Origin of the sequence: Priestia sp. D3YE.R1 (assembly GCF_049199565.1) — a bacterium.
GTDB lineage: Bacteria > Bacillota > Bacilli > Bacillales > Bacillaceae_H > Priestia > Priestia aryabhattai.
In genome coordinates, this window is the sequence record NZ_JBLTHW010000002.1 from 749,729 (window position 1) to 980,414 (window position 230,686).

A 230,686-nucleotide genomic window follows, 5' to 3' on the forward strand; every position below is an offset into this window, starting at 1 on the left:
TAAAATGCGGCGGTCACGAAGTACGATATTTCCAATGTCACCAATTCCGCTTCCGTCAATATATACAGAGCCTGAAGGGATTTTGCCGGCTACTGAAGCTTCGCTGTCGCTTAAAGCTAGCACTTCTCCATTATCCATAATGAAGCAGTTTTCTTCAGGAACTCCACAGTCTGTTGCAAGTTTGATGTGCATTTTCTGCATGCGATACTCACCGTGAATTGGCATAAAATATTTTGGTTTCATCAAACGAAGCATTAATTTTTGCTCTTCTTGTCCACCGTGTCCAGAAGTGTGGATATCGTTTAGAGCACCGTGAATAACCTCTGCTCCTGCACGGAATAGCATATCAATTGTTTTGCTAACACTTACTGTATTTCCCGGAATAGGTGAAGATGAGAATACAACCGTATCTCCAGGGATAATTTGAATTTGGCGGTGAGTACCGTTTGCAATTCTAGATAGCGCTGCCATCGGTTCACCTTGGCTGCCTGTACATAAAATAGTCACGCGGTTAGCTGGAATTCGGTTAATTTGAGAAGGCTCAATGAACGTATCTTTTGGACATGAAATATATCCAAGCTGTTGGCCAATCTCAATAGCTGCTTCCATACTGCGTCCGAATACAGCAACTTTACGATTATGCAATACGGCTGCTTCTACTACTTGCTGTAAGCGGTGAATATTTGAAGCAAACGTTGCAAAAATAATACGGCCGTCTACTTTACGGAAAATGTCATGAATGCTGTCACCTACGCGGCGCTCAGACATCGTAAAGTTAGGAATTTCACTGTTTGTACTGTCTGAAAGCAAGCATAGAACGCCTTCTTTACCGATTTCAGCCATTTTTGTTAAGTTAGCCGGTTCGCCCACTGGTGTAAAATCAAACTTGAAATCTCCTGTATGTACGATTTGTCCGTTTGGTGTTTTTACCACAATTCCGTAAGAATCAGGAATACTGTGAGTTGTGCGGAAGAACGTCACCGATGTTTTACGGAATTTAATTACGTCATCTTCAGTAATTTCATGAAGCTGAGCTGTACGAAGCAATCCATGCTCGTCTAATTTGTTGCGAAGAAGCCCAAGGGCTAATTTCCCTGCATAAATAGGAATGTTTAATTCTCTTAATAAGTAAGGAATTCCGCCGATGTGATCTTCATGACCATGTGTAACGAAAAGGCCACGGATTTTATCTGCATTTTTTACCAAATAACTGTAGTCAGGAATAACGTAGTCAATTCCTAAAAGCTCATCTTCAGGGAATTTAATTCCTGCATCAATAAGAATAATTTCATCTTGAAACTGTACGGCATACGTATTTTTACCGATTTCGCCTAGTCCACCCAGGGCGAAAACTGCCGTTTGATTATTTTTTACAAATTTCATTTTCATCATATCTCCAATACTTTAAAATCTTCATGCTGTTGTTCATATTCTAGATAGTCTCCAGTCACTGCTTGAACAAACTCAATATTAATTGAACGCGCTTTTAACTTTTTACGAACGTCACGCTCAGAATCTGCGTTCACATACACTGTTTTTGTATTTTCACGTACAGCTACTTCACTCATTTTTTCTTGAAAATAAACTTTAAAAATCATAACAAAAATCTCTCCTTAATTCCGAAATTCAAATAACTTATTTTATTATATTATAAAATGTGTATGTATTTCATGTATTTTCTAAAGAAACTTGCTTTCACTACATTTTAGTCATCTAAATATAACAAGTCAATTAATTATAGAATAATATTAATAGGAAACGGATACAAGACTATATTTTCCGTGCGTATAAAAAATAAGGGCTATTCCATTGTACGATGCAGACACACACTCTGCAAATTTTACAACAGAAAGCCCTAAAAAAATCGATTATGCCATCGTTTTTTTACGCAATAATTCATTCCAGCGTTTTAGCAGCCTTTTTCGAAAATCTTTTAACATGATTTTTCAGCTCCTTTGTTTTTTTGCGATACCTGCCTGTCTCTCTCTGTACTCTTATTATATGATGAAAAGGAAGAGGTTTCTCGTGGTTAAATATGGAAAAATTGTAAGTGGGACCGTCCATTTATAGAGAAACCAGCGCTTGTTTGATATAATTGGAAGGGCTTAACAAAGAGATAAAAAATTATAAAAAATAAGGTGATAAACGTGGAACGAAAGATTATTTTTTTTGATATTGATGGAACGTTATTGGATCATGATAAAAAACTGCCTGCTTCTACAAAAAAAGCTGTCCAGCTGTTAAAAGAGCAGGGGCATGAAGTGGCAATTGCAACTGGAAGGGCTCCTTTTATGTTTAAAGATCTGCGTGAAGAGTTGGATATTCAAACATATATTAGCTTTAATGGTCAGTACATTGTCTTAAATGGAGAAGTTCTTTACAAAAACCCGTTAAATAAAGAAGAGCTTCAAGGTTTAACAGCTTTTGCTGTTGAGCATGATCACCCTGTCGTATACATGGATCATGAAGATATGAAATCAAACATTGAATTTCATGACTATATCGAATCCAGCATCAGCACGCTGAAAATTGGATTTACCCACCCTCACCACGATCCTGCTTATTTCAAAGGGCGTGAAATTTATCAATCCCTCTTATTCTGTACAGCGGGAGAAGAAGCTCCTTATGAAGAAAATTTTAAGAAATTTGACTTTATTCGCTGGCATGAATTTTCAACTGATGTTCTGCCAAAAGGTGGATCAAAAGCGCGAGGAATTGAGACCATGATTGAAAAGCTTGGCTTTGACAGAAAAGATGTATATGCATTCGGAGACGGCTTGAACGATATCGAAATGCTTGAATTTGTCGGAAATGGCGTAGCGATGGGAAATGCGGAAGAAGTCGTGAAAGAAGTGGCTAATCTTGTTACAAAAGATGTAGCAGAAGATGGTATTCTCCACGGATTAGAGCTAGTAGGATTATTAAAATAAGAAAAAACGCGAGCTCTAGCTCGCGTTTTTTACCGTTCATATGGAAAAGCATTCTCAGGTTCTTGAAATGGATTTTCTTTATTAATGTAATCATAAAACATAATTCCGTCTAAATGATCAATTTCGTGCTGAAATACGACAGCAGGAAGGCCTTTTAAACGAATTTTTACTTCTTCGCCTTCAAGTGTTGTGCCTTTTACTGTGATGCGTGCATATCGAGGAACAAATCCTGGGATATCTTGATCGACAGACAAGCAGCCTTCACCGCCTGTAAGATATGTCTTTTCAACTGAGTGGCTAATGATCTTAGGGTTAAATAATGCATAGCTGTATAGCTTGCCTTTTTCATCCGTAACGTGTACCCCAATCATTCGTTTTGGTACATTAACTTGAGGAGCGGCAAGCCCGATACCAGATCGCAGTCCATATTTAGCAGCAATTTCAGGATCTTGACTGTTTTTTACATATTCTAATAAGCTATGTAAAATCTTTTTGTCTTCTTCAGAAGCAGGTAACGGTACTTCTTTTGCTACTTCTCGCAGCGTTGGGTGTCCGTCTTGAATAATATCGTTCATTGTAATCAACTTTCACATCTCCCTAGGCTATTTTATAGGTATAAAGTGTACCAAATCCGTATAAAAAAGTCATTACCTCGACCTTGACCACATAAATGTTTCTACTAATTATATGTATCAAACATATGGAAAAACATGCATAAGAAAAAATAAAAGCGACCGTTAGCCGCTTTTATTGTATAATTACCAGCCGCCACAGCTGCAGCCGATAATAACTAATAAAATGAACAGTACAATTAATAACACAAAACCTTTATTAGAACCGCCGCAGCCATATCCACCATAACCCAACATAATATAACCTCCCGTAGTTATCAATCCCAAGGTAAAAAGTAATAAGCTCCCTTTTTTTCACGATTGGGTTAGTATAATATATTAAAAGGTGGAAAAAGGGTGTAGATAAATTGCTAATTCCCTACAAAAATTGTATAATGACCCATGAATAAGGGAGGATTTACCAGATATGAAATGCGTCGGAAGATATATAATTATCGGCATTGCGGCTATGTCACTAGCGGGCTGTGCAGAAGGCTCATCGCCTGAACTTGAGGTATATAATGGATTAGAAAAAGTGGTAGCACAAGAAAAGCAATTTGCCGATCAGCAAAAACCGTTAGCTGATTTAGAACAGCAAGAAAATGCGGTATACGACCAAATTATTGAGCTAGGAATTAAAGATAAAAAGAAAATAAAAAATAAAGCACAAAAAGCGCAGCAGTTATTAGATGAGCGTGAAAGTAAATTACAAAAAGAAGAAAAAAGCATCAGCGCTTCGCAAAAACAATTTGAAGCGACAGAGCCAAAGATCCAAAAACTAGAGGACGGCAAAGCCAAAGAAGAGGCGCTTGAACTATCTTCGTTAATGAAGAAGCGTTATAAGGCCTACCAGTCCTTACACGATGCCTATCTTCATTCCATTGAATTAGATCGTCAGCTATATACGCTCTTTGAAAAAGACAATGTGAAATTAGAGAATCTTGAAACACAAATCGCTTCGATCAATACTACTTATAAAGAAGTTGAAAAGAAAAAAGAAACGTTTAACACATTAACAACTGACTATAATAAAGCCAAAGAGGATTTTTATAACAAAACAAAGTTAAAGGTGAAAAATAGCGATGATAAATAAGAAGGCCTGTGAAGTTTACAGGTCTTTTTTTTTTGGCTGAAAAGGAAGGTTTTCTGAAATAAAGAAAGAGTTTCGACATGATTCAAGTAAAAATTACAAAAGGATATTGTTTTAAAAAATCGTTTATTTGTGGCAAGATAGGAGATGGGCAGACGTAAAAAAAGAGAAGGTTATTATAAAACATATAATACAGTTTGTGTCTGTGTAATAGTACAGCATGTCTTTTTTATGTGTTTTATTTCACAAACTAAAAAAGCGTAATTTCTTGATGTAAATGCATTGACGAACTGTTTTAGTGTATTGTAAACTAGGTAGCGTAGTAAGTGTTGTATTAATCATTTTTGCAAAATAATTAATACAGTTTAACGAAACGCTCGTTTCGCTTAAACTTTCCTTTTACGTAAATGTTTGCACAGAATTCGCTGGGGAATACATAGAAATGTTAAGGATTAGCGAGTTCAAAAAGCTACTCGACAAAATATGACTTTTACTTGTCCATTTGGGACATTCTAAAAGCGTGTATGTTTGTTTGATTAGTAAAATGAATTTATACGGCTTAAATGAAAGGAAGAGGTGACTTAGATGGCTGCTAAAACTAAAAAGGCTATTATTGATGTATCAAAGCAACTTGATAAAATCGCTGAGCAGTACCAAACGTTCCAAATTCTTAATGAAGAGGGCGAAGTAGTAAATAAATCAGCGTTGCCAGATTTATCTGACGAAAAATTAAAAGAGTTAATGACTCGCATGGTATACACTCGTATTCTTGATCAACGTTCAATTTCATTGAACCGTCAAGGTCGTTTAGGTTTCTATGCACCAACTGCTGGGCAAGAAGCTTCTCAAATCGCTTCTCATTTCGCATTAGAAAAAGAAGACTTCATTTTACCTGGGTACCGTGATGTGCCTCAGTTAATTTGGCATGGTCTTCCATTATATCAAGCGTTCTTATTCTCTCGTGGTCATTTCCACGGTAACCAAGCGCCAGAAGGTGTAGATGTACTTTCTCCACAAATCATCATCGGTGCACAAATCGTGCAAACTGCTGGTGTGGCACTAGGTCTTAAAAAGCGCGGTAAAAAAGCAGTAGCGATCACTTATACAGGTGACGGCGGAGCTTCACAAGGTGACTTCTACGAAGGTATGAACTTCGCAGGTGCATTCAAAGCTCCAGCAATCTTTGTTGTACAAAACAACCGCTTTGCAATTTCAACACCAGTTGAAAAGCAATCTGCAGCACGTACAATCGCTCAAAAAGCAGCGGCTGTTGGTATCCCAGGCGTTCAAGTAGACGGTATGGATGCACTAGCAGTATACGTTGCAGTAAGCGAAGCTCGTGAGCGTGCAGTAAACGGTGAAGGTCCAACTTTAATTGAAACATTAACTTACCGTTATGGTCCACATACAATGGCTGGTGACGATCCAACTCGTTATCGTACAGCTGAGCTTGACACTGAGTGGGAAAAGAAAGATCCACTTGTTCGCTTCCGTAAATTCTTAGAAGCTAAAGGCATCTGGAATGAAGAAGAAGAAAACAAAGTAATCGAGCAAGCTAAAGAAGATATCAAACAAGCTATTAAGAAGGCTGACGATTATCCAAAACAAAAAGTTACAGATCTAATGGAAATCATGTACGAAACTATGCCTTCAAACTTACAAGAGCAATATGAAATCTACAAAGAGAAGGAGTCGAAGTAAGCCATGGCGCAAATGACAATGATTCAAGCGATTACTGATGCGTTACGCACAGAAATGAAAAACGACGAAAACGTATTAGTTTTTGGTGAAGACGTTGGCGTAAACGGTGGAGTATTCCGTGCGACTGAAGGTCTTCAACAAGAATTCGGCGAAGATCGCGTATTCGATACGCCATTAGCTGAATCTGGTATCGGTGGTCTTGCTGTGGGTCTATCGACTCAAGGTTTCCGTCCGGTTCCTGAAATTCAATTCTTTGGTTTCGTATACGAAGTACTTGATTCTGTATCAGGTCAAGCTGCACGTATGCGCTACCGTTCTGGCGGTCGCTGGAATGCACCAATCACATTCCGTTCACCATTTGGTGGAGGCGTTCATACACCAGAACTTCACGCTGATAGCTTAGAAGGTATCGTAGCATCTCAACCTGGTCTAAAAGTTGTAATTCCTTCAACTCCATACGATGCAAAAGGTCTTTTAATTTCATCAATCCGTGATAACGATCCGGTTGTATACTTAGAGCACATGAAGCTTTACCGTTCATTCCGTCAAGAAGTACCTGAAGAATCATACACTATTGACTTAGGTACAGCTGATGTGAAACGTGAAGGTACAGATGTAACGCTTATCGCTTACGGTGCAATGGTACACTCATCATTAAAAGCAGCTGAAGAACTAGAAAAAGAAGGTATCTCTGCTGAAGTAGTAGACTTACGTACAGTTCAACCTTTAGATATCGATACAATTCTTGCATCAGTTGAAAAAACTGGTCGCGTAGTAGTAGTTCAAGAAGCTCAAAAACAAGCTGGTATTGCAGCTAACGTTGTAGCTGAAATTAACGATCGTGCAATCTTAAGCTTAGAAGCACCAGTATTACGTGTAACAGCACCGGATACTGTGTTCCCATTCTCTCAAGCTGAGGGCGTATGGTTACCAGACCACAAAGATATCGTTGAAACAGCTAAGAAAGTACTTGAATTTTAATTAGCATTTTACTGTGACAGAAATCAGCTTTGTGCTGATTTCTGTCTTAGATAAAATAAACACTAACAAATTGAACGCAACTAACTAGGAGGGTGAAGACACGTGGCATTTGAATTTAAACTGCCGGATATCGGTGAAGGTATCCACGAAGGTGAAATTGTAAAATGGTTCGTAAAAGCTGGAGATGAAATTGATGAGGATGATGTACTAGCAGAAGTACAAAATGACAAAGCTGTTGTTGAAATCCCATCTCCTGTAAAAGGTAAAGTATTAGAAGTAAAAGTTGACGAAGGTACAGTAGCTACTGTAGGACAAGTTATCGTTACTTTTGATGCTCCTGGATACGAAGACTTAAAATTCAAAGGTGACGATCATGATGATGCACCAGCAGAAGAAGCTAAAGAAGAAGCTTCAACTGAAGAAGTGACTGAAGAAGCAACAGCTCCTGCAGCACAAGCTGATGTTGATCCTAACCGTAAAGTAATTGCTATGCCTTCAGTGCGCAAATATGCTCGTGAAAAAGGTATAGACATTAAAGCTGTTCCTGGTTCAGGTAAAAACGGACGTATTGTTAAAGATGACATCGATAGCTTCTTATCTGGTGGCTCTACAGCTACAGCAACTGCTGAAGCTCCAGCTAAAGAGGAAACTGCTTCAGCTGAACCAAAAGCAGCAGCAGCACAAGCTATTCCTGAAGGCGATCTACCAGAAACTCGCGAGAAAATGAGCGGTATCCGTCGTGCAATCGCAAAAGCTATGGTTAACTCTAAACACACTGCTCCACACGTAACATTAATGGATGAAATCGATGTAACAGCTCTTGTTGCTCATCGTAAAAAATTCAAAACAGTTGCAGCAGATCAAGGTATTAAATTAACATTCTTACCTTACGTGGTAAAAGCGTTAACTTCAGCACTTAAGAAGTTCCCAGCTCTTAACACTTCAATCGATGATTCTACAGATGAAGTAATTCAAAAACATTACTACAACATCGGTATCGCTGCTGACACTGAAAAAGGTCTTTTAGTACCAGTTGTGAAAAATGCTGATCGTAAATCTGTATTCGAAATTTCTGATCAAATTAACGACCTTGCTGGAAAAGCACGTGATGGTAAATTAGCTCCTGCTGAAATGAAAGGCGCTTCTTGTACAATCACAAATATCGGTTCTGCTGGTGGACAATGGTTTACTCCAGTTATCAACCACCCGGAAGTTGCAATTCTAGGTATCGGACGTATCGCTGAAAAACCAGTTGTACGCGACGGTGAAATTGTAATTGCTCCAGTATTAGCATTATCACTAAGCTTTGACCACCGTATTATCGATGGTGCAACAGCTCAAAACGCTCTTAACCAAATCAAGCGTTTATTAAATGATCCAGAATTATTATTAATGGAGGCGTAATAAATGGTAGTAGGAGATTTCCCAATCGAAACTGATACTCTTGTCATTGGTGCTGGCCCTGGTGGCTACGTTGCAGCAATTCGTGCAGCTCAATTAGGTCAAAAAGTTACAATTGTAGAAAAAGGTAATCTTGGGGGCGTATGCTTAAACGTTGGTTGTATTCCTTCAAAAGCATTAATCGCTGCAGGTCACCGTTTTGAACATGCTAAACATTCTGAAGACATGGGGATTATCGCTGAGAACGTAACAGTTGATTTCTCTAAAGTTCAAGAATTCAAAAACGGCGTTGTAAACAAACTTACTGGCGGTGTTGAAGGCCTTCTTAAAGGTAACAAAGTTGACATCGTCAAAGGTGAAGCTTACTTCGTTGACAGCGAAACTGTACGTGTAATGGATGAAAATTCAGCACAAACGTACAAATTCAAAAATGCAATCCTTGCAACTGGTTCTCGTCCAATCGAGATCCCTGGATTCAAATTCTCTGAGCGCGTAATCAACTCTACAGGTGCATTAGCACTTAAAGAAGTTCCTAAAAAATTAGTTGTAATCGGCGGAGGTTACATCGGTACTGAGCTTGGTACTGCTTTTGCTAACTTCGGTACAGAAGTTACATTTGTAGAAGCTGCTGATGAAATTTTAGCTGGTTTTGAAAAACAAATGAGTTCACTTGTTAAACGTAACCTTAAGAAAAAAGGAAACGTTGAAATCTATACAAAAGCAATGGCTAAAGGTGTTGAAGAAACTGCTGACGGCGTACAAGTTACGTTTGAAGTAGGCGGAGAGTCAAAAGTAATCGATGCTGACTACGTATTAGTTACTGTAGGTCGTCGTCCTAACACTGATGAGCTTGGTCTTGAGCAAGTTGGCGTTAAAATGACTGACCGTGGTCTTATCGAAATCGATAACCAAACTCGTACATCTGTAAGCAACATCTTTGCAATTGGTGATATCGTAACTGGACCACCACTTGCACACAAAGCTTCTTACGAAGGTAAAATCGCAGCTGAAGTAATCGCTGGCGAACCTGCTGAAATTGACTACTTAGGAATTCCAGCAGTTGTATTCTCTGAGCCTGAGCTTGCATCTGTAGGTTATACTGAAGCACAAGCGAAAGAAGAAGGATTAGCTGTTAAAGCTTCTAAATTCCCATTTGCTGCTAACGGACGTGCGCTTGCACTTAACGCTGCAGAAGGCTTCTTGAAGCTTATCACTCGTAAAGAAGACGGAGTAGTTGTTGGTGCTCAAATCGCTGGACCTAGCGCATCTGACATGATCGCTGAGCTTGGTCTTGCTATCGAAGCTGGCGTAACAGCTGAAGATATCGCATTAACAATTCACGCTCACCCAACATTAGGTGAAATCACAATGGAAGCTGCTGAAGTAGCTATTGGAAGCCCAATTCACATTGTAAAATAATGTTTTTAAAAAGCTGATGCGTATGCATCAGCTTTTTTTTTGAAGAAAACGGTTTTCATCAAGTATCAGATGCTTGTCAGACAGTTTTTATTGCTGATGAGTATCTCCTTTAGAAGAAACTTGTAAAAAGCGCTGAGGCAGTCTTAAATGAGCTCTAGATGCATACATATGAAGTGGGACGTGCTTTCCTTATAGGTAGATAAAAAATTGCTTCTTTGGATAACGAATGAAAAGGCGGCGAAGGAGCTATGAAGACATATTTCGTTTGGAGCTTACACATTGTTATTTGGATGGGTTATTCACTGGTTGAATTGCTATCAAAACGTGATCAATTGACATCTAAAATTATTTTGTTTTTAGTATTTGCTTATTTAGCTTACGGCATAGCAGAAATGAACATCAAATCTAAAAGACTGGCGCTTATGATGACGGGTACAACTTCAGCTGTCTGCTTGACGTGTTATCAACTAATTTTATTTTGCACGGCGTAAGATTGTATAAAAAAAGCGTTAGCTTATATAAGCTAACGCTTTTTTTATCTTACACAGATTTCTTTTCTTTTTTTAATGCGCCTTCTTCTTTAAATGCTTTCATTAATGAGAAGACCGTTAACACCAGCACAATTGAAAATGGAAGTGCTGCTATAATCGCAGCCGTTTGGAGCGCATCCAAGCCACCTGTCCAAAGCAGAATGATTGCTGTTAACGATTGAATTAAGCCCCACGTAAGCTTAATAGAGCCTGAAGGATTTAGATCACCATTTGTTGTCTGCATTCCTAAAACAAATGTAGCTGAGTCAGCTGATGTAATGAAGAATGTAGCAATTAAGCAAATAGCGACAATGGACATGAACGTACCAAATGGAAACTGTTCAAGTACGTAGAATAAAGCAACTTCTGTTCCTTTATTATTGATAACATCCATAACAGGAAGATCCTTGAAAAAGTCTAAGTAGACCCCAGAACCTCCGAATACGGCAAACCATAATCCGCCAAATACGGTCGGAACAGCTAGTACACCAATTAAAAATTCTCGAATGGTTCTACCTCGTGAAATACGAGCAATGAACGTACCAACGAACGGTGCCCAAGCAATCCACCATGCCCAGTAGAAAATTGTCCAATCTTGAACCCAGGTGCTGTTATCAAACGGGCTCAATCGAAAACTCATCGACGGCAAGTTTTGAATGTAGCTGCCAATTGTTGTAACGAATAAGTCCATAATAAAGTTGGTTGGACCTGCAAATAACAAGAATAGCATTAACAGAATAGCTAAAACAATATTAATGTTACTCAAATACTTAATACCTTTGTTCAGACCTGTCTGTGCTGACAGCATGAACAAGAACGTCACGATAATAATAACAATTAATTGAGTCGTGAAATTATTATCAATGCTTGGCGACAAGTAAGAGGCTCCACCGGTAATTTGAATAGCGCCCAGTCCTAGAGATGTTGCCACCCCAAAAATAGTTGCAAATACGGCGATGACGTTTATGACCGTTCCAAGAGGTCCGTCCACACGTTTTCCTAATAGTGGACGTAAAATATTACTGATGATGAACGGGTAACCTTTTCTAAATTGAAAATATGCAAGGGCAAGTGCAAGAACGGAATAAATAGCCCAAGGATGTAAACCCCAGTGGAAAAACGAATAACGTAGAGCTGCACGAGCTGATTCTGCTGTACCGCCTTCACCAGAAGGTGGAGTATGAAAATGATTGATTGGTTCTGAAACACCCCAGAATACAAGTCCAATCCCCATACCAGCACTAAATAACATGGCAAACCAAGAGACATAACCATACTGAGGTTTTTCGTCAGGTTTACCTAATTTAATGTTTCCGTACTTTGAAAAAATTAAGTACAGCGTAAAAACTAAGAATAATGTAGCTGCTAATAAGTAATACCAGCCAAATTTCTCGATGATAAAACTATGTATTGCCGATGTGACAGGTGTAAGCGCTGCGCTTCCTAGCACAGATTCAGGAATAACACCCCATACGATAAATACTGCAGCAATAATAACCGAAAGGATAAAAACGGGAGTCAGTTTTTTCATCGATTATCACTCCTTTCCTATTCTATTTTACATAACATAGTTTCTCATATAACCTTTTTAGCTATACATGAAACCACATGGTTATACATTCTAGTAAAGTTTGTATGAAATGTCTACCCTATTAGTAAGAAAAAACGGCAAGAGCTCAAATTCTTATTTTTCGTAAGTATTTTAAAGTGCTGAAATAGATGTGAAATTAGACATTGTTTTTTCATATAAATAGAGATGATGCTAAGCGTCCAGCTTTTTGAAAACAAATATAACATTTATGAGAAAAATATTTTTAATGTGACATACTAATTAGTTGTTGACATATTTAATGTGACATAATAATATAATATCAAGAGTTGTAAAACGCTTACAAAAAAAAGACGGTTAAAGGGGAGTTTACAAAATGGGAACAATCGTATGTCAAACATGTAACTGCACAATTGATCATTTCGAAGATGAGAAAGTGACGCGATTATACTCAACATGTAAAAGCGGAGAATGTCAAAAAGCAGATGAAGATTTAGATTAATTCAATAAAAAAAAGGTGCGGAACTTCGCACCTTTTTTTTATTGAATTGCTTTATGTTCTTTGATGACACGAAATGTCTTTAATTCAAAATCTTCCGGCCCCTGCACTGGTAAACCTGCCTCTAAGTTTGTTTCAATGTAGGTTAAATTTTCCTCAGTGATGATTTCCCCAGGAATAAAAATAGGGATACCAGGAGGATAGACCATCACAAATTCTGCAATAATACGACCTGCCGACTCATGAAAAGGTACCACTTCGGTTTCAGCGTAAAAAGCATCACGAGGTGTTAAAGCTAATACAGGAATATCAGGTAATAAAATAGCCGGTTTTGCCGTTGTCTCAGAAAGATTATGGAATTTTGCAGATAACTCACGCAGAGCTGTGACCAGACGTGAAAGATCTTCTTCTGTATCTCCAGGCGTGATAATACATAGAATATTATAAAGGTCAGACATTTCAACTTCGATATTATGAGCTTCACGCATCCATTTTTCTACGTCATAGCCCGTAATTCCTAAATCTGAAACAGAAATAATTAATTTAGTAGGGTCTAAATCATACGTAGCTTTTGTGCCTAAAATTTCTCTTCCTATACATCGGATATGCTCAATTGTATTAATTTCTTTTCGTGCTTTTTCAGCAAGAGAAATTGCACGTTCAGCCAGCTCTTTTCCTTCTGTAGCTAAACGTTTTCGTGCAACATCTAAAGAAGCCAGCAGCAGATAAGATGTTGATGTTGTTGTCAGCATGCTTAAAATAGACTGTACACGTTTTGGAGAAATTAAGCCTTCGCGTATGTTTAGAATTGAACTTTGCGTCATAGAACCGCCTAATTTATGCACGCTTGTTGCTGCCATATCTGCACCGGCCTGCATAGCAGACAGAGGCAAATCATCATGAAAATGAATATGAACGCCGTGAGCTTCATCAACAAGTACAGGCACTTGATACGAGTGGGCGATTTCTACGATTTTACGAAGGTCTCCGGAAATTCCAAAGTAAGTTGGGTTGATAACCAGCACTGCTTTTGCTTCAGGGTGCTGCTTTAAGGCTTTTTCTACAGAGTCCGATGTAATACCGTGAGAAATGCCAAGGTTTTCGTCAATTTCAGGATGAATAAAAATAGGCGTAGCTCCTGAAAAAACAATCGCACTCATAACAGATTTATGCACGTTTCTAGGAACGATAATTTTATCTCCAGGTCCACATGTCGCCATAACCATTGCCATAATTGCTCCGCTCGTTCCTTGAACAGAGAAAAAAGTATGGTCAGCACCAAATGCTTCTGCAGCTAAATCCTGCGCTTGTTTGATAATGCCTTTTGGCTGGTGAAGGTCATCAAGGGGACCGATATTAATTAAATCAATGGATAAAGCATCATCGCCAATAAACGAGCGGAATTCAGGATCCATTCCATTTCCTTTTTTATGTCCAGGGATATGGAATTGTGTTGGGTTTTTCTTAGCGTGATTAACCAATCCAGTAAATAATGGAGTTGAAAATTGAGAAGACAACTTTGCTATACACCTCTTTTATCATAAATTGTCAGTCCCTCTAAGCAAAGCTTAGAGGGACTTTGATTGTTTTTTTATCAAATTACAGCATTCAATTTTATATACTAAAAACTAATGGCTGTTGAATTCTACATATTAAAATATCAGATCTTTTTGCTATAAAAGAAATTCAACAGAAATTCTACTCGGCAGTTTTCTTGATTTTAACCATTATATAAATGAATGAAACGTGTATGTTTACTACTGTTTGATAATATAAATACAATTTTTAGTTCAAAAAATACAAGTAATTGTAAACTGCTTATTACTCATTATTTTATAGTTCTTTATGTTTTGAAAATCCCCATAAAACAAAAGAATTATAGCACTTATTAACCCATTTGCAAAGATATTTTAAAGAGAAAATAAAAAGAAAAAAAAGGAGAAATTCTTTTGCGTGCAAAGAGAATAAATTTTGTGTACATTGTAGATTGTGATAGAGTTAAGAATATAGATATACATAGATTGAAGAAATAAATGGAGTGATGAGAAGTGGAATATCAATACCCTATCTCCCTTGATTGGAGTACAGAAGAAATTATTGATGTAGTGAAGTTTTTTGAAAGCATTGAACGAGCTTATGAAAAAGGTATTGAGCGTGATCACCTAATGGCAGTCTATCGCCGATTTAAAGAAATTGTGCCAAGTAAAGCAGAAGAAAAAACAATCTGTAACGATTTTGAAGACCAAAGCAAATACTCTTCTTATCGAACAATTCAAAAAGCAAAGGCTGCTTCTTCTGGAGATATCATAAAAATGTAAAAAATGGAGCCAAGCTTGGCTCCATTTTTTTTATATCAATTCGTTAAAATTATGCATATGCTTTTTTAGTTAGTTCATATAATGGAGTTACCGTATGAAATGTTTGCTCAATACGAGCCATCCATTCTTCGCCGTTCATTGCAATCGCTTCGTCTTTTGGAATTGTAATGCCGCATAGGATCTCAGCTTTTTTAACCGTCTCTAGACGTTCAAACAAACTCTCTAAGTCTTCAGAAGATAAGTCGCCCATTTTTTCACTATCAGGTTTTGTATGATCCTTCGACCAAACAAACGAGGCTGGGATATTTTGACGAATCTCCTCAATGTTTTGTTTTAGCAGCTTTCCAAATTGTTCTTTAATAGGTGATTCGTAAATGACGGCGAACCACACAAAGACATGTGTTTCCCAAAGGCCAATTTGAAAATGAGGGAGCTTTTTATACCCGCGTTTACTGTTAGCAAAGGCTACCCACGTGTCTGCTGGCGGGTTAACTGTTCTTCGTGCATGTTTGGCAATGTGTACGAACATTTCATCTCCACAAAGTGAAGAAAGAGTAGGAGCAAAATGATTGCTTAATTGTTCGAATTTTGGGCGTATCGTTGTTTTGATGGCTTCCATACGTGCATCAAGCCCCTCGATACGGAATACGTTAAAGTCATCTTGTGAAAATCCTGAGAATGCCATGTGAAACCTCCGTTTTTTAGTGAATATGTATAGCTGCTGTGCATCTATGCAAGTAAGTATGATTTACGCGAAGATTCTACCACATGAAAAGCATAAACACCAATTAATTCGCATATGCTTGTCAAAACGTGTCTATCATTTTTTTATAGGTAATCACACAATTTAGTTGCATGAGATTAGGTTTTGACATAGACTATATCAATCAAAATATCTGAAAATTTAGTTTTCTATAAGCGGGTTCAATAATTTGAGAGGGGTGTTTGAAACATGAAACAAGTGGTGAATATGTATAAGAAGAATGATGGACAAAAAAGATTAGGTGTAATTCGTTTGGAGTTAGATTACGAGTTAGCGACGTTATATGAAGCCATGATGGAGAATAATGAGGAACAAAAACAAAAATGTAAGCGAAAGCTCGAGAAACTTCGTGAAGAAATGATATCTCTTCAGTAGCAGATACGGGAATAAAATAGAACAAATAAGGGTAAACTATAAAAGAGGATTAAACTGAATGAGCAGATTTATAAGTGGTAACAGAGCACGTGGGAGAAGAAGCGGCAGTTCTTCTCCCACGTGCTCTGTTAATTGACATCTTGCAGAGGTTTTTTTAAGCTTAAATAAGCGACGTATTTTTGAGGGGGAATTGAGATGACACAACGCTGGAAAGAAATTGATACATACGTTAAAGAGTGGCTAAAAGAAGCTGGACAAAAAATTCAACAGTCGTTTAGTAAAGAACTTCTCATTCAAACGAAATCGAATCCAAATGATTTAGTAACAAATATGGATAAAGAAATTGAACAGTTTTTTATCTCAAAAATTAATGAAACCTTTCCAGAACATCATATCCTCGGAGAAGAAGGATATGGAGAAGAGCTTGAATCAGAAGAAGGAACAATTTGGATTATCGATCCAATCGACGGGACGATGAACTTTGTTCATCAGCAGCGAAATTTTGCTATTTCCATCGGTATATTTGAAAATGGTGTAGGACAAGCAGGTTATATTTATGATGTTATTCATAATGAGCTGTATCATGCTTTAAAAGGACAGGGCGCGTTTATGAATGACATCCAATTGCCGAAACTTGAACCTGTACCAGTTGAACAAGCTATTATTAGCCTAAATGCGACATGGGTGACGGAGAACCGTCGTATTGATCCTTCCGTATTAAGTCCGCTTGTACGTAAAGTAAGAGGGACTCGTTCATATGGATCCGCAGCTATTGAGCTTGCTTACGTAGCGGCTGGACGCTTGGATGGATATATTACTTTACGTTTGGCTCCATGGGACTTTGCTGCCGGTAAAGTATTGATTGAAGAAGTTGGGGGAGTTATGACGGATTTAGAAGGAAAGCCGTTAGAGATTCTTGAAAAAAGCAGTGTATTTGTAAGCAAACCAACATTACATGACGAAATCTTTCGTACGTACCTTGAAGGAAAGTGGAATAAATAAAATAGAAGTGAAGACTTACGTATAGTGGAAGAATTTTGTGATGAAAAAACGTCATGAACCATTTTGATCTTGCAAATGGCCATGACGCTTTCAATCATCGCAAAAAAATTACAGCTGCCCTTTTTCTCGCATTTTTTTCTTAGTCGTAAAGCCAAAACCCATTACAACAATTAAAGCTACGATAGCTAAAATGACCCCGAGAGCGCTTCCTTCTCCGATAAATATGCCAATTGACATAATAGCTGCAGTTGCGATGAATGCATATAAAACGAATACCCACTTAATGTTTCTCATGTTGATTCCTCCCATTTGTAACGGATATTTATAGTGTACAACAAAATCATTCTGCAATTCTAGAGTTAGTGTGATATAATAGCTTAGTTATTACAAGCATAGGAGTGAAATGCGTGAACATTCGTAAAGATTTACGTAATATTGCCATTATTGCCCATGTAGACCATGGGAAAACAACGTTAGTAGATAAATTATTACATCAGTCCGGAACATTCCGTACTAATGAGCATGTTGAAGAACGTGCGATGGATTCAAATGACCTTGAGCGTGAGCGTGGAATTACAATTTTAGCGAAAAACACAGCTATTAATTATAAAGATACGCGTATCAACATTATGGATACGCCAGGACATGCTGACTTCGGTGGAGAAGTTGAGCGTATTATGAAAATGGTAGACGGTGTTCTACTTGTAGTAGACGCATATGAAGGATGTATGCCTCAAACGCGCTTTGTATTGAAAAAAGCATTAGAGCAAAACTTAACGCCGATTGTTGTTGTTAACAAAATTGACCGTGACTTTGCTCGTCCAACTGAAGTAGTTGATGAAGTAATTGACTTATTTATTGAACTAGGTGCAAGTGAGGAACAAATTGAGTTCCCTGTTGTTTATGCTTCAGCAATCAACGGAACGGCTAGCACGAACCCTGAAAAGCAAGATGAGAACATGTCATCTCTATTTGACTCAATCATCGAGCACATTCCAGCACCAGTAGACAACAGCGAAGAACCACTTCAATTCCAAGTGGCAATGCTTGACTACAATGACTATCTTGGTCGTATCGGTGTAGGTCGCGTATTCCGCGGAACAATGAAAGTAGGCCAGCAAGTTGCATTAATGAAGCTTGACGGTACGGTAAAACAATTCCGCGTAACAAAACTATTCGGTTTCCTAGGCCTAAAGCGTGTTGAAATCGAAGAAGCAAAAGCAGGAGACCTGATCGCTGTATCAGGAATGGAAGACATCAACGTAGGTGAAACAGTATGTCCGTTTGACCACCAAGATGCACTGCCAATTTTACGTATTGATGAGCCTACTTTACAAATGACGTTCTTAGTAAACAATTCACCGTTTGCTGGTCGTGAAGGTAAATTTGTTACATCTCGTAAAATTGAAGAGCGCTTAATGTCTGAACTTGAGACAGATGTAAGTTTACGCGTGGAAAATACTGATTCACCGGATGTATGGGTCGTTTCAGGACGTGGAGAACTTCATTTATCTATTTTAATTGAAAATATGCGTCGTGAAGGATATGAGATTCAAGTATCAAAACCTGAAGTAATCGTTCGTGAAATTGATGGCGTTCGCTGTGAGCCGGTTGAACGTGTTCAAATCGACGTGCCTGAAGAACATACGGGTTCTATTATGGAATCAATGGGTGCTCGTAAAGGTGAAATGGTTGATATGATTAACAACGGCAGCGGTCAAGTTCGTCTGATCTTCATGGTTCCTGCACGTGGTTTAATCGGTTATACAACTGAGTTCTTATCGTTAACTCGTGGATTCGGTATCATTAACCATTCATTTGATAGCTACCAACCAATGCAGCAAGGTCAAGTTGGAGGTCGCCGTCAAGGTGTGCTTGTTTCTATGGAAAGCGGTAAATCATCTACTTATGGAATCCAAGGCGTAGAAGACCGCGGTACAATTTTCGTGGAGCCGGGTACAGAAGTATACGAAGGTATGATCGTAGGAGAACACACTCGTGAAAATGATATCGTTGTTAACATCTGTAAAATGAAGCAAATGACGAATATGCGTTCTGCTAATAAAGATCAAACAACAGGTATGAAAAAACCTCGTATTATGTCTTTAGAGCAATCACTTGAATATTTAAACGAAGATGAATATTGTGAAATCACACCAGAATCTATTCGTCTACGTAAAAAAATTCTTGATAAAAATGAACGTGAAAAAGCAGCGAAAAAGAAAAAATACGCTGACACAAAATAATAAAAAAAGTAAGTCGTTAGCTCTGTTTGCTAGCGGCTTGTTTTTTATCAATTATATCAGAATTTTCTATTTTTTGAAAGCGTTTTATAAAGAAGGGATTTGGAAAGGAAAAAGGTGGCTTATATCGAATAATGTAAAATAAGGAATAGGGGGAAGAAATATGGATGTAAAAGAACACCTTTCATTTTTTGCAGCTTTGTATCAAGTAGATGAACATGCAAAAATAGGAATGTGGCTGTTATACTTTACTATTTTAGGGCTATCTGTTCTCGTGTACAAACTCGGGTTTGCAAAGAAGCTGCCGCTTTTAAAATCTGTGGTTATTTATCTGTTTTTAGCTTTTGGATGTACGATCTTAACGTTTTTAGGCATTTTTTTACCTGTAGCTGAAGGGCTTGTGGTTGCAGCGCTTGTATTAATCATTTATAAAATACGGCTGTATCAGTCTAAAAAGCAAAACTCCACGTTTGGTTCATAGAAGACTACATAAAAAGACGCTTGTAGCTACAAGCGTCTTTTTAGGAGGATATAGCCGAAACCAAGAGCGGCTGCGAAAATTAAATGGCCAGCTGTCCAATAGAAAATCGCTACTGCATCATCCGCCGCAGGCGTAGGCTTAAGCGCAAGCAGCGTCAACGGAAAATACAAAGGAATGGTTGGAAGTGTTAATAAAAAGGAACACAATACGATTTTTCGAATAGACATATTATTTAATTTACCTACTATGTAAACAAAAACGATCCCAATTGCAACGGCAATGAATAAATGAAAAACAAACTCTACCCATTCAGGCCATTGAATAGGGCCAATGATAGGAATAAAATCAACATTTAATAAAAGGGTATAAACTTGTTTGCCGGTTAGCCATTCTATCCATTTCAAACATAACCCAAGGATAATCCCGCTTAACATGCCAATACTTATTCCTAATCGGAGCACCTTACCAATCCTCCTCTGTCTTTTTCGACTCATATAGTTTAAAGTTACCAGTAGCTATGCGTTCTTTTGTTCGTTTTTCAATCCGTTCAGAACATTCATTGCACATATATGTATGGATAGGACGGTTGCGCAGTCGTTTTGCCACGAGCGTTTCATCCTCAATTGTTTCAATTTTATCGCACATGACACATTGTACTCTCATTTCTATCACCTCAACTTCTCTATACATCATTCTAGCCGAAAATCCTTGTTTTATAAAGTTTTTTTGCGGTGCTATCTCTCAGGAGAAAAGGAACGATAGGAAAACATTCCTAAAGAAGCAGGTAATTTTGCTTGTTAGCTCGAAGATAGTAACTAGTAAGTACATAAACAGTAGGAGGGATGAAAATGGCCAACGAAGTCGAGACTCAATTAGTAGATGCATTATACGATGAGCTACAGACAGAGAGATTTGCAACCATTTCAACTATTGATTTTGAAACAAACGGTCCAAATGTTAGTGCCATTTCGTGGTTAGTAGCTCCGACTAAACAAAAAATTCGATTTGCCGTAGATGTCAAATCGAGGATTGTAGAAAACATTAAACATACGAATAAAGCCGTGGTAAATATTCTTGCTAATGAATCATGCTACTCAATCAGCGGAATAGCTGAGGTAGTGCAAGAAAAGTTAGAAGGAGTAGCTTTAAAGCTGACACTAATTGAACTAGATATTAATGAAGTAAGAGATGTCATGTTCTATGGTTCTAAAATTTCAGTAAACCCTTCATATGAAAAGACCTATGATCCAGTAGCAGCCGCTAAACTCGATAAGCAAGTAATTGAAGCGATAAAAAAAGCTTAGCAGCAGCCTGCCGCTAAGCGACTTTCTTATTCATTTTTTTGAAGATGATTATTAGATTGTTTTTCCTGCTCATTCTTTAAGTTTTGCTCTTGTTTATTATTTAATTTTTGATTGTTTGTATCTGTTGAACTAGGATTTCGGCGGATTTCTTCTGCAAATTCAGGCATCACTCGGTTTACAATGGCCGCTAATTCATCTAAAAATCCTGTAACCGGACGGCCTTTGCGAATTTCATTTCCAATTTGTTTTAGCCGAGCAACCGTATCAGGATCTGCAATAACAACAGAATTAGCGCCGTACGGGTCAGCTTTCAGACCTTCAGCGACTGTATATTTGATTGAACTTACTTCTGAACGATCAATATCTTTGCCGACGTCAATGCCTACGATTGCATATTTACCGAGCACAATGGCAGTAGCATCATTTACATTCGGAACGCTTGAAGCCAGTTCAACTAAATGTGCTGATATTTCATTAGCAGTACGCTTGTGAGAGCGTTCAGGAGATGAATTTTTCACCTGTACAATTCGATCTGTTTTTTGCCCTTCTTCAACGTCTGCTTGGTTATTGTTGCAGCCGGTTAGTGTAATAAAACATAAGCTAATGGATAGAAAAAATTTGTTCATGTGGGAGACTCCTCCTTATGAATGACTCATTTTTTGTAGTAATTTGTATTTAGTTTCTAATAGTTCTTCTATCTTTATACACGTGTTCATATATTTAAAGAAAATGGTCCGTCCATTTAAGGTCACTTCACACATGTGCGTTACATAGTATATAAATGGATGGGTGCCTTGTTTCACTCCTTACAGGAAAAACAATCGGAGTAGGAGGCTGAATTATTGGGAAAAATTTATGTATTAGATACGAATGTTTTATTACAAGATCCGCATTCAATTTTTTCATTTGATGATAACGAAGTAGTGATTCCAGCCGTTGTATTAGAAGAAGTTGATTCGAAAAAAAGAAATATGGATGAAGTCGGACGAAATGCAAGGCAGGTATCCAAACTCATTGATAACTTGAGACAACATGGAAAGTTATATGAGAAAATCCCGTTAGAAAATGGGGGCCATTTGCGAATTGAACTCAACCATCGCTCTTTTCAACAGCTTCAAGAAATCTTTGTAGAAAAAACAAATGATAATCGAATTTTAGCCGTTGCTAAAAATTTATCTCTTGAAGAGGAAACAAAAGAAGATGGACGTGAAGTGATCCTAGTGAGTAAAGATGTGTTGGTACGTGTGAAGGCTGACGCAATCGGCTTAAGAGCAGAAGATTTTTTAAGTGATCGAGTAGTGGAATTCAATAGTATTTATACAGGCTTTTCAGAAGTCTATATTGCAAAAGAACTGCTGAGTCAATTTTACGAAAAAGGAGAGCTGCTAACGTCTCAAATTGCGAACCACTCCTTTTTTGCAAATCAATTCTTAGTGATGAAAGATGCATTTGGGGGATCCGGATCAGCCATCGGCATTGTCGATCAAACAACAACGAAAGTAAAAAAGCTTTTATTTGAATATGATCATATCTGGGGAATCAAACCTCGAAATGTTCAGCAAATTATGGCGTTAGAACTTCTTCTTAGAGACGACGTTCAACTGGTCACGTTAATTGGAAAGGCAGGTACGGGTAAAACGCTGCTTGCTTTAGCTTCAGGACTTATGCAGACGGAAGATTTAGGATGTTTTAAAAAGCTACTTGTAGCTCGTCCAATTGTTCCTTTAGGGAAAGATATTGGATTCTTGCCAGGAGAAAAGCAGGAGAAGCTTCGTCCATGGATGCAACCAATTTATGATAACCTAGAGTACTTATTCAACACTAAAAAACCTGGAGAACTGGATGCGATTCTAGCGGGGCTCAGTTCGATAGAAGTGGAAGCCTTGACATATATAAGAGGCCGAAGCATTCCGGAGCAGTTCATTATTATTGATGAAGCCCAAAATTTAACGAAGCATGAAATTAAAACAATTTTAACAAGGGTAGGGGAAAAGAGTAAAATTGTGCTTATGGGAGATCCGGCTCAAATTGATCATCCTTATTTAGATGAGTATAACAACGGATTAACGTACGTAGTTGAAAAGTTTAAAGAGCAAAAAGTATCGGGACACGTTCGGTTAATCAAAGGAGAGCGCTCCGGGCTAGCACAATTAGCAGCTGATATTCTTTAAAAAAAGTGGGGTTCCTTTTGGAACCCCACTTTTTTATTATGTAACGATGATTTCTTCCACATATTTAATAGGGTTATTTCGGTTAGACCCGTCAGGTAAATAGACATAGATAGGCCCGTCTTCTCTAAGAGGCTTTCCATCTTGGCTGAAACCAAAGATTAGTTTTTGCGCTTCTTCTAATGAAAAAGAAATCAGCGCGTCTTTTGTTTTAAATGAAACGTTGGTAGCTTCTTCAGTAGGTGAAGCGTTTGCTAGAAAAGGTTCAAATGAAATGCCAAATGTTCCATTTACTAGCTCCTGTTTTTTGAATTTCTTTTCGGTTTTTAACGTAGGAGGAAAGACGGCTCCTTCTTGAATTTCACGGTCCCAATGCTTCGAAACAGCCTTTGTGTACGCTTCTGTCTCGTCTTTTTGCTCCGGTGGATGTTCAAAGAAAACGTCCATATCGAGCTTGCGGTCATCGAAAATCCACACGCTTGGGTCAAGTGTCAGCGTATATTTTACTTTTCCTTTTAACATAATAATTGAATTCATCATAAATGCCCCCTTGCTAAAAGTATAAGCGCTTTCTACTTATTTGTCACTTTGATGAAAAAATTTAGTTGAGAGTGATTCTCGTATGATATAATGTAAGAGTCAACGAAAGTGCGAAATTTCCTACATCTATGGTAATGCTTTTGAGAAAGTAACAGTATAAAAAAGACGGCCAGCCTCACGGACATGTTTATCCTTGCTTTTTTGGAGCATAGCCTTTAAAATTGAGAGATAGATTAGGTAATCGCTCGCGAACGGAGGGATTGAGTTTGACGCCTGAGACAATGATAGATCATCGTGAAAAAGCGTATGCGTTGTTAAAAGCTGATGCAGATAAGATTTTGCAATTAATTCAAGTTCAAATGGATAACTTAACAATGCCACAATGTCCTCTTTATGAAGAGGTTTTAGATACACAAATGTTTGGTTTATCAAGAGAAATTGATTTTGCAGTTCGTCTTGGTTTAATTGATGAACGTGTTGGAAAAACATTGCTAGACCGCCTCGAGCGTGAACTTTCTGCACTGCATGAAGCGTTTACAAAAAAATAAAAATCACGCGATCGAAACTCAAACTATATACAAACGTAGTTTGAGTTTTTTATTACAGGTGGTTGAAATTTCCTAATTTACTCAAATTTGTACATAAAAGATGAAACGAAACAGAAACACGTCATTTTTAAAGGAAGAGGGTTATGGTAAAAAAAATATTTAGGCATTTTGACTATTCGATTGTAATTCCAGTGCTGCTTCTTTGTGCGGTTGGACTAGTTATGGTTTACAGTTCAAGTATGATTGTAAGTATTACAAGATATCATACGTCAAGTGATTTCTTTTACAACAGACAAAAAATGTGGCTTGCTTTTACGCTTGTATTGTTCATTTTAACAATGCTAACACCTTACAAGCTGTATCCTAAAATACTGCCTTATGCGATTCTGGGCATTTTTGTACTGCTTTTGCTTGTGTTTGTAATGGGTCATACGAGTAACAATGCGCAAAGTTGGCTGCAGCTTGGGGGAGCAAACATGCAGCCGGCTGAGTATGCCAAGCTTGTTGTCATTTTATACTTATCGTATGTTTTGTCTAAAAGGCAAGAGTATATTGACAACATCAAAAAAGCTTTTTTTGGACCTATGGGTCTTGTATTTCTAATATTAGGTTTTGTAGCGATTCAGCCTGACCTTGGAACGGGATCAATTATTTTTGCTATTGCCGTTACCATTATGCTATGTTCGGGAATCTCTAAAAAAACCTTCTTCCGCATGCTAGCACTAGGTATCATTTTGCTTACGGTAATTATTACGATTGGTTTTTTTACAGGTCAGTTTACTGCCAATCGAATTGGCCGTTTTACCGGTGCATCAGATCCGTTTGCCAATGCTCAAGGAACCGGTTATCAGCTGGTTAATTCATATTTAGCAATAGGTACAGGAGGCTTAAAAGGCCTTGGTTTAGGAGAAAGTGTACAAAAGTATGGTTATCTTCCTGAGCCCCATACCGATTTCATTATGGCTATTATTGCAGAAGAATTAGGGTTCTTTGGAGTTATGCTCGTGCTGGGTCTTTTAGGCTTCTTAATTTTCAGGATTTTAATGCTGGCTAAAAAATCTCAGGATCCGTTTGCTAGTATGATCTGTATTGGAGTAGCGAGTATGATAGGTATCCAAACGGGGATTAACCTTGGAGGACTTACGGGACTCATTCCGATTACGGGGGTAACGCTTCCATTTATCAGTTATGGAGGGTCTTCGCTGCTAACGCTGATGGTATCTATGGGAATTATTGTAAATATTTCGTTTTTCGTAAATTATCACAATAAAAAACAGAAAAATACGGAAAATATTGTGCTACATCCGAACAATACATCAACAACAAGTGATTGATTTTCGTGAAAAAATTGTGTAAAAAAAGCAAAAATTTATTGGAATTTTATCATTTTCCATAGATTTTTGCTTTTCTTTTATTCAATTTTGCTATATATTGAAGTTTATACGAAATTGAGAGGAGATTAGCAACATGAGTTTTGTAACTAAAAAAATCAAAAAAGTATTAGTAGCAAACCGAGGAGAAATTGCGATTCGTGTATTTCGAGCATGTACTGAACTGAATATTCGGACTGTTGCAATTTATTCGAAGGAAGACGCAGGTTCTTATCACCGTTACAAAGCGGATGAAGCCTATTTAGTAGGAGCGGAGAAAAAACCGATTGATGCTTATTTAGATATAGAAGGCATCATCGACATTGCTAAGTCTCATGATGTAGATGCTATTCACCCTGGCTATGGTTTTTTGTCAGAAAATATCCAATTTGCAAAACGTTGCGAAGAAGAAGGCATTATTTTTATTGGCCCAAAATCCAAGCATCTTGATATGTTTGGCGATAAAGTAAAAGCACGTCATCAGGCTATTCAAGCAGATATTCCCGTTATTCCTGGTACGGATGGTCCTATTGATTCAATTGACGAAGCAAAAGAATTTGCTAATCAGCATGGATATCCTCTAATGATCAAAGCGGCTTTGGGCGGAGGCGGTCGAGGCATGCGTATCGTTCGCGATGCAGACAGCCTGAATGAATCTTATGACCGTGCCAAATCAGAAGCAAAAGCGGCTTTTGGTAATGATGAAGTGTATGTCGAGAAATTAGTTGAAAATCCAAAACATATTGAAGTGCAAATTTTAGGTGATGAACAAGGAAATGTTGTGCATCTTTATGAACGCGACTGTTCTGTGCAGCGTCGCCACCAAAAAGTAGTAGAAGTAGCACCAAGTGTTTCTATAGATGAAGACTTACGTCTCCGCATTTGTGAAGCAGCTGTACAGCTGATGGAAAAAGTGCAGTACATAAATGCTGGTACAGTAGAATTTTTAGTATCAGGAAACGATTTTTATTTTATTGAAGTAAATCCACGTGTTCAAGTAGAGCACACAATTACTGAAATGATTACAGGTATTGATATCGTTCAATCGCAAATTTTAATTGCAGACGGCTACGGACTTCACAGCAAGGAAGTGTCCATTCCTGCACAAGATCAAATTCAAGTACATGGATATGCGATTCAATCTCGTGTAACGACAGAAGATCCGTTAAACAATTTTATGCCGGATACGGGTAAAATTATGGCTTATCGTTCTGGTGGCGGTTTTGGCGTACGCTTAGATACGGGAAACAGCTTCCAAGGTGCTGTAATTACACCGTATTATGATTCACTGTTAGTAAAAGTAACAACATGGGCATTAACATTCGATCAAGCTGCATCAAAAATGGTGCGGAACTTAAAAGAGTTTCGTATTCGTGGAATTAAAACAAATATTCCGTTTCTTGAAAATGTAGTGAAGCATGATAAGTTCTTAACAGGTGCTTATGATACATCATTTATTGATACAACGCCTGAACTTTTTGTTTTCCCAAAGCGAAAAGACCGCGGAACTAAAATGCTTACATACATTGGGAATGTTACGGTAAACGGATTCCCAGGCGTATCGGAAAAGAAAAAGCCAATCTTTACGAAACCGCGCGTTCCTAGTGTGGATATAAGCAAACCAATTCAAAACGGAACAAAGCAGATTTTAGATGAAAAAGGTGCTGAAGGGCTAGTAAATTGGGTGAAAGAACGCAAGGAAGTGCTATTAACGGATACAACCTTCCGTGATGGCCATCAGTCTCTGTTAGCAACGCGTATTCGTACAAACGACTTAAAACAAGTAGCTAACCCAACTGCACGCTTGCTTCCAGATTTATTTTCTATGGAAATGTGGGGAGGAGCAACGTTTGATGTCGCTTATCGATTCTTAAAAGAAGATCCGTGGGATCGCTTGCTTACTTTACGTCAACAAGCGCCAAACGTTCTTTTCCAAATGCTTCTTCGCGCGTCAAATGCGGTTGGATATAAAAACTATCCTGATAATGTAATTAAGGAATTTGTTGAAAAATCAGCTTATGCAGGTATTGATGTTTTCCGTATCTTTGACAGCTTAAACTGGGTGCAAGGAATGACTCTTGCAATTGACTCCGTTCGTCAAACAGGGAAGATTGCAGAAGCAGCGATGTGTTATACAGGTGATATTTTAGATCCGACACGCCGTAAGTATGATTTGGATTACTACAAGAACTTAGCAAAAGAGCTTGAGCAGTCTGGCGCACATATCCTAGGCATTAAAGATATGGCGGGTCTTTTAAAACCGCAGGCAGCTTATGATTTAGTATCGGCTTTAAAAGAAACGGTTGATATTCCCATTCACCTTCATACGCATGATACAAGCGGAAACGGTGTATACACGTATGCAAAAGCAATTGAAGCAGGTGTAGACATTGTGGACGTAGCCGTAAGCTCAATGGCGGGCTTAACGTCTCAGCCAAGTGCTAACTCTCTTTATTATGCATTAGAAGGAGCGGACCGTAGACCAAACCTGGATATTAAAAATCTAGAAGAGCTTTCTTACTATTGGGAAGATGTGCGAAAGTATTACCAAGACTTCGAAAGCGGCATGAACGCTCCTCATACGGAAGTGTACGAGCATGAAATGCCAGGCGGTCAATATAGCAACTTACAGCAGCAAGCAAAAGCAGTTGGTTTAGGAAACCGCTGGGATGAAGTAAAAGAGATGTATTCACGCGTGAATTTGCTATTTGGTGATATTGTAAAAGTTACGCCATCATCAAAAGTAGTTGGAGATATGGCATTGTTTATGGTTCAAAACAACTTGACAGAAGAAACGCTGTTTGAGCGCGGTGAAACGCTTGACTTCCCGGATTCAGTTATTGAATTGTTTGAAGGGTATTTAGGACAGCCGCACGGGGGATTCCCTAAAGAGCTTCAGCGCATCATTTTAAAAGGCAGAAAACCTATTACAGTTCGCCCTGGAGAACTGTTAGAAGATGTGGACTTCGATGCAGTGAAAGCTAAGCTATTTAAAGACTTGAATCGTCAAGTAACAAGTTTTGACGCCATTGCTTATGCGCTGTATCCAAAAGTATTTATGGATTACCACAAAGCAGTTGAGCAATATGGGGACATTTCCGTTCTTGATACACCAACTTTCCTATATGGAATGCGTTTAGGAGAAGAAGTTGAAATTGAAATTGAAAAAGGAAAAACCTTAATTGTTCGTCTTGTATCCATTGGTGAACCTCAGGCAGACGGTACGCGAACAGTATACTTCGAATTGAACGGTCAGCCACGTGAAGTCGTGATTAAAGACGAAAGTGTCAAAACAACCGTTACGGCAAAACAAAAAGCCGACCAAGGAAATCCGGCCCACATCGGCGCTTCAATGCCTGGAACTGTTATTCGAGTAGTAGTAGAAAAAGGCGATAAAGTCTCAAAAGGTGATCACTTAATGATCACAGAAGCAATGAAAATGGAAACAACCGTGCAAGCACCATTTGACGGCGTGATTAAACAAGTACACGTGTCGAATGGAGATGGCATCCAGCCGGGAGATTTATTAATTGAATTAGAAAGCTAATCAAAAAAGGTACGAGCTCAGAGCTCGTACCTTTTCTGATTAATTATGTGTATGACGCGTTGCAAGTAAGGTTAAGTAGCTTAATACACCGAATAGGAAAGAGATAATTAAAGAATGAGCAAGCGCGAGCTCTAGCTGCAGACGTGTGACAACAACAAGCATACCGGAAACCGTCTGAAAAATAACTAGAATGAGAGCAGCTAACCATCCGTAAAAAATATTTTTTTGATGACGATAATATTTAACTGCATGGATAAAGGCAGCTAAAATCCATACAAACGTTAAAACAGCAGCGAATCGATGTCCCATTTGAATCCACTGATTCAAATCAACAGGTAGCCAACCGTTTCCATTTGAACACAATGGAACGTCTGGACAGGCTAAGCTAGCTTCTTTATGGCGAACAAGCGCGCCCGTGTACACAACGGCATATGTGTACAAGATAACCCCGTAAATATGTTTTTTCATTTTAGAACCTAGCTGCATATTAGTTGCGTCGAGCTTTTGATCCACTTCAAAGATAATAAGTGTTAACAGCAGCACAGAAGCAAACGAAATAAGAGAAATACCAAAATGAAGAGCTAGCACCGCATCTGATTGCCCCCACATAACGGCTGCTGCCCCAATTAATGCTTGCAGTACGAGGAAGAAAAAAGAAATAAACGCTAAAGGCCTAATTTCTTTTATATGTCCTAATGCAATCCACGCCCACACGCACAAAGCGAGCACAAGAAAGCCCGACACGCCAGAAACTAAGCGGTGGCTTAATTCAACAACGGTTTCAAATGTTAAAGGGTCAGGAATGAGCTGTCCGTTACACAAAGGCCAAGAATCTCCGCACCCGTCTGCTGAACCAGTTTTCGTCACAAGGGCACCGCCAAGTAGAATAAGTAACATGGCCATGCTTGTTACAATGGATAACAACTTTAATCCAAGTCGCACAATAATCACCATCCTAAAAGCAAAGTAAGTAATATAACGAGCTAAACAATTTATTCTAATCTTTTTGTATATTAAACATAAATTTCATTTATTCTCCATAAACTTGATTGAATTTGTTATAATGGTAGAAAGTGTAAGGTTTGTTCATGAGTTTGACTCTGCAGATGTGTAAAAGGTACCGTACAGAAAACTATTTTACTTGCGGAAATATCTTTTAACAAGTGACAGGGACATGCATTTAGCTCATGACAAAAAAAATCCATATTTTTTTCATGAATTCTTCACAAAGTAACGGCAAAATATGGTTTAATAAACATGAGAAATAGATATTTCTCTACTATTTTACCGTTTGCATGTGAAGCTTTTAAGTAGTTTTGGTGAGAGGAATATGACTTCTTTGTGAACAAAGAGGAGATTTTTGTAAAAATATGTTGAAAACGCCTTCATTTATAGACTCTTTATTTACTAGATAAAAGTCTGTGGATGAGTAAAGGAGGAAGCGCCATGGAAGATTCAAAAATGGTGGAAGATTCAACGCTTTCTGCATCGCCTAACACAGCTCATGTAAGCGAAAATAGTTCCATTTGGTCAGATTTTTTAGCTACGATTAAAATTGGAATAGTCAATTCAAATTTCATCACCACCTTTACTGGTTTTTGGCTAGCTCTTTTCTTCAACGAACAACACTTCTTAGAAAACCTGGATAAAGCATTTTTTACTTTAATAGGTTCTTCACTTATCATCGCCGGTTCATGCAGTTTGAACAATTACATAGATCGTGACATTGACCCTCTAATGGAACGAACAAAGGGACGACCTACAGTGACAGGGAGTTTTACACCTTTGACGGTCCTTGGGATTGGAATCGGTTTGACGTTAACCGGCTTGCTTATGCTACTAGTTGTTTCTTCCGTAGCCGCTCTCATCGGATTAGCAGGAATACTTACATATGTAGTTCTTTACACCATGTGGTCCAAAAGACTATACACAATTAATACAGTAATCGGAAGTATATCAGGCGCTGTCCCGCCTTTAATTGGATGGGCCGCTATCGATCCCAATTTACACGTAGTGGCTTGGGTATTATTTTTAATCATGTTTATTTGGCAGCCGCCTCATTTTCTAGCTCTTGCTATGCGAAGGTGTGAAGAATACCGAGCAGCGGGAATCCCTATGTTGCCTGTTGTACACGGTTTTGAGCTTACAAAACGACAGATTCTCATTTGGATTGCTTGTTTGTTGCCATTACCTCTTTATTTATACGAATTAGGCACTCCATTTCTAATTTTAGCCACTGTTTTAAACATAGGATGGCTATTTTTAGGATTTGCTCAATACAATAAACAAGAAGACACAAAGTGGGCTAGCATGATGTTTGTCTACTCACTAAACTATTTAACTATTTTATTTGTCTCAATGATTGTCGCAACGCTTTTTGCCTAGATAAAATCTTTCACTGAATGCGACATTGCACAAGGGGGATTTCTTCTACATGTAGAATTCATTATAGAAGGAATAAGTTTTATGCTCAAGAGGGCATAGATGAAATCACGTCAATGAAAGAGAGGTTGGGGAATGGTATGAAAAAATGGCGATTGAACTTTCGTGTTTTGTCGTTATTTACGCTGCTTGCATTCGTGTTATCGGCCTGTGGAAAACCGTTTTTGTCAACACTTAAGCCTGCAGGTGAGGTAGCTGAAGAACAATATTCGCTTATGCTGCTTAGTACAGCTATCATGGTTTTAGTTATTATTGTTGTCACCATTATCTTTATATTTGTTATTCTGCGCTTTCGCCGTCGTAAAGGCGAAGAGAATGTGATTCCAAAGCAAGTAGAGGGGAGCAGAAAGTTAGAAATTATATGGACAGTGATTCCTATCTTGCTGCTGATTATTTTGACTGTTCCAACGGTCATCTCAACTTTTAAGCTAGCGGACGTAAAAGGAATGAAGGACAAAGATGCTGTCGTAGTAAATGTGCGTGCTAACTTGTACTGGTGGGAATTTGAGTATCCTAATCAAAAAATTATTACATCCCAAGATCTAGTTGTTCCAACGGATAAAAAAGTCTACTTTAATATTAAAGCTTCTGACGTCAAGCACTCATTCTGGATTCCTTCAGTTGGAGGAAAGCTCGATGCTAACACAGAAAATGATAATAAATTCTGGCTCGTGTTTGATTCTAAAAAATCGAAGGAAGCTGACGGAGTTTTCTACGGAAAATGTGCTGAGCTTTGCGGTCCATCTCATTCTCTTATGGACTTTAAAGTACGGGCTGTATCAAGCAATGAATTTGATACGTGGGCAAAAGATTTGAAAAAGGCAAAGCCTGATGTAGAAACAGCATCCGCAAAAGCTGGTCAAGAAGTCTTTAATGAAAGCTGTATCGGATGTCATGCTGTTGACGTCAAAGACAATCGTCCAGAGCAAGCTCGTCAAGCACCAAACTTAGCCGGTTTTTCTGAACGTGAGCGTGTAGCTGGAGTGCTTCCTCACAACAAGGAAAATATCAAAAAATGGTTAAAAGACCCTGAGAAAGTTAAGCCGGGTAATAAGATGAGTGGTACATATCCAGACTTAACTGATGAACAAGTGAATGAGCTAGCAGACTATTTAATGAGTTTAAAAGAAAAATAAACGTCCAGTCGTTTTTAAAAGGGGAGGTTTAGCGATGAGTACACTCAGTCAAAAGAAGGGTGTAGGTGGAACAATTTGGGACTTTATGACAACCGTTGATCATAAGAAAATCGCCATTCTTTATTTAATTGCCGGCGGTATCTTTTTTCTAGTCGGAGGAGTGGAAGCGCTATTTATACGTATTCAGCTGGCTATACCAAGCAATGACTTTGTCAGTGCAGGAACGTATAATGAAATTTTAACAATGCATGGAACAACGATGATTTTTTTAGCTGCCATGCCGCTTCTTTTTGCGATGATGAATGCGGTTGTTCCGCTGCAAATCGGAGCTCGAGATGTAGCATTTCCATTTTTAAATTTGTTAGGTTTTTGGTTGTTTGCCTTTGGAGGACTCTTTTTAAATCTAAGCTGGTTTTTAGGAGGAGCACCTGATGCAGGTTGGACATCATATGCTTCGCTGTCTATTGCGTCGCCTGGTCACGGAATTGATTTTTATGCGATAGGTTTGCAAATTTCCGGAGCCGGGACATTGATTTCAGGTATCAACTTTCTCGTAACAATCATTAACATGAGGGCTCCAGGTATGACTTATATGCGTATGCCGCTGTTTACGTGGACGACGTTTGTTGCATCAGCTCTTATTTTGTTCGCGTTTCCAGCACTGACGGTTGGATTGTTTTTAATGATTTTTGACCGCTTGTTCGGTGGAAACTTTTTTGACGCCACAATGGGTGGAAATACGATTATCTGGGAACATCTTTTCTGGATATTCGGTCATCCGGAAGTATATATTTTAATTCTTCCAGCGTTTGGTGTTTTCTCTGAAATTTTACCTACTTTTTCAAGAAAGAGATTATTCGGTTACTCGTCGATGGTTTTTGCTACCGTATTAATCGGATTTTTAGGGTTCATGGTGTGGGCTCACCACATGTTTACAACCGGACTTGGTCCAATTGCAAATGCCATTTTTGCTGTCGCTACGATGGCTATCGCCGTTCCAACTGGAATTAAAATTTTCAACTGGCTGTTTACGCTTTGGGGAGGAAGTATTGAATTTACGTCTCCAATGCTTTACGCTGTCGCCTTTATTCCGTCATTTGTTATTGGAGGAGTAACAGGAGTTATGGCAGCTGTAGCACCTGCAGATTATCAATTTCAAGATTCTTATTTTATCGTTGCCCATTTTCATTACGTTATCGTAGGCGGTGTCGTATACGCTATATTAGCAGGTGTCACATACTGGTGGCCAAAAATGTTCGGGAAGATGTTAGATGAAAAGTTAAGCAAAGCAACGTTCTGGCTCTTTTTGATTGGTTTCCACTTAACGTTCTTTATTCAGCATTTCTTAGGCTTAATGGGGATGCCTCGCCGCGTATGGACGTTCTTGCCTAATCAAGGTCTCGACCTTGGGAATGCAATCAGTTCATCAGGAGCTGCTTTCATGGCGGTTGCTACGCTCATTTTACTTGTTAACATTATAAAAACAACTGCCAAAGGACAAAGAGTAGGAGGAGACCCTTGGGGAGACGGACGTACATTAGAATGGGCTATTTCATCTCCGCCTCCAGAGTATAACTTTAAACAAACGCCGCTTGTACGCGGGTTAGATGCATATTGGATTGAAAAAATGGCAGGAAATAAAGAAATGACGCCAGCCGAACCTCTTGGTGATATTCATATGCCAAACTCGTCATTTATTCCATTTATGATATCGCTTGGAATGTTTATTGCAGGGATTGGCTTTTTGTATCGAAACGATCATGCGTGGGGAGATGTTGTAGGGATTATCGGAATGATCGTCATGTTTTTATCGATGTTCTTCCGTTCATGGATTGATGATCACGGCTTTCATATTCACAAAGAGGACTTAGTTGATGATGACAAGGAGGCGAAGATGTAATGGAGACTGAACAAAAGCTAACTGCTGAAACTTTCCCTGCTTCGCCTGAAAAAGCAACGCTTGAAGGGAAAAATAAATTTACCGGCTTTTGGCTCTTTTTAGGCGGAGAGACGGTTTTGTTTGCTTCACTTTTTGCTACTTATTTAGCTTTGCGTAATTCAACGATGTCAGGACCTAAGCCAGAAGAATTGTTTGATATTAAGCTTGTTTTTGCAGCTACCATGATTTTATTAACAAGTTCACTAACAAGCGTATATGCTATGTATCATATGAAAAATTTTGAATTTAAAAAGATGCAGCTATGGTTAGGCGTTACGTGGCTTTTAGGTTTAGCGTTTTTAGGGCTAGAAATTTATGAGTTCAGGCATTATGTTCATGAAGGGCATACGTTTACAAGCAGCGCATTCGGTTCTTCTTTCTACGCGCTGGTTGGAACACACGGAGCTCACGTAACGTTCGGATTGCTTTGGATTGGTTCTTTGATGATTCGAAATGCGAAGCGGGGGCTAAACTTATATAACGCTCCTAAATATTATGTCGCAAGTTTATACTGGCACTTTATCGATGTTGTGTGGGTCTTTATTTTCACGGTTGTATATTTAATGGGAATGGTGGGATAAGCTGATGACGACAAATCAATCAAACTCAGATAACCCAAGGCTCAATTTAGAGTATCGTAAAAAAAGAAACGCAGAAGATATGAAGATGCAAGTTATCTCTTTTGCGATGATGTTGTTTTTAACACTAATTGCTTTTTTTGCGGTTTATCAAGAGTTTAGCGGATGGTACATTATGCCGGTGATTGTGCTCTTGGCAGTTGTTCAAGTCATCTTTCAACTTTATTATTTCATGCATATGAACCACAAAGGACATACCATACCAGCATTTTTCTTGTATTCAGGCGTATTGGTAGCTCTTTTAACCATTTTAGCTTTTGTAACCATTATTTGGTGGTAAAGAGAAGGGCTGGCATGCGCCAGTCCTTTTCATCATCTGTAGAAGGAGGAATAGACGTTGATTAACAATTTGCAGATGTTTGGTTTTGAAGCACTCTGGAGTCCTTACTATTTTTTAACCATTTGTCTGGTGACCGTCTTATATTTTTTCATCGTTGGTAGATGGAGAGGGAATTTTATAGGGTCGGCGGCTGTAGACAGAAAAACAAAAGCGTATTTTGTTATCAGCATGGTTCTTTTATATATATGTAAAGGAGGACCTGTAGATTTACTAGGGCATTTTATGTTTAGTGCTCATATGACGCAAATGGCAATTGTTTACTTGGTGATTCCTCCGCTTTTTATTTTAGGAATTCCTCCGTGGTTAGCTCGTTCTGTTATTTATGTAAGAGGGGTTAAACCTGTTTTTAAATTTTTTACAAAGCCCTTAATTGCTCTACTATTATTTAATGGGTTATTTTCTTTGTATCATATTCCGCTGCTTTTTGATGTTATTAAAACGGATATGATGCTTCATGGAATCGTGAGTGTTGTATTATTTATCGCTGCATTTTGTATGTGGTGGCCACTCGTTAATCAGCTAGAAGAAGAACAAACGCTAAGTTCTTTAAAAAAGCTTGGATACATTTTTGCAGATGGCGTACTTCTTACTCCGGCGTGCGCGCTGATTATTTTTGCAAACCATTCTTTGTATGCGACGTATACAGACTCAAGCGCTTGGGTACAAGCTCTTTCCCTTTGTGTACCGCCTTCTATGATTGCAAGTTTAGGGCAGCTTGCTCCCGAGATGTTTAATACGCTGCCGCCCGTGGAAGATCAGCAGCTCGGCGGCGTTATTATGAAGATCATTCAAGAAATTGTGTATGGAACGGTTTTAGGCTTTATTTTTTTTCAGTGGGCTCGAAAAGAACGAGAGAAGGATACGTACATGCCTGATTTTAGTGAACGCCAAGATATAAAAGCAAAGGAACTTACATCTACTCCTCCCTTGAAGTAAAAAGAGAGTGAGACATAACTACCTTGATCCAATCTAAAGACAAACAAAGGGGATAAAGGAGTTGAACCGCTTGTAACACCGCTGTTGATTTCCGTGCAACAGCAAAAAAAGAACTACTAATCGATAATTTTGATTAGTAGTTTGTATTTAACTTCAACTAGCATACTTTTGCCCCAGCCTCTTTAACTTCTATAGCTGAACGGTTTCAAGCTGTGATTTGATTTGTGTTAATATTTTTTCACACTGTTCTACAAGGGATGGCGGGAAATATTCTCCGTCTCCATATTCTACACCGTGAGGATAATAATGTTTGCCTAGCAGAGGTGTCATAAGGTGAATAACAGCATGCCTGCCCCCTACATCCCCTGAAATAGCATGTCCTTGGACTCGCAAATAGAAGATATCTCGCTGAAACTCGAATTTTCGATCGTACGTGACGCGTTCATAATCCCATTGTCCGGCGCGGACCAGGCCAAATTGATGCATAATCTCATCTAATAAATCTAAATCAACCTTTAATGAATCAAACTTTGCATATTCAAATTTCATATGAACTCCCTCCCAAAACAGATATACCCCAACTAAATCATAAGCCGAATGGATAAAACTTGCAATATCTAATAAGGAAAAATGTAAACGTTATCTATTTTTATTTAAACGTTCTAAATACGAAAGTTTACTAAAAAGTTGGTCACACTATAAAGCGAACACACTATGTAGAGGAGGATAAAACAATGAAAACTGTACAAGAGGTAATGACAGCTGATACGGAAACATGCACCACGCTCGATAACGTATATGAAGTGGCAGTGAAAATGAAGGAATGGAATGTAGGAGCAATTCCAATTGTCGATAGAGATCAGCTAGTAGGAATGATTACAGATCGAGACTTAGTTATAAAAGGCATCGCAGAAAAGAAGCCAAATTCAAGTAAAGTAACGGATGTTATGAGTGAAGAGCTTATAACTATTACAGCAGAAGCCTCTGTAGAAGAAGCTTCTAAGCTTATGGCTCAACATCAAATCCGTCGCCTTCCTGTTGTGGAAAATCAAAAGCTAGTAGGGATTATATCGCTAGGTGATTTATCAACGTTTCGCTATGCAAATGAACGCGCAGGAGAAGCGCTCTCAGACATTTCAGAACAAACGCATTAAAAAGCGAAAGCCAACTGTTTGCAGGATATTCGTAAATAGTTGGCTTTTTCTTTTGTTTCCTTCATACCAATAGCTATTTTTTTTTGAATGCATGTATAATAGAGATAAAAATAAGTTAAACAGGTAAAGAAAACAGGTGTAAGGAGAGGAAGAAAAGCTGAAAAAAGTTATTTTTATTCTCGTATTAATAGTGGCATTTGTATACGCGGAGGATTATTTACCTCAGCTAGAAAAATATCTAACGGGTCAAAATAGTGAGCAAAACCAAACGGATTCCAAAAGTCAGCCCACCCAAGAAGTGGCTTCTTATGAAAAACAAAGTGAAAATATGATGAGGCTCATTGGAGATCATTCAGAACAGTTAATTGGAATGCTTGGAGAGCCGGACCGTATTGATTCTTCTGCATATGGCTATGACTGGTGGATTTACAAAAAGAATCGTCAAACGTATGCGCAGGTAGGAGTAGAAAATAATCAAGTCGTATCTGTATACGTCATTGGTTCAAAAACAAATACAGATCCTTTTGAGATTGGTGAGAAGCGAGAAGAAGTAGAAAAAAGAGTTTCGCTTTCATCTGAACTCACGCTTCAAAAAGACGGAAATGAATACCGATTTCGTCTGAGTGAAGAGGATATGAAAATGCGCCCAATTATTAAATATGGAGATGTATACGTCCAACTATATTTTGACCAGTTCCTTAATACAATCTCAAGTATTCGAATTATGGACATGGACACGCTATTAAAACAGCGTCCGTACGAAATTGTTTATCGCGGCGAGCTTCCCACAGCTCCGTCATTGACAGCAGAGGAGTGGAAAAGTGTCCAAGAAGGAGAAGAGCAGCAAATTATCGATATTACAAATGTAATTCGAGACCGGTTTCAGCTGTCACCTTTAGCTTGGGACGAAGCCACTGCCGGAGTAGCTTATTTACACAGCAAAGAAATGAGCGATTTAAACTATTTTTCTCACGTTTCACCAGCACAAGGTGATTTAGGCAACCGTCTGCAAAAAGGCGATGTAGTATATCGTATCGCGGGCGAAAACATTGCCTCGAATTATCAGGATGGAATCGCTGCGGTTGAAGGGTGGCTTAATAGTGAGGGACATCGTAAGGCTTTACTCAATAAAGAGTTTACGCGTCTTGGTGTAGGTGTATATGAGAAATATTATACGCAAAACTTTATCACTCCGATGAATGAATAGTAAGATTAAAACTTCCTTTTGAAAATAGGTCTACTCTTGTCCTCTTTCTCATAAGTTTTAGTAGAGGTTAGAGGAGGGACGAGAATGAAAGGAAGAATAGTAGGAATATTGCTCGTACTTTTCTTTGCATATACGACTACTGTACATGCAGCTGAAGGGCAGTGGGAAAAGCTTGATAACTTATCTGATCAAACGCTATCGCTTGTAGAGCAAAAGGAGTATAAAGCAGCCCAACATTTGTTCAGAAATTTTTCGAATGAATTTACCAGTCTCAATACAGCTTCTTTGGGCGTATCAGCCGAAGATATACGTATTTTAACTCTTTGTTATGAACAGGTAGAAAGGTCTCTTTTATCTTCTGATTCCAGCGATGAAGAACGTCTTCAAAAAGCTACTCAATTTCGATTATTAGTCGATGCGCTGCACAGCAAGCATCAGCCTATGTGGACTGAACTCGAAGGCAGTATGCTAGCAACATTTAAAGAGATGCGAAATGAAGCGGTAAAAGGAGAACAAGCGGCTTATGAAGCGCAGTTTAAGCAATTTTTAAAGGAATATGATATGATCTTACCGAGCGCACAGGTAGACGTTTCGTCTCCCTACGTACAGCGTGTAAGCGCGGACGTTCACTTTTTACAAAGTGAAGGAACGCTAAGTGAGATTAACGATGAGCAGTTTAACCAAATGGAACAAAACTTGAAAGATTTTTTTGAACAAGTAAAAGAAAATCGTACGGACCCGTCTTTTATTTGGGTTACAATCACCACCGGAAGTATTATTATTGCTACACTTTTTTATGTAGGAGCGCGAAAATATTTCGCTGACCAGAAAAGAAAGTCAGCTAGAGGGCGTAATGATTGACGTAAAAGCGCAGAATTGTCTAAAATAAAAGAGTAGTCAAACACATAATGAAAGGTGTGGGTAAATGAGCTTTTTGATTTATTTTCTCATTATTATCCTTGTGCCAATTTGGGCACAGTTTAAGGTGAGAAGCGCTTACAAAAAATATTCACAAGTAAGCAACTCATCAGGAATGACAGGCGCAGAAGTAGCAAGAAAAATTTTGGATGAAAACGGATTGTACAACGTTCACGTAGAGCCTGTAGGCGGATTTTTATCGGATCACTACGATCCTCGTTCAAAAGTCATTCGTTTATCAGAAGACAACTATTACGGAACGTCTGTCGCAGGCGCTGCCGTTGCGGCTCATGAAGTGGGACACGCGATTCAAGACAAAGAAAACTATTCGTTTTTACGCCTTCGCCACTCGCTTGTACCGGTGGCAAGCCTTGGATCAAACGCTTCTTGGATTTTAATTATGATTGGAATTATCGCGTCGATTAAGCCATTGCTATTGTTAGGTATTATCTTCATGGCAGCAGCGGTCGTATTCCAAGTTGTAACACTGCCTGTCGAATTTAACGCTTCAAGCCGAGCGATGACGCAAATCGTCTCAGTCGGAGCGATTCGAAATGACGAAGAGCGCGAGACGCGCAAAGTGCTTAACGCAGCGGCTTTAACATACGTAGCAGCCGCAGCAGTAGCAGTTCTTGAGTTGGTTCGTTTAATTATGATTTATACAGGAATGAATAACGACGACTAATAAAAAAATACCGCATCAGCGGTATTTTTTTATCTTTCAAGCGGTTTTTTATTTTCATCAAGGGTAAATCCTTCGCCTAAGACATCATGAACATCGGTAACCGCAACGAAGGCGTGTGGATCTACAGAAGTAATAACTTGCTTTAAACGAAAAATTTCATTTTTACTAACAACGCAGTATAGCACGTTGGTATCTTGCTTAGAAAAAGAACCTTGTCCTTTTAAAATCGTCACGCCTCGATCCATTTCTTTCATAATTTTATCCGATATGGCTTCGTTATGATTCGAAATGATGGTTGCGCCTTTGGCGGCATACGCACCGTCTTGCATAAAGTCAATAACCCGTGCAGCGACAAAGACTGCAACAAGCGTATACATAGCTTCTCGGTAGGATAAATAAATGAGAGACGCACTAATCACAATAAAGTCAAAAAGAAACATCGTTTTCCCCATATTCCACCCGATATATTTTTGAACAACACGTGCGATGATATCGACTCCTCCTGTTGTTCCTCCAAACCTGAAAATAATGCCAAGACCCACTCCAATAAAAACACCGGCAAAAAGAGCTGCTAGAGTCATATCATGACGCAGGGGCATATTCACCGGAAAGCGCTGGAATATCCATAAAAATAGCGATAAGCTAACAACTCCGAGCATGGTATAAATAAAGGCTGTTCTCCCTAATAGTTTCCACCCTACAAAAAACAAAGGGATATTTAACACTAAGTTGGAATAAGAGGGATCAATGTTAAATAAGAAAAATAAAAGCAGGGTAATGCCTGTGAATCCACCTTCAGCTAAATTGTTTTGCATGTTAAAATTAACAAGTCCAAACGCAAATATGGCAGCACCAAGCAGTATAAAAATAATATTTTTTAATCTGAGTCCTTTCATACTTACAAACCTCCTATGACCGTTTTTGCACTACCTTATCATAAAGGAATATATTTCATTTCGTAAATAACTATCGAAAAGATTTTTGAAAATAGTAAAAAGTGATGATGTTTCTTCTAGTGCTATGTATTAGTAGTATCCTCAATTCGTAAAATATAGACAGATTTTTGAGAATTAAGGAAAACGTGAGGAATATTGTGAAAGCGCATCTGACAAAGGCTTGGTAAGAAGAAGTAATTACACTAAATAATTTGAAGTAAAGATGTTATAATAGTAAGCTGAGTGTACTTCTAAAAGAGGTGAAATAAAAAGATGTCAAAAAAAACGATGGAGCAAATGCAGCAAGAAGTTGATGCATATATTAGCCAATTTAAAGAAGGATATTTTAGTCCTCTTGCTATGCTTGCGCGAATGTCGGAAGAAGTGGGCGAATTATCGCGTGAAATTAACCACTATTATGGTGAAAAGCCGAAGAAAACGACTGAAGCAGAACGTACGGTCGAAGAAGAAATGGGCGACATTTTATTTGTATTAATTTGCTTTGCAAATTCATTAAATATTGATTTACAAGAAGCGCATGATCGCGTTATGAATAAATTTAATACGCGTGACAAAGATCGCTGGACGAAAAAAGAAGACTAAGGAGAGAAAAAGAATGGACAAAATTCGAATTGTACTTGCAGGACCAAGAGGTCGTATGGGAAAAGAAGCCGTATTATTAATAGAAGAAACAGAGCATTTTGAATTAGTAGCAGCGGTGGATCGTATCAATGAAGGAAAATACATAAGTGATATTGAAGGAATGCCAAATGTACAAGCACCAATCTACACTGATATTGAAAAATGTTTTCAAGACGTTAAGGCAGATGTTTTAGTTGATTTGACAACACCTGAAATTGGACGCGTTCATACTAAAACAGCCCTAACATATGGAGTAAGACCTGTTGTAGGAACAACTGGCTTTTCAGAAGAAGATTTAAAAGAATTAAAGCAGCTTGCTGAAGAGAAGGAGCTTGGGTGTATCATTGCACCTAATTTTGCGATTGGCGCTATTTTAATGATGAAGTTTTCACAAATGGCAGCTAAATACTTTGATGATGTAGAGATTATTGAAATGCATCATGATCAAAAGTTAGATGCACCATCAGGAACAGGCTTAAAAACAGCGGAGCTGATCAGTGAAGTTCGTGAAGTGAAAAAACAGGGTCATCCTGATGAAAAAGAACTGCTAGAAGGGGCGCGAGGTGCAGATTATGAAGGAATCCGTCTACATAGCGTACGCCTGCCGGGACTGATAGCTCACCAAGAAGTGATGTTCGGAGGATTTGGACAAACATTAAAAATCCGTCATGATTCATACAACCGCGCTTCTTTTATGTCAGGTGTGAAGCTAGCTGTTGACACAGTTATGAACGTAGACACACTTGTATATGGGTTAGAAAATATTATTGACTAAGGAGCGAGAAAAATGAAAATCGCCTTAATTGCACATGATAAAAAGAAAAATGATATGGTACAATTCACAACAGCCTATCAAGCGATTTTACAGGAACATTCGCTGTTCGCAACAGGAACAACAGGAACGCGTATTTCAGAAGCAACAGGTTTGAAGGTTCACCGCTTTCAATCAGGGCCGCTTGGAGGAGATCAGGAGATAGGAGCTTTAATTGCTCAAAATGAAATGGATATGGTTATTTTTTTCCGCGATCCGTTAACAGCTCAGCCTCATGAACCTGATATTTCAGCTCTAATGCGCCTATGCGACGTATATGCGGTTCCTCTTGCAACGAATATGGGAACAGCAGAGATTTTAATTCATGGACTTGAACGAGGCGATTTGCATTGGCGTTCAATTATAAAAAAATAGGGTGAAGATAATGAAAGAAACAATAGATGTCCTTGCCTTTGGTGCCCATGCCGATGACGTAGAAATCGGCATGGGTGGAACCATTGCAAGAATGAGTGAACAAGGTTTGAAGGTAGTTATTTGTGATTTGACGCAAGCTGAACTTTCTTCAAATGGAACGGTTGAAATTCGAAAACAAGAAGCGTTTAAAGCAGCTGATGTCTTAGGTGTTCATGAGCGAATCCATCTGAATTTGCCAGACAGAGGTTTGGTTTTAAAGGCAGAGTATATAGCTGAAATTGCATCAGTCATTCGCACGTATCAACCAAGGATTATATTTGCTCCTTACTTTGAAGATCGTCATCCTGATCATGGAAATTGTGCAAAGCTTGTAGAAGAGGCCGTGTTTTCTGCTGGCGTTAAAAATTATATCGATGATAAAAAGCAAAAAGCTCATCGTGCTGAGTCTCTTTATTTCTATATGATAAATGGATTTCATAAGCCAGATTTTATCGTAGATGTATCAAGCACGTTTCAAAAGAAAGTAGCTAGTCTAGAGGCTTATGAAAGTCAATTTATAAAAACAGCAGATACGTTTGATACGCCGCTGGTAAACGGATATATTGAAACGGTAGAGAGCAGAGAGCGATTATTTGGCAAAGAAGTCGGGGTAGCATACGGTGAAGGTTTTTTATCTAAAAAACCGATTTTGATGTACGACGATTTAGTAGGTGGAAAATAAATGAAGTTAAAAATTGGTATTACATGTTATGCTTCCGTTGGAGGTTCAGGAGTGGTAGCAACGGAGCTAGGGAAGCTGCTGGCTGAAAAGGGGCACGAAATTCATTTTATTTCCTCTAGCATGCCTTTTAGATTGACGAAAGTATATCCAAATATTTATTTTCACGAAGTAGATGTAAATCAGTACTCCGTCTTTAAATACCCTCCGTATGATCTGGCTTTATCCAGTAAAATGGCTGAAGTGGCTAAAAGAGAAAAGCTTGACATTATTCATACGCACTATGCAATCCCCCATGCCGTTTGCGGGATTTTAGCTAAACAAATGGTAGAGCACGAAGTGAAAATTGTGACGACTCTTCATGGGACAGATATTACGGTTCTAGGAGAGGATCCATCGTTAAAAGATTTAATTAAATTTGGAATTGAGAAATCAGATGCAGTGACGGCTGTATCTCAGTCACTTGTTGATCAAACTCACCATTTAATTAGTCCAGATAAAGAAATTGAAACGATGTATAATTTTATTGATGAACGAGTTTATCATAAAAAAGAAGTGCAGTATTTAAAAGCGGAGTACGGCATATTAGAAAATGAAAAAGTCGTTATTCATATTTCAAACTTTCGTCAAGTCAAACGAGTTACAGATATAGTCAAAACATTTGCTATTATTAATAAAAAGCTTCAGTCTAAGCTGCTGCTTGTAGGAGACGGCCCTGAAATGACGGTTGTGTCTCAATTAGTAAGAGAGCTAAATCTTCAAGATTCTGTGTTATTTCTGGGGAAACAAGAAAATGTAGCAGAATTATATTCGATTAGCGATTTAAAACTGTTATTATCTGAAAAAGAAAGCTTTGGGCTTGTACTTTTAGAAGCTATGGCTTGTGGTGTTCCATGCATCGGAACAAATATAGGCGGAATTCCCGAAGTAATTGAACACGAAAAAACAGGATATATTTGCGAAGTGGGAGATGTCGAAGAGGCAGCGAGCAAAGCAATTCAGCTACTTGAAAATGAACAGCTGCATCACCAAATGAGGGAAGCGTCTCTAAGCGCAGTTAATCATAAATTTCATTCAACAGAGATTGTGAGTCAATATGAAAAACTTTATTATAAATTGGTACAGGGTTGAAGAATGGAGGAAGTTATGAAAGAACCGTTCATTCATCCGCTTTATATTATTGAAAAACTGGAGACAGCCGGTTACGAAGCGTATTTTGTTGGAGGAGCGGTCCGGGATCTCATTTTAAATCGGACGATTGGAGATATTGATATCGCTACGTCAGCTAGGCCTGAACAAGTGATGGAACTCTTTCCTAAGACGATTCATGTAGGAATCGAGCATGGTACGGTTGTCGTTGTCCATGAGAACGAGACCTATGAGGTAACCACTTTTCGCTCTGAGGGAGAATATGATGATTTTCGTCGTCCCTCGTCCGTTACGTTTATTTCGTCTCTGATAGAAGATTTGCAGCGTCGAGATTTTACAATCAATGCAATGGCTATGAATGCAAAGGGAGAAATTATTGATCCATTTAATGGAAGAGAAGATTTGCGAAACCAGTTAATTCGTACTGTCGGAAATGCTAAAGAACGCTTTCATGAAGATGCTCTTCGTATGATGAGAGCCGTTCGCTTTGTCAGTCAGCTGGCGTTTTCGCTGTCTGATCAAACTAAAAGAGCCATTCAGCAATACGGTGAACTGCTGAGGCATGTTTCTATTGAACGCATTACAGTTGAATTCGAAAAAATGCTGAGCGGAAAGCGCCCGTCTTTAGCATTAGCACTTGTAGCAGATACGGAGCTGTATCGCTACTTGCCTCAATTGAATGTAGATCCGCAAAAATTCCGATCTGTTTGTGCACATGATTGGATGATGCTTCAGCGAGTATCGGAGTCATGGACACTTCTTGTACATCTGCTCGACATTCAAGACAAGCAGGCATTTTTTAAAAGCTGGAAATTATCTAATAAGCAAATTAAAGATATTCAGCTTCAGTCTATTGGCCTTCGAGACGTTTTGGAAAATGGATGGTCAAAACGCATCATGTATACAATTGGAGAGCAGGCGAGCGTGAGCGTGAATCGTATTTTACAACTTCTTCGAAGCAATGAGTATATGAATGAACATGAGCTTCTTTACATCTATAGCGAGCTGCCTATTCATTCTTTAAAAGATTTAGATATAAACGGCCAAGATCTTTTAGTATGGACAGGTAAAAAGGGCGGTCCATGGGTGTCTCAACTGTTAAAAGAAATTGAAGAGAAAGTTTTATACAATGAGTTAATGAACACGAAATCTTCAATAAGAAAGTGGGTGCAGTCTTGCAGTCAGATATAAGAAGAACGCTGCTTGAAATGTTTACGAACGCAGATGGAGACTATGTGTCCGGACAAAAGATCAGCGATTTATTAGGCTGTTCAAGAACAGCTGTATGGAAGCATATCGAAGAGCTGCGAAAAGACGGCTATGAACTTGAAGCTGTTCGTAAAAAAGGCTATCGCATTGTTGGGAAGCCGAACAAAGTAAGCAGCAACGAGCTTTTATTAGGGCTTCAAACAACAAAAATCGGTCAGTATATTCATTATGAGGAAAGCGTGCATTCTACTCAAAAAATTGCTCATCGAATTGCTCAAGAAGGAGCCAAAGAAGGAACGGTCGTAGTTGCTGAAGAGCAAACGGCAGGGAGAGGAAGACTTGATAGAGCGTGGTATTCCCCAAAATATACTGGTGCCTGGATGAGTATTATACTGCGTCCTTCTATCCCTCCGCAGCAGGCTCCTCAGCTGACTCTGCTATCAGCAGTGGCTGTTGTACAGGCCATTCAAGAAGTGACGAACCTTTCTCCAGACATTAAATGGCCTAACGATGTTTTATTAAATGGGAAGAAGCTAGTTGGGATTTTAACAGAAATGCAGGCTGATTTTGACCGGATTCATTCGGTCATCATTGGAATCGGCATCAATGTGAATCAGCAGGAAACGGATTTTAATGAACAAATCAAACACATTGCCACATCTTTACGTATTGAAAAAGGTGAAGAAATTAATCGTGCGGCTTTGATGCAAGCGTTTTTCTTAAAGTTAGAAACCCTTTATGAAGAATACTTAAAAAATGGCTTTGGTTTAATTAAAGTTCTTTGGGAAACGTATGCGATCAGTATTGGAAAGCGAATTATAGCACGCACGATGACAGCCAACATTGAAGGCTTTGCAAAAGGTATAACAGATGAAGGCGTTTTATTAATTGAAGATGATGAAGGAGTTATACACCGAATTCATTCTGCAGATATTGAGCTCTCTGCTAAAAAATAGTAGAAAAATAAAGAAATTTTTATTATAATACGAGTATCAAGGTAGTATCGCAAGAACTTCACTTGATACTCGTTTGTTTATTTTTAATACGACAATAAATCTGCCTTGATCCATTAAGGACTAGGACAGAGGGATGACGCGTAGGTAAGCACATTAGGTAAAGTGTGCTTTTTATAGATGAAGTCTGTCAAAGTCCTTCTTCCTTTTATAGGTAGAAGGACTTTTTGTGTGCAGACGTGCGCTCATCTCCTCTGAGAAGGAGGAGAAAGTTAGTGAAAACAAAATTAGATTTTTTACGTATGAAACAGAACCATGAACCAATTGTGATGCTGACTGCGTACGATTATCCGTCAGCTAAGTACGCTGAGGAAGCAGGCGTAGACATGATTTTAGTAGGCGATTCTCTAGGAATGGTCGTTTTAGGATATGACTCTACGATTCCTGTAACGGTAGATGATATGATTCATCATACAAAAGCGGTTAAAAGAGGGGCTGCTGATACATTTATCGTCACCGACATGCCATTTATGTCCTATCACGTGTCGAAAGAAGACACGATGAAAAATGCTGCTCGTATTATGCAGGAAAGCGGAGCTCATGCTTTAAAAGTAGAAGGTGCAAAGGATGTTCTTTATACAATTTCAGAATTGACGCAAGCTGGTATTCCGGTTGTTGCACATCTCGGGTTAACTCCTCAGTCTGTCGGTGTCCTGGGCGGTTATAAAGTGCAGGGAAAAGAAGCGAAAGAAGCCAAACAGCTAATCCAAGACGCGATCAAGTGTGAGCAGGCAGGAGCTATTGCTGTTGTATTAGAATGTGTTCCTAAACAAGTAGCAAAACAAGTAGCTGAACGCTTGAGCATTCCAACAATCGGAATTGGAGCAGGGGCTGACACGGATGGTCAAGTACTTGTATACCACGATGTATTAACGTACGGAGTCGAGCGTGTGCCAAAATTTGTTCAGTCATTTGCGAAAATAAATGAGCCTATTTTACAGGGGCTTTCTCAGTATGTAAGTGAAGTGAAAAAAAGAGAGTTTCCGAAAGAAGCACATACATTTTCAATGAAAGAAGAGCAGTTAACGGCACTGTACGGAGGGAAATAAGATGAAAGTCATTACAACAATTAAAGACATGCAGCAGGAGATGAAAAAAGAAAAGCGGCTTGGACGTTCAATTGGATTTGTCCCGACGATGGGCTATTTGCATGCAGGCCATGCTACTCTGCTTGGAGCAGCTCGCACAGAAAATGAAGTAGTGGCGCTAAGTATTTTTGTGAACCCGACTCAATTTGGACCAAATGAAGATTTTGATACGTATCCAAGAGATTTTGAGCGCGATGAGCGCGTGGCAAAAGAAGCTAACGTTGACTATTTATTTTATCCTTCGGTAGAGGAAATGTATAAGTCAAGCCGTTCAGTAGCTATAACAGTGACCGATCGTGTAGACGTATTGTGTGGACAGAAGCGCCCCGGTCATTTTGACGGAGTAGCCACGGTACTAACAAAGCTTTTTCACATTGTAACACCAGATCGTGCATACTTTGGTAAAAAAGATGCACAGCAAGTCGCTGTAGTAGATGGTTTAATTGAAGACTTTAATTTTCCCGTGGAGCTTAGAGCAGTAGATACGGTGAGAGAAGCGGATGGATTAGCTAAAAGTTCTCGTAACGTATATTTAACAGATAAAGAAAGAGAAGAGGCACCTGTTTTATTTAAGAGTTTACAAAGCGCCCAGCAGCTTCTTGGAAGCGGAGAGAAGCAAGTAGAAATCATTAAACAGACCATTCGAAAAGAAATTGAGCAACATACGAGCGGTAAAGTGGATTATATCGAGGTTTATACGTATCCAGAGCTAAAAACGATTAAGCAAGCTGCTGGAAAAATCATTATCGCTTTAGCCGTTCAATTCTCTAAGGCTCGTTTAATTGATAATGTAATTGTAGACGTACAGGAGGATAACTAAATGTTTCGCACGATGATGAACGCTAAAATACACAGAGCTCATGTAACTGAAGCCAACTTAAATTATGTTGGCAGCATCACCATTGATGAAGATATCATCGACGCAGTAGGAATCGTAGCAAACGAAAAAGTCCAAATTGTAAATAATAATAACGGAGCTCGCTTGGAAACGTACGTGATTCCCGGCGAACGAGGGAGCGGCGTAGTTTGTTTAAATGGAGCCGCTGCAAGACTCGTGCAGCCTGGAGATATCGTCATCATTATCTCTTATGCGCTCGTAGCAAATGAAGAAGTAGCTCACCATCATCCAACCGTAGCGATTATGAATGAGCAGAATAAAATCCAACAATTGCTTAAACAAGAACCAGCTGGTACAATTCTATAAGAACAGTCCCCCTTTATGAGGGGGATTTTTATTTGAATACATACGCTAGTAAGTGAACGGTATAAACCTCTATACACACTAAAGTAAAACTTCTATGTATGAAAGCCTCTCTGTTTTTCACGAGAAGGAGTTGCGCTTTTAAAGCATATAGAGCAGGCTTTCACTTTATACTATAAAAAGACAGACTTGCGAGGTGTTGACCGTGAATAAACGCTTTGTTGTGGTAGATCTTGAAACGACGGGACATTCTCCAAAACAAGGAGATAAAATGATTCAATTTGCTGCTGTCATAGTAGAAGACGGCAAAATTGTTGAACGTTTTTCTAGTTTTTTAAATCCTGGTATGGATATTCCGCCTTTTATTACACAACTAACTAACATTCAAAATGATATGGTGAAAGATGCGCCTTTATTTGAAGAAATTTCACCTAAAATTATAGAATTGCTAGATGATGCTTATTTTGTTGCACATAATGTGGCATTTGATTTAACTTTTTTACAAGAAGAACTCTATCAGTGCGGGATGGAGACGCTTTATAATTCAACCGTAGATACTGTCGAACTGGCCCGGATTCTGCTGCCTACAGTTGATGGGTACAAACTTAGCCAATTAGCTGAGTATTTACATATTGAACATGAAAACCCTCATCAAGCAGATAGTGATGCAGAAGTAACGGCACGTATTTTACTTTTACTAATTGAAAAATTAAAGAAGCTCCCTTTAACAACCTTGAAGCAGCTATACGCGCTAAGCTTACACTTTAAAAGTGAAATTGGAGAACTGATTCAACAAGTTATAGATGATAAAAGTTATGCCGAGGATGATTCTTATGAATTTATACATGGCATTGCGCTAAACAAATATCAGCCGCATTCAGCTAATGAAAAGCAGCACTCTCATACTTACGAAATATTTGAAACTGAAAAGCAAAAGCTGTTCCATCAGGCTCTGCCATTGTTTGAAGAACGAAAAGGGCAGTGGGAGATGATGAACTTTGTACAAGAGTGCTTTGCAGGTAACGAGCATGCTTTAATTGAAGCCGGGACCGGTATCGGTAAAACCTACGCTTATTTAGTTCCTGCCGTGTTTTATGCTTCTGTTCATCACCACCCAGTCATTATCTCAACTAACACGGTAACGCTTCAGCAGCAAATCATCGAAAAAGATGTGCCCATTCTAGAAAAGATTGTTCCGTTTCCTGTTACAGCAGCTGTTTTAAAAGGAAGAGAACATTACATTAGTATAAGAAAATTTATTCAGCTCTTAAAAGAGCGCAATAATAATTACGATGCGATCCTCACAAAAGCGAAGCTGCTTATTTGGCTGACGGAAACGGAAACGGGCGACAGCGATGAAATAAACCTGCCTTCTGGAGGCAAACTTTTTTGGGAGCAGCTAAATGAAAGCAATCCGTCTCCAAGTGACTTTAAGCATCCTTGGAAACTTTATTCTTTTTATGAACGAGCGCAGAACAGAGCGCAAAATGCCCATATAGTAGTGACAAATCATCGCTTGCTGTTGATGGATGTAATGAGTAATCATGAGCTGCTACCTGATTATAAACAGATTATTATTGACGAGGCTCATCACTTAGAAGACATTGCCGGAGAAGAACTGGGAGAGCGCTTAGATTATTTTGCGGTTCATGCGCTATTAAACCGAATCGGAACCATTCAAGACAAAGGGCTGTTAAAAAAAGTTCATCATACGCTTGTAAAATATAGCATCGAGCTTAACACTGAATTTCTTCAAAATTTGTTTGTGCAGCTTCATTCTGAGTGCGATGACTTATTTCGTTTGATTCATTCTTTTGTTCAAAAAAGAACGGGCAATCAGCAGGGTGAGATTGGAAGAAGCAGCTATCGGTATAAAGTGGAAAAAGAGCATGGGCATTACTGGACGGCTATTCAAGAAGCAGCGTCGCGCATTCGTTTTTTAATTCACGATCTTTTTACATGGAATGATGGGGCAAGACATTCCTTTAACGATCTATATGACAAAGCCACAAAAAATGAACAGTCATCTCTTCATGAATTTCAAACGGCTGTTAAAGGGTTTGAGCATATATCTCAGCAAATAGAAAAGCTTTTGTTCAAACAGCAGAGTAATCACGTAACGTGGTTTGAGATTGAACCAAAAGGAGCAGCAAATGCTACGTATATCTATAGTCAGCCTACTTCCATTGCCGATACGCTGGCTGATGAATTTTTTGCCAAGAAACAAAGCGTTATTTTAACTTCGGCTACATTGACGGTGAATGGAACATTTGATTATTTAATTCAAGAGCTAGGGTTATATGACTTTCAGCCTGCTCAACTTATTCTTCCTTCCGAGTTTGATTATGAGAAGCAAGCTAAAGTCTATATTCCTCAAGATATGCCTGCTGTTAACGAAGTATCATTATATGAGTATAGCGCTATGATGGCAGAAAGTATTCTTGACGTAGCCAAAGTAACAAATGGTCGTATGCTGGTGCTTTTTACTTCATATGACATGTTGAAAGCTACGTATGGTTATTTAAAAGAGTTAAACGATCTTGAAGAGTTCGTCCTGCTCGGTCAAGGAGTCACAACTAGAAATCGTAATAGACTGTTAAAAGACTTCAGCCAGTTTGAGCATTCCATTCTTTTAGGTACAAACAGCCTGTGGGAAGGAATTGATCTGCCAGGAGATTTATTATCATGTCTCGTAATAGTCAGACTTCCTTTTTCATCTCCAAATCAACCTCTGCTGACAGCTAAATTTGAGCAGATGAAAAAAGAAGGGAAAAGTCCTTTTATGAATTATTCACTTCCTCAGGCCGTTATCCGTTTTAAACAAGGATTTGGACGGTTGATTCGTTCAAAAAGTGACCGAGGAGCTATATTTATTTTTGATAATCGTATTACGCGAACAGCATATGGATACCATTTCCTTCACTCGCTTCCAAAAGTCCAAGTTGTTCAAAAAACGTTTTCGAATATCTTACTGGACTACAAAGAATGGTGGAATGAAAAGACTTGAGCAGACGCTTAAGTCTTTTTTTATGCATACTGTTTCTTCACTTGAGAGACGATAGTAATATACTATGATAAGCAAATGAGGACAGTGTATGATTAAAATGTTGATAAGTGCTGTACTGTTTTTTGGTTTTATGAACTATTCGGTTTCAGCAGCCGTCATTCAAAACGTAGATTTTGGTTTACAAGCTGATGAAATAGTGATCACCTTTCTACCTCTTTCAGCTGGAGAAGCAAGTCTGATTCAAGACGGAAGCGGTGAGACCATTTTGATAAATACCGGAAGTGCATCTTCCTATCCCGAGCTAAAGAAGTGGCTGCAGCGATATAAAGTAAAAAAAATCAACCAATTAATAATTACGAAACAGCAAAAGTACTATAATTCAAATGTTCAGCGAGCTGTGAACGATTATCATATAGAGCGTATTATTGCCCCCGCTCAGTATCAGGCGGAATTTCAAACAGAGAAGTGGAAAGAAAATGATTTATTTCAGTTAACAGATAATATACACGTTGATGTCTTGCACGCATCGAAGCAAAAAACAGCTGCTATGGATCTATTATTCACGATCGGAGAACATCGGATTCTATATGCAATGAGCAGCTCAAATGAAGTAGAAGAAAAGTTTTTGCGTATTCCTCTTACCGATGTAGCTGTATTGAAAGTTCCTAATTTTGGAGAAGGAGCCTTTTTTTCGAATGCATTTTTGAAGCAATTAAACACACAGCTTGCGGTTATGTTCACTAAACCAGACCGTTCTTATTCCGGACAGCTACTTTCAAATTTAACGGCTGAATGGATTGAAATATATGACGTAAGGGAGGGGAGCGCTTACTCTATTAAAATGTCGCTAAAATCCTATGATGTGATGAAATTTTCTGCAAAATAAACAAATTTCCTTTTGCAAAAAGAGGTAAATTCCTTATAATATTATATATGTTTACTTATTTATTCGGTTTTTACGCAAAACGTACAGACTGGATTGCTGAGTGAAAAAGATGACGATGGTTTTTGATACCTGTTATAATACGGATATCGTCATTTTTGCGTCGTGATAGACGAGCTAGGAGGGTTACAATGGAAAGCAGGATTGAAGTATTATCAACTGTCCGCGTGGAAAATTCCTCGGATTTATATAAAATTGTTGATAGTTTGAATCGCACGTTAAAAAAGCAAGATTTGATGTTCGGATTAGCGTTAGATGAAGAAGATCAAAGCAAAGCTGTATTTACAATTTATCGTACATAAGTAGGGATTTTATGAAAAAGTTAATTATTGTAGCGGTAACTGCTGTGCTTTTAATTATCGGGGGCATTTCTTTTAGCATTTATCACTCGTCCGTGAAGGATGTTCATTCTGCTGAGGAAAAAGCAGCATCCCAAGCAAAAAAAGAATTTAATTTGAAATCTGTCACAAGCACCCAGCCATATTTCGGCAATCATGCATTTTATGTAGTAGAAGGTACAAACCGAAGCAATCAAAAGGTAATTGCTTGGATGCCTAAAAGCAAAAAACAAACAGCTGTTTTAAAGAAAGTAAGCAGCGGGATCACAAAAGAGAAAGCCATTTCCATTGTGAAAAATGATAAAAACCCGCAGGAAATTAAGTCGGTGCGCCTAGGCATTGAAAATAAAAAGCCGCTGTGGGAAGTAACATATGTGGATAAAGATAAGAAACATTTAACATACTATTATCTTGATTTCTCTAGCGGTGAATTTATAAAACGATACAGCTTATCTCAATCATAAATCGTTTATACCATATGAAATACCATATGTGTCATAATATAAGATTTCAGCGCTTTATGAAAATGAAGCCAACTTTTTATCTATAATCAGCCCGCGGGCTGATTATAGCTTTAGTTCATAGGGGGAGATTTTAGTGAAGTTAGCAAAACGTGTATCAGCATTAACGCCATCATCAACATTAGCGATTACAGCAAAAGCGAAAGAATTGAAAGCGGCTGGTCATGATGTGATTGGACTTGGAGCAGGGGAACCTGATTTTAATACGCCGCAGCACATTTTAGAAGCGGCTGTTACAGCAATGAATGATGGTCAGACAAAATATACGCCAGCAGGCGGCCTTGCACCATTAAAAGAAGCGGTAATTGAAAAATTCAAACGCGATCAAGGCCTGACGTATTCACCTTCTGAAATTATTGTTTGTACAGGTGCTAAGCACGCACTGTATACGTTATTTCAAGTTCTGTTAGACGAAGGTGACGAAGTGATTATCCCAACTCCTTACTGGGTAAGTTATCCTGAGCAAGTAAAGTTAGCAGAAGGTGCACCAGTATTCGTTGAAGGTTCTGAAAATAACGAATTTAAAATCACACCTGAACAATTAGAAGCGGCTATTACTGCTAAAACCAAAGCTGTTATTATCAATTCACCAAGCAACCCAACAGGTATGATTTACACAAGAGAAGAGCTTCAAGCTTTAGGAGAAGTTTGCTTGAAGCACGACATTTTTATCGTATCAGATGAAATTTATGAAAAGCTTGTGTATGGTCAAAATGAACATGTATCGATTGCACAGCTTTCACCAGCGTTAAAAGAAAAAACAATTATCATTAACGGTGTTTCTAAGTCACATTCTATGACGGGCTGGCGCATTGGATATGCGGCTGGTGATGCTACAGTTATTAAAGCGATGACAAACCTAGCGAGTCACAGCACGTCAAATCCAACATCTATTGCTCAATATGCAACAATTGCTGCTTATAACGGCACTCAGGAGCCGGTGGAAATGATGCGACAAGCTTTTGAAGAGCGTCTAAACGTAATTCATGAAAAGCTGATTAACATTCCAGGGTTCTCATGCTTAAAACCACAAGGTGCTTTCTACTTATTCCCTAATGCAATTGAAGCTGCAAAATTAACTGGTTTTGATACAGTTGATGCATGGGTAGAAGCTATTTTAGAAGAAGAGAAGGTAGCCCTAGTTCCTGGATCAGGATTCGGTTCACCTGAAAACGTACGTCTTTCTTATGCTACATCACTAGATCTGCTAGAAAAGGCATTGGAACGAATTCAATCATTCATGACTCGTCATATGAAATAAAAAAGATTATATTTTTTTAAAAAAAGAGCCTTTTAGCACAAATCACACGTGTTAGAAGGCTCTTTTTGTTTGTTACTTGTTATTATGTTTGTCGAAATGTATAATAGGATGGCATACATAATTACGAAATGTAAGTTTTTTGGAGGGATATTAATCGTGAAAATTACGATTTCAGAAGCAAGCAAGCATGTAGGAAAAGAAGTAACAATTGGTGCTTGGTTAGCGAATAAACGTTCAAGTGGTAAAATTGCCTTTTTACAGCTGCGCGATGGATCAGGATTCATGCAAGGAGTAGTTGTAAAAGCTGAAGTAGAAGAAGAAACTTTTAAATTAGCTAAATCTATGACGCAAGAATCATCACTATATGTAACAGGTGTGGTACGTGAAGATGAGCGCTCACCGTTTGGCTATGAGTTAACAGTTACAAGCCTTGAAGTTATTCATGAAGCTGTTGATTATCCAATTACGCCAAAAGAACATGGAACAGAGTTCTTAATGGATAACCGTCATTTATGGCTGCGTTCTAAACGTCAACATGCTGTTATGAAAGTTCGTAACGAAATTATTCGTGCAACGTATGAATTCTTTAACGAAAACGGGTTTACAAAAGTAGATCCTCCAATCCTAACAGGAAGTGCTCCTGAAGGAACAACAGAATTATTCCACACGAAATATTTTGACGAAGATGCATATCTTTCACAAAGTGGACAGCTTTATATGGAAGCAGCGGCAATGGCGCTTGGAAAAGTATTTTCATTCGGTCCAACGTTCCGCGCTGAAAAATCTAAAACACGCCGTCATTTAATTGAGTTTTGGATGATTGAACCAGAGATGGCTTTCTACCAATTCGAAGATAACTTGAAAGTACAGGAAGAGTATGTGTCTCATGTCGTACAGTCTGTTTTAACAAACTGTAAGTTAGAGTTAAATGTACTAGGCCGTGATACATCTAAGTTAGAACAAATTAAAGCGCCATTCCCTCGTATCTCGTACGATGAGGCTCTTAAATTCTTACATGAAAAAGGATTTACAGACATTCAGTGGGGAGATGACTTTGGAGCACCGCATGAAACGGCTATCGCAGAAAGCTATGACAAGCCGGTATTCATTACACACTATCCAACGTCATTAAAACCATTTTATATGCAGCCAGATCCAACAAATGAAGACGTAGTATTATGTGCAGACTTAATCGCACCAGAAGGCTACGGAGAAATCATTGGAGGCTCTGAACGTATTCATGATCAAGAGCTTTTAGCTCAGCGTGTAGAAGAGCACAAATTAGATACAGAAACGTATAAGTGGTATTTAGAGCTTCGTAAGTATGGCTCAGTTCCACATTCAGGATTTGGTTTAGGCCTTGAGCGTACGGTAGCATGGATTAGCGGCGTAGAACACGTTCGTGAAACGATTCCATTCCCACGCTTATTAAACCGTTTATACCCGTAAGGAAGTGAAAAAGTATTCTGACTTTTATAGTCAGGATACTTTTTTAGCTTTTTTTATGAATCATAAAAAGAAAAGAAAAACGAGGCTTTTACTTATATCACAAGGAAACAAAGGCAAACATAGAAGAGAGTCTAACTTAAAAGGGAGTTGCAATTCTCGAAAAAATAAGTTAGTGTAATATTCTTGGAAGGAAGTCATCGTTCGTATATATTTTATATGTGCAGAGCAATGGTACGGTTTCAGCGGAAAGTTTTACATAGAAGCTTTTTTAGCTTCGAATAATTATTACTTTGACTATAAACTTCATGATATACTAACTACTGAGGTGTTCGGATATGAAAAAAGAAACGTTAATTGAATGGTTTGAACAAGGCACAGTTTCAATTCCGAAGCTGCTGTTTAATCACTATAGCGATTTGGGAATGAACGAAACGGAATTCATGACGTTAATGCATATTTATGTTTCCATTGAAGGCGGTGAAGGTTTCCCGACACCTAATGAATTGGCGGCAAAAATGAGTATTTCAAGTGCTGTCTGTATGGATACGCTGCGAGCATTAATTCAGCGCGGCTTTTTATCTATTGAGCAAGATCAACAGCAAAACGCCCTTATTTGTGAACGTTATTCATTAAAACCGCTTTGGGAAAAGCTTATTCATCATATGATGCACGAAACAAGAGAAGTAGAAAAAAGCGAAGAAGAACAAGAAGAGCTTAATTTATATACAATGTTTGAAAAAGAGTTTGGCAGAGCATTGTCTCCGTTTGAATGCGAAACGCTAGCGATGTGGATTGATCAAGATCATCATGATCCAATTATTATTAAAGCGGCGCTAAGAGAGTCGGTGATGTCTGGAAAATTAAACTTCCGGTATATTGATCGTATTTTATTTGAATGGAAGAAAAACGGCATTCAGACCATTGATCAAGCCCGCAAGCATAGCCAAAAATTTCGTCAAAATCAACAGCCCAAAAAACTATCTTCTGTTAACCCTTCTCAGTCTACATCAGCCATTCCTTTTTTTAATTGGCTAGAGCAATGACAGGATAAAAAGCTGCTTCAAGATCCAAGTAATTGAATCTTGAAGCAGCTTTTTTAAAAGAGTATGGACAAAAGTAGCATTTGACAGGAACCCTATTGTAAAATAGGAGGGAACTACCTGTAAGAAGAAGGAGAACTAGTATGTTAACGTTAAAACAAATCAGACAGTGCCTAGATGCTATGGCAGAAATGTTTCCTGACGCCCACTGTGAGTTAAATCATCGGAATCCCTTTGATTTAGTCATTGCCGTGGCGCTATCTGCTCAGTGCACAGATGCTTTAGTCAACCGCGTAACAGCGGATTTATTCAAGAAATATCAAACGCCTGAAGACTATTTAGCCGTTTCGTTAGAAGAGCTGCAGCAAGATATTAGATCAATCGGGTTATATAGAAACAAAGCTAAAAATATTCAAAAGCTCTGCCGTATGCTCATTGATGAATACGGAGGAGAAGTTCCAAAAGATCGTGATGAGCTTACCAATCTTCCAGGAGTAGGGCGTAAGACGGCTAATGTTGTTGTATCCGTAGCTTTTGGAGTACCGTCAATAGCAGTAGATACGCATGTAGAACGTGTAAGTAAACGCCTTGGAATTTGCAGGTGGAAAGATTCCGTTTTGGAAGTAGAAAAAACGCTGATGAGAAAAATTCCGAAAGATGAATGGTCCGTTACGCATCATCGACTTATCTTTTTTGGACGCTATCACTGTAAAGCACAGTCTCCTCAATGTCATGTCTGCCCGCTTCTTGATCTTTGCCGAGAAGGAAAGAAACGAATGAAAGGAAAAGAGAAGAAGACAGATGTTACCGATTGAAGTACCGTCACATTTCATATGCGAACCATTTTATTCAAAAGAAGATCGGGTTCTTGAAACAGATATAAAAAATGGAAGAAATTATTTTGCTTATGATATTTTATACGATGTACATAAAGAAACGAAAACACCTTGGAGTGATGTTCAAAAGAACATACGGCCATTTTTTGAAAAGTGGGAAACTCAAAGGGAAGAACTGTATACGCTTTTTTCTCAGCGAAAAGCAAAAGAAGCAGCGCCTTGTATGAAACAAGCTGCTGCTATGTATATTAGTTTACTGTTTTGGATTAATGGACAACCCGTTCGGCGTTTAAATCGGCTGCAAGAAGACATAGCGAACCTAACCTATAAGCCTATTAACTGTGCTGAGAGGCTTCTGTTTTTGCTGCAGCGAGTTTCTTCTTATCAAGCGTATATTCAGCTGACAGAATTATTTAATGAGCTGCGTAAGCAATATGCAAAAATGCTTATTCTTCACAAGAAATAAAGCCCCTACACGTGTAGGGGCTTTTTACTGCTACGTTAATTTTCAGTTGTTGGCTCTTGCTGCGGTGTAGCAGGTGTTGACGGCGTCGATGGTGTAGATGGTGTAGCAGGAGTTTGTGGTGTTTGACTTCCTGAGTCACTTCCACCGTTGTCTGCTGGAGGAGTTGTTGCGCCTCCGTTATTATTGTTGTTGCCGTTATTACCATCGTTAGCATTGCCGCTATCGTTATTGTTATTATCGGTATTGCCGCTATTGCTACCGCTGCTATTGCTGCCATTATTGCTGTTTTGGTTATCATCCGGCTGAGTAGATGAATCGTCACCTTGATCAGAGCCGTTGTTTTGATCAGTGTTGCTATTGTCTTCATTTTGATTATCGTCCGTTGTTCCGTCATCTTCAGGCTTAGTAGAATCATCTTCGGTAGCTTGATCTGATGAATCAGGGACTTTTACAGAAGAACTAGCGCTTTCGCCCGTATTTGTTGTTACGGTGAAACTATACGTTGCGCCTGGTGCTGGGTTGGAAATTGTCTTTCCACCGGCTCCTGCGCCAGATGCGAGTTGTTCGGAACCGTTAGGAGAGGACATTGTGACTGTAAAGGTCGTATCACTGGCTGCGTTTGACGCTGACCAGTTAACTGAAATTGCTCCTCCGCTATACGAAGCAGTAATTTTTGGCTTCACATCTTTATTGTCTTTTTTCTCTTTTTTGTCCTCTTTTTTATCTTCTTTCTTTTCTTCTTTTTCTTTTTTCACAAACGTTTGAGATACTTTTGTCGGTGCAGTACCGCGCACAAAGTATTCTTTCGTAATTAAGCTCGAAGGAGTAGAGCCGCTTGGGCGTTTTAAGTCTTTGCCCGTTGGTTTTTCCACGGAACGTTCAACTACGCTGTCCGGCTGCTTGAAACTTCCTTTAGGTTTGCCTTCAGAAATATGAGTAATAACATGCTTAAAGATATTTTTTGCCATGCCTGTTTCATTAGCACTTAAAATATAGCCGTCTTTAGCAGTTTCATAGCCTGTCCATACGGAAATCGTATAGTTTGGCGTAAACCCATTAAACCAAACGTCTTTTTCACCAGCGTCTGGAATATTGTATCGTTTTTTCTCATCAGCACTAAAGTTCGAAGTTCCTGTTTTACCCGCAATTTCTAATCCTGGTGTACGAACAGCACGAGCTGTACCATATGATTCGTTTACAACAGATTTCATCATGTCCGTCATCATAAATGCCGTGTAATCTTGCATTGCGCGTTTTGGTTTTGGCGTTAAATCAATTTCTGTTCCATCAGGGAATTTTACCTTTGTCACTGTATGCGGTGCATTGTACATACCTTCATTTGCAAAAGCACTATAGGCTCCAGCCATTTGTAGAGGTGTAACACCTGTACGGAAGCCTCCGATAGAATAAGATTCAGAATAAGCTTCGCCGTCTTCTTCATCTAATTTTAGCCCAAGGCCTGTAGCGAACTCTTTTGCTTTGTCCGCACCGGTTGCTTGAAACGCTTTTAAGGCAGGGATGTTCAGTGAACGTCCTAAAGCTTCACGCGCTGAAACCCACCCTTTATAGTTGCGTCCAAAATTTCGGATTGGCGTGCCGTTTGAATAATGATATTCTTCATCTTTTATCGGTTGTCCAGTAGACCACTTTAAGTTCTCAATCGCTGGACCGTAATCTAAGATTGGCTTAATTGTTGAGCCAGGCTGACGTCTCATATTTGTGGCAAAGTTTAAGCCGCCTGATACACGATTACGTCCGCCTCCAATTGCTTGAATACCGCCTGTTTCATTATCTACCACGACAAGACCTGCTTGGAATTTATCGTTCGGGAAGTTGACTACTTTGTTATTCATCACATCATCCACATAGTCCTGAGCATTAGTGTCAAGCGTTGTATAAATTTCTAAGCCCGCAGAAAATGGATCCGCGTCTGTTTTCTTTTTTACTTCCTCGATTACTTGATCAATAAATACATCGTACTTAGATGTTGATTCAGTTTGTTTAGCTAAGTGAGCCTGTACATCTACTTGTTTTGCTTTGTCGGCCTGGGCTTGTGTAATGAAGCCGTTTTTAGCCATTAAGTTTAATACTGTGTTACGGCGTTTGGTAGCATTCTCTGGGTTTGTAACTGGGTTATAAGTAGTTGGCGCTTTTGGTAAGCCTGCCAACATAGCAGCTTCATCAAGAGTTAAATCTTTTACGCTTTTAACTCCGTAAAATTTCTCAGCCGCTCGTTCAATACCGTATACTTCACCTGATGCGAAATATATTTTGTTTAAATACATTTCAAGAATTTGTTGCTTCGAATATTTGCGCTCAAGCTGGTAAGCTAACCACATTTCTTGTACTTTACGTTTAACCGTCTTCTTTGGTGATAAGAACGAGTTCTTTACCACTTGCTGAGTAATCGTACTACCGCCCTCAGCACCGAAGCCGTTTTTAAAGTTCGCCATTAATGCTCCGCCAATACGGTAAAAGTCGACGCCGTGATGTTTATAAAAACGAACGTCTTCCGTAGCGATAAATGCGTTTTTGACGACTTGAGGGATTTCATCGTATTGCACATATGTACGTTTTTGAGCTCCAATTTCTTTTACAACTGTCTTTCCATCGTTTGCATATACTTTAGATGAAAAAGAGTTTTTTAATACCGAGTCATCCACTTTTGGAGCATCGCTTATCATAGCAAAAAAAGTTCCCACTCCGGCAATGAGCCCGATGATTCCTATCAGTAAAACTGCGGCAACAATTTTACGAAATAGGCCTCCTTTTTTCTTCTTTTTCGGTTTTCCTTGAGATTTACCTTCTGGTTTGTTGTCATTCATAGCTCTTCGTCGTTCTTCACGAGAGCGATAATTATCTGACATAAAAACTCCTACCTTTCAACGCATTGTAAGAGAATGATTTCCGTAAACATATATATCATACTCTTAAAAGTATAATTTATCTATAGTTTTTATGTAATCGATTCTCGGATGGTAACCAAGTTCGATGAAATGTCCTTTTTTTTCAATATCTGCCTTAGGGATTGATTTTCGTCCATCTTTTTTCATGGCATCCCAATAAGGAAAAAGGAACTGTGCTTCGAACAAGTATATTTCTTGTAAAGTAGAGAACATTAATATAACGAAACAAACCCCGTTTTGTTTCACAATTTGCTTCATATGTTCAATTTGATGTTCATGAAAATTACGCAGAGGAAATGAGGTTTTATTTCTCGTTTCTTTTGCTTCAAAGTCAAGGTGTTTTCCTTTATAGACGCCATTATAGTCTGTAGTAGAGGCCTGTTTAAAATAAGCTTCTTTGATAACAGCGGCACTTCTCTTCGGATAGTCTACTTTTACAATTTGAACAGGGGTTGGTTTTTTGTGAACAATGGCTATTCCTTTTGAAACATAGTATTCATTTGTTTCGTTTAAATCGTCCTCCAGCGTCATGCCACGATTGCTATAGCTAGCTTCTAGCTTTTTAGGGGAAGGACTGCTGGTATTCAATGGCTTATAGGCCTTTCCGTTAGGATAGCGAATCATAACCATCACTCCTTTAGTGTAAATCTATTAAACAAACAAATTCTATTATACCAAATCCTACAAATAAAAATAGATGAAAGAAGATGAAGAGATGTCACTCAATAGTTCGGAACAAGCGCTGTTGACGGCGATTAAAAAAAAAACAGACAAGCTGAATATTGATAATATATCAAGAACCCAAGCTTATGCAACTTTTTATCATAGATATCCTGAAGTAAAGTGGGCATTTCTCGCAAGTATGGTATCCCGAAACGCAGGGTGGAATATGTGTGATTTGCAAGGGGAAAACATGAAAAAAGCGTTATCAAAGCAAACGCGCGATTTATTATTTTTGACGTATGAAAGAGCAAATTGGCTTATTTTCAAAGATGCCTTCCCTCAATTACTATTGTATGCTGTTTCGCGTAAAAAACATGTCTCTTACCTTCATTTACTTCCCTATTTAAATGTTTCATCTTTTATCGAAGAGAAGTGGAGGCAATTTATGCAGAAACCTTGTGAACTGGAGCTTATTCATGCGTTAATTGTGAATGAGCAGCACGTTATTCAAAAGCCCGTTATTGAACAGCCTTTTTATCAAGATAAAGTGTTTAAAAGTATGCTGTTTTTTTTTCAAGATATATTCCACTTTAGCTCCGTCCTTTTTCCTACTACAAAAGGGGAGCTATACGGTTGTTCTGTTCATGATTTTACAAAAGTAAATAATCGGATTGATTTGGGGAAGAAATTAGCGGCTTTATTATTTCATGAAAAGTATTATCCCTTGTTTTATGAATTTTCTTTGAAAACAAAGCATACGGGTTCGAGATACGATTATGAGCAGTATTTTGTGGATGAAACCAGTTGCTGTACACCTGCACTTCGAAAGGTGTATCCGGCTATTAGACATCATGAAAAAAAGAGAGAAAAGTGGTTTTTAACAAAAAAAGAGGAACACAAGCTGATGAAAAAGCCGCCTTTTCCAAAGAAAGTTCATTTTACAAAGTGGTATCTTCAAAAGCAAAAGCAGCTGCATATATTAATGAAAGTAGCGCAAGTAGTTAATGTAAATAAAAACGGCCACAAGTGACCGTTTTGTTCTTAAGTAGAAGGCTGGTTAGGACCGTTTAACTTTTTAGGATCACCGTAGGTTTTTGTTTCAGGCTTATTTTTAGGCTGTGATTTTTGCTGTTTGTTGGCCATATCTAGGCACCTCCTATCATGTTGTAATGAACGTTCAGCAGCAGAATGTATCAGCTTAGCTGAAATGTCTATACTAGTGTTTTCAATATGTTCTCTTTCGATTCACCATAAATGAAAATGTCGAAAACATCTTTCTTTGACGAATAGAAACTAGTTTTGTCATGTGTGAAGGGACATTGAATAAAAAAGAGAATACGTTATGCAAAGGAAAATTTGGAGGGATGGCGATGAAACAAAGTATGGTTAAAACAAGCGAAATGATGACTTTATTAGATAGCTTACTAGAGCAAGTAGATCTAGTGGATAAAACGATGTCTACATCTATAAATGAAGCATTTACACATTGTGAAGAAACATATATGGAACAAGTTCATCGCATTGACCAATCACTGCAAGAAATTGAAGTAGCTGTGTATGAAAGCATGCCTTCCGAAACAGAATGGAGTAGAAGCCGAAGAGAAATGGTTCTTCATACAGTATAAAGATTGTTTATGTTACAATAGTCATCGTAGAGGTGACGAATAACGATGAATGAAGATGTGAAAAAAAGTACGGAAATCATGTTTCAATATAATGAAGTAGCTGTAGAACGATTAGCGTCTATTCAACAAGAAGAAAATTATGAAGTTAAATTTTTTGAAGAAGTAAAACCTTATGGAGATATTTTCTTCAAAGAACTTGATGGCTGGGCTAGTCTCGTAACCGAATGGCTGAAGAAAGAGCGACCAAAATATATTCATGTTAATCAAGTAGAGACGTTAAAAGAAAATTTACAAAACGTTGTACTACAGTCATTTTATCCCGAGACGCGAGAAAAGCGATTTAAAAAGATGTATCACTCAAATAAGTATGTGCTCGAGTCGATATTGAATAATTAATCCCGGCCTTCCGTTAAGATCTACAAGGTGGGGATTTTCTATGTATGAGATGGTAACAAAAGTATTTTACTCGAAGTGAAAAACGAACTATCGATCATTTTTTTGATTCGTAGTTTGTTTTTTTGATGATCAGCATAGGTTTCATCTGTTTCGTTCCTTCGAGTAGTTGATTGGAGGGCAAGGCGAAGGCTCCTGCGGGAAAAGCGGAACAGATGAGACCCCGCAGAAGCGCAAGCGACGAGGAGGCTCATCGGCCGCCCGCGGAAAGCGAAGCCTTGCACGTAGATCAACTGCGGTGCCATAAGCGGTTCAGCTCATGTATCCCATTTGTTCGTTTCTAGATTGGATTCATTTTGTTATGTCCCAGCCTCTTTTTATCATGATCAATAAAAAGTTAATCAAAATCTTTTTGAGATTGGATAGAAACAGCTGGGTGATCTTGTGAAGCGACTGTATCGATATGATAATCAACTTTTTCGGTATGTTTAGAAGCAACGGCGTTATTTGTTTTATTTACTGCACTTTGTCCCTGCTTTTTGTGATCAAAATGTTTTCCACGACTCATGAGATAGACCTCCTTTATTGAATACTACGTTAAAGCTTTTATAGTATAAACAAGTCAAAAAAGAAGTATGTGTCCACTTTATCGGAAACAAAGAAACCACCGATTTCTCGGTGGTAGTAAAAAAATTAATCATCTTGTGCACTAAAATCGGGCTTAGTAGCTCCAATTTGTTCGAGTTCACGTACAGCGGCTTTGTAATTCATAGGAGTTAAAAAACCTTTTAAATACTGCTGCTGAGCAAAATCGAGTAATTCATTACTTGACTGCGGCTCATATTGTTTCACCGCAATAAAAGCTTCTTGAAGTTCGTTCACATACATGTAAATTCCCTCCTAATCCCCATTTGTGCCACTACGTATAGGTAGTATCACTTGTTCTTATCGTACCATATATTTAAAAAATCTCGTTTTTTTGAAAAATTTAAACTTTCGACAGAAACCTACATATTTTTGAATGCGTTCTCCAAAAGTACAAGTAGACGAACGTCACCTCTTATTTCTGCATACATACTATATATTATGTAATATTAAAAAGGAGGTATTGATTTTGCATGTATACAAGTAAGCACTATCCGTATTATGAGCAACATCAACCAGAACGTTTTGATTTAAGTCAGGTACATCCATTTCCACAGTATCACCAGCAGCCATGGACGGAAGCTTATATGCCGCAACATCCGTACGCTCAGCAACAAATGCCTTTTGGTCCTCAGCAAATTCCCTATATGAACGGAATGTATCAGCAGCCCATGTACAATAATGCAGGTGCGCCTTTTAATCCATACCCTAAAGCTCAGCAGCAAAAGCCTCAGCCTTCTCAATTTCAGTCATTAATGTCTCAGTTTAAATCGAGTGATGGCAATTACGATATGAACAAGATGATGAATACTGCGGGGCAGATGATGGGAGCCATGAACCAATTAACATCCTTAGTAAAAGGATTTTCCGGGATTTTCAAAGTATAAGGACTAGAAGATGGTTTCTAGTCCCTGCTTATTATTTCTTCTTTTGATTTTTTAAATAGGTTTCTCCAAGAAGTGCAAATACTTCATTGTAAGTTAATCCAGACTGAGCATTTAAACGTTTGACTTCTTCGATATCTGTTGTTGATGAAGTTGAGATTTGATGCTTGCTTTTTTTCATAAAAGCTCTCCTTTTCTATGTAAAATGAATAACATCCCATCTTAGTATATTTCCAAATGTGCCCCTTCTATAACTGGAAAAAAACGCCGAAGACACTCATGGTTCTTCGGCTTTTTTTTGCAATAAAGATGAGTGTTTAGAGAAATTAAGAACGACGAGAGCGGCGAGTAGAAAGACGAGAGCGGCGAGTAGAACGACGAGAGCGGCGGGTAGAACGGCGAGAGCGGCGAGTAGAACGGCGAGAGCGGCGAGTAGAACGGCGAGAGCGGCGAGTAGAACGGCGAGAGCGGCGAGTAGAACGGCGAGAGCGGCGAGTAGAACGGCGAGAGCGGCGAGTAGAACGGCGAGAGCGGCGAGTAGAACGGCGAGAGCGGCGAGTAGAACGGCGAGAGCGGCGAGTAGAACGGCGAGAACGACGAGTAGAGCGATGAGAGCGGCGAGTAGAACGACGAGAGCCGCGAGAAGAGCGACGCGTACCGCGGGTAGAACGGCGAGTGCTACGAGAAGAGCGACGCGGCTTTGTTAGTGGACCGGCAGTTGGCTCTTGAAACATAAAAGATTTCAGTTCTGTACATTCTAGGGCTTCAGCAGCCTCTTTAATTTTTTCAGGTGTAATATGCAATACAAAAACCTCCTTGGCAATTGGACTAGGTCTTGCATTAATAGAATACGCGCTGATGCTTGTCCTTGATATGAGTCAAAAGTGGAGTTTACGGAAATAGTTGATGCGGTGGGGTATCATGGAGAATTTTCCCTTCATATACTTTAATAATTGAAGAAAGGTGGTCGAATAATGAAGCAAAAAGAAATCCCTCAATACGCTCTGTTTGTGAATGTAAAAGATTTAAAGGAAATGCAAAGAGATATTTGGTCAGAAGAAGCGGTTCAGGCAACGATGAAGTTTAACAAAAAACGCTACGATATTGATTTGCTGCTAAGAGGCTCCCATATTCGGAAGATGAAGAAAAAGTCATATTATATTGAATTTTATTCTCCGAAGATATTTCAGCGTGCCAAAGAAATACACCTAAACGCTGAATATAAAGATCCATCGCTTATGCGCAACAAATTGTCCCTCGATTTTTTCTCTTCTTTAGATGTTTTATCTCCTCACTCTCAGTTTGTCACTCTTAAGATTAATGGGAAAAATGAAGGAATATATCTTCAGCTCGAATCGGTAGATGAACTATTTTTGAAAAAAAGAAATTTAGCGGATGGATCCATATTTTATGCAGTGGACGGAGATGCTAATTTTTCTTTGATGAGCGATTTGGATAAAAAGCCGAAAACAACTTTGTTATCTGGATATGAAGATAAAGCAGTGAGAGAAGGGGATGAGGAAAAATTAGAAAAGTTTATATTTAATCTTAATACCTGGACAAATACGGAATTCGAACAGAATATTGAGAAGTACCTGAACGTCGACCGCTACTTATCTTGGCTAGTCGGTATTATTTGTATGCAGAATTACGACGGTTTTGTCCATAACTATGCGCTCTATCTAAATCATGAAAGCGGGCGTTTTGAACTGATTCCATGGGATTATGATGCAACTTGGGGAAGAGATGTAAATGGAAAAGTAATGGAAGGAGACTATGTCCGTGCACAAGGATTTAATACGCTTACAGCTCGCTTACTGGCGGTGAACAGCATTAAAAAGCGATATATTAAAAAAATGAACAATGTTCTAAATAATCAATTTACAATAGAATACATGAAACCAATCATTTATCAACTGCATGAGTATATTGCTCCATATGTATTAAAAGATCCTTACGTAAAAGATAACTTAGAGCAATTTTATAAAGAACCCGAATTTATGCTGTCTTTTATAAAAGAACGAACAGCGTATATTAAAAATAACCTTTTGACTCTTTAAAAATGGATAGATTTATAGGCAACAGTGGATTTTGTTAATAATAGGCAAATGCAGGAAATCAATAGCTGTACATGATACGTATATATACAGTATGAATGACCAATAAGGATAACTAATAAGGAGGAAAAACAATGAGTAACTATTACTATGGCCAAGAACAAGAGCAAAATCAAAATCCACGCCAAAAATCAAGCCAAAAACGCAGCCGAAATATACAAATGCCTGATAAAGGCTATTCTTCTCACTTCAAACCCCTAAAAGGAAGAGTGGTGACTGTTTATCGTGGAGGACCTGAATCTAAAACAGGTTATTTGGTTGACGTGCAGTCAGACTATTTAATCTTAGCAGTGGAAAGCAATAATAACAATAATAACAATAATGGTGAAAATAACAATCAAAACAATCAAAACAACCAAAATAATAATCAGCAAGAATATACACTTGTATATTATCACTTAGCGCATGTAAAAAGTATTACTGAAGATACTATGTCAAATTCGGCACAAACGTTTACCGGAATTAGCACAGAATTAGAATTGTATCGAGGAAAAACTTTTGCAGGAACTTTATCATTGATGAAAACTAAATATGTGCAGGTTAACCAAGGTGGGCCTGAGAAAAAAGCAGGTCAACTTCTTGATGTCTTAGGTTCATTTGAATCTGCTTATATAGTATTACTCACAGAGGACGACGGTATCATCTATATTAATACTGAACACGTTAAGAGTGTGAGTGAATATCAAAACAACAATGGAGATCAAACTACTCAATCTGCAAATGAACTCTTAGTGAGTCAAGAACCAGAATATATGAAATCTAAAAGCTTTAACGATCTTTTTGCTCACCTTTCCCATAAATGGGTATCAATCAATAATGGAGGACCTGAAGCTGTAGAGGGCGTGCTAGTACAAAGCCGAAATGGTACATTTACACTTGTGCAGAATAATCAAGTATTACGCTTACAGCCGAGACATGTTAAAACCATTTGTGTAGGAGCAAAAGGGGCTTTTAAGCAAAACGATAACAATCAAAACAATGAGGAAACAGAAGAAAATGGAGAGACTGAAGCTGCAAAGTCTACAGAAGAACGTACAGGAAGCCGCACAGGTGGACGTACAGGACGCCGTACGGGAGGGCGCACAGATGATCGCTCTCGAGGACGCCGCACGGGAGGACGCACAGGGGATCGTTCTCGAGGACGCCGTACGGGTTCACGCTCTTCAGCACCGGCAGAGAAAGTTATTAAAACGAAAAATTATCGTTGGAAAGCATGATGAAATGGAACATAAAAGGTGCTTATAAAGCACCTTTTCTATCATATAGGAAAAAGGAGGAGAATGAGAATGAGTATGAATCATTATATCAATAAAATTGTGGAGTTAGATATTTCAGGTAAAACGACATTTGTTGGCAGACTTATTGATCTTGGATTAGATATTATGGTTTTGTATAATGGACATGATTATTTGTATATTCCTCTTTTACACATGCATGGTTTGCGGGAAGTATCGGAAGAAGACTATACGGTTTTACGTGAAATAGAAGAGAACTTAATAGAAGAAAGTCAGCGGATTTCTTATCGTAATATTTTACAGCAGGCAAAAGGGAAGTTTATTGAAATTTATGTAACGGGAGGGAAATCATTGCATGGCTATATTACAAGCGTGCTGAATGATTATCTTGTATTTTATTCTCCAGTGTATAAGAATGTCTTTGTTTCTCTGCATCATTTGAAATGGCTTACCCCTTACAGTAATGAGTTAACCCCTTATTCTTTAAGTGACAAAGAGCTGCCAGTAAGGCCCGCCTCTGCACCTTTTGTCAGAAACTTTGAAGAGCAGCTTAAAAAATATGAAAATCAACTGGTCGTATTAGATTTAGGGGATCAATCAGAAAAAATTGGCGTACTTAAAGAAGTTTCTAATAATATTGTTGAACTAATTACGGCAAATGGAGAAAGTATGTATTGGAAGCTAGCTCATGTAAAATCTGTGCACTTGCCTTAGAAAAAGAGACCTCGGTGTCGTCTCTTTTTTTATGTGCTTATCAGGACAAGTATATTGAATAAACAAATGAGATGATTTAAATTTTTTAGAAAATTATGTTGACAATAAAGAAAATCTTTATTAAAGTTAGTAACAACAAACGTTAACCACCAACAATTATATAGAACTCTTATCAAGAGTGGCGGAGGGACTGGCCCTGCGATGCCCGGCAACCATCAAATGAAACATTCATTTGAACGGTGCTAATTCCTGTGGAACATCAGTATTGTTCTAACAGATGAGAGAAATCGTGTATAAACGAACACTCTTCCATCTGTGAAGAGTGTTTTTTATTTTGAGTTAAGGAGAGAAATAGATGAAAATTGAAACTTTATTAGTTCGTTCAGGAGTAGGTCGTGACCCTTCAACAGGTTCTATTACAACACCCATTTACCAAGCATCAACATTTGCTCATCCTGCTTTAGGGCAAAGTACAGGATTTGACTATGCGCGTACGGCAAATCCTACTCGTACAGCATTGGAAGAAGCAATTGCTGCTTTAGAAAAAGGCGAAGTAGGAGTAGCATTCGCTTCAGGAATGGCGGGTGTAATGGCAGTTTTAGCACTATTTAAAAACGGAGATCATTTAATTGTATCAGAGGATTTATACGGAGGAACGTACCGAGTACTAAATGAAATCTTTTCAGAGCAAGGAATTACTGTTTCGTACGTCAACACAGCCCATCTCGAGCAAGTGAAAGATGCGCTTCGTCCCAATACGAAAGCTGTATTTATTGAAACACCTACAAATCCAATGATGCACGTAACTGATTTGCCAGAAGCAATTGCGTTAGCTAAACAGCATGATTTGCTTACGATCGTTGACAATACATTCATGTCCCCTTACTATCAGCGTCCTTTAGAGCTTGGAGCAGATATCGTGATACATAGTGCGAGCAAATACATTGGAGGTCATAATGATGTAGTTGCTGGTCTTGTAGTCGCTCGATGTAGTAGCTTAGGAGAAAGAATTCGTTTTTATCAAAATGCAGCTGGGGCAATCTTAGGTCCACAAGATAGCTGGCTGTTATTGCGCGGTGTTAAAACGCTAGCGCTTCGTATGGAAAAGCATAACGAAAACGCACTGAAAATTGCAAAGTGGCTTACTGCTCATGATCTCGTGGAAAAAGTGTATTACCCTGGTCTTGAAACACATCCGGGCTATGAAATCATGAAGAAACAAGCAACTGGATTTGGAGGCATGATTTCTTTTGCTGTCTCACACCCTGACATCGTGTCCACGCTTTTGGAAAATGTCAAAGTTATTACATTTGCAGAAAGCTTAGGAGGCGTGGAAAGTTTAATGACATTCCCAGCTCGTCAAACACACGCTGACATTCCGGAGGAAATTCGAAACCGTGTCGGAGTAACAAACTGTTTACTGCGATTATCTGTTGGAATTGAGCACGCAGATGATTTAATTAAAGATTTGAAGGAGGCATTTGATGCATACCAACAATAATAAACATAGATTTGGTACGAACTTAATTCATGCAAATACAGGAATTGACGGTCATTTTGGAGCAGTTAACGTACCTATTTATCAGGTATCTACATTTAACCAAGAAGATGAGACGAACAACGGCCGCTATGACTATTCTCGTTCAGGAAATCCAACTCGTGAGGCTTTAGAAAACACCATTGCTCAGCTAGAAAATGGATACGCTGGCTTTGCTTTTTCGTCAGGTATGGCTGCTATCTCATCGGTGTTATCTATTTTTGAATCAGGGGATGAAATTTTAGTTTCACACGATACGTACGGCGGGACATATCGTGTATTAACACGATTATTTTCAAAGTTTGGTATCAAAACAACTTTTGTTGATACAACGAAGGTTGAAAAAGTAGAAGAAGCTATCACAAAAGATACGAAGGCTATTTATATCGAAAGCCCTTCAAATCCATTTTTACAGGTAACGGATATTAAAGCAGTAGCAAGTTTGGCGAAAGAGCGCAATCTCCTTACAATTGTGGATAACACGTTTTTAACGCCTTATCTACAGCAGCCGATTGACCTTGGTGTAAATATTGTAATTCATAGTGCTACAAAATATATCAGCGGTCACAGTGACGTCATTGGCGGTCTAGTTGTGGTAAGCGATGAAAAGCTAGCGGAAGAAGTAAAGTTTGTACAAAATGCTTTTGGTGCTATCTTAGGACCACAGGATTGTTTTTTACTGCTTCGAGGCATTAAGACATTAAAAGTTCGTTTAGATCAACAGTTAAAAACAGCGCTGCAGTTTGCAAAGTGGCTTGAAGAACAATCTCTAGTGAGCCGTGTATACTACCCAGGTTTAAAAAGTCATCCAGACCACAAACTCATTTCAGAACAAGCAAATGGATACGGAGCTATGATTTCTTTCCAAGTACAGGATGAAAAAGTAGCACGACATATTTTGCAAGGAGTCAAATTGGCTTCAATCGGCGTTAGTCTAGGTGCAGTTGAATCCATTCTAACGCATCCTGCAACAATGTCTCATGCAAGTATCCCAAAAGAAGTACGTGAAGAAAAAGGAATTACTGATTCACTTCTTCGCCTTTCAGTAGGGTTAGAGGAATTCGAGGATTTGAAGCAAGACTTTAACGCTGTTTTTCAAAGCTTAGAAGAAAAAGCGTTAATTAAATAAAAAAAGGACTTCCATCAAGGAAGTCCTTTTTCTTGTTATATACAGCTATCTAAAAGGTCTGTGTATAGGGACGTAAGCGCAACTTTTTCATCAGAGGAAAGACTGCTGTTTAGAATTCTTTTGATGCCAAGATGATATTTTACATACGGTGTTTGCCGAACGCGTGGATGAGTCATTTCATCTTTTAAATCTTTCAGAATGGCTTCGTGAAGCTGATCTTCACTTGCCATGGCTTGTTTAGAAGCGAACGAACGGTTCAACCATAGGGTCTGATAAGCTGCTAGTAAATGTTCAGAAGTCATTGTGCAAAGAGCTCCTTTAGATTAGTTTCTTCATTATAATAATCTATAGTTTACCATAAGTATTAATACGTGTACGTAACTTTTACAGAAGCAGATACAGTCAAGGACTGAGCTTGAATAGGGGGAGAGGCTGCTAATAACTTAGGCGAGGAGCCAGATGACTGATAGACGGGTCCTTCTTCGATTAAAATAGGAATTTGGTTAATAGGGAGCTGCAGCGTGTTGGCAATGGTAAAGGCCTTTTCTTTAGCATTTAATAAAGCTTTACTAATCGCTTCTTGTTCATATTTATCATCATTTGTAACGTGAAATTGAAGATCTTGCGCTACGTTGGCTCCGCTTGAAAACGTAGCGTTATAAACATCGCCAGCTTGTTTTACATCCTGTACTCTTACTCTAAACAAATGCTGTACTTCGTATCCTGTAAGAGTCGATTTTCCATCGCTGTAATCATATTTAGGATTTATGGTGAATGAAGCTGTTTCAATTTGCTGGTCATTGATTCCAAGTTTTTTTATCTCTTGCAGCAAAGTATTTGAAACAGCTGAATTTTCTTTTAAGGCTTCTTGAACGTCTCGGTTTTCCGTCCGGGTTCCAATCGTCAGGGAAATTTCATTTGGAACTGCTGAAGCACTTCCTTCACCAATTACTTTAATTTCTCTATTTTGTGTATCTACGCGCAGTTGCTGTGTAGGTTCATAAGGGAAATAAGAATGTTGCATGTAAAAACCCTCCTTAATCCGTCTTTAGTACATATATATGACTGTATGGCTTGCATTAAAAGCAAAAAGTACACAAGTCGTAACTTGTGTACTTTTTTTACTATTTTGTATGCTGTTCTAATACGCTTTCCATGTTTCTAAATTGATCTTCTACAGCTTCTGAAGGCTTTTTTGTTAACATACTTACTACAATAACAGCCAGCAAGCTTAAGAAAAATCCAGGAATCATTTCATAAAGGGCATCCTTCAATGGAGTATTTACCCAAATTAATACTGTAGCAGCACCTACAATCATCCCTGCAAGTGCTCCCCATCGAGTCATACGCTTCCAGTAAAGACTTAGTAAAATAGCAGGACCAAAAGCTGAACCAAATCCAGCCCAAGCATATCCAACCAGCCCTAAAATCGTATCACTAGGTTTTAAAGAAAGCAAAATACCTATAATTGCAACACCTAAAACCGCAGCTCTTCCAACCGTCACAAGCTCTTTGTCAGAGGCCTTGCGTCGGAAAAATGTTTTATAAAAGTCTTCTGTAACAGAGCTTGCCGTTACAAGCAGCTGAGAAGAAATGGTACTCATAATTGCCGCTAGTAAAGCTGCATATAAAAATCCAGTAATTAACGGATTGAAGAGTATATCCGCAAATTTAATAAAAATAGTTTCAGGATCTGCTAATTTCATACCTGTTTTTTCTACATATGCAATCCCAACAAGTCCTGTCAGCATAGCACCAATAATAGAAATAATCATCCAACTCATTCCAATACGGCGGGCGGGTTTTAACTCCTTAACAGAAGAGATAGCCATAAAGCGAACGATAATATGAGGCTGTCCGAAATAGCCAAGTCCCCAGGCTAAGAAAGATATAATACCTAAAACGGTCGTACCTTTAAAAATGTCAAGGTATGCTGGATTAATGTCCTGTACAATATCTATTGTTGTGTTAACGCCTCCAACATTGGTGAAAGCTACAATAGGTACTAAAACTAAGGCAAGAAACATAATAACACCTTGAACAAAATCTGTTAAACTAACGGCTAAAAATCCACCGAAAAGAGTGTAGGCAATAACAACAGATGCTGTTACAAATAAGCCAATTTGATAATTCACACCAAATGCCGATTCGAACAATCGTCCGCCTGATACCATACCAGCTGAAGTATAAAGAGTGAAGAAAATAAAGATAACAATCGCTGATACTGTTCGAAGAATCTTGGCATGGTCGCCAAAGCGATTTTCAAAAAAGTCTGGAATTGTAATGGAGTCATTCGCTACTTCCGTATAAGTGCGAAGACGCGGAGCGAGGATTAAATAATTTAAATAAGCACCAATAGATAAACCTACTGCAAGCCATAAACTTGAAAGACCTGTCACATACATGGATCCTGGAAGCCCCATTAACATCCATCCACTCATATCTGAAGCGCCAGCTGAAAGCGCAGTAACGGCCGGACCTAGTCCGCGTCCGCCTAGCATGTAACCCGATACGTCTTGAGTTGTTTTTGTGTAGGCATACCATCCTATTCCAAGCATTCCTACAAAGTAAATGCCGAGTGAAATATAAACACCAATATCCACCAAATCTCCCCTTTATGCATTTTTTATGCATGAGACGAGGACTGCTCGCCATGCAAACATCTTATGGTTTCTAAAACTAACAAACTTTCCCCTTACTATCAACCCACAAAACCGTAAAATACATGAGGCGAAAATCCCCTAAACCTTTATATTATAGAAATGAAATCGTTTTCAAAATAAAGTAAAATAAAAATATTCAGAAACTTATAAGTGCATTTTTTATGCAATATTTTATGCAATAGGTAAAATAAAAAGAGCATTTTATAAAATGCTCTTTTGACATTCATGTATATTAGCGTGAATTTGGAAACACGCGGCGAACAACTTCCGAAAACTCGTCAAACAGACCAGAAACAGGCTTGCCGGTTTGAAGCTTTTCTACATATCCATTCATACGGTTTACAAAGTCGGGGTTTGTTGATACAAACACTCGATGAACACTGCCGTCAGCTTTTCTTACTTCGTGTGCGATCTTATGCTCCATATCTTTTGTGAGATTGCCTTCTTTGTTATCGTCTAATACAGCTGCTACGTAAGCTGTATGGTCGGTTACGATTACGTTAGCATCTTTAACGTTTTTTAATGCTACGATACGATCAGCCGCCACATCGGCTACTCTCATTCCACCCGACTGGTTATATTGTTCTTTTTCGTTACGCTGTACATCTTGCGTATCGTTTACGTCATTCATTTTCGTTTTATTGTTTCCATTTTCATATGTGACGTTGCGGACTGTATCATCATCAATGACGCCATCTTTACCTTGATCTGCTGTGCTGCAGCCGAATAAAGAAAGAGTCGTCATGCAGCCTACAACAAACAAAAACGATTTCTTCATGATAGTATCACTCCTTATAAGTTTTAACCTTTCTTATAATTTGTTAAAAACGTGTGAAGCATACATGAAAAATATAAAAAGGCCTATACTATCAAAAAAGGAGGAATATGTATGAGTGGAGTTCAACAAAGCATATTTGTGCTTCATACAAAAGAAGAAAACCATGAAGAAACAACAACGTTTGCACTAACTTCAGAAGAAGCTAAGTTGTTATTTGAGACCCTGCAAAATAAACGAAAAGAAATTATCGACGCCCATATTGATAACATGTTGACGTAAGGAAGATCAATATCTTGCAAAACGGCTGAGCCATATGCTAAGAATGGCCCAATATTTGCATTCTACATATAGGTATAGTATAATGTAAACGCAACCAAATTTAATAAATGTAATGAATACTATGTTTGACCATACACTCGAATTAGATTTAGTGAAAATTCACTTGTTATAAAGGAGATCTACTTCGCGTAGGTCTCTTTTATAATATGTGAATTTTTTATTTACGGCATAAATGTAAATATAGAGTAACATATTAAAATTTTTACATTTTTTGGAGGTTTTTTTACATGGCTACTACAGGTACAGTAAAATGGTTTAACAGTGAAAAAGGCTTCGGTTTTATCGAAGTACCAGGCGAAAATGACGTATTTGTTCATTTTTCAGCTATTCAATCTGAAGGCTTCAAAACATTAGAAGAAGGCCAAAAAGTTGAATTTGAAATCGTTGAAGGCCAACGTGGACCTCAAGCGGAGAATGTTATAAAATTATAATTCAACGCTACATATGAAAGCTGCCGATAGGCAGCTTTTTTTGTGCAAACTTGTTTTATTTATATGATTAAGAAAATAGATTAAAGTAGGGGAGAAGGGAAGCCATGAGTTCATTTCATTGCTGTGCCACGTGTCAACATTTTCAAAGCATTAGATTGGATAAGGGAATGAAGTATCGATGCAAAAGACTAGGCTATGAAACCCGTCCTTCTTATCAGTTTACATGCTGGGAGCCAAAAGAAGTAGTTAAAAAATTAATGGAAAAACGAAATCAAAAATGAGGATGGGACATAACAAAATCAATCCCATCTAAAGACGAACAAAGAACAAATGGAATTGATTCTCTAGTATGAATTGTATGAATTGCTTGTTACACTGCTGTTGATTTCCGTGCAAGACTGCGCGTTCCGCTTTCCCCGCAAGAGTCTTCGCCTATCCCTCAAATCAACAGCTATAAGCACGTACATACATGAAACCTACGTTCACCATCACCACGAAAAAATCCGAACGAGTTGGATTCTCCATCAGGAATCTCAATTCATCGTTCGGATTTTTACTAAACTACTTTTGTTCCAGCCTCTTTTAATTATGCCTCGTGATCTGTACCTTCCTCTGAAGGTAAATGCTTCCCGCAAAACTCTTTGACAGCTGCTTCTTCCTCTTCTTCAAGGTCGAAGTCTAATACTTTATTTGTTGAAACTTCATAGAAATGAGTTTGGGCAATAGAAGTGTTATCTTCGCCTTTAATATATACTACGCGTAGTGCTAGGTCGCTGCCGGTATATAATTCATCCTCTTCTTCTACCTCAATGTATAAATGAAATTCATAGCGTTCACCTAGAAGGAGACCAAATGGATCCTGCAATTGTTCAGCTGTATATTCTTTAATTGTAAACATATGTACGTCCTTTCCATATATCAGTAAAATACTTGCATCATCTATTATAGTTTTTCTTTGCAAAGAAAGAAAGTGCATGCGTAATTCATGCACGGATTTCTTACTTGATCATTCTATTTAGCGAATCTACTTGATGCGATGGCGCAAGGACTTCGATGATTTACTTAAAGGTGGAAGAGACGCGCGTATGTTTTTGCTTATACATGGCAGCATCTGCTTTTTGAATTAATGTATCTAGGTTGGTGTCGTCTGAAGGCGCACATATAATAAACCCGTAACTCGCAGAAAGTGTATATGGCTTCTTAAATTCTTTCTTTTTATCTTCTAGCTGTTCATTAATATTTTGCCACAGCTCGTGTACATATTCTTCCGTTTGTTCAGGAGCAATTAATAAAAACTCATCACCTCCGTAGCGAAAGAGCGTATCATCCTTGCTAATACAACCACTAATTGATGCTGCTATTGTTTTAATAAACCAGTCGCCTTCTCTATGACCGTATTGATCATTTACTAGTTTTAAGGAATTAATATCGATAAAACATAATAGAAAAGATATATCATTGCTTTTAGCTCTCAGCAGTTCCAGCTGCAGTTTTTCCATTCCGCTTCTTCGATTTAAAATTCCGGTTAGCATATCAGTTGAAGCGTGCAAGCTCAATTCATGCTCAACCGCTTTTAAATCGGTTATATCAGTAATACCTGCGAGTATGCAGCTTTCGCTTTGATACTCTAGTAATTCATAATTGATCATAACCCACTGAGAATCTCCATATTCACGTGCTTCTAGGATGTAGTTTTTTACATATTTCTCTTGTTGAAGACGTTTTAAAATCTCCTCTCTATCTTGATTGGTAGGGTAGATTATAAATCCGTCTATTTGATCAAGATCTTGAGAAGCAAGATTGTAAAAATGAATAGCTTTATTGTTAATGAGCAGCACTTTGTGGTCGGATAACCTCGTTAATAGCAAAGGATAGGGATTAATTTTGAACAGCGTAAAAAAATTACGTTCGCTTTCTTTTAGCTGTAAATGATTCATATATTCTTTGTGACGGTATGTATAGAGAATATATGAAATAAGTAAAGCGATAGCAACTGCTGCCGTTGTATTGATCTGCTTTGAAATAAGAGAAAAAGAATCCGGTACATATCGTGATAAGCCGTATAGCAAAAAAAGATGGTTAGGAATAAAAATAATGCACAGATGTTTTAATTTCATAGGACATAAAACAGCTGTGGAAATCAAAAGCATCATATAGACGTCTACACGACCTGTGAAAAGCTGACTGTTAATAGTAGAAAGTGCTGCAGCAAATATGTAATAAAATATATAGCCATATACAATGGTGCTTAAGTAGTTAGCAAACCGTTCTTTTCTTTTACTAACATAATAGAAAAATAAATAAAGAGAGGAGAGAGCAAAACTAGTGAAATGAATACCAATTAGTGTATGTCTAAACTGAGATGTCCCCGCATGTTGAAGTAAAAAAAACCCTATATAAATATAAATAGGATAGGAAACTACAAGAGCAAGTGAAACTAGCTTGACTCTCTGTTGAAGCATCTCTACATTCGTTTTATCGAACATTGTATCTTCATTAACTTCTCTTCCTGAAGGAAAACGACATTTCTTCAGAAAGGAGAAAGGTAAAAGCGAAAGAAGAAATGACATGACCATCATCTCCATATCTTTTTTTAGGTATTTTAGCATGTTTGTATAAGAAAAGACATGAATTTTTTAGATGAGGATGTCTGCTTTTTGATCAAGAAAAAGCATAAAGATTTACATGATTAAAGGTGAGGCCAAATGGCCCCACCTTTTTTATTGAAGTTTATTCGATTCAGCATGCCGTACAAACATGGTTTCATCTTCTACTAATCCGCAAGCTCCGCACTGAATGCGTTTTTGGGGTCCGTTATAAGCAGCGTGAAAGGCATCGAGCGTATCGTTTGTGTATTCTTCTACGACGTCTCCGCTTCTTGGGTCCATTTTTACAGGTTTTGCATTTTGTTCAATGATATTAAAGCGCGTTCGATTTGTTTTGCAGCTGGGGCAAAGATAAGGGCTTCCCATTTTTAACATCTCCTTGAAAAATTTACTGTATTAATACCATGTCCGAATCCACCAAAAACATACAAAAACTTATGGTTTTCTATCGAACGTTCATTCGTTAAAATAGAAGCAGGTGATGAAAATGAGAATACGAAAAAACTTACAAGAAGTAATAGATATCTTGCAAACGAATCCATCGTATCAGGAGAATATTGTTCATTGGCATACAATCGAAGAGAAAGAAGCTAAAACTGCGCCATTTCCAGCTTCTTTGCATACGAAACTGCGGGAAGCGCTTGAGAAACGAGGAATTGGTTCGCTTTATACGCATCAAAAAACAGCGTTTGATTTGGCGACAGCTAAGAAAAATGTTGTGGCCGTGACGCCGACAGCATCGGGGAAAACATTGTGCTACAACTTGCCGGTACTCCAAAGTATTATGGAGAATGATCAGGCTAGAGCTCTTTATTTGTTTCCAACAAAAGCGCTTGCCCAAGATCAAAAAAGTGAATTAAATGAAATCATTGAAGAAATGGAAGTACCAATCAATAGCTACACGTATGATGGAGATACTCCGGCAAATATCCGTCAAAAGGTAAGAAAAGCAGGTCATATTGTTATTACGAATCCAGATATGCTTCATTCAGCTATTTTACCTCATCATACGAAATGGGTATCACTGTTTGAAAACCTGAAGTACATTGTGATTGATGAACTTCATACGTACCGGGGTGTTTTTGGAAGCCACGTAGCCAACGTTATACGCCGGTTAAAGCGAATTTGCCGCTACTATGGAAGCAATCCTATCTTTATTTGTACATCAGCGACCATCGCTAACCCAAAAGAACTCGCTGAACATTTAACGGGAGCTCATGTTATGTTAGTAGATAACAACGGAGCGCCTAGCGGCCGCAAGCATTTTATTTTTTATAATCCGCCTATTGTTAATAAACCGTTAAACATTAGAAGAAGTGCTACGCTTGAAGTGCGAAATATTGCAGGAGAGTTTTTGAAAAATAAAATTCAAACCATTGTATTTGCACGAAGCCGAGTACGAGTGGAAATTATTTTAACGTATCTGCAGGAGCTCGTAAAAAACCAGCTTCAAAATAAGTCTATTCAAGGGTACCGCGGAGGATATTTGCCAAAGCAGCGACGCGAAATAGAAAGAGGACTTCGAGAGGGAAGTATTTACGGAGTAGTCAGTACGAACGCTTTAGAGCTAGGAGTGGATATCGGGCAGCTGCAGGTGTGTGTGATGACAGGTTATCCAGGCACGGTTGCAAGTGCTTGGCAGCAAGCAGGACGAGCAGGAAGACGTCACGGAGAAGCCGTCATTGTGATGGTCGCAAGTTCAAGTCCGCTGGATCAGTATATGATTCAGCATCCGGATTACTTTTTTAGCAGAAATCCAGAAACAGCTCGAATTAATCCTGATAATCTTGTTATTTTAGTCGATCATTTAAAATGTGCGTCCTACGAGTTGCCGTTTAAGCAGGGAGAAACATTTGATGGGGTAGAAATTGAAGACGTGCTGGAGTTTTTGCAAGAAGAGCGAGTGATTCATTTTAGCGGAGACAAATGGTACTGGATGAATGATTCGTTCCCAGCTCATAATATCAGTCTGCGCTCTGCATCCCAAGAAAATGTTGTCATCATTGATCAATCGGACGTTGCAAATGTGAAAGTAATTGGAGAAATGGATCGCTTTAGTGCCATGACGCTTCTTCATGATGAGGCGATTTACTTGCATCAAGGCATTCAGTATCAAGTAGAATACTTGGACTGGGATGAGAAAAAAGCGTATGTTCGTGAAGTCGATGTAGATTATTTTACCGATGCTAACTTGGCGGTTAACTTGAAGGTTCTAGAAGCTGATAAAGAACGATTGGAAGGGACATATTCAATCAGTTATGGTGATGTAATGGTCAGCGCCATGGCGACGATATTTAAAAAAATAAAGTTTGAGACGCATGAAAACATAGGGTCAGGTCCCATTTCACTTCCGGAAGAAGAACTTCATACCAATGCCGTGTGGCTAAGCTTTGAAAAAGAACAGTTTCACGAATCTGAAGAACGATTGGAACAAGCGCTCATTTCCGTGGCAAATGCCGTTCAGTCAATTGCACCGCTTATGGTGATGTGCGATCCTTCTGATTTACATGTAGTGCCTCAGATAAAAGCGGTGCACAACGAACAGCCCACTATCTTCTTATATGACCGATACCCGGGAGGCATTGGCCTAAGCGATAAAGTATACGAACAAATGAATGATGTGCTAAGTCAAACCAATCAATTAATTGTAAATTGTTCTTGCGAAAGCGGCTGTCCGTCCTGTATTGGTATGGAAGCACAGGGAGAACACGCAAAAAGCGATGCGCTCGTACTGCTACAACAACTGCAAAGTAGGTGAACTCGTGTCTTTTAAAAATAAATTAAATCGTATGAAAAAGCATCTTCATGTTACAGAAGCAAAGACGACGGTTGAAAGTAACCCGCAGCAACATAAGAGTGCGTCTATTTCCTATGAGCAGGAATGGAAGGGAAATCATGCTGTGCCTTACTTTGCTGAAGACAGCTACTGTATGATCAGAGAAGTGGTTTACCCGCTCGACTACAAGCATGGACATTATGAATTTAATGAGCTGAAAAAAGTAGTGGAAGTATGGAATCGGTCTACAGTTGCTCATCCGCTTTCATCAAAAGGCCACACATATTCAGATTTATTTTTCTTTGATACGGAAACGACGGGGCTTAGTACAGGTACGGGAACGACTATCTTTTTGCTAGGATATGCAAGGGTGCTAAAAGATTCCGTCGTTTTTCGTCAGCATATATTAACCGAGCCAAGTGGAGAAGTAGCATTTTACGAAAGTTTTTTAAAAGAAGTAGACTACACGACTCTCGTGACTTACAATGGGAAATCTTTCGATTGGCCTCACGTGAAGACTCGCCATACGCTATTGAGAGATCATTTGCCCAAGCTGCCTAAGTTCGGTCACTTTGATTTATTGCATGCGTCAAGAAGGCTGTGGAAACACAAAATGAATTCGGTTAAGCTTGCGAATGTCGAAAAAGAAATACTTGGAATTGAACGAGTTGATGATATTCCAGGGTTTTTAGCTCCTATGATTTATTTTGATTTTATTGAAACGAAAAATCCAAGAGGCTTATTCGACATTATGAAACATAATGAACATGATATTTTATCACTGATTACCTTATACATTCATTTATCAAAACGTCTCCTTACTAGTGAGGAGTTTACAGAAAAAGAAACATATGAAGTAGCAAGGTGGTATGAGCAGTTAGGGGAGAACAAGCACGCTTTCTCTCTTTATCAGGGCGTAGCGGAAAAAGAAAAAGAAGAGCATGAAAAAGCTCAGCTAGCTATGGCTTATCATTATAAAAAAGAAAAGAGTTGGAAAGAGGCAGTGGACATGTTTGAACCCTTGGTTCAAACATGTGAAAGTGACGTCGCTATAGAAGCACTGGTTGAGCTAGCTAAAATTTATGAGCATCGTCTCAAAGATGTTCATCAAGCACTTTTATATACTGAGCTAGCCTGGGAGAAGTGGAATCAACTCAGAGAAATGACTAAAAAAACGTCGAAGGAAGCGCTTGAAAAAAGACTTCTTAGACTAAAAAATAAATCAGCTAAAGGATAGACTTCAGCTGATTTATTTTAAAATATTCAGAATTATTATTCTTTTATTTTTGTGGATGTTTTATATTGTTCTATTTTTCAGTCATTGATAAAATTAGTCAATGTAAGACTGATTCTTACAGCTTAAAAACAGAACTTTGGTGAGATGGAGAGAGGCCTCATGAGAAATGTGATTTTAGTATCATTTTTCGCATTAATTTGTTTAACAGTAATTGTCTTAAGCAGTTTGAAAAATTCGTATAACTCCTTTATGTAGGCCAAAAATAGGTGTTTGTCTTAGTACATGTACACTGCCCTTCACATATTGTAATAGTGTAATAACTAAACAGTGAAAGGGGAAAAAGGATATGTATCCAAGACCAACAAAATGTATGCCACCAATTGTGCATCCAACAAAATGCTGCACACAGTTTACTTCTCAGGAGGTAGTTGTACCTCACATTCATCCAAGTCATAATACATTGGTGAATCATACAAATGTGAAGCACGTGCATTACTTCCCGCAAACACAATCTGTTGTAAATGAAACTTCAAATCAACAGTTTTTTGGCGGTGCGCAACAATATCCAACTCAAGTAGGGGGAGCAGGCTATCCAGGTCAAATGGGAGGCTACCCAGGTCAAGTAGCAGGTGCTGGTTACCCAGGTCAAGGAGGTTACCCAGGTCAAGTAGCAGGTGCTAGTTATCCAGGCCAAGGAGGCTACCCAGGTCAAGGAGGTGGAGCTGGTTTTCCAGGTCAAGGAGGCTACCCAGGTCAAGTAGCAGGCGCTAGTTATCCTGGACACAAAGGTTGCGGCCAAGGAAGCTGTCATACAAAAGGCGCGCATCAAGGACCTAATTCAGGGTATTTTAGATAATGTACGTTAATAGGAGCTGATTACATCAGTTCCTATTCTATTTTGTTACAAAGGAGTTATATAATGAAGGTGCTAACGGTTACTGGTTATAAGCCATTCGAACTTGGAATTTTTAATGAAAAACATCAAGGCATTACATACATAAAAAAAGCGCTCTATAAAAAATTACAGGAATTAGTAGAAGATGGATTAGAATGGGTATTGATTAGTGGCCAGCTAGGAGTAGAAATTTGGGCAGCAGAAGTGGTATTTGATCTGCAGCTCGATTATCCCGAGCTTCAGTTAGCTGTTTTAACACCATTTTTGGAGCAGGAAGAAAAATGGAATGACGTCAATAAAGAATTGTATGAATTTGTCTTAAGTCAAGCAGATTATGTAGATAGCATCACAAAAAAGAAATATGAAAGTCCAGCACAGTTTCGGCTGAAAAATCAATTTTTAGTAGAAAAAAGTGAAGGTATTTGTTTAGTTTACGACGAAGAGCACGAAGGAAGTCCTAAATATATGTTAGAAACGGCTAAAAAACGTGCTGAACGAGAAGAATACCCTATTATAATGGTGACGTCTCACGACTTACAAGATATCGTGGATGAAGAAAAATTTTCGTCTTTTTAACGCCACTTGACGAAACATTTTAAAAGATAAATTGACATTTGAAGCTATTTTTGAAAAAATGAATTATAATAAAGATAAGGTTTATCGTATTCGAGGTGATAGAGATGTTAGCTGATAAAATTCGCTTAACGGCCAAGGAAATTTTAGAAAAAGAATTTAAAACAGGCATGAGAGGCTATAATCAAGAGGAAGTAGACAAGTATCTAGATTCTGTTATTAAAGATTATGAAGCATTTCATGAAGAAATTGAAGCATTACAAACTGAAAATTTACGCTTAAAAAAGCAAGTAGAAGAGTTATCTAAAAAGCCGCAACAACCTTCGTTTACCCCGCCGCCGGCTCAACAGCAGCAGCAAGCGGGTACGACAAACTTTGATATTTTAAAACGTTTGTCGAACTTAGAAAAACACGTGTTTGGAAGTAAATTATACGAATAACCTAAAAATAGGAGTTGCATTCAACTCCTATTTTTATTATACTAAGGAAAGTCGTTATCAATAACGTTCGGGTAATTGCTGCATCACATATGAGGATGTAGAGGAAAGTCCATGCTCGCACAGACTGCGATGTCTGTAGTGTTCGTGCCTAGCGAAGTCATAAGCTAGGGTAGCTGTTAAAAGCTAACGGCGGGGAAAGAGCCTAAGTCTTTTTAAGATATGGCTTGACTACTCTGAAAGTGCCACAGTGACGAAGTCTTATCAGAAATGGTAAGAGTGGAACGAGGTAAACCCCTCGAGCGAGAAACCCAAATAATGGTAGGGGAACTTTCTGGAAGGAACTGAACGGAAGGAAGGACAAAATGGTTACATTTTGTAGATAGATAATTGCCACCGGAGTACGAGGTAGCTAGCCGCTTGCAGTACAATGGTACAAAACATGGCTTACAGAACGTTATTGAAAAGCAATCGACACTAGTTGTTATACACTATATTTTAATCCAACCCAGCTCTTCCTGTAATGGAAGAGCTTTTTTTATGTCAAAAAAAGGCTGAGACAAAAGTATTTGAGTTGAAGTAACAACCGGACTGTTGATCAAAAATATTGATTAACAGTTCGGTTTTTTGTTGTCATGATGAACGCAGGTTTTATCTATTTCGTTGTTTCTAGTAGTTGATTGGAGGGCAAGACGAAGACTCCTGCGGGAAAAGCGGAATGGGTGAGACCCCGCAGGAGCGTAGCGACGAGGAGGCACAGCGGCCGCCCGCGGAAAGCGAAGCCTTGCACGGAAATCAGCAGCGATGTAACGAGTAATCCCTACTAGCTCATTTATCTCATTTGTTGGTCTTTAGATGAAATCCATTTAGTTATTATGTCTCAATCTCTTTTTTATACAATCAGGCTGAGCGTGTTATCGGCCTCAGGTCCTAGAAGGAAATAAAGCTCTAGCTCGTTTTGAAAAAACGTTATCATCCTTAAACTAAGTATATAGAGAAGCGAAAGGAGGAAACAAAATGAAAAAAGTTGGTTTGTTTTTGATTGGAGCGGTAGCTGCTATCGTTCTTCTTGCAAATGCTGGTCCCATGGTAGGACTTGCGCTTGGGTTGGTTATTTTGTACGTAGCATTTAAAGGTTTTGTTAAAGCAGAGACCCCCTTTAAAAAATGGCTCTGGGGGTTTATTGGTGTCGTCGTACTCTTAACAACTGTTTCAAACCTTCCGGCCCTTGCTGGTATCATCGCAGCAGTCGTACTTTACACTGTATATAAAAAGTGGAACAGCAGCAGTCCTATAAAAACGGAAAAAGAAGATCCGTTTAAGCATTTTGAACGTCAGTGGGCTGACTTAAATCAAAAATAATAAAAGTTTACTTTATTATCTAAGGAGATGAACAAAATGAGAAACTTATTTACTCGAATGAAAGAAACGATTTCTGCAGACCTTCATCAATTACTTGATCACAAAGAACAAAAAAATCCAATTGCTGCGTTAAATCACTACTTGCGTCAATGCGAGCAGGAAACCGAAAAGGTAAGGCAGCTCGTTGAGCGACAGCACACGTTAAAAGAGCAGTTTAATCGTGAATATCACCTGGCACTCGACATGATGAAAAAACGTCATGAGCAAGTACAAGTGGCACAAGCAGCTGAAGAAGCGGAACTACATGAATTTATTTTAAAAGAGCATGCTCACTACGAAGAGAGAGCAAAGCGTGTAAAAGCATCTTATGAAGATGCATCCAAGCAGTTAGAAGAGCTTGAACAAAAGTATGAAGAAATGAAGCATAAGGTAAAAGATATGCATATTCGCCGTATGGAACTCATGGGGCGTGAAAATATTGCCCGTGCGCACCATCGTATGAATTCAGTAATGAAAACGGAAGCGTCTTATGCGTCTTACAGCCAGTTTGACGAGATGGAAACTTATATTGATCAGCTTGAAAATCAAATTAATACAAATTACTATAGACAAACGGTAGACAGCAAAATCGCGGAATTAGAAAAAAGAGTAAAATCATCGTAAAAAATCAGTGTTTCTGCATAAAACATGGTATTCTAAAAAAGGCGTAGGTTTCTGCGTCTTTTTAAGGTGAGAGAATAGATATCTGCAGCATCCAAAGAACGAACGCTTCATCTACGAAGAGAAAGGAGAGAGAGCTGTGCAAAGCGTAAACAAAACAGAGTCTCTTATGTTCATTTTTATTTGCAGTTTATTTGTCCTGTTTATTGAAATTATGTTTTTTCACAGCGGCTTGATCTTTTCTATATTAATTGCCGGTGCGTTCATGTATATTGGGCGAAAAAAAATGAGAAGAAAACTAGGGCGTATTTTATTTTGGATTGGCGTTATTGGGCTTGTGTTGAACATATTTAATACGGTTGCATTTAAGTTTTTAGTTATTGCTCTTTTCCTGTATTTTTTACTTAGATATATTCAATCAAGAAAGCATCCGGTTGAATTTAGACCAACTGACGAATTTACACAGCAGCCAAACCAAAGTTTGGTACAGGTCCGGCCGGTTTTGACGAATAAACTTCTTGGTAGTCAAAGAACCGAAGACTCCGTATACGAATGGGATGATATTAATATTCAAAGCGTATGGGGGGACATTGTGGTTGATTTAAGCAATACCGTTCTGCCAAAAGGCGATGCGGTTATTTTTATTCGTCAAGTGTTTGGAAATATTAAAGTGCTCATTCCTTACGAAACGGAAGTATCTGTGAATCATTCTAAACTAGCAGGAAACATAACGGTTTTTGGCCATCAGCGCGGCTTTTCGTTCAACGAAAATTTGTCTATCAAAACAAAGGAATTTGATCAGTCTGCTCATAGGGTGAAGATTGTTACAACTGTTGTGATTGGAGATTTAGAGGTGCAAAGGATATGAGTATTCTTCAACGGCAGTTATTATGGGGGATCTTCTTAAGTTTTTTTGTATTTGTATCCGTGCTCCTTACCGTGTTTTTTGCATATCCTGTTTTTCAACTTAGCGACTTATGGAAAACAAGCGTATTTGGCATGCCTTTTGTGCTGTTTTCCTTCAGTTTAAGCCTTACGATTGGAAGCGTAATTGGAGGAATCATGGGGTTTATGTGGAGACAGCAGTGGACATATGTTGAAAACCGATTATATGAAATAGAAAATGGCCACCGGCATATGTCGGCAAATGAACCACTTATTCAAGAAACGTCTCGGATTATAAGCCGTTTAAACAAAGTAGATCATAAAATGATTCTTCAAGCACAGAAATCTCAAAAGATGGCAACGGAAAAAGTGGAAAATCAGCAAAAGCAAGTGCAAGAAATTGTTTCTCAGGAACGAAATCGGCTTGCTAGAGAACTGCATGACTCCGTTAGTCAGCAGCTATTTGCCGCTTCAATGCTTATGTCTGCTATCACGGAATCCAACCTTACGCTACAAGATTCTGAAGCTAAGCAATTAAAGATGGTTGAAAAAATGATTAATCAATCACAGCTTGAAATGAGAGCTTTGCTTCTTCATCTTCGTCCTGCAGCATTAAAAGGAAAATCGCTACAGGCTGGAATGAAAGAACTGATGAATGAGCTTGCTCAAAAAGTACCGCTTGAATTAAATTGGAAAATAGAAGGATTTGAACTTGATAAAGGCATTGAAGACCACTTGTTTAGAATTTTGCAAGAATCCGTATCAAATACACTGCGTCATGCAAATGCAACAGCTTTAGATGTGCTGCTGATTAAACGTGACTTTTCCGTTATTTTACGTATTGTTGATAACGGAGTTGGGTTTGATGTAGAAAAGGAAAAAGTCGGATCGTACGGTCTGCAAAATATGTATGAACGCGCAGTTGAAATTGGAGGCATATTAAAAATTATTAGTTTGCCCGATAAAGGAACAAAGCTAGAAGTAAAAGTACCGTTAGTAGAAAGAGAGGAGAAGCAAAATGATTAATGTACTGTTAGTAGATGATCATGAAATGGTTCGTATTGGCGTAGGAGCGTATTTGTCGGCTCAAACAGACATTCATGTGATAGCTGAGGCATCCAATGGCCAACAGGCCGTCGAATTAGGGCTTCAGCTGCGACCGGATATTATTTTAATGGATTTAGTCATGGAAGAAATGGACGGGATTGAAGCAACAAAACAGCTTATTAAGCAGTGGCCGGAAGCGAAAGTAATTATTGTCACTAGCTTTCTAGATGACGAAAAAGTATATCCCGCTCTAGAGGCAGGGGCAACAAGCTACTTATTAAAAACGTCTAAAGCAGGAGAGATTGCAGCTGCTATTCGCCGTACATATGAGGGGGAATCTGTATTAGAGCCCGAAGTAACCGGTAAAATGATGTCTAAAATGAGAAAGCCGTCTTTACCTCATGAAGAACTGACAGCTCGTGAAATGGAAATTTTACTTTTAATGACACAGGGCAAAACAAATCAAGAGATTGCAGACGAATTATTTATTGCACTAAAGACGGTAAAAACACATGTAAGCAATTTATTAAGTAAGCTGGATGTACAGGACCGGACTCAAGCCGTCATCTATGCCTTTAAACACAAATTAGCACAGTGAGAATCGTTATTCAAAAGAGAATAACGATTTTTTTTGTGAAAAACCTATTTTTTTGCATGTATTCATTATAAAATAGCGATATGCGTAAAGGCGAGCGCTTACGTAAAAGCACTATTTTGAGGGGTTGAGCACATGGAAAAGAAATGGTGGAAAGAAGCTGTTGCGTATCAAATCTACCCGCGAAGCTTCATGGATTCAAACGGGGACGGAATTGGTGACATTCAAGGGGTTATTTCAAAATTAGACTATTTATCTGATCTTGGAATTGATGTCATTTGGATTTGCCCGATTTATCAGTCTCCTAACGACGATAATGGCTACGATATCAGTGATTATAAAGATATTATGAAAGATTTTGGAACAATGGAAGACTTTGATGAGCTGCTAGATGAAGTTCACCATCGCGGAATGAAGCTGATTATGGATTTAGTTATTAATCATACTTCAGATGAACACCCTTGGTTTTTAGAATCTAGATCTTCTAAAGAGAATCCATATCGTGATTATTATATCTGGCACGAAGGTAAAGATGGAAAAGAGCCGAACAACTGGGAATCTATTTTTAGCGGATCAGCTTGGGAGTTCGACGAAAAGACAAAAGAATATTACATGCACGTATTTTCTAAAAAACAGCCCGATTTAAACTGGGAAAACGAAAAAGTGCGTCATGAGCTTTATGAAATGGTTAACTGGTGGTTAGATAAAGGAATTGACGGCTTTCGTGTAGATGCTATTTCGCATATTAAGAAAGTGGCCGGCTTCCCAGATCTGCCGAACCCTGAAAAGCTAGATTATGTGCCATCATTTGAAGGGCATATGAATCGGCCTGGAATTCAAGAACATTTAAAAGAGCTAAAAGAAAATACGTTTGCCAAATACGATATTATGACAGTTGGAGAGGCAAATGGTGTAACATCGGACAGCGCAGATGAGTGGGTAGCTGAAGATGGCGGAAACTTCAATATGATTTTTCAGTTCGAGCATATGGGGCTGTGGGATAAAGGAGAAGAAAAACCGCTTGATTTAATCGAGTTAAAAACAATTTTAACTAATTGGCAAAATGGTTTAGAAAAAATCAAGGGCTGGAACGCTTTATATTTAGAAAATCATGACCAAATTCGTTCTGTAAATAAATTCGGCAGCGTAGCTTACCGAGTGGAAAGTGCAAAGTGCTTAGCTGCACTATACTTTTTAATGAAAGGAACACCGTTTATTTATCAAGGACAAGAACTTGGAATGACCAATGTTAAGTTTGATTCTATTGATGATTATGATGATGTTGGCATGATTAACTACTACCGTATTCAGCGTGAAAAAGGCGATTCACATGACGAGATTATGAAAGTTATTTGGGAAACGGGCCGCGATAATTCAAGAACGCCAATGCAGTGGAATACAGAAAGAAATGCAGGATTTTCTACGGGGAACCCTTGGATGAAGGTAAATCCAAATTACGTAGATATTAACGTAGAAGAGCAGAAAAATGATAAGAATTCGGTACTGAATTTTTACAAACAGCTCATTAAAATTAGAAAACAGCATGATGTGCTGGTGTATGGAACTTATAAACTATTGGCAGAAGAAGATTCCGCTATTTATGCGTATACGCGAACATTAGAAGGTAAAACCGCTGTTGTTATTTGTAATATGTCACCAAATAATCAAACGTTCGAGCTTCCTTTGGAGAGCTCATTTGTAAATAGAGAAGTGTTGATTCATAATTATCCATTGGATACAAACGAAACGCTTGAACAATGTACGCTACACCCATATGAAACACGTGTATACTTACTTTCATAAACAAGTTGAGCAACCGTTTGCGCAATTGTGAAGTGGAAAGCTTTTAAAAACAAATTTAGATGAGACATAGGTAAAGAAACTGCTGGCTCTACGAAGAGCGAGCAGTTTCTGCATTTTGATAAAAAGACGGAGAAAGCTTTGACTACGGCGCATGTATATGGTACTTTTACACTTAGTGTAGATAATTAGAAACAAAATGAGGTTGAAAAATGGCGAAATATAAAATTATTGCAACAGCAGCAATGGGAATTGAAGCACTAGTCGCTAAAGAAGTGCGTGCTTTAGGATATGAATGTGAAGTAGATAATGGCAAGGTTATCTTTGAAGGAGACGAGCTTGCAATTGCTCGATGCAATTTATGGCTTCGTACAGCAGATCGAATTAAAGTGCAGGTCGGACAGTTCAAAGCTCGTACGTTTGATGAGCTTTTTGAACAAACAAAAGCATTAAATTGGGGAGATTATTTGCCCGTAGATGCACAGTTTCCTGTATCGGGAAAATCAGTTAAATCTAAATTGTTCAGCGTATCAGATTGTCAAAGCATTGTGAAAAAAGCAATTGTTGACAGCATGAAAAAACATTATAACAAAACAACAGGCTGGCTCGAAGAAACGGGGTCAACGTTTAAAATTGAAGTAGCGCTATTAAAAGATGTTGCTACATTAACAATTGACGCCAGCGGTGCAGGACTTCATAAGCGCGGTTACCGCGTCGGGCAAGGGGAAGCACCTTTAAAAGAAACGCTGGCAGCGGCTTTAATTATGCTAACGCCGTGGAATGCAAATCGTCCGTTTGTAGATGTTTTTTGCGGTTCTGGTACAATTGCTATCGAAGCAGCGCTTATCGGTCAAAATATTGCACCAGGATTTAACCGTGACTTCTTATCAGAAGAATGGCCATGGATGTCAGCAAGTATTTGGGACAGAGCGCGCGAAGAAGCAGAAGACTTAGCGAACTACGACCAAGTGCTGGATATTGCTGGTCATGATATTGACCATCGTATGGTAAAAGTAGCGGAGCAAAATGCATTTGAAGCTGGACTTGGAGATTTAATTCAATTTAAGCAAATGCAAGTGCGCGATTTTACGACGCCGAAAGAATATGGAATCATTATTGGTAACCCTCCGTACGGCGAACGTTTAAGCGATCGTCCTTCTGTTGAAAAAATGTACGCTGAAATGGGCGAAGCGTTTTCTAAGCTTGATACGTGGTCTATTTATATGCTTACATCTCATGAGCAGTTTGAACAGTTCTACGGTAAAAAAGCAACGAAAAAACGCAAATTATTTAACGGATTTATTAAAACAGACTACTACCAGTACTGGGGACCTCGTCCTCCACGCAACGATCAATAACGTAAAGAAGCCAAGCGGTGTAAAAACCGCTTGGCTTCTTTACGTTATTTCTTTTTTAAACCGCGATAAGCTAGCATTCCAAACAAGCCTATACCAAGTACGACAATTAATAAAATAAACCAAAATGTAGCATTAAGCAGGTATTTATATAGTCCGTCATAATAATCATGCATATACTCACCCCATTATGTTTTTTATAGTATGAGCGAGTAGCAGTGTAATATATGTATTCATTTCTTTTCAATAGCAGGCTTAAAATGAGAAATGACAAGCTTATTTCTAACATATTTACGAAGGGAAAATTTCATACTAAAACCTAAGAGGTGATGAAATGAGAAAAAATCGATCGGCACGGGTTTTTGGGAGGATGATGCTTCTTTCATGGTTAACCATCCCTTTTATAGGACAACAGCATATTAAGCGCTATTTATCATCTACTATGTTTATTTCCTGTTGAAAGCTATATTGCTGAAAAAAAGAAGTGGTGGATATTCCCTCATCCTCCCCATCCATATCTAACAGGTGAAACTGCTTTACTTTTAGGTCCATTTTTAGCAGGGTCTTTATGGATTAAAAAGTTCACATATGGCCATTTTGGGAAATATATGCTATTAAATGCCCTCGTAGATATATTTTTTGTTTATCCTTTTCATCGAATTATGAGGCGGGCAAATCTTTTTAAGATGGGCATGTTTAAAGAACACCATCTGCTAGGTATCTTTCTGCTGAAAGCTGTTTTAATGTATGGTTACCAATATTTTGTAGTAGAGAAGCAAAAATCTCAGCGTGCTTTGAAAAAAAACCTATAGAATAAAGGAGCAGGCAGGGAAGCGTGCTTTTTTTGCCTGCTATTTTAATGCCCCGGATGTCATTCCTGAAATGAAATGCTTTTGCAAAAACACGTACGCAATCAATAATGGAATAGAAGAAAGAACGACTGCTGAAAACAGCATAGGATAATTGGTTAGAAATTCCCCTTGAAAGTCCAATAGTGCAATAGGCAGCGTTTTTACTTCTTTAGATTTTAATAATAACAAAGGAAACAACAGATCATTCCACACAATTACAAACGAAAAAATCCCTACTGTAGCCATTGATGGTATTGAGAGTCGAAGAGCGATTTTTGAATATATTTTCCACTCTGACGCTCCGTCCATGCGAGCAGCTTCGAATAGTTCCTTGGGCAAAGTTTTCATAAACCCCGTTATAATAAATACACCGATGGGAAGCAAAAAACTTATGGAGACAATAATGACGCCTGTTAGCGTATTGACCAGTCCAAGCTTATTCATCAGCAAAAAGACAGGAATCATATTGACTTGAGTAGGGACAATCATTCCGCAAACAAAAAAGCCGTATACAATCCATCCAAGCTTTTGAGGTAGCTGAATAATAGCGTAAGCAATCATGCTTGAAAACCATAGAATAAAAAACGTGCTAAAGACGGTAACAATCACGCTGTTTTTAATATAGCCAAAGATGGGTTCATTGACGAGCAGCTGTTTGTAATTTTCAATATTCCAGCCTGCTGGTAATCCAATTGGGTTGCTGTAAAGTTCAGGCGTTGTTTTAAAGGTTGTTAATAAAACCAAGCTTAAGGGCAACAGAATGATTAAACCGTAAATCCCTAAAATCAGGTGTCTGAATGGGTTTTGTTTCATAAAAGAATCTCCTTTTACATTTTGGTCAGGCGAAGTGCGCGAAATTGAAGAAACGTTAAAAGAGCAATCACAATCATAAATACAACGGAAATGGCCGAGGCATAGCCGAAACGAAAATTAATAAAAGCTTCGTGATAAAGAAGTGTCGAAAGAATTTCAGTTGAGTTGGAGGGACCTCCATTTGTCATTGCAATGATTAAATCAAATGCTTTAAAACTTTGTATGGTCGTATAAGCCACCACCATTGTCGTAGCTGGAGCTAAAAGAGGCCACGTAATGCGCTTGAATTTTTGCCATCGTGTTGCTCCATCAATACTAGCAGCTTCATATAACTCAAGGGGAATAGCTTGAATTCCAGCTACAAAAATAATAAGCATTTGACCAGTATGTGCCCAAAATTGTACAAAAGCCAAGCTGTAAATTGCGATATGTCCATTTCCAATCCAAGACTGGGTCCAATGCTCAAGGCCTATTTTACTTAAAAATAGGTTAACTCCTCCGATGTTGGGGTCATACATAAAGTTCCACGTGAAGGCAATCGACACGGACGAAATAATCGTCGGTACAAAAAAGAGTGAGCGATAAAATGTATTCCACGCAGAATTTTTATAAAGTAAGAGTGCAAATCCCAAGCTCAATAACGTTTGAAAGATCAGCACGCCAATTGTGAACTTTAAGTTGTTTGTAAGAGACTGTGTAAAAATAGCATCGTTTGTTAAAATTTCTTTGAAGTTTTGAAGCCCTACAAATGAGAACTGAGAAGATAATCCATTCCAATCGGTTGTGCTTAAAAATAAAGCAGAAAGCGTTGGCAATGCAAAGAAAACAGTATATATGATAAAGCCGGGAAGTAAAAACAACCATAGATGTCGGCTTTTAGAGATACTTTTAAATGAAAAGAGAGGAAAAGAGAACGAAGGGGTTCTCTTTTCTTCTTCTTGAATAGACGTATTAGTTTTTAGCGACACGTTCTACCTCTCCTTGTGCTTTTTCAGCAGCTTTTTTCGCTGACATACCGGATAGTACGTCCTGTACAGATGTTTCAACAGCTTTTGATACGCGCTCATTTAAAATGGTAAATCGAGGTTGGAAGACCGTTTTTCTGTCTTTCCATTTTGCGCTTTCTTTGAGTTCTGGTGAATCATATTTCACGTCTTTGACCGTTAATAACTGGCCAGTAGCATTTGCATACTCAGAAGAAATCTTTGGATCTGCAAGGAAAGTTAAAAATTTCTTAGCAGCTTCTTTGTGTTTTGATTTTTCAGCAACACCTAATAAGAATGTTGTGGTATGAACACCTTCGTATTTTGCTTTATCTTCATCCACTGTAATCGGTGCAAGCAAACCTTGATCAATCTTTGGATTTTGCTGTTTGACTGTAGCCATCATATAAGAACCTTGAGCAAGCATTGCGCCTTTTTCCTGAGCAAAAAGTGCTGCAGCACTTTCTTTTTTCGTACCAAGAGCATCTTTTTGGAAGTAACCTTTGTCATTTAATTCTTTAATTTGAGATAGTGTTTTTATAAACCATTCATCAGTTAGCTTGCGTTTGCCCGTTTCTACTTCGTGAAGGGCGTTATTTGTAGGTTCGTTATTCATAATCATTGGATTAATAAATTGAGAAGGACTTACGTCTCCTGAAAATAAAATCGGCGTGTATCCATTTTTCTTTAATGTTTCAGATGTTTTTAAAAAGCTATTCCAGTCTTTAGGAACATCTAAATTTAGTTTTTCAAAAATGCCCTTGTTATAGACAGGGATGTTATAGACTAGCTGATAAGGAAGAGCATATTGCGTATGATCCGCTTTACCCGCTTGGATTAGCTTTTCGTCAAATTTGCTGAGTAAGTTTTGGTCGTCCAGCTTTGCAAAACCATTTGCTTTGCGAATCGTTTCAAATTGACTTCCTGGAAAACTAGCAAATACATCGATACCTTCTCCAGATAGTAGAGATCCTTGAATTTGTGACTGATATGAATCAGAAGGAAAGACGGTCATCTCTACATGAATATTTGGATTTTTCTTTTCAAATTGCTCAATGATAGAATCAAAGGCTTTCGTATCTTCTCCTCGCCAATGCGTAAAGTTAATGGTTACTTTTTTAGAAGAATCGCTGCTGTCGCCGCTTGTTGAACTGTTTTTACCGCAGCCCGCGATGATTACGGTGAGCATTGCTAACAAAATTAATAATTTTTTCATTTTAGTTCCCCCATTTATAGAATTCTTTTTAGATAGTTATTGGTCAATTTTGATACGATGGGTAGATGCTTGGTCAAAGAAATGAGCATGATTCATTTGAAAATGAAACGGAAAGTGCTGATGAACTTGAATATGTTCATCCCTAGAGATTTTAGCCACAAAGAGCTGGTCTCCTAAACTGCTGTATAGTATGTACTCTGCTCCTAATAATTCAGACACATCTACCGATAATGAAATATGAGGAGCATCAGAAGAGGCGCGCGTAATATGCTCGGGTCGAATTCCTACAGTAATGAATTGATTATTGTAGCCTTTTTTATGTAACGAATGTATTTGATTTTCTGTCAGTTGAAACTCATGTCCAGTGATGTGCAGTTTGCTGTTCACTACTTTTCCAGTGAAAAAGTTCATTCCCGGTGAGCCTATAAAACTGGCTACAAACGTATTCTCTGGAGCATTATATACTTGCATAGGTGAACCTATTTGCTGAATTTTTCCGTCTTTCATAACTACGATTCTGCTTGCCATCGTCATGGCTTCTGTTTGATCGTGGGTTACATAAATAATGGTTGTCTGCAGCCTCTGATGAAGCTTACTGATTTCAGCACGCATTTGTACGCGAAGCTTTGCATCAAGATTAGATAAAGGCTCATCCATTAAAAAAATTTGAGCATTCCGTACAATGGCTCTTCCTAAAGCCACCCGCTGACGCTGACCTCCTGATAATGCTTTTGGCTTGCGTTTTAAATAGGGTTCTAAGTCCAAAATACGAGCGGCTTCACGAACGCGCTCATCAATTTCTTGTTTTGGGAATTTGCGGAGCTGCAAGCCAAATGCCATGTTGTCGTAAACCGTTAAATGAGGGTAAAGTGCATAGTTTTGAAACACCATTGCAATATCTCGGTCCTTAGAAGGTAAATCGTTTGCACGATCTCCATTAATAAGCAATTCTCCTTCTGTTATCGATTCAAGGCCGGCGATCATTCGAAGGGTAGTGGATTTGCCGCACCCTGAAGGTCCTACAAATACAATAAATTCTTTGTCTTGAATATGAAGATTGAAATTATCAACTGCAAGACTATCTTTTCCGTATTTTTTATACACATGCTGTAACTGCAGTTCTGCCATTTTTGCTCCTTTCAGCAGGCTTTTAAAAAAAGAAAAGCCTCTAATTGCACAGACGGATTGTACGTGTATCTGGCAATTAGAGGCTATCGGTTGACCGGTAAGCCTGTAGTATGTAGTTTTGAGTGATTGAATCTGTAAGTAATTTTAAAATATATTATTCCTATATGTCAAGTGAGAATTTAAAAATTTTAATAAGTTCGATTATTTTCTTAAATGAAAGAATCCATTTATTAAGCCAGAGGTGCTGGTTTTGAGAATAAAATAAACAGCTGGTGTATAGAATGATAGTATTCACTTTTATAGTAAGCACTACAGAGAGAGGATGTTTATAAATGGATAGAAACACGCAGTTCACTATGATTCGTCAAGCGTTGGAAAACAGCTATCATTTAATGCAGCAGGGAATAGAAGTTAGCGGAGAGACGCTTACTCAGCTGGAACAAGCAAAAGCCGAGTATGAAGCGGCCTTTTTATTGTCTCAGTCCACGGACTCAAAATTCCGCTGTAATTAATTTTTTAATAGCACTTATTCCGTTTGCGTTCTATACACCAGCTTTTATATAAAAAGGTTCTGTCCTTAAAGGCAGAACCTTTTTTATGTTTAGCTCTTTTTATTGACATTTTAGATAAAGTAGTCAATAATTAAGTTTTGCTTACATGAGAAATTTACTAGATAAAAAGAAGTGAAGCTAATTTTTATTGATAGATATTTACATAAATAAAGGAGTCAGTATCGATGATGAGAGAGCGGTTGCCTTTTACAATTGAGCGGGATGAAAACTTTTTTGACAAATTAAATGAATGGATAGGTGATGTTTTTTATGATCATCTTCCGGACGCAGGGTTAGAACTTCGGGATGAACAAATTTTTATGGCTTTTCAAATCGAACGAGCTTTTAAAGAAAAAAATGTAATATTTGCAGAAGCAGGTGTAGGAACAGGGAAAACCATTGTGTATTTACTGTACGCTATTTGTTATGCGAGATATATTGGCAAGCCAGCTATTATTGCCTGTGCGGATGAAACATTAATTGAACAGTTAGTAAAAGCCGAAGGAGACATTGCCAAGCTCTCTGGTATTTTAGATATTAACATGGATGTTCGCCTAGCAAAATCTCAAGATCAGTATCTGTGTTTAAAGAAATTAGATGCTGTGACAGCACGAACAGATAATGAAAACATTGAAGAAATTTACGATACGCTTCCTGATTTTGTTCATGATCATAGCGGTATGCAATCGTTCTATCACTACGGAGACCGTAAAGAATATCCTCATTTAACGGATGAGGAATGGAATCAAATTAACTGGGATACGTTTCAAGACTGCTCTTCCTGTGAGCAGCGTCATAGATGTGGGTTAACGCTCTCACGTGAGCACTATAGAAAAGCACATGACTTAATTATTTGCTCTCACGATTTTTACATGGAGCACATTTGGACATATGAAGCCCGCAAGCGTGAAGGACAGCTTCCTCTTCTTCCTGAAAGCAGCTGTGTTGTATTTGATGAAGGTCATTTGCTGGAATTTGCTGCACAAAAAGCTTTAACATATCGCATTCAAGAAGATACATTAGAGAACTTATTAACGCGTCTATTAGAAAATGACGTGCGAGAAGAATTTGCTGTGAAGATCGAGCACGCAATCGATGTATATGCAATGTTCTTTGACCGTTTAAGTGAAGCAAGCACGGAAATCATTGGTTCTAGCCGTAAAGAAGTAGCCCGTACAAACGGATTACAAAGTGTAGGAAAAGAACTTTTATCGCTGCTTGAGCATATCGGAAACGAGCTTGTGTTTGAGAGTGAGACCTATACAGTAGACGAATATACGCTGCGAATTGTAGACGAGTACCTAGATCAAATTGATTATTCGCTGCGCTTATTTATGGACAACGAAAATGCCATCTACTGGGTGGAAGAAAACAACTGGCAGCTGACGTTGGTTATTATGCCGCAAGCAGTAAAAGACGTCTTAAAAGAACGAGTATTTGCGAAGAAAATACCGTATATTTTTACTTCTGCCACTCTTTCAGATAACCAGTCGTTCGATTATTTAGCATATAGCTTAGGAATTGCAAAGCCGCTTTCTTTTTCCGTTGAATCGCCATTTGATTATGATGAGCAAATGAAAATTGCGGTAAAAAATGTTTCGGATGATCAAGAAGAAGCGTTTGCTGAAAAATTCGCCTTTGCTGTTGCTCAGCTCGAAAAAACGAACGGACGAGCACTTTTATTGTTTAACAGCAAAGAAGAACTAGAGATGTTCAAAGAAGTTTCCAAAGAGTTAAATCAGTACACATTTTTATTTGAAGGTGATCAAGAGATCAGTAAATTAGTATCTCAGTTCCAAAGGGAAGAAGAAACGATTTTATGCGCTGTTCATTTGTGGGAAGGGTTGGATATTCCTGGACCTTCGCTATCTAATGTAATCATTTGGTCTCTGCCGTATCCGCCAAACGATCCGGTCTTTGAAGCAAAGCGCAATCAAGTAGTCGATCCATTTTGGGATGCAGATATGCCGTATATGCTTCTTCGCTTAAAGCAAGGAGTTGGAAGGCTGATTCGCTCTCATAACGATAAGGGTCTAATCACGATCTTTATGCCAAAAAGCACAGATTCAAAAGTGCGTTCAATCATTGAACAAAATGTTCCAACGAAAATAGAAAACGTATAAAAAAGCGCGGTGGCAGCCGCGCTTTTTTATACGTACAATAGATTGAATATTCAGTTATATACACACCGTTACTATTATGATAAAATAATTTATGGTGAAATAAGGAAAATAAGGAGGAAAAACAATGAGAGAAGACATACAGAAAATTGAGAAACAGTTTTATGAATACATGAATAAAATCAAAAGTTATCACGAGGCAATCGGAGTGATGTACTGGGATTTGAGGACGGGTGCTCCCAAAAAAGGGGCGGATCAGCGTTCTGAAGTTATTGGCATGATGTCATCAGAAGCGTTCAATCTTTCTGTTTCTGATGAAATGGCAGGTTTTATTGAGAAATTAACGGATCCTGAGTCACAGCCTTACATAAACGATATTACGAAAAAAGCAGTGGAAGAATGTAAAAAAGAATATGACTTAAATAAAAAGATTCCTCCGCATGAATATAAAGAATACGTTACATTAACTTCAAAAGCTGAGTCGGTTTGGGAAGACGCAAAAGAAAAAGCAGATTTTGCTTTATTTCAACCGTACCTCGAAAAAATTGTAGCGTTCAATCAGAAGTTTGTGGAGTATTGGGGGTATGAAGGAAACAAATATAACCGTTTATTGGGCCTTTTTGAACCGGGGATGACGGTTGAAATCTTAGACGAAGTATTTGGAAAGCTACGGGAGCATATTGTGCCTCTTGTTCAGCGAATCGCCGGGTCAAATACAAAGCCGAACACGGAATTTTTATTCCGTACTTTCCCAAAAGAAGAGCAAAAGCAATTTAGTCTAGACGTGTTAAAAACACTTGGCTATGATTTTGAAGCGGGGCGACTTGATGAAACAGTCCATCCTTTTGCTACTGGCTTAAATCCGGGAGATGTGCGCATCACAACTAAATATGCCGAAAACGATTTCCGAACGGCTATTTTTGGAACGATTCACGAATGCGGCCATGCTTTATATGAGCAGAATATTTCAAAGGATCTTGTTGGTACGGTTCTATGTGAAGGTACTTCAATGGGAATTCATGAATCACAGTCACTGTTTTTTGAGCAGTTTGTCGGGAAAAATAAAGCATTTTGGCAGCATCATTACGACGTACTAAAAAAGCATGCGCCGGAACAATTTGACGATGTAGGTTTAGAAGATTTTTACCGAGGAGTAAATGAAGCAAAACCGTCGCTTATTCGTATTGAAGCAGATGAGTTAACGTATCCTCTTCATATTATGATTCGTTACGAAATTGAAAAAGGATTAATAAACGGGGAGTATAAAGTTGAGGATTTACCGGAAATTTGGAATGAGAAATACGAAGAATATTTAGGGGTTCGTCCAAGTCACGATGGAGAAGGCGTGCTTCAGGACGTACACTGGGCCGGAGGAAGCTTCGGGTACTTCCCTTCCTATGCTCTGGGCTATATGTACGCAGCACAGTTTAAGCATACCATGTTAAAAGACTTGCCTAATTATGATGAACTATTGGAAAAAGGAGAAATTTCGCCGATTACAAAATGGTTAACAGAACATATTCATCAGTACGGAAAAATGAAAAAGCCTCTTGAAATTTTAAACGATGTAACGGGCGAAGGGTTAAATGTAGATTATTTAATTCAATATCTAGAAGAGAAATACGGACAGATTTATCACGTATAAAAAGTGCTATAAACGAATATTATGTTTTATATCACAGGTAAATGTTCGAAAATATCGTTTTTAGATATTTTCAAATAAAAGATTTGCTGATATAATACAATTAACTCAATAACGCACTCATATAATGACGAGAATAAGGCTCGTAAGTATCTACCAAACTACCGTAAATAGTTTGACTATGGGTGAGCGATGAAGTTTGTTTTTCACATTTGTGCGTAAAAGCTCAAAAACATTGCTCTACTCATATACGAGTGCAGCTATGTTTTTGAGCTTTTTTTAATACAAACGTTGGAGGAACAAACTATGAAAGCTTTGCAAAACAAAATTTTAACAGATGGTATCGTATTATCGGACACGGTTTTAAAAGTAGACACATTTTTAAACCACCAAATGGATCCTGTACTGATGAAAGAAATTGGAGAAGAATTTGCTTCGCGCTTTGAAAATGCAGGAATTACGAAGATTTTAACGATTGAATCATCAGGAATTGCTCCAGCGATTATGACCGCATTGAAGCTAAACGTTGAGATGGTGTTTGCTAGAAAAAGAAAATCTTTAACACTTCAAGACGGACTTATTACATCAAAAGTATATTCATTTACAAAAAAAGAAGAAAATGAAATTTCAGTTGCTGATAAATTTATTGGAGAAGATGACGTGATTTTAATTATTGATGACTTTTTAGCAAACGGCCAAGCAGCATTCGGCTTGATGGATATCGTGCAAAAAGCAGGTGCTAAAGTAGGCGGCATTGGTATTGTTATTGAAAAAGCGTTCCAAGATGGAGGGAAACAAATTCGTAAATCAGGCGTTAAAGTAGAATCATTAGCGCGCATTCAGTCTTTATCAAATGGTAAAGTTACATTTGTTGAAGATAAACCAACAGTGGAGGTTTAATATGAATAAAGGAAAAGTCTTTTCACTTGGTTTACAGCATGTTTTAGCTATGTACGGAGGTGCGATTGTTGTTCCGCTTATTGTTGGAGGAGCCATTGGCTTGACTCAACAGCAGCTTACGTATTTAGTGGCGATTGACTTATTTATGTGCGGTGTGGCAACGCTACTGCAAGTATGGAAAAATCGTTTTTTTGGAATTGGTCTTCCAGTTGTATTAGGGTGTACGTTTACTGCCGTAGGACCTATGATTTCAATTGGAGGTTCTTACGGCGTTTCCTCCATATATGGTTCTATTATCGTCGCTGGTTTACTCATTGTCCTTCTTTCTGCTTTTCTAGGTAAATTGGTTAAGTTTTTCCCTCCTTTAGTTACGGGTTCGGTTGTAACGATTATTGGAATTACGTTAATTCCTGTGGCGATTAAAGATTTAGCCGGAGGAGAAGGAAGTAAAGATTTTGGCAGCTTGAGCAATTTAGGTTTAGGTTTTGGGGTTTTGCTATTAATTATTGTTCTGTATCGATTTACAAAAGGATTTATGCGCTCTGTCTCTGTGTTATTAGGATTAGTTGTTGGAACAATTGCAGCGTCTTTTATGGGGAAAGTCGATTTTTCCGGCGTAAAAGAAGAAGCGTGGGTTCATATGCCGCATGTGTTTTACTTTGGGATGCCAACGTTTAACATTATGGCCATTCTGACAATGTTCCTTGTTTTACTTGTTGGCATTGTCGAGTCAACAGGCGTTTATTTTGCCGTTAGTGATATTTGTAAAAAAGAAGTGGATGAAAAAGATTTATCTAAAGGCTATCGGGCAGAAGGATTGGCGATTTTATTAGGCGGATTTTTTAACGCATTTCCTTATACAGCGTATTCTCAAAATGTAGGACTTTTACAATTGTCAGGTGTTCGCACAAGAAATGTTGTATTTGCAGCGAGTGGAATTTTAATCGTTTTGGGTTTTCTACCTAAAATCGCAGCCGTGACGACAGTTATCCCGAGCTCTGTCCTTGGTGGAGCAATGGTAGCTATGTTTGGAATGGTAATCTCTTCAGGTATTAAAATCCTTAGTCAAGTTGATTTAGCAAAACAAGAAAACCTTCTTGTGATTGCATGTTCGGTTGGCATGGGCCTAGGGGTGACAGTTGTACCTGAACTCTTCAAAAACTTACCAGAGAGTCTTCAAGTTCTTACTGGAAGCGGTATTGTAATGGGGAGTTTTACAGCAATCTTTTTAAATATTGTCTTTAATATGATGAAATCACCACGTACGCAAGTTGTGGAAAAAAAATTAGCAAATGAAGTAATATCGAAATAAAAAGAGGCTGGCACAAAAGTATTTTAGTGGAAGAAGATCCGAACGATTAATCGTTCGGATCTTTTCATTGTCTAGGGAACATAGCGTTAAATTATTTAGTTATTTCTTATTGTTGATTGGAGGGCAAGACGAAGACTCCTGCGGGAAAAGCGGTATAGGTGAGACTCTGCAGGATCGTAAGCGACAAGGAGGCTCACCGGCCACCCGCGAAAAGCGGAGCCTTGCACGGAAATCAACAGCTGTAATAAGCGGTCCATAGTAGAACATTTGTCCAATTTGTTCATCTTTCTTATTAAGATCGTGTTTTGAAAAACAGTGTATAAAGCATTTTCCCCACGTCAGGGTTTTTTGCCACTAATGAAATTTCTCTTTTGAATTTGAAGTCTGTAATGGGTAAAGCTTTAATGTTTGAGCTTTGTAAATGGCTCATGAAAATTTCAGGGAGAATTGAAATACCTAAATTAGCTGAAATAAATCCCATAATACTTTGAGCAAATTCAATTTCATTGGCAATGGGGATTTTTAAGTTATGACGATTGTACGCTTTTTCTACTAGTGTCCGAACATCGCACCCTGGGGGAAGAGCTACGATGGGTTCTTCTTTGAAATCTTCAAATGATACGTTTTCTTTTTCAGCTAACGGGTGCTGATCATTCACAAATAAATAAAAGTCTTCTTTGAATAATAGTTTTGACCAGTAAGTATGTTGAACCTCTCGATCATCAAATAAAGCCCCGTCAATTTTATTACTTTCTAACTGCTCTAACAAATCATAATAGTGATGCGAGGTTTTTATATCAATATGGCGATTGTGGTCTTTAGCAGAAGCCAGTTGATAAGGTAAGTAAAAAGCAGCCATACTTTGCCACGTTCCGATAGTTAAATCACAAGCTTCTTGCGTAGACACTAATTTTTTTTGAAGAGCATGAACGCTTGATAGTATGGATTCACCTTCTTGTAAAAGAATTTCACCCGCTGAGGTTAATTCTACTCCTGTAGCGGAGCGAATAAATAATGTTACTCCTAAATCTTCTTCTAGTTTTCTCATTTGCTTACTAAGTGCAGGCTGCGTCATATGCAGCTGTTCGCTTGCTTTGCTTAAGCTTTTTGTTTTGGCTGTTTCAATAAAAGACTCAAGCCATTCTGTTTTCATATTTATCACCTATAACCTTTTGTTATACCCATAGTATAGAAGGGAAGTTCTCATAAATCAACGAAGATGCTAGTGTATATAGTGTAGTTAACACAGCACAAAGAAATTCACACAACTAGGAGGATGAACGATGTATCCAAACAAACTTTATATTAACGGTGAATGGACAACAATAGAAGAGAAAATTGATGTGATTAATCCAGCAACAAAAGAAGTTATAGGACAAATTCCAAAGGCAGGCGCAAAGGAAGCAGCTTCTGCAGCTGATGCAGCTGCGACAGCTTTTAAAACATGGTCGAAAAGAACCGCTCAAGAGCGCAGTGCTATTTTAATGAGATGGCATCAACTAATTGAAAATCATAAAGATGAACTAGCAGAAATTATGACAACTGAACAAGGAAAACCATTTGCAGAAGCAAAAGGTGAAATTCAGTATGGCAATGATTATATTGCTTGGTTTGCTGAAGAAGGAAAGCGTGTATATGGTGAAACGATTCCAGCTCATCATACGCATAAACGGATCACGGTTAAAAAACAGCCCGTTGGTGTTGTAGCAGCTATTACACCATGGAACTTCCCGGCAGCCATGATTACGCGTAAAGTGGCCCCAGCCCTTGCAGCAGGATGTACAATTGTTTTAAAACCATCTGAAGAAACACCATTTACAGCATTTCGTTTAGTAGAGCTCGCAGAAGAAGCTGGCGTTCCAAAAGGTGTGATCAATGTTGTTACTGGAGATGCAGCAGCTATTGGCGACACATGGCAAAAAGACGGACGTATCCGAAAATTAACATTTACTGGTTCAACAGCGGTTGGTAAACATTTAATGCGCGGTGCTGCTGATACTGTGAAAAAATTATCGCTGGAATTAGGCGGTCACGCACCGTTTATCGTAACAGAAAATGCAGATTTAGATGCTGCTGTAAACGGCGTAATTGCTTCTAAGTTTGTCAACGCAGGTCAAACATGTATCTGCACAAACCGCGTATATGTACAAGAATCCATTGCAGATGCTTTCGTTGAAAAATTTGCAGCAAAAGCGGCGGAATTAACAGTAGGAAATGGATTAGAAGAAGGCACACAAGTTGGGCCGTTAATTAACGACAAAGCGGTTGAGAAAGTAAAAGCACAAATTGCGGATGCAAAAAATAAAGGAGCTAAAGTTGTAGTTGGCGGACAAGCTATAACAACTAAAAACGGTTTCTTTATGGAGCCGACAATTATTACAAATGTAACTGATGACATGAATTGCATGTTTGAAGAAACGTTTGGACCATTGGCACCTGTAGCAACATTAAAAACAGTAGAAGAAGCCGTAGAACGAGCAAACAATAGCCCTTATGGTTTAGCGGCTTACGTATTTACAGAAAACATTAAAGAAGCAACGTTTGTATCTGAAGAATTAGAATACGGCATTGTAGGAGTAAATGATGGCTCTCCATCTGCAGCTCAAGCTCCATTCGGCGGCTTTAAAGAAAGTGGTCTTGGACGTGAAGGAAGTCATTACGGTATTGAAGATTATTTAGAAGTAAAATATATCTCAATGGGACTTTAATAAAAAGTAGGACAAAAATATTTTAGTGGAAGTGAAATACGAACTAGCAACTAATAATCAAAATTATTGGTTGCTAGTTCGTATTTTTTTGTTGTTAAGATCGACGTCGCTTTCATGTGTTTCGTTGCTTCTAGCTCATTAATCCCATTAGTTCGTCTTTAGGTTGGATTGATTTCGTTGTGTCCCAGCCTCTTTTTTATGTACTTTTGTAAAGAAAATTTGAAATAATAGTTCTTTAACGCAATTAATTGCATTTCTAGGGTGTCTGTGCAAGAATAAATACTTCAAAAATGGTTTAGCTTTGTTTAAAGCGTGGGTAATACAACAAATGCACATGATTGCTTGTTAGATGAAATGAAAAGCAGAACTTTACCACTGATAAATTACGCAAGCTAGAACCAAAATAGTAGTACTGAATGGTGAAAAATATAGGAGTTGATATAGATGATTACAGCAGAGAAAAACATAGTGAAATTTAAAGCGAAAGACGGACGTGAAGTCACCATACGCCCTGCACAAGCAAGTGATGCAGAGCATATTACAACAGCGGTAAGAGAAATTATTGAGGCTGGAGAATTTATTCAAAAAGATGAGCCGCGCACAGTCCAAGAAGAGCAAGATTTTATTGCATCAGTAGAAAAGAACAATCACATGTACGTTGTAGCTGAAGTCGAGGGTGAAGTGCTTGGAATTGCACGTGTTCTTAGAGGAGAAATTAACATGAAGCGCCACACGGGGCTCTTCCGTACATGGCTTATTTCAAAAGCACAGGGAATGGGGATAGGAAAACAATTTATGAATTATACGTTAAACTGGTGCAAAGAAAATAATCTTCATAAACTTTCTTTAACTGTGTTTGCTTCTAATAAAGTGGCATACGAATTGTATAAAAAAGTAGGTTTTGAACAAGAAGGCGTTATGAAAGAACAAGCTTATTTCAACAATGAATATGTAGATGAAATCTACATGTCCATTTTCTTTTCATAAAAAATAAGCACTTATTTTCGTCAATCCATAAATTGTATCTGTACATTCAGATTATTTGCGCTATAATAAAAGTGCACAACAAACATACACTTCTTCAAAACGTAGACTTTCCTGAGTTACAGGAAAGTTTTTTTGTGTTTCGCCTCTATTCCACTAAAAAAGAATTGAATAAATCCCCAGCTATTACAAATGTTAAATGTAACGCAATCAAAGAGGTGAAGTGTATGCCAAAGATTATCTCAGTTGGATTTGGAGTCCCCCCCTATGAATTAACTCAGCAAGACACGCTGCTATTTGCAAAAGAACTTTTTTCCGAATCGTTTAAAGATATTAATCGTCTGCTAACCGTTTTTCAAAATGGTCAAATTGAGAAACGTAATTTTGCCAAAGACTTATCTTGGTTTCAAGAAGATCATACATTTGAAGAAAAAAATGATGCTTTTATAGAATCTGCTGTTGAATTAGGTACAAAAGCAATTGAAGACTGTTTAACAAATAAGAACTATGTAAGTACCCCTTTGCCATGTGGAGAAATTGAGGCTATTTTTTATGTTTCAACAAGCGGTTTAGCTACGCCTAGCATTGAAGCGCGAATTATGAATAAGCTTGCGTTTTCAGACCATACAAAAAGAATTCCTATTTGGGGATTAGGGTGTGCTGGAGGAGCGTCTGGGCTTTCAAGAGCTTATGAGTATTGCAAAGCCTTTCCACGTGCTAAAGTCCTTGTTTTATCCATTGAGCTGTGCAGCTTAACTTTTCAGCGAAATGATCGTTCAAAAAGCAACTTAATCGGTACATCTTTATTTGCAGATGGAGTAGCGGCTGCTTTAGTCGCAGGTGACGAAGCAGATACTACTTTTGCGCTTGCAAAAAGCTATCCTTACATTTTACATACGCAATCCACGCTCATGCCTAATTCAGAAGATGTAATGGGATGGGAGATTAAAAATGATGGACTATTTGTTGTCTTTTCAAAAGATATTCCCACGATTATCGATTCGTGGTTAGGCGGAGAAGTTGAGTCATTTTTACAAACACAGCATTTGACCAGTAGGAATTTAAAGCATTTTGTTGCTCATCCTGGAGGGAAAAAAGTGCTTGAAGCATATGTATCAACGCTGTCGCTAAACGAAAATATGATTGCTGATTCCCTAGATGTACTTAAAAACCATGGAAACATGTCTTCGGCAACCGTTTTGTATGTATTGGACCGCTTTATGAAAAAAGAAATTTCGAGTAAAGAATACGGTTTATTAACAGCCCTTGGCCCTGGATTTAGTTCTGAAATGCTTCTATTAGAGTGGAGGTAAAGTGATTGTTTTTTTATAGCTTTTTTGTATTTATTATCTTACAGCGTCTATGTGAATTGGCTATTGCCAAAAGAAATGAAGCTTGGATGAAGAAGCAGGGAGCATATGAAGCTGGTCAAAGTCACTACAAATGGATGGTAAGCATGCACGCCGCTTTTTTTGCTGCTCTTTTTACGGAAGTGTATGTGTTAAACGATGGAATGTATCACCTTTCTTTTTTGTTGTTTAGCTTTTTTGCGCTTGTGCAACTTGCAAGAATATGGGCTATTTCTTCGTTAGGAAAGTATTGGAATACAAAAATTATCGTCTTGCCTAATGCGAAGGTTGTGCTAAGAGGTCCTTATCGTTTTATGAAGCACCCTAACTATACAGTAGTAGCGGCAGAATTGGTGTTAGTTCCGCTTATGTTTCAGGCATACTGGACGTTAGCTATCTTTTCTGTTTTCAATTTGTGCATATTAGCCGTCAGAATTCCCTTAGAAGAGCAAGCGTTAACGAATGAAACAAATTACGGCGAAGTCATGCAAAACAGGGGACGTTTCTTTCCTGTAAAAAAATCTTAAAACTAATTGAAAATGATTATCTTTCATGATAAGATAAAACAAATGATAAAGATTATCAATTTCATCAAGTAGAAACGGTGGTGGACGTAATGGTTAGTCTTTTTGTGATCGGAGCACTTGCTACATATGTTGGCGTCACAACGTATGTAATGAAAAATATTGAAAAAGCCCAAAAGGCGTAACATACATGCGATGAATAAAAAGTACGATGCAAAGCTGTCAAATTATTGACAGCTTTTTTTATTGTTTTTGTAACTAAAAATTCAGTTTCTTATGGGAAAACGCATGGGAATCAAGTAAAATAGAGAAAGAATAAGCAGAAATAAAGATGGATAGAGAACATTTAAATACAGTCTTGAATGAGGCAAAAGGGGTAGAGTAATAATGGGTAAAGTGAGTGTGAAACATCAAGAAAATCTCCGTTTGGAAGCATCTCTTTTTCATTTACATAAGCAATTTCAAGCAGCTGGAGATGAACAGCAGGCAGCAAAAGCAATACAGCTGTTAAAAAAGTGGGTGAACGGCGAATTTGTTGTAGCATTTTGCGGACATTTTTCGGCTGGGAAATCGAGCATGATTAACGAATTAATGGGGCAAGCCATTTTGCCTGCAAGTCCTATTCCAACAAGCGCAAACTTAGTATCAGTAAAAGCTGGGGATGAGCATGCAACCGTTTATTACCGCAAGCAGCCGCCGGTGCGTTATGAAGCGCCTTATGAGTATGAGCAAATTAAGCAGTTTGCTGTCGATGGAGATGAAGTAGAGTCCATTCATTTATCGATAGATACAGATGCTATTCCTAAAAATGTTGTGGTGATGGACACACCGGGAATTGATTCAACAGATGATGCGCATCGTGTATCAACCGAGTCAGCTCTTCACTTAGCGGACGTTATTTTCTACGTGATGGATTATAATCATGTGCAGGCAGAATTAAATCTTCAATTTGCAAAACAGCTGCAAGAAGCTAATAAAACGCTTTATTTAATTGTAAATCAAATCGATAAACATCAAGAAGATCAGCTAACATTTCAAGCATTTAAAGAATCTGTAGAAACGTCATTTTTAAAGTGGAATGTGAGACCAGAAGGAATCTTCTATACGTCGTTAAAAGAGCCAGCCAACCGTCATAATGACCTTTCGTATGTAAAATCTCTATTACTTGCTATGATGACGGAAAAAGAAAACCGCCATCAGCATATTCAACATGCGATGCAAATGTTAATTGACGATCACCTTACCTTTATTGAAGACCAAGAAGAAGAAAAGTTAACGATTCATGACGAGCTGCGCCATAAGCTGACGCTTGAGAACCATGAAATGAATCAGCAGCAAAAAGAGCAGCTTCTCGAAAAAGAAGCTGAAATGAGGCGTGCTGAAAAGCAGCTAGCAGAAACGTACCAACAAGAAACAGGTAGAATACTAAGCAACGCCAATTTAACACCATATGAAATGAGAGAAAAAGCTAGGCTGTTTTTAGAAACGACAAAGCCTGATTTTAAAGTAGGTCTTTTATTTGCTAAGAAAAAGACCGAGGAAGTAAAAAAAGAGCGGCTGACGTTATTTTTTGATGATATGAAAGAACGAACAGCTTCTCAGCTGCAGTGGCACTTGCAGCAATATGTACAAGAGCTGGTGAAAAATCAAAATCTTACCGACCCGGATCTTATACGCCAGGTTCAGCAGTTTGAAATCCCGTTAGAACCGCATGATTTAATTGAAACGGTAAAGGCAGGGGCTACGATTAATGGTGATTATGTTTTAACGTACGCAAAAGATGTGGCCGATCACATTAAGAAAAAAGCCACGCGATTATTATACGAGCTCTATGCGCAAATCGAACAGAGCAAAATCGAGCAAGATGAAGTAAAGCGTGAGAACATTTCTCAACATTTGCAGGAATGTGAGGCATTCGAAGAAGCGTATACATCCTTTCAGGAAATGAAAGCAAAATTGGCACGTACAAAAGCGTTGCTTCAATCTTTACAGCAAACTGATGACGACCTAACGGCAGAAGATACAAACGAGTTGTCATATATGTTACAAGAAGAATATGAAACGGGCATCATGAAAGCTGAAGAAAAGCAGGAAGCTGCGAATGAGCAGCAGTTAGTTTCACAGCCTGAGGAAGCTGTGCATGAAACAGGCACAGAAAAGATTCTTCAAGATATATCAGCTGTTCTCGAACAGCTCCGTTCATTTGGAAAGTTAGACCGCTTTATTAACAGGCTTCAAGAAAAACGTAAAAAGCTATCCAATCAAACGTTTACCGTAGCTTTATTCGGAGCATTCAGTGCCGGCAAGTCATCTTTCGCTAATGCGTTGATTGGAGAAAGATTACTTCCTGTATCTCCAAACCCAACAACAGCAACCATCAATAAAATTATGCCTCCAACAGAAAAACGGCCGCATAAAACAGCTGTTGTGCAAATGAAAACAAACGAGCAGATGATCCAAGATTTAAATGGTGCACTTAAGCTGTTTCATCATGAAGTAGAATCAATTGACGAAGCGCTAACGATTATTCCAACCCTGCAGGCAACAGAAGAGCTGCAGCTGCATTTGTCTTTTTTACAGGCAGTAGAAAAAGGCTACGGCGAAGTCAAGCAGCATATCGGTTCAGAAGTAGTAGTGGATACAGAAGGATTTCATGATTATGTAGCCAAGGAAGAAAAAGCGTGTTTTGTTCAATTTATTAACCTGTATTATGACTGTGAATTTACTCGTTTAGGCATTACGCTTGTTGATACACCTGGAGCTGATTCAATCAATGCGAGACATACGGGAGTAGCGTTTGAGTATATCAAAAATGCAGATGCCATTTTATTTGTAACGTATTATAATCATGCGTTTTCAAAAGCTGACCGAGAATTTCTTATTCAGCTTGGCCGTGTAAAAGATGTATTTGCGCTTGATAAAATGTTTTTCTTAGTAAACGCAGCGGACCTAGCCAGCTCGGATACGGAGCTGCAGTTAGTTCAGACGTACGTAAAAGAGCAGCTTGAACAGTATGGTATACGCTTTCCGCGCTTATATCCAGTATCAAGCCTGAAGGCTTTGCAAAACCACGAGGATAAAATGTTTTTGCCATTTAAAAATGCGTTTTACCGCTTCATAAATTATGAATTACCAGAGCTTGCTATCCAAAGTGTCTATGCAGATTTCGAACAAATTTTAGCAGTTGCTAATGAAATGAAACAGGTACAAACAAAATCAGAAGTGGATAAAAAGCGATACATTCAATCTCTTCACATAAAAAATGAGCAGGTAGCAGCAAAACTGCATGAAATTCATTTTGAATATGAACAGCAGCAGTTTGACCGAGAATTAGAAGAGCTCCTATTTTATGTAAAAAAACGTCTGTTTGTGAGGTACGATGACTTCTTTAAAGAAGCATTCAGTCCGGCAAACTTAAGGGACGATCGAGGTGAAAAGCAAAAGCAGCTGCGCCTGTGTTTGCAGGAGTTGTTAACGTCTATTTCCTTCGACGCAACTCAAGAAGTGCGTGCGACCACTTTGCGAATCGAAAAATACATCGTAAAATTAATCGAAGACTGGCATCGAATGATCATTACAAAGCTACAGCGCTATGAAGCGACGTTTACTCCAACGTTGAACGCGTTAGAGCCTCCAAATGGCAGTGAAGTTGTGACAAGTCATCAATTTGATGAGAATGAATCTTATCAAAAAGAGCTTTCACTGTATAAAAACAATAAAAGCTTTTTTGAAAAAAATGAGAAAACAAAGCTTCACGCTGCTTTATTAGAACGTATTAAGCCGGATGTTAATCACTACATTGCGAAGGAAGAAGCCGCTCTTCATTCACACTATACCCATTTAGTGAATCAGTACGTTTTAGCGCATAAACAGTCTGTATCTGAAGAATGGTATGATTATTACAAACAGCTGCAAGCGGCCGTGTCTGAAGAATTTCCAATTCAAGAATTGGTAAGTACAATGACAGTGCTAGAACACGTATTGGAGGAAAGAAAGGGTCATTAATTTTTATGTCTATACACATAAATAAACGTTTACAGGAAATTGAAAAAGAATATAACATAGAAATTTTGTTTGCATGTGAATCAGGCAGCCGTGCTTATGGACTCGACACGTTAGCAAGTGATTTTGACGTCCGCTTTATATACAAATATAAAGCATCACGCTATCTTCATCTCAATAGACCTCAAGAGGTCATTAATGTAGCAGAAGGCAATTATGATATGCAAGGGTGGGATTTGTACAAAACCATTTATTTGTTTACAAAATCAAACCCTTCGCTTTATGAGTGGCTATGGTCGCCTTTTGTTTATTATCAGAAGCCATCGTTTGCTGAGCCACTTCGGCAAATGATGGCTCAATCATATTCCTTAAAAGCATTGGGATATCATTATTTTAAAATTTTAACGATAAATAGTAAAAGAAATCTGACATCTTCTGTTACAATAGAGGATATAAAAGTGATGCTTCAACTGATTCGTGCATTTTTATCACTGAAAGTAGTAGTAAAACAGCGCAGTTTACCTGTCATTTTATTTGCCGATTTATGTAAGCAGGCAAACCTTGACGATAGAGAGCAATCCATTATTGAGCAGTTTGTACAATGCAAGATAAGCGGAAAAGTTGCTTTTAATGAAAAGATGAAAAACTTTTTGGATAGCATTAAGAAAGAAGCTGCAGCGATAGAAAAAAGCTTAAAAGAATTACCGGAAAAACAAATCAGTTATGAGGACATTAACTTATTTTTACTAACTCAGCATCATATAATGGAGGAAAGAACATGAGTGTACATAAAGAAATTTCAGCCCATTCTAAAAAACAACACGAATTAGTACGTGCTTTTGCCAGCTTGGAAGCTCGACGCGAGCAAGCTATTGAAGCAGCTGTGCTTTTGTGTAAAGAAGGAAAGCCATTTTCTGTAGACGGTATTAATGCTGTAACAGCAGAAATTAATGAGCTGTCTCAAAAATACACCATCATTCCAGGTCGTAAAGTAGTGACAGAAGAAATGGTTAAAGAGTACGTAGCAAGAATATAAACGTGCTAAGCTCTGGTGTTTTTACCTTAATTTGAACAGGATATGACGAGCCGCTTGATCCATACTAATAGTGTACCAACGAGGTACAAATAGGAGGAGATAGCGATGGGTCGTCAAAAATTAGGTAATAAAAATGCGCAAGCGAATAACAATGCAAAGCATAATTATAACCAAGAGTTCTCTTCTGAGTTTAAAGCAAATCAGGCTCAAAAAGCAAAGCGTGCAAAAAGTGCAAATGACACTTATGCTGGGGAGTTTGCTTCTGAGTTCAACGTGCAACAAAACCAAAACAATTCTGTTAACAAGAAGTTAGAAGCTAATAAAAGTGCAAATAATCAATATGGACAAGAATTCGGCTCTTATGCTGAAGTTGAATCTGCCAAAATGAATAATGCTGCACAAAAAAAGCGTAAAAAATAACAGAACTGTTTCCAAAAGCGCTGGGATTAGTCTGCTCTATCAGCAGATTAGCCCGGCGTTTTTTGTTGGGCAATATTTGCTGGGGTACGAGGTGTCAATCCATCGCAAACTATAGATGAGGTGAAGCAATATGAATAAAGGAATTGTCATTGCTCTTTCATCAATCGGTTTAGCCCAAGCCTTAAAAATCCCAATTAAAAAGTATCAAACAGGAAAATGGGATATGCGGATGATTGCTGCTTCGGGTGGAATGCCAAGCTCTCATTCAGCCGGCGTATCTTCTTTAGCTACCTATGTAGCGTTAAAAAGAGGTGTTTCTACGATTGACTTTGCGTTAGCATCTGTTTTTGGAATTATTGTAATGTACGATGCACAAGGAATTCGAAGGCAGACTGGCGAAATTACTATTAAAGTGAATACGTTAGATGAAGAAATTGAAAAGCTTGCGGGTCTTCCGGACGGAGGCTTTCACGATTTGACGGAACAGCGCTTGAAAGAAATGCTTGGGCATCAGCCCGAAGAAGTGATTGGCGGAGCCATTCTAGGAGTAGCACTTGGAGCAATCGGCTATTTTTTAGAAGGGAAATCATAGTCAAATAGCCAAAAGTAAGCTAAGATAAAGAAGAACCTTTGCAAAAGGATGGGACGAAAAAGTGACAAAAACAGCTCAAACCGTTGAAGAGTATCTTCTTTATCTTGAAGAAAAAGGCTTTTATTTAGCAGAAGATGCACGTGGATTTATTTCATTTGGTCAGCAGTATACGCGTGCAGCTGACGAGATGGTCATATTTACAATTGAATGGACACTAAAAGTACAAAAAGAATTTGACGGCAGTTTTTTTGTATCGCTCCTCGAGAATTTGACATCAAATCGTATTAGTAATCAAAAACAAGCCATTCAATATTTAAAGTCATCAGGTATGATTTAAGCAGGATTACATTCCTGCTTCTTTTTGATTAATGGCTTGTCTGGCCAGCTGATCAGCACCTGCATTTTGAGAACTAGGAATCCACTTTATAAAAAATAAATCAAATTGACTGGACAATTTGAGGGCTTCTTCCAGTAAAGGAGCAAACGCTTTATTTTTAACGTATTCTTGGTTCATCGCGCGGTCTACTAGCTGAGAGTCCGTTCGAAAAGATACGCTCGTATACTTTTTTTCTAAACAAATTTTTAATGCATGAAGAAGTGCATGGTACTCTGCTTCATGATTCGTCATTGTCCCAAGAGCAATAGCGTAACGATGATGTTCACCATTTCCTTTAATTAAAATACCAGCTCCAGAAGGACCAGGGTTGCCAGCAGTGGCTCCATCTATATAAACTTCAATCATCATACAGCCTCCTTGTTAAAACAATATAAGCTTAAACCATGTTTTTTCATCAATAGTATTGTATCATAAGTACTTCAGCTATTTTATATTAGCACGTATAAACGCTAAAATCCGCTTATTAGGTAAGAAAACTGTCATGAAAAGACATAATAGAAGATAAAATACAAAAAAGCAGAAAAAGTGTTGAATTCAAAATTGCTGATGAAAGGAATGCTCGTTATGAATTTCCAAATTGAATGGCATTATAAATCCTCGAAACATAAACAGTTAGTTTTCACGTCCGATTTCACAGATGCGAATGAGGCGCTAATGATTGTGGGTGATTTAGAAAAAACAGGTCGAACGAAGGAAATTTTTCTACTTGATGAGCAGCAGCAAAAATGGACTGTAAAAGAAGCGAAAAAGCTCTTACAGGAAGTACAGACAGAGCCTCACGATATTGTGGCATATTTTGACGGAGGGTATGAGCACGATACGCTTTTAGCGGGGCTTGGGGTTGTGATTTATTTTAAACAGAACAACCAGTCTTACCGAATACGACGCAACTCAAGACTGCAAGAGATTGAATCAAATAATGAGGCGGAGTATGCTGCTTTTTATTATTTAATACAAGAGCTTGAGGAACTTGGTGTTCATCATATAACGGTAACGTTTAGAGGTGACTCTCAGGTTGTATTAAATCAGCTGGCTGGGGAGTGGCCCTGTTTCGAAGAAGAGTTTAATCGGTACTTAGATCGAATAGAAGATAAAATGCAGGAACTTGGTATCCGACCGGTATATGAGCCTATTTCAAGAAAGGAAAATGAAGAGGCTGACCAGCTTGCTACTCAAGCTCTTCAAGGGATACCAATTGCTAGCAGGAAGCAAGTGTAACACACAGAACGAAATGGAGATGAACGAGAGTGGAACGTAAACAATTATTAGAAGAAGTAACGGAGTTATTGGATTACTACTGTAGTGATTGTTTTGTGAAAAAAACGTTTAATAAAGAAAAGGGCAAAACATATGCTCAGACGTTTTGTATCAAAGAGTGTACCGTAGGAGAAAAAATTAAGCAGTATGGAGATTTGCTGACTAAAAAGTAAGCGTGTATAATTTGCCGGCAGCAGCTTCATTCTATCCATATGGAGGTGTTCTTTCAATGGATAAGTTTTCAAATGAAGAAGTAACAACAGGATATAATGATTTAAAGCAAGTAGAAGTGTCTATTCAATCTGCTCAAAAGATGATTGGAACAGCTACGATGAGTATGAGTCCTCAGCAGCTTGAAGAGGCAACGAATGCGCTTAACGATGCAAAAGCACAGCTTCAATCTGCCAAAGCCCATGGCACAGGAGTAGACGAGCAATTTCTTCAGCAGTGCATGCAGTCTATTCAAACATGTGAACAACAGCTTACTGAGGCCAAACGCTAAGTATAACAAAAAAGAGACTCGGAAAAGAGTCTCTTTTACTATAAAATAAAAAGATCTATTTATGATAGCTTAGTGACATTAGCGGCTTGCGGGCCTCTATTGCCTTCTACAATTTCAAAAGATACCTCTTGTCCTTCTTCCAAGGATTTATAACCTTCGCTTTGGATGGCAGAAAAATGTACAAATACGTCGCTGCCGCCTTCAACTTCAATAAAGCCATAGCCTTTTTCATTGTTGAACCATTTTACTTTACCATTTTGCATAACTTGAATCCCCCTAGTACTGTGCAGCCTCATGCTGCTGAAACTCGAATTATCATTTCCAATAGAGGTAAATGATTGTTTATATTATATAATAAGAAGAAATAAAATTTCAATATTAAAATTTAATTTTTCTGAAAATTGAATTTTATTTAACGTAAACGTAGTATAAGTATAACTAAAAAAATTTCTTATGAGATGAAAAATAACTGAAAATTTAGTTTATAATAAAAGTATAGTCAGCATAATTTTAACGCGGTGATAAGGAGTGGGTCGTGTATGTATCGTACACAAGTAAATGGAAAAGAAATTATTTTGTTATTTTCAACGCTCGAAGCAGCAAAGAGCCGCAGCAACCTAGAGAAAGAGCAAATTTATAAGCGAGTATTGCATTTAAATGAGCAGCTGCTAATGTTTCAAAATGGAACAAGCTTCACCATTGGTGATCCGTTAGGATTAATTGTAGCTCAAGTGAAAAAAAGTGATTTGACAACCATATATATCGAACATATCATTGATAAACAGTTTATGTATGATGGAGATGGTCATCGAGGTGAAGTAGTGTAACAAGATGACGCCTATATATGAAGAAGCGTACGGAGATACTCGTACGCTTCTTCATATATAGGATTAAAAATATGTGTTTTTACAAGTATTAACAGGAATAAATACTAAAGTTCAATAAATTAAAGAAGAACCGTGAAACCATGAATAGCAATCACCTTTTTAGCTAAAAAATATAGATACACATCATCTTATGTAATGAGATAGTTAAGCTTTAAAATCAATGAACACGAGAAGTTTTATAAAGATTAAATTGAAAAACGTGTGATTGTGACGTTAATTAGAAGTAAGGTTTGGAGGACGCTATGGAAAGTAGAAAAAAATTGGATTTACTTGCTCTTGCTTCTGTACCACTTATCATGACCCTCGGAAATTCAATGTTAATTCCGGTATTGCCGGTGATTGAAAAACGTCTACAGATAAGCTCGCTGCAGGTATCCATGATTATCACGGTCTACTCAATTTTCGCTATTTTTTTAATCCCGATTGCTGGTTATTTATCAGATCGATTCGGCCGCAAGAAAATTATTATTCCTAGTTTGCTGCTTGCTGCAGTAGGAGGGGCTTTAACAGGCTGGGCTTCATGGCAAATGGCCAATCCTTTCTGGGTTATCTTAATTGGCCGAGCGATTCAAGGAATAGGTTCAGCAGGAGCTATGCCTGTTGTGATGCCTTGTGTAGGAGATATGTTCAAAGACGAGCAAGAAATTACAAAAGGACTAGGTTTAATTGAAACAGCTAATACGTTTGGGAAAGTACTAAGCCCAATACTGGGAGCTTTTTTAGCGGCTATGATTTGGTTTCTGCCTTTTTGGTTCATTCCTATTCTTTGCCTTATTTCGATTCTTTTGGTTATCTTTTTAGTAAAAGTTCCGAAAAATGATAGCTCTTCTGAATCTGAACAAAAAAAGAAAAATATTACGCAGTTTTTAAAGGATTTGAAGAAGACGCTCAAAGAAAATATTGGATGGCTTATGGCTATTTTTATTTTAGGCGCCATTATTATGCTTGTATTATTCGGTGTTTTATTTTACCTATCCACCATATTAGAGGAGCGTTATCATATTGTGAATACGAAAAAAGGTTTAGTGATGGCTATTCCTTTGCTAGCTTTATCTATTTCTTCTTTTGTGGCAGGGAAAAAAGTAGGAAATAATAAAATCGTTATGAAGTGGTCTGTTTTTTTTGGCTTTTTATTGTTAACATGTTCTTTCATCATTTTATTTTTTAATACGTCTCTTTTTAGTATTTTATTCACTTTAGTGCTTGGTGGAATTGGAATTGGAGCAGCTCTGCCCAGTCTTGATGCCCTTATTACAGAAGGAATTGAAAAGGAAGAGAGAGGAACCATTACGTCTCTTTACAGTTCGATGCGCTTTGTCGGAGTAGCAGCTGGACCTCCTCTCTATACATTGCTTATGAAGTGGTCGGACATGGCTGTGTTCCAGACGTCTCTAGGAATTAGTGCAGTAGGAGCAATTTTAGTTTTAAAAGCTATCAAACCAAAACCTGAAGGCGGCGTAAAACTGAAGAAAGCTGAAGTGTGATTTTACGGGGCTGTCTTATGATAAAAGACAGCTCTTTGCTATTTAAAGACCCGTCAATATGCTTAAATTTATATTGTGTCTAGAAAAAATCCTTGAAATTTCTTATACTTCAATTTATAGACAGCATATGCAATAGTTCTTATTTTATTGAATAAGGTGGTTTTGAATTGAGTATAAATTATCAGAAATTAAAAAGCATGGTAGATCATTATCAAATATTTGATCTTGTAGCGTATATAACAGAAGAAGTACAAAGCCTTCAACCAAAGAGCCTTGCGGGGATTGTGAAAGAATGGTTAACACACTTACAAACGGAAGAAGAGCTGTACGAGCTTATCCGCTTTTGTGATGAGGCTTTATTAAATCGTTTAAGCCGAATGTTAACGACATATGGCTATCGTCGGTTTGGCTCGATTCGAATGGTGACTCTTTATTGCGATGATCTCCTGCGCGAAGGCAAGATACTCGACGCTGATGATAGACTTTCTTTATTAATTTCTCAGCTGGATACGGAATCAGTTAAAAAGGAACAGCTTGAGAAAATCTATTTTTTAAAGGTAAGAATTCTTTTAGAAATGAAACAAGTGGATGAAGCTTCTAAGTGGATGAAACAAGTAACGTCACATAACCAAAAGGGTATGGCTGACAGATGGGGATATTTTTATTTGCAGCTCAACGACAGAATGAAAGCTGAAGCCTGCTTAAAAGAAGGAACGGCATATAAGGAGAATGGAGATTTTTGCTATGCAATGCTCGCGGACTTATATGCGTACGAAGGGAAGCATGAACAATCGCTTGAAACAATTAACGAGGCTATTATTCGCTATCCACAGCTTCCGTCTTTATATATGGATAAAGTGATGCGATTAAAAGATTTAAAAGAGTATTCTCTCTTGCTTGAAACGATTGAATTTATCGACTCAAAGTTACCTTATCACGATTATCAAGATTTTTTTACGCTGCTGCGCGCCGACATTTATTTTGAACAGCAGCAGACATCTCAGCTTACTCATCTGCTCTCGACCAAGCGATGTTTAAAAGATTCACCTTATCAAAAATTAATCGGAAAGCATACAGACGACAAATTCAGTACAATCAAGCTCCCCATTGTGCCCATCGTTCAAAAAGATAATTATTGCGTGCCAGCCAGTATGAGTATGATGTTAAGGCTTTTACATACCGAAAAAACACAGGATGAGATTGGAACGCGTATTTACGGGGGCTTAGGATCCAAATTATCAACTGCGGTGAGCTACTTTGAATCTCTTGGCTTTGCAGCGATGTTTTTCACGGGCACAGTTGAACAGTTTAAAGAACTATTAGACAAAGGGCTGCCTATTTTGGTCAGTCTTGAATTTGAACAAGCTTCCCACGTTCAAGTTGTATTTGGCTATGATGATGAACTTGAACTTTTCCATGTACAAGATGCTAATTTTCTAAGTCCAACGTATGTAGAATATAAAAATTTTGATCAGCATTACGCTAATTCGGGGTTTTTATCAATTGTTGCTTCTCAAGAGGCAGCGGACCTCGCTTCACTTTCTAAAGAGCAAGATGAGTTTATTCGTCAGCTGTATGACTTAATCGAACTAGTTGAAGCGGATGAAGAAGCGCACATTAACGATCTTGTTTCTTTATTAAAAGCAAATGAGCATGTTCCATTTGCCGCTATTTACAGTATGAAGCATTTGTACAGAAAAGAGCACGAAGCTTATATTCGTACGTGTATTAATTATGTGTTAGAGAAATATAGCAATCATGATTATCTTAAGCTTCACGCCGCATATGCCTATTTTAAACTTGATGACAGTAAGGGAGCATCTTCCTTGTTACACCACATAGATAACAAAAAGCATAGCTCTTTTTATCACTATCTTAAAGGGAGAATTGCGCTGGATGAAGAGAGATATGATGAGGCTGTTGAAGCACTGCGCAGCTCGCTGCAATTAGACGTAGAGCAGCATTTGAACTGGAGCTATTTAGCACTTGCATACATGTACCAAGGAAACCTCGAAAAGGCTTTTGAATGCTCGACTATTTCCTTAAATATGTATGGCGATGAATCTTATACACAAATCAATCACGGACTTATTTTAATGGAGAAAGAAAGATACGCAGAAGCCAGAAATCTTTTCGACGCGTTATTAAAAGAAAACCAAAAAGATGCGCACAGCTGGTTTGAAAGAGCCCGTTGTGATGAACAGTTAAAAAAGTTTCGTAAAGCTTACCGGGGATTTCAAATAGCTAAACAGCTTTTGCCGACTGTTCCTTATCCATATCTTTCGATAGCTGATTTGCTACAATATCAACTAGAAAAAACAGACGAAGCTGAAAGCTATCTCAAAGAAGGCATGAAGCATCTTCCGAGCGACATGACAATTCGAGGAAGACTAGGCGATTTATACGTCGCGAATCAAAGGTACGAAGAAGCTATTGCTCTGTATAAAGAAGGCTTAAAAATAGAGGAAGATGCCCTTATGTATTTGGGCTTATCTTATGCGTATTTAGAAACAGGTGAACATTTAACGGCCGTTGATACGCTCACGCTTATTGCGCAGAAGTTTTCATCGAACAGCGACGTCATGTTGGATGCAGGCAGCATGCTTTTGGATGCAGCAAAACAAAAGGAGCTAGACAATCAAACGATAGAGTTTGGATTTGCTCTTTATGAAGAAGGAATTCATTTTGCTCAAACAGCGTTAGATGAAGTGTTAGAAGCATATACGGGTTATTTAGAAGAGACGGCTTTACTGACTCGTGGAATTAAGTTTTTAACCGCAGAACATCAAGAGCACCCTGATGAGATTTTGTACATGTGCTATTTAGGCATATTATACGAACAAGCCAAGCAGCTAACCAAAAGTGAGAAACTTTATCATCAAGCGCTTCGTATCAAGCAAGATGCTTTGCCATATTATCGGTTAGGTGAAATATATCAATCAATGAATCGCATTACTGAAGCAAAACAAGCCTTTCAAAAATGCTTAACTCTTGATAAAACATTTGAAGCCGCTTGTATGAAGCTTGCTGAAATGGCTTGTGAAGAACAAAATCGTACGGCTGAAAGAAATTGGCTGCTGCAATGGATACAGCTGAATCCTATGGAAGTAAACGTTGAGCACGCAGCTTCACTTTGTGAAACAGAGAAAGAGTATGAAGAGCTGTTAGAGGTATTAAAGAGCGTAGAGGAAATTGTGCTGCCTCAATGGCTCGCTGACAGCCAGGCTCATGTGTATCGCTTAAAAGGAGACATTTCACAGGCTGAAACGTATCTAGAGAAGGCCCTTGAACTGGATTCACAGAATCCTGCTATTCGCCATCATCAGGCAAAATGGCTCATCATGGAGCAGAGATATGAAGAAGCTAGAAAAATTCTTACAGAGTTGCTAAGTGGGGATCCGGAAGATTACGCTCTATTTCAAACATTCATGTCTAGCTTTCCAAATGGAAAAAAACTGTCCGGGCTTACGGCAGATTTAAAAAAGATAAAAATGGAAAAACAAAGCAAAAGCTTGTTATTTAAAAATGCAGCCGAGGTTTTAAATGAGTATGCTGATTCGATCGTAGAAGAGCAGCAAGGATCTATCTTCAAACGAAGCTTAGCCAAATTCAAAGCAAAAGCAAAAACGATTACGCTGCTTGGCTTAACGATTGAACTGTATGAACTTGCTATAAAAACGGATAGGAATAATAAAGAGGCTGTACATGCATTTGCGGCTTTTTACGAAGAGAAAGGATTAATTGAAGATAGCATCACCGTGCTGAAAAAATCGCTGCATCAAAGCTGGGATTTTGATGTTGCCTATCATTTAGCCAATATACTCGTTAATATCCATGAAAATGAACAGGTTGCACATGAAGCGCTAAACTTAGTTCAAAAACTTCTCAAACAGCAGCCATATCATATAGATTTGCAGATATACCGAGCATTTATTTTGAGTAACCTTGAAGAAGTAGAAAAAGCCGAGGCAGCTTTTCAAGAATTACTTCAGCAGGAGATTTATCAGCCTGACATATATGCAGGACTAGCAAAACTGTATAATAAAACAGAACGTTATCATGAAACTGTTCAGCTTCTTCAAAAAGCAATTGAACAGCGTCAAGAGTATGAAGGGATGTATACCGATTTAGGTATCGCGTATCATTTAGAAGGTGAAACAGAAGCAGCAGCTTCGCTTATGATAACCAGAGTAGAAAGTGGAGACGAAGACCTTTTTATTCGCTATAACTTGGCATGCTATCTAGCTGTTCTTGGAAAAACTGCTTCTGCTCAGGAAGAGTTGGATTATGTTTTAGCGCACGATGAAACGGGAGAATTTTATGAAATGGCTATGGAAGACGATGAACTAAAAGGATTAACGGTAAGAAGATAAAAAAAGAAGCTGAGTTTCAGCTTCTTTTTTTATCCCTCTTTTGCACCTTGTCTTTTCAAAGAAAGTGATTCGGAAATTTCCAGTATAAGAATGATAATGGTGCCAAGAACTAATCCGTTGCTTAAAAACGTAGTAACTAAAGGTGGCAGCGTTGAAAAAGCTTGGGAAGGCAAAAACATAACCCCTATCCCCGACAGCAACGCAATACCGGCTTTTTTCATCGCTTTTTCAGGCTGTTTGGCATGCTTGAATTCTCCAATTCCAAGAGCCATCATACCTGTAAAAACAGGGAAGATTGCCGCGTATCCGACTGCAGGAGGAAGAGCGGACATAATGGACGTTAAAGGAGTAAAGATACTCAGAAACAGCAAAAAGCATGATGCTACAATAAAAGGAACTCGGCTATAAAGATTTGTGGCTGAAATAAATCCACCGGAACCTGAAATAGGAACGGCACCTACACCTGAAAACAATCCTCCAAGCAGCTGACTTATACCCGAAACCATCCCGGAACGCTTAATATTGTCTTTTTCAATTTTTTCTCCTTTGTGTTTATAAACAGACTCAACAACACGAATAGAAGCGAGCATGTTTGTAATTAAAATGAGCGTCACAAAAAAAGCAGTAACAACCATATTCCATTCAACGCGAGGAGCTCCGAATACAAACACTTTAGGTATATAAAATAACTGCGCCTGAAATTCGATAGGTTTAGCTAACCCTAGCATTGCAAATACTCCCCAGCCTACACCAATACTAATAATAATGCTGAGCTTATTTAACGTCCGGTGCGATAATAAATAAAAAGTCAGCAGCAAAATCGCAGCTGAAGCCAGCGCAATTGGAAGTTTAATAGCTGAATTCGTTTCTGTAATGCCAAACATTCCTTTTAAAAAGGAACCGCTGAGCTGCGTCACTAATAAAATTAAATATGTACCGGTAACTGTCGGAGTAAAGTATTTTGCTAGTTTATCAATGAGACCAAACAGGCTCATCAAAATAGCAATTATCCCGCTTATAAGGAGAGTGAACTGCAGCACGCGGAGCGTTTCAGAGTGAGAACCAAACAGAACGGTTCCAAGACTCGCATACAGAGAAAAGACGCCCCACCAAACGCCAGCCGGTCCTTCCATGATTGGGTATCTATGCCCTATAAACACCTGCAAGAGCCCGGATAAAGCCAAAATAAATAACGTTCGCTGTAAAAATTGAATAGAATCCGCTGCGTTTAAATGAAACTGAGAAGCAATTACAATAGGAACAATCATACTATTAGAAATCATAAATAAAAACCATTGTAGTGAAGCAATGGAAACTCGAAACATTCTTAACACCTCAATTAATGCCGACGAGCGGCTGAATGAACCAACAGGCTGCTCTATTATTTTACCATGGGACTTCCAGTTTGTAAGCGATATCTTGTTAAAAGGACGATGGATAAAGTGTCAAAAAATTCAATATATTGTTGTAAAAAGAAGAAAGATAATTTATAATTTTCTTACAATTATAAATTATAAACATAAGAATAATTTATAATGCACTGACTAACAGTCAAGAAAGGAGGAGGAATAAGACAAATGAAACTATACCTGTCGGTTGATATGGAAGGAATTACGGGACTCATCGATCACACAAATGTTCTGCGACAGAAAGAAAATTATGAAAGAAGCCGCAAAATAATGACGGATGAAGCAAATGCAGTAATTTATGCAGGGTTTAGAGAACAGTGCTCAGAAGTTGTGGTAAATGACAGTCATTCGAGTATGAATAATCTCCTTGTTGAACGGCTTCATCCAGAAACTCAGCTTATTTCAGGAAGCGTAAAACCATATTCAATGGTACAGGGATTAGATCAGACTTTTGATGGTGCTATGTTTCTAGGGTATCATGCTAAAGCATCCATGCCTGGTATCATGTCTCATTCGATGATATTTGGTGCTCGCAATATGTACATAGATGATACGAATATTGGAGAGTTAGGCTTCAATGCATACGTCGCAGGCTATTACGGCGTGCCAGTTTTAATGGTAGCCGGTGATGACCAAACGGCGCTGGAAGCACAGCAGCTTATTCCAAACGTGACGACTGCTATCGTCAAACAAGCCATTTCACGTTCTGCAGCCAAAACATTAACCCCTAAGAAAGCAGAACAATTACTTCAAGAAAAAACAGCCGCAGCTATTCAGCACAAACACCTTGTCAAACCTTTAATTCCACCTAAACATCCAACCTTACGAATAGAATTTGCAAATTACGGTCAAGCAGAGTGGGCGCATTTAATGCCGGGCACAGAAATTGAACCTGGAACGACGACCGTTCGGTTTCAAGCAAAAGATATTTTAGAAGCTTATCAGGCCATGCTTGTTATGACTGAATTAGCTACGCGCACAACATTCTGTTAGAAGGTGGGATAAAGGTGAAAAGTTATATTTTGAAACGATTTTTATCCATGCTTGTTACGCTGTGGGTAATTGTGACCTTAACCTTCTTTTTAATGCATTCGATTCCCGGATCTCCTTTTAATGAAGAACGAGCGACAAGCGATGCAGTTCAAAAAAACCTGGAATCATTTTATCACTTAGATGAGCCGCTAGCTGTGCAATATATTCTTTATTTAAAATCCATTGTTACCTTTGACTTTGGTCCTTCCATTAAACAGCCGTCTCAAACGGTTAACGATCTTTTAGGAAGAGGGTTTCCCGTGTCATTTGAACTTGGAATGGTGACGTTAATTCTTGCGGTGATTTCCGGTATTACACTAGGCATCATCGCTGCTCTTAGAAGAAATGGAATAATTGATTACATTGCGATGAGCATAGCAGTTATCGGATTATCGGTTCCAAATTTTGTTATGGCCACGTTATTAATTCAACAGCTTTCTGTTAATTTAAAAATTTTACCTGCCGCTACGTGGACGAGCCCTTTACATATGATTCTTCCGACTCTAGCTCTTGCCACAGGTCCTATGGCTATTATTGCACGTTTGACTCGCTCAAGCATGATAGAAGTACTAACTCAAGATTATATTCGAACAGCGCGTGCAAAAGGGCTTTCGCCAGTGAAAATTGTCTTTAAGCATGCGCTTAGAAATGCTTTAATGCCTGTCATAACAGTTCTTGGAACGATTGCAGCCAGCGTATTAACCGGCACATTTGTTATTGAACAAGTCTTTGCTATTCCTGGGATGGGAAAATATTTTGTGGACAGTATTAATACGAGAGACTACCCCGTAATTATGGGCACTACGGTCTTTTACAGTTCGATTCTCATCATTATGCTTTTTTTAGTAGACATTGCTTACGGAATACTTGATCCACGAATCAAACTGTATAAGAAGGAGGGATAACGTGCTGGAAAAACAGGAGTATAAGCAAATTCCTGATGAGTGGTTTACGCCAAAGAAAAAAAAGAAATCTGAAGCCGAAGCAGTTGTAAGGCCGAGTCTTTCTTATTGGCATGATGCATGGCGCAGGCTTGTAAAAAACAAGCTGGCTATGCTGGGTCTCTTTTTTTTAGTCATCCTCGTTGTGATGGCTATATTCGGTCCTATGTTTTCACCGCACAGCGTAACGAAAGCTTCTTTTACAGAGCAAAACCTTCCTCCTTCAGCTAGTCATTGGTTTGGAACGGATGACTTAGGCAGAGATATGTACACTCGGACATGGTACGGAGCTAGAATCTCTTTATTTGTAGGACTGATGGCAGCTCTTATTGATTTTATCATCGGCGTCATTTACGGAGGGTTCTCAGGCTATAAAGGCGGAAAAACAGATAATGTCATGATGCGCGTCATTGAAATTTTATACGGTCTTCCTTATTTATTAGTTGTGATTTTACTGATGGTAGTCATGGGCCCGGGGCTTTCTACGATCATTGTGGCACTTTCCGTTACAGGTTGGATCGGGATGGCGAGAATTGTACGGGGGCAAGTGTTGCAAATAAAAAACTATGAATACGTGCTTGCATCCAAAACGTTTGGAACAAAAACTAGCCGTATCATTAAGCGGAACCTGCTTCCAAATACGATGGGACCGATTATCGTTCAAATGACACTAACCGTACCCACTGCCATTTTTGCTGAAGCTTTTTTAAGCTTTTTAGGACTGGGTGTACAGGCTCCTTATGCCAGCTGGGGAGTAATGGCAAATGATGGTTTATCAACGATTCTATCAGGCTATTGGTGGCGTTTGTTTTTCCCAGCTTTTTTTATTTCTCTTACCATGTTTGCTTTTAATGTCCTTGGAGACGGACTGCAAGATGCACTTGATCCGAAATTAAGGAGGTAAGAAAATGGAAAAAATGATCCAAATCAAAAACTTACACGTACAGTTTTCAACTTACGGGGGGCAAGTTCAAGCTGTAAGAGGCGTTAGTTTTGATTTACATAAAGGAGAAACACTAGCGATTGTAGGAGAGTCAGGGTGCGGAAAAAGCGTAACATCTCAAAGCATTATGAGGTTAATCCCGACACCTCCGGGCAAGATCACAAGCGGCTCTATTTTATTTAAAGGCCAGGATTTAACGAAACTATCAGAAAAGAAAATGCGAGACATTCGAGGCGCTGATATTTCGATGATTTTTCAGGATCCTATGACTGCGCTTAACCCAACTCTTCGCGTAGGTGAGCAAATTGCAGAAAATATTATGCAACATGAAAACATCTCAAAAGAAAAAGCCAAAGAAAAAGCATTTGAAATGCTGGAGCTAGTCGGAATTCCAAATCCTAAAGAACGTCTAAAGCAATATCCTCATGAATTTAGCGGGGGAATGAGACAGCGTATTGTCATTGCAATGGCCCTTGTATGTAATCCCGAAGTGCTAATTGCTGATGAACCTACCACAGCTCTGGACGTCACGATCCAAGCGCAGATTTTAGAATTATTTAAGGATATTCAGCAGAAAACGGATGTATCCATTGTCTTAATTACCCATGATTTAGGTGTAGTTGCTCAGGTAGCTGACCGTATTGCCGTAATGTATGCAGGAAAGATTGTAGAAATTGGAACAAGAAGAGACATCTTTTATACGCCGCAGCACCCGTATACAAAAGGGTTGCTGCGTTCAGTTCCTCGGTTAGATTTATACGAAAGTGAGCTTGTGCCTATTGCAGGATCACCTCCTGATTTATTTGCACCTCCATCCGGATGTTCGTTCGCACCTCGCTGTCCTTACGTAATGGAAGTATGTGATCGTATGTATCCTGTATCGACAAAGCTGAAAGAAAGTCACCAAGTGCACTGCTGGCTTCAAGATGAAAGAGCCCAAAAATTTGTAACAACTATAAGCTAGATTTATAGATGAATAGAGAACTTATGAAAGAGGGGGAAATGATGAAAAAAATAGGGTCTTTACTAATGATGTGTGTACTTATATTTACACTTGCTGCCTGTACGGCCACAAAAGATTCAGGCGCGGAGCCAGAAAAGAAGAGCGGTACAGCAAAAGAAGACGGTAAGGTCCTTTATATGAATAATGGCGCAGAACCTACGTCTTTTGATCCGCCTATCGGGTTTGATTCATATTCATGGAATATGCTTAATAACTTAATGGAAGGGCTGACTCGTTTAGGAAAAAGCGATGAGCCTGAAGGAGCAATGGCCGAGAAATGGGATATCTCTGAGGACAAAAAGGTCTATACGTTTCATTTACGAAAAGATGCTAAATGGTCAAATGGAGATGACGTGAAAGCAAGTGATTTTGTATTTGCTTGGAAGAGGCTGTTAGATCCTAAGACTGGTTCTCCAGCGGCGTTTTTAGGTTATTTTATCCAAGGTGGAGAAGAATTTAATACTGGTAAAGGAAGTGCTGATCAAGTAGGGGTAAAAGCGCTAGATGACAAAACTTTTGAAGTTACGCTTAAAAGTCCTCAAGCCTATTTCTTAAGCGTAGTTTCCAATCCAGCGTTTTTCCCGATTAATGAAAAAGTAGCGACCAAAAACCCGAAATGGTTTGCAGAAGCAGATTCGTTTGTTGCTAATGGTCCTTTCAAATTAACTCAATGGAAGCATAACAGTAATCTAGTAATGGAAAGAAACGATCAGTATTGGGATGCTGAAAATGTAAAGCTCGACAAGATAAAATGGGCAATTGTTGAAAATACAAACACAGAATATCAAATGTATCAAAATGGAGAACTAGATGTTTCTGAAATTCCATCGGATTTAAGTGAAAAGCTGTTGAAAGATGGAGATGTTCATATCGAAGACCAAGCGGGAACTTACTTCTACCGCTTTAACTTAGATAAAGAGCCCTTTCAAAACAAAAATATCCGTAAAGCATTTGCAATGGCTGTAGATCAAGATCAAATTGTTAATTTTGTTACAAAAAATAAAGAAAAACCAGCTCGCGGGTTCGTATCATACGGATTTAAAGATGCAGATGGAAAGGATTTCCGTAAAACGGGCGGCGACTTATTAAAAACAGATGGCAAAGAAGCAAAAGCACTTCTGAAAAAAGGAATGAAAGAAGAAGGATATAAAAAGCTGCCAGCTGTTACGCTAACATACAGTACAGACGATACGCATAAAAAGATAGCAGAAGCACTGCAGCAAATGTTCAAAGAAAATCTAGGTGTAGATGTAAAGCTTGCCAATATGGAATGGAATGTTTTCCAAGAAGAACAAAAAGCGTTAAAGTTTCAGCTGTCACGAAGTTCATTTTTAGCTGATTATGCAGATCCAATTAACTTTTTAGAAAGCTTCCAGACGGGTCATTCAATGAATCGTACAGCTTGGAGCAATAAAGAATATGATGAGTTAATTAAACAAGCTATGAACGAAACGGATAATAAAAAACGTTTTGAGCTTATGTATAAAGCAGAAGGTATTTTATTTGATGAGATGCCGATCATTCCTATCCATTTCTACAACTATGTGTTTTTAATAAAAGATAACGTATCTGGAATTGTTCGTCATCCTGTTGGCTATTTAGATTTGAAGTGGGCAGATAAACAGTAAAGTGGAACTTTTCGTCAGAGGGGATTGCAATTCCCCTCTGACCCAAGTTTCACTTTCTTCATTTCTTTACACAAAAGGAGTGTAACAAATGATCAAACCAAAACGATTACAAAAAGGTGATACAGTAGCTGTTATTGCACCTGCTAGTCCGCCTAATCAGCACAATCTAAAAAAAGGACTAGAATATTTAAAGGAAATAGGATTAAACGTCGTAACGGGTGCGCATTTATATAAAAAAAACGGGTACTTGGCAGGGACCGATGAACAGCGAGCAGCCGATATACATGCGATGTTTGCCAATAAGGAAGTAAAGGCAATTATCTGTGCATGCGGAGGGTACGGGACTGCTAGGCTTGCCTCGCAATTAAACTACGATTTAATCAAGCGAAACCCAAAGATTTTTTGGGGATATAGCGATATTACGTTTTTACATACGGCTATTCATCAGCGCACAGGTTTGGTTACCTTTCACGGTCCAATGCTTTCGTCGGATATCGGAAAAGAAGATGTTCATATAGAGACGAAGCAAGCTTTTTATCAATTATTTTCTCACCGTTCTTTTTGCTATACGGATCAAATTAGTTCGCTCGACACTATTTGTGAAGGAGAAGCAACTGGTCAGCTGATAGGAGGAAATCTTACTTTGCTGGTAAGCACGCTTGGCACACCTTTTGAACTAGATACGAAAAATAAAATTTTATTTATTGAAGAGATTGATGAAGAGCCGTATGAAATTGACCGCATGATGACACAGCTGTATATGGCCAATAAACTGCAGGATGCAGCGGGAATTATTATCGGAGATTTTCATAACTGCTATCCTAAAAAACGTACAGAGTCGCTTTCATTGGAAGAGACATTAACAAGTTACCTAACTTCTTTAAAAAAGCCTGTTATGAGAGGGTTTCGTATCGGACATTGCTCTCCTCAAACAGCTGTGGCGATTGGAAGTTATGCCACGATGTCGACGTATGAACGAATGGTGGAATTTGAATCCGGTATTACATTACCAAAAGATAAAGTCGAACGCTGAAGGTTAAACCTGCGGGGAGGAGAAATAAGTGGTGGATAAAAAAACGTATTACGTTTGTGTGGCTGTGGCGACCGTGTGGACTTTCTATGACTCTTGCAGAGAAATAGATGACAATGCAACAAGTGTCCCAGTAAAACTAGATAAATGGCTAGAGCAATTAACGTATACACGTCGGTTGGAGCTTTGTGAGAAAAATTTAGTTCAAACGCAGCTGTTGCTAGGAGAAGAAGTATATGTAACGGAACTGAAAGGTAAATGGGCAAAAATCGTTATTCCTTCTCAGTTTTCTTCTAAAGATGAAAGAGGATATCCCGGGTGGGTTCCTTTCCAGCAACTGATTTCCCAAGCTGAATATTCTCCATTGAATAAACCAACGGTAGTGGTAACAGCAGCGATTGCGACACTGCAGCTAGCGGAAGAAACCTTGCAAATTAGTTATCAAACGCAGCTGCCTCTTTTAAAAGAAGATAAAGAATGGCTAGAGGTTCAAACGCCGATTGGCAGTGGGAAAATAAAACGTCAAGATGCTGTTGTAATAGAGGATAGAAACCGTAAAGCAACAAAAGGAACTGGAGATATGATTATTGCAGCAGGAGAACAGTTTTTGAACCTTCCATATTTATGGGGTGGCATGAGTGCTTGGGGATATGATTGTTCCGGGTTTGCCTATGCTACTCATAAAGCAAACGGCTATCTTATTCCAAGAGATGCCACCGATCAAGCAAGGCGAGGCAAAGAAGTAGGATTAGACTCTATTCAACCTGGAGATTTATTGTTTTTCGCGTATGAAAAAGGGAAGGGGTCTATCCACCATGTTGGTATTTGTTATGGTAACGGAAAAATGCTTCATTCACCTAAAACGGGTAAAACCGTCGAACTGATTGAATTAAAAGGAACGCTTTATGAAGAAGAGCTGTGCGCAGCCCGGCGCTATTATTAGGAGGTGGCAGTTATGACAACAAAGCATTTGTTAGAAGTAAAGCAGCTGAGCAAGTATTTTTCGATTACGAATAAGCAGGTTTTGAAAGCAGTAGACGGCGTGTCTTTTCATATTTCAAAAGGAGAAACCTTTGGACTTGTTGGTGAATCCGGCTGCGGAAAATCAACTGCCGGGCGAACAATCATTGGGTTGTATAACCGTACATCGGGAGAGGTGCTTTATAAAGGAAAAAACGTGCATGAGCTATCAGAGAAAGAGAAATTTGCTTTTCATCGTAATATGCAAATGATTTTTCAAGATCCATATGCTTCACTAAATCCTCGTTCTACCGTAAAGGAGATTATCTCAGAACCAATGGAGGTTCACGGACTTTATTCGAATAAAAAAGAAATGCTGAACCGGGTGTATGAGCTGCTAGAAGATGTGGGGTTAAATCGTGATCATGCCAACCGCTATCCTCATGAGTTCAGCGGCGGGCAGCGCCAGCGCATAGGGATTGCGAGAGCTTTAGCGTTAAATCCAGAATGCATTATTGCAGACGAACCTATTTCTGCTTTAGATGTATCTGTACAGGCGCAAGTAGTTAATTTATTAAAAAAACTCCAAAAAGAAAAAGGGTTAACTTATTTATTTATTGCACATGACTTGTCGATGGTAAAGCATATAAGCAGTCGGATTGGAGTTATGTATTTAGGGCATTTAGTAGAATTAACAACAAGTTCGGAGCTGTATCAAAAACCGCTTCACCCTTACACTCAAGCTCTACTGTCAGCTATTCCTATTCCTGATCCTGACGTTGAGGATAATCGCAAGCGAATTGTTCTTAAAGGAGAATTGCCAAGCCCAATGAACCCGCCCTCGGGCTGCGTGTTTAATACGCGCTGTCCTCTTGCAGTAGCAGCTTGTAAGATTCAAAAACCAGAGTGGCAGGAAGTTGAAGAAAATCATTTTGTGGCCTGTCATTTATACAATCAAAAGATAATGAGTAACAACTATATTGAAACAGCTGCGACAAAATGATGGAAAAAGCAAGGATGAAAATAGAAGATACCATTACTAAATGGAAGCGGAGTAATAATGGACTTATACGCATTCATATTGAAGGAAAAGAATCCATACAGATTAATTCTTTTATCCAACAACGAGCAGCAAGTACAATCAAGCTGCTGCTTGTAATAGAAGCGTTTCGTCAAGTTGATGAGGGCCTCTTGACTTTAACATCTGTCATTCAAAGAACGGAAAAAAACACGGTTGGCGGAGCAGGCGTACTTGGAGCTCTTCCGCAGTTAACACATATTAAAGTGGAAGAGCTGCTTACCCTTATGATAATTGTTTCTGACAACACAGCTACAAATGAGCTCATTTCTTTAGTAGGATTTGAAAAAATTAATGAATGTGCTAGAAATATAGGGTTAAAGAAAACGGTTTTAAACCGCTATATGATGGACGAAACCGCTGTTAAACAAGGGGTTGATAATTATACGTGCGCCTCTGACGTAGTAGAGTGTCTAAGGGAAATATATGAAGGAAACCTTTTGAAAAAATCTAGCCGCGAAAAAATAATGAGAATGCTAGAAATGCAGCAGTTTCAGCATAAGCTTCCAGCACGTATAGGATCAGCGTTTCAAGCTGCGAATAAGACTGGAGAACTACAGGGAGCAGAACATGATAGTGCTATTCTCATGCGAGGTAACGAAACGTATTATGCTGTTGTTTTGATAGATGGACTAAGTGACAATGAACAGGGAAGGAGATTGATTGCTGATATTGGATATCTTCTGTCATCTAACATTTAAAAATCTTTGGACCATCTACTTCAATAAGCCAGATTGGTTTGGTCCCTCTTTATTTAATGCCTTCTATTAAAGAGAAACTCACATTTACTAATAATAAATGCTTGTCTTCTTAAATTTTGGCGAGACTATTGTTTGCTGTGCTGGATTTGTGCTAGTAGTAAATAAACATGTTCTGTTTCATAAAAATTCATGAAAAAATAATGATAAATCATTCATCCTATACCAACTTATTCATATTTTTTATATAATAGAATAATAGTATATATTTTAAACGAATAGTGAATGTCTATGCCAATCAGCAAGGAACATGAAATTATTCGATTCATAAATGGTGGTGTATGTATGGCAAACGAACATGTAATGATAGATATTATAAAAGCATTTAAACGCAATTCAACTGAATCCATTGCCATGGATTTAATTAAGGAAGTGAGAGGGACATTTAGTCCGCTACCTAAATATATAGCGGACTTAATTGATGAGTTGAGAAAATTAAATTTAAAAGACGAAGTGATCAGTGTAATCTTGTATCAATCTGTATATGTGGCAGATCATCAATTTAATATTAAAGATACCATTACCAATCGTCAGTTTGTAAAAGATACGATTGAAATGGGCAGAAGATGGGTGCATCAGTACGGCCGAATTGAAACAGTAGAAGAAGCAATTCATATTGCAGAGCAAGTATCTACAAAAGAGGACTTGCCTCATCATTTGCAAACAGCAACAATTGATGAAAAAATTACGCTTGAGGTGCAGCTTGATCATCAAACATATGAAATGTTAAAAAATATAGCGGTTTATTATGATCACCATTCCTATGAACAGTCAATGACTGTAGCAATTAATCGTTTATATACCCAGCTGCGCGATGCACAATCAAAAAATAGTTAAATGTCAAATCTCACATGTTCCGTGCACCATGTGAGATTTTTTAAGAGGTGAAAGAGGCGCAGATGAAAATGTCTTGCTCCATCATTCATCAAAAGGAGGGAGAACATTGATGAGGGTATATTTATCTCCTCTTCAAAAAAAAGACGCTTCTAAAGTTTTTGCATATTGGTCGGATGAAGAGGTTACTAGATATATGAATATTGAGCCCTTTACGACGCTTTATCAGGCGGAAAGCATGATTGCACTTCTACAAAGTCTGATGAAAGAAGGAAAAGCAACACGCTATGCTATTCGATTAAAGACTTCCGATGAGATTATTGGAACCTGCGGTCTAAACCGTATTGATTATGGTAAAAAGCAAGCAGAGATAGGGTATGATTTAGGCAGACCTTTTTGGAAAAAAGGCCTCATGACAGAAGCGCTCTGCCTTTTGCTAGAAAAAGCTTTTGAAGAGTTTCATATACAGGAGATTGAAGCAAAAGTTGATCCTAATAATAAAGATTCAATTACTCTTTTAAAAAAATTCTCGTTTCAACTAGAAGAGGCGTATGAGTCAGATGACTGTACGTGTTTATACACCGTCAACAAGGAAAAAGTGAGCACGATATTGTCAGGATGTTCAAAAGGCAATAAGTAAATCAAACAGAAGTTCTTTTGAAATAGTAAATATTTTTGGGCCTTAACCGATAACAAAGAAAAGAACGAATTGAAGGAAGGTCATGAATGAATCATCATACACATTTACTAGAAGGAACGTACAATGAATTACTCGTTACACTCTCTTTCCTTATCGCTATTACTGCGGCGTACGCTTCTTTTGGGTTAGCTAATCGTGTGAAAATTTCCCGGGCAAAATTTATTCAGTTTTGGTTAATCAGCGGGGCATTTACATTGGGAGTAGGAATTTGGTCCATGCATTTTATCGCAATGCTTGCTTTTCACTTACCCGTAGATGTTTCATACAATTTATGGTTTGTTCTTCTCTCAATCTTGGGAGCGATAACAGGATGTTATATAGGCCTTTACCTCATTCACAAACAAAAGAAAGGCATGAAGGCACTCACCATTGCGGGGAGCTTTATGGGAGCTGGAATTGTTTTTATGCACTATTCCGGTATGATGGCAATGGAGCCAATTATGATTTCATATGATCCATTTATCGTTTTTCTCTCTATTCTTATTGCTGTTGCTGCTTCTAATACAGCTTTGTGGCTTGGTTTTTACTCAAAGCTAAATGAAGGGAAGCTTACCGTTTTTGCTAAGCTTATTTGTTCTACTATTATGGGCATTGCAATTGCTGGTATGCACTATACGGGCATGCAGGCAGCTTCTTTTTCAGGAATGTCAATGTCTGAACAATCAAACGGTTTTGCTTTAAATCCAATATATTTATCCGCTGTTATTATTTTTTTTATTGCCTGCCTATTTACGGCTGTGTTTTTAACCATTTTTATGGATCGACGCGTACAAAAACAAGAAGTGTTAAAATGGGCTTTTTTTGAATCGGCCCTGGATGCTATTTTGGTGATTGATGAAAAAAGACATGTTTTATCGCTCAATTATGCGGCAGAAACGCTTTTCTCTCTTAAAGCATCAGATGTAATCGGGAGTGATGTTGTTAAGCTGCTGCCATTCTATAAATTTTCTTCTCTACAAGACGGACGAACTGAGCACTCTCTTTTGATAAGTAATAGAGAAGTTACGGTTGAGATAACGGTTATGGCGGTAGCGATTGAAGAGACGGTTGAGTATATGCTGTATATCCGCAATATGACACAAGAGCGTGAAGCGGAAAAAACGTTGATTGAAGCAAAAAATCGCTATGAAAACTTGTTTTACTCCTCTCCATTGGCAATTATGGTCCATCGAGAAAAAGAGGTCGTGTCCGTTAATGATGCTATGATTCAGCTTTTAGGAGTAAGTGAAGACCAGCTCGTTGGTAAATCGTTATACGATTTCTTTTCATCTGAACAAGTTCCTGATATTAAAAAAGGATTGAAGGCAGTAAAAGATAGAAAAGATGAGCCAAGACCTCCATTAGCTCAGTTGAAAATGTTTAATGCGTTAGGTAAGGAACTCTTTTTAGAAGTAAAATCTACGCTCATTCAAATTAATGGAGAGACGCTTTTTCAGACAGTAACTAGAGATGTAACGGAGCAGAAAAAAGCTCAAGAATCGCTTCAATATATGGCTTTTCACGATATGCTAACAGATTTACCAAATAGAAGTATGTTTTCAAACATTGTAGAGAAATCCATTGATTCAGCAGCTGCTTCAGGAAAAAAGCTTCATTTCTTATTTTTAGACCTCGATCGTTTCAAACAGGTAAATGACACGCTTGGTCATCATGCTGGAGATCAGCTTATGCTTCAGGTTGTCGATCGAATGAAGAGCTGCCTAAGAAACCAAGATGTGCTTTCGCGTTTTGGAGGAGATGAGTTTTTAGTTTTACTGCATGATAGGACAGATGAAGAAGTGAAAAAAATCTGTCAATCATTAAATGACTGCTTATCCACTCCTTTTGTAGTGCTATCGAGAGATGTTTATTTAGGGGTAAGCATCGGAGTTAGTTTATTTCCTAAAGATGGAAGTTCACTTGAAGTGCTAGTTCGCCATGCTGATTTAGCGATGTACGAAGTCAAAAAACAAGGGCGTAATCATTATCTGTTTTATCAAAAACAAATGCAGGTTCATACTACGCGACGAATGAGAATTGAAGATGGTTTACGCAAGGCTTTTGAGCTGGGCGAAATGGAGCTTCACTATCAGCCCAAAGTCAATATTCAAAGTGGCCATATTGTTGGAGTGGAGGCTTTGATCCGGTGGACTCATGCCGAGATGGGCGTCATTTCTCCTGCAGAATTTATTCCGATTGCTGAAGAAACAGGCGTTATTGTTACACTGACGAAGTGGGTATTAAAAAAAGCGTGCCATCAAAATAAGTATTGGCAGCTTCAAGGACTACCTCCCTTAAAAATGAGTGTGAACATATCAAGTGTGGATTTTGGTACAACGGATTTTGTTGATTATGTGTTAGATGTCTTGCGTGAAGTAGAGTTAGAACCACGATATTTGGAACTTGAAATTACGGAAAGTGTAACGATGAAGCATGTTGAGCAAACAATCGAAAAGCTACAAATTTTAAAAGATGCAGGAGTATTTATTTCGATTGATGATTTTGGCTCAGGATATTCCTCATTCAGCTATATTCAGAAGCTGCCTATTCATACGCTGAAAATTGACCGGTCTTTTATTAAAGATTTAGATCCTAATACAACGGAAGTATCGATTGTCAGAGCCATTATTACACTAGCCAAAAGTTTGCAGCTATCCGTCGTAGCAGAAGGTGTAGAAGAAGTTGAACAAGTAGAACTTCTTCATAAAGAAAAATGTGATGAAGTGCAGGGATACTATTTCTCCAAACCGATTTCAGCGGAAGAATTTTATGAGAAATTTCACAAAATCGAAGAAAAAATGGAATTTGTTCATTAATGTAAAAAGCCGTTCTTATTTAAAAGAACGGCTTTTAATTATTGGTTATTTCGATATACATAAGGATCCTTTGGAGTCTGCTCACGCTTCATTTTTGTTACTTTCAAAACAGGAATGGTTTTTTTGAACGGCTGATAGTACATTGTACTAACTTCGCCTGTAACAGTTGCCCAGTCATCATTTTTAAAATCAGCGTCATCTGGAAACTCAATGAGCATTCCAAATACCCCTGAATCTGCAATACAATGAATAATACCAAAACGAAAAAGAAAATACTGATTCTTTTTTAGCTCCTTTGTTTGATACATAAATCCTTTAAAAGAAATGGTTTTGCCACTGAATTCACCAGGATATCGGTAAATAGTTTCCATTGCATTTAAAAATTCCTCATCTTCTAAGTTGATATTATCTCCTTTAGAAAATTTTTTAAGGTCACGATGAATCATTTGGTCATAGGCTTCTTCGCCGTAAAAAGAACTTGTGTCCGGCTGTAAAAATTGATGAGAAGAATAAGGATCTTTTTTATCATAAATTGGAAAATGAAATCCTTTAGCTTCAACAATGTTAGAATCCAGGGTTGCGACAGGTAAAAATAAGACAGTGAGTACAGGTAAAATATAAATTGGGTACCATGCTCTTCGTTTCCATTTGCTTTCTTGATGGTTATGGGCACATCCACAGCTACAATCATCATCATGTTTTTTAGGACCTATCATGTAAAAGATTAATTCTGCGATAGTTAAAAACCAAAGTACAAAGATAGTACAAAATGAAATCCAAGAATATTTCATATTAATATATTTTGAGATATCCCCAGTTGCATGAAGGTGCATGAAGATGAACGTAAACCCTATTAAAATTAAAATACGAATCATGCTAAATCCCTCCTTATTAATGAACAATTAAAATCGAAACAATAAGTACTAAAATAAAAACATAAGCTAAAAGTGTAAAGACAAATTTAGTCTTAAACTGGCTTAGCATCATCAGCGTATTCTTAATGTCAAACATTGGACCAAATACCAAGAATGAAACAATAGCACTGTCTGTAAACGTACTGCGAAACGAGGAAGCGATAAACGCATCTGCAGAAGAACAAAGCGATAATACGTATGCAAGTCCCATCATTACCGCGTTTGATGAAACATCGCCTTGTCCTAACGAAAATAGGGTAGATGTCTTAACAAACGTCTGCATCCCGGCTGCAATTAATCCTCCGATAATCAGAAATTTCCCAACAGAAAAAAACTCATCAATCGTATGACGGGTAGCTTCTGAAAGCTTCGCACTCATTTTTTTGGGGGAAGTACGCAGATGAACCTCACGTTTCGTCTGAGGTGTTTTAAACTGAAAACTTAAAATGAGACCTACAAGTAAGGAAACAATAAAAGCTACTCCTGCACGATACAATACTATCTTCCAATCATTCCCGAAAGCTACAAAGGTAGAAAATAAAACAACTGGATTAATAATAGGACCTGTTAGCATAAAAGGAATAGCAGCGTAAAGAGGAACTCCTTTTGCCATTAAACGTCTAGTAATAGGAACAATTCCACATTCGCAGGCTGGAAAAAGAGCTCCAATCACACTAGCTAATAGGACAGCACCTATTTTATTTTTAGGAATAACTCGAGCCATCATTTCATCAGTTACAAAAATTTGAATAATTCCTGAAATGATTACGCCTAGTAATACAAAAGGAAGGGCTTCGATGAGAATACTAATAAATATAGTATTCATTTGTAATAGAGACGAATTCACTATCTTCACTCCAAATTAAGATTATTTAAAAGTGCATTAGTACAATAAAGTTGAATTTGGTCAACTTACAGATAGTGTATCGTAAAAAAGGAAGGGAATAAAGCTTTTTCAAGAAAGGGATTAAAAGGATTTTTCTGTTATTTATTCAAAAAATGTCCCATATTACGATAAAACTATTGACGCAACTTTAATTAACAGATAACATTGATGATAATGATTATCAGCGTCAAAAAGAGTATATACATAGGAGGAAGCGTTAAAATGAAGCAAGTTAAAAAGTTCAGACTGGCCAGTATAGCTGCTATTGTTTCTATTTTATTTGTTCTAGCAGGGTGTGGGTCAACTCAAAATTCATCAAAAGAAAATTCAGATAATACTCAAAAGGTATCTGTTCAGCATGAGCTTGGGAAAACAAAAGTTCCTAAAAATCCAAAAAAAGTCGTTGTCCTTGAACTATCTTTTGTAGATGCTTTGCAAGGTTTAGGAATGAAGCCAGTAGGAATTGCAGACGACAACAAAAAAGATATGATTGAAAAACTCGTAGGTGGGAAAATCAATTATACTTCAGTAGGAACACGTCAACAGCCAAATTTAGAAGTAATTAGTTCCCTGCAGCCGGACTTAATTATTGCCGATGTGCAGCGTCATAAAGCAATTTATAAAGAATTAAACAAAATTGCGCCTACAATTGAATTGAAAAGCCGTGAATCTACATATGAAGAAAATATAGATTCATTTAAAACAATTGCGAAAGCAGTAGGAAAAGAAAAAAAAGCAGAACAGCGCTTAAATGAGCATGAAGAAACAATTTCAAAATTAAAAAATGAGTTAAAAGAAGAAAGTGGTCAGACAGTCTTACCAGCAGTTGTCAGAGATACTTCTTTCCAAGCGCATACGTCTTCTTCTTATGACGGAGAGTTCCTTGAAAAGCTAGGGTTGAAGAACGCTGTGAAAAACAAAGAAGCATATGCTGAGATGAATTTAGAACAGTTGTCAGACATTAATCCAGATATTTTAATCCTAGCAAATAACGAAGGTAAACTTGTAACGGATGAATGGAAAACAAATCCTCTTTGGGAAAATTTAAAAGCTGTTAAAAATGATAAAGTTTTTGTAGTAGACCGTGATTTATGGACAAGATTCCGAGGAGTGATTTCAGCTGAGGCGATTGGAAAAGATACGGTTAAGTTACTAAACAATAAGCAGCAGTAACATAACAGAGTCTGACAAAGAGGCGAGAATAGTTATTCTATTCTTGCTTCTATTTGTTTAGAAAAGAAAACTGTAGAAAGTGTGTTGGAAATGACAAATCTTGTCCAAAAGCAAAAAATGAATAAATATATTGTGTTGCTAGCTAGCGTTTGTTTGTTAATCATCGGAATGATTTTGCATGTGGCTGTCGGATCTTCTGCTGTCAGCTTTACAGAGGTAATTAAGGCAATTTTTGCGCCTGATGACTCTAAGCAGACAACAATCGTACAGACGCTTAGACTGCCAAGAGCTGTGCTGGCAGCTCTTATTGGAGCCAGCTTGGCAGCTGCTGGAGCATTGATGCAAGCTATTACACGAAATTCGCTTGCCTCACCCCAAGTGTTTGGGGTAAATGCTGGTGCTTCATTAGCGATTGTAATAGCTTTTATTTTATTTCCTGACCTTACCTCTCAATCAACTGTGTATATTGCCTTTTTAGGAGCAGCTTTAGGAGGAATGACTGTTTATTTGTTCGCATCGGGAGGAAAGACAACTCATGTGAAGCTAGCACTTGCCGGAATGGCTGTGCATTTATTTTTATCGTCACTTACTCAAGGAGTAATTGTGCTAAATGAACAAGCTACGGACGTTTTGTATTGGCTTGTAGGTTCTATTAACGGGAAAGACTGGACTCATGTAAAAATTCTTTTACCTTGGTCGTTTCTAGGTCTTCTCCTAGCTTTTGGATCTTCTCGCTCTATATCGATTCTAGTACTAGGAGAAAATATGGCAACAGGGTTAGGAGAAAAGGTAAAATGGATTCGCTTTTTTGCAGGTATACTAGTCATTATGCTCGCCGGTGCATCTGTTGCTGTTGCGGGGCCAATTGGGTTTGTAGGTCTCATTGTACCTCATATAGCTAGAAAATTAGTAGGGGGAGACTACCAGCGAATTCTGCCATTTTCAGCACTACTAGGAGCCATTTTGCTTGTTTATGCTGATGTACTGTCTCGTTTCATTGCATATCCTTTTGAGTCACCAGTAGGGATTGTAACAGCTCTTATTGGAGCGCCTTTCTTTTTATACCTTGCTAGAAAAGGGAGGAATATTAAGCAATGAAAAGAAAGCACCCTTATCAAATGTTAAGTATCTTATTTTTATGTTTAATAATCACGATTGTAATTAGCTTAGGGGTAGGAGCCGTTTATATTTCCCCTGGAGAAATCTTTCAGCAAATAATTGGAAGTTATCCAGGAAGTTCATTTATTTTAACGAATTATCGTATTCCACGCACTCTCATTGCTATTGTTGTAGGTGCGGCTTTAGCAGTAGCAGGAGCTATTTTACAAGGGATATTAAAAAATCCACTGGCTTCTCCCGATGTTATCGGTGTAACAAAAGGAGCGGGGCTATTCGCCGTTTTCATCTTAATTGTATGTCCAACTGCTTCTATGCTTCTGCTGCCGCTTTCAGCTTTTTTAGGAGCAGCAGCCATAGCCGTTATACTTATGGTGTTTTCCTACTCTCAAGGAGCTAAACCTCATACGCTGGCTTTAGTTGGCGTAGCGTTAGGAGCTATTTGTCAGGCTGGAATTCAGTATTTTATGATTAAGTTTCCAGATGACGTGAATACAACTCTTCTTTGGCTCACAGGAAGTTTATGGGGAAGAGGCTGGAGTGAGCTTTGGATGTTAATTCCTTGTGTTGCACTCGTGCCTTTTATTATTATATTTGCATCTAAGCTCGACATTTTAAACTTAGGAGATGAGATTGCAGTTGGCTTAGGAGAGCGAACGAAATACGTTCGTTATACACTATTGAGTATGGCTGTGATATTGACAGGGTTATCTGTAGCAGTGGTTGGGTCAATTGGTTTTATTGGTTTAATTGCTCCTCATATTGGCAGGAGGTTAGTAGGAAGCCGTTCGAAATTCTTGTTACCAGTTTCGGCAGCAGTAGGTGCTTTATTCCTGCTAATTGCTGATAGTTTAGGAAGAGGGGTTATGCCGCCCGTTGAGATTCCAGCTGGAATCGTAACAGCTGTTATTGGCGCCCCTTATTTTCTATATTTACTGCGCCGTGAGCAGAAAAAATAGAGGAAAGGAGGAACACAGTAATGACAAAATTAACTGCTGAAAAACTTTCACTATCATATGATTCAACTTCTGTTATTCGTAATATTGACCTTCACATTCCAGAAGGAAAGGTAAGCATAATCATTGGATCAAATGGCTGCGGAAAATCAACAATCCTTCGTTCATTGGCCCGTTTATTAAAGCCTACAGAAGGAAGTATATATTTAAATGGAAAAGATATTCATCGTCATTCATCAAAAGAAGTAGCAAAAAAACTGGCTATTTTGCCTCAAGCTCCTGAAGCTCCTGAAGATTTAACAGTAAAAGAGCTGTGCTATTACGGTCGTCACCCTCATAAGGGCTTATTTGCTCGCTATTCTGCTGAAGATCATCAAGTTGTAGAGGAGGCTTTACAGGCAACCAAACTGTCTAATTTAAGTCATCGTACACTGGATGCTCTCTCTGGAGGACAGCGTCAGAGAGCATGGATTGCAATGGCATTGGCACAGGGTACGGAGCTTCTGCTTTTGGATGAGCCTACCACATATTTAGATTTAGCTCATCAGATTGAAGTGCTTGAACTTCTTCGTTCCTTAAACCAAAAGAGAAATTGTACAATTGTGATGGTCTTACACGATTTAAACCAAGCAGCTCGCTATGCAGACCATTTAATCAGTATTTCAAACGGTCAGATTTACAAAGAAGGTTCTTCTGCTCAAGTATTTACAGAAGAAATGATAAGAGATGTGTTTAATTTATCCTCAACTATTATTCAAAATCCGGTTGATGGTTCACCTTTATGCATACCAACTGGAATTATAAAATAAACTGCGTTTTAAAACAGCGTACTATTTTTACATAGTACGCTGTTTTACATTTAAGATCAGAGCTAACAGTTTATACAATACATAGATTCCAAGATATGCACCGGTTAATAAAAAAGCTGAATTTAAAAAGATTGCATGAATGCTCGTCATAAAAACAGTATGGTTTTTTAAGATACGGTAGATAGAAGCAGCAGCTATATTTCCAAATACCAGCGCTGAAAGAAGGGCTAGCGTATTAAAAACTAGCTCTGCTCCTTTCCATTTGAGTGAGAAAAAGAGCATGATAACAGGAACAATAATACTTCCAGAAACCAACAGGAAAATCAATAGACCATCTCCAGTACGTTATCTTATTACAGTTACATAAGATAATGTTTTTACTTATTTTTAGATAGTCTTCCCTTTTTATGGTCTGTTAAGCTTTTTTCTTCCATTTTTTACTTATGTAAAAAAGTAAAATAATGGATAAAACCACTAAGATGATTTTGCCTTGCATAGATCCTTGGGAAATATGATAAACCGAATAAACTTCAATAAAAAGCGCTGGAATTTTTCCAAGTGCGCTAGCAGAAATGAATACCGCAAAGGAGCCTTGTCCTACAGCGCTGAAGAATGTAATGAGGCCTGATGGAACAAAGGGAAGTAATCGCAAAGAAAGAATGAATATAAAACTCTCTTTCCCTTGTACGCGCAGCAGCTTTAGCCACTTGGAGTGAGAAGGTGTTTTTGTATGAACAAGTGTACGGAAACCTTTTCGGTACAGCCAAAAAGAGAGAGCTACACCTAAAACTTCTCCAATAAAAGAAAGCAAAAATCCGTTCCAAAAACCAAATAATTTTACATTTACGAACGTAAGGGGCGCGCTAGGAAATACGCCCGTAATGCTAATAAGGATGTTCAAGAGAACACTAATAAGCTCTGCTGCTTCTAAGTGTTCAACCAGAAATGTTTGAAGGTAGTCAGCCATGTTATACTCCCGTTTATGTTTTATATGTAGGGCTAATGTAAGCTCATTTTCTACTATTATATAATTTTTGGCATGAAATAAGCAGTATGCAGTTTATAAAAAACGAAACAGGGTAACTACTTACTAATGAAAGATGATTTACTCATTTGAAGGGATGGACAACTCATGTTGAAATTTTTGCTTGTTATTGTGGTTGTATTATTAATTATTATGATTTTTAAACGCATTATCCGAAAATAAAAAAGCTAACTAAGCAGCTCGTGAGACCTTTCTCACGAGCTCTTTTGCGGAGCTATTCAGCAGCTCAACAATATACTTTTTACTGTGATGAATATCACTGCAGCTAGGGGAATGAAGAGGTAAGATAGAAATGGGAGGGAGGTATATGGAACTATTATTCTATCTCAGCACTTATTTATCAGGGGGAGCTATCGCATTATGGCTAATTAATGCAGCATTTAATGGATTATTAAAATAACAGAGGGAGAGAAAATGAACGATTCTAAAGGTATATTTAACAATAAAGAAAGAAAGCTTGCTCGCTATTTGGAGACGTACACAACCGAGCAGATTTTAAACGAAGCAGGCATGTCTTCATCTGCTGCGTTATATGAGTTGAAAAAAATAAGATTACCGCGGGCAGTTGCTAATACGATTGTTTATTACGTCCTGGCAACAAATAATCAAAAGCTGGTTATGTACAAACTGCTAATGTTAGCTGGCGTTTGTAAAAAGCTTGGCATTCAAGATGCAAACGCAGCCCTCACTTTTATCAAAAAATATTACGTTTGTCATCAGCATTTACACTAAAAAGTACATCTTTCTGAGGGGGAAAAGAGATGAATATTGTCCCGTTTAAGCAGCGTTCATCTGTGGAAATTTATCAAGGTAGAGAACAGCCGTTTCAATGTTTCATTGAGGGAGATCGATTTCAGTTAGATTTGTATATGACATATTTATTTCATTGCTGCCATTCTAGCAGGTATAGATATAGCCGTGCTAACAGAAAGGGTAGGATGTAATGATAAGATACCAGTGGTAAGCGGCTTCATTTTTCCTCATGGAATAATGAAGCCGTTTGTTGTGTTAGAAAGAATGATTTACTATGATGTAGTTAATGATAAAAGAAAGAGGAAGGGAAGGAACGTAATGGACGTACATAAGTGGGAATATTGGATTTCAAAGCTCGAGCTGCAGCCTCATCCAGAAGGAGGGTTTTATAAGCAAACCTATCGCTCCAATGATGAAATTTCTGATAAAGAAGTGTCATCGCAGTTTAATGATAAACGATTTCTATATACAAGTATTTATTTTTTATTAAGGTCTCAAGATGTATCACATTTCCACCGGCTGCAATCAGATGAATTATGGTACTATCATGGGGGAAGTCCTTTAACCATTCATATTATCTACCGCGACGGAACTTATCAAGAAGTAAAACTAGGTACAAACTTAGAAAATGGAGAAGTTCCTCAATTTTTAGTTCCAAGAGATACCATTTTCGGTTCCTCTGTCGCAAATGAGAATACGTTTTCCCTGGTAGGATGTATGGTCGCACCAGGCTTTGATTTCCGTGACTTTGAATTATTCACAAAACAGCAGCTGCTTGATGAATTCCCCGAGCATGTCGTGATCATCGACAAATTAGGGTACGATAAATTGCCAAATGATTAAAAAGCATGCATCTCGGTTTGATGCATGCTTTTTTCATTTGAACCAGCCTTTTTCCTTAAAGCGAGTAATGGCTTCAATGCGGTTCTTTACTTCGAGTTTGTCCAGAATGGTAGAAATATAGTTGCGCACTGTTCCAGTCTTAATAGATAGTTCATCAGCAATTTCTTTTGTGTTTTTTCCATCAGCTACTAGAGCTAATACTTCTTTCTCTCTTGCTGTAAGAGGACTGGTAGATTCACTATATAAGTCATCCACTAATTCTGGAGCATAGAGGCGCCTGCCTGCCATCACGCTTCGAATTGAATTTGCGAGTTCTTCACTTGGACTATCTTTTAGCAAGTATCCACTCACGCCTGCTTTCAAAGCTCTTTGAAAATAGCCGGAGCGAGCGAACGTTGTCAAAATGATGACTTTGCAGTTTAAATCTTTCAGTTCCTCTGCAGCTTCAAGCCCAGTTTTAAGAGGCATCTCGATATCCATTACGCATATATCTGGCTGATGCTGCTTAGCAAGTGATACCGCTTGTTCCCCATTTGAAGCTTTTCCGACAACTTCCATGTCATCTTCTAAATTTAACAAAGAGCCTAAAGCTCCTAACATCATTTGCTGATCTTCGGCAATGACAATTCGAATCATAATTGTTCCTCCTTAATATGTTTGACGATGTTTGGAACTGTAATATGAATAATCGTCCCCCCTTGACTGGAGATATCAAGATGGCCGTTTACAAACTCCAACCGCTCTTTCATTCCTAAAAGACCGTTTCCTTCCCAGCAGGTTTTTTTCGTATTAATACCCACTCCATTGTCTTCTACCGTTATGCCTACTTCTTTTGCAGACTGATGTAAAGTAATCGTGCAAACGGTGGCTTGACTATGTTTGACCACATTGGTTACTGCTTCTTTTAAGCACATGCTAAGAATATTTTCAATTAGCAAAGACACATTCTCTAGTGAAATAGCCTTTTCTCCTACAAACGTAATTTCGGCAGCTTCTAAAAGCTCTTGAACGCGTTTTAGTTCTTCGCTAAGGCGGATTCCACGCATTTGGGAAACCATTTTTCTCACTTCATTAAGAGCCGTGCGCGCTGTTTGCTGGACATCTTTTAATTCTGATTTTGCTTTTTCAGGATCTTTTGCAATAAGTTTTCTTGCTAAATCACTTTTTAGACCGATAAGAGACAGCTTTTGCCCTAACGTATCGTGCAGGTCGCGAGCTATACGCTGGCGCTCTTCCTGTTTTACAAGCTCAGAAATACGTTTATTTGCATCTTCCAGCTGTTCTTCCAGTCGGTCTCGCTTCTTCCGGTTATAAATGCTAAATGGCAGTACAATCACACTGATGGAAATTACAAAAATGAAAGGCAGCTGTTTTAAAAAGATCTCTTCTTGCATAACAACGTTAAAGTTTACCGAAATAACGGTGCTGATCAAATGAACAGCATACAAAGTGAAGAAAGCGAGCCGCTTGTGGATATTTCCAATAAAATAAGCGATAAAAAAAGCGAAGTAAAAAGCAAAGTAAATATAATTAAAAATCGTTGTTAGGGCTAAGGAAATGACGATTAATAAAGCCGTCCAGACGTAAACGGACTTGTCTGTTGAAACAAATGCAAAACGATAGAAAATAAAAAATAAGATGGTGAGTAAAGAGCCAAGAATAATGTGATTCATGGATGAAGACTGTAAGATAAAATAAAATGGTAAAATGGCAAATACCGTCCATATGTAAGGAGATAGCCCAGTGATTTTTTGGAAAAACGTATATTTTTTCATAAAGAACCTCATTTGCTTGTTAAAATACACTATTAGTTTACCACAAAGTAGAATGAAATAAGTTTAGGCGGATAGATAAAACAGTCAAGCTTTTGAAAGCTTGACTGTTTTATTAAAGTTCTGCTTTTGTTTGAGATGAAATTCTGCTTGCTTTTGGTCCAGCTGAGCGTTTTTTTATTTCTTTAAAGCTCACAAACATTTTGTTTTCTTCATCCCATAAACGGAATCGAAGAGAGCGAAGGCTTGTTGCGAGTGTAATGGTTGGTACATTTTGAAGAGGCTGTGTGTGTTGATGAACAGCTTCAAGCTTATAGTTGGGCACTCTTGGGCTTAAATGATGTACGTGGTGAAACCCGATATTGCCTGTTAGCCATTGCAATAGTTTTGGAAGCTTGTAAAATGAACTTCCTTCAACGGCTGCTTTTACATAATCCCAGTGCTCATCTTCTTCAAAATAAGAATCTTCAAATTGATGCTGTACATAAAACAGCCAAATTCCAATTGAACCTGAAATGAAGAAAATCGGTCCTTGAATTAATACAAACGCCTGCCAACCTACCAACCAGCAGGTCGCTGCTGCTAATGCAACAATCAATACATTTGTAAGATACGTGTTCATTCTCTCTTTTTTCTTCGCATTTTTTCGATTGAATCGGTTTGTAATCAAAAATACATATATAGGTCCCACGCCGAACATAACGAACGGGTTGCGATAGATACGGTAAGCGATTTTTTTCCAAATAGAAGCTTCTTTATATTCTGTTACGGTTAACACCCAAATGTCACCTGTACCTCTTTTATCTAAGTTGCTGCTTGTTGCATGGTGAATGGCATGGCTATGTCCCCATTGACTGTAAGGAAACATCGTTAAGACACCGGTAATTGTTCCGAGAATTTTATTGTGTTGTCTATTCTTAAAGAAAGAGTAGTGACAACAGTCATGAAAAATAATGAATATTCTTACTAAAAACCCTGCTGCGATAACAGTTAGCGGAAATGCTAAAAAATAAGAAATTGAAAGGCTCTCATAAGCGAGAAACCATAGTGTGAAAAAAGGTAAAAAAGTATTAATCAATTGTCTTATGCTGTCTTTCATTACTGCTTTTTCAAAAGGTGCAACTTGTTTTCGTAAATTCTTTTGTTTTTGTATAGTCATATGAAATTCCTTTCATCACCGTATATTATCCTCAGTATAAAGGGATTTTTCTGACTATTTAAGACATACGTGTCATATAGAAACTATGACACTTGTCATATATACGTAGGGGGAAGCTGTAAAAAATGAAAAAAAGCGGTATTTAACAGTCTGCGGTTCTGATAAAATTATACAGTGAAGGCTTATTGTTACGGAGCATTTAAGGAGAAAAAGGAGTTTGAAATGAATAAAAGAAATAGATGGGTATATTTGCTTCTAGCTATTATTATCATGGGAGCAGGCCTTTTATCAAGAAAACTTGCTGCGTATCTTCCTCACATCGTAAATATATATGCGGGAGATTCGTTATGGGCCTTAATGATTTTTGTCAGCGCGGGTTTTTTGTTTCCTACATGGAGAACAAAAATGATTGGTACGTTTGCTATAGTGTTTTGTTACTTCATTGAATTTACACAGCTGTATCACGCTCCGTGGATTGATGACATAAGAAAGACAGCGTTAGGAGGGCTCATTCTGGGGTATGGCTTCTTATGGAGCGATATACTAGCCTATTCGATTGGAGTCGCGGCAGGAATGAGCTGCGAGTACTATAGATATCGATTTAAAAGATCCGCCTAGCAAATACGGTTCAATGAATCTTAGAACTAAGCTGAGGATGGAATAAGCCTTAGGGTTATGAAGCAGGATGTATATACATAAAAATAAACTTATGCATAAAACTTTTTATTTAAAACCTATTGTCTATTCGTTGAACAAGAGGAAGAGAGGGGATTATTTGAATTTAATAGCCTGGATGATTATTGCATGTGAAATCGCTTTTTGGATAGTCATCATTTTAGGATTAGCAACAAGGTATATGTTTAAGAAACAAAAGCTCAGTTTTTTTATTTTAGCTCTAACACCCGTTGTTGATTTTTTTCTTCTGATTGTGACGAGCGTAGACCTTTACGGAGGTGCTAAAGCGACTTACGCTCATGCTATTGCAACCGTGTATATTGGAATTTCGATCGCTTTTGGAAAAAGTATGATTCAATGGGCAGACGAACGCTTTCAATATTATGTGATGAAAAGCGGTGAAAAACCTCGTAGGCGCTATGGAAAAGAATATGCAAAGCATTATTTTAAGTCATGGATACAGCATCTTGTTGCTTACGCTATTGGGGCAACTCTTTTAGCGGCGATGATGTATATAGTACCAAATGGAAAAACCAACGTGCTGCAAAATGTAGTGGAATTTTGGACAGTTATTGTAGGAATTGATTTCTTATTATCTCTTTCTAATTTTGTTTGGCCTAAAAAAGAAAAAGAGTCCGGTTATACCAACTTATAAAAAGGCATCGTCATGCGTGAAAAACCAGTGAAAAAACCTCTTCGTAAAGAGGTTTTTTCTTTTACCGTCCAGGGTATAGGTATATAAATGATGCTTGTCTGAGGTAGTTCAGTTTAGTTGCTTAAGCGGCTAAACTGCTTTTTGTGCAAATATATGTACATTTTATGTGGCATGCATGATAAGAATTCTGTGTATTCCATATACTACCTCATATGAAAGATAGACAAGTGATACAATACAGTTTGTTTTTAGGAGAGCTTTTATGAAAAAACGCCGGTTGGACTTTATTTTTTTATTTATTATTTTACTTTCAATTTATGCTTTCTTTTTTACCTCTATTGATATTCATTGGAAGTATGCCTTAGTTGGATTATATGGTGTCATCATTTTCATTTGTATGTATTCACTTATGCTTGAAAATCGAACGCCTGAAAGTACGTTGGTTTGGATGTATGTCCTCTTTTTCTTCCCTGTTGCAGGTTTTTTCTTTTATTTGTATTCAGGACAGCTCTATTTAAAGGGGCATATGTTCAAAAAAAAGCGTATGCATAACCGAGAGATGCTTAGAAAGATGGCAGATAAAGAAACGACGCCTGATCTATCTACGCTTCAATCTCATCAGCGTTACTTTGCTCAGTATCTTCAATGTGTATCTTTGACAAAGATGAATGTTCATACAAAAACCTACGTCCTTAAGAACGGGCAAGAAACGTTTAATGAAATCAAAAAGCATTTGCAATCAGCAAAACATTTTATTCATATGGAATACTATATGTTTCACTCAGATTCTCTAGGAAAAGAAATCATTGATATTTTAATAAAAAAAGCAAGCGAAGGTATAGAAGTGCGCTTTACATTCGATACAATGGGAAGCTTTACACTATCGGGTTCAGATATTAAACGAATGAAGAAAGCGAATATTAAAGTGTATCCTTTCCTACCTATTAAGTATGGATTTTTTAATCAAAAATTCAACTTTCGAAACCACCGTAAAATAGTCGTAATTGACGGGGAAGTAGGTTTTGTAGGGGGATTGAATGTTGGGGATGAGTATCTAGGGAAAAACAAAAAAATTGGCTTTTGGAGAGATACTCATCTGATGCTAAAAGGTGAATCCGTTCAAACCTTGCATTCAATCTTTATGTTCGATTGGGAATACGTTTCTGGGGAATGCTTAATTAACAATGAATCCTATACAAAACCTCATCCTGTCGAAGGGGAAGGCTTTGTGCAAGTGGTGGCGACGGGGCCAGATACGCAGGAAAATATGAGTGATTATTACTATACTATGATTACAAGCGCGACGAAATCAATCTGGATTTCAACTCCTTATTTTGTTCCAAATGAAGCCATAAGAACAGCCCTTCGTATTGCGGCTAGAAAAGGTGTAGAGGTACGAATTATGGTACCAGAAATTAATGATGGCTTTCTGACTCAATATGGAACAAGGTCATATTTTGCCGAACTTCTTCGATGTGGAATTGAAGTATATTCGTATAGAAAAGGGTTTTTGCATCAAAAAATTGTGATTATAGACGGAGATATGGCTTCGGTCGGTACTGCAAATATGGATATGAGAAGTTTTCATCTGAACTTTGAAGTTAATGCATTTTTAATTGAAGGAGAGACGATTCAAACGCTCATCAAAAATTACGAAGAAGATATGGAAGACAGTCATTTGATCAAACCGGTAGCATTTTACAAGCGAAGCTTAGTAGAACGTTCGAAAGAGTCATTTGCTCGCTTATTTTCAGGTGTTTTATAAAATAAAGTTTGTTTTCAAAAAGCAGGAGGAAACGTATGGGTGAATCTCCATTTGTTAAAAAAGATACGTTTGGTCGAAAGTTACATCGCTTAAAAGAACGTACTAAGCCATTTGTCGTGCGTTTTTCACGGTTTGGTCATGTGGCTCAAGGTGTGGTCTATTTTATCATCGGTATATTAGCGATTCAGACAGCTTTCGGATTAAAAGGCGATTTAGTTACTTCTCAAGGAGCCCTGCACACAATTGCAAAGCAGCCGTTTGGATTTTTAATTTTAATTATTTTGGCAGTAGGTTTAAGTGGATATGCGTTTTGGCAAATTATTTCTGCTATTTTTGATCCTCACCACGTTGGGCATGGTGTAAAAGGCGTTTTTACTCGTTTAGGCTATTTAGTTGTAGCCACGTTTTATATTAGTCTTTGTGTGAGTTCGGTAAAAATTTTGCTTCATGCTCACGTTCATACGTCAGGTAAGCATTATCAAACGGTATCAGCCAAGTTGTTATCTTACCCCTTTGGGCAAACCATCATTGCGCTTACAGGCATCGGCGTTATTATCTTTGGGATTGGACAAGTATATTGGGCTCTTTCAGGACGCTTCCTAAAAAAACTAAAGAAAAACGAAATGTCAAAAGAAGAGTGGCGATGGAGCGGGCATATTGGAAAAGCGGGTATTATTGCTCGAAGTATCGTCTTTGGCATTATTGGCTTCTTTCTTATTCGCACGGCTCTTCAAGCGGATCCAGACGAAACGAAAGGGTTAGATGGAGCCCTTGCTGAAGTAGCACAGCGTCCTTTTGGGTCTGTACTGCTGGCCATCGTATCAATCGGGCTTATGGCATACGGAGTATATATGTTTGCAGAATCAAGGTATAAACGAATTGATCCTTAATAAAATTAAAAAGATGAAAAAGCTACTTTTTGGCCTTCTGCTCATATCATATAGCAGATAGATAGTGAACAGGAGGAGAGGCAGATGCCATCGGTAGTAGGAGCCGTAAATATCTCGAATGTATTGGTTTCATCTTCAGTGGAGTTTGGTGATTGTCTGGCTATTAAGCCAAAGAGTACAGCTTTTACGACAGTCGGTTCTGGTAGCGGGAATACAGGGAATTTTATGAATATTACAAGCAGTGCCAGTACCGCTAATACAATTGATATGGATATTAAGGATCAAAATGTAGTGGGAAATGCATAAGAAACGAAAGCTTATCGTCATCGGACGGTAAGCTTTTTTATTTGAGTTTTACGTATACCCAGACGTTTCTTTACCACAATGTACCTCTAGGATTCTATCTTATAGGAGTAGTAAACTAGACAGGTGATGTCAAAAAGTGGGGAGGCGAAATTATAAAATGAAAAAAATATGTATGAGCCTGATTATTCTCTGTCTTTTCAGTGGAGGATTGGCCCCGATGAGTAAAGGAGACGCTGCTTCTTCAGTGGGCACTGTCAAAGGTGGCAACGTAAACGTATATCGTTCTCCTTCCTTACATTCTTCTGTTATGCAGACAGTGAAAAAAGGAGAAGAATTTCCTGTCATTTCATCTGAAGCTGGAGATGCAGCTCAAGTTACTACTCATACGGTAGTGCCGGGAAATACACTATGGCTATTAGCTAAGCAATACGGTATAACAGTCAGTGATCTGATAAAACAAAATCAGCTAAAAAAGACGGAGCTGATTCCAGGGCAAACGTTAAAAATACCAGCAAAAGGCTTGTTACATAAAGTAGTATCAGGAGATACGCTTTGGAAAATCTCCGTAAAGTACGGTGTAAAAGCGAATGAATTAACAAAGTTAAATCAGCTATCATCAACAAATATTAAGCCTGGACAAATGCTTATTATCCCTGATTACTATGTACAAGTACAGCTTTTGGAAGGGAAAAAGGGCTGGATCAAAAAATCTGATTTAGCGCAAAAGAAGCATCAGCCCGTAGTTATGGGGTGGAGCTTTAATGAAAAAGCAGCAGGCTACACAGAATCGATGAAGCAAAAAAATTTAGACGTTGTTTCACCTCGTTGGTTTACGCTAACGTCAAATGACAAAGTTGTTTCATCTTCTATAAATGAATCATATGTTCAAACGGCTCATAAAAACGGCAAAAAAGTCTGGCCGCTTATTGGTAACAATTTTGATGATGTGCTTACAAGTGATGTGCTAAGTAACAAAGCAAAGCGGCAAAAACTTGTATCGTCAGTAGAAAGTTCGCTAGTGAAAACAAAGAGTGACGGTATTAACGTTGACTTTGAAAATATTAATATCAAAAACAAACAAGATTTTGTTTTATTTATTAAAGAATTAAAAGCAGCGTTAAAGCCTCATGGTATGACTGTTTCAGTAGACGTAACAAGAGAAAATAATGATCCGTTTTGGTCGGGAAGCTTTGATAGAAAACAGATTGGTCAAGTGGCAGACTATGTCATTATGATGGGATATGAAGAACACTGGGGAGGAAGTCAGGTTCCAGGATCTGTTGCTTCGCTGCCTTGGGTGAAAGAAGGAACACAACTTCTTATGAAAGATGTACCAGCACATAAAATCCTGCTGGGAGTTCCTTTTTATACGCGAGAATGGAAAACGGACTTATCAACCAAAAAAGTTGTCACAAAAGACTTAACGATGAAAGAAGCGGAAGCAGTTATCTCTTCTAAAAAGTTAACTAAAAAATGGGATAGCCAAACCTCGCAGTACTATGTGGAATACACCGAAAATGGTACGAAGCATCAAATATGGCTCGAAGACAAAGCATCTATGCAGCGCCGAGTTAATTTGATTAAGGACTATCATTTAGGCGGGGCGGCAGCTTGGTATATTGGTTCAGAAACCTCAGATATATGGGAGTTATACAACTTTTAAATAAAAAACGCACCTCTTGCTTGATTTAGCGAGGTGCGTTTTTTATTTGCATCATAATGAAGCGCATACATCTATTTACAAACAAGATAAATTTTACAATATTTGTTTTTCTTGAGTTAATTTATAACCATATTCCAAAATGAGCCTATTTAACCTTTTTTTAGTTGAAAACGCTTAATGACTTTACGATAAAGATAATTTATAGTAAATTCAGTTTCTATACAATAAATTTACTAAATTAACAATTAAGTCATTTAATTATTAACTAAGTGAAAGGAATGGATGTTATGGGAAATGTATTAGTGATAGGCTTTCCAGGTGAAGGACATGTGAACCCTTCTTTAGGAATTGTAAAAGAATTGATGGCTCAAGGGGAAAAGGTTGTCTATTATGGCATTGAAGACTATGCTGAAAAAATTAAAAAATCAGGAGCGACATTTCGTGAATACGAAGATTTTCGTCCAAGTCTTGATATGAGTAACCGAATGACTAAAGAAGAGTCTTATGACCGCTATGAAATAATGAACTTATTTTTAAATGAATCTGAAAATATTATTACTAAAATTATGAGTGAAACAAAACATGAAACATATGATTATGTACTTTACGATTATCACCTTTTAGCAGGTTCCGCTGTGGCCGACCTTCTTCAGCTTCCAAAGGTTTCTCTTTGTACGACGTTTGCGTTAAATAAGGAGTTAGCAACTTGTATGATGCCAAGTGGTCAAACAGAACCTGACCAATCTTCCTTTTATCCTCAATTCGAAAAATCATTAAATAAGTTCAACAATCAATATAATACTGAGTTAAAAGATTCCATGGACATTATGTCAAATCCAGGGGATATTACGTTAGTATTTACGTCAGAATTTTTTCAGCCACACGTATCTGAATTTACGAATGAGTACAAGTTTATTGGTCCTTCAATTGTTAAACGACTAGATATTGAAGATCCTTCTTATTTACAAAATGAAAATGAAAAAATTATTTTTGTTTCTATGGGAACTATTTTTAATCAGCAGCTAGAAATCTATAACTTATGTATAGAAGCATTAAAAGATTTTAAGGGTAAAGTTATTTTATCTATTGGTAAAAATACAAAACCTGAAGAATTAGCACACATTCCAGAAAACTTCATTGTGAAACAATACGTACCGCAGCTAGAAATTTTAAAACGTGCGGATTTATTTATTACTCACGGCGGAATGAACAGCAGCAGTGAAGGTTTATACTACGATACGCCGCTTGTCGTTATTCCAATGGCAGTGGATCAATTTATGGTTGGAGATCGCGTGCAGGAGTTAGGAGCAGGCGTGAAATTAGATAAAAATAATGTATCTGCTGAGCTAATCAAAAATACAGTTAACGACGTTTTAACTACTCCCGCATATAAACAGCATGCACAACAAATTGGAGAATCACTTCGCTCAGCAGGAGGATACAAGCAAGGAGTGAAAGAAATTTTCAAGATGGTGCCTGTTAAAGTGTAATAGATGTAAGGCAGCTAGATAACTAACAGAGAGGAGTAAATAATATGAAGACTATAAAAAAAGCAGTTATACCAGCAGCAGGGTTAGGTACTCGTTTTTTACCCGTTACAAAATCTATTCCAAAAGAAATGCTTCCAATTGTAAATAAGCCCGTAATTCAATTTATTGTAGAAGAAGCCTTAAAATCAGGAATCGAAGATATTTTAATTGTTACAGGAAACGGGAAACAAGCAATCGAAAATCATTTTGATCATAATATTCAACTAGAACACTTGCTTGATCAAAAAGGAAAGACCGAACTATTAGAAGAAATGGAGCATATCTCTGAACTAGCAAATATTCATTACGTTCGTCAAAAAGAAATGAAGGGCCTTGGCCACGCGATTAACTGCGCTCGACAGTTTATTGGAAACGAACCGTTTGCAGTTTTATTGGGAGATGACTTAACAGACCCAGACCAGCCTTGTTTAAAACAGCTGATTGACCAGTATAACCAAACGGGTTCGTCGGTTATCGGCGTACAGCGCGTAGAGGAAGAATCCGTTCACCGTTACGGGATTATAGATCCAAAAGCAAATAAAAACAGATTATACGAAGTGAATGGTTTTGTAGAAAAACCATCAGTCGAAGAAGCTCCTTCTAAATTGGGGATTATTGGACGCTATGTGTTTACACCTGACATTTTTGATTATCTTGAAACGCAGGAAGCTGGAAAAGGCGGGGAAATTCAGCTAACGGATGCTATTCAGCGTATGAATATAGACCGTTCTATTTATGCTTACGAATTCGAAGGCGAACGTTATGATGCAGGGGAAAAATTAGATTTTATTTTTACGACCCTTGCTTTTGCGTTGAAAGATGAAGAATTAAAAGCACCTCTTTTAACTAAATTCAAAGAGCTGATCAACAAGGAAGAACAAAAAGAAAAAATTGCTGTACAAATTGGAAAATAACCTTTATTTACACACCTTTCTTCTGCATTTTCTTGAAGAAAGGTGCATTTTTTTGCGGGAATTGAACGTTTGAAAGCTGGATAGAAAGGGTTGAAATGAGTTCATGTCGAAAGCAGAAAATTCATTTGTATCGGGCATAAAGATTGTATTTACAGACCGGGATTTTCGAACAATTTTTATTTCATTATTTATTATTGGATTGTCTGTTGGGGGCTTTATGCCTTATTTAACGGTGTGGGCAACAAATACATTGCATGCCACTTCGTTTCAAGCAGGGTTTTTGTTTGTGCCAATGAGCATTATTGGTTTAGTCGTATCGTTTTATTTAGCTTCATTATCAGACAAATGGGGGAAACGAAAGCCATTTATTATTTGGGCGTTACTGATTGGAACCATTTCAAGAGTTCCGTTAGCGTTTACGCATTCTTATACAATAGCACTCATTTTACTTGCTATAGGAGGGTTTAATGCGTTTTCTTTTTTCTTTGCCCTGCTGAACGACTTTATTGTTAAAAAGGAAGACAGCAAATCGCAGGCAGGTACGATTACTGGTACTGTCCGAATGGCGTTTTCACAAGGCTATATTTTTGGACCTATGCTGGGCGCTTTAATCATTGACCACGGAGGGTATACTCTTTTGTTTTTACTATCAGGGTTGTTATCGCTAGCAACTTTAGTATGGGTTCTTTTTGCGCTTAAAGAAGACAGTATGCCTCAAACTTCAGCTCATGCATCTTCAAAAGCGCCAGCTGGTATACCTTCTGTATTAATAGCTGTATTCGTAGCAGCTCTTTTTATTTTTGCCGGTGATTCCGGGCGTTCTATGTATTTGCCGCTCTACATAACGGATACGTTAAAGCAATCCGTTTCGATTGTAGGGATTCTCTTTACCGTTACGTCTATTTTCGAGCTAGTATTTATGCCGTTAGGGGGCTATTTTTCTGATAAGGTCGGAGTTAAACGATTCTTTATCATTGGAATTGCTTGCCAAGTGCTTTATTTTGTTTTAACAAGCCTTCATTTACCGCTTAGTGGATTAATTGCGCTTCAAGTATTTTATGCTTTTATTCTATCCGCTACGATGGGAGTTGGAATGGTGTATGCTCAGTCACTGGCCCCGCGTCAAATTGGACTAGCCACGACGGCATACATGACAGCTATACAAACTTCAGCAGTTGTCAGCAGCTTAGCTATGGGGTCACTAGTCAGTGTGATTCCGTTGCCTTCTACTTTTTACATTTTAGCTGTTTTTGCGGTTATTTCAGGTGTGATGTTTCTATTGATGAAGCAAAAATCAGCTGGGGAAATGAGTTGAAAAGTTAAGAAGAGGGTGGAAGAAAAGTAGTTTGATTAAATTAAAACACGAACTATCTATCAAAAATGGATAAATAGTTCGTGTTTTTTTATAATCATGGTGAACGCAGGAGCGCAAGCGACGAGGAGGCTCATCGGCCGCCCGCGGAAAGCGAAACCTGGCACGGTAAGCAACAGCGGTCGAGCAAGCAGCCCAGATCATGTATCCAGATTGTTCTTATTTGGGTTGAATTCATTTCGGGATGTCCCAGCCTCTTTTTTATGAGGCTGTTTCTTGAATTTGTTCGCTGCGATTTCTATTTGAAATTTTGCGGTAGCGGTAATTAACAAAAGCTGCCGCTGCCATACCTACTACTGAAAGCATCGCATCAAAAATAAAAATAATTGAAATATGTCCCGTTTTAGACATGAGCCCTGTTGCTAAAGGCAATAAAATAGCAGCTAATCCAGCAGCCGTCGCGACAATTCCAGTAACCGTTCCTTTTTTATTCCAAAAAAGCTCGGTCATAACAGTAATCGCTAATTGAAAGACTCCAGCCGTAGAAAACCCCATGAAAAAAGCAGCTGCAATTGCAATAGCAGGTACTTTAACAAACAGAAGCGTAAGTACCGCTATAAGGGTAATCATCGGGTAAACGAGAATAACGGTTACAGGACGAAGCACTTTGCTTAATAATACAGCTAATACTAAAACAGAGATTAAAGCTCCGATGCTGTAGTAGCTTAAAAGGCGAACCGAGCTGCTTTCAGCCATACCTAATACTTGTTGACCATAAGTAGGGAGCCAAATTTGAGCTACCGTAAAAAGCGCTGTAGAAGTAAATCCAATCACAATAAGAGCAATTCCTTCTTGTTTCATGTTAGGAGCAGAGATAAATTTATTCTCTCCTGTATTTTGTTGTTGAACTGCACTCTGTTCGCGTTTATGATTGGGAAAAGGCAGTTTGAACATAAAGATCATATTTAGTAAATAAATAAGAGCAGGAAGAAAAAAAGCATACCCATAAAACAAATCACGATCTGCAAAAAAGGCAATCATAAACGGAAGAAGCGCTGCTCCTGCTGAAATAAATGCTTTTACAAGAACACTGGCTGAGCCTGAAGATTTAGGAAAGACCTCAATTAAAGCAGGGTACGTTCCAGCATCCATAGCAGAGTTTGCAATACCGGCGATAATAGCAAAAATGAAAGCTGTTTGATAATTTGGCGATAATGGAATGCCAATTAAGAAAATAGCCATCGTCAGAGACGAAACAATAATTAAAGGCTTTCGTCCGATTTTATCAGACAAGATGCCTGATAGAGAATATGAAAGCAATTTTCCAATTCCGATAGCAGAAATAATATAGCTGATTCCAGCACCGTCGGTATTTAATTGTTTTGTCAAAAATGACATATTTGATGCAAGCATGATATTGACCATGCCAAGTAAAAAGTAATTAATATACATACCTGAAGCTGACAGCATGTACTTATTTTTCATCGTTTACACATCCTTACGTAAAAAAGCTTATATGAAATGGATAAAAGTAATCACCTGTTCCTCCTTCTTTCTTCGTCATTTATAAACCTACTTCCATGATAAGTTTACGAAGACATTACCCTTACCTTTTATCATTGGATTTATTCAGTTTTTTTAGTATGCGACTAAATGCGTGCATCTAGTGCTTCAAATCAATATGAAATCTATTCTAACATGTTTTTAGCGCTTTAAACCAAAAAAGTGATGTTTTATAAAAAAATCCTGTTTTCTTTCGCGGCTTCACAAGAAGTGCCTCCTAATGATGGTTATTAAAAAGGGGAAAAGGGTATTTATAAACTAAGGAAAAGGAACAAAAGAAAGAAAGGTGAAAATAATGAAGCACAAAGTATTTTTTGATGCAGAATGTCCTTTATGCTACAACGTAAAAAAAATCATTAAAGCGCTGGACTGGACGAACCAAATTCAGTGGATTCCAGTTCAATATATTGAACGAACAGAGTATAGTTATTTAAAAGAAGAGGGAAGAGATTTATATGATCAAATTCATATGGTGACCAAAAAAGGTGAAGTTCTAGCAGGATTTGAAACGGTTAGACGACTTTTGGCTATTTTACCTCTTACATGTCCAATTGGTGTACTTCTGCATTTACCATTGATGAAAAAAGCGTTTAGTCCGCTATACAAATGGATATCCACAAACAGGTACGACTGGTTTGGACGCTATGATTCGCCGCGGCTTACGTAAACATATAAAAGGGACGAGCTTTGAAAAAGCTTGTCCCTTTTGTTTTGAAGACATTATACTTTATACATACTTTAATTTTTTAGAAACGTAAATTTAGTGTGACTGAGACGCGTACATTCTAGAAAACAGCTATAGCTGAAAGGGAGAACTTTATATGACAACAAAATGGACAGCTGAACGAATGCCCGATGTAACGGGGAAAACAGCCCTTATAACGGGAGGAAACAGCGGTATTGGGTTTGAAGCAGCAAGGGCTCTAGCAGCTCGCGGAGCAGAAATCATTCTTGCTGTGCGTAATAAAGCAAAAGGGAAAGAAGCTAAACAGAGAATTAAAGCGAATAATGGGAATGCTAAAGTGACTATTATGTCATTAGATCTTAGTGACTTGAGCTCTATTCGGCATTTTGCCAATCAATTTCTTCAACAATACTCGTCTTTGGATCTTCTCATTAATAATGCAGGCGTGATGGTGCCGCCCCACAGCAAAACGAAAGACGGATTTGAACTGCAGTTTGGCTGTAATCATTTAGGGCATTTTGCACTTACAGGTTTGCTGCTTCCTTTACTAACGGCCACTTCACATTCACGTGTCGTAACGGTAAGCAGTATAGCCGCTAATTCTGGAGAAATCTATTTTGATAATCTCGACGGGGAAAAAGGCTACAGTCCTATGAAGTTCTATAGACAAAGCAAACTCGCCAACCTATTGTTTGCCAAAGAATTGCAAACTCGCTTAGAAGCAGCCGGATCAACGACAATTAGTGCCGCTGTACATCCAGGTATTTCAAATACAAACCTATTATCACGCGGTTCAGGTAAAGAACCAAACAGCTTGTTGAAATTTTTAGTCAAGCTATTTAGTCAATCTGCAGAGATGGGCGCGCTGCCTACTCTTTATGCAGCCACTGAATCAATAGAAGGCGGTACATATATTGGACCAGACGGAAAAGATGCTAAAAAAGGATATCCTGTAAAAGATATGATGGGAGATGTTTTATTTAAACCGGACGTAGCGGAAAAACTATGGAGCGTATCTGAGGACTTAACAGGTGTTGAGTACTCGTTTCGTGCTTAAGATAAAAAACAGTTCTGTAAGTGCGGAGCTGTTTTTTTTGTTGCCCAAAAGCTATAGGTAAGCGGGTTAAATAAAAAAAGAATGTTGGATAGCATAATGATAAGTAAACGTACAATGAGTATGTTCTCTTTCGAGCGATCAAAGCACTCAACAAAGCTGAAGAAGCGGAGGGAAGTAACAGTGCCTGACAAACCTAGTATTACCTCAAGTGAAATTGGAACGCTGTGGATGACATATCAGCAGAAAACGTTAATCATTTGCTTGTTGGATTATATGATCGAACATGCAGACGATGAAGATGCTAAAACCATTATGACAGACTTGCGTGAGCAGCTTATTATATACATACGAAAGACAAAAACAATATTTGAAAAAGAAGGAGCCGTAGTGCCAACGGGGCTTTCATCTCAAGATGTAAACGTACAGGCTCCAAAACTATTTACTAATGGATTTGATATTATGTTTCTTCCTGTTATTAAAGAAATTAGTATGGGGATGTATACATTAAGTTTAGGTAAGGCCTACAGAGAAGACGTGGTGAAATTTTATCAAGATTTAACAAAGATTACGCAAGGTTGTTACGATTCCTGTACGCAGTATTTACTGAAAAAGGGATTTTATCACGCCCACCTTATATTCCGATGCCAACCACCGTTGAGTTTGTTTCTGACAGAAAATATTTGAGCGGCTTAAATGTGTTTGCAGATAAAAGAGTATTAAATACGATGGAGCTAGCTCAGCTTTATCATGGGGTCGAAACAAACATTGTGGGGATGAAGTTAATGAAGGCTTTTTCTCAAACGGCTAAAGATACCGAAGTCAAAAAGCATTTTTTGAAAGGAAAAGAGCTCAGTAAAAAGATTATTACACGTCTAGAGGAAGTAATTATACAAGACGATATTTCACCTTCCGTTGCCTCAACAGGAAGCATAACTCCTTCTGAGACGTCTGCTTTTTCTGATCGTTTGATGCTGACATGCGATATTTTACTGAGTAATTTTAGTATTGGAAGTCAGGCATTTGGAGCAGCCTTTAGTTTTCGAAGAGATATTGTGGCTAAAATGATGCTGATAGGAGAAGATGCGTTTCAATATGCAAGAGAAGCAACAGAAATTATGATCAAAAAAGGGTGGCTTGAAGTTCCCCCAAGCATTAATTAGCTAATATGAAAATACGTATTTACATGATGCCCTTCTAAAAGCAATGAATTTAAAATAAGTGAGCTAAAAGTACGGTGTTGATTCAATACACTTAGTATGTAAACCAACACCGTGTTTTTGCTTTGTTTGAGCAAGTTATGATGGAAATTTTTCAAAGGTATGCTACGATAAGAATTATCTTGAATTGAAGAGGTGTCACGATGAAAATAGAAGTTTGGTCAGATTTTGTCTGTCCTTTTTGTTATATTGGAAAGCGTCGATTAGAGCAAGCGCTTCAGCAATTTGCCCACAAAGATGATGTGCAGGTTGAATTTAAAAGCTTCGAGCTAGATCCAAATGCCCCAGTTAATACTGGTAAAACGATTAATGAAGCTCTTGCTGCTAAATATGGAATGACCATTGAACAAGCAAAACAAGCAAATGAAGGTATCGGCCAGCAGGCAGCTGGTGTAGGATTATCCTTTAATTTTGACGATATGAAGCCAACTAATACATTTGATGCTCACCGCTTAGCTAAATTTGCAAAAGCTCAAGGAAAAGAAGCAGCCATTACAGAAAAACTCTTATATGCATACTTTACTGAATCAAAACATCTAGGTGAAGAAGAGACGCTGGTTGCTGTTGCAGAAGATGCAGGTCTTGACCGAGAAGAAGCACGTCAAATTCTCGCGGATAAAAACGCATACGCAAATGAAGTGCGCAGTGATGAAGCAACGGCTCAGCAATATGGCATTAGCGGTGTTCCATATTTTGTTATTAATCAAAAATATGCGATTTCAGGTGCACAGCCAGTCGAGACATTTGTGGGGGCTCTCCAACAAGTATGGGAAGAAGAAAATCCGACTCCCACTTTGAAGAGCCTGTCTCCAGAAGGCGCAGATGATGCCTTTTGTGCAGATGGTCAATGTGCCGTTCCTGATTCTTCTAAAGACCAACAATAAATAAAAAGCAGAGGCGGAAATTTTGCTTCTGCTTTATTTATTTGTAAAAAATTCAACAAAAATACAAACAAGTGTTCTTGTTTTGTGTTATAATAAGTTTAGAAGCAACAAACCTCGATGAGTGAACTCCAAAAATAAGCGATTAAAAGTGATCCCACCATGAACTAGCTTCCATTTAATCCTGCAGGGGGAATCTAAATGAAGAACAAAATGCGCATTATCCCATTTCAAGTAGTTGAACAATTGAATCAATTTAATGAAATCCCGCAAGGAGTAGCTCTAATTGGAGCAGAGGAAGTATGGAAGCAAACAAAGGGACAGGGAATAACCGTAGCGGTTTTGGATACTGGCTGTGAGGTTACACACCCAGATTTGCAGGAGCGAATTATGGGAGGAAGAAATTTTACGCACGATGATCAGCAAAATCCTGATGTTTATCAAGACTATAATGGTCACGGTACTCACGTTGCAGGCACAATTGCAGCAGCGCATAATGGAATGGGTGTTGTAGGAGTGGCGCCGGAAGTGAATTTACTTATTCTGAAAGTACTTGATGAAAATGGTTCAGGTCAATACGAGTGGATTATTCAAGGTATTAACTACGCTATCGAGCAAAAAGTAGATATCATTTCAATGTCACTTGGAGGTCCGTCGGATGTACCTGAGCTACATGAAGCGATTCAAAGTGCTGTTGATCAGAATATTTTGGTTGTCTGCGCAGCGGGAAATGAAGGAGATGGAGAAAGCTCCACAGATGAGTTTGCGTACCCAGGCTCATATAATGAAGTGATTAGCGTAGGAGCCGTTGATTTAGAGAAACGTTCTTCAATATTTTCCAACTCGAACAACGAAGTGGACTTAGTGGCTCCGGGAGAGAAGATCGTATCAACTTACTTGAATGGAAAGTATGCCGCACTGAGCGGAACTTCTATGGCAACACCTCACGTAGCGGGAGCTTTGGCATTGATAAAAGTTCTTTCAAATGAAACGTTTGGAAGAGAACTTACAGAACCAGAGCTTTACGCACAGTTAATCAGAAGAACATTTCCATTAAATGAATCACCAAGAGAAGTAGGAAACGGATTTGTGCACTTGACCGTTGTTGAAAAGCTGTTGCGTGAAATTCAACGTCAGATGACTTCAGAGGTGATCGGATGAGAAGCAGTTTAGATATGTTAATGATGGAAAAGCAGCAGGCAAAAGCTCTTTATCACGAATACGTAAACAATCGAAGTTATTATGATGAAAAGACGGATGAAGAGAGTAAAAATCTTTATTATCGAGGTACTCTCTTTAAAAGAGAAGCCATGCAAGCTTTGTTAACGGAAACGCATCAGCATTTGCTGAGTTATTCGCCGCATAAATATGTATATCCATGGGTGGATCTACAGGAAAATGGAGAGCTGAAGAGTCTGTATTCAGGGAAAGGCATGGATCCGTTAGAAGCTATACAGCAAGATATTGATCAACTTCAGTCGCTTAGTAACTCATCTGTTTCAAGCAATGATATACTGCTAAACTGTGAGCACGTTGTCCCGCAATCTTGGTTTGGAAAACAAGAGCCTATGAGAGGCGATTTGCATCATTTATTTGCGTGTGAACCTTCTTGTAACAGCCGAAGAGGTAATTCTTCTTATATTGACTTCCCGAATTATACACCGGAAGTTAAACAATCAGATGTGAAAGAAGGGTGCGGTAAAGCAGAAAAAGGTAAGTTTGAACCCGAATATGGAAAAGGAATTGTAGCTCGAGCTACGCTTTATTTTTTAATTCGCTATCATAATAAAATTGACTCTTCACGAGTAGATCTTCCTCTTTTACTAAAATGGCATGAAGAATTTACCGTGTCACTTTATGAAAAACATCGAAATGCAGCAATTTTTGAATTGCAAGGCAACCGAAATCCTTTTATCGATTTTCCTGACAAAGCAGGTGCGTTAATGAGTTCTGCTTTCTAAAATAGCGAAGAGCTCCGCTTCGAATTGAAGCGGAGCTCTTTTGGATAATCTAATATGAAAATCCATATTTATCACTTAAAAGGGCATCCATTTTATTTAATAAGCGAAAATATTCTTCCTGTTCTTCTACAGTTAGAGCTGCTAGCATATCTTTTAAAAATACATTTCGCTTTTCTGTAATCATTGAAACAAGCTTTTTTGATTCATCTGTCAATGAAACCCACACGACTCTCCGGTCTTTTTCGTCTCGCACGCGCTGAATGAGAGATTCTTCTTCCAATTGATTTAATAAGCTAGTTGTAGCGCCCGAGGTTAAGTGAAGTTTATTTGAAATATCTGCCACCATATACTTTGTGCCGCTGGCAATGTAGTTTAAGATATAAAATTTAGTGGGTGTTAAGTGATAAGGCTGTGTTTTTAATGTTTCTTCGACTAAATGTCGTATATATTGAAAAAAAGATGTGTTAATTTGATAAAGGTGTTCAATTTTTGATTCTAAATTGTTATCCATGCTAGCTTCCATCTCCTTATACACTATGGACATATATAAACTAACTCTAAAATAAAATGAAACAATTGTAAAGGATGGCAATGATTATCTTTAACCACCATTATTATTTTTAAATTAATATCTTTACGGAAAAATATCTTTATGATAAAGTTATTTAGGTAGTTAACCAAATAGATGATTATAAAGAAACATATTTCCTAATAGATGGAGATAATATCTTTATGAAAAAGCTATATAAAAAAGTAATTTTATTAGTGAAATATCAAGGAGGAGTAATGAATGTCTAGAAGTCGCTTAATGGTAACAAATTTTATTGGAATCATCGTTATTTTGGCTTTATTAATTGGAGGAGGGTATTATTACGTTCAAAAATCCAACTATATTACAACGGATAACGCTAAAGTATCTGGAGATGTATACAACGTAATTGCACCTGCAGCAGGTAAAGTAGCAAGCTGGACAGTGGAAGAAGGAAATGATGTATCAAAAGATGCTGAAATTGCTAAGATTCAAGCTGAAAAAGGCTCTGTAGCTGCTATAGTACCAGCAGATGGAAAAATTATTCAAACAAATGTAAAAGAAAATCAAATGGTTCAAGCTGGACAGCAAATTGCCACGGAAGTAGATATGAAAAATCTATTTATCGTAGCGAATATCAAAGAGGATCAGCTTAAGGATATTAAAGAAGGCGACGATGTGGATGTAACAGTAGACGGAGATAGCAGTACAAAAATTGACGGTAAAGTTGAAGAAGTGGGATATGCAACTAATTCACTTTCATCTTTAACATCGAATTCAAGCTCGGATGGAAACTACACAAAAGTATCTCAAACGGTTCCTGTAAAAATCTCTATTTCTAATTATTCAGAGCATGTGCTACCAGGAATGAACGCTGAAGTAAAAATTTCGAAAGACTAATTCTTACTACAAAAGTTCAAGAAGGGAGGAAATATGATGACAGCCAGTATAGAGAATACAAGTGATGGATCCATCAAAAAGCATATCCCGCTATTAATTGTGTTAATGCTTGGTTTGTTTCTTGCGATATTAAACCAAACGTTATTAAACGTAGCCATCCCGCATTTGATTACTGAGTTTGGCGTAACAGCAAATACAGCTCAGTGGTTGTTAACTGGATATATGCTTGTGAACGGGGCGTTAATTCCGCTTTCAGCTTTTTTAATTGAACGATTTGGTGTGCGTCGCTTGTTCTTATTTGCAATGTTTTGTTTTACAGTAGGGTCATTGATTTGCGGAATTGCACCTACATTTTCAATTATGCTTACCGGCCGTTTAATTCAAGCTATTGGCGGAGGTGTCTTATCGCCTCTTGTTATGACCATTATTGTGTTTATTTTCCCTCCTCACATGCGAGGAAAAGGGATGGGTATTTTTGGATTAGCCATGATGTTCGCACCGGCTATTGGTCCAACATTATCTGGATGGGTTATTCAAAACTATGATTGGCACATCCTTTTTAACGGCATGGTGCCATTAGGTGCCATTGTATTAATTATTGCTTTCTTTCAATTAAAAGACATTCAGCCTCCAAAGGATGTAAAAGTTCACATGCCTTCGGTTGTGACATCACTTGCAGGTATGGGATTATTGCTTTACGGATTCAGTGAAGCTGGAAATGACGGCTGGACAGACTCAGTTGTTCTTTCTACAATCATTGGCGGGGCGGTTCTTTTAATTATATTTGTTCTTCAACAAATTAAATCTGAAAAGCCGCTATTGGATATGCGCGTGTTTAAATATAATATTTTTTCACTATCAAATATTATTAGTATTGCGATTACAATCAGTATGTACGCAGGTATGTTCTTGCTTCCAATTTACTTGCAAAATATCCGCGGATATTCTGCTTTTGATTCAGGACTGCTGTTGCTTCCTGGCGCACTTGTTATGCTGGTTATGTCGCCGATTTCAGGTACATTGTTTGATAAAGTGGGACCTCGCCCGCTAGCAATCGTTGGTATGCTCATTACATCTATTTCAACGTTTGAATTTACGAAGCTGACGATGGATACACCTTTTAATCATATTTTAGCGATTTATATTATCCGCTCGTTTGGTATGTCACTTTTAATGATGCCAATTATGACAGCCGGTTTGAATCAGCTTCCGCAGCGACTAAGCAGTCACGGAACGTCAATGTCTAATACGCTTCGTCAAGTAAGTGGTTCAATTGGTATTAGTTTAATGACGACTATTTTTACGAACCGTACAACGTATCACGTAAATGAAATCAGCAGTTCTATGAATACGTCAGATCCATTCTTTATGAATAGCTTTCATTTATTTGTACAAAAAGTAGCTGCTACTTTGCATTTATCACAAGATCAAGCTCAGCAGCAAGCGCTGACGATTTTATCTGGAAAAATGACGCAGCAAGGTACGATTCAAGGTATTAACGATGCCTTCTACTGGGCAACAGCGATTTCTGTTATCGGTTTAATCTTAAGTTTCTTCCTTCGTGACGTACGTAAAGATAAAGTAGTCGAAGAAAAGAAATCAGAAGCTCAAGAGGAAGATATTCGTATGCTTCCAGCTCCGAAAAGTATAAATTCATAAGGTGCTACAGAAATCTAAAGTTCATCATAAAACATGTTGGAGAGAAAGGGGCAGTGAGGTGGATGGATCCATTGATATTTGGTGAAGAAATTCAAAGAATCTCAATATCTTTAAACAAAAAAGTAATGACAAATGTAAAAAGCCTTTTACAGCATTACGGAATTACCCCTTTTCAATATCATATTTTACTGATTGTTGAACGTGCAGATGCAACACCTGTCACCAAAGTGGCAGACGAAATGAAGGCGAGCCCAAGCGTTATCACAGCATCGATTACACGTTTGTATGAACTGAACCTTGTGGAGCGCTACCATTCAAAAAGAGACCGGCGTAAAGTTATGGTTGAACTTACAAACAAAGGGAAACAAGTGATTCAAGCTGCTGAGAAAGACATGCAGCACGGGGGTGAAAAACTGTTTGCTTGCTATAAAGAAGAAGAACAGCAGCAATTTCTCACGCTCTATCGGCAGCTAGATGAACATGTGACTTGAACTTGAGTAGAAAAAAGTATATTGAGTTAAGCGGAGTGAGTGTAAATGAATAAAGAAACGGTAAAAAACATTCGGAAAAACTACAATATGAATCAGCGAAACTTCGCCCAAGCAGTGAACTGCAGCTTTTCTTTAATCGCACTGGTTGAAGTGGGCAAGCGAAGAGTAACAAAAAACTTGGAAAACAAAATTAAGCAAGCATTTCAATTGAATGATCATGATTTAAAAACAATGCAGAGCTAATACAAAAAGTAGGTGTGAAACGAGCGCACCTACTTTTTTTTGTCTTGTTTTTTTGTAAGCGGATCTACGGTATGTTTGTAATCATAGGCTTTCGAAGTGGTAACTACGCACAGCAGTAAAATAACAAATACAATGATAATAGAGAGCGTAATAATGATGATCATATAAAACATCCTTTCTCTTTCTTATTACATATGCTTTCGGTCTTATTGGTAAAATTCCTTCTTTCTCCACATAGTGCAGAAACGACAAACGCATACTAGTAACAGTCTAGAATAAAGGAGTGTTCATTATGAATGAAAAAGAGTTGAAAAAACAATTAAAAAAGGTAGCGGATTATCCTGCATCTAAAGCAGATGGAGTAGATGAAGAGTTTTCTCGTGAATTAGCAGATCAAGACGATTTAGAAGCACAGGCTAGAGCGAACGCTGCAGATGAAAGACAAAAAAAGCAAAACTGAAGCTGAGGTAAAAGTATTTTAGCTCAAGTGAAAAATGAACCACTAATCGAAATGTTTGATTAGTGGTTCGTTATTTCTCAGCCTCATTTATTATTTTTTCAAAAGCAAATAAACAAAATAAGGAGCACCTATTACGGCGGCAATAATTCCTGCCGGTATACCGTTAGGATCTGCAATGTTATGTCCTATAGTATCAGCAATCAGCAAAAGCCAGCCGCCAAGTAAAATAGCAACGGGAATAAAAAGCTGGTTTCTCGGTCCAACTAAGCCCTTTGCAATATGAGGAGCAAGAAGCCCAATAAAGGCCACGCCGCCTGTAACTGAAACTGCTGCTGCCGCTAATGCAACCGCTGCTAAAAGCAGTGTTACACGCTCTTTCTCCATAGAGATACCTACTCCAATAGCTGCAGCTTCATTTAAGTTAAAAATATTTAATGAATTCGCTTTATACAATATAAAAGGAATTAATACAAGAAGCCAAGGTAGAAGAGCCCATATAAAAGGCCAGTCTGCTCCCCAAATGTTTCCTGCAATCCATTTAGCAATAAAATCAACTTTGGCACGATCAGCTGATGACATAATCACAACCATCATTCCAGAAAGTGCCATGGAAAAACCTACGCCTGTTAAAATAAGCTTTACAGGCTGCAGCCCTTGGCTTTTACTATATGCGCAAAGATAGATAAGACCAGCTGTAAATAAGGCGCCAATGAACCCTACTAACGGAAGGGCATAGACGAAAGAGCCAGCTTCAATTGGGAAAAATAAAAAGAATACAGCAATTGCGACACCTGCCCCTGAATTAATTCCTATAATTCCAGGTTCCGCTAAATCATTGCGCGTAACCCCTTGTAAGATAGCTCCTGACAAAGCAAGAGCCATTCCAGCTAAAAGGGTAATAAGAATTCGCGGAAGTCGAATTGAAAAAAGAACGAACTCATCTGTAAAATTCCCTTTGCCAAAAAGAGTAGGAAACACTTTATTATAAGCAAGCGGTGCATCACCGAGCCCCATTCCTATCACAATGGTTACAAGAATCAAAGCAGTGAGCAGCGTCATAATTATTCGTTGTTTTCTGATAAGCGCTGGGTGAATCATGAGAATGCTTTTCCTCCTTTACGAACAATGGCTAAAAAGAAAGGTAAACCAATCATCGATACAATTGCTGCTATCGGTGTTTCATAAGGAGCACTTACTGTTCGGGCCAATGTATCCGCCAGCAGCATGAACGCTGCGCCAGTGATAGCGGACATAGGGATAATATAACGATAATCGGTTCCTACTACTCCTCGTACAATATGAGGAATCATCAAGCCGATAAATACCATGTTTCCAACTAGCGCCACAGAAGCGCCGGCAAGAAGAATCATGACGATAAATAAAATGGTTTTGACTTTTGTGGTTTGCTGCCCTAATCCTACAGCGACTTCTTCATTTAAGCTTAAAATAGTAAGCTGCCTAGAAAGCAGAAGGGCAATGAATATACCTCCAACAATAAAAGGAACAATGATTTGAAGCTGTTCCCAAGAAGTGCCTACCATTCCGCCAGCTGTCCACATCGATACATCTTTTGAAATTTTAAAATAAATACCTACGCCTTCTCCGATCGCATAAAGAAACGCTGAAACGGCAGCCCCGGCTAGTACAATTCGAAGCGGAGAAAAACCGCCTCTTTTTATAGCAGCAATTCCAAACACCAGGATTGCTCCAACGCCGGCCCCTATAAAGCAAGCAATCGTAATACCTAAATAATTTACAGAAGGGATAAACGCAATTGTTACAGCTAAAGCTGCATTTGCGCCAGAAGTTAAGCCTAAAAGTCCTGGATCTGCAAGTGGGTTTCTTGTCATACCTTGCATAATCGCCCCTGATACTGATAAAGCAGCCCCCACAAAAACAGCGGCGATTTCACGGGGTAGGCGAATATCTCGGATGATCGCAATCTGTTCGTTTACACTGCTTGATGAAAGTGCTAGCCACACGTCTTTTATCGATATATCAGCAGCGCCAAAAACCATTGAAGAAACAAACATTATGAGGAATACGAGCAGCATACCTATTAATTTATATAAAAAAGGAATGAAACGCTGATTGTCTTTTTTCATATAACACCCATCTTTTCATGTAAGAATAAATTTAGTAAAACAAAGCAAGAGGAATTCTAAAAAGAATTCCTCTTGAATGAATTACTTACCAAGAAATTTTTGAGTAAAGAAATCTAATTGATAATCTAATGTGATTGGATCATTAAAATAAAATTCTTTTGCATTCGCTTCAAATACGTGATTATTCTTTACAGCAGGAATATTTTTGTACGTATTTGTTTTCTCAAATGATGTATCTCCATCTTGGTTTTTGCTAAAGATTAAATAATCTCCGGCATATTCAGGAAGAACCTCCGGTGAAATCGCATAGTACCCATCTTTCAAAGCCATTTCCTTTACTTTCTCCGGCATCTTTAATTTCATTTCTTGATAAAGAATTTCCGTTCCGCGTCCCCAGTTATCGCCAAACACATAAAGCTGCTTGTCAAAGTTCTCAATAACCGAAACCGTGGTATCTTCGCCAATTTTAGCTTTGATGTCAGATCCAGCTTTTGCCGCACGCTTTTTAAAGTCGTCTACCCATAATTGTGCTTCTTTTTCTTTATTTAAGAGCTTTCCGATTTCTACATGCTGAGTAAGGTAATCTACTTTATTGTATGTATACGTCACAGTAGGGGCAATTTTTTTCAATTTATCAATGTTTTTTGTATTGGATAAGCCAATAATTAAGTCAGGCTTTAATTCAATGATCTTCTCTAAATTTTCGTCTGATACTTCTTCAACGCCTTTTAATTTTTTTTCAAAGCGGGGATTCATTTTAGACCATGAGTCCACTCCGACAATGTTAACACCTAAAGAAAGTACGTTACCTGCATAGGAACCTAACACAACAACACGTTTCGGATTAGACGGAACTTTTACAGGGCCGTCTTCAGATTGATATGTAATCGTCTTGGATTCGCTGTTTCTTTTGCTAGAATCGTTTTTGCTTTCAGTTGAACCGTTGCCGCAGGCGCTGATAAGTAGTACGAATATAAGCATGAATGGAAGCAATAGTTTTTTCATTTAGTTATCTCCTCTTAATAAATTATACGTGATACACATCGGTTTATTTGTTCTCGGATCTCGTCCAATTTCAGCATCAATATGAAAAACTTTTTTTAGAACGTCATGTGTAATGACTTGTTCACACGTTCCGGCTTTGACAATTTCTCCATCTTTTAAAGCAATGATATAATCCGCGAACCGAGCGGCTTGATTTAAATCATGAAGCACCATTACAACTGTACGCTCCTGCTCTTTGTTTAGTTTTTGCAGGAGTTCTAGTACTTCTAACTGATGTGCCATATCCAAGTAGGTAGTAGGCTCATCGAGAAATATAATATCGGTTTCTTGAGCTAAAGCCATCGCAATCCACACTCGCTGACGCTGACCGCCTGAAAGAGAGTCAACGGGACGAAACTTGTAGTCTTTTGTTCCTGTTACTTCAAGTGCCCAGTCAATCGTGTGATAGTCTTCTTTTGATAGGCGCCCAAAACCTTTTTGATAGGGAAAACGCCCATAAGATACGAGTTCTCCCACAGTTAAGCCGCTGGCACTTTCTGGCGTTTGAGGAAGAATGGCCATTTTTTTAGCGAGTGATTTTGTATGTTCTTTTGAAATGTTTTCCCCATCTAAAATAACGGAACCAGATTGATGAGAAATAATGCGGGTAATGGCTTTTAAAAGCGTTGATTTGCCGCATCCGTTTGAACCAATAATCGTTGTAATCTTTTTGTCTGGAATGTTAACGCTTAAATCTTTTACTATTAGACGTTCACCATAACTAATATGTAATTCTTCTGTATATAGGCGAACCATATCTGAACCTCCGTTTATGTTTAATACAACGAATATATGATAATGATTATCAATATCGTTTTCTTTACATACTATAATTCGAACGTTTTGGTATGTCAATAGTTATTTTTATTGTCAAAACGTTGAAGAAGATGTATATTTAAATGAGAATGATAATCAATAACGGTTGATTGTAAGGAGTGAACGTGCATGACACAACATGAACTTTTTGATGTGACAATTATCGGTGGGGGACCGGCTGGCCTTTACTCGGCCTTTTACAGTGGACTAAGAGAAATGAAAACAAAGCTGATTGAATACCAGCCAAAGCTAGGCGGGAAGCTTCACGTTTATCCAGAAAAAATGATTTGGGATGTGGGCGGACAAACTCCTGTTGCTGGTGCAAAGCTTATTGAACAGCTTGTCGAACAAGGGCTGACGTTTGATCCAACTGTTGTTTTAAATGAGAAGATTGAATTGATTTCTCGCTTAGAAGATGGTATTTTCCAGCTAACGAGTTCTTCAGGTGAACATCATTACTCTAAAACCATTATCCTTGCTGTCGGAGGAGGTATTTTAAACCCGCAAAAGCTCAAAATTGAAGGAGCAGAACGATTTGAAGTAACAAACCTAAACTATACGGTTAAATCTCTGCAGCATTTTAAAAATAAAACGGTGATTGTTTCAGGCGGAGGCAATTCAGCCATTGATTGGGCAAATGAGCTAGAGCCCGTTGCTGAAAAAGTGTATATTGCGTACCGAAACAGTGAACTAAATGGTCATGAAGCACAAGTGAGGCAATTAACGAACAGTTCAGCGCAGTGTCTGCTTAATACATCTATTACAAAATTAGTGGCTGATGCTACGCATGAATTTATAGAAAAAGTTGAACTGACTAATCATCAAACCGGTGAAATTGCTTACTTGCCGATTGACGAAGTTATTATTAATCACGGCTATGAAAGAGACACAGAGCTGTTAAAGGGCAGTGAACTACATATCAAAACTATTGATGACTATTACATCGCAGGTAATGCAGCAAGTGAAACGTCTGTAGAAGGCATATATGCAGCTGGAGATATTCTCATGCACGAAGGAAAAGTCCATTTGATTACCGGCGCTTTTCAAGATGCTGCTAATGCCGTAAACAAAGCAAAACAATTCGTTCAGCCCTCTGCTGCTAAGACAGCTATGGTTTCTTCTCATAATGAAGTATTCAAAAAGCGTAATTCAACACTAATTAAACAAATGATGAAGTAAAGCGAGGTGCAGTGTGCATGTCGCTTCTTTCTCTACGGTGGAATTATCGACATGAAGAGGCAGGGAACGAAAAAAGGAAAGAGAAATATAATAAAAGAAAACGCTTACATTTTTTTAAATGACACAGCGCTTGTTTGCATAAGGGGGAAGCCGTATGAAAGAAAAAAAGAAATATCAGTTTGAAACAAAAGCCATTCACGCAGGGTATGAGTCTAAACATCATTTTGACAGTTTAGCTCCTCCTATTTACCAAACTTCCACATTTACATTTTCATCGCTTGAACAAGGTGCAAACCGATTTAGCGGAGCAGAAAATGGTTATGTATATTCCCGGTTATCTAATCCAACGGTCACTATTTTAGAAGAGCGTATGGCCCAGCTTGAAGAAGGCGAAGCCGCTTTGGCATTTGGATCAGGAATGGCTGCAGTATCGGCTGTATTGATTGGACTTACAAAAGCAGGCGATCATATTTTATGTTCTAAAGGAGTATATGGATGCACGTTTGGTCTTCTAGAAATGCTTGAGGAAAAATATCAGATCCATCATTCTTTTTCCAACTTGGAAACTGAGGAAGAAATTCTTGCTGCTATCAAAGAAGATACAGCATGTATTTATATTGAAACACCGATTAACCCGACTATGACTTTAGTAGATTTAGAGTTAGTTGCTTCTATCGCCAAACAAAAAGGAATTCCTGTGGTAGTAGACAATACCTTTTCAACTCCTTATTTGCAACAGCCGCTGAAGCTTGGGTGCGACTTAGTCATTCATAGCGCAACAAAATTTATTGGTGGACACGGAGATGTTGTAGCAGGAATTGTAGTAGGGAACGAAGAGGTTATTTCCGTACTGCGCAAAACGACGCAAAAAGATATCGGAGGCATTCTTTCACCGTTTGATGCTTGGCTATTACTCCGAGGCTTAAAAACGCTGGCCGTTCGAATGGATCGTCACTGTGAAAATGCTGAACATATCGCAAAACAATTAAGTCTCCACCCCAAGGTGAAAGCCGTTTATTATCCAGGTGATAAAAAAAGCACTGCTTATTCTCTCATGCAAAAGCAAATGAAAAAAGGAGGGGGGCTTCTCTCCTTTGAAGTGAAAGGAGGTTATGAAGAAACCGTAAAAGTGGTTAATCAGCTTAAGCTCATTTCTATTGCGGTGAGTCTTGGAGATGCTGAAACACTTATTCAGCATCCTGCCTCGATGACGCATGCAGTTGTGCCGGAAGAAGCTCGGAAAGAAATGGGAATTTCAAACGAACTCCTTCGTTTATCAGTTGGACTGGAAGCATGGGAAGATATTATGAGAGATTTACAGCAGGCATTAGATAGTATATAACAAACGCTCAAACAACGCTTGAAGTATCTTAAGGATATTTCAAGCGTTGTTTTTTGACTATCAACCGTATGTCATCTTTTGCGAATAGAACTTTACCTACATCTTTAGACAAATGTCCTAGACAGAAGAGATGCCTTTCAATAGACTAAAGGTTATCTGTAAAAATACAATATTTAGGTAAGGAAGGTGCTCTGCTATTATGCTTCATAACCCAACTGGAAAAAAACGTCTAGGATTGGCGTTTCTTCTCAGCACGCTTGCGATATTAGGTCCGCTTAATATCGATATGTATTTGCCAAGTTTCCCTGCTATTGCTGATCATTTAGATGCGAGAGCTTCACTTGTTCAGCTTAGTTTAACATCGTGTTTACTAGGCCTTGCCATTGGTCAAATCGTGATCGGTCCAATCAGTGATGCGAAGGGACGAAAACGACCTTTACTCATTTCCATCTCTTTATTTATGATATCGTCCTTGCTCTGTGCTTTGGCTCCTACTATTACAGCTTTAGTCATCGCACGCTTTTTACAAGGGTTTACAGCTTCGGCAGGAGTTGTTCTTTCTCGAGCCATTGTCAGAGACGTTTTTAGTGGAAGAGAGCTTACGAAGTTTTTTGCTCTGTTAATGGTTATTAATGCCTTTGCACCAATGATAGCACCAATGGCCGGAGGTGCTATTTTACTTCTTCCTTTTGCAAGCTGGCATACTATTTTCTTGTTTTTAAGTTTAATAGGCCTTTTAATTGTTTTAACAATTTCAATGCGTTTAAAAGAAACTTTGCCAATTGAAAATAGAACGCCAAGTTCAATTGGTCATTCCATTCGCACGATGGGCAGTTTATTACAAGACCGTTCTTTTATTGGGTATGCCTTAATTGTCGGACTGGTCCACGGAGGAAGCTTTGCTTATGTATCAGGTACTCCATTTGTCTATCAAGGGATCTACCATGTTTCTCCGCAAGTTTTTAGCATTTTGTTTGGCATTAACGGCTTGGCCATTGTGACTGGAAGCTTTATTATTGGGCGCTTTAGCGGAATTCTTCATGAAAGAAGCCTGCTTCGCATTGCCGTGATTACGGCTGTAAGTGCTACTAGCGTGCTTCTTATTATGACCATGCTTAAAGGGCCGCTGGCTACGATTGTTATTCCCATTTTTATTTACATGATCTCTATAGGAATGACGATCACAGGCTCGGTGACATTGGCAATGAAAAATCAAGGACATAGAGCAGGAAGTGCGAGTGCCGTGTTAGGCATGCTTCCACTAACTTTAGGATCAATTGTTTCTCCTTTAGTGGGTATTAACGAAACCACAGCGATTCCGATGGCTGCTATTTTATTTAGTACGGCGCTTTTAGGTTTTGTAGCTTTCTTTACGTTAACTAAAAACAAGAAAGAAACAGAAAAGTGCGAAATTAATGAGTTTAAAACGGAGGTTTCTCCGTAATCACTTTTTTGATTGTTTGAAAGCACCACTCCTTTGTGAAAATGAGTGGTGCAAATTTATTCAAGTATTGGATAATATATGCTAACCTTATGACATGATCGAAAGGAGTGGATAATAATGAGTAAAGTAATTCCTGAAATAACCCTTAATGACGGGGTAACCTTGCCTGCTATAGGTTTTGGTACATATAAGCTTAAAGGAAATGAAGGAGTCAACGCTATAACGAGTGGGATTGATGATGAATAGCCCACAATTTAAAGGGAATATCCTCATATCGCCAATAAGCCACTCCTGTTGGGCTATTCTTAGCCTCATGGTCTAAGCTTACCTTCGCCAGTAAGAGATTAGGGCCTATGCCTGCCATAGCTGTGAGGCGTGTCTTATGATAAATTTCGTCGATAATCTTGTGGGTTAATTCTTCTGGTGTACGAGCGAATAGATGCAACGAAGCTGTCGCATCAATAAACAACTCATCAATACTATAGGCATGAAAATCCTCAGGAGCCACATACTGTAACACCAAGCTCGAAATATAGGTCGAAGCCTTGATATACCTCTCCATGGATGGATTCACCACATGGATATCTTTCCTTTTAGGAATGTCGAAAAGACGACTTCCTGTTTTGACTCCTTCTTTCTTTAATAAGGGTGTGGCAGCTAATACAACGGATCCCGACCGTTTGATATCTCCGACTACTGCAAGCTTTGTTTTCAACGGATTTAATCCTCTTATGGCAGAAGAAACTTAAGCATAGATCGCCTTCATGTCGATACATATAATGATTCTGTTTGGTAACTGTTCATCCTCCATTGAAAATACTCCTAAAATAAAAGAACATTTGTTCTTTATCCAGTGGAATATCATACCTTTTCCCGATTATTGCTAAGTTCTTGGTGAAAAATAAATTCTCTAATTTCCCATTCTTCTATAACAACTTTTGATTAATTAGTATAGAAGTTTTGCGATACAAAATTGCATTAAAATTAATTGACATTTACTATTAGAGAAGTGTAACTGTATATATCAAAAGGAAATCCTAATTTAAACAAATGAAAAGGGGGTTAAGTAATGGGAAAGGTGGATTCTCTATATACTCCGCCCATATCTAAGATTCCTTATGATTCAGAACAGTCTCTTGCAGGTAGACTACCCATTTTTACGTGGTTGCTATTAACGTATTCAGCTACGATGATCCTTCAAACATTAGCTCATCCCATGCTGTTGAATAGCTTGTTATTTACCTTTCTTTTTTCTCTATATTTTGTATTAAATTCATTTATTAATGTTTTTAAAATGTTTAGACCGTGGATTTACATTCTTGTTCAAGGAGGTTTAGCCTTTCTTTGTGGTCTTATAATGCCTGATGGCTTTCAACCAACACTCATTGGACTATATTCACTTTTGATAGGACAAAGCGTAGGAATTTATTATCAAATAAGTAAAGTAGTAATGGTTTCTTTATTTTGTATTCTTTTAATGTGTATTGCTACTATTCTAATGGGACATTTGCATTTGTTAGTTATTTATCTAATGATTATGATTCCTCTCATAATAAGTATAGTAGGGTATGCTGTTATGTTTTTTAGACAAGTACAGGCTAGAGTTCGTATTCAAACATCTCTTCAAGAACTAGAGATTGCCCATCAAAAAGTAGAGCAGCTGACTCTTACAAATGAACGTCAACGAATGGCGCGTGATTTACATGATACATTGGCTCAAGGTTTGGCAGGCCTCATCATGCAACTAGAAGCAATTAATGCTCATTTGAGTAATGACAATGTTAAAAGAGGGCAAGAGATTGTACAGCAAGCAATGGAAAGAGCACGTGTGGCATTAGCTGATGCCCGTAGTGCAATAGATGACTTGCGTACACAATCAGTTGAGGAAATAGGGTTTATAGAAAGTGTGGAGGAAGAGGTTCAACGTTTCAGGTCAACAACTGGAATAAACTGTTTACTAACGGCAGGCGCTATCATGCCTTTGCCTTCCATGTTTGTAGAACATACCAAACATATTATAAGTGAGGGATTAACAAATATTGCACGTCATTCTCAAGCTCAACATGCATGGATAACGATTGAAGAAAAAATACAAGGTATTTTATATCTAGAGATAAAAGATGACGGCATAGGTTTTGATTCAGAGAAAATCGGTAAGCAAGTAGGCCACTATGGATTAATTGGTATGCAAGAGCGTGTTCGCATACTTAAAGGAACCATAGATATTCAAAGCAAAAATCAGGAAGGAACTATAATTCAGATAGAAGTACTGATACCAAAAGGAGAATAAATGTGAAATATAAGGTTTTAATTGTAGATGATCATTTTGTTGTGAGGGAAGGCTTAAAGTTAATTTTAGAAACCAGTGATACCTATGAAGTAGTCGCAGAGGCAGAAGACGGAGCTATAGCATTGAATCTCATTGAAGAATTGCAACCGGATGTGATTTTAATGGACTTAAACATGCCAAAAATGAGTGGTCTTAAAGCTATTGAAAGGCTAAAAGAACAAAATTCAACTATCCCTATTATTATTCTCACAACGTACAATGAGGATGAATTAATGATTCGAGGATTAAGCCTAGGTGCAAAGGGATATTTATTAAAAGATACCAGTCGAGAAAATTTATTCAGAACAATTGAATCTGCCATCAGGGGAGAAACGCTTTTACAACCGGAAATTACATCAAGAATATTTGCTTATAAAGAAAAGCAACCTAATTTATCATCTTCATCAGATGTTAGGGAGTCCATTCTTACAGAAAGAGAACTAAGTATACTGCAAACGGTGGCAAGTGGAGCGACGAGTAAGAAGATTGCACTGGATTTAGGGATTTCAGAGCGAACTGTTAAAGCCCACCTGACAAGCATTTATACAAAGTTGGGGGTAGCTTCAAGGTCAGAGGCTGTAGCAGTTGCAATTGACCAAGGAATCCTTCATCGTTAACTTAAAATTAGAAAAGTACATAGAGATTTGCCCAAACGTACATAGGGAGGTTGCCCTTATGTACGATTTTTTTTGTTTACTTTTTTATTAGAATAAACAAGTATTCACAACAACCTCCTTTTATTTTAAGGAATAAGGTTGTTTACATCATGTTTTACTATATTGAATTGAAGAATGGAAGGAGATTGTATGGCAAAGTATCTTTATAAATTAGGTGAATGGGCTTCTCGAAAACGCCGCCAAGTCTTTTTTGGGTGGATAGCTATCCTAATAGTTGCAGCAATCGGAGTCGGAAGCGTAGGTATAACATTTAATGATGATATGTCGATTCCTGGAACAAAAGCAGAAAAAGCAATGGATGTGATGAATAAGGAATTTCCCCATGGTGAGAGTGGTGGACAAATCAAGCTTATCTTTAAAGCACCTGAAGGGCAGACATTAGAATCATCTTCTACGCATCAAAAAATACAAGATACATTAGATCTTGTTCTTAACGACAAAGCCGTTGAATCTATCGCAAATCCTTACCAAGCAGGAACAATCAGTAAAAATAAAGAGATTGGTTATGCAACGATTACGTATAAGGTAAGTGCAGATAAAGTAACGGATGCTTCAAAAGATAAGATAAAAGGTATTGCAAAAATAGCTGAGAAAAATGGTGTTCAAACGGAGATAGGCGGTACAGTTGCTTTCTCACACGTCAAAATTGGCGGTACATCTGAACTAGTAGGTATCGTTATCGCTTTTGGTATTTTAGTTTTTACTTTCGCATCTTTCCTTGCAGCAGGATTACCAATTATTACGGCTATTATAGGTCTAGGTATCGGTGCTATGGGAATTCTAATCAGTTCAAATTTCTTCTCTGTCCAAGCCACAAGTTTGTCACTTGCGAGTATGATTGGTTTAGCAGTTGGAATTGACTATGCACTATTTATTATCTCAAGACATCGCCAACAGTTAGCACAGGGGCTTAGTGTAAGAGAATCCATTGCTCGTGCTACTGCGACTGCTGGTAGTGCAGTAGTATTTGCTGGATTAACTGTTATTGTCGCCCTGTGTGGATTATCTGTAGTAGGCATTCCATTCTTAACATCAATGGGATTATCGGCAGCTTTTACGGTGTTAATTGTCATGTTAGTCTCCATTACATTGGTTCCTGCCCTATTAGGAATGTTTGGTCATCGCCTCAGTCCTAAACCCAAAAAACAAGTGGATTCTAAAAAGTCTCTTGTAGTTAAGAAAAATAAGGATTCAAATAAGTGGGGACGGTTTGTTACTCGTTATCCTGTACAAATTGTCCTAGTATGTTTAATTGTCACGGGTATTATTAGTTCTCCAGTTCTTCATATGGAACTAGGTTTACCTGATAATGGAATGAAATCAAAAGAAACTATTGAAAGACGTGCGTACGATTCAATGGCAGAAGGCTTTGGAGACGGAATAAATGGACCCCTTGTCGTTGTATTAGATGGATCTAAAAGTCCAAATACACAAGTATCCTTTACAAAGGTGGCAAAAGAGCTAAGTGACTTGCCAAATGTATCTAGCGTTTCTCCTCCTACTTCAAATCAATCTGGCAAATTTGCAATGGTAACTGTTTTACCTAAAACGGGACCTAATGACTCTAAAACGAAAGATCTAGTTAATGATATTCGAGAAAAGGCAATAAATGTAAAAAAAGATGAAAAAGTAAAATTAATGGTTACAGGATCAACTGCTGTTAATATTGATATCTCTGATAAGCTTTCAGAAGCGTTACCTCAATTTGCAGCTTTAATTGTTATCTTTGCTTTACTGTTACTTTTAGTTGTCTTCCGTTCCATTCTTGTACCTATCAAAGCTGTATTAGGATTTCTAATGACTTTAATCGCTACTTTAGGATTTTCTGTTTTTGTGTTACAAGATGGGCATTTTATTAATTTCTTTGGTATTCCTGAGGCTGGTCCATTATTAAATTTCATGCCAGTTCTAACGACAGGTATTTTATTTGGTTTAGCTATGGACTATGAAGTGTTTCTCGTAAGTCGGATGCGTGAAGATTTTACACACTTGAGAGACGCAAATAAATCTATTCTTTCGAGCCTGAAACATAGTGGCCCAGTAGTAACGGCGGCTGGTCTAATTATGATTTCTGTTTTTGCTAGCTTTATTTTTGCAGAAGATTCAACGATAAAAGCGACAGGGTTATCAATGGCTTTTGGGGTGTTATTCGATGCATTCGTGGTGAGAATGACACTTGTACCTGCAGTTATGACGCTTTTAGGAAAATCTGCATGGTACCTACCTAAATGGCTGGATAAATCCCTACCGACTATAGATGTTGAAGGCGAATCAATTACGAATCATATAGAAGATAATATCGATAAAAAAGTTAGAAAATACTAATTTGTATCCTTACCTGCTGATTTTTAACGCAAACGAACCGTTTTATTATGAAAGAAAAATCCACAAAAAATTTGTTGGATTGACGTTTTAACTTTAAAACATGTGGTAGACATATAGTACAACGTCATTAATATTATTGGCTGTTGTAAAAAGGTAAATACTTATTTCATGAAGGGACTGATTAGTTTTGAAAGAATTAACAGCGACTTCGACAAATGTATTTCCTGAAATTGAAAGTAGATATTCGTATCTTACACAAGGCACTTTAGTTATGAACCGATATACGTAACGAAAGGGCCTCACAAGGGCAAATGAACAAATACTTAAAAAGTATGGGAAAAAGCTTGTATCTCTTTAGATACAAGCTTTTTCTGTTCGAGTTAACATAAGTTTGATTATAGGAAGTACACTTTTCAGTCTATTATCTTGTTGAAAACGTTCTTTAAACTACATGTATTTTAAAGAACGTTTGTAAATTGATTTTAAATTTAAACGAACGTTGAGAATGACAAATTTTTTATATAAACTCACCGTCCGTAAAATTATACTTTTACGGACAAGATATTTAAATCTATTACAAGATGTTAGAGTAATTATTATCGATAACAAAATAAAAACCCTAAATTTCCAAAAAAATATATATATTACATCGATTGTTCTCGGAATCATTGTTTACACATCATCTGTTAAGTAGCGATGGATAGAAGAAAACACTTTATCTCTTATCAGCTCTTCTTCATTTAATAAATGATGTTTTCCGTTCTCTATAAGTTCAACCTCTATATTTGGAAACTTCTTTAGTAAGAAACCAACATTATATCTCCAATCCACTGTTGTGTCCTTTTTTCCTTGGAGGATGAGAACAGGGACAGAACTGGGATTCCCTTTCTTAATCAATTCATTCCATCTGATCAATGCTTCTACCCAACTGAGAGGGACCTGATCATACTGTAACGGATCATTCTTCACAAAACGCAAAAACTTTACATCTGATGAATTGTTTCGAAGTATCCTTTTCAAATTCCTGGTGAACGCTTTTAAGGGCTTTATCAAAATGGTGATTGCATTCCAGCGATAAGGCCGAACGAGGGGCGAGACAAGCACTGCTTTTCGAATCTGAGACGTTTCAGGATTATTCAATATATAATCGACTGCAGCAGCAGCGCCCGTACTGTGAGCCACGATATAGACGGGCAGAGAGCTTGAAGACAGGTGTCTACGCACGACTTCTCGAATACTTTCTGTATAGAGAGAAAACTCCGAAATGGCTCCCCGTTCTCCTGTTGACAATCCATGTCCCGGTAAATCAAATGTCAACACATGAAACCCTTGTTGAATCAAGAAACGAATGACAGTACTTAGTACTCCAGCATGATCATAATAACCGTGAAGAAGAAGAATATGAGCTTTTACCGGTAAGGGACGAAAAGATTGGATAAACAGCCGTTCATGGATAAACGATTCAAATCCGTAACGATACATTATGTTCTCTGTTGGGAGATTGTAAAACTCACTGTAACGTTTGATGTTTTCATTCATGGGGCGTGAATCGTATGTAAAGAGAAAATGCTGATCATTTTGAATATTTTTAATAAATTGTTTCATATTCGACCTCTGTGTCTCCGTAATTTATTTATGTCATTTAATAATGAAAATGAAGAACCAAAAGAAAAATTTATGGTGCAAAGATTGGATTCGTTTAAAAAAGATATATGGATTTTTACTGAAATCTAGTCCTATGCAGCTAGTTAATAGATGAGCTTCGCTTGATTAACAATATATCGATTAATAATAATAGGTTGTACTCATATGTTGTAAATAGAAGATGGTCATATCACTTCTATGTAATTAAGTCATCGGTGTTTATTTTTTGATTATTAAAAGCTTTATGCAGTAAAAACTGCACAAAGCTTTTAATAATCAACGGTAACTCAATTGCTATACAAAACATACTATTGTAAATGCAGTTTTTATTGCTTGGATAAACCGTTTTTCATCTGGTTTCTACTGGTCATTGTTTGCATAGTTGGTGCCCCTGTTTTATTTCCATTTCCTCTTATTATCCAAATCACTAAAGTCCCAATTCCTATGCTTAAAAGTGACAGTAGCATGCTTTTGTTATTATTTTTCTTCGCGGATGGGCCATTAACATTAAATAAAGAAGTTAGCTGCTGTACATTATTCATTATGCAAATCCCTCTTTGATAAGTGTTTGAAAGAAAGCTCTCTTCCAACATCTTTATTTTTTGCCGAGGCTACATATATATACTGGAAAAATGATGCTCTCGTTACTTAGGTTTTCAAATTATTTCCTGTAATTATTTAAAAACCAATGTAAACCTTAATACATATATGACTAGTAGAAGGAGTGAAAAAAGAATGAAGGCAGAAAAATATGTACTGGGACTCTTATCAGCTATTTTATCAGTAGGATTTCTTTTTGGTTGTAATGATAAAAAAGATGAAGCTGAGCCTGATCCAACTGAAGAACCGTCTGAACAAAAAGCTCAAAATACCCGTGACAACAATGATCTACGAGACGTGGGATTTCAACCCGACGGTGTTCAAAATAATAATGTAGATAATAATAATCAGACACGATTAGAGGTAGCTGATAAAGCTGCGGATCGTATTGCTGAATTAAATGAAGTAGATACTGCGAATGTGATTGTTACAAACCGAAATGCATACGTGGCTGTTGTTTTAAAGAATGAAGCAAACGGAGAGGTAACCGACCGTTTAAAAAAGAAGATTTCAGATCAAGTAAAAGCTACAGATAAGGATATTCGAAATGTGTATGTGTCATCCGATCCTGATTTTGTGAATCGTATGGAAGGGTACGGAAATCGAATTAATGAAGGTTCGACAAGAAATGGCCTATTTGAAGATTTTACTGAAACCGTTAAAAGAGTATTCCCTAACAATCGTTAAATAAAAATGATGAGATATAAAAAAGCAATTTTTTATGTTTTAAAAAGAGAAACCTCCTTATAGATTAAGGAGGTTTCATATATGCTTCTCTCTCTATTATACGAAATGACTTAATAGTTATTTTGGTCCTTTTTTGCTATCATAGGAGCATTGATCATTCAATGAATTCTTCATTAGGAGAGAAGAGTCTGTCTATCTAAAATTGAAGGAGAAAATCGAGATGGATTATAAAATATTCAGGATAATCAATCAGCTGGCTGGTCGCTATTCTATATTAGATATGCTGATGATATTGATTTCAAATAAGGTACGTTATCTATTCGTTTTTGTATTAATGTTGATGTGGTTTCGAGGCGGTTCACAAAGAAAAGTGACCGTATATGCCGTCATATCTTCGACTTTTACGTTATTGATTAACATGTTAATTCAATGTTTTTATTTTAAGCCCCGTCCATTTATAAAGCGTCGTGTCGGCATCCTTATTCCTTCAAAGGTGAACTCCGCATTCTTAAGTAAACATACGTTGCTTACAGCTGCTGCATCCACTTCTATTTTTATACGTGAACGTATTTTTGGGTCAGTTATGTGGATATTGTCCTTGTTAACAGGATTCTCAAGGATTTGGGTAGGGCATCATTATCCCTCTGATATTATCCGAAGCCTCTTTATTGGTAGCTTGACAAGTATTATCGTTGAGAAAGCTTTTGGTTCTCTAAAAGTAATGAACCGAAAATCAAAAAAGTATTATGACCAAATACGTAAATGAAGCATTTTCATTAGCTAATAATGTCTCAATTCTGTACTTGCTTTAATAATTAGTTAAAGCAGTTGCTATAGCGAAGGTTTCTACTAATAACGCCAAGATAAAGAACTTAAGGACAAAATTCCCTAAGCGCCTCATTTTCAGTTATAAAATTTGTATTTAGGCTGATGAGCTAAATAATCTTACCGATCTCCTGTAGTTTATTATCGAGTTTTATACATATGAGATTTTAAAATTATTCATTGCTTAAGTCTCTTTCTGTTTTATAACTGGATTTATTTAAGACAAATCCTGTAATTAGCTCATTAAATTGAACCCACTTTTTTGTAGGCAGTTGATGACCCTGTTGTGGTAAAACAAAGAATTCAGCATGCTTACATTTATTTTTATACTCTTTCATATAGTGGGTAGTCCAATCCTTTTTCCCACCATATATAAACAACAAAGGCATAGTTAAATGATGAAGTTTGTCTAAACAGTTATAGTGTAATGAATGATTATAATACTGATACCATGATTCTTGATCTGCTTTTTTCATATAACTAACTAGACTTTTTCTTAGTGTCTTGTCTCGAGTATGACTTATAGAAAGGCTTTTTATTAATATATTTAGGTGTTCTTTTACCATATACATTCCTATTTTATGTAATAGTTGTCCAGGTATATCTCTTACTATAGGGTAAGTTCCTGAGAAAACTAATAATTCGATTCTATCGGGATGATAAATAGCCAGCTCTTGAACAATTAGACAGCCAGCAGAATAACCACATATAATAGCCTTGTCTAAATGCAGCGCATCCATAAAACGCAATACTTCGTTTGCATAGAAGGAAATTGATACAGTTTGTTCAGGTCTAGGACTTCGTCCATGACCACTTAAATCTGGAAAGATGACTCTCATATGCTTGGATAAATCGTATTGATAATGGAAGACTTTATTTCCCATGCCAGGTGGATGAATAAAGATGACTGGCATACCCTGTCCACGCTCTTCATAATACAAGTATTTATTAGTGTCTATTTCAATAAAAGGCATGATTATTTCTCACTCCAAAATCAATTAATAATTACTTTTTAGTTAAGGTTAATCTAGTTTATGAAAACCAAGATCTTTTTTCATCTTACATTTAACTCAATATAATTAACTATTTGTACTGTATTGTTTAAAATCAAAGATCCTTTTTATTATTTATTATGAGGTTATTATAGTAAGACTATACAGACTAAAAAGGGGAAGATTTTAGAATTGTTAATAGGATTTCTGATAATGCTGATTATGTGAACTAAACATGTATACTATACACAGTTTAAAAAGCAGAAAAACTCCCATCGGTTGGAAGAGAGTTTTTCTGCTTTTTAGGAGTTTGCTATAGTATTATGATTTATCCATCTTGAGTAGTTTGCTTAAAAGATAAACTTTTATTCATTTACATAAAAAGAAAAAATATTCATGACAGGTAGCTAAAGCTTATACATATAGTAAGAGATAAATTGATTAAAAAGGTGATTATTATGTTTCGAAAAATACCGGTTGTTCTTGTCGGAAGCTTATTATTAAGTATAGGAATTAATGGATTTTTAGTTCCTCATTATTTGTTAGATGGAGGAACAATTGGAATTGCTCTCATCCTTCACTATTATTTTGAATTTCCTACAGGTGTGATGATTATTATTTTGGGTTTTCCATTATGTTGGTTTGCTTGGATTTATGAAAGAACTTATTTTTATGGGTTAATTATTTCTTCTTTATTAATTGATTGGCTAGAGCCTATTAAAGACCAGTTTCAACTTTCTGTTTTTCCTAGTGTAATCTTTGGAGGAATATGTATTGGGACGGGAGTTGGTCTTATGCTTCGATACGAGACAAGTACTGGAGGAACAGATTTACTAGCACAACTACTATCAAAAGCTTTTTCCTTAAACATAGGGATGGTTATTTTAATTATAGATGGTTTTATCATAACAGCAGCTCTTCCTTTATTAGGACCTAAAACGTTTCTTTTTTCATGTTCGACAATTTTTATAGGTGGAATGACGACTTCGTTAATTACAAAAAAAGAATAATTTGGATTATAAAATCAGTATCTTCTATCCTCCGTTTTTTGCCCCTCCCTTTCTACACCCTTCAATCGCTTTACAAGTTCATGTTAACTATTTTGACTTATAAACCTAAAATCCTTTTAAAAATGGCCTTCTTTTAGAGTGATCTAAAATACAAAAACCTTTTCGTGAAAATTAAGGAATGCTGCTATGACATTTGTTTGATTATAAATTGAATACCATATCTCTTTCTAAATCATACTATATAAGTACATTTGTATTTATATGAAAATCAGGAGGGTCTATTAATGAGCAATGCTAATACACCGGCAATTGGATTCATTTACAACGGTGAATTTTACGAGATACTTATAAATAAGAAGTCCACAACATTTAAGGAAAACATTAGCCCCCAGGAAGCTCGATTACCTACGAAGTTAAACTTTCCTGGTGAAGACGAAAAAAAATTAGTTTTTGTTTCCTATAATTCCACCGGAAATGGTCAGACACCAACAATACTTGAGAAATCTAATCAATTACCAGAAAACGCTATAAAGATGCTATTAGAATACAGTATTGGTTCATCTAGATCTTTCTTATAAAGGAAGCTTAATGTGGAATCTGTTTTCAAAAAATATAGCAGGATTCTCCATAAGGCCTATTTTTATAGGGACTAACATATATATATAATGCAGACTTTTTATGCATTCACCTTCCACTGGGGTATCGAGAAAACGTAGTCATATCAAGGATGTATAAAAAGCTGCATACTCCGGAAAAAGAACCCTCGGCGGAACCGTTCTGCGACAAGGGTTCTTTTTTGTGGTGTGTTCCGGAAAGAGACATTATGTTAACTAAAGATGTATGGAGTATACACCTTGAAAATAGAAAAAAACCTATCTCTTCCCAATCCAAAGAGGTAGGTTTTTCTGCTCTATTGCAAGGGTATTGGCTGATGCCTCACGGCGTCTTGAGTAGTTTGCTTAACATAGTCAGTAACTATACATAATAAAAAAGAAAGTCTACTGGGGATCTCAGTAGACTTTCTTTTAGTTCATTTATAAAACCCCGAAGTTAATTTTACTTCTTGTTATAAGAATATGTACGTTTGTTCTCTTTATAACCTGTACCAATATATAAAACCAGTTGAAAAAGTGGTTTTTTCACTGGCTTTATACGAGGTGTATTTATTTAATGCATCATAGCATCGTAGATAGTTTAAGCAAATTCATTTTGTATTATAAATACTGGTTCTTAACTACTGCTGATTTTCATATACTATAGAACTCGGAAAAGCTAATCTTCTTTTGGGACTAAATCTTCAAAAGTAGAGGGAAAACACCCTGACTATTTAAAATATAGTCAGGGTGTTTTCGTTTTGGTAATCCTTATGAAAAAAAGAAAAAACTACCGGCTCATCAGGGACCAGTAGTTTTTTCTGTGACATAATTAGAAGTTAGTTTTGATGCTTTTGCACATCATGAGTAGTTTGCTCAAGTTATCAATAACGTATGTATCGAAAAGAAAAACCCACCTGATTTGTCAGAGGTAGGTTTCCTTTAGAAATTCTGCATTTAATTAGTTTACTCAAAATGTTATTAATTATCCGTCTGTGTAAGATTCGAGTATAAATTACTTTTAATAGGGGTTCCGAAAATCTGGATTATGTTAAGTATGAGTATGAAGATAAGTTATACAAATTAAAAGTTGTCCAGTTCAAGCCTGTTTAACCAGTTATGCACTAATTCGTTAAATACATCAGTTTGTTCAATTTGTAGGTTGTGACCAGCCATATCGAGCACTGCAAAAGTTGCCCTTGGGTAATCTTCGATTAGTTGCCACGCATCCTGATATCCCACTACATTATCCTGACGTCCTGTTATAATGAGTGTGGGATGCTCAAGTTTAAATGAAATATCAAAGGTAAAACCATATCCATTTTGACGAATGCTGTTTACAAATTCATGGTTTGTTTGTTTAGAAGGAAGTAAAATTTCATTTTGAAACCTCTCCCATTCAGTTTGACCTTGGACTACTCCCATGGAACAAAATTCATCAGCCTCCTCTTGGGACAAACGCAATATCAGGTCGTTGTCTTTCTTTAGAACAGTCTGTTGGGGTACTACCCTTTCATCATATTCAGGTATAATCAATGGTGCCATTAGTAGTAATCCACGAACTTTGTCCTGACGCGAACGAACTATACCTCTGGCAATGTATCCACCATATGAATTGCCACAAACAATAAACTGTTGGTCAGGTATAATTTCGTCCAAAAGACATAATATCGCTTCTAACATATTATCAGAGTTCTGAATAGACAATTGAGGCTCGGAATTGCCCATCCCTGGTAAGTCTATGTATATTCTCTTCCAATGGCTTCGTTTCTCGAATAACGGTTCCATTGCATTTAACATCACTTGATGGTCAAGTGTCCACCCATGCAACATAACGATGGGATATCCATCTCCAATTACTTTATAGTAAATCGACAAATTTTTTTCCCCTTTCTGTGTATGCCAAATGTATCTGCATGAACATTTGATTTTTCATACATATATTGTATATCTTAACAATTTTTTTGAAAATGGATTTATTTTAATTATTGTATAACCATTAGTTTATTGGTTTATCTATGAATCTGTATTAATATCTAAAAAAGAGAAAAAGAGCACCGATAAGTGATTAGGTGCTCTTTTTTGTCCCTAGAAATCCGTATTATGTTAACTACCTTTGTATATTATATACAGCGTAAAAAGAGAAAAACTCCTGCTGTTGGCCAGGAGTTTTTTCAATAACGTATCAACGTATTAAAAGTGATACGTAACGTATCTTGAATAGTTGGCTCTAAATAGATAGCTTTATTCTTTTTTCTTAGCTAATTGTTCCTTGTCTTTTGTTCCAGGTGGTTGTTCAAGCCATTGATGACGGATCATGATATCAGCACCATCTTTAGCATATTGAGAAATTTCAAACGATAATCTTTCATAATTCAAAAAAAGGTCACTTCTTTGACTTGCTGCAGCTGCTGTTGCATAGTTTCCTGTTCCTGCTGCAGTTAAAAAGCTCATATGAAACATGGTAAGCTTATCTGAAAATGTTGGTATTGTTGAATCACTAATAGCAATATCTGATGATATAGGTGATTGTATATCATTATCAAGAAGAACTTTGGTGAAAATCTGAATATGTTTTTCTGCGATTTTACTACCTCTTATCATCCAATCTTGAACGTCCTTTCGAGGGGATGTTTGAGCAAATGCCAGTGAAAGCTTCGCACCTATGAGGTTTGTTTGAATGTTCATAAATAGATGAGAAATTTCCATCGAATTTAATGGTCGTTGTTTGCTGAAAAAAGAGAAACCACTTAAATATTGTTTACTATCTACATAATCGGTTGTTGTTGGATAGGCTACATAGGGAGATCGAATGAATACTCCTTTTGAAAGTGCAACAATTGAACTTTGATTGAACAAAGTTGATACCTCTTGAAGTCCTGTTAGAAAGTACGTTCGGATATCTTCTCGAGCACTCATTGAAATAAACCCACTGTAAGCTAACATACCTGCCTTCGCCATATGATTAATATATGTGAGCATAAAAGAATCTGTAAAAAGACGTGGTGCATTCAGATTGACATCATGTCCCATAGTAAAAGCTGTTGGAATGGGTAATTTCTCTTGTTTAAAAATATTTGTTAGTTTTTCTAAATGTTTAAACGAAATGTCATATGCAAATTGAATAACTGGACGAATATCCTCATCTTCTATTTGTTTTAGGAAATAACTTAATATACATTTGGACATACTATCATTCATGTAACCCGTCCAAATAGAAGCTATTTCGGATGAGGTAAGTTGTGTGTGATGCTTAGTCATACATGGTTTCCTCCAAAAGAATAATTTTAGACATAAATATATTCTTTACGGAAACCAATATATTATGAGTCAGGGGATTCCCCCTGACTTTTTCATTGTTGATTAGCTAGTTATGTTCGCAAAGATGGATTTTTTCTTTTAAAATCTTAAAGTTTCTTGGCGCTTTATATTTCCGATAAGGAACATTATGGTAAATAAAAATGTATATAAATTCAGAAGGAAAGATAAATACTGCTTTTCCAATAAGAGAAAGAGGAAGAAACCAGTAATGAAATATAATGTTCAAATCTATGAAGATAATCAAGGGATGCTTATGATAAACGTGCCTGATGAAATTTTTTTAGTTATAGATTTATTATTAAGCAATGTACAGAAAGATAGATCGAAATTATGGTTAGATTTAATTGATAAAGTACTTTCAAAGCAATCTTCTTATGAAGAATTAACTGGAAATGCCTGTACTATGGAAATTAAATATGATGTAACAAAGATTGTGAATGAATATGCGGAAGAAAATCAAAACGCGTATTGTCTAATTGAAACAGCTGAGTTAAAACAGATTCTGCTTATGTGGGATGATGCTGTTAGAAATAAATACGCAAAATAGAAATTAACTTAAAAGTATGATGGAGTCTTTATAAAAGATAAAGAAAAAATAAATTTCTTATAAAGGCTTCTTTTGAGTTACCGTCATGCTAGATTTCAGAATATAAATAAGTATACTTTTACGGACGTCCTTTTTACTTTTTATAGAGCAAAAAGGTGATTTATGGATGATGAAGTTATGCTCTTTCATAATAGAAAAAGTTCCAAATTATTATTAATTAATCAGTTTTCTATTTTTAGTTTACTCTAATCAAACTTATGTTTAAATTATCAGAAAATTATGCTATTTATATGATAGGAAATCACTATAAGTATTTACTTGTTTTTCGAAATATAGTCAGTTATACTGATTATATATTTAACTGATTAATATAAGGAGGGAAGAACTTAGGTGAATAAATGGAATCAATCTTATGGTTTTTTACTTGGAAAGGCTCTTCAACAAATGGAACAAAAATTTGCTGAAGGACTGGCCCCTTTTAATATCAATTCAAGACAATATGGTGTTCTTTTATTTATTGAGGAAAACCCATACTCTTCTCAAAAAGACATATCCGACAACCTACAAATTGATCGAACGACTATGGTCAGTCATATTGATCATTTAGAAACGTTAAAATTTGTGGAGAGAACCAAGAACCCTAATGATCGAAGATCTTATAGTCTTTTAATTACGGAAAAAGGCAAGGAAGTACTGAATTCACGTTGGGAATTCCTGACCGATGTGGAATCAGAAGTTTTAACACCTTTAAACCAACAAGAAAGACAATTACTGAAAGATTTTTTGATTAGAATTTGGAAGTCATTATAGAAAATTGGAGGTTATACCAAATGAACGCACTCGATTATTTTAATGCACGTCTTCAAGCGACTATAAGCCCCATGGATTACATAAGAGCAAAGAAAATGAATCCAGAACAATACTTTTTAATTGATGTTAGGAATGGTCCTGCTCATGTAAGAAGTATAACGATTAAGAATGCCCATGTTATACCCGAACAAGAATTAGCCAATCGTTTAGATGAGATACCTAAGGACAAAAAGATTATTCTTTATTGTTGGGATGTTTGGTGCAATACAGCTGCTAAAGTTGCCAAATCTTTATTGGAACAAGGGTATGATGTAAAAGAGTTAACGGGGGGAATTGCCGCATGGCAGGAAATGAACTTTCCAGTTTCAACAGCCACTTCAGATAATCCTCTATCCAATCATTGTGGGTGTTGATTTACGTGAAAAAGAATATAAGGTATTGGATTGGAGTGGCTTCTCGCGACCATGTAATGAAGGGCGTTCAAGGTGGTTTTGCTCAACTTTGTCATGGTAAGGAAGCTCCTTTAAGAAAGATGAGGACGGGCGATTGGATCATTTATTATTCTCCAAAGGTACAGCTTAATGAAGGCACTCCGTATCAAAAATTTACGGCTTTAGGACGTGTTGTTGATGATCATATCTTTCAATTTAATATGGGAAACGATTTTATACCCTTCCGAAGAAAGATAGATTTTATAGAGTGTACAGAAACATATATTCATTCTTTAATTCCACAGCTCTCTTTCATTAAAAATAAGAAGTATTGGGGTTATTCGTTTCGATTTGGTCATTTGGAAATAAGTGAAGATGATTTTAAAGTGATTAAGAAAGAAATGACAGAGGTGGAAGGAGATTAGACGATCCTAATCTTCTTTTAACTTTTGGGAAATACATTCATAAAACGCCATTTGATGAGTGTTTTGATCATTTCATATTATTTGATGACAAGTCCATGGTGTGGTAAGAAATTATAAAATTACTATACATAATAACTCTAGTATGACGTGATATTCTTAAATAGAAGAGAGCAAGTTCGTTATTATTAACTGAACTTGCTTTTTTACTTCCTGTAATAACCATTATGTTAACTAAAGATGTATGGAGTATACACCTTGAAAATAGAAAAAAACCTATCCCTTTCCAATCCAAAGAGGTAGGTTTTTTCTGCTCTATTATAAGGATATTGGCTGATGCCTAACGGCGTCTTGAGTAGTTTGCTTAAAATATGAAATTTTACTCATTACTGTACTCTTATAGCATGAAATTTTTAGATACAGTCTGTAAGCTTTAGGTCATTACAGAATAGGATTTCGTGATGGGGGGACTTTATTTAATAAAGAAAGGAGGGAATAGAATGAAAAAGAAATGTTCTGTTTTATTATGTACGTTAGCTTTAACTATGATGACTTTCGGCTTACCTGTTAATGCTGAAAATAATAACGTAGATAGAGCAAATTATAATGATGACTTAAATTATAATAATGACGTAAACACTCGAAATGTCACTACAGCAACTGATACAGATGATAACAATGATTCGCCTTGGGAATTGCTTGGATTATTAGGACTAGTTGGTCTTTTTGGTCTTAAAAGAAGAGATGATCGTGAAGAAAAAGTTCGTTAATATCTATTTTGTATGAGTAGAGATAAATAGCTGTGATGAGAGCCACAATTTATAATCTCTCCAACAATTCCAAAAAAACTACCTATAGGGTAGTTTTTTTGGGTTTAATGACAAGGGTATAGTGAACGATGCTCTTTTAAACATCTTGGTTAGTTTACTTGAAATATGGAATTATATTCTTTGATGAATTAATTTTTTGATAGAAGTAGAAGAATAATAAAACAAAATTTGGAGACGTTAAACATGTGCATAGCAAGAAAGGTGGCACACTATCATGAATTTTGTAAGGAGGATAACAATGGGTATTTTAAGTGGAAATCCTACAGATGAACCGATGCATTATGGTGAGGTATTTGGAACATGGTCGTATGTTTCTACCTCAAAAGGGTTAGTATCTGGCTATCAAACATTTCTAAATCATGTAGGAGACAAGGATCTACATAAATTGGTACAAGAGACAATCGAACAGTGCCAGCAAGAAATAAAAAGCATTGAAACATTATTAAAAGAAAATGGAGTAGGTTTACCGCCAACCCCACCTGAACGACCTGAAGCTTGTTTAGATGATATTCCAGTGGGTGCACGTGTTCAAGATCCAGAAGTAGCTGCAGCAATTTCAATGAATATAGCTGCTGATCTAGTTACGTGTAGTCAATTGATTGGACAATCTATTCGGGAAGATATTGCAGCCATGTTTGCACAAATTCATATGCAAAAAGTAGCTTTTGGTGGAAAGTTCTTAAGACTTAATAAAGAAAAAGGTTGGTTAATTCCACCTCCTCTTCATAAGTCTAAAAAAACTGATTGTTGATGATTAGCTTTCTATAGAATAGAACAAGGTGTCTCTTAGTAAATAGGGATACCTTTTTTATTTCCGATAATCCGTTTTATGTTAACTAGATATCAATATTATACACATGCTAAACACTAATAAAATTAAACTTTGTTTTATTAGTGTTTTTAATTTTATTTAAAAATACTTTAACTTTATTTAAGTATATGATATATTTTAAATAAAGGAAGAGGTGGTTATATATGGATAAAAAGGACGTTCCTTCATGGATACTGTCGTTAAAAAGTGATGATTTAGAGTTTATAAGAAAGTTTGTATTAAATTCAGGTTCTTTAAAACAGCTTGCAAAAGACTACGAAGTATCCTATCCGACTGTTCGTATACGTTTAGATCGCTTAATACAAAAGATTGAAATAAATGAGGAACATGACAAAGAAGAACTAATTAACCTTGTTAAGAAGCTTGCTATTGAAGAAAGAATTAGTTTAGAAGATGCCAAGTTAATCATTGAAAAATATAAAGAAGAAAAGGAGATATAGTAATGCCTCATTTTTTAATTTTTGCACTTATATTTGCTTTTCAATACTTTTTATCTACCAGAGCTAGTGTATATTGGGGAGCTATTATCCCAGGAGCTTATCTAGCATACTGTGGGTGGATATTTACAACTCACCAAGTCAACCATCCAATAAAAGTTGTTTTATTAATGTTATTAGGTTTAGCCATGTTCCTTTTAGAATGGGAAAAAGGAAGGGAATCGTTTAAAAAGAAGCAACAAAATGAATTAAACAAAATGAAAACCCAAGATATATAAAAGGTTTTGTGTTCTTCAAAAGTGAACATATATGTTCACTTTTGAAGAACATCATGTTTATTAGAATGAACATCATGTGTTTTTCTAGATCTTGCACCATCTATGCAGCCTTTGCGTAGCAATTTTGCAATATCCTATAAGAAAAAATATGAAGATCTTTATTAAAAGCTCTCAAATAAGAGAGTTTTTTATTTTTTGCATAAAAAACACAACTTTTTTCGAAAAACTCTCGTCTAAGTAACGAATATTGGTTAAAAGAATGGAGATTTATCATGCAAATTATTAATGTTAGAGAACATGTAGAGTATCAAGATAAAGCAATACAATACATTCAAAACAAATGGGCAAACGAAAATACTTTAAAACTTTATGAAGACTGTATTACACATAGCTTAAAAACAAATAACAGCCTTCCAATTTGGTATCTGTTAGAGAATAGAGGCGAAATTATCGGCTGTGCAGGACTTATTAGTAACGATTTCATTAGTCGTATGGATTTATGGCCATGGGTATGTGCTCTTTATATTGAAGAAGACTATCGAGGTATGTCTTTAGGAGAAAAGTTCCTTTTAAGAATTAAAGAAGATACTAAAGATGCCGGATTTGATAAACTTTATCTATGTACCAACCATATTGGATATTACGAAAAGTATGATTTCTTATATATAGGAGATGGTTATCATCCTTGGGGGAGCATCTCAAGAATATATGAAGCTAGTTTAACCAAACAATGATGTTCTTTGATAATATTGATAAGCAGTATTAAAGTAAGGAGACATACGCATGGATAAGCGAGTAATTATTGAGGAATATACATCCAACTGGGCCTTGTCTTTTCAGGAAGAGGAAAAGCTTTTGAAAGATATTATGAGTAATAAGGCCATATCAATTGAACATATTGGAAGTACATCTGTTAAGGGATTGGGTGCTAAACCAATATTAGACATTATGGTTGGAGTTTGTAACTTAGGAGAAGTAGTTGGCTTGATTGAACCACTAAATAATATTGGATATGAACATATATTTCATGAGGAGTTTCCAAATAGAAGGTTCTTTAGAAAAGGATTATGGCGAGCAGGAACACATCATTTACACATATATAAATACGAAAGCGAAGAATGGAATAATAATATTTTATTTCGAAATTATCTAAGAAAACATTTACATATACGCAATCAATATAATCAGTTGAAGATTGAGTTAGCTCAAAAATATAGTTTTGATCGAGTTGGATATACAGAAGCTAAAGCACCATTTATAACAGCAGTTATTCAGAAAGCTAAAGGCGAAATCAATGTTTGAAAGTCAGCCAACTAAACAAGATTTGATAAACAAATTAGAGAAAGTTCTTAAAGGAAATATGTCTCGAGAACAATTTAACCAATGGTCTTATAAATGGGTTCAAAACCTAGAGAGTAGAAATACCCTCTCTTTTGATGAAGAACAACTACATGAATATCTTATTTTTTTGTTGAGCATTGATTTAGAAATTGAACCAAATGTATATTTTCATGAAGATATAGAGCTAAAAGAATGGATTAAAAAGATAACATCAGGTATCCCCTTAACTTAATATAGGTATTTCAATGATTGGCGATAATCCGTTTTACGTTAACTAAAATTCTATATCCTCGATCTCATAATCAATATATATACATATAAACTAATATGGTAAAATTATTCATATTTTGTTATCAGAAACTTACGTTTTGTTGGAGGTTACTAATGAGTTACAGCGTTCCAGTGTTTTGTATATTAGTGCTTATGTGTATTATTGCAAGTCAATCTTACTTACCAAAATGGTTAAAGTGGTTGGTTGGTGTCTACTATTCTTTAGGAATATTACTTTTTAGTTATCTTCAAACTCGTTTAGCCGATAAATGGTATGTACATACTCCAGTCCCAGACGAATATTGGGATGCAAATTCAAGATTAACAGATATATTTGCTGCTTTGTTCTTTATACCCGTGTGCATACTTTCTTTAATACTATACTATAACTGGTTCAAAAAACTAAAAAAGCCCCTACATCGTGTGTATTTGGGAATTAGTGTGATCCCTGTTTTACTTATAGGTTTTATCTGTTTCTTTATGTTTGAATTCTTATATGGGTATAGACCTTAAAATTAAATTACATTCTACAATTTCAGAACTAATTGTACAAAAAAGAATCCTTTGCAAATATGCAAAGGATTTTCAAATTTATTGGAATAGGGGGAATACGTTATTAGTCTGGCCAGATTTGTAGATTCATATACATATACCTTTTAAAAAATGTTGTCATTCACTATATTTATAGAAAATAACCTTGTCTACGTTTTGTTATCCGTTAAGTAAATATTAAATTACTTCATTTATTATTAAAGTTTTACTATTTACTCAAAGTGACGACAAATTGTGGGTTTTTCTACAAGGTGTGTAAAAGGTGTAACTATTTTTAATAAAGTACTATAAAGATTACTTAAAGGAATAAAAGAAATTGATAAATTTACTTAAATAAAAAAACCTTAGTTCTGCTAAGGTTTTTTGCTTGTAGTTATATTTTTTAAAATTAATTCCCCATAAAAATAGTAGACGATATAAAAACGAAAATTACTGCTGCAACTATGATAAACGGCATCACATATTTAAGCACATTTAATTGTTCCTGTTTCTTTTCTTCTTCATTGAATAAAGATCATTCTTTTTTCATCTGCTTTCCATTGAAAACCCATGTTCCTAGATAGCCCATAACAGGTATTAAAGCAAACGCAGCACCAATTACTAAAACTAAAATTAAAAAGTTTCGTACAACATCGGTCATACCATTTAGAAAGACACTTCCGATCATTAACTCATCTCCTTTAAAGATCAACCCTCATTATTAGGTTCTCCAAACCACTTTATCATTGCATCTCTGCTGATGATCCACTCTTTCCGTTCTCTATCTGGATGGAGAAAAAATTTAATCAATCCTTCTTCAATCATTTGATTTAACTCTTCTTCTTTTTCTTTATTTAGCTTTGAAGGGCTAAACTTATTTTTTAAGCTATCTCGTCTAATTCCCCACACACAAGCTGCTTCAATAGGTGTCATATATTTTTCTATTTCTTTCACTTTTTAAATTTTACTTAGTTGTAAGATCTTGATGTTTATATAAAGAGGCTAGTTTTAGTATTAAAGCTCGAGTTACAATTCCAAGAATGATGTAATATATGAATGAATATCTGTATCTCCACTCTAAATAATTAACAAATTTGACCCACTCGCAAAAGGGTTCACCTATACATGCATATGTTAGCGCCATAATGACCTGGGCTAAAATAAAAGATTTCCATGTTCTAAAATATTGATATAACAACATGTAAGCTACAGGTACTATTGAAAAATCAAAAGGAAAGGCCCGAGGAATAATAGGTAGGAATGCAATGGGGTACTCCCAAAAACTATACTGCACACCAACTACATCTAATAAGGTTGTTGTCAAGATAATTACGGTACCAAATAACAAAATTTCTAAGATAATGTCTCGTTTAACAAGTTTAGCCCATATAACCCAAGGCACAACTAAAAAAACGACTAGTATCCACCATTCCCAAGTTAAAAACTCATTTTTTAGCCAACCATTTAATTCTAAATGATACAGCTTATCTTCTAATAAACGTATTTCCCTAAGATTTTCAAATATATTATCTATTGATATCACCCCTATATTTGAATTAAAAGCTAACAGATATTTTTGAATTCAAACTCTTTGAGCTGCCTTTTTAGTATTACCGTTTTTTAGTAATAAATTTCCATCGTAAATAAGAAAAAAACCCATGTTAAAAATTCTTCTAACACGGGTTTTCGACTTTTTTAAATGAATCAGAAATTTTGTCTAACAATTGGGGTGCAGTTCAATAACAGAATGCTGCTCAGATATTAATTGTTTTTCATCTTATAGCCTTTGAATTTACAACCGTATACGCTTGTAAGATCAACGAAGCTTTTATAAGAATACGTAATGGCAACCGGTGTGCCTACTTGGACTTTATCATAAAACTTTTTGATGTCTGCATTATGCATTCTCACGCACCCTTGACTTACATATTTTCCAATGCTACTTTCATTGTTATTGCCGTGGATGCCATATGTATCACCATACGTACCGTTTGCATTTAATCCTAACCAACGTTTTCCTAATAGGTTACGAGGATCGCCCCCAGGAATATGTCCCGTATAGTAAGGGCGGTTTTTAATTTTGTTTACTACTTTAAAAAAGCCAACAGATGTTTTATCCCACGTTTTTCCCGTTGCTACTGGATCAACGATTTCAATATAACCATTGTGAAAATACGCAAGCTTGTTGTAGTACTTGTTAATGATGATTAAATCTTGATTCGCTGGTTTACTTGCTGCTTCTGTTTTCTCCTGATTTACTTCCACATAATGCAACCATTAATAAGGTAAGAACGGTCATTGATTTCATAAAAATGTTCTTCATAAAAACTCTCCTCTTTTTTATATTTTTATAAGAAACAAAAAAGCACCTTTCAATTAGAAAGATGCTTTCTCGTCACCATCATTTATAAATAAAAACCTAGTTAATCGATTATTTTTTAAGTGAGGCTTTTCTTCTATTATGATTTTTAGTTATTTAAGCTTGAAAATAGTCCGTTTAGTTCTAACGATTGTAGGAGAAAATGTGTTAAAATATTCCGAAAAAAGGAGTGGTGAACCATGGGAAAAGTAGTAAAAGCGATTCAAGACGAATATCCGGATGATTTTGCATGGTGTTACGGCTGCGGCCGATTAAATCAAGAAGGCTATCATTTTCGGACAGGATGGCTAGGAGAAAAAACCATTACCCTTTATACACCTAAGCCTGAACATACAGCTATACCAGGGTTTGTTTATGGAGGACTTCTTGCATCACTGATTGATTGCCATGGAACAGGCTCTGCTTCTCTTGCTCTATACCGTAAAAATGGCTACGAAATAGGAGATTCAGCAGAGCCGCCGCGGTTTGTTACCGGTTCTCTCCACGTAGATTTTAAAAAACCAACGCCGCAGGGTGAAGTACTAAAAGCAATAGGAACGGTTGAAGAAATTCACCCGAAGAAATGGAGAGTTAAAACAGAAGTATACGCAAGCGACATCATTGTTGCGACCGGAGAAGTTGTAGCAGTTGTTATGCCAAGTACGTTTAAACGAAAAGAAGACTAAAAAATGCAAAACAGTTACATAAAAAGGGAGGAAAAGGTATGGGTAAATGTAATTTAGACCACTCGGTAGAAGATGTACAGCAGAAGTTTAACTCGCAGTCACAATGGCTGCCAGAAGATATTCGCTCGTTATTTCATGAGTTTCTCGTACGAAATCCTTCGCAAACAACATTAAACGAGATGTTTCATTTGCTGAAGAAATATGATTTAGTTGATGAACAAGAAAGAAAAGAGCGAGATCGAAAAATCAAATGGCTAATATTAAATAAAGAAGATACGATGGCTTAATTTTTTTATCAATGAGTGACATTACTAGGTTTTAATAATGAATTTTTAATATTTTAAAAGAGGTTAAAATATAACGAAATGAATTCAATCTAAAGACGAACAACTAATATACATGAGCTGAACAGTTTGTGACGCCGCAGTTGATTTCCCTGCAAGACTTCGCTTTCCGCGGGCGACCGCTGAGTCTCCTCCTCGTATACGCTCCTGCGGGGTCTCACCTGTTCCGCTTTTCCCGCAGGAGTCTTCGTCTTGCTCTACAATCAACAACTAGAAGCAACTACATACAGTAAATCTACGTTTACGACCACAATGAAAAATTCGAACGAGTTGGATTCTCTATCAAGAATCTCACTTCATCGTTCGGGTCCTTCTTCAAATAAAATACTTTTATCCCAGCCTCTTTTTAACGAGATTAAAAGTAATCACCACCACTTAAACCCGTCGTCTTCTAACAAATGATTTGAAGCTGCTGGTCCCATCGTACCCGCAGGATAAAAATGGAGAGGAAAGCGTTCATCATTAAAAACTTCTAAGATAGGTTGCACCCATTTCCAAGATAATTCAACTTCTTCCCAGTGAGCAAAAAATGTGGAGTTTCCCTGTAAAGCATCAAATAACAGCAGTTCATAAGCTTCGGGTACTTCTCTTTGATTTGTTGAGAAATTGATAAAAATGGGTTCGATTTTATTGTCATTCAAAGGGTTTTTGCTGTTTAATTGCAGCGAAATACCTTCATTTGGGCTGATTTCGACAACTAAAAGGTTAGGAACGGCTTCTTTGTCTGTATAAACATCCTTTAAAGGATGTTTAAATTCAATGATGATACGCGTGCATTTTTTACTCATTCTTTTTCCTGTGCGAAGGTAGAAAGGCACTCCTTTCCAAAGCTCATGATCAATCCATACCCGGACTGCTATAAATGTGTCATTAACGGAAGAAGCATTGATGCCGGGCTCTTCTTTATATCCTATAACTGAATGATCTTGGATTTTCCCCGCTTCGTATTGACCTCTTATGACATTCGAATGGATAAACTCTTTTTGCAGAGGACGAAGGCTTTTCATAATTTTTATCTTTTCCTGTCGGATTTTTGCGATATTAAGCGTCTTTGGCAGCTGCATAGCAGTCATCATAAGCATTTGAAGCATATGGTTTTGGAGCATATCCCTAGTCGCACCGGCCTGATCATAGTAATGCGCCCTTTCTTCTACACCAACTGTTTCACTAGCTGTAATTTGAACGTTTGCAACGTAGTGATGATTCCATAATGCTTGTAAAATAGGGTTTGCAGATGCTAAAGCTTCCAAGTTTTGAATCATTGGTTTTCCAAGATAATGGTCGATACGATAAATCTCTTCCTCTTTGAACGTTTGAGTAAGCTTTTGATTTAACACTTGAGCAGATTGTAAATCGTGTCCGAAAGGCTTTTCGATAATAAGACGTTTCCAGCCTTTTGTAGATCCTAATCCGCCGCTATTTATATTTGAAGCAATAACGTCTACAAATTCAGGAGCCACTGATAAATAGAAAAGACGATTTTCAGGAATATTTAATTCTGCTTCGCCTTCTTGAATAGCGTGCAGCAACTGGTCATATCCATCACTATTGGTAACATCCATTTTATGATAGCGAACTGTCTTAAGAAATTCTTTTATCTTGGATTCACCTTGCCTAAAGCGCCTTGAAAAAGTCTTTACTGATTCTTCTACATATATTTGAAAGGCATCATCAGACCAGTTGCTTCTACCTGTACCAACAATAGAAAAGGAAGAAGGCAGCTTTTTATCCAAAAATAAATTATATAAGGCGGGAAAAATTTTTCTTTTAGCTAAATCTCCTGTTGATCCAAATAAGATAAAGGTCATGGAATCCACTTCTAACGCTTGTGGTGAATGAGACTTGAGACAATTATCACGTGAACGAGCTACACTGCCCAATTGATTTCCTCCTTTATTTTAACAGTCTATTGCATTGAATATAGCCTTTTACCATCTTTACAGATTAAAGTATAGCAGGTACAATCTTCCTTTATAAGTAGACACTTTATTTTCATATAGTGTCTAAAACTATACTATTACGCATAAAAGGGAGGAAAAAGAATTGAGCAGACTTTTTAGCAAAACGTTTAACTGTGAAAAGGAATTAACGTTAACGATTATTGGAGGCAAGTGGAAAATGTTGATTATGTGGCACCTGGGAAAAGAAGGGACGAAACGATTTGGGGAGTTAAAGTCCATGATGCCGGGAATTACTCAGCGAATGTTAGTAAGTCAGCTGCGAGAATTAGAAGAAGATCAAATCGTTCACCGAAAAGTCTATCCGGTTGTCCCTCCAAAAGTTGAATATTCCTTGACTGAACACGGGAGAAGCTTAATGCCCATCCTTGAGAGCATGGACGAGTGGGGAAAAAATTATATGGAAACCGTTATAGAACCTGAAATGAATAATTCTAGCCATATGGGTTAAAATCTTTTGTTGAAAAGAATAAAACTACCCTTATTATTCAGAATTTTCTAAAATAAAAACGAATGATACGCTGCATTGAAGCGTCCATAGTATATTTTTAGTGACTATATGTTTTAAAAGTGCCTACTTTTTTTTTGAAAGTAACGGTTTTACAATGAATTCATGCTAGACAACCCCATTTAATGAAGGAGTGAAGTAGGTATGGAACTTCAATTAGCATTGGATCTTGTAAATATTTCAGAGGCAAAAGAAGTAGTGCAGGAGGTTCAAGAGTATATCGATATTGTAGAAATTGGAACTCCAGTTGTGATTAACGAAGGGCTAAGGGCAGTCAAAGAAATCAAGGAAGCCTTTCCGTCTTTAAAGGTATTAGCTGATTTGAAAATTATGGATGCAGGTGCTTATGAAGTAATGAAAGCTTCTGAAGCGGGGGCTAGTATTATTACCATTCTTGGCGCTACTGATGATTCGACTATAAAAGGCGCTGTAGAAGAGGCCAAAAAACAAGGAACACAAATTCTTGTTGATATGATTAATGTAAAAAACCTTGAGCAACGTGCAAAAGAAGTCGATGCACTCGGTGTTGACTATATTTGTGTACACACAGGGTATGATCTTCAAGCTGAAGGAGAAACCCCGTTCGAGCAGCTTCAAACGATTAAACGAGTTGTGAAAAATGCAAAAACAGCGGTGGCAGGAGGTATTAAACTGAATACACTTCCTGAGGTCGTGCAGTCACAGCCGGATCTTGTGATTGTAGGCGGGGGGATTACAAGTGAAAAAGACAAAAGAAACGTTGCAGAAGAAATGAAAAAAGTAGTCAAACAAGCAACTTTGGTCTAAAAATAAGCAAAAGTATTTAAGCCTTCAAAATTAATTAATCGGTAAATGGTTTAAAAAGAAGATAGCTAAGTTATTTTAGCTATCTTCTTTCCGTCATTTTTAGTATAACCATTCATTCATAAGAGCCATTTTGACAGATAGATAGTTTCTTTAAAATTCGTTATTCCAAAGAAAAAAACGGCGATTTTTCAGGGATTTTAAAGTTAAGAAAGCGTTATCCGAACATTACCGAAAGAAAGTGCAGAAAAAATCTATGTCACACTTTTTAACAAAATACTTTGAAAATTAAGAAATTTAAAAATATAATTGACTATCGACAATATTTAACATCTTTGAATTAAAAAAGGAGGGAGATATGTAGTGATGGAACATAAGAGGATAGTAGTAATAGGCGCTGGAATTGTCGGGTGCAGCATTGCCTATTATTTAAGTAAAATGGGGCAAAGAAACATAACAGTGATTGAGCAAGGCCCTTTGTTTGAAACAGGAGGATCTACTTCTCACGCTCCAGGGCTTGTATTTCAGCTTAGCTTTTCAAAAATCCTGACAACGTTGGCTTCTCAAACAGTCGAAACCTTCAAAGAGTTGAGTATGGAGGAACAGTGCTCTTTTTATCCTGTCGGCAGTTTAGAAGTTGCCCGTACACCAGAGCGATTAGAAGATCTAAAGAGAAAGGCTGGTGTTGCCAGCTCATGGGGCATCGAAGCTTTTCTTCTTTCACCGCAGGAATGCGCGGAAAAAAATTCGCTGATTTGTCCTGAGCGTATTTGCGGAGGTCTCTATGTTCCGTCAGACGGTATTGCCAAACCTTTGCATGCCGTTGATAAAATGACTCGTTTTTCTAAAGAGTGTGGAGTAGAATTTTACGGTCATACAGAAGTGACGAATATTGAAGTGAAAAATGGTCAAGTAAAGGCAGTGTACACGAGCACTGGAAAATTTGAAGCAGATGTAATCGTGTGCTGTGCCGGATTTTGGGGACCTCGCATCGGAGAAATGGTCGGTGTAACGATTCCTCTTCAGCCGATGGCTCATCAATATGTGTTTACAAATGATTTACTTGAATTAAACGGAGAAACGGAAGAAGCCGCGACTCCTCTTATTCGAGATCAGGATAATGCAATTTATTTTCGTCAGGTAGAGAAAGGGCTTGGGATTGGATCATATCAGCATGAGCCGTTTCCAGTCGAACTCAGTGATATTACAAAATACGGAGAAACAAAAGAAATGCCTTCTATCAAACCTTTTACGTCGAAGGATTTTGAAAAGCCATGGGAAGATGCACTAGAGTTAATTCCGGCATTAAAACAAGCGGGGATAAAAAAAGGAATGAACGGTATCTTTTCTTTCACACCCGATGGGATGCCGCTGCTTGGAGAATCACAAGAGGTAAAGGGATTTTGGGTAGCAGAAGCCATATGGGTAACCCACTCTGCAGGTGTCGCTAGGCAAATGGCTGAATGGATGATGAATGGTGCACCGACTGTGGATTTAGAGCTATGCGATATTAATCGTTTTGATACGTATGCATGCAGCCCTGCTTATTACAAACAGCGGTCTATTGAAGAGTACGAAGAAGTTTATAGCATTCATCATCCATTTATGCAGCGAAAAGTATCACGAAACATGCGCGTAAGTCCATTTTATATGCGTCAGCAAGAACTAAAAGCGTATTTTAACGAAAAAGCGGGTTGGGAGCAGCCACAGTGGTATGAAGCTAACTATCCGCTTATATCTACTTATGAAAAGATGATGGTAATAAGAAATGGATGGGCTGCTGAATATTGGTCACCTATTATTGAGGCTGAACATTTGCATACTCGTCAGCACGCAGCTCTTTACGATACAACGGCAGCAAAGAAAAGGTTAGAAATCAAAGGAGAAGGAGCTCTCCAGTTTTTACAGAAGCTAACGACAGGAAATATAGACATTGCAGTAGGTCAAAGCATACGCACGTGTATGTTGCATGAGCGAGGCGGCATAAAAGATCAAATAACGGTTATTCGCAAAAATATATCCACTTTCTTGATTGTTTGTACGGGAGCTGTAGAAGCAAGCTGGATTCAAAAACACGTGCCACAAAGTAATCAAGTTGTTTTCCAAGATGTAACGTCAGGGACATGCAGTGTAGCATTAATTGGCCCTAAAGCTACAGAAGTAATGGAGTCGGTGGTTCAACGCTCAGACCTTAGTGGTACTTGGATTCAAGGGCAAGCGAAAACGCTGTTTATCGGAAATGTTTCAGTTCTTGCGCTGCGTAATTCCTGCGGGGAAATGGAGAGCTGGGAATTGATTACGACTTCCGATCAAGGCCTGAATTTATGGGATTTATTAATTGAACAAGGACGGCCTTATCAGCTGATTACCGGAGGAGACCGAGCTCTTGAAAACCTTCGAATTGAATCTCTTTCGTTAAAAAGCGGAAAAGACTTTTGGAGCGAACATCATCCATATGAAGTCAACCTTTATGGAATGGTGGATTTAACAAAATCATTTTTTATTGGAAAAGAGGCATTGCTTGATCGTCAGAGAAAAGATTCTGAAACAGTATTAGCAACGCTTATATTAGAGGACCCTTCAGCAATAGTAATGGGATATGAACCAGTATTTTATGGAGAAACGGCCCTCGGATTTGTGACAAGCGCTGGCTATTCATACAGCTTAGGGAAAGGAATTGTACACACCTTATTATCTCAAGCTGTAAATGAAGAAATGGTTTTAGAAGTTGAATACTTTGGACAGCGTTATAAAGCAACAATGATGACACACTCCCCAGCAGTAGTTTAATTAATAATTTGAAATGTAGGAGGAATGCATATGTCAACACATTATGATGTCATTATTATTGGGTTAGGAGCTATGGGGAGTACAGCTGCTTATCAACTCGCCAAAAAAGGCCAGCGGGTATTGGGGTTAGAACAGTTCGGTCCCGCCCATGACCTAGGATCAAGTCACGGTGGTTCTAGAATCATTCGGCAGTCTTATTTTGAAGACCCTGCTTACGTTCCATTATTGCTTCGCGCCTACGAATTGTGGAATGAAATTGAAAGAGAAAGCGGTCAAGAAATCCTTACCGTTACCGGTGGACTTATGATGGGCCCTCCTGATAGCTTGACGGTCTCTGGAAGTATTGAAAGTTCTAAAAAGTGGAACCTTGCTTATGAGATTCTAGAAGCGAAGGATATTTACAAACGGTTTCCGGCGTTTACACCTTCACCTAACACTATTGCTTTATATGAAGAAAGAGCTGGATTCGTTAGGCCGGAAGCAAGCGTATATACTCACCTTCTTCAAGCAGAAAAATACGGAGCTGAGCTTCATTTTTTTGAAGAAGTAGAGTTATGGGAAGCCCATCCTTCTGGTGAAGGCGTGCGCGTTGTAACAGCTAATGGAACATATGAAGCTGGAAAAATCATTATTTCTGCAGGCGCTTGGGCACCAGATTTATTAAGGGATTTAGGTGTTAGCTTACAAGTAGAGCGTCATGTGCAAATGTTTTTTGAACCAACACAAGGAATAGACGTTTTTTCAGTGGGAAAACAGCCGATTTATATTTGGGAAGCAGATGATTATGTACAGTTGTATGGTTTCCCTTCCTTTGGATTAAAGGCTGAAGGAGCAAAAGTGGCATTTTTCCGAAAAGGAACGGCGTGTACGCCGGAAACGATTGATCGAAATATATATGAAGATGAAGTGAACATGATGCGGCACTATCTAGCTCAAGGTCTTCCACAGCTTAACGGCCGATTTTTACAAGGGAAAACGTGCATGTATACTAATACTCCAGATGAACATTTTGTCATTTCACTGCATCCAGAATATCCTCAAGTAGCGATTGCAGCAGGGTTTTCTGGACATGGGTTTAAGTTTGCAAGCGTAGTAGGAGAGATTTTAGCAGATTTAGTGACAGAGGGAAAAACCAATCATCCAATCGATTTGTTTACGCCGCAGCGTTTTGCAACTAATAAAATAGTATAAATCGTTGTCAGCTCTTGCGAATGGTTCTATTTAAATGTTTCTAAAGAAGCGAAGGAGGAATAGCAGATGGTTATGGAACATGGTTTAGTAAATGATAAAGGGAGACTTGAACCCACGTTGAAAGGAGAGTTGTATACATCTTCGGACATTTTTAAGTTAGAAAAAGATTATATATTTTCTAAATCATGGAGTTTAGTTGCATTTGAATATGAAATAGCAGAACCAGGACAATATATTACGACGAGAGTTGAAGGGGAAAATATTCTCATTACTAGAGGAAAAGATCATGTACTGCGTGGATTCTTGAACGTATGTCGGCATCGAGGAGCTAAGCTGTGCAGCCAAGCATCAGGTAAAACGGGCGTCATTCGCTGTCCGTATCATTCGTGGAGCTATAGCTTAGATGGTAATTTAGTAGGTGTTCCTAATACAAGCCACTGTCGAGAAGAACTCGTGCATAACGAAAGTTACGGACTAACATCTGTTCACATTGAAGTGTGGCACGGCATGGTTTGGGTTAATTTATCAGACAATCCTATGTCTGTTGAATATCAGCTAGATACACAAATTCTTGATCGTTTTGGCGAGCTCTATACGTTTGCGAGATATGAAATTCAAAATCTAAAATCTGCTCATCGTGAAGAATATGAAGTCGAGGCAAACTGGAAGCTTATTGTAGAAAACTTTCAAGAGTGTTATCACTGTTCCTCCATTCACCCTGAACTTACAGCAACGCTGCCTGAATTTCGTTCAGGAGTCGGTACTCAAAATTCAGTAGGCGGTGGAGCTAAGTTTGGTGATGAATTAGAAGCTTTTTCAATCAGCGGGCAAGGAAGCCGTCCCATGTTAAAAGGATTGCTTCCTGAAGACGACCGCACGTATTTTGGCATTACCGTTCTGCCGCTTGTATTTATCAATTTAACACCGGATCACGTTATTATTCATCGTATTATTCCAATCAGTGCGGAAAAGTCTAAAGTGATTTGTGAATGGTTATTCGACCCGGAAGAAATGGCTAAGCCTGATTTTGACCCGAAAGATGCCGTGGAATTATTTCACCGCGTTAATTTACAAGACTTTGAAGCCTGTGAGTGGTGTCAAGAAAATATGAGTTCAAAATCTTATAAAGAAGGAGGGATTTTAGTACCTATCGAACAGCACGTTTCGCATTTTTACAATTACGTATTAGAAGCAATCGGTATGAAGGTCGAATAGTAAATAGAAGCGGTCTGGCATATCATCTCGGTGTGTCAGACCATCTCTAACAATCTACTTTAAAAATAAGGGGGAAATAAATTGAGTACAAGCTCTAAACTAACAGAACCCATTATCCGCGTTACCGATGTTTCAAAAGTGTTTGGCTCTCAAAAAAAACAGGCTCTTAAGCTGAGAGAAGCTGGACAAAGTAAATATGAAGTCGAACAAGCTACTAAGACAACCGTTGCTATTTACAATGCTCATTTCGAAGTGAAAAAGGGAGAAACCTTTGTGTTAATTGGATTATCAGGAAGCGGAAAATCTACTTTGCTTCGATGCTTGAACGGACTTGTAGAACCAACAGAAGGGACGGTATATCTAGAAAACACAGATATTTCTCATATGCCAAAAAGACAGCTTCAGGAAGTCCGGAGAAATAAAATTGGGATGGTCTTTCAAAATGTGGGCCTCCTTCCAAACCGCACCGTGATTGACAACATTACGTTCGGTCTAGAGATACAAGGCGTATCAGCAAACGAAAGAGAAAAGCGAGGGAAACAGGCGCTTGAAATGGTGGGCTTAAATGGACAAGCTTATAAAAGAATTTATGAATTATCAGGAGGTATGCAGCAGCGGGTTGGATTAGCGAGAGCCCTTGCTTCTGAACAAGAGATTTTGCTGATGGATGAGCCTTTTTCGGCGTTAGATCCTCTTATTCGAAGAGATATGCAAAAGCTATTTCTTGATATTCAAGGAGAAGTACAGAAAACAGTTATCTTTGTAACGCATGATCTGGATGAAGCATTAACTTTAGGGCACCGGGCTGCCGTAATGAAAGACGGAGAGATTGTACAGCTTGGAACCGCTGAAGATATTTTAAGTCAACCGGCAACCGATTATGTAAAACTGCTTGTTCAAGACGTTAATTACGGCAAAATTCGCCTTGCTAAAGACGTGGTGGTTCCGGTAGAAACGGCTGCCTACGAGTATGAATCACCACAAGTCATATTAAGAAGAATGAGAACCAATCATTTATCTGCGATTTTTGTTCTTGATAGTTCTGACCGCTTATTAGGTATGATGAGCATCTATACAGTGATGGAGCTTATTGAAGCTCATAAGCATGATTTAAAAGGAAAAGGATTGACACAGCCGCACTGCGTCAATCCTGATATGTCTTTACAAGAAATGATTCCTCTATTTACAGACAGTCATTCGCCTGTAGTCATTGTTGATAATCATCACCGCCTACAAGGTATGATTTCCCCGAGCACTCTTATTGCAAATCTCACTGAACGTACTGCAGTGACCGAGCAGCAAGAAGGTAAATCATATCAAGTGGAGGTCAGGTAAATATGATGGTGAATGCTGCGATGATTCCTCGTATTCCTTTAGATAAATGGGCAAATTCATTTGTTGATTACATGATTGATAGTTTTTCAGGTGTATTTACTGGAATCAACCAGATAATGACCAGTTTAATCACCAGCCTTGAATGGACATTGACAGCCTCTCCTCCGCTAGTAACTGTCATTGTTTTTGTTCTATTAGCGCTATGGTTAACAGATTGGAAGATAGCTGTATTTACGTGTTTTGGTTTACTTCTTATTATTAGCTTGGATCTATGGGAAGCATCGATGCTGACCTTATCTCTCGTTTTAGCTTCTACTATTATTTCACTTCTATTCGGCGTTCCTTTAGGCATATTATCACACCGATTTAACAAAGTGGGAGCAGTCATAAAGCCGATTCTTGATATTATGCAAACAATGCCTGCTTTTGTTTATTTAATTCCGTCCGTACTTTTATTTGGATTAGGGAATGTTACAGCTCTTATTGCTACGTTTATTTTCGCAATGCCCCCTGCCGTTCGTCTGACGCTGCTTGGGCTTCAGCAGGTTCCACACACCACTTTAGAAGCGGCAGAAGCTTTTGGAGCAACGGAATGGCAAAAATTAATTAAAGTACAGCTGCCGCTGGCTTTGCCTATGATTATGTCGGGTGTAAACCAAGTTATTATGTTATCTCTTTCTATGGTTGTTATTTCTTCAATGGTCGGTGCGGGCGGCTTAGGTGCGGAGGTATTGCGAAGCATCAGTATGCTAGATGTAGGCTTAGGGTTTATCGGTGGGATTGCGGTTGTTATTATTGCCGTTATTTTAGATCGTTTAACGCATCTTTCTACTCAAAAAAGCCGAGATATTCAATCAAGCAAATAAAATGGATAAAGGTGGGAGTATATGAAATATTCAAAAAAAATTTCTTTTATTATGCTAACAATCTCCATCATGCTGCTTGTCTCTGCATGCGGCAATAGTAATACGGCAAGCGGAACGACGACTAAAAAAGAAATTACAATGGGATACATACCATGGGACGAAGCCGTAGCTGTTACGTTTCTATGGAAGGAATTATTAGAGGAAAAAGGCTATAAAGTCAAAGCAGTTCAAAGCGATGTAGCTCCGCTTTTCTCAGGAGTTGCTCAAGGAAATATTGATTTGTTTTTGGATGTATGGATGCCTACCACCCACAGTTCTTATATGAAAAGATTCGGAAAGCAAGTAGACGTTCTTGGCACTTGGTACGACCAGGCAGATAGCGGACTGGCCGTTCCTGACTACGTAGACGTGCAGTCGATAAGTGATTTAAAAAATAAGAAAAAGGAGTTTAACGGAAAGATTATTAGTATTGAACCAGGATCTGGAATCAACGGTCTTACTAAAGATCATGCCATGCCAAGCTATGGGTTAACAGATTGGAATTTAGTAGAAAGCAGTACAGCCGCCATGTTATCGGAATTAGATAAAGCCATTGCTAATAAAGAACCCATTGTTGTTACGTTATGGCGCCCGCACTGGGCTTTTGAAAAGTATAATCTCAGATACTTAAAAGATCCGAAAAATACGATGAATCCAACTGGACCTGAAAAAATACAGTCGATTAGCAAAAAGACCTTTAAAAAAGATTATCCAGAAGCTGCAAAATGGATGAAAGATTTTTCTATTAGTGCCGAGCAACTAGCATCTTTGGAATCAGAAATTAACAGTGCAAAAGACGAAACAAAAGGCGTGAAAAACTGGATTTCTAAAAATAAGAAAGTGACGGAAAGCTGGGTAAAGTAATAAAAGGGCTGTCTCTTAGGCAAGTTATTGACTAAGAGGCATTTTTTTGTGGTGGTATACCTATTTTTGTATAAAGCTTATCTCTTTTATGAAAATGGGCATCCTACATTAAAAGGATGGTGAAAGGCAGTGGCAATCGATAGAATCTGTACAATTGGACCTGCTAGTAATAAAAAAGATGTACTAGAGAGACTTTTGGAAAAAGGAATGACAATTGCTCGACTGAATTTATCTCATGGGTCGCATGAAAGTCATAAAACAATTATAGATACGTTAAGGTCTTTAAATTCCTCTATTCAAATTTTAGGAGATTTACAAGGTCCTAAAATTAGACTTGGAGTGATAAAGTCAAAAGAAGTAGTGTTAAAAGAAGGCGATGGAATTATGATTGCACGAGGAGATTTAGGAATAGAGCTGCCTTATGAATGGATTCCTTTGCTCCAAAAAATATTAATTCATGAATGCCGGATGCAAAACAAGTATGTGATCACAGCGACACAAATGCTTCAATCAATGGTGCGCAGCGCAATTCCTACAAGGGCTGAGGTGACAGATGTATTTCAGGCAGTACTTGATGGTACCAATGCAGTGATGCTTTCTGGTGAAACTGCCGCTGGAAAATATCCGATTGAAAGTATGGAAACGCTTTATAAAATATCACATTTTGCTGAAACTCTTCAAAATAAGAACCTAGCGAGTCTCTCAAAGATTTTGGCAATGTTAAAGAGCTCGAGATAAAAAGTACAGCAAGTAGATATGTAAGTTTAAAAAATATATTTAAATTAAAAAAAGTGGCAAGGCTTTCTATTCTCCAAGTACAATTTAAATAATGAATGCTTTACGTTTCGCATGTAAGTATTTATTTATACCTATGTTGTCATAATTTATGTGATTCCCCAGAGCATAAATTACTTTTCATTACCTTATTGTGTACAAAAATATTGTAAGATAGGCTCATGCTTTTAACAGCATGGGCCTATTTTTATAGAGAGCTTGAAAATAGATATTTGCAAAATAGAAAATTAATCTTTCCCTCTTGTACAATAAATATTCTTCTGTACAAAAATAGAGTGTATAATAGGAATGTTGACTTGATAGGAAAAAGAGAGAGGCCCTATCAAGCAAAGGAAGATGGAGTGGAGAGTGTGTACTGAAAGTGAAATTGTCCAGCGACAAAAATAAACATGTTTTTCGAATGCTTCTAGAAGAATATCTAGAATGAAAGTAGGAACATTATGGAAAAGAAAATGAGGTTTGGCATCAAATCCAAAATTATTATTGGATATTTAATTGTTATTATCTGTTTATTTATTGCATTTATTGTTTTAAACAGTCAAATTTCATCTTTGCAAAAAGAGCGAAATTTCATCATTGATCATGATATTGAAGTCCATGATCTGACCAATCGAATTGAAAAACACCTGCTCGATATGGAAACCGGACAAAGAGGCTATATTATTACAGGAGAAGCGAGTTACTTAGAACCTTATAACAGCGCAGCATCAAGTTGGGAAAAAGATTATAATGCGTTGTATCAGCTTCTAAATAATAATCCAAATCAGCAGGAGAAACTGGAAAAGATTAAAGGAAGCATTCAAGACTGGATTGAAGCTGCTGGTGAACCGACCATTGCATTAAAAAAAGAAAATAATACAAAAGAGCTTCAGCAATTTTTTGAGAAAGATCCTGGGCGCCAGTATATGGACGATATACGCAGCCAGTTTACTTCTTTTCGAAATGTAGAGAAGAAATCCACTGAAACAAGAGCAACAGAGTTAGACGAGAAAAATCAAAAAATTAAAATCGGTCTTTACGGTTTGCTGTTTTTTGTTACGCTTATTTCACTTGTTATTGCTGTTGTTTTGTCCAATTCTATTGTGAATACGATTAAAGAAGTTACGCAAACGATCAAACGAATTACGGCTTCAAAAGGCGAGTTAAAAGGAAGAATTAAAGTTAGATCTAATGATGAAATTAAAGATTTAGGGCTAGCTACGAACGCGCTGTTAGAAAATATTGAAGAGCGAAACTGGCTTCAAACGAACCTTGCACATGCTGTAACAATGTACCAAGGCATAGCATCCGTAGACAAGCTCGCGGAGAAGTTTCTCTTTACGATTTCAGAAATGACAGGAGCTTCTTTCGGGGCATTTTATGTTCGAGAGGAAAATGATAAAGGAAACCTATTCGTCAAACAAGCTGCTTTTGCAGATCAAAAAAGTGAAGCGGGAAGAGCGAGCTTTTTGATAGGCGAAGGGCTTATCGGACAAGCTGCTTTAGAAAAAAGAACCTTTGTCATAAACGATGTCCCTGACACGTATCAGCTCATTGCTTCAGGATTAGGAGACGTAAAACCTAAGAGTGTTTTTATTGTACCCGTCTTGTTTGAAGATGAAGTGATTGCTGTTATTGAGCTTGCATCGCTGCACGAATTTACAGCTTTAGAGCAAGAACTTATTAGTCAAGTGATTGAAACGTTTGGTCTGACTATCAATGGTGTAATCAGACGGATGGAAATTGCTCGTTTATTAAAGGAATCTCAGGCGATGACAGAAGAGCTCCAGGCTCAGTCTGAAGAACTTCAAACACAATCAGAAGAACTGCAAATGCAGTCTGAAGAGCTTCGCATGATCAATGAACAGCTAGAAGAAAGAACAAAAGATGCAGAAGAAAAATCGTTTGAATTAGAGGCTGCAAAGGAAGATTTGGAAGAAAAAGCGCATCAGCTGGAATTGAATTCTCAATACAAATCCGAATTCCTTGCTAATATGTCGCACGAGCTTCGAACACCGCTTAACAGCATTCTTATTCTGTCTGAAATGCTTGAAGAAAACGCGGCTAAAACGCTATCTGAAGATGAAGAAGAATATGCTCGTATTATTCATTCTTCAGGAAAAGACTTGTTGGCATTAATCAATGACATCTTGGATTTATCAAAAGTAGAGTCTGGAAAACTAGATGTTTTGCTTGCCGAGATGAATATGAGTGAGCTTCCAGATCAAATTGAACGTAATTTCAGCCACGTTGCTGAACAGAAAAACGTACAATTGAAAATTAATAAAGAACAAGATGTACCGGACATCATTCACACAGATGAAAAGAGATTCCAGCAAATTGTGAAAAATCTTTTATCAAATGCATTTAAATTTACGGAATCGGGATCTGTCACAGTATCCATTCAACGAGTAGCTGACCATCGTCTTACAACAGCTATGCGTACAATTGATACGGATTGCTGGCTAGAAATAGCTGTAGCTGATACAGGGATTGGTATACCAAAAGAGAAGCATCAGCTTATCTTTGAAGCGTTTCAGCAGGCAGATGGAGCTACGGTTCGCAAATACGGAGGAACGGGACTTGGCTTATCTATTTGCAGTGAGTTTGCAAAATTGTTGGGCGGCTGGATTTCACTGAGCAGTGAAGTAGGAAAAGGAAGTACGTTTACACTCTATCTTCCTAGCCTTTCTAACGGTCTTATTGACTATGAAAAAGTGAATTTTGCATACGAAGAAGTAGCGGTATCTGTAGAAGAAGCTGAACCTGAAGCAGAAATAACTGAAATTGACCATCCTGTACAACCAGTTGAACCTTCATTGCAAGATGATGAAAATGTGTTTCAGGATAAGCGAGTGCTCATCGTAGATGATGACCAGCGCAACATTTTTGCCTTAAAAACTGCGCTAGCTAAACAAGGTATGACCATTATGACAGCTCATAACGGAATAGAGTGTCTTGAAATGATGAAGAATAGTGAACCATTTGATCTCATTTTAATGGATATTATGATGCCGCAAATGGACGGATATGAAGCGATGCAGAAAATTAGAGGAGAGCTCAAGCTTGTTGATTTACCTATTATTGCACTAACCGCTAAAGCGATGAAAAACGATCGTGAAAAATGCTTGGAAGCTGGAGCATCAGATTATATCAGCAAACCTTTAGATTTAAATCAGCTGTTCTCCGTTATGCGTGTATGGCTAGTAAATTAAGCGGGGTATGAAACATAAATGGATATGAAGCACCTAGATTTAAGTGAAGACTTAGTTATGAATAAAAAAACAGATTTGGAGATTGATTTACTGCTGACGGCTATTTATCGATTAACAGGATTCGATTTCAGACAGTACGCTAAATCTTCTATCTGTCGCCGAGTCTATAATCGAATGAAAATTGAACGTATTCCAACCGTGTCTCGATTGTTAGAAAAAGCGATTCACGAAGAAGAATTTATGAATCAGCTTTTAAATGATTTTTCGATAAATGTAACAGAAATGTTTCGCGATCCAAGCTTTTTTAAAGCATTTCGCACAAAGGTGATTCCCGTATTAAAGGATTATCCGGAAATTCGCATTTGGCATGCTGGCTGTGCAACGGGCGAAGAGGTATTTTCTATGGCGATTCTTTTAGAAGAAGAAGGGTTAATGGATAAAACGGTCATTTACGCAACCGATATGAACGAGGATGTATTAGAAAAAGCCAAACAAGGTGCCTTTTCTTTACGTAAAATGAAGTCATATACAAAAAATTATATTCAAGCTGGTGGAAAGAACGCCTTCTCGGAATATTATCAGACGGATCATCACTATGCATATTTTCATCCGTCGCTGCTAAAAAATATTATCTTTGCTCAGCATAATTTAGTCACGGATCAGTCATTTAATGAATTTCACGTCATCATTTGCCGAAACGTCCTTATTTATTTTACAGCTCAGCTGCAAAATCAAGTGTATAATTTATTTTCAGAAAGCCTGTGTACAAAAGGATTTCTTGGACTTGGTGATAAAGAAACGCTTCGCTTTTCCGAAGGGTCCGCTTCTTATACAGAGTTTGCAGGTAACGAACGCATCTATCAAAAGCAATAAGAAAAGGACCTCATGGTGAGGTCCTTTTCTTACTGTGCTTGCGCTTGAATCATGAGTACACACATATCATCAGGCTGATTTAGCTTTTGTTCTTCTGAAAAAATTTCATTCATGAATGTTTTTGGATTGGTCCATTTTTGTTCGGTCAATTTCTGCAGACGAAGAGCGGATTCAATTTCGCAAGGACCCATTGATTCGAGAGCTCCGTCAGTAAATAGTAAAATTTGCACATCGTTTTCAAAGCTGACAACAGATTTCTGCACGTCCATTTCTTCAAAAAAACCTACGGGGCAGCTGCCACGCTGAAGAGGAACAAGCGTATGTTCATCTACTAACATATAACCTTCCGGGTGCCCGGCATTCACATATTCTACCGTTTTAGCTTCCGTATCAATAACTAAATAAATAGCAGTGAAATAGTATGGAATTTCATCTTTTTCACTGTGCAATAGTTCCATGTAGCGATTTAATTCTGTAATAACCTGCTCAGGGTCTATAAGGGACTTGATAGCTTCTCTGAGCACAGACGAAATAAACATACAAACAAGCGAGGCAGAGATGCCGTGCCCCATCATATCAAAAAGAATAATTCCGTACCGGTGCTCGTCAATTTTGTGCCAATAGTACATATCACCCGCTAATTTAAAAGAAGGGTAGTATGAAACTTCCATTTGAATATCTTTTTCTCGTAAAGGGGGACTGAGTAAGTTTTGCTGTACGTGTGTAGCTAAATCCAACTCATTTTGAATTTTCTTTTCATGTTCCGTGTGCCAGTCAATTTCTGCTTTAAGGCGTAAAGCTACCCGCATACGAGCCAGCAGTTCCACTTTATTAATCGGCTTTGTTACATAATCTGTTCCGCCGGCGTCTAGAGCTTCTACTAATTTGCTGCTGTCTTCTAGAGCTGTGACAAAGATAATTGGAATATGTTTCAAGCGTTCTACCTGTTGAATTCGCCTGCACGCTTCAATTCCATCAATTTCGGGCATCATAATGTCAAGTAAAATCAAATCGACTGAATTTGTTTTTAAGTTCTCATCGTTCAGGTTAAGATAGTCGAAAAGGGCATGGGCAGATGTAAGAGACACGCAGTTATCGTAGCCAGCGCCTTTTAAAATTTTTTCAATCACAAATAGATTGACTTGATTGTCATCTACTAGAAGAATGGTCATGCTTTATTTCCCCTTATTATGTTTGAAGACTAATGATTGAGTATGTAGTTTTCAAGCATCTTTATACTTTTTCTGTTTTTCTATTTATCTATTATACAGAAAAGACAGCGTTTAGGGTATTTTTTAAGATTATTCTTTTCTATTAAACAAGTCACTTGTCCCAGAAAAGGAGAGAAATGACTTTTTATAGCAATTTGTATAACGCAAATATCCCGAAGGCCAGTACAACCGCTCCCGAAATACGATTTACCCAGATCAAGCTGTTATTCGTAAACTTCGACCGAGCAAGACTAATAGCAAAACTGAGCGAAAGCCACCAGCAGGCCGATCCTAAAAATACGCCTGTAACCATTGTCAAAGCAGAAGCAGCATCAAATGCCGATTTACTAATGCCTACACCAGAAAACACGCCGATAAAAAATAAGATGGTCATTGGATTCGTAACGGTTAAAAAAAGAACGGATGTATAAGAACGAAGCAAACCCCCTCCTTTAGCAGCGGCAGCGTGCTCTGCAGGTTGAGAACGGAATGTTTGAACACCTAAATAACATAAAAATAATCCCCCAATCAGCTGAAGCCAAATCTTTTGGGTTAATAAAAAGGTTGTAATGAACGTTAAGCCAAACGCAGCGATGCATCCATAAAGAGCATCTGCTGTAGCTGCTCCCAGCCCGGATACAAATCCGTGTAATCGCCCTTTAGATAACGTGCGATTGATACATAAAATACCAATGGGACCGACGGGAGCAGCAACGGAAAAACCGATCACTAACCCCTTTAGAAAATAAAATAAGTTCATCTTTTACGTTGCTCCTATGAAGTTTTTCTTTAGTATAGTACAAAAGAAACTGTGAATGAAGCCAATTTTGAGAAAGTTGTTAACACATATTTTTAGTCTGTGCGGGTACATTGTAATGATGCTATAAAAAACATCGCTAGTAAATTTATTTTAGTCATTAAAAAGTTTAAAAACTAAATTATTTTACACAGAAAATTAAATGTAGTAAAATAATTCACTGTTACATATATAGAAAGATCTACCACTAAAAAGTAGCCATTCGTAATGAGATAAAGAGAGGTTAGTCATCATGAGTAATCTGTTTGCAAAAAAAGATGTTAACAAGCTGCTAGAGGAAAATGCAGCAAAAGAATCAACCAAGACACTAGGGTTATTTGATGTTATTTTGATGGGAGTAGGAGCAACTATTGGGACAGGAGTTCTGGTAATAGCTGGGCTAGTTGCTGCGAGGGATGCAGGGCCCTCGGTCTCCATTTCCTTTGTTATTTCTGCAGTAGCCTGTATTCTTGTTGCGCTGTGTTATGCGGAATTTGGCTCAGCTGTTCCAAGTTCAGGAGGCGCATATACATACATATATGTTTCATTAGGAAAATTTGTAGCGCATTTAATAGGGTGGTCCATTGTAGGCTGCTATACGGTATCTTTAGCTTCAGTAGCGGGCGGATGGTCATCTTATGTGAATAATGTGCTTACTGAATTTGGTATTAGACTTCCTGAATCGTTCACGGCCATACCAAGCGACGGGGGTCTTATTAATGTTCCGGCAGTATTTATTGTACTGTGCATGTCGTTTTTATTAACAAGAGGAGTAAAAGAAAGTAAAAAAATAAATAACTTAATGGTTTTAATCAAGATAGGTATTGTTCTTTTATTTGTAGCGGTGGGCGTCTTTTTTATTCATACAAATAACTGGCACCCATTTACTCCTTATGGTGTGAAAGGGATCTTTGCAGGCGCAGCTTCCGTCTTTTTTGCTTATAACGGGTTTGATGCCATTTCTACTTCGGCAGAAGAAGTAAAAAATCCGCAAAGAAACTTGCCGCTAGGTATTTTGATTGCACTAAGTGTTTGTGCAGTCATTTACGTAGTAATTGCATTAGTATTAACAGGAATGGTTTCTTATAAAGAGCTAAACGTAGGCGATGCGTTGTCATATGCGCTCAATAGTGTAGGACAAGAATGGGCAGCGCTCATTGTATCTATAGGAGCGGTTATTGGTATTATGGCCGTCGTGTTTGCTTATTTGTTTGTCGTGCCTCGCATACTGATGTCAATGAGCCATGATGGATTATTGCCGTCTCTTTTTGCGAAAGTGGACCGAAAAAACAGCGAACCTGTCATATCTACATGGCTTGTCGGGGCATTAGGCGCGGTCGTAGCTGGTTTTGTAGATTTAAAACAGCTGGCGGATTTAGCAAATATGCTAGCGATTGTTACGTTTGCTGCCGTTTCATTTTCAATTTTAGCTCTTCGAAAAAGTCAGCCTAACTTAAAGCGCGGTTTCAAAGTACCTTTTGTACCGTTTATTCCAATTCTTGCTATTCTGTGCTGTATCTTTCTGATGTTTAACTTATCAATGCAAACGTGGATTTATTCAATCGGCTGGATGCTGATTGGCGTCTTTATTTACGTTGGATACGGTAGAAATAAAAAGAGCGTTTAACCAAAAAGACTCTAAGACAACGAGCTAGAGTCTTTTTGGTTTATATATTTTTCTTGAAAGTAGTCCATGCGCACAACGTAAAGAATAAAATTTTATTTGGGACATATGTCCTTTTTATTTTAGGGAGTGTTATTGTTTAATAAAAAGAAACCGTTATGATGGAGAGGAAAACATGAGGGAAATTACAAGTCAGAAACAGCTGCTGGAGTATATAAATACTTATAAATTAGAGTCAGTTTTCAAGAAAGACTTAATACCGCATTTGTCACTGTATGAGGTTGAAGCAGGAGAACGCGTTTGTTCTCAAGGAGATGCGTCTCATTGTTTGTACATATTGGTGAAAGGCAAGGTTAAAGTTTATACCATATCGCCCGAAGGCAAGACGCTTGTTCTTTCTTTTAAACAGCCCCTTGAAGTAATAGGCGATATTGAGTATGTACAAGATGTTGATATTATGAATACGGTTGAAGCCGTTTCACCTTTAGTTGTGATCGGTATACCATACAAACGATTAAAACAATATGCGAGCAATGACCCACAGCTGCTGACGTTTTTACTGGAAATGCTCACAAAAAAGTTTTGCGCAAAATCGAACTCGCTCAGCTTTAATTTAATGTATCCAGTTGAAGTGCGGCTAGCTAGCTATTTACTTTCTATTTTTTGTGAAGAATCACATTTGGTTATGAACCAAAAAACAGAAAGTTTAAAAGATATTGCTAATTTAATCGGAACGACTTACCGGCATTTAAATCGTGTTCTTCAGAAATTTGTAGCACAAGGAGTTATTGAAAAAAAGAAAGGCTCCATTATTCTCAAAGATAAAGAAAAACTGAGCTGTCTAGCAAACGACAATATATACGAGTAGAAAAAGCAATAGATTAGTTGAAGGGGAGAGAGAAGAATGAAAACATACCGAACGCTGCTATTTGACATTGATAATACGCTTTTAGATTTTAACGCAGCTGAAGAGCAGGCTTTAGAGCTTCTTTTTGCTAACCACGATATTCCGCTGACTGAGGAAAGCAAAAAACGTTATAGTTTGATAAACAAGGGATTATGGACAGCTTTTGAAGAAAATAAAATAAGCCGTGAACAAGTTGTAAATACTCGCTTTTCCATCCTATGTAAAGAATATGGAATAGAGAAGGACGGTCAGCTGCTTGAAGCAGAGTATCGAACGTATTTGAACAATGGTCATCAGCTAATTGACGGAGCAATTGAGGTAATTAAAAACCTGAGCGGTTACTATGAGTTATATGTTGTTACAAATGGCGTATCGGCTACACAATATAAGCGCCTTCAGGACTCAGGTCTATATCCTTATTTTAAAGAAGTATTTGTTTCAGAAGATACAGGTTTTCAAAAACCTATGAAGGAATATTTTGATTATGTTTTTTCACGTATAAAAGAGCTGTCCGTACATGAAACATTAATTGTTGGAGATTCTTTGAGTGCAGACATTCAAGGCGGGGAGCTGGCGGGTATTGATACGTGCTGGTTTAATCCTCAGAAAAACAAGAATGATACAAAATGGAATTCAACCTATGAAATAAGAAGGCTTCAAGAGCTTTATAACCTGCTGAACGTAAATAATGAAGTAGCTTCGGTACAAGTGTAAAAGTGTATAAACGGTAGAAAAACTAAAAAAGCGCCAGCTCTTTTGTTAAATAAAAAGAGCTGGCGCTTTTTCTGTTTTATAGATTTCAAAGGGCTTAAAATACTCTAGGGATATCGGTCTAGGTAAAGTAATTAATACAAATTTAAACAGTTTTATCTCAAATGCAATAGGGTATTTTACCAATATCCCAGATAAAGTAAGTAACTAGGAGGTCGTAAAAGATGATTAATGGAAAAAGTTTATCTCGTTCAGGAAAGAGTTCATATAGAAGAGAAACAGCGGTTGGAAAAACAGGAATGGTAGCCAGTGCTCATCCAATTGCAACAGACGCCGGAGAACAGATACTAAGAGCGGGAGGCAATGCAATTGATGCGGCAATTGCCGTTCAGTTTGGGCTCAATGTTGGAGAACCGATGATGACCGGTATTGGAGGCAGCGGCTTTTTTATGGTATACCACAATGAAAGTAAAACAACTAAAATTTTTGACGGGCATTCTCAGGCTCCTAAAGCAGCTTATCCTGAAATGTTTCTTGATGAAAATAAAGAAGTTATTCCGTTTAGAAAGCGTTCTACTCATGCAACGGCAATTGGAATTCCAGGGATTTTAAAGGCGATGGAAGCAGCTCGTAAAGAATATGGAACAAAACCCCTTGCTGAATTAATTGAACCGGCTGCCAAAGCAGCAGAAGCAGGTGTGGAAACAAACTGGGTGCTTGGAGATATTTTAAAAACATACGCCTACCGACTAGGAGAACATGCTAAGCAGCTATATTCCCCAAACGGCAAGCCTATGCAAGAAGGAGATATGATTAATAAAAAAGATCTGGCTAAAACATTCCGCATTCTTCAAGAAAAAGGTATCGAGGCTTTTTATGAAGGTGAAATTGCAGAAGCCATTATTTCAACGATAAAAGAGCACGGCGGTTTTATGGAACTGTCGGATTTGAAAGAATACGAGATTAAGATCGATGAGCCCGTGTGGGGGGATTATAAAGGATACCGAATTGCCTCTTCTAACATGCCTAGTGCAGGAGGAGCCACCGTGCTGCAAATCTTAAAGCTATTAGAGGACTTTGATGTGTCTCAGTACGACGTGAAATCTTGGGAAAAGTATTATTTGTTTGCAGAGGCTATGCGCATTGCATTTTCAGATAAAATTGCATTCTCAGGAGATCCAGCCTGCAGTGACATTCCATTAAAAGGGCTTTTAAATGACGAATATATAAAGGAACGTCAAAAACTAATTAATTGGAAGCATAAAAATGAGAAAGTTGATTTTGGCAACCCATGGGATTATGAGAAAGGCCAAAAAGTGAACGTTGTGCGTCAGCCTTATGAACCTGAACGTGAGCTTAGTGAAACAACTCACTTCACGGTAGTTGACCGCTGGGGCAATATTGTCGCTTGTACATCAACTGTGGAACATCCTTTTGGTACAGGAATTATGGTTAAAGACCATGGATTTTTACTCAACAACGAGCTTACTGATTTTGATGCTATTCCTGGAGGGTTAAATCAAGCGGATGCAGGAAAGCGTCCGGTTAGCTGTAAAAGCCCAACCATCGTTTTTAAAGACAGTGAACCTGTACTCACTTTAGGGTCTCCAGGCGGACCAACGATTGTAGGGTCTGTATTTCAAACGCTTATTAATGTCTTAGACTATGGAATGGATATAAAAGAAGCGATTGAAGAACCAAGAATTTTTAATAGTACAGGATCACTTATCGGTTGGGAAGCCGGAGTGGATATGAATGCCAAAGGAGAGCTAGAAGCCATGGGGTTTAATTTTGGAGATGAACCATTCCCAATCGGAAATGTTCAAGGTATTCAAATTGATAAAGAAAACGGTCGTTTATTTGGAGCAGCTGATTCCAGCCGTGAAGGAAAAGCAACTGGCTTAGACTCTTAATATTTAAAAAATGCATCATACGCTCTCTCTTTTGTAAAAAGGGATGGCGTATGATGCATTAAAAAAGATAAAAATGAGTAGGTAA

The 230,686-nt window shown here is 37.7% G+C and carries 239 protein-coding genes, 1 other RNA gene, 1 pseudogene and 2 riboswitches (1 of these 243 only partly in view); of the genes and pseudogenes, 175 read left to right on the forward strand and 66 right to left on the reverse strand.

The genetic code is table 11. The features are described from left to right. Both rnjA and ACOZIR_RS15990 read right to left on the reverse strand, forming a co-directional pair. Positions 1-1,383: the 5' portion of a ribonuclease J1 gene (gene rnjA / locus ACOZIR_RS15985; protein WP_013056048.1), read on the reverse strand. The gene continues 285 nt to the left of window position 1, outside the view; 1,383 of the gene's 1,668 nt are visible here — the first part of the coding sequence; its start codon is at positions 1,381-1,383; the stop codon falls past the left edge of the window. Positions 1,384-1,388: 5 nt separating this feature from the next. Beyond that, positions 1,389-1,598, reverse strand: a complete 210-nt coding sequence (locus tag ACOZIR_RS15990) for a DNA-dependent RNA polymerase subunit epsilon (protein WP_013056049.1) — start codon at positions 1,596-1,598, stop codon at positions 1,389-1,391. Between the two features lie 549 nt (positions 1,599-2,147). Between ACOZIR_RS15990 and ACOZIR_RS15995 the strand changes: the two genes are divergently transcribed. Beyond that, positions 2,148-2,930 (forward strand): Cof-type HAD-IIB family hydrolase, encoded by a 783-nt coding sequence (locus tag ACOZIR_RS15995; protein WP_045292718.1) that lies wholly within the window; start codon positions 2,148-2,150, stop codon positions 2,928-2,930. Between the two features lie 29 nt (positions 2,931-2,959). On the opposite strand, the gene def is transcribed toward ACOZIR_RS15995, so the two are convergent. After that, on the reverse strand, positions 2,960-3,514 hold the full coding sequence (def, locus tag ACOZIR_RS16000; RefSeq protein ID WP_421535711.1) for a peptide deformylase: 555 nt from the start codon (positions 3,512-3,514) through the stop codon (positions 2,960-2,962). 174 nt (positions 3,515-3,688) lie between these two features. After that, complete coding sequence (locus ACOZIR_RS16005; RefSeq protein WP_016763434.1) at positions 3,689-3,799, reverse strand: YjcZ family sporulation protein; 111 nt, start codon at positions 3,797-3,799, stop codon at positions 3,689-3,691. A gap of 169 nt (positions 3,800-3,968) precedes the next feature. Here ACOZIR_RS16005 and ACOZIR_RS16010 point away from each other — a divergent pair, with 169 nt between their 5' ends. The 6 genes from ACOZIR_RS16010 to ACOZIR_RS16035 all read left to right on the forward strand — a co-directional run bounded on the left by ACOZIR_RS16010 (position 3,969) and on the right by ACOZIR_RS16035 (position 10,624). Next, the gene (locus tag ACOZIR_RS16010) at positions 3,969-4,634 is read left to right on the forward strand and encodes a YkyA family protein (protein ID WP_045292714.1); all 666 of its coding nucleotides are present in this window, start codon (positions 3,969-3,971) and stop codon (positions 4,632-4,634) included. 582 nt (positions 4,635-5,216) lie between these two features. Then, complete coding sequence (gene pdhA, locus ACOZIR_RS16015) at positions 5,217-6,332, forward strand: pyruvate dehydrogenase (acetyl-transferring) E1 component subunit alpha (protein ID WP_013056054.1); 1,116 nt, start codon at positions 5,217-5,219, stop codon at positions 6,330-6,332. A 3-nt stretch (positions 6,333-6,335) separates the two neighbouring features. After that, positions 6,336-7,313 (forward strand): alpha-ketoacid dehydrogenase subunit beta, encoded by a 978-nt coding sequence (locus ACOZIR_RS16020; RefSeq protein WP_013056055.1) that lies wholly within the window; start codon positions 6,336-6,338, stop codon positions 7,311-7,313. Positions 7,314-7,415: 102 nt separating this feature from the next. Beyond that, positions 7,416-8,717: a dihydrolipoamide acetyltransferase family protein gene (locus tag ACOZIR_RS16025; protein WP_028414110.1), complete on the forward strand. Its 1,302-nt coding sequence runs from the start codon at positions 7,416-7,418 to the stop codon at positions 8,715-8,717. A 3-nt stretch (positions 8,718-8,720) separates the two neighbouring features. Then, on the forward strand, positions 8,721-10,133 hold the full coding sequence (gene lpdA, locus ACOZIR_RS16030) for a dihydrolipoyl dehydrogenase (RefSeq protein WP_013082295.1): 1,413 nt from the start codon (positions 8,721-8,723) through the stop codon (positions 10,131-10,133). A gap of 248 nt (positions 10,134-10,381) precedes the next feature. Continuing rightward, positions 10,382-10,624 (forward strand): hypothetical protein, encoded by a 243-nt coding sequence (locus ACOZIR_RS16035; RefSeq protein WP_045292711.1) that lies wholly within the window; start codon positions 10,382-10,384, stop codon positions 10,622-10,624. A gap of 49 nt (positions 10,625-10,673) precedes the next feature. Here ACOZIR_RS16035 and ACOZIR_RS16040 read toward each other — a convergent pair whose 3' ends face one another. Then, positions 10,674-12,194, reverse strand: coding sequence for a glycine betaine uptake BCCT transporter (locus tag ACOZIR_RS16040; RefSeq protein ID WP_328121296.1), 1,521 nt, complete (start codon positions 12,192-12,194; stop codon positions 10,674-10,676). Between the two features lie 394 nt (positions 12,195-12,588). Between ACOZIR_RS16040 and ACOZIR_RS16045 the strand changes: the two genes are divergently transcribed. Then, positions 12,589-12,714, forward strand: coding sequence for a GapA-binding peptide SR1P (locus ACOZIR_RS16045; RefSeq protein WP_013056059.1), 126 nt, complete (start codon positions 12,589-12,591; stop codon positions 12,712-12,714). A 38-nt stretch (positions 12,715-12,752) separates the two neighbouring features. On the opposite strand, the gene ACOZIR_RS16050 is transcribed toward ACOZIR_RS16045, so the two are convergent. Next, positions 12,753-14,228 (reverse strand): aminotransferase class I/II-fold pyridoxal phosphate-dependent enzyme, encoded by a 1,476-nt coding sequence (locus ACOZIR_RS16050; RefSeq protein WP_028414107.1) that lies wholly within the window; start codon positions 14,226-14,228, stop codon positions 12,753-12,755. A gap of 531 nt (positions 14,229-14,759) precedes the next feature. Between ACOZIR_RS16050 and ACOZIR_RS16055 the strand changes: the two genes are divergently transcribed. After that, positions 14,760-15,029, forward strand: coding sequence for a UPF0223 family protein (locus ACOZIR_RS16055; RefSeq protein ID WP_013056061.1), 270 nt, complete (start codon positions 14,760-14,762; stop codon positions 15,027-15,029). Between the two features lie 49 nt (positions 15,030-15,078). On the opposite strand, the gene ACOZIR_RS16060 is transcribed toward ACOZIR_RS16055, so the two are convergent. Further along, positions 15,079-15,714 (reverse strand): YktB family protein, encoded by a 636-nt coding sequence (locus tag ACOZIR_RS16060; RefSeq protein WP_045293813.1) that lies wholly within the window; start codon positions 15,712-15,714, stop codon positions 15,079-15,081. A 267-nt stretch (positions 15,715-15,981) separates the two neighbouring features. On the opposite strand from ACOZIR_RS16060, the gene ACOZIR_RS16065 reads away from it, so the two are divergent. After that, on the forward strand, positions 15,982-16,167 hold the full coding sequence (locus ACOZIR_RS16065) for a hypothetical protein (RefSeq protein ID WP_013056063.1): 186 nt from the start codon (positions 15,982-15,984) through the stop codon (positions 16,165-16,167). A 195-nt stretch (positions 16,168-16,362) separates the two neighbouring features. Beyond that, a complete protein-coding gene (locus tag ACOZIR_RS16070) occupies positions 16,363-17,169 on the forward strand; it encodes an inositol monophosphatase family protein (RefSeq protein ID WP_016763440.1) in 807 nt (268 codons plus the stop codon). 108 nt (positions 17,170-17,277) lie between these two features. Here ACOZIR_RS16070 and ACOZIR_RS16075 read toward each other — a convergent pair whose 3' ends face one another. Continuing rightward, positions 17,278-17,463, reverse strand: a complete 186-nt coding sequence (locus ACOZIR_RS16075; protein WP_045293815.1) for a YlaF family protein — start codon at positions 17,461-17,463, stop codon at positions 17,278-17,280. Between the two features lie 113 nt (positions 17,464-17,576). On the opposite strand from ACOZIR_RS16075, the gene typA reads away from it, so the two are divergent. Beyond that, on the forward strand, positions 17,577-19,415 hold the full coding sequence (gene typA / locus ACOZIR_RS16080) for a translational GTPase TypA (RefSeq protein WP_045293816.1): 1,839 nt from the start codon (positions 17,577-17,579) through the stop codon (positions 19,413-19,415). Between the two features lie 160 nt (positions 19,416-19,575). Continuing rightward, positions 19,576-19,893, forward strand: coding sequence for a YlaH-like family protein (locus ACOZIR_RS16085; RefSeq protein ID WP_045293817.1), 318 nt, complete (start codon positions 19,576-19,578; stop codon positions 19,891-19,893). 26 nt (positions 19,894-19,919) lie between these two features. Here ACOZIR_RS16085 and ACOZIR_RS16090 read toward each other — a convergent pair whose 3' ends face one another. Then, positions 19,920-20,354, reverse strand: a complete 435-nt coding sequence (locus ACOZIR_RS16090) for a hypothetical protein (RefSeq protein WP_340141491.1) — start codon at positions 20,352-20,354, stop codon at positions 19,920-19,922. Position 20,355: 1 nt separating this feature from the next. Continuing rightward, complete coding sequence (locus ACOZIR_RS16095; protein WP_013056069.1) at positions 20,356-20,556, reverse strand: YlaI family protein; 201 nt, start codon at positions 20,554-20,556, stop codon at positions 20,356-20,358. A gap of 185 nt (positions 20,557-20,741) precedes the next feature. Between ACOZIR_RS16095 and ACOZIR_RS16100 the strand changes: the two genes are divergently transcribed. Further along, positions 20,742-21,197, forward strand: coding sequence for a pyridoxamine 5'-phosphate oxidase family protein (locus ACOZIR_RS16100; RefSeq protein ID WP_013082304.1), 456 nt, complete (start codon positions 20,742-20,744; stop codon positions 21,195-21,197). 26 nt (positions 21,198-21,223) lie between these two features. Here ACOZIR_RS16100 and ACOZIR_RS16105 read toward each other — a convergent pair whose 3' ends face one another. Beyond that, positions 21,224-21,823 carry a YhcN/YlaJ family sporulation lipoprotein gene (locus ACOZIR_RS16105; RefSeq protein WP_013056071.1) on the reverse strand — a complete coding sequence of 200 codons (600 nt, stop codon included), beginning with the start codon at positions 21,821-21,823 and terminating at the stop codon, positions 21,224-21,226. Between the two features lie 216 nt (positions 21,824-22,039). Here ACOZIR_RS16105 and ACOZIR_RS16110 point away from each other — a divergent pair, with 216 nt between their 5' ends. Continuing rightward, positions 22,040-23,368, forward strand: a complete 1,329-nt coding sequence (locus tag ACOZIR_RS16110) for a PhoH family protein (RefSeq protein ID WP_013056072.1) — start codon at positions 22,040-22,042, stop codon at positions 23,366-23,368. Between the two features lie 36 nt (positions 23,369-23,404). On the opposite strand, the gene ACOZIR_RS16115 is transcribed toward ACOZIR_RS16110, so the two are convergent. Beyond that, the gene (locus tag ACOZIR_RS16115; protein ID WP_080890213.1) at positions 23,405-23,905 is read right to left on the reverse strand and encodes a hypothetical protein; all 501 of its coding nucleotides are present in this window, start codon (positions 23,903-23,905) and stop codon (positions 23,405-23,407) included. Positions 23,906-24,186: 281 nt separating this feature from the next. On the opposite strand from ACOZIR_RS16115, the gene ACOZIR_RS16120 reads away from it, so the two are divergent. From ACOZIR_RS16120 to pyc, 3 genes are all read left to right on the forward strand, one after another. After that, entirely contained in the window at positions 24,187-24,453 is a 267-nt protein-coding gene (locus ACOZIR_RS16120) for a YlaN family protein (RefSeq protein ID WP_370506486.1), read from the forward strand. Between the two features lie 143 nt (positions 24,454-24,596). Then, a complete protein-coding gene (locus tag ACOZIR_RS16125; protein WP_045293820.1) occupies positions 24,597-25,787 on the forward strand; it encodes an FtsW/RodA/SpoVE family cell cycle protein in 1,191 nt (396 codons plus the stop codon). Positions 25,788-25,920: 133 nt separating this feature from the next. Next, positions 25,921-29,370: a pyruvate carboxylase gene (gene pyc / locus ACOZIR_RS16130; RefSeq protein WP_045293821.1), complete on the forward strand. Its 3,450-nt coding sequence runs from the start codon at positions 25,921-25,923 to the stop codon at positions 29,368-29,370. Between the two features lie 39 nt (positions 29,371-29,409). On the opposite strand, the gene ACOZIR_RS16135 is transcribed toward pyc, so the two are convergent. After that, positions 29,410-30,312: a COX15/CtaA family protein gene (locus ACOZIR_RS16135; RefSeq protein ID WP_412762010.1), complete on the reverse strand. Its 903-nt coding sequence runs from the start codon at positions 30,310-30,312 to the stop codon at positions 29,410-29,412. A gap of 504 nt (positions 30,313-30,816) precedes the next feature. On the opposite strand from ACOZIR_RS16135, the gene cyoE reads away from it, so the two are divergent. The 6 genes from cyoE to ctaG all read left to right on the forward strand — a co-directional run bounded on the left by cyoE (position 30,817) and on the right by ctaG (position 36,801). Continuing rightward, positions 30,817-31,755 carry a heme o synthase gene (cyoE, locus tag ACOZIR_RS16140; protein ID WP_014460983.1) on the forward strand — a complete coding sequence of 313 codons (939 nt, stop codon included), beginning with the start codon at positions 30,817-30,819 and terminating at the stop codon, positions 31,753-31,755. Between the two features lie 137 nt (positions 31,756-31,892). Further along, positions 31,893-32,948: a cytochrome c oxidase subunit II gene (gene coxB, locus ACOZIR_RS16145; protein WP_045293823.1), complete on the forward strand. Its 1,056-nt coding sequence runs from the start codon at positions 31,893-31,895 to the stop codon at positions 32,946-32,948. Between the two features lie 34 nt (positions 32,949-32,982). Continuing rightward, on the forward strand, positions 32,983-34,848 hold the full coding sequence (gene ctaD, locus ACOZIR_RS16150) for a cytochrome c oxidase subunit I (protein WP_045293824.1): 1,866 nt from the start codon (positions 32,983-32,985) through the stop codon (positions 34,846-34,848). Continuing rightward, positions 34,848-35,468 (forward strand): cytochrome c oxidase subunit III, encoded by a 621-nt coding sequence (ctaE, locus tag ACOZIR_RS16155; RefSeq protein WP_013056081.1) that lies wholly within the window; start codon positions 34,848-34,850, stop codon positions 35,466-35,468. The genes ctaD and ctaE overlap by 1 nt, the downstream gene beginning before the upstream one ends. A 4-nt stretch (positions 35,469-35,472) precedes the next feature. Next, positions 35,473-35,805 (forward strand): cytochrome c oxidase subunit IVB, encoded by a 333-nt coding sequence (gene ctaF / locus ACOZIR_RS16160; protein WP_014460982.1) that lies wholly within the window; start codon positions 35,473-35,475, stop codon positions 35,803-35,805. A gap of 57 nt (positions 35,806-35,862) precedes the next feature. Next, positions 35,863-36,801 (forward strand): cytochrome c oxidase assembly factor CtaG, encoded by a 939-nt coding sequence (gene ctaG, locus ACOZIR_RS16165; protein ID WP_080890214.1) that lies wholly within the window; start codon positions 35,863-35,865, stop codon positions 36,799-36,801. A gap of 189 nt (positions 36,802-36,990) precedes the next feature. Here ctaG and ACOZIR_RS16170 read toward each other — a convergent pair whose 3' ends face one another. After that, entirely contained in the window at positions 36,991-37,350 is a 360-nt protein-coding gene (locus ACOZIR_RS16170; RefSeq protein WP_045293825.1) for a YugN family protein, read from the reverse strand. A gap of 185 nt (positions 37,351-37,535) precedes the next feature. Between ACOZIR_RS16170 and ACOZIR_RS16175 the strand changes: the two genes are divergently transcribed. The 4 genes from ACOZIR_RS16175 to ACOZIR_RS16190 all read left to right on the forward strand — a co-directional run bounded on the left by ACOZIR_RS16175 (position 37,536) and on the right by ACOZIR_RS16190 (position 40,765). Next, positions 37,536-37,955, forward strand: coding sequence for a CBS domain-containing protein (locus ACOZIR_RS16175; RefSeq protein ID WP_045293826.1), 420 nt, complete (start codon positions 37,536-37,538; stop codon positions 37,953-37,955). A 190-nt stretch (positions 37,956-38,145) separates the two neighbouring features. Then, positions 38,146-39,162 carry a CAP domain-containing protein gene (locus ACOZIR_RS16180; protein WP_045293827.1) on the forward strand — a complete coding sequence of 339 codons (1,017 nt, stop codon included), beginning with the start codon at positions 38,146-38,148 and terminating at the stop codon, positions 39,160-39,162. 84 nt (positions 39,163-39,246) lie between these two features. Continuing rightward, the gene (locus tag ACOZIR_RS16185; RefSeq protein ID WP_045293828.1) at positions 39,247-40,023 is read left to right on the forward strand and encodes a sporulation protein YpjB; all 777 of its coding nucleotides are present in this window, start codon (positions 39,247-39,249) and stop codon (positions 40,021-40,023) included. A gap of 64 nt (positions 40,024-40,087) precedes the next feature. After that, on the forward strand, positions 40,088-40,765 hold the full coding sequence (locus ACOZIR_RS16190; protein ID WP_013056088.1) for a zinc metallopeptidase: 678 nt from the start codon (positions 40,088-40,090) through the stop codon (positions 40,763-40,765). A gap of 29 nt (positions 40,766-40,794) precedes the next feature. On the opposite strand, the gene ACOZIR_RS16195 is transcribed toward ACOZIR_RS16190, so the two are convergent. Continuing rightward, positions 40,795-41,661, reverse strand: a complete 867-nt coding sequence (locus ACOZIR_RS16195; RefSeq protein ID WP_013082317.1) for a YitT family protein — start codon at positions 41,659-41,661, stop codon at positions 40,795-40,797. Positions 41,662-41,973: 312 nt separating this feature from the next. On the opposite strand from ACOZIR_RS16195, the gene ACOZIR_RS16200 reads away from it, so the two are divergent. The 19 genes from ACOZIR_RS16200 (at position 41,974) to ACOZIR_RS16290 (ending at position 59,767) form a co-directional block, all read left to right on the forward strand. After that, complete coding sequence (locus ACOZIR_RS16200; protein WP_013056090.1) at positions 41,974-42,303, forward strand: nucleotide pyrophosphohydrolase; 330 nt, start codon at positions 41,974-41,976, stop codon at positions 42,301-42,303. A gap of 13 nt (positions 42,304-42,316) precedes the next feature. Beyond that, a complete protein-coding gene (gene dapB / locus ACOZIR_RS16205; protein WP_045293830.1) occupies positions 42,317-43,117 on the forward strand; it encodes a 4-hydroxy-tetrahydrodipicolinate reductase in 801 nt (266 codons plus the stop codon). A gap of 12 nt (positions 43,118-43,129) precedes the next feature. Beyond that, on the forward strand, positions 43,130-43,528 hold the full coding sequence (gene mgsA / locus ACOZIR_RS16210) for a methylglyoxal synthase (RefSeq protein ID WP_013056092.1): 399 nt from the start codon (positions 43,130-43,132) through the stop codon (positions 43,526-43,528). Between the two features lie 10 nt (positions 43,529-43,538). Continuing rightward, entirely contained in the window at positions 43,539-44,249 is a 711-nt protein-coding gene (gene bshB1, locus ACOZIR_RS16215) for a bacillithiol biosynthesis deacetylase BshB1 (protein ID WP_045293831.1), read from the forward strand. Continuing rightward, the gene (gene bshA, locus ACOZIR_RS16220; RefSeq protein ID WP_013056094.1) at positions 44,250-45,377 is read left to right on the forward strand and encodes an N-acetyl-alpha-D-glucosaminyl L-malate synthase BshA; all 1,128 of its coding nucleotides are present in this window, start codon (positions 44,250-44,252) and stop codon (positions 45,375-45,377) included. A 15-nt stretch (positions 45,378-45,392) separates the two neighbouring features. Next, entirely contained in the window at positions 45,393-46,586 is a 1,194-nt protein-coding gene (locus ACOZIR_RS16225; RefSeq protein ID WP_013056095.1) for a CCA tRNA nucleotidyltransferase, read from the forward strand. Then, complete coding sequence (locus ACOZIR_RS16230; protein WP_013056096.1) at positions 46,571-47,560, forward strand: bifunctional biotin--[acetyl-CoA-carboxylase] synthetase/biotin operon repressor; 990 nt, start codon at positions 46,571-46,573, stop codon at positions 47,558-47,560. The genes ACOZIR_RS16225 and ACOZIR_RS16230 overlap by 16 nt, the downstream gene beginning before the upstream one ends. A 272-nt stretch (positions 47,561-47,832) precedes the next feature. After that, positions 47,833-48,666 carry a 3-methyl-2-oxobutanoate hydroxymethyltransferase gene (panB, locus tag ACOZIR_RS16235; RefSeq protein WP_045293833.1) on the forward strand — a complete coding sequence of 278 codons (834 nt, stop codon included), beginning with the start codon at positions 47,833-47,835 and terminating at the stop codon, positions 48,664-48,666. A 1-nt stretch (position 48,667) separates the two neighbouring features. Next, positions 48,668-49,525, forward strand: a complete 858-nt coding sequence (gene panC / locus ACOZIR_RS16240) for a pantoate--beta-alanine ligase (protein ID WP_045293834.1) — start codon at positions 48,668-48,670, stop codon at positions 49,523-49,525. Continuing rightward, on the forward strand, positions 49,526-49,909 hold the full coding sequence (gene panD / locus ACOZIR_RS16245) for an aspartate 1-decarboxylase (protein ID WP_045293835.1): 384 nt from the start codon (positions 49,526-49,528) through the stop codon (positions 49,907-49,909). 202 nt (positions 49,910-50,111) lie between these two features. Continuing rightward, positions 50,112-52,913 carry an ATP-dependent DNA helicase DinG gene (dinG, locus tag ACOZIR_RS16250; protein ID WP_045293836.1) on the forward strand — a complete coding sequence of 934 codons (2,802 nt, stop codon included), beginning with the start codon at positions 50,112-50,114 and terminating at the stop codon, positions 52,911-52,913. Between the two features lie 88 nt (positions 52,914-53,001). Further along, complete coding sequence (locus ACOZIR_RS16255) at positions 53,002-53,799, forward strand: hydrolase (RefSeq protein WP_328120619.1); 798 nt, start codon at positions 53,002-53,004, stop codon at positions 53,797-53,799. A 188-nt stretch (positions 53,800-53,987) separates the two neighbouring features. Further along, positions 53,988-54,158 carry a YpmA family protein gene (locus ACOZIR_RS16260; protein WP_013056102.1) on the forward strand — a complete coding sequence of 57 codons (171 nt, stop codon included), beginning with the start codon at positions 53,988-53,990 and terminating at the stop codon, positions 54,156-54,158. A gap of 11 nt (positions 54,159-54,169) precedes the next feature. Next, complete coding sequence (locus tag ACOZIR_RS16265; RefSeq protein WP_328120621.1) at positions 54,170-54,658, forward strand: DUF5590 domain-containing protein; 489 nt, start codon at positions 54,170-54,172, stop codon at positions 54,656-54,658. A 133-nt stretch (positions 54,659-54,791) separates the two neighbouring features. Continuing rightward, entirely contained in the window at positions 54,792-55,976 is a 1,185-nt protein-coding gene (locus ACOZIR_RS16270; RefSeq protein WP_310879134.1) for a pyridoxal phosphate-dependent aminotransferase, read from the forward strand. 156 nt (positions 55,977-56,132) lie between these two features. Next, a complete protein-coding gene (asnS, locus tag ACOZIR_RS16275) occupies positions 56,133-57,425 on the forward strand; it encodes an asparagine--tRNA ligase (protein ID WP_045293839.1) in 1,293 nt (430 codons plus the stop codon). Between the two features lie 335 nt (positions 57,426-57,760). Then, positions 57,761-58,468 (forward strand): DnaD domain-containing protein, encoded by a 708-nt coding sequence (locus tag ACOZIR_RS16280; RefSeq protein WP_045293840.1) that lies wholly within the window; start codon positions 57,761-57,763, stop codon positions 58,466-58,468. 140 nt (positions 58,469-58,608) lie between these two features. Beyond that, positions 58,609-59,280, forward strand: a complete 672-nt coding sequence (gene nth / locus ACOZIR_RS16285) for an endonuclease III (RefSeq protein ID WP_028414079.1) — start codon at positions 58,609-58,611, stop codon at positions 59,278-59,280. Beyond that, on the forward strand, positions 59,267-59,767 hold the full coding sequence (locus ACOZIR_RS16290; protein ID WP_328120625.1) for a YpoC family protein: 501 nt from the start codon (positions 59,267-59,269) through the stop codon (positions 59,765-59,767). Before nth ends, ACOZIR_RS16290 begins: the two co-directional genes overlap by 14 nt. A 35-nt stretch (positions 59,768-59,802) precedes the next feature. Here ACOZIR_RS16290 and ACOZIR_RS16295 read toward each other — a convergent pair whose 3' ends face one another. Both ACOZIR_RS16295 and recU read right to left on the reverse strand, forming a co-directional pair. Continuing rightward, entirely contained in the window at positions 59,803-62,634 is a 2,832-nt protein-coding gene (locus tag ACOZIR_RS16295) for a PBP1A family penicillin-binding protein (RefSeq protein ID WP_310879135.1), read from the reverse strand. Between the two features lie 63 nt (positions 62,635-62,697). Next, complete coding sequence (gene recU, locus ACOZIR_RS16300) at positions 62,698-63,297, reverse strand: Holliday junction resolvase RecU (protein WP_045293843.1); 600 nt, start codon at positions 63,295-63,297, stop codon at positions 62,698-62,700. A 73-nt stretch (positions 63,298-63,370) separates the two neighbouring features. Between recU and ACOZIR_RS16305 the strand changes: the two genes are divergently transcribed. Continuing rightward, positions 63,371-64,366, forward strand: coding sequence for a DUF2515 family protein (locus ACOZIR_RS16305; protein ID WP_328120627.1), 996 nt, complete (start codon positions 63,371-63,373; stop codon positions 64,364-64,366). 11 nt (positions 64,367-64,377) lie between these two features. Here the strand turns inward: ACOZIR_RS16305 and ACOZIR_RS16310 are convergent, their stop codons facing one another. Then, positions 64,378-64,479 carry a hypothetical protein gene (locus ACOZIR_RS16310; protein ID WP_016763465.1) on the reverse strand — a complete coding sequence of 34 codons (102 nt, stop codon included), beginning with the start codon at positions 64,477-64,479 and terminating at the stop codon, positions 64,378-64,380. A 227-nt stretch (positions 64,480-64,706) separates the two neighbouring features. On the opposite strand from ACOZIR_RS16310, the gene ACOZIR_RS16315 reads away from it, so the two are divergent. The 3 genes from ACOZIR_RS16315 to ACOZIR_RS16325 all read left to right on the forward strand — a co-directional run bounded on the left by ACOZIR_RS16315 (position 64,707) and on the right by ACOZIR_RS16325 (position 65,661). Then, positions 64,707-64,961, forward strand: coding sequence for a hypothetical protein (locus ACOZIR_RS16315; RefSeq protein ID WP_029325131.1), 255 nt, complete (start codon positions 64,707-64,709; stop codon positions 64,959-64,961). Between the two features lie 45 nt (positions 64,962-65,006). After that, positions 65,007-65,357 (forward strand): YppE family protein, encoded by a 351-nt coding sequence (locus tag ACOZIR_RS16320; RefSeq protein WP_045293845.1) that lies wholly within the window; start codon positions 65,007-65,009, stop codon positions 65,355-65,357. 166 nt (positions 65,358-65,523) lie between these two features. Then, on the forward strand, positions 65,524-65,661 hold the full coding sequence (locus ACOZIR_RS16325) for a hypothetical protein (protein WP_169746686.1): 138 nt from the start codon (positions 65,524-65,526) through the stop codon (positions 65,659-65,661). Between the two features lie 90 nt (positions 65,662-65,751). On the opposite strand, the gene ACOZIR_RS16330 is transcribed toward ACOZIR_RS16325, so the two are convergent. After that, complete coding sequence (locus tag ACOZIR_RS16330) at positions 65,752-65,922, reverse strand: hypothetical protein (protein WP_165573332.1); 171 nt, start codon at positions 65,920-65,922, stop codon at positions 65,752-65,754. Between the two features lie 125 nt (positions 65,923-66,047). Further along, entirely contained in the window at positions 66,048-66,242 is a 195-nt protein-coding gene (locus ACOZIR_RS16335) for a YppF family protein (RefSeq protein ID WP_013056115.1), read from the reverse strand. Between the two features lie 230 nt (positions 66,243-66,472). On the opposite strand from ACOZIR_RS16335, the gene ACOZIR_RS16340 reads away from it, so the two are divergent. Beyond that, a complete protein-coding gene (locus tag ACOZIR_RS16340) occupies positions 66,473-66,886 on the forward strand; it encodes a YppG family protein (protein ID WP_013056116.1) in 414 nt (137 codons plus the stop codon). A 31-nt stretch (positions 66,887-66,917) separates the two neighbouring features. On the opposite strand, the gene ACOZIR_RS16345 is transcribed toward ACOZIR_RS16340, so the two are convergent. Both ACOZIR_RS16345 and ACOZIR_RS16350 read right to left on the reverse strand, forming a co-directional pair. Further along, positions 66,918-67,064, reverse strand: coding sequence for a hypothetical protein (locus tag ACOZIR_RS16345; protein WP_169746687.1), 147 nt, complete (start codon positions 67,062-67,064; stop codon positions 66,918-66,920). Between the two features lie 145 nt (positions 67,065-67,209). After that, positions 67,210-67,686 (reverse strand): CotG/ExsB N-terminal domain-containing protein, encoded by a 477-nt coding sequence (locus ACOZIR_RS16350; RefSeq protein ID WP_421535712.1) that lies wholly within the window; start codon positions 67,684-67,686, stop codon positions 67,210-67,212. 171 nt (positions 67,687-67,857) lie between these two features. On the opposite strand from ACOZIR_RS16350, the gene ACOZIR_RS16355 reads away from it, so the two are divergent. From ACOZIR_RS16355 to ACOZIR_RS16375, 5 genes are all read left to right on the forward strand, one after another. Then, entirely contained in the window at positions 67,858-68,943 is a 1,086-nt protein-coding gene (locus ACOZIR_RS16355) for a CotH kinase family protein (RefSeq protein WP_328119983.1), read from the forward strand. Positions 68,944-69,161: 218 nt separating this feature from the next. Then, positions 69,162-70,217 (forward strand): spore coat protein, encoded by a 1,056-nt coding sequence (locus tag ACOZIR_RS16360; protein ID WP_412761995.1) that lies wholly within the window; start codon positions 69,162-69,164, stop codon positions 70,215-70,217. A 69-nt stretch (positions 70,218-70,286) separates the two neighbouring features. Then, the gene (locus ACOZIR_RS16365) at positions 70,287-70,949 is read left to right on the forward strand and encodes a hypothetical protein (protein ID WP_028407978.1); all 663 of its coding nucleotides are present in this window, start codon (positions 70,287-70,289) and stop codon (positions 70,947-70,949) included. A 166-nt stretch (positions 70,950-71,115) separates the two neighbouring features. Beyond that, positions 71,116-71,233, forward strand: a riboswitch (SAM riboswitch). A 71-nt stretch (positions 71,234-71,304) separates the two neighbouring features. Further along, positions 71,305-72,450: a trans-sulfuration enzyme family protein gene (locus ACOZIR_RS16370; protein ID WP_045293849.1), complete on the forward strand. Its 1,146-nt coding sequence runs from the start codon at positions 71,305-71,307 to the stop codon at positions 72,448-72,450. Beyond that, positions 72,434-73,615 (forward strand): trans-sulfuration enzyme family protein, encoded by a 1,182-nt coding sequence (locus ACOZIR_RS16375; protein ID WP_014460952.1) that lies wholly within the window; start codon positions 72,434-72,436, stop codon positions 73,613-73,615. Before ACOZIR_RS16370 ends, ACOZIR_RS16375 begins: the two co-directional genes overlap by 17 nt. Positions 73,616-73,650: 35 nt before the next feature. Here ACOZIR_RS16375 and ACOZIR_RS16380 read toward each other — a convergent pair whose 3' ends face one another. The 4 genes from ACOZIR_RS16380 to ACOZIR_RS16395 all read right to left on the reverse strand — a co-directional run bounded on the left by ACOZIR_RS16380 (position 73,651) and on the right by ACOZIR_RS16395 (position 77,056). Beyond that, the gene (locus ACOZIR_RS16380; protein ID WP_045293851.1) at positions 73,651-73,917 is read right to left on the reverse strand and encodes a hypothetical protein; all 267 of its coding nucleotides are present in this window, start codon (positions 73,915-73,917) and stop codon (positions 73,651-73,653) included. A 62-nt stretch (positions 73,918-73,979) separates the two neighbouring features. Further along, a complete protein-coding gene (locus ACOZIR_RS16385; protein ID WP_310879137.1) occupies positions 73,980-74,639 on the reverse strand; it encodes an SIMPL domain-containing protein in 660 nt (219 codons plus the stop codon). 100 nt (positions 74,640-74,739) lie between these two features. Then, entirely contained in the window at positions 74,740-76,218 is a 1,479-nt protein-coding gene (putP, locus tag ACOZIR_RS16390; RefSeq protein WP_045293853.1) for a sodium/proline symporter PutP, read from the reverse strand. Positions 76,219-76,510: 292 nt separating this feature from the next. Continuing rightward, entirely contained in the window at positions 76,511-77,056 is a 546-nt protein-coding gene (locus ACOZIR_RS16395) for a YhcN/YlaJ family sporulation lipoprotein (protein ID WP_415383459.1), read from the reverse strand. A gap of 111 nt (positions 77,057-77,167) precedes the next feature. On the opposite strand from ACOZIR_RS16395, the gene ACOZIR_RS16400 reads away from it, so the two are divergent. The 3 genes from ACOZIR_RS16400 (at position 77,168) to ACOZIR_RS16410 (ending at position 78,107) form a co-directional block, all read left to right on the forward strand. Beyond that, positions 77,168-77,335: a hypothetical protein gene (locus tag ACOZIR_RS16400; protein ID WP_169746688.1), complete on the forward strand. Its 168-nt coding sequence runs from the start codon at positions 77,168-77,170 to the stop codon at positions 77,333-77,335. Positions 77,336-77,622: 287 nt separating this feature from the next. Then, a complete protein-coding gene (locus ACOZIR_RS16405) occupies positions 77,623-77,826 on the forward strand; it encodes a cold-shock protein (RefSeq protein ID WP_045293854.1) in 204 nt (67 codons plus the stop codon). Positions 77,827-77,930: 104 nt separating this feature from the next. After that, on the forward strand, positions 77,931-78,107 hold the full coding sequence (locus ACOZIR_RS16410) for a hypothetical protein (RefSeq protein ID WP_169746689.1): 177 nt from the start codon (positions 77,931-77,933) through the stop codon (positions 78,105-78,107). Between the two features lie 305 nt (positions 78,108-78,412). Here the strand turns inward: ACOZIR_RS16410 and ACOZIR_RS16415 are convergent, their stop codons facing one another. From ACOZIR_RS16415 to ACOZIR_RS16425, 3 genes are all read right to left on the reverse strand, one after another. After that, a complete protein-coding gene (locus ACOZIR_RS16415) occupies positions 78,413-78,724 on the reverse strand; it encodes a DUF6509 family protein (RefSeq protein ID WP_045293855.1) in 312 nt (103 codons plus the stop codon). A gap of 160 nt (positions 78,725-78,884) precedes the next feature. Continuing rightward, a complete protein-coding gene (locus ACOZIR_RS16420; protein WP_328119987.1) occupies positions 78,885-80,396 on the reverse strand; it encodes a sensor domain-containing diguanylate cyclase in 1,512 nt (503 codons plus the stop codon). Positions 80,397-80,546: 150 nt separating this feature from the next. After that, on the reverse strand, positions 80,547-80,798 hold the full coding sequence (locus ACOZIR_RS16425; protein WP_013056134.1) for a hypothetical protein: 252 nt from the start codon (positions 80,796-80,798) through the stop codon (positions 80,547-80,549). Positions 80,799-80,919: 121 nt separating this feature from the next. On the opposite strand from ACOZIR_RS16425, the gene ACOZIR_RS16430 reads away from it, so the two are divergent. The 14 genes from ACOZIR_RS16430 (at position 80,920) to ACOZIR_RS16495 (ending at position 94,057) form a co-directional block, all read left to right on the forward strand. Next, entirely contained in the window at positions 80,920-83,190 is a 2,271-nt protein-coding gene (locus tag ACOZIR_RS16430; RefSeq protein WP_045293857.1) for a DEAD/DEAH box helicase, read from the forward strand. 4 nt (positions 83,191-83,194) lie between these two features. Next, positions 83,195-84,445, forward strand: coding sequence for a ribonuclease H-like domain-containing protein (locus ACOZIR_RS16435; protein ID WP_045293858.1), 1,251 nt, complete (start codon positions 83,195-83,197; stop codon positions 84,443-84,445). Between the two features lie 346 nt (positions 84,446-84,791). Continuing rightward, on the forward strand, positions 84,792-85,301 hold the full coding sequence (locus ACOZIR_RS16440; RefSeq protein ID WP_285846024.1) for a spore coat protein: 510 nt from the start codon (positions 84,792-84,794) through the stop codon (positions 85,299-85,301). Between the two features lie 63 nt (positions 85,302-85,364). After that, positions 85,365-85,916, forward strand: coding sequence for a DUF1273 domain-containing protein (locus ACOZIR_RS16445; RefSeq protein WP_028414057.1), 552 nt, complete (start codon positions 85,365-85,367; stop codon positions 85,914-85,916). 104 nt (positions 85,917-86,020) lie between these two features. Then, positions 86,021-86,353, forward strand: a complete 333-nt coding sequence (gpsB, locus tag ACOZIR_RS16450; RefSeq protein ID WP_013056140.1) for a cell division regulator GpsB — start codon at positions 86,021-86,023, stop codon at positions 86,351-86,353. A 63-nt stretch (positions 86,354-86,416) separates the two neighbouring features. Beyond that, an RNA gene (gene rnpB / locus ACOZIR_RS16455) (RNase P RNA component class B) lies at positions 86,417-86,805 on the forward strand. 221 nt (positions 86,806-87,026) lie between these two features. Next, positions 87,027-87,167 carry a hypothetical protein gene (locus ACOZIR_RS16460; protein WP_421535740.1) on the forward strand — a complete coding sequence of 47 codons (141 nt, stop codon included), beginning with the start codon at positions 87,027-87,029 and terminating at the stop codon, positions 87,165-87,167. 200 nt (positions 87,168-87,367) lie between these two features. Continuing rightward, positions 87,368-87,712, forward strand: coding sequence for a flagellar basal body rod protein (locus ACOZIR_RS16465; RefSeq protein WP_045293859.1), 345 nt, complete (start codon positions 87,368-87,370; stop codon positions 87,710-87,712). Between the two features lie 36 nt (positions 87,713-87,748). Beyond that, positions 87,749-88,375, forward strand: a complete 627-nt coding sequence (locus tag ACOZIR_RS16470) for a PspA/IM30 family protein (protein ID WP_045293860.1) — start codon at positions 87,749-87,751, stop codon at positions 88,373-88,375. Between the two features lie 136 nt (positions 88,376-88,511). Beyond that, positions 88,512-89,240, forward strand: a complete 729-nt coding sequence (gene liaF, locus ACOZIR_RS16475; RefSeq protein ID WP_328119988.1) for a cell wall-active antibiotics response protein LiaF — start codon at positions 88,512-88,514, stop codon at positions 89,238-89,240. Continuing rightward, a complete protein-coding gene (locus ACOZIR_RS16480; protein ID WP_045293862.1) occupies positions 89,237-90,283 on the forward strand; it encodes a sensor histidine kinase in 1,047 nt (348 codons plus the stop codon). The genes liaF and ACOZIR_RS16480 overlap by 4 nt, the downstream gene beginning before the upstream one ends. Next, on the forward strand, positions 90,276-90,902 hold the full coding sequence (locus ACOZIR_RS16485) for a response regulator (RefSeq protein ID WP_045293864.1): 627 nt from the start codon (positions 90,276-90,278) through the stop codon (positions 90,900-90,902). Before ACOZIR_RS16480 ends, ACOZIR_RS16485 begins: the two co-directional genes overlap by 8 nt. A gap of 132 nt (positions 90,903-91,034) precedes the next feature. Continuing rightward, complete coding sequence (locus tag ACOZIR_RS16490) at positions 91,035-92,702, forward strand: glycoside hydrolase family 13 protein (RefSeq protein WP_045293865.1); 1,668 nt, start codon at positions 91,035-91,037, stop codon at positions 92,700-92,702. A 209-nt stretch (positions 92,703-92,911) separates the two neighbouring features. Then, a complete protein-coding gene (locus ACOZIR_RS16495) occupies positions 92,912-94,057 on the forward strand; it encodes a THUMP domain-containing class I SAM-dependent RNA methyltransferase (RefSeq protein ID WP_045293866.1) in 1,146 nt (381 codons plus the stop codon). Positions 94,058-94,101: 44 nt separating this feature from the next. Here the strand turns inward: ACOZIR_RS16495 and ACOZIR_RS16500 are convergent, their stop codons facing one another. From ACOZIR_RS16500 to ACOZIR_RS16520, 5 genes are all read right to left on the reverse strand, one after another. Continuing rightward, positions 94,102-94,230: a hypothetical protein gene (locus tag ACOZIR_RS16500; RefSeq protein WP_256972405.1), complete on the reverse strand. Its 129-nt coding sequence runs from the start codon at positions 94,228-94,230 to the stop codon at positions 94,102-94,104. Between the two features lie 675 nt (positions 94,231-94,905). Beyond that, positions 94,906-95,718 carry a carbohydrate ABC transporter permease gene (locus tag ACOZIR_RS16505; RefSeq protein ID WP_033578442.1) on the reverse strand — a complete coding sequence of 271 codons (813 nt, stop codon included), beginning with the start codon at positions 95,716-95,718 and terminating at the stop codon, positions 94,906-94,908. A gap of 14 nt (positions 95,719-95,732) precedes the next feature. Continuing rightward, positions 95,733-96,686: a sugar ABC transporter permease gene (locus ACOZIR_RS16510; protein ID WP_328119989.1), complete on the reverse strand. Its 954-nt coding sequence runs from the start codon at positions 96,684-96,686 to the stop codon at positions 95,733-95,735. Beyond that, positions 96,670-97,917 (reverse strand): ABC transporter substrate-binding protein, encoded by a 1,248-nt coding sequence (locus ACOZIR_RS16515; protein ID WP_045293868.1) that lies wholly within the window; start codon positions 97,915-97,917, stop codon positions 96,670-96,672. Before ACOZIR_RS16515 ends, ACOZIR_RS16510 begins: the two co-directional genes overlap by 17 nt. Before the next feature lie 36 nt (positions 97,918-97,953). Further along, entirely contained in the window at positions 97,954-99,045 is a 1,092-nt protein-coding gene (locus ACOZIR_RS16520) for a sn-glycerol-3-phosphate ABC transporter ATP-binding protein UgpC (protein ID WP_328119991.1), read from the reverse strand. Between the two features lie 332 nt (positions 99,046-99,377). Here ACOZIR_RS16520 and ACOZIR_RS16525 point away from each other — a divergent pair, with 332 nt between their 5' ends. From ACOZIR_RS16525 to ACOZIR_RS16550, 6 genes are all read left to right on the forward strand, one after another. Continuing rightward, complete coding sequence (locus ACOZIR_RS16525) at positions 99,378-99,557, forward strand: hypothetical protein (RefSeq protein WP_013056154.1); 180 nt, start codon at positions 99,378-99,380, stop codon at positions 99,555-99,557. Between the two features lie 224 nt (positions 99,558-99,781). Beyond that, positions 99,782-101,719 (forward strand): ATP-dependent DNA helicase, encoded by a 1,938-nt coding sequence (locus ACOZIR_RS16530; RefSeq protein ID WP_071276080.1) that lies wholly within the window; start codon positions 99,782-99,784, stop codon positions 101,717-101,719. Between the two features lie 124 nt (positions 101,720-101,843). Continuing rightward, on the forward strand, positions 101,844-103,361 hold the full coding sequence (locus ACOZIR_RS16535; RefSeq protein WP_328119992.1) for a carboxypeptidase M32: 1,518 nt from the start codon (positions 101,844-101,846) through the stop codon (positions 103,359-103,361). A gap of 97 nt (positions 103,362-103,458) precedes the next feature. Further along, a riboswitch (purine riboswitch) is annotated at positions 103,459-103,560 on the forward strand. Between the two features lie 104 nt (positions 103,561-103,664). After that, a complete protein-coding gene (locus ACOZIR_RS16540; protein WP_045294328.1) occupies positions 103,665-104,258 on the forward strand; it encodes a xanthine phosphoribosyltransferase in 594 nt (197 codons plus the stop codon). Position 104,259: 1 nt separating this feature from the next. After that, positions 104,260-105,570, forward strand: a complete 1,311-nt coding sequence (locus ACOZIR_RS16545) for a nucleobase:cation symporter-2 family protein (RefSeq protein WP_328119993.1) — start codon at positions 104,260-104,262, stop codon at positions 105,568-105,570. Positions 105,571-105,637: 67 nt separating this feature from the next. Further along, positions 105,638-105,829, forward strand: coding sequence for a hypothetical protein (locus tag ACOZIR_RS16550; RefSeq protein WP_328120077.1), 192 nt, complete (start codon positions 105,638-105,640; stop codon positions 105,827-105,829). Between the two features lie 33 nt (positions 105,830-105,862). Here the strand turns inward: ACOZIR_RS16550 and ACOZIR_RS16555 are convergent, their stop codons facing one another. Further along, entirely contained in the window at positions 105,863-106,723 is an 861-nt protein-coding gene (locus ACOZIR_RS16555; RefSeq protein ID WP_328119994.1) for a LysR family transcriptional regulator, read from the reverse strand. Positions 106,724-106,853: 130 nt separating this feature from the next. Between ACOZIR_RS16555 and ACOZIR_RS16560 the strand changes: the two genes are divergently transcribed. The 10 genes from ACOZIR_RS16560 to ACOZIR_RS16605 all read left to right on the forward strand — a co-directional run bounded on the left by ACOZIR_RS16560 (position 106,854) and on the right by ACOZIR_RS16605 (position 117,522). Next, entirely contained in the window at positions 106,854-108,278 is a 1,425-nt protein-coding gene (locus tag ACOZIR_RS16560) for an NAD-dependent succinate-semialdehyde dehydrogenase (RefSeq protein WP_421535713.1), read from the forward strand. A 444-nt stretch (positions 108,279-108,722) separates the two neighbouring features. Beyond that, on the forward strand, positions 108,723-109,265 hold the full coding sequence (locus tag ACOZIR_RS16565; RefSeq protein WP_045294336.1) for a GNAT family N-acetyltransferase: 543 nt from the start codon (positions 108,723-108,725) through the stop codon (positions 109,263-109,265). Positions 109,266-109,489: 224 nt separating this feature from the next. Continuing rightward, a complete protein-coding gene (locus ACOZIR_RS16570) occupies positions 109,490-110,575 on the forward strand; it encodes a type III polyketide synthase (RefSeq protein WP_328119996.1) in 1,086 nt (361 codons plus the stop codon). 5 nt (positions 110,576-110,580) lie between these two features. Further along, positions 110,581-111,138, forward strand: a complete 558-nt coding sequence (locus ACOZIR_RS16575) for an isoprenylcysteine carboxyl methyltransferase family protein (protein WP_328119997.1) — start codon at positions 110,581-110,583, stop codon at positions 111,136-111,138. A gap of 384 nt (positions 111,139-111,522) precedes the next feature. Then, positions 111,523-115,140 carry a dynamin family protein gene (locus ACOZIR_RS16580; protein WP_045294340.1) on the forward strand — a complete coding sequence of 1,206 codons (3,618 nt, stop codon included), beginning with the start codon at positions 111,523-111,525 and terminating at the stop codon, positions 115,138-115,140. Between the two features lie 5 nt (positions 115,141-115,145). After that, the gene (locus ACOZIR_RS16585) at positions 115,146-115,919 is read left to right on the forward strand and encodes a nucleotidyltransferase domain-containing protein (protein ID WP_045294346.1); all 774 of its coding nucleotides are present in this window, start codon (positions 115,146-115,148) and stop codon (positions 115,917-115,919) included. Then, positions 115,916-116,173, forward strand: a complete 258-nt coding sequence (locus ACOZIR_RS16590) for a DUF2533 family protein (protein WP_013082381.1) — start codon at positions 115,916-115,918, stop codon at positions 116,171-116,173. Before ACOZIR_RS16585 ends, ACOZIR_RS16590 begins: the two co-directional genes overlap by 4 nt. A gap of 105 nt (positions 116,174-116,278) precedes the next feature. Then, positions 116,279-116,593 (forward strand): hypothetical protein, encoded by a 315-nt coding sequence (locus tag ACOZIR_RS16595; protein WP_013056168.1) that lies wholly within the window; start codon positions 116,279-116,281, stop codon positions 116,591-116,593. Between the two features lie 130 nt (positions 116,594-116,723). Then, complete coding sequence (locus ACOZIR_RS16600; RefSeq protein ID WP_013056169.1) at positions 116,724-117,185, forward strand: divergent PAP2 family protein; 462 nt, start codon at positions 116,724-116,726, stop codon at positions 117,183-117,185. A 61-nt stretch (positions 117,186-117,246) separates the two neighbouring features. Beyond that, positions 117,247-117,522: a DUF6123 family protein gene (locus tag ACOZIR_RS16605; protein ID WP_028414033.1), complete on the forward strand. Its 276-nt coding sequence runs from the start codon at positions 117,247-117,249 to the stop codon at positions 117,520-117,522. Positions 117,523-117,528: 6 nt separating this feature from the next. Here the strand turns inward: ACOZIR_RS16605 and ACOZIR_RS16610 are convergent, their stop codons facing one another. Next, the gene (locus ACOZIR_RS16610) at positions 117,529-117,927 is read right to left on the reverse strand and encodes a reverse transcriptase-like protein (RefSeq protein WP_033578453.1); all 399 of its coding nucleotides are present in this window, start codon (positions 117,925-117,927) and stop codon (positions 117,529-117,531) included. A 219-nt stretch (positions 117,928-118,146) separates the two neighbouring features. Here ACOZIR_RS16610 and ACOZIR_RS16615 point away from each other — a divergent pair, with 219 nt between their 5' ends. Genes ACOZIR_RS16615 through ACOZIR_RS16625 form a run of 3 tightly spaced genes read left to right on the forward strand, consistent with a single transcriptional unit; the run spans position 118,147 to position 119,341 of the window. After that, on the forward strand, positions 118,147-118,800 hold the full coding sequence (locus tag ACOZIR_RS16615) for a ribonuclease H family protein (RefSeq protein WP_328120071.1): 654 nt from the start codon (positions 118,147-118,149) through the stop codon (positions 118,798-118,800). Positions 118,801-118,829: 29 nt separating this feature from the next. Then, the gene (locus ACOZIR_RS16620; protein WP_013056173.1) at positions 118,830-119,012 is read left to right on the forward strand and encodes a zinc-finger domain-containing protein; all 183 of its coding nucleotides are present in this window, start codon (positions 118,830-118,832) and stop codon (positions 119,010-119,012) included. 56 nt (positions 119,013-119,068) lie between these two features. Further along, the gene (locus ACOZIR_RS16625; RefSeq protein WP_013056174.1) at positions 119,069-119,341 is read left to right on the forward strand and encodes a DUF2564 family protein; all 273 of its coding nucleotides are present in this window, start codon (positions 119,069-119,071) and stop codon (positions 119,339-119,341) included. A gap of 59 nt (positions 119,342-119,400) precedes the next feature. Here the strand turns inward: ACOZIR_RS16625 and cspD are convergent, their stop codons facing one another. Further along, positions 119,401-119,604, reverse strand: coding sequence for a cold-shock protein CspD (cspD, locus tag ACOZIR_RS16630; RefSeq protein ID WP_013056175.1), 204 nt, complete (start codon positions 119,602-119,604; stop codon positions 119,401-119,403). Between the two features lie 276 nt (positions 119,605-119,880). Between cspD and ACOZIR_RS16635 the strand changes: the two genes are divergently transcribed. The 3 genes from ACOZIR_RS16635 to ACOZIR_RS16645 all read left to right on the forward strand — a co-directional run bounded on the left by ACOZIR_RS16635 (position 119,881) and on the right by ACOZIR_RS16645 (position 126,085). Further along, entirely contained in the window at positions 119,881-120,168 is a 288-nt protein-coding gene (locus tag ACOZIR_RS16635) for a hypothetical protein (protein ID WP_013056176.1), read from the forward strand. Positions 120,169-120,470: 302 nt separating this feature from the next. After that, positions 120,471-121,712: an MFS transporter gene (locus ACOZIR_RS16640; RefSeq protein ID WP_045294350.1), complete on the forward strand. Its 1,242-nt coding sequence runs from the start codon at positions 120,471-120,473 to the stop codon at positions 121,710-121,712. 167 nt (positions 121,713-121,879) lie between these two features. Next, positions 121,880-126,085 carry a tetratricopeptide repeat protein gene (locus ACOZIR_RS16645; RefSeq protein WP_421535714.1) on the forward strand — a complete coding sequence of 1,402 codons (4,206 nt, stop codon included), beginning with the start codon at positions 121,880-121,882 and terminating at the stop codon, positions 126,083-126,085. 29 nt (positions 126,086-126,114) lie between these two features. Here ACOZIR_RS16645 and ACOZIR_RS16650 read toward each other — a convergent pair whose 3' ends face one another. Continuing rightward, positions 126,115-127,410 carry a purine/pyrimidine permease gene (locus ACOZIR_RS16650; protein WP_328119999.1) on the reverse strand — a complete coding sequence of 432 codons (1,296 nt, stop codon included), beginning with the start codon at positions 127,408-127,410 and terminating at the stop codon, positions 126,115-126,117. Positions 127,411-127,662: 252 nt separating this feature from the next. Here ACOZIR_RS16650 and ACOZIR_RS16655 point away from each other — a divergent pair, with 252 nt between their 5' ends. The 12 genes from ACOZIR_RS16655 to ACOZIR_RS16710 all read left to right on the forward strand — a co-directional run bounded on the left by ACOZIR_RS16655 (position 127,663) and on the right by ACOZIR_RS16710 (position 141,196). Continuing rightward, complete coding sequence (locus ACOZIR_RS16655) at positions 127,663-128,487, forward strand: M55 family metallopeptidase (protein WP_328120000.1); 825 nt, start codon at positions 127,663-127,665, stop codon at positions 128,485-128,487. Positions 128,488-128,501: 14 nt separating this feature from the next. Beyond that, a complete protein-coding gene (locus ACOZIR_RS16660) occupies positions 128,502-129,431 on the forward strand; it encodes an ABC transporter permease (protein ID WP_081356447.1) in 930 nt (309 codons plus the stop codon). Beyond that, positions 129,415-130,371: an ABC transporter permease gene (locus ACOZIR_RS16665; protein WP_170836816.1), complete on the forward strand. Its 957-nt coding sequence runs from the start codon at positions 129,415-129,417 to the stop codon at positions 130,369-130,371. The genes ACOZIR_RS16660 and ACOZIR_RS16665 overlap by 17 nt, the downstream gene beginning before the upstream one ends. A gap of 4 nt (positions 130,372-130,375) precedes the next feature. Next, positions 130,376-131,374, forward strand: coding sequence for an ABC transporter ATP-binding protein (locus ACOZIR_RS16670; protein ID WP_221778672.1), 999 nt, complete (start codon positions 130,376-130,378; stop codon positions 131,372-131,374). 23 nt (positions 131,375-131,397) lie between these two features. After that, the gene (locus ACOZIR_RS16675; RefSeq protein WP_328120072.1) at positions 131,398-133,041 is read left to right on the forward strand and encodes a peptide ABC transporter substrate-binding protein; all 1,644 of its coding nucleotides are present in this window, start codon (positions 131,398-131,400) and stop codon (positions 133,039-133,041) included. Between the two features lie 88 nt (positions 133,042-133,129). Further along, the gene (locus tag ACOZIR_RS16680; RefSeq protein ID WP_328120001.1) at positions 133,130-134,074 is read left to right on the forward strand and encodes an LD-carboxypeptidase; all 945 of its coding nucleotides are present in this window, start codon (positions 133,130-133,132) and stop codon (positions 134,072-134,074) included. Positions 134,075-134,105: 31 nt separating this feature from the next. After that, entirely contained in the window at positions 134,106-135,014 is a 909-nt protein-coding gene (locus tag ACOZIR_RS16685) for a C40 family peptidase (protein WP_275037071.1), read from the forward strand. 12 nt (positions 135,015-135,026) lie between these two features. Then, positions 135,027-136,034 (forward strand): ABC transporter ATP-binding protein, encoded by a 1,008-nt coding sequence (locus ACOZIR_RS16690; protein WP_045294369.1) that lies wholly within the window; start codon positions 135,027-135,029, stop codon positions 136,032-136,034. 14 nt (positions 136,035-136,048) lie between these two features. After that, the gene (locus ACOZIR_RS16695; protein WP_237758550.1) at positions 136,049-136,810 is read left to right on the forward strand and encodes a serine hydrolase; all 762 of its coding nucleotides are present in this window, start codon (positions 136,049-136,051) and stop codon (positions 136,808-136,810) included. Between the two features lie 342 nt (positions 136,811-137,152). Beyond that, entirely contained in the window at positions 137,153-137,704 is a 552-nt protein-coding gene (locus ACOZIR_RS16700; RefSeq protein WP_013056190.1) for a hypothetical protein, read from the forward strand. A gap of 109 nt (positions 137,705-137,813) precedes the next feature. Further along, a complete protein-coding gene (locus ACOZIR_RS16705; RefSeq protein WP_045294373.1) occupies positions 137,814-138,341 on the forward strand; it encodes a GNAT family N-acetyltransferase in 528 nt (175 codons plus the stop codon). An 86-nt stretch (positions 138,342-138,427) separates the two neighbouring features. Next, positions 138,428-141,196 carry a bifunctional diguanylate cyclase/phosphodiesterase gene (locus ACOZIR_RS16710; RefSeq protein WP_045294374.1) on the forward strand — a complete coding sequence of 923 codons (2,769 nt, stop codon included), beginning with the start codon at positions 138,428-138,430 and terminating at the stop codon, positions 141,194-141,196. Positions 141,197-141,234: 38 nt separating this feature from the next. On the opposite strand, the gene ACOZIR_RS16715 is transcribed toward ACOZIR_RS16710, so the two are convergent. Both ACOZIR_RS16715 and ACOZIR_RS16720 read right to left on the reverse strand, forming a co-directional pair. Further along, entirely contained in the window at positions 141,235-142,071 is an 837-nt protein-coding gene (locus tag ACOZIR_RS16715) for a TIGR03943 family putative permease subunit (protein WP_045294375.1), read from the reverse strand. A gap of 16 nt (positions 142,072-142,087) precedes the next feature. After that, entirely contained in the window at positions 142,088-142,957 is an 870-nt protein-coding gene (locus ACOZIR_RS16720; protein WP_045294376.1) for a permease, read from the reverse strand. Between the two features lie 261 nt (positions 142,958-143,218). On the opposite strand from ACOZIR_RS16720, the gene ACOZIR_RS16725 reads away from it, so the two are divergent. The 4 genes from ACOZIR_RS16725 to ACOZIR_RS16740 all read left to right on the forward strand — a co-directional run bounded on the left by ACOZIR_RS16725 (position 143,219) and on the right by ACOZIR_RS16740 (position 147,050). Continuing rightward, positions 143,219-144,169: an ABC transporter substrate-binding protein gene (locus ACOZIR_RS16725; protein WP_328120002.1), complete on the forward strand. Its 951-nt coding sequence runs from the start codon at positions 143,219-143,221 to the stop codon at positions 144,167-144,169. Positions 144,170-144,259: 90 nt separating this feature from the next. Beyond that, complete coding sequence (locus ACOZIR_RS16730; RefSeq protein ID WP_045294378.1) at positions 144,260-145,267, forward strand: FecCD family ABC transporter permease; 1,008 nt, start codon at positions 144,260-144,262, stop codon at positions 145,265-145,267. Continuing rightward, complete coding sequence (locus tag ACOZIR_RS16735; protein WP_328120003.1) at positions 145,264-146,244, forward strand: FecCD family ABC transporter permease; 981 nt, start codon at positions 145,264-145,266, stop codon at positions 146,242-146,244. Before ACOZIR_RS16730 ends, ACOZIR_RS16735 begins: the two co-directional genes overlap by 4 nt. Before the next feature lie 20 nt (positions 146,245-146,264). Next, positions 146,265-147,050 carry an ABC transporter ATP-binding protein gene (locus ACOZIR_RS16740; protein ID WP_045294381.1) on the forward strand — a complete coding sequence of 262 codons (786 nt, stop codon included), beginning with the start codon at positions 146,265-146,267 and terminating at the stop codon, positions 147,048-147,050. A gap of 27 nt (positions 147,051-147,077) precedes the next feature. On the opposite strand, the gene ACOZIR_RS16745 is transcribed toward ACOZIR_RS16740, so the two are convergent. Beyond that, on the reverse strand, positions 147,078-147,377 hold the full coding sequence (locus tag ACOZIR_RS16745) for a hypothetical protein (RefSeq protein ID WP_045294382.1): 300 nt from the start codon (positions 147,375-147,377) through the stop codon (positions 147,078-147,080). A gap of 88 nt (positions 147,378-147,465) precedes the next feature. Then, positions 147,466-148,017, reverse strand: coding sequence for a TVP38/TMEM64 family protein (locus ACOZIR_RS16750; RefSeq protein ID WP_045294383.1), 552 nt, complete (start codon positions 148,015-148,017; stop codon positions 147,466-147,468). Between the two features lie 492 nt (positions 148,018-148,509). Here ACOZIR_RS16750 and ACOZIR_RS16755 point away from each other — a divergent pair, with 492 nt between their 5' ends. Then, positions 148,510-148,827: a hypothetical protein gene (locus tag ACOZIR_RS16755; RefSeq protein WP_045294384.1), complete on the forward strand. Its 318-nt coding sequence runs from the start codon at positions 148,510-148,512 to the stop codon at positions 148,825-148,827. A gap of 339 nt (positions 148,828-149,166) precedes the next feature. Then, positions 149,167-149,691 carry a cupin domain-containing protein gene (locus ACOZIR_RS16760; protein ID WP_045294394.1) on the forward strand — a complete coding sequence of 175 codons (525 nt, stop codon included), beginning with the start codon at positions 149,167-149,169 and terminating at the stop codon, positions 149,689-149,691. A gap of 33 nt (positions 149,692-149,724) precedes the next feature. On the opposite strand, the gene ACOZIR_RS16765 is transcribed toward ACOZIR_RS16760, so the two are convergent. The 3 genes from ACOZIR_RS16765 to ACOZIR_RS16775 all read right to left on the reverse strand — a co-directional run bounded on the left by ACOZIR_RS16765 (position 149,725) and on the right by ACOZIR_RS16775 (position 152,622). Next, entirely contained in the window at positions 149,725-150,327 is a 603-nt protein-coding gene (locus tag ACOZIR_RS16765) for a response regulator transcription factor (RefSeq protein ID WP_013056197.1), read from the reverse strand. Then, positions 150,324-151,466, reverse strand: coding sequence for a sensor histidine kinase (locus ACOZIR_RS16770; RefSeq protein ID WP_045294385.1), 1,143 nt, complete (start codon positions 151,464-151,466; stop codon positions 150,324-150,326). Before ACOZIR_RS16770 ends, ACOZIR_RS16765 begins: the two co-directional genes overlap by 4 nt. A gap of 112 nt (positions 151,467-151,578) precedes the next feature. Continuing rightward, positions 151,579-152,622, reverse strand: coding sequence for a fatty acid desaturase (locus ACOZIR_RS16775; protein ID WP_045294386.1), 1,044 nt, complete (start codon positions 152,620-152,622; stop codon positions 151,579-151,581). Between the two features lie 222 nt (positions 152,623-152,844). On the opposite strand from ACOZIR_RS16775, the gene ACOZIR_RS16780 reads away from it, so the two are divergent. From ACOZIR_RS16780 to ACOZIR_RS16820, 9 genes are all read left to right on the forward strand, one after another. Continuing rightward, the gene (locus ACOZIR_RS16780; protein ID WP_328120004.1) at positions 152,845-153,240 is read left to right on the forward strand and encodes a DUF2809 domain-containing protein; all 396 of its coding nucleotides are present in this window, start codon (positions 152,845-152,847) and stop codon (positions 153,238-153,240) included. Positions 153,241-153,397: 157 nt separating this feature from the next. Next, positions 153,398-153,952 (forward strand): hypothetical protein, encoded by a 555-nt coding sequence (locus ACOZIR_RS16785; protein ID WP_328120005.1) that lies wholly within the window; start codon positions 153,398-153,400, stop codon positions 153,950-153,952. A gap of 262 nt (positions 153,953-154,214) precedes the next feature. After that, entirely contained in the window at positions 154,215-155,717 is a 1,503-nt protein-coding gene (cls, locus tag ACOZIR_RS16790; protein ID WP_328120006.1) for a cardiolipin synthase, read from the forward strand. Between the two features lie 35 nt (positions 155,718-155,752). Then, positions 155,753-156,607, forward strand: coding sequence for a DUF1206 domain-containing protein (locus ACOZIR_RS16795; RefSeq protein ID WP_045294390.1), 855 nt, complete (start codon positions 155,753-155,755; stop codon positions 156,605-156,607). A gap of 84 nt (positions 156,608-156,691) precedes the next feature. Then, positions 156,692-156,913 (forward strand): spore germination protein, encoded by a 222-nt coding sequence (locus ACOZIR_RS16800; protein ID WP_045294391.1) that lies wholly within the window; start codon positions 156,692-156,694, stop codon positions 156,911-156,913. A 217-nt stretch (positions 156,914-157,130) separates the two neighbouring features. Continuing rightward, on the forward strand, positions 157,131-158,576 hold the full coding sequence (locus ACOZIR_RS16805; protein WP_328120007.1) for a glycosyl hydrolase family 18 protein: 1,446 nt from the start codon (positions 157,131-157,133) through the stop codon (positions 158,574-158,576). A gap of 287 nt (positions 158,577-158,863) precedes the next feature. Then, positions 158,864-160,066 carry a macrolide family glycosyltransferase gene (locus ACOZIR_RS16810; RefSeq protein ID WP_328120008.1) on the forward strand — a complete coding sequence of 401 codons (1,203 nt, stop codon included), beginning with the start codon at positions 158,864-158,866 and terminating at the stop codon, positions 160,064-160,066. A 44-nt stretch (positions 160,067-160,110) separates the two neighbouring features. Beyond that, positions 160,111-161,019, forward strand: a complete 909-nt coding sequence (gene galU / locus ACOZIR_RS16815) for a UTP--glucose-1-phosphate uridylyltransferase GalU (protein WP_045291520.1) — start codon at positions 160,111-160,113, stop codon at positions 161,017-161,019. A gap of 103 nt (positions 161,020-161,122) precedes the next feature. Next, positions 161,123-162,334, forward strand: a complete 1,212-nt coding sequence (locus ACOZIR_RS16820; protein ID WP_045291518.1) for a sugar efflux transporter — start codon at positions 161,123-161,125, stop codon at positions 162,332-162,334. A 258-nt stretch (positions 162,335-162,592) separates the two neighbouring features. Here the strand turns inward: ACOZIR_RS16820 and ACOZIR_RS16825 are convergent, their stop codons facing one another. Next, complete coding sequence (locus ACOZIR_RS16825; protein ID WP_045291516.1) at positions 162,593-163,816, reverse strand: MFS transporter; 1,224 nt, start codon at positions 163,814-163,816, stop codon at positions 162,593-162,595. 373 nt (positions 163,817-164,189) lie between these two features. Here ACOZIR_RS16825 and ACOZIR_RS16830 point away from each other — a divergent pair, with 373 nt between their 5' ends. From ACOZIR_RS16830 to ACOZIR_RS16860, 7 genes are all read left to right on the forward strand, one after another. Further along, a complete protein-coding gene (locus ACOZIR_RS16830; protein WP_045291514.1) occupies positions 164,190-164,561 on the forward strand; it encodes a thiol-disulfide oxidoreductase DCC family protein in 372 nt (123 codons plus the stop codon). A gap of 154 nt (positions 164,562-164,715) precedes the next feature. Further along, positions 164,716-165,636 (forward strand): oxidoreductase, encoded by a 921-nt coding sequence (locus ACOZIR_RS16835; protein ID WP_328120009.1) that lies wholly within the window; start codon positions 164,716-164,718, stop codon positions 165,634-165,636. A gap of 180 nt (positions 165,637-165,816) precedes the next feature. Continuing rightward, positions 165,817-166,320 carry a DUF3231 family protein gene (locus tag ACOZIR_RS16840; protein WP_328120010.1) on the forward strand — a complete coding sequence of 168 codons (504 nt, stop codon included), beginning with the start codon at positions 165,817-165,819 and terminating at the stop codon, positions 166,318-166,320. Between the two features lie 11 nt (positions 166,321-166,331). Next, the gene (locus ACOZIR_RS16845; protein ID WP_310879144.1) at positions 166,332-166,796 is read left to right on the forward strand and encodes a DUF3231 family protein; all 465 of its coding nucleotides are present in this window, start codon (positions 166,332-166,334) and stop codon (positions 166,794-166,796) included. Between the two features lie 200 nt (positions 166,797-166,996). Continuing rightward, entirely contained in the window at positions 166,997-167,737 is a 741-nt protein-coding gene (locus ACOZIR_RS16850; RefSeq protein ID WP_328120011.1) for a DsbA family oxidoreductase, read from the forward strand. A gap of 198 nt (positions 167,738-167,935) precedes the next feature. Then, positions 167,936-168,895, forward strand: coding sequence for a S8 family peptidase (locus ACOZIR_RS16855; protein ID WP_045291509.1), 960 nt, complete (start codon positions 167,936-167,938; stop codon positions 168,893-168,895). Continuing rightward, positions 168,892-169,695, forward strand: coding sequence for an endonuclease I family protein (locus ACOZIR_RS16860; RefSeq protein ID WP_045291507.1), 804 nt, complete (start codon positions 168,892-168,894; stop codon positions 169,693-169,695). The genes ACOZIR_RS16855 and ACOZIR_RS16860 overlap by 4 nt, the downstream gene beginning before the upstream one ends. A 49-nt stretch (positions 169,696-169,744) precedes the next feature. Here the strand turns inward: ACOZIR_RS16860 and ACOZIR_RS16865 are convergent, their stop codons facing one another. Then, entirely contained in the window at positions 169,745-170,206 is a 462-nt protein-coding gene (locus tag ACOZIR_RS16865; RefSeq protein WP_045291506.1) for a MarR family winged helix-turn-helix transcriptional regulator, read from the reverse strand. 279 nt (positions 170,207-170,485) lie between these two features. Here ACOZIR_RS16865 and ACOZIR_RS16870 point away from each other — a divergent pair, with 279 nt between their 5' ends. The 4 genes from ACOZIR_RS16870 to ACOZIR_RS16885 all read left to right on the forward strand — a co-directional run bounded on the left by ACOZIR_RS16870 (position 170,486) and on the right by ACOZIR_RS16885 (position 173,517). Next, positions 170,486-171,124, forward strand: coding sequence for an HlyD family efflux transporter periplasmic adaptor subunit (locus tag ACOZIR_RS16870; protein WP_328120012.1), 639 nt, complete (start codon positions 170,486-170,488; stop codon positions 171,122-171,124). 33 nt (positions 171,125-171,157) lie between these two features. After that, positions 171,158-172,783 (forward strand): DHA2 family efflux MFS transporter permease subunit, encoded by a 1,626-nt coding sequence (locus tag ACOZIR_RS16875; RefSeq protein ID WP_045291503.1) that lies wholly within the window; start codon positions 171,158-171,160, stop codon positions 172,781-172,783. Between the two features lie 62 nt (positions 172,784-172,845). After that, positions 172,846-173,274 carry a MarR family winged helix-turn-helix transcriptional regulator gene (locus ACOZIR_RS16880; RefSeq protein ID WP_045291501.1) on the forward strand — a complete coding sequence of 143 codons (429 nt, stop codon included), beginning with the start codon at positions 172,846-172,848 and terminating at the stop codon, positions 173,272-173,274. 45 nt (positions 173,275-173,319) lie between these two features. Continuing rightward, positions 173,320-173,517 (forward strand): helix-turn-helix domain-containing protein, encoded by a 198-nt coding sequence (locus tag ACOZIR_RS16885; protein WP_045291499.1) that lies wholly within the window; start codon positions 173,320-173,322, stop codon positions 173,515-173,517. 29 nt (positions 173,518-173,546) lie between these two features. Here ACOZIR_RS16885 and ytzI read toward each other — a convergent pair whose 3' ends face one another. Beyond that, on the reverse strand, positions 173,547-173,681 hold the full coding sequence (gene ytzI / locus ACOZIR_RS16890) for a YtzI protein (protein WP_080890153.1): 135 nt from the start codon (positions 173,679-173,681) through the stop codon (positions 173,547-173,549). Between the two features lie 128 nt (positions 173,682-173,809). Between ytzI and ACOZIR_RS16895 the strand changes: the two genes are divergently transcribed. Next, positions 173,810-173,977 carry a YfhD family protein gene (locus ACOZIR_RS16895; protein WP_075420553.1) on the forward strand — a complete coding sequence of 56 codons (168 nt, stop codon included), beginning with the start codon at positions 173,810-173,812 and terminating at the stop codon, positions 173,975-173,977. Between the two features lie 90 nt (positions 173,978-174,067). On the opposite strand, the gene ACOZIR_RS16900 is transcribed toward ACOZIR_RS16895, so the two are convergent. The 4 genes from ACOZIR_RS16900 to ACOZIR_RS16915 all read right to left on the reverse strand — a co-directional run bounded on the left by ACOZIR_RS16900 (position 174,068) and on the right by ACOZIR_RS16915 (position 177,882). Next, positions 174,068-175,075 carry a FecCD family ABC transporter permease gene (locus tag ACOZIR_RS16900; RefSeq protein ID WP_045291498.1) on the reverse strand — a complete coding sequence of 336 codons (1,008 nt, stop codon included), beginning with the start codon at positions 175,073-175,075 and terminating at the stop codon, positions 174,068-174,070. Beyond that, positions 175,072-176,082 carry an iron ABC transporter permease gene (locus tag ACOZIR_RS16905; RefSeq protein WP_328120013.1) on the reverse strand — a complete coding sequence of 337 codons (1,011 nt, stop codon included), beginning with the start codon at positions 176,080-176,082 and terminating at the stop codon, positions 175,072-175,074. Before ACOZIR_RS16905 ends, ACOZIR_RS16900 begins: the two co-directional genes overlap by 4 nt. 81 nt (positions 176,083-176,163) lie before the next feature. Next, positions 176,164-177,087, reverse strand: a complete 924-nt coding sequence (locus tag ACOZIR_RS16910; RefSeq protein ID WP_045291495.1) for an iron-hydroxamate ABC transporter substrate-binding protein — start codon at positions 177,085-177,087, stop codon at positions 176,164-176,166. Continuing rightward, a complete protein-coding gene (locus tag ACOZIR_RS16915) occupies positions 177,088-177,882 on the reverse strand; it encodes an ABC transporter ATP-binding protein (RefSeq protein ID WP_045291492.1) in 795 nt (264 codons plus the stop codon). Between the two features lie 189 nt (positions 177,883-178,071). Between ACOZIR_RS16915 and ACOZIR_RS16920 the strand changes: the two genes are divergently transcribed. The 4 genes and pseudogenes from ACOZIR_RS16920 to ACOZIR_RS16935 all read left to right on the forward strand — a co-directional run. Continuing rightward, the gene (locus ACOZIR_RS16920; RefSeq protein ID WP_045291491.1) at positions 178,072-179,121 is read left to right on the forward strand and encodes an NAD(P)/FAD-dependent oxidoreductase; all 1,050 of its coding nucleotides are present in this window, start codon (positions 178,072-178,074) and stop codon (positions 179,119-179,121) included. A gap of 154 nt (positions 179,122-179,275) precedes the next feature. Further along, the gene (gene megL / locus ACOZIR_RS16925; protein WP_045291489.1) at positions 179,276-180,463 is read left to right on the forward strand and encodes a methionine gamma-lyase; all 1,188 of its coding nucleotides are present in this window, start codon (positions 179,276-179,278) and stop codon (positions 180,461-180,463) included. A 199-nt stretch (positions 180,464-180,662) separates the two neighbouring features. Continuing rightward, positions 180,663-181,907 carry a Bcr/CflA family efflux MFS transporter gene (locus ACOZIR_RS16930; RefSeq protein WP_328120014.1) on the forward strand — a complete coding sequence of 415 codons (1,245 nt, stop codon included), beginning with the start codon at positions 180,663-180,665 and terminating at the stop codon, positions 181,905-181,907. A 117-nt stretch (positions 181,908-182,024) separates the two neighbouring features. After that, positions 182,025-182,144: pseudogene (locus ACOZIR_RS16935) on the forward strand (aldo/keto reductase); the annotation flags it as partial. Here ACOZIR_RS16935 and ACOZIR_RS16940 read toward each other — a convergent pair. Further along, positions 182,125-182,640 (reverse strand): hypothetical protein, encoded by a 516-nt coding sequence (locus ACOZIR_RS16940; protein ID WP_328120073.1) that lies wholly within the window; start codon positions 182,638-182,640, stop codon positions 182,125-182,127. The pseudogene ACOZIR_RS16935 and the gene ACOZIR_RS16940 overlap by 20 nt on opposite strands. Before the next feature lie 336 nt (positions 182,641-182,976). Between ACOZIR_RS16940 and ACOZIR_RS16945 the strand changes: the two genes are divergently transcribed. The 3 genes from ACOZIR_RS16945 to ACOZIR_RS16955 all read left to right on the forward strand — a co-directional run bounded on the left by ACOZIR_RS16945 (position 182,977) and on the right by ACOZIR_RS16955 (position 187,238). Further along, entirely contained in the window at positions 182,977-184,197 is a 1,221-nt protein-coding gene (locus tag ACOZIR_RS16945) for a sensor histidine kinase (protein ID WP_328120015.1), read from the forward strand. 2 nt (positions 184,198-184,199) lie between these two features. After that, positions 184,200-184,853 (forward strand): response regulator, encoded by a 654-nt coding sequence (locus ACOZIR_RS16950; RefSeq protein WP_045291487.1) that lies wholly within the window; start codon positions 184,200-184,202, stop codon positions 184,851-184,853. 189 nt (positions 184,854-185,042) lie between these two features. Next, on the forward strand, positions 185,043-187,238 hold the full coding sequence (locus tag ACOZIR_RS16955) for an MMPL family transporter (protein ID WP_328120016.1): 2,196 nt from the start codon (positions 185,043-185,045) through the stop codon (positions 187,236-187,238). Positions 187,239-187,910: 672 nt separating this feature from the next. On the opposite strand, the gene ACOZIR_RS16960 is transcribed toward ACOZIR_RS16955, so the two are convergent. Continuing rightward, positions 187,911-188,843: an alpha/beta hydrolase gene (locus ACOZIR_RS16960; RefSeq protein ID WP_045291485.1), complete on the reverse strand. Its 933-nt coding sequence runs from the start codon at positions 188,841-188,843 to the stop codon at positions 187,911-187,913. Positions 188,844-189,208: 365 nt separating this feature from the next. After that, positions 189,209-189,424 carry a hypothetical protein gene (locus ACOZIR_RS16965; RefSeq protein WP_310879145.1) on the reverse strand — a complete coding sequence of 72 codons (216 nt, stop codon included), beginning with the start codon at positions 189,422-189,424 and terminating at the stop codon, positions 189,209-189,211. 193 nt (positions 189,425-189,617) lie between these two features. Here ACOZIR_RS16965 and ACOZIR_RS16970 point away from each other — a divergent pair, with 193 nt between their 5' ends. Next, complete coding sequence (locus ACOZIR_RS16970) at positions 189,618-190,169, forward strand: YhcN/YlaJ family sporulation lipoprotein (protein WP_052942379.1); 552 nt, start codon at positions 189,618-189,620, stop codon at positions 190,167-190,169. A gap of 220 nt (positions 190,170-190,389) precedes the next feature. Then, the gene (locus ACOZIR_RS16975; RefSeq protein WP_045291483.1) at positions 190,390-190,935 is read left to right on the forward strand and encodes an undecaprenyl-diphosphatase; all 546 of its coding nucleotides are present in this window, start codon (positions 190,390-190,392) and stop codon (positions 190,933-190,935) included. A gap of 232 nt (positions 190,936-191,167) precedes the next feature. On the opposite strand, the gene ACOZIR_RS16980 is transcribed toward ACOZIR_RS16975, so the two are convergent. Continuing rightward, a complete protein-coding gene (locus ACOZIR_RS16980) occupies positions 191,168-191,968 on the reverse strand; it encodes an alpha/beta fold hydrolase (RefSeq protein WP_045291482.1) in 801 nt (266 codons plus the stop codon). Positions 191,969-192,423: 455 nt separating this feature from the next. Between ACOZIR_RS16980 and ACOZIR_RS16985 the strand changes: the two genes are divergently transcribed. Next, on the forward strand, positions 192,424-192,996 hold the full coding sequence (locus ACOZIR_RS16985; RefSeq protein WP_080890152.1) for a YitT family protein: 573 nt from the start codon (positions 192,424-192,426) through the stop codon (positions 192,994-192,996). Positions 192,997-193,280: 284 nt separating this feature from the next. Then, a complete protein-coding gene (locus tag ACOZIR_RS16990; protein WP_052942378.1) occupies positions 193,281-193,574 on the forward strand; it encodes a hypothetical protein in 294 nt (97 codons plus the stop codon). Between the two features lie 1,098 nt (positions 193,575-194,672). Here the strand turns inward: ACOZIR_RS16990 and ACOZIR_RS16995 are convergent. Then, on the reverse strand, positions 194,673-195,467 hold the full coding sequence (locus tag ACOZIR_RS16995; RefSeq protein ID WP_045291479.1) for an alpha/beta fold hydrolase: 795 nt from the start codon (positions 195,465-195,467) through the stop codon (positions 194,673-194,675). A 366-nt stretch (positions 195,468-195,833) separates the two neighbouring features. Next, positions 195,834-196,850 carry a DUF3231 family protein gene (locus tag ACOZIR_RS17000; protein ID WP_045291478.1) on the reverse strand — a complete coding sequence of 339 codons (1,017 nt, stop codon included), beginning with the start codon at positions 196,848-196,850 and terminating at the stop codon, positions 195,834-195,836. A 268-nt stretch (positions 196,851-197,118) separates the two neighbouring features. Between ACOZIR_RS17000 and ACOZIR_RS17005 the strand changes: the two genes are divergently transcribed. The 12 genes from ACOZIR_RS17005 to ACOZIR_RS17060 all read left to right on the forward strand — a co-directional run bounded on the left by ACOZIR_RS17005 (position 197,119) and on the right by ACOZIR_RS17060 (position 203,621). Next, entirely contained in the window at positions 197,119-197,457 is a 339-nt protein-coding gene (locus tag ACOZIR_RS17005) for a hypothetical protein (protein WP_045291477.1), read from the forward strand. A 390-nt stretch (positions 197,458-197,847) separates the two neighbouring features. Then, positions 197,848-198,267 (forward strand): MarR family winged helix-turn-helix transcriptional regulator, encoded by a 420-nt coding sequence (locus ACOZIR_RS17010; RefSeq protein WP_045291476.1) that lies wholly within the window; start codon positions 197,848-197,850, stop codon positions 198,265-198,267. Positions 198,268-198,287: 20 nt separating this feature from the next. Then, positions 198,288-198,680 carry a rhodanese-like domain-containing protein gene (locus ACOZIR_RS17015; RefSeq protein WP_045291474.1) on the forward strand — a complete coding sequence of 131 codons (393 nt, stop codon included), beginning with the start codon at positions 198,288-198,290 and terminating at the stop codon, positions 198,678-198,680. A gap of 5 nt (positions 198,681-198,685) precedes the next feature. Continuing rightward, on the forward strand, positions 198,686-199,123 hold the full coding sequence (locus ACOZIR_RS17020) for an EVE domain-containing protein (protein ID WP_045291472.1): 438 nt from the start codon (positions 198,686-198,688) through the stop codon (positions 199,121-199,123). Between the two features lie 497 nt (positions 199,124-199,620). Next, on the forward strand, positions 199,621-199,890 hold the full coding sequence (locus tag ACOZIR_RS17025; RefSeq protein WP_045291470.1) for a WGxxGxxG family protein: 270 nt from the start codon (positions 199,621-199,623) through the stop codon (positions 199,888-199,890). A 298-nt stretch (positions 199,891-200,188) separates the two neighbouring features. Beyond that, entirely contained in the window at positions 200,189-200,701 is a 513-nt protein-coding gene (locus ACOZIR_RS17030) for a DUF3231 family protein (RefSeq protein ID WP_421535715.1), read from the forward strand. 224 nt (positions 200,702-200,925) lie between these two features. Beyond that, positions 200,926-201,222, forward strand: a complete 297-nt coding sequence (locus tag ACOZIR_RS17035) for a DUF2089 family protein (RefSeq protein WP_045291467.1) — start codon at positions 200,926-200,928, stop codon at positions 201,220-201,222. Between the two features lie 2 nt (positions 201,223-201,224). Further along, a complete protein-coding gene (locus ACOZIR_RS17040; RefSeq protein WP_045291466.1) occupies positions 201,225-201,497 on the forward strand; it encodes a hypothetical protein in 273 nt (90 codons plus the stop codon). A gap of 272 nt (positions 201,498-201,769) precedes the next feature. After that, positions 201,770-202,231, forward strand: coding sequence for a GNAT family N-acetyltransferase (locus ACOZIR_RS17045; RefSeq protein WP_045291464.1), 462 nt, complete (start codon positions 201,770-201,772; stop codon positions 202,229-202,231). A gap of 49 nt (positions 202,232-202,280) precedes the next feature. Continuing rightward, entirely contained in the window at positions 202,281-202,799 is a 519-nt protein-coding gene (locus ACOZIR_RS17050; protein WP_415383407.1) for a GrpB family protein, read from the forward strand. Then, positions 202,792-203,070, forward strand: coding sequence for a hypothetical protein (locus tag ACOZIR_RS17055; protein ID WP_045291460.1), 279 nt, complete (start codon positions 202,792-202,794; stop codon positions 203,068-203,070). The genes ACOZIR_RS17050 and ACOZIR_RS17055 overlap by 8 nt, the downstream gene beginning before the upstream one ends. A gap of 152 nt (positions 203,071-203,222) precedes the next feature. Further along, a complete protein-coding gene (locus ACOZIR_RS17060) occupies positions 203,223-203,621 on the forward strand; it encodes a hypothetical protein (protein WP_045291459.1) in 399 nt (132 codons plus the stop codon). 553 nt (positions 203,622-204,174) lie between these two features. On the opposite strand, the gene ACOZIR_RS17065 is transcribed toward ACOZIR_RS17060, so the two are convergent. The 4 genes from ACOZIR_RS17065 to ACOZIR_RS17080 all read right to left on the reverse strand — a co-directional run bounded on the left by ACOZIR_RS17065 (position 204,175) and on the right by ACOZIR_RS17080 (position 205,904). Beyond that, positions 204,175-204,327, reverse strand: a complete 153-nt coding sequence (locus ACOZIR_RS17065) for a hypothetical protein (RefSeq protein ID WP_160297353.1) — start codon at positions 204,325-204,327, stop codon at positions 204,175-204,177. A 20-nt stretch (positions 204,328-204,347) separates the two neighbouring features. Then, entirely contained in the window at positions 204,348-204,593 is a 246-nt protein-coding gene (locus ACOZIR_RS17070) for a hypothetical protein (RefSeq protein ID WP_045291457.1), read from the reverse strand. Between the two features lie 10 nt (positions 204,594-204,603). Beyond that, positions 204,604-205,182, reverse strand: coding sequence for a CBO0543 family protein (locus tag ACOZIR_RS17075; RefSeq protein WP_045291455.1), 579 nt, complete (start codon positions 205,180-205,182; stop codon positions 204,604-204,606). A gap of 218 nt (positions 205,183-205,400) precedes the next feature. Next, a complete protein-coding gene (locus ACOZIR_RS17080) occupies positions 205,401-205,904 on the reverse strand; it encodes a L,D-transpeptidase (RefSeq protein WP_421535716.1) in 504 nt (167 codons plus the stop codon). Positions 205,905-206,198: 294 nt separating this feature from the next. Between ACOZIR_RS17080 and ACOZIR_RS17085 the strand changes: the two genes are divergently transcribed. Then, positions 206,199-206,684, forward strand: coding sequence for a PaaI family thioesterase (locus ACOZIR_RS17085; protein WP_016763560.1), 486 nt, complete (start codon positions 206,199-206,201; stop codon positions 206,682-206,684). Between the two features lie 38 nt (positions 206,685-206,722). Next, on the forward strand, positions 206,723-206,971 hold the full coding sequence (locus ACOZIR_RS17090) for a hypothetical protein (RefSeq protein ID WP_421535717.1): 249 nt from the start codon (positions 206,723-206,725) through the stop codon (positions 206,969-206,971). Positions 206,972-207,055: 84 nt separating this feature from the next. Here ACOZIR_RS17090 and ACOZIR_RS17095 read toward each other — a convergent pair whose 3' ends face one another. Further along, a complete protein-coding gene (locus tag ACOZIR_RS17095) occupies positions 207,056-207,235 on the reverse strand; it encodes a hypothetical protein (protein WP_080890154.1) in 180 nt (59 codons plus the stop codon). A gap of 158 nt (positions 207,236-207,393) precedes the next feature. Next, the gene (gene zwf / locus ACOZIR_RS17100) at positions 207,394-208,908 is read right to left on the reverse strand and encodes a glucose-6-phosphate dehydrogenase (RefSeq protein ID WP_421535718.1); all 1,515 of its coding nucleotides are present in this window, start codon (positions 208,906-208,908) and stop codon (positions 207,394-207,396) included. Positions 208,909-209,071: 163 nt separating this feature from the next. On the opposite strand from zwf, the gene ACOZIR_RS17105 reads away from it, so the two are divergent. The 11 genes from ACOZIR_RS17105 to ACOZIR_RS17155 all read left to right on the forward strand — a co-directional run bounded on the left by ACOZIR_RS17105 (position 209,072) and on the right by ACOZIR_RS17155 (position 223,439). After that, on the forward strand, positions 209,072-209,437 hold the full coding sequence (locus tag ACOZIR_RS17105) for a winged helix-turn-helix transcriptional regulator (RefSeq protein WP_013056244.1): 366 nt from the start codon (positions 209,072-209,074) through the stop codon (positions 209,435-209,437). Positions 209,438-209,638: 201 nt separating this feature from the next. Beyond that, positions 209,639-210,280 carry a 3-hexulose-6-phosphate synthase gene (gene hxlA / locus ACOZIR_RS17110; protein WP_045291451.1) on the forward strand — a complete coding sequence of 214 codons (642 nt, stop codon included), beginning with the start codon at positions 209,639-209,641 and terminating at the stop codon, positions 210,278-210,280. Positions 210,281-210,643: 363 nt separating this feature from the next. Continuing rightward, on the forward strand, positions 210,644-213,067 hold the full coding sequence (locus ACOZIR_RS17115; RefSeq protein WP_421535737.1) for a GcvT family protein: 2,424 nt from the start codon (positions 210,644-210,646) through the stop codon (positions 213,065-213,067). 30 nt (positions 213,068-213,097) lie between these two features. Further along, positions 213,098-214,258, forward strand: coding sequence for an N-methyl-L-tryptophan oxidase (gene solA, locus ACOZIR_RS17120; protein WP_045291450.1), 1,161 nt, complete (start codon positions 213,098-213,100; stop codon positions 214,256-214,258). Positions 214,259-214,324: 66 nt separating this feature from the next. Next, positions 214,325-215,473, forward strand: a complete 1,149-nt coding sequence (locus ACOZIR_RS17125; protein ID WP_045291448.1) for an aromatic ring-hydroxylating oxygenase subunit alpha — start codon at positions 214,325-214,327, stop codon at positions 215,471-215,473. An 81-nt stretch (positions 215,474-215,554) separates the two neighbouring features. After that, positions 215,555-216,808, forward strand: coding sequence for a betaine/proline/choline family ABC transporter ATP-binding protein (locus ACOZIR_RS17130; protein ID WP_328120018.1), 1,254 nt, complete (start codon positions 215,555-215,557; stop codon positions 216,806-216,808). A gap of 2 nt (positions 216,809-216,810) precedes the next feature. Further along, positions 216,811-217,674: an ABC transporter permease gene (locus tag ACOZIR_RS17135; RefSeq protein WP_045291444.1), complete on the forward strand. Its 864-nt coding sequence runs from the start codon at positions 216,811-216,813 to the stop codon at positions 217,672-217,674. A 21-nt stretch (positions 217,675-217,695) separates the two neighbouring features. Continuing rightward, the gene (locus tag ACOZIR_RS17140) at positions 217,696-218,577 is read left to right on the forward strand and encodes a glycine betaine ABC transporter substrate-binding protein (protein WP_045291442.1); all 882 of its coding nucleotides are present in this window, start codon (positions 217,696-217,698) and stop codon (positions 218,575-218,577) included. Between the two features lie 129 nt (positions 218,578-218,706). Beyond that, complete coding sequence (locus tag ACOZIR_RS17145) at positions 218,707-219,315, forward strand: pyruvate kinase (protein ID WP_340141450.1); 609 nt, start codon at positions 218,707-218,709, stop codon at positions 219,313-219,315. Positions 219,316-219,812: 497 nt separating this feature from the next. Beyond that, entirely contained in the window at positions 219,813-222,566 is a 2,754-nt protein-coding gene (locus tag ACOZIR_RS17150) for a CHASE3 domain-containing protein (RefSeq protein ID WP_340141449.1), read from the forward strand. Between the two features lie 18 nt (positions 222,567-222,584). After that, entirely contained in the window at positions 222,585-223,439 is an 855-nt protein-coding gene (locus tag ACOZIR_RS17155) for a CheR family methyltransferase (protein ID WP_045291437.1), read from the forward strand. 29 nt (positions 223,440-223,468) lie between these two features. Here the strand turns inward: ACOZIR_RS17155 and ACOZIR_RS17160 are convergent, their stop codons facing one another. Continuing rightward, a complete protein-coding gene (locus ACOZIR_RS17160) occupies positions 223,469-224,611 on the reverse strand; it encodes a SpoIIE family protein phosphatase (protein WP_045291434.1) in 1,143 nt (380 codons plus the stop codon). Positions 224,612-224,795: 184 nt separating this feature from the next. Next, the gene (locus ACOZIR_RS17165; RefSeq protein ID WP_045291433.1) at positions 224,796-225,410 is read right to left on the reverse strand and encodes a LysE family translocator; all 615 of its coding nucleotides are present in this window, start codon (positions 225,408-225,410) and stop codon (positions 224,796-224,798) included. Positions 225,411-225,699: 289 nt separating this feature from the next. On the opposite strand from ACOZIR_RS17165, the gene ACOZIR_RS17170 reads away from it, so the two are divergent. The 4 genes from ACOZIR_RS17170 (at position 225,700) to ggt (ending at position 230,601) form a co-directional block, all read left to right on the forward strand. Continuing rightward, positions 225,700-227,073 carry an amino acid permease gene (locus ACOZIR_RS17170; protein WP_310878959.1) on the forward strand — a complete coding sequence of 458 codons (1,374 nt, stop codon included), beginning with the start codon at positions 225,700-225,702 and terminating at the stop codon, positions 227,071-227,073. A gap of 172 nt (positions 227,074-227,245) precedes the next feature. Continuing rightward, positions 227,246-227,938 carry a Crp/Fnr family transcriptional regulator gene (locus tag ACOZIR_RS17175; RefSeq protein WP_045291431.1) on the forward strand — a complete coding sequence of 231 codons (693 nt, stop codon included), beginning with the start codon at positions 227,246-227,248 and terminating at the stop codon, positions 227,936-227,938. 36 nt (positions 227,939-227,974) lie between these two features. Further along, positions 227,975-228,691, forward strand: coding sequence for a YjjG family noncanonical pyrimidine nucleotidase (locus ACOZIR_RS17180; RefSeq protein ID WP_340141448.1), 717 nt, complete (start codon positions 227,975-227,977; stop codon positions 228,689-228,691). A gap of 221 nt (positions 228,692-228,912) precedes the next feature. Then, positions 228,913-230,601 carry a gamma-glutamyltransferase gene (gene ggt / locus ACOZIR_RS17185; protein WP_275037105.1) on the forward strand — a complete coding sequence of 563 codons (1,689 nt, stop codon included), beginning with the start codon at positions 228,913-228,915 and terminating at the stop codon, positions 230,599-230,601. The last annotated feature ends 85 nt before the right edge of the window (positions 230,602-230,686 follow it).

Excerpts from the sequence above, each read along its gene's own strand:
- ACOZIR_RS15990 (WP_013056049.1), bottom strand. The coding sequence starts at position 1,598 with ATGATTTTTAAAGTTTATTTTCAAGAAAAAATGAGTGAAGTAGCTGTA.
- ACOZIR_RS16005 (WP_016763434.1), bottom strand. The coding sequence starts at position 3,799 with ATGTTGGGTTATGGTGGATATGGCTGCGGCGGTTCTAATAAAGGTTTT.
- ACOZIR_RS16010 (WP_045292714.1), top strand. The coding sequence starts at position 3,969 with ATGAAATGCGTCGGAAGATATATAATTATCGGCATTGCGGCTATGTCA.
- pdhA (WP_013056054.1), top strand. The coding sequence starts at position 5,217 with ATGGCTGCTAAAACTAAAAAGGCTATTATTGATGTATCAAAGCAACTT.
- ACOZIR_RS16020 (WP_013056055.1), top strand. The coding sequence starts at position 6,336 with ATGGCGCAAATGACAATGATTCAAGCGATTACTGATGCGTTACGCACA.
- lpdA (WP_013082295.1), top strand. The coding sequence starts at position 8,721 with ATGGTAGTAGGAGATTTCCCAATCGAAACTGATACTCTTGTCATTGGT.
- ACOZIR_RS16035 (WP_045292711.1), top strand. The coding sequence starts at position 10,382 with ATGAAGACATATTTCGTTTGGAGCTTACACATTGTTATTTGGATGGGT.
- ACOZIR_RS16040 (WP_328121296.1), bottom strand. The coding sequence starts at position 12,194 with ATGAAAAAACTGACTCCCGTTTTTATCCTTTCGGTTATTATTGCTGCA.
- ACOZIR_RS16045 (WP_013056059.1), top strand. The coding sequence starts at position 12,589 with ATGGGAACAATCGTATGTCAAACATGTAACTGCACAATTGATCATTTC.
- ACOZIR_RS16060 (WP_045293813.1), bottom strand. The coding sequence starts at position 15,714 with ATGGCATTCTCAGGATTTTCACAAGATGACTTTAACGTATTCCGTATC.
- ACOZIR_RS16065 (WP_013056063.1), top strand. The coding sequence starts at position 15,982 with ATGAAACAAGTGGTGAATATGTATAAGAAGAATGATGGACAAAAAAGA.
- ACOZIR_RS16070 (WP_016763440.1), top strand. The coding sequence starts at position 16,363 with ATGACACAACGCTGGAAAGAAATTGATACATACGTTAAAGAGTGGCTA.
- ACOZIR_RS16075 (WP_045293815.1), bottom strand. The coding sequence starts at position 17,463 with ATGAGAAACATTAAGTGGGTATTCGTTTTATATGCATTCATCGCAACT.
- ACOZIR_RS16085 (WP_045293817.1), top strand. The coding sequence starts at position 19,576 with ATGGATGTAAAAGAACACCTTTCATTTTTTGCAGCTTTGTATCAAGTA.
- ACOZIR_RS16095 (WP_013056069.1), bottom strand. The coding sequence starts at position 20,556 with ATGAGAGTACAATGTGTCATGTGCGATAAAATTGAAACAATTGAGGAT.
- ACOZIR_RS16100 (WP_013082304.1), top strand. The coding sequence starts at position 20,742 with ATGGCCAACGAAGTCGAGACTCAATTAGTAGATGCATTATACGATGAG.
- ACOZIR_RS16105 (WP_013056071.1), bottom strand. The coding sequence starts at position 21,823 with ATGAACAAATTTTTTCTATCCATTAGCTTATGTTTTATTACACTAACC.
- ACOZIR_RS16115 (WP_080890213.1), bottom strand. The coding sequence starts at position 23,905 with ATGATGAATTCAATTATTATGTTAAAAGGAAAAGTAAAATATACGCTG.
- ACOZIR_RS16120 (WP_370506486.1), top strand. The coding sequence starts at position 24,187 with ATGATAGATCATCGTGAAAAAGCGTATGCGTTGTTAAAAGCTGATGCA.
- ACOZIR_RS16125 (WP_045293820.1), top strand. The coding sequence starts at position 24,597 with ATGGTAAAAAAAATATTTAGGCATTTTGACTATTCGATTGTAATTCCA.
- pyc (WP_045293821.1), top strand. The coding sequence starts at position 25,921 with ATGAGTTTTGTAACTAAAAAAATCAAAAAAGTATTAGTAGCAAACCGA.
- cyoE (WP_014460983.1), top strand. The coding sequence starts at position 30,817 with ATGGAAGATTCAAAAATGGTGGAAGATTCAACGCTTTCTGCATCGCCT.
- coxB (WP_045293823.1), top strand. The coding sequence starts at position 31,893 with ATGAAAAAATGGCGATTGAACTTTCGTGTTTTGTCGTTATTTACGCTG.
- ctaD (WP_045293824.1), top strand. The coding sequence starts at position 32,983 with ATGAGTACACTCAGTCAAAAGAAGGGTGTAGGTGGAACAATTTGGGAC.
- ctaE (WP_013056081.1), top strand. The coding sequence starts at position 34,848 with ATGGAGACTGAACAAAAGCTAACTGCTGAAACTTTCCCTGCTTCGCCT.
- ctaF (WP_014460982.1), top strand. The coding sequence starts at position 35,473 with ATGACGACAAATCAATCAAACTCAGATAACCCAAGGCTCAATTTAGAG.
- ACOZIR_RS16170 (WP_045293825.1), bottom strand. The coding sequence starts at position 37,350 with ATGAAATTTGAATATGCAAAGTTTGATTCATTAAAGGTTGATTTAGAT.
- ACOZIR_RS16175 (WP_045293826.1), top strand. The coding sequence starts at position 37,536 with ATGAAAACTGTACAAGAGGTAATGACAGCTGATACGGAAACATGCACC.
- ACOZIR_RS16185 (WP_045293828.1), top strand. The coding sequence starts at position 39,247 with ATGAAAGGAAGAATAGTAGGAATATTGCTCGTACTTTTCTTTGCATAT.
- ACOZIR_RS16190 (WP_013056088.1), top strand. The coding sequence starts at position 40,088 with ATGAGCTTTTTGATTTATTTTCTCATTATTATCCTTGTGCCAATTTGG.
- ACOZIR_RS16195 (WP_013082317.1), bottom strand. The coding sequence starts at position 41,661 with ATGAAAGGACTCAGATTAAAAAATATTATTTTTATACTGCTTGGTGCT.
- ACOZIR_RS16200 (WP_013056090.1), top strand. The coding sequence starts at position 41,974 with ATGTCAAAAAAAACGATGGAGCAAATGCAGCAAGAAGTTGATGCATAT.
- dapB (WP_045293830.1), top strand. The coding sequence starts at position 42,317 with ATGGACAAAATTCGAATTGTACTTGCAGGACCAAGAGGTCGTATGGGA.
- mgsA (WP_013056092.1), top strand. The coding sequence starts at position 43,130 with ATGAAAATCGCCTTAATTGCACATGATAAAAAGAAAAATGATATGGTA.
- bshB1 (WP_045293831.1), top strand. The coding sequence starts at position 43,539 with ATGAAAGAAACAATAGATGTCCTTGCCTTTGGTGCCCATGCCGATGAC.
- bshA (WP_013056094.1), top strand. The coding sequence starts at position 44,250 with ATGAAGTTAAAAATTGGTATTACATGTTATGCTTCCGTTGGAGGTTCA.
- ACOZIR_RS16225 (WP_013056095.1), top strand. The coding sequence starts at position 45,393 with ATGAAAGAACCGTTCATTCATCCGCTTTATATTATTGAAAAACTGGAG.
- panC (WP_045293834.1), top strand. The coding sequence starts at position 48,668 with ATGAAAGTCATTACAACAATTAAAGACATGCAGCAGGAGATGAAAAAA.
- panD (WP_045293835.1), top strand. The coding sequence starts at position 49,526 with ATGTTTCGCACGATGATGAACGCTAAAATACACAGAGCTCATGTAACT.
- ACOZIR_RS16255 (WP_328120619.1), top strand. The coding sequence starts at position 53,002 with ATGATTAAAATGTTGATAAGTGCTGTACTGTTTTTTGGTTTTATGAAC.
- ACOZIR_RS16260 (WP_013056102.1), top strand. The coding sequence starts at position 53,988 with ATGGAAAGCAGGATTGAAGTATTATCAACTGTCCGCGTGGAAAATTCC.
- ACOZIR_RS16265 (WP_328120621.1), top strand. The coding sequence starts at position 54,170 with ATGAAAAAGTTAATTATTGTAGCGGTAACTGCTGTGCTTTTAATTATC.
- ACOZIR_RS16280 (WP_045293840.1), top strand. The coding sequence starts at position 57,761 with ATGAAAAAAGAAACGTTAATTGAATGGTTTGAACAAGGCACAGTTTCA.
- nth (WP_028414079.1), top strand. The coding sequence starts at position 58,609 with ATGTTAACGTTAAAACAAATCAGACAGTGCCTAGATGCTATGGCAGAA.
- ACOZIR_RS16290 (WP_328120625.1), top strand. The coding sequence starts at position 59,267 with ATGTTACCGATTGAAGTACCGTCACATTTCATATGCGAACCATTTTAT.
- ACOZIR_RS16295 (WP_310879135.1), bottom strand. The coding sequence starts at position 62,634 with ATGTCAGATAATTATCGCTCTCGTGAAGAACGACGAAGAGCTATGAAT.
- recU (WP_045293843.1), bottom strand. The coding sequence starts at position 63,297 with ATGATTCGCTATCCTAACGGAAAGGCCTATAAGCCATTGAATACCAGC.
- ACOZIR_RS16305 (WP_328120627.1), top strand. The coding sequence starts at position 63,371 with ATGAAAGAAGATGAAGAGATGTCACTCAATAGTTCGGAACAAGCGCTG.
- ACOZIR_RS16310 (WP_016763465.1), bottom strand. The coding sequence starts at position 64,479 with ATGGCCAACAAACAGCAAAAATCACAGCCTAAAAATAAGCCTGAAACA.
- ACOZIR_RS16315 (WP_029325131.1), top strand. The coding sequence starts at position 64,707 with ATGAAACAAAGTATGGTTAAAACAAGCGAAATGATGACTTTATTAGAT.
- ACOZIR_RS16320 (WP_045293845.1), top strand. The coding sequence starts at position 65,007 with ATGAATGAAGATGTGAAAAAAAGTACGGAAATCATGTTTCAATATAAT.
- ACOZIR_RS16330 (WP_165573332.1), bottom strand. The coding sequence starts at position 65,922 with ATGAGTCGTGGAAAACATTTTGATCACAAAAAGCAGGGACAAAGTGCA.
- ACOZIR_RS16335 (WP_013056115.1), bottom strand. The coding sequence starts at position 66,242 with ATGTATGTGAACGAACTTCAAGAAGCTTTTATTGCGGTGAAACAATAT.
- ACOZIR_RS16340 (WP_013056116.1), top strand. The coding sequence starts at position 66,473 with ATGTATACAAGTAAGCACTATCCGTATTATGAGCAACATCAACCAGAA.
- ACOZIR_RS16345 (WP_169746687.1), bottom strand. The coding sequence starts at position 67,064 with ATGAAAAAAAGCAAGCATCAAATCTCAACTTCATCAACAACAGATATC.
- ACOZIR_RS16355 (WP_328119983.1), top strand. The coding sequence starts at position 67,858 with ATGAAGCAAAAAGAAATCCCTCAATACGCTCTGTTTGTGAATGTAAAA.
- ACOZIR_RS16360 (WP_412761995.1), top strand. The coding sequence starts at position 69,162 with ATGCCTGATAAAGGCTATTCTTCTCACTTCAAACCCCTAAAAGGAAGA.
- ACOZIR_RS16365 (WP_028407978.1), top strand. The coding sequence starts at position 70,287 with ATGAGTATGAATCATTATATCAATAAAATTGTGGAGTTAGATATTTCA.
- ACOZIR_RS16370 (WP_045293849.1), top strand. The coding sequence starts at position 71,305 with ATGAAAATTGAAACTTTATTAGTTCGTTCAGGAGTAGGTCGTGACCCT.
- ACOZIR_RS16375 (WP_014460952.1), top strand. The coding sequence starts at position 72,434 with ATGCATACCAACAATAATAAACATAGATTTGGTACGAACTTAATTCAT.
- ACOZIR_RS16380 (WP_045293851.1), bottom strand. The coding sequence starts at position 73,917 with ATGACTTCTGAACATTTACTAGCAGCTTATCAGACCCTATGGTTGAAC.
- ACOZIR_RS16385 (WP_310879137.1), bottom strand. The coding sequence starts at position 74,639 with ATGCAACATTCTTATTTCCCTTATGAACCTACACAGCAACTGCGCGTA.
- ACOZIR_RS16395 (WP_415383459.1), bottom strand. The coding sequence starts at position 77,056 with ATGAAGAAATCGTTTTTGTTTGTTGTAGGCTGCATGACGACTCTTTCT.
- ACOZIR_RS16400 (WP_169746688.1), top strand. The coding sequence starts at position 77,168 with ATGAGTGGAGTTCAACAAAGCATATTTGTGCTTCATACAAAAGAAGAA.
- ACOZIR_RS16405 (WP_045293854.1), top strand. The coding sequence starts at position 77,623 with ATGGCTACTACAGGTACAGTAAAATGGTTTAACAGTGAAAAAGGCTTC.
- ACOZIR_RS16410 (WP_169746689.1), top strand. The coding sequence starts at position 77,931 with ATGAGTTCATTTCATTGCTGTGCCACGTGTCAACATTTTCAAAGCATT.
- ACOZIR_RS16415 (WP_045293855.1), bottom strand. The coding sequence starts at position 78,724 with ATGTTTACAATTAAAGAATATACAGCTGAACAATTGCAGGATCCATTT.
- ACOZIR_RS16420 (WP_328119987.1), bottom strand. The coding sequence starts at position 80,396 with ATGTCATTTCTTCTTTCGCTTTTACCTTTCTCCTTTCTGAAGAAATGT.
- ACOZIR_RS16425 (WP_013056134.1), bottom strand. The coding sequence starts at position 80,798 with ATGGGAAGCCCTTATCTTTGCCCCAGCTGCAAAACAAATCGAACGCGC.
- ACOZIR_RS16430 (WP_045293857.1), top strand. The coding sequence starts at position 80,920 with ATGAGAATACGAAAAAACTTACAAGAAGTAATAGATATCTTGCAAACG.
- ACOZIR_RS16440 (WP_285846024.1), top strand. The coding sequence starts at position 84,792 with ATGTATCCAAGACCAACAAAATGTATGCCACCAATTGTGCATCCAACA.
- ACOZIR_RS16445 (WP_028414057.1), top strand. The coding sequence starts at position 85,365 with ATGAAGGTGCTAACGGTTACTGGTTATAAGCCATTCGAACTTGGAATT.
- gpsB (WP_013056140.1), top strand. The coding sequence starts at position 86,021 with ATGTTAGCTGATAAAATTCGCTTAACGGCCAAGGAAATTTTAGAAAAA.
- ACOZIR_RS16465 (WP_045293859.1), top strand. The coding sequence starts at position 87,368 with ATGAAAAAAGTTGGTTTGTTTTTGATTGGAGCGGTAGCTGCTATCGTT.
- ACOZIR_RS16470 (WP_045293860.1), top strand. The coding sequence starts at position 87,749 with ATGAGAAACTTATTTACTCGAATGAAAGAAACGATTTCTGCAGACCTT.
- ACOZIR_RS16480 (WP_045293862.1), top strand. The coding sequence starts at position 89,237 with ATGAGTATTCTTCAACGGCAGTTATTATGGGGGATCTTCTTAAGTTTT.
- ACOZIR_RS16485 (WP_045293864.1), top strand. The coding sequence starts at position 90,276 with ATGATTAATGTACTGTTAGTAGATGATCATGAAATGGTTCGTATTGGC.
- ACOZIR_RS16490 (WP_045293865.1), top strand. The coding sequence starts at position 91,035 with ATGGAAAAGAAATGGTGGAAAGAAGCTGTTGCGTATCAAATCTACCCG.
- ACOZIR_RS16495 (WP_045293866.1), top strand. The coding sequence starts at position 92,912 with ATGGCGAAATATAAAATTATTGCAACAGCAGCAATGGGAATTGAAGCA.
- ACOZIR_RS16500 (WP_256972405.1), bottom strand. The coding sequence starts at position 94,230 with ATGCATGATTATTATGACGGACTATATAAATACCTGCTTAATGCTACA.
- ACOZIR_RS16505 (WP_033578442.1), bottom strand. The coding sequence starts at position 95,718 with ATGAAACAAAACCCATTCAGACACCTGATTTTAGGGATTTACGGTTTA.
- ACOZIR_RS16515 (WP_045293868.1), bottom strand. The coding sequence starts at position 97,917 with ATGAAAAAATTATTAATTTTGTTAGCAATGCTCACCGTAATCATCGCG.
- ACOZIR_RS16520 (WP_328119991.1), bottom strand. The coding sequence starts at position 99,045 with ATGGCAGAACTGCAGTTACAGCATGTGTATAAAAAATACGGAAAAGAT.
- ACOZIR_RS16525 (WP_013056154.1), top strand. The coding sequence starts at position 99,378 with ATGGATAGAAACACGCAGTTCACTATGATTCGTCAAGCGTTGGAAAAC.
- ACOZIR_RS16530 (WP_071276080.1), top strand. The coding sequence starts at position 99,782 with ATGATGAGAGAGCGGTTGCCTTTTACAATTGAGCGGGATGAAAACTTT.
- ACOZIR_RS16535 (WP_328119992.1), top strand. The coding sequence starts at position 101,844 with ATGAGAGAAGACATACAGAAAATTGAGAAACAGTTTTATGAATACATG.
- ACOZIR_RS16540 (WP_045294328.1), top strand. The coding sequence starts at position 103,665 with ATGAAAGCTTTGCAAAACAAAATTTTAACAGATGGTATCGTATTATCG.
- ACOZIR_RS16545 (WP_328119993.1), top strand. The coding sequence starts at position 104,260 with ATGAATAAAGGAAAAGTCTTTTCACTTGGTTTACAGCATGTTTTAGCT.
- ACOZIR_RS16555 (WP_328119994.1), bottom strand. The coding sequence starts at position 106,723 with ATGAAAACAGAATGGCTTGAGTCTTTTATTGAAACAGCCAAAACAAAA.
- ACOZIR_RS16560 (WP_421535713.1), top strand. The coding sequence starts at position 106,854 with ATGTATCCAAACAAACTTTATATTAACGGTGAATGGACAACAATAGAA.
- ACOZIR_RS16565 (WP_045294336.1), top strand. The coding sequence starts at position 108,723 with ATGATTACAGCAGAGAAAAACATAGTGAAATTTAAAGCGAAAGACGGA.
- ACOZIR_RS16570 (WP_328119996.1), top strand. The coding sequence starts at position 109,490 with ATGCCAAAGATTATCTCAGTTGGATTTGGAGTCCCCCCCTATGAATTA.
- ACOZIR_RS16580 (WP_045294340.1), top strand. The coding sequence starts at position 111,523 with ATGGGTAAAGTGAGTGTGAAACATCAAGAAAATCTCCGTTTGGAAGCA.
- ACOZIR_RS16585 (WP_045294346.1), top strand. The coding sequence starts at position 115,146 with ATGTCTATACACATAAATAAACGTTTACAGGAAATTGAAAAAGAATAT.
- ACOZIR_RS16590 (WP_013082381.1), top strand. The coding sequence starts at position 115,916 with ATGAGTGTACATAAAGAAATTTCAGCCCATTCTAAAAAACAACACGAA.
- ACOZIR_RS16595 (WP_013056168.1), top strand. The coding sequence starts at position 116,279 with ATGGGTCGTCAAAAATTAGGTAATAAAAATGCGCAAGCGAATAACAAT.
- ACOZIR_RS16600 (WP_013056169.1), top strand. The coding sequence starts at position 116,724 with ATGAATAAAGGAATTGTCATTGCTCTTTCATCAATCGGTTTAGCCCAA.
- ACOZIR_RS16610 (WP_033578453.1), bottom strand. The coding sequence starts at position 117,927 with ATGATTGAAGTTTATATAGATGGAGCCACTGCTGGCAACCCTGGTCCT.
- ACOZIR_RS16615 (WP_328120071.1), top strand. The coding sequence starts at position 118,147 with ATGAATTTCCAAATTGAATGGCATTATAAATCCTCGAAACATAAACAG.
- ACOZIR_RS16625 (WP_013056174.1), top strand. The coding sequence starts at position 119,069 with ATGGATAAGTTTTCAAATGAAGAAGTAACAACAGGATATAATGATTTA.
- cspD (WP_013056175.1), bottom strand. The coding sequence starts at position 119,604 with ATGCAAAATGGTAAAGTAAAATGGTTCAACAATGAAAAAGGCTATGGC.
- ACOZIR_RS16635 (WP_013056176.1), top strand. The coding sequence starts at position 119,881 with ATGTATCGTACACAAGTAAATGGAAAAGAAATTATTTTGTTATTTTCA.
- ACOZIR_RS16640 (WP_045294350.1), top strand. The coding sequence starts at position 120,471 with ATGGAAAGTAGAAAAAAATTGGATTTACTTGCTCTTGCTTCTGTACCA.
- ACOZIR_RS16650 (WP_328119999.1), bottom strand. The coding sequence starts at position 127,410 with ATGTTTCGAGTTTCCATTGCTTCACTACAATGGTTTTTATTTATGATT.
- ACOZIR_RS16655 (WP_328120000.1), top strand. The coding sequence starts at position 127,663 with ATGAAACTATACCTGTCGGTTGATATGGAAGGAATTACGGGACTCATC.
- ACOZIR_RS16670 (WP_221778672.1), top strand. The coding sequence starts at position 130,376 with ATGGAAAAAATGATCCAAATCAAAAACTTACACGTACAGTTTTCAACT.
- ACOZIR_RS16675 (WP_328120072.1), top strand. The coding sequence starts at position 131,398 with ATGAAAGAGGGGGAAATGATGAAAAAAATAGGGTCTTTACTAATGATG.
- ACOZIR_RS16680 (WP_328120001.1), top strand. The coding sequence starts at position 133,130 with ATGATCAAACCAAAACGATTACAAAAAGGTGATACAGTAGCTGTTATT.
- ACOZIR_RS16690 (WP_045294369.1), top strand. The coding sequence starts at position 135,027 with ATGACAACAAAGCATTTGTTAGAAGTAAAGCAGCTGAGCAAGTATTTT.
- ACOZIR_RS16695 (WP_237758550.1), top strand. The coding sequence starts at position 136,049 with ATGAAAATAGAAGATACCATTACTAAATGGAAGCGGAGTAATAATGGA.
- ACOZIR_RS16700 (WP_013056190.1), top strand. The coding sequence starts at position 137,153 with ATGGCAAACGAACATGTAATGATAGATATTATAAAAGCATTTAAACGC.
- ACOZIR_RS16705 (WP_045294373.1), top strand. The coding sequence starts at position 137,814 with ATGAGGGTATATTTATCTCCTCTTCAAAAAAAAGACGCTTCTAAAGTT.
- ACOZIR_RS16710 (WP_045294374.1), top strand. The coding sequence starts at position 138,428 with ATGAATCATCATACACATTTACTAGAAGGAACGTACAATGAATTACTC.
- ACOZIR_RS16715 (WP_045294375.1), bottom strand. The coding sequence starts at position 142,071 with ATGATTCGTATTTTAATTTTAATAGGGTTTACGTTCATCTTCATGCAC.
- ACOZIR_RS16725 (WP_328120002.1), top strand. The coding sequence starts at position 143,219 with ATGAAGCAAGTTAAAAAGTTCAGACTGGCCAGTATAGCTGCTATTGTT.
- ACOZIR_RS16730 (WP_045294378.1), top strand. The coding sequence starts at position 144,260 with ATGACAAATCTTGTCCAAAAGCAAAAAATGAATAAATATATTGTGTTG.
- ACOZIR_RS16735 (WP_328120003.1), top strand. The coding sequence starts at position 145,264 with ATGAAAAGAAAGCACCCTTATCAAATGTTAAGTATCTTATTTTTATGT.
- ACOZIR_RS16740 (WP_045294381.1), top strand. The coding sequence starts at position 146,265 with ATGACAAAATTAACTGCTGAAAAACTTTCACTATCATATGATTCAACT.
- ACOZIR_RS16750 (WP_045294383.1), bottom strand. The coding sequence starts at position 148,017 with ATGGCTGACTACCTTCAAACATTTCTGGTTGAACACTTAGAAGCAGCA.
- ACOZIR_RS16755 (WP_045294384.1), top strand. The coding sequence starts at position 148,510 with ATGAACGATTCTAAAGGTATATTTAACAATAAAGAAAGAAAGCTTGCT.
- ACOZIR_RS16760 (WP_045294394.1), top strand. The coding sequence starts at position 149,167 with ATGGACGTACATAAGTGGGAATATTGGATTTCAAAGCTCGAGCTGCAG.
- ACOZIR_RS16765 (WP_013056197.1), bottom strand. The coding sequence starts at position 150,327 with ATGATTCGAATTGTCATTGCCGAAGATCAGCAAATGATGTTAGGAGCT.
- ACOZIR_RS16770 (WP_045294385.1), bottom strand. The coding sequence starts at position 151,466 with ATGAAAAAATATACGTTTTTCCAAAAAATCACTGGGCTATCTCCTTAC.
- ACOZIR_RS16775 (WP_045294386.1), bottom strand. The coding sequence starts at position 152,622 with ATGACTATACAAAAACAAAAGAATTTACGAAAACAAGTTGCACCTTTT.
- ACOZIR_RS16780 (WP_328120004.1), top strand. The coding sequence starts at position 152,845 with ATGAATAAAAGAAATAGATGGGTATATTTGCTTCTAGCTATTATTATC.
- cls (WP_328120006.1), top strand. The coding sequence starts at position 154,215 with ATGAAAAAACGCCGGTTGGACTTTATTTTTTTATTTATTATTTTACTT.
- ACOZIR_RS16795 (WP_045294390.1), top strand. The coding sequence starts at position 155,753 with ATGGGTGAATCTCCATTTGTTAAAAAAGATACGTTTGGTCGAAAGTTA.
- ACOZIR_RS16800 (WP_045294391.1), top strand. The coding sequence starts at position 156,692 with ATGCCATCGGTAGTAGGAGCCGTAAATATCTCGAATGTATTGGTTTCA.
- ACOZIR_RS16805 (WP_328120007.1), top strand. The coding sequence starts at position 157,131 with ATGAGTAAAGGAGACGCTGCTTCTTCAGTGGGCACTGTCAAAGGTGGC.
- ACOZIR_RS16810 (WP_328120008.1), top strand. The coding sequence starts at position 158,864 with ATGGGAAATGTATTAGTGATAGGCTTTCCAGGTGAAGGACATGTGAAC.
- galU (WP_045291520.1), top strand. The coding sequence starts at position 160,111 with ATGAAGACTATAAAAAAAGCAGTTATACCAGCAGCAGGGTTAGGTACT.
- ACOZIR_RS16820 (WP_045291518.1), top strand. The coding sequence starts at position 161,123 with ATGTCGAAAGCAGAAAATTCATTTGTATCGGGCATAAAGATTGTATTT.
- ACOZIR_RS16825 (WP_045291516.1), bottom strand. The coding sequence starts at position 163,816 with ATGAAAAATAAGTACATGCTGTCAGCTTCAGGTATGTATATTAATTAC.
- ACOZIR_RS16830 (WP_045291514.1), top strand. The coding sequence starts at position 164,190 with ATGAAGCACAAAGTATTTTTTGATGCAGAATGTCCTTTATGCTACAAC.
- ACOZIR_RS16835 (WP_328120009.1), top strand. The coding sequence starts at position 164,716 with ATGACAACAAAATGGACAGCTGAACGAATGCCCGATGTAACGGGGAAA.
- ACOZIR_RS16850 (WP_328120011.1), top strand. The coding sequence starts at position 166,997 with ATGAAAATAGAAGTTTGGTCAGATTTTGTCTGTCCTTTTTGTTATATT.
- ACOZIR_RS16855 (WP_045291509.1), top strand. The coding sequence starts at position 167,936 with ATGAAGAACAAAATGCGCATTATCCCATTTCAAGTAGTTGAACAATTG.
- ACOZIR_RS16860 (WP_045291507.1), top strand. The coding sequence starts at position 168,892 with ATGAGAAGCAGTTTAGATATGTTAATGATGGAAAAGCAGCAGGCAAAA.
- ACOZIR_RS16865 (WP_045291506.1), bottom strand. The coding sequence starts at position 170,206 with ATGGATAACAATTTAGAATCAAAAATTGAACACCTTTATCAAATTAAC.
- ACOZIR_RS16870 (WP_328120012.1), top strand. The coding sequence starts at position 170,486 with ATGTCTAGAAGTCGCTTAATGGTAACAAATTTTATTGGAATCATCGTT.
- ACOZIR_RS16875 (WP_045291503.1), top strand. The coding sequence starts at position 171,158 with ATGATGACAGCCAGTATAGAGAATACAAGTGATGGATCCATCAAAAAG.
- ACOZIR_RS16880 (WP_045291501.1), top strand. The coding sequence starts at position 172,846 with ATGGATCCATTGATATTTGGTGAAGAAATTCAAAGAATCTCAATATCT.
- ACOZIR_RS16885 (WP_045291499.1), top strand. The coding sequence starts at position 173,320 with ATGAATAAAGAAACGGTAAAAAACATTCGGAAAAACTACAATATGAAT.
- ytzI (WP_080890153.1), bottom strand. The coding sequence starts at position 173,681 with ATGATCATCATTATTACGCTCTCTATTATCATTGTATTTGTTATTTTA.
- ACOZIR_RS16895 (WP_075420553.1), top strand. The coding sequence starts at position 173,810 with ATGAATGAAAAAGAGTTGAAAAAACAATTAAAAAAGGTAGCGGATTAT.
- ACOZIR_RS16900 (WP_045291498.1), bottom strand. The coding sequence starts at position 175,075 with ATGATTCACCCAGCGCTTATCAGAAAACAACGAATAATTATGACGCTG.
- ACOZIR_RS16905 (WP_328120013.1), bottom strand. The coding sequence starts at position 176,082 with ATGAAAAAAGACAATCAGCGTTTCATTCCTTTTTTATATAAATTAATA.
- ACOZIR_RS16910 (WP_045291495.1), bottom strand. The coding sequence starts at position 177,087 with ATGAAAAAACTATTGCTTCCATTCATGCTTATATTCGTACTACTTATC.
- ACOZIR_RS16915 (WP_045291492.1), bottom strand. The coding sequence starts at position 177,882 with ATGGTTCGCCTATATACAGAAGAATTACATATTAGTTATGGTGAACGT.
- ACOZIR_RS16920 (WP_045291491.1), top strand. The coding sequence starts at position 178,072 with ATGACACAACATGAACTTTTTGATGTGACAATTATCGGTGGGGGACCG.
- megL (WP_045291489.1), top strand. The coding sequence starts at position 179,276 with ATGAAAGAAAAAAAGAAATATCAGTTTGAAACAAAAGCCATTCACGCA.
- ACOZIR_RS16930 (WP_328120014.1), top strand. The coding sequence starts at position 180,663 with ATGCTTCATAACCCAACTGGAAAAAAACGTCTAGGATTGGCGTTTCTT.
- ACOZIR_RS16945 (WP_328120015.1), top strand. The coding sequence starts at position 182,977 with ATGGGAAAGGTGGATTCTCTATATACTCCGCCCATATCTAAGATTCCT.
- ACOZIR_RS16955 (WP_328120016.1), top strand. The coding sequence starts at position 185,043 with ATGGCAAAGTATCTTTATAAATTAGGTGAATGGGCTTCTCGAAAACGC.
- ACOZIR_RS16960 (WP_045291485.1), bottom strand. The coding sequence starts at position 188,843 with ATGAAACAATTTATTAAAAATATTCAAAATGATCAGCATTTTCTCTTT.
- ACOZIR_RS16965 (WP_310879145.1), bottom strand. The coding sequence starts at position 189,424 with ATGAATAATGTACAGCAGCTAACTTCTTTATTTAATGTTAATGGCCCA.
- ACOZIR_RS16970 (WP_052942379.1), top strand. The coding sequence starts at position 189,618 with ATGAAGGCAGAAAAATATGTACTGGGACTCTTATCAGCTATTTTATCA.
- ACOZIR_RS16975 (WP_045291483.1), top strand. The coding sequence starts at position 190,390 with ATGGATTATAAAATATTCAGGATAATCAATCAGCTGGCTGGTCGCTAT.
- ACOZIR_RS16980 (WP_045291482.1), bottom strand. The coding sequence starts at position 191,968 with ATGCCTTTTATTGAAATAGACACTAATAAATACTTGTATTATGAAGAG.
- ACOZIR_RS16990 (WP_052942378.1), top strand. The coding sequence starts at position 193,281 with ATGAGCAATGCTAATACACCGGCAATTGGATTCATTTACAACGGTGAA.
- ACOZIR_RS17000 (WP_045291478.1), bottom strand. The coding sequence starts at position 196,850 with ATGACTAAGCATCACACACAACTTACCTCATCCGAAATAGCTTCTATT.
- ACOZIR_RS17005 (WP_045291477.1), top strand. The coding sequence starts at position 197,119 with ATGAAATATAATGTTCAAATCTATGAAGATAATCAAGGGATGCTTATG.
- ACOZIR_RS17015 (WP_045291474.1), top strand. The coding sequence starts at position 198,288 with ATGAACGCACTCGATTATTTTAATGCACGTCTTCAAGCGACTATAAGC.
- ACOZIR_RS17025 (WP_045291470.1), top strand. The coding sequence starts at position 199,621 with ATGAAAAAGAAATGTTCTGTTTTATTATGTACGTTAGCTTTAACTATG.
- ACOZIR_RS17030 (WP_421535715.1), top strand. The coding sequence starts at position 200,189 with ATGGGTATTTTAAGTGGAAATCCTACAGATGAACCGATGCATTATGGT.
- ACOZIR_RS17035 (WP_045291467.1), top strand. The coding sequence starts at position 200,926 with ATGGATAAAAAGGACGTTCCTTCATGGATACTGTCGTTAAAAAGTGAT.
- ACOZIR_RS17040 (WP_045291466.1), top strand. The coding sequence starts at position 201,225 with ATGCCTCATTTTTTAATTTTTGCACTTATATTTGCTTTTCAATACTTT.
- ACOZIR_RS17045 (WP_045291464.1), top strand. The coding sequence starts at position 201,770 with ATGCAAATTATTAATGTTAGAGAACATGTAGAGTATCAAGATAAAGCA.
- ACOZIR_RS17050 (WP_415383407.1), top strand. The coding sequence starts at position 202,281 with ATGGATAAGCGAGTAATTATTGAGGAATATACATCCAACTGGGCCTTG.
- ACOZIR_RS17055 (WP_045291460.1), top strand. The coding sequence starts at position 202,792 with ATGTTTGAAAGTCAGCCAACTAAACAAGATTTGATAAACAAATTAGAG.
- ACOZIR_RS17060 (WP_045291459.1), top strand. The coding sequence starts at position 203,223 with ATGAGTTACAGCGTTCCAGTGTTTTGTATATTAGTGCTTATGTGTATT.
- ACOZIR_RS17065 (WP_160297353.1), bottom strand. The coding sequence starts at position 204,327 with ATGATCGGAAGTGTCTTTCTAAATGGTATGACCGATGTTGTACGAAAC.
- ACOZIR_RS17085 (WP_016763560.1), top strand. The coding sequence starts at position 206,199 with ATGGGAAAAGTAGTAAAAGCGATTCAAGACGAATATCCGGATGATTTT.
- ACOZIR_RS17090 (WP_421535717.1), top strand. The coding sequence starts at position 206,723 with ATGGGTAAATGTAATTTAGACCACTCGGTAGAAGATGTACAGCAGAAG.
- hxlA (WP_045291451.1), top strand. The coding sequence starts at position 209,639 with ATGGAACTTCAATTAGCATTGGATCTTGTAAATATTTCAGAGGCAAAA.
- ACOZIR_RS17115 (WP_421535737.1), top strand. The coding sequence starts at position 210,644 with ATGGAACATAAGAGGATAGTAGTAATAGGCGCTGGAATTGTCGGGTGC.
- solA (WP_045291450.1), top strand. The coding sequence starts at position 213,098 with ATGTCAACACATTATGATGTCATTATTATTGGGTTAGGAGCTATGGGG.
- ACOZIR_RS17125 (WP_045291448.1), top strand. The coding sequence starts at position 214,325 with ATGGTTATGGAACATGGTTTAGTAAATGATAAAGGGAGACTTGAACCC.
- ACOZIR_RS17135 (WP_045291444.1), top strand. The coding sequence starts at position 216,811 with ATGATGGTGAATGCTGCGATGATTCCTCGTATTCCTTTAGATAAATGG.
- ACOZIR_RS17140 (WP_045291442.1), top strand. The coding sequence starts at position 217,696 with ATGAAATATTCAAAAAAAATTTCTTTTATTATGCTAACAATCTCCATC.
- ACOZIR_RS17150 (WP_340141449.1), top strand. The coding sequence starts at position 219,813 with ATGGAAAAGAAAATGAGGTTTGGCATCAAATCCAAAATTATTATTGGA.
- ACOZIR_RS17155 (WP_045291437.1), top strand. The coding sequence starts at position 222,585 with ATGGATATGAAGCACCTAGATTTAAGTGAAGACTTAGTTATGAATAAA.
- ACOZIR_RS17160 (WP_045291434.1), bottom strand. The coding sequence starts at position 224,611 with ATGACCATTCTTCTAGTAGATGACAATCAAGTCAATCTATTTGTGATT.
- ACOZIR_RS17165 (WP_045291433.1), bottom strand. The coding sequence starts at position 225,410 with ATGAACTTATTTTATTTTCTAAAGGGGTTAGTGATCGGTTTTTCCGTT.
- ACOZIR_RS17170 (WP_310878959.1), top strand. The coding sequence starts at position 225,700 with ATGAGTAATCTGTTTGCAAAAAAAGATGTTAACAAGCTGCTAGAGGAA.
- ACOZIR_RS17175 (WP_045291431.1), top strand. The coding sequence starts at position 227,246 with ATGAGGGAAATTACAAGTCAGAAACAGCTGCTGGAGTATATAAATACT.
- ACOZIR_RS17180 (WP_340141448.1), top strand. The coding sequence starts at position 227,975 with ATGAAAACATACCGAACGCTGCTATTTGACATTGATAATACGCTTTTA.
- ggt (WP_275037105.1), top strand. The coding sequence starts at position 228,913 with ATGATTAATGGAAAAAGTTTATCTCGTTCAGGAAAGAGTTCATATAGA.